This window comes from Nocardia implantans (assembly GCF_035544775.1).
Lineage (GTDB): Bacteria > Actinomycetota > Actinomycetes > Mycobacteriales > Mycobacteriaceae > Nocardia > Nocardia implantans.
The window spans coordinates 100,302-330,987 of record NZ_JAYKYQ010000006.1 but is presented as its reverse complement, the minus strand read 5'-3'; the positions used below and the strand labels follow the sequence as shown (position 1 = coordinate 330,987).

Sequence of the window (230,686 nt, the reverse complement as noted above, 5' to 3'; positions counted from 1 at the left end):
AACGTCCGCTACCGCGACCACGGGCTGACCCGCGAGGCCGTCGACATCCTCACCGAACGGGTTGCCGCGCTGCGGCCGCAGTTCGAGCGCTACGGCCGCACCGGCTGGCACGACCTGGCCATGGAACGGCTGGCGCGGGTGCGCGAGCACGCGCGCGACATAGCCCCCGTGCCGCCTCCCGATGCCGCCGCGCCGCTCGGCGCCGACCACACCGTGGTCGGCGCATACGACAGACGCAACACCTGGCTCTACCCCGACGGCGAAGGCGGCATCCACGCCACCGTCGACGGCGACGGTGTGCTGCGCGTCCGAATCCAGCCCGCCACCAGACCGGCCGACGGCGCCGGCCTTTTCCGCAGCGCGATGTCCGAACTCGGGCACTGGGTGACCGAGATCAGGGGCGAGTGGCATCGGGAAGGCGGCCCCGGCGCCGACCCGGATCTCTACCGGACGCCCGAGGAAGCGATGCGCGACACCCTGCTCGGCAGGTTGGCCGCCGAGCACGGCTTCACCGAAATTCGGGTGGTGGCAGGCGATCCCGCGCCCACAGTGCGTTTCACCGAGCCGCAGTTCGCCGACGCCGATACGCATGCCACGCCGGATGACACCGGATTCTCCGAGCCGACCGACGACAATCAGCAAGAATCGGCGGCGGACCACCAGGAGCGCCCCGCTACCGAAGACCTGTGGCAGCTGAACCGGATCGATGTCGAAACGACCGAAGTCTGGCAGCTGCTCGAACAGTCCGCCGTCGGGCGGGAGGCGGCGCGACTGCTTCGCGCGGAGGGCGCGCGGGTGCGGTTCGCCGACCTCGGCGACGAGATCGGCGCCGCCGACGCCTTCGACCGCCGCACCATGGACATCCTGATCGACACCCATGACCGCGGACAGGTGGAGCTGGCGAGCGAACTCGTGCGCTTGGCCGCGCTGACCGAGGCGATCCGCGCCGGACAGGTCGAGGTCACGCCGTCGCGGATCCGGGGCACGACGCGCGAGGACTACATCGCGGCGCAGTTGCGCGCCGATGCCGCGGCGACCGGCAGGCAGGCGGAATTCCTGCGGGAGCTGGAGAACGCCGGGTACCCCGGTCGGCCGACGGCGCTGGCGCCGGTCGAGGTGAACTATCAGCGGGCGGTGCGCGGGCGGTACCTCGAGGCCTACGACGCGGCCGTGGCCAGGGCACACGAGGCCGACCCCGCGCTCTACGCCGGCGCGCTGCGCGAACTGGGCCGAGCGGCGGGCGTCGACGCGCTGCTCGCCGGCGACTTGTTCGACCCGCCGTGGTCCGCGCAGGAGAGCGCCAGCGCGCGCAGCGCGCACGGCCGGGACTGGGACGCCGCCCAGCGCCATGAGCGCTCGGCCGGTGAATACCGTCCCGGCACCGCAGCGGCCGCGCGCGACGCCCAGGAACTCGTGCGCAGGCACGCGGCCCACACCAGGGAGATCGGCCGCATCGACGCGGTGTGGGATGAGCTGGTACGCAAGCTCGGCGGCCTCGATCAGGACGTGCTCGATCGAGGCGCACCGGCGCAGGGTCGGCCGGATGTGCGCGAGCTCGCGCGCTGGCGGAGCGGACTCGGCGACGACGAGCCGGCCACGTTCGACGCACAGCTGCGGGTCCTCGGCGAACTCGCCGCCGACCGCGGGCGCGCGGTGGCGGCGCTGGACGAGGTCGCCGTCGAGCTGGCGGCGCGGGTCGGGCACGACCTGATGGACCGGCAGGTTCGCGAGGCCGGTGGCAGCTGGCTCACCGACCGCGTGGCGTGGCTGCCGGGACGGCCGCCGAAGGTGTTCGTCGCGGAGACCGGCGACCGGTTCACCCGGGTGACCGGCGAGGAGGCGCCCGGCACGTCGCTGCGCCACACCCTGGCGGTGGAGGACGTCGTCGCCGACCGGGTCTGGGTGGACGTCGACGACTCCGGCGCGGTGCGGTTGCGGCGCGAGCAGACCTCCCCGTCCGCGGTCTGGTCCGAGGCCGACGGCCACTGGATGCGTGAGCGGAACGAGGAGCGGTCCGGAGCGGAGCACGGCGTCGCGGCCGACGAACCGGCGGGGACGAACCGGCCGGCCGATCGGCTCGACCGCGTGATGCGCGAGCTGGACGGCGACAACCTGCGCGTCTACCAGAACATGCGCGGCGAGCGGGTGCGCGGCGACGGCAATTCCCTCGGCCGGTGGGCCATGAGTACCGTCGACCGGCTCGGCGTCGATATCCGGTTCACCTTCGACGACCCGCCTGCCGCGCGTGACGGCAGGCAGCTGTTGCGGTCCGGCAGCGGCTACGTTCCCTCCGCCGACAGCATTGTGCTGCACCTGAATTCCTCGACGCTCGAGCTCGCCGAAGCGTGGGTGCACGCCGCCGCCATGGCGGAGCAGACGCGAACGGGCGGCGGGCCGCTGGAGCGGCTCACGCTGTCGCGCGACGAATACGTCGGCGTCATGCTCGACCGCCAGGCCGAAGCGCACGCGAGGGCTTTCGAATTCACCCGGGTGCGCGACGAACGCGCGAAGTACCAGAGCGAGCGGGATCGTCCCGCCGAGGAGCCGCGCGCCGTCGGGCACGACGACCGGCTGCGCGAGGTGTTCGACGCGGCCCGCGACAAGGCACGCAGGGTGGCCGCGCGGGCGTATCGCGGCAACTCCTCGGTGCGGCCGTCGATGCTCGACGCCGCGGCGTTCCGCGCGGCGGTGCGTGAGGTGCGCGCCGCGCTGGTCGAGCGCGGACCGCTGATCGACGGCGTCGACTACGCCACCCATTACGCCGCGGAATGGGACCGGGCCAACGGATTCACCGCAGCCGATCCGGACCACACTCCCGAACCGCACAGGGCGGACTCGCCCGAGTTGCGGCGGATGCGCACCGGTGACTTCGCCGTCGAGATCGAAACCCTCCGCGTGCTGCGGGAATCGGGTCGGTTCGTGCCCGTCGGCCCGGCCGAGACCGCCTACACCCAGGCCTACGACCGCGCCTATCGGAAGGCGTCGCACGCCGGCGACGGCGTGCCGCTCGAGCGCCGCGCGCTGGACGCCGGGCTGGCGGCGCTGCGCAAGTACGTCGACAAGGTGGGGTTGCCCGAGGCCGAGATCGTAATGGAAGTCGCCCGTTGCGCCGCGGACAACCACGGCCGCTATCAGCCGTGGCCGATGGCCGAGGTCCCGGCGCGCTCCGCGCGGGACGCCACCGCCGACTTCGACGACCTCGGCGCGGCGCGCCGCGCGATCGCCGCCCGGCTCGACCAGGAGCCCACCGGTGTCCGCCTGACCGAACGCATCGCGCTGGTCACCGACCAGTGGGGCAAGCCGAGGCTGGTCGTCGTGGCGAAACACGGCGGGCACGTCGACGCGCTGCGCGAGTTGGCCGTCCGGAACACCGCCTACGCCGACGTGCTGTGGAGCGGAACGCACAGCCTCGAATACCAGCTGGTGTCCCCGGGCGAGGAGGACGGGAGCACCCGCTGGCTGCCCGCGGGCATCGCCGAGGGGCCGTATCGGGCACCGGACCGTCACGAGACGATGGAACAGTTCCTGGCGCACTATCTGCGCTATCGCCAAGCCGGCCGGACCCGTCTCGGCTTCGAAGCGTGGCTGCGCCAGCTCGGCCCGGAGATGTTCCACACCAAGCAGGACCAGCGGTCGGCGGACGCGCACGAGGCTTACGAGGGCCGGGAGAACAAGGGCACGCTGCGGCACGACGCGCTGAAGCACTTCCGCGCCGAGCCGGAGGTCGGTGAACCCCATCCCGCGGTGGTCGCGCACCGGCTGGCCACCAGGAAGGTGCCGCTGCCCGAGCCGGGCAGCGGGCCCGAATTGTCTTGGCCGCGCACCACTTTGGAGGCGGTACGGATCGCGGACTACTCGTTCGGCGTCATCCTCGAGGCCGACGGTAACGGTGGGTGGCGCGTGCCCGCACCGACCGGCGACGGCGGCCTGCAAGACGCTCTGGCCATGCTGTTCCACGGCATGTCCGACAGCAGTGACAAGAAGCTGGCCAAGCGGATCGCCCGGCTGCTCGACGACGGCGGCTCCGATCTGATCCGGCGCGAACCCCGCGGCGTGCTGCGGCGCATGGCGGATCGGCTGTCGTTCGGGTCGCGCGACGGCCGTGACGATGCCGCGCCGGCGATCGATGCGCGCGAAACCGACCACAGTCCGCCGCAGTTCGACCCGCCGCGTCCGCCCGACCGCGATGCGGGCCGCCGCGCCGAGGCCGACCGGCGGCGGGCGGTGCTGGACCGGCTGGCCGCCGCGAACCACGAGGCGGTGCGCGAACGCGACGCCGCACGCGCTGCGGACGATCCGGAGCGGCTCGCCAGAGCCGAGGAGCGCGTCGATCGGCTGGACCGGGCCATGGCGACCGCCCTGGAACGCGACGCCCTGCTACGCGCCGACGCCAGGCCGATCACCGATCGCGTCGGCGTCCTCGTGGGCGAGCCGCCGATGGTGCTGGTGGTGAATCTCGGCGGGGCCGATCCCGTTCGCGAGCTGGCCGACGTCGCCGCACGGTATCCGGAGGTAGCGGACGCGCTCGCCCACGGCGCGCGGCCCCGCGAGCTGCGGGTGGACCCGGACGGGACCATCCGGGTCGTGCCGATCACTCCGCGCGCCGACGCGACTGCCGGAGAGTCGGGGCGGACCGCGACCGGGCGGCGACCCGGTGGACAGGGCGAGCCCGGCGAACCCGAAACCGCGCATCTCGGCTCCGGTGACGCCGAAACCGAGCCCGGTCCCGGCGACCGTGCTGCTGACGCCACGAAGCTCGGTCCGAGCGCCGCCGAGGGCGATACCGCCCAGCCCTCGTCGGGCGATGGCGGTGCCGAAAAGCCGCCGGCCGCAGGACCTTCCGCGGATGATCCCGGTGACGAGCCCGGCCCGCCATCGGACTGGTACTTCCGGATGCGGATCGAGCAGGCCGACTGGGAGGCGGACACGGCCGCCGATCACGCCGCATGGTTGCGCGAGCTGGCCGACGCCGACCCGGACGATCGGTGGGCGCGACTGCGCGCCGAACAGGCGGAATGGAACGCGCGCATGGCCGCCGACCGTGCGGCGTGGCTGCGTTTGGAGCAGGCGGAGAACCAGGCATGGTCCGCCACCCTCGAAGCGGACCGATCACGACGCGCGGCCGACGCCGATCCGGACGATTCATGGGCGGAGTTCCGCGCGCAGCAGGCGGAATGGAACGCCCGGATGGCCGAGGACCGGGCGCGGTGGTTGCGCAGGCTCTACGCGCCGATCGGAGCCGAGCCACACGCCGACGCGGCCACCCCGGACTCGGGGTCGTCGGCACGGCCCGACCCCGCGCCGCCGTCCGCTGCCACCTCGCAGGCGGGCACACCGCCGTTGAGTGCGGAGCCGCCGTCCGCCGCCACTCCGGAGGGGGGCACACCACGGTCAGTTGGGCAGCCGTCACCCGCTGCCACTCCGGGGGCGCGCCCACCACGGTTCGGCGCGGACGAATCGCCCGCCAACGGAGCCGACGCCGATCCACGCGCTCGGATGTCACCCGAGACCAGGGCGGAACACCACCGGCGCACAGAGGAACTCGAGCGGGCACGGACTCGCCGGGACGACCTGCGCGCGCGGCGCGACGAGCTGGCGGGGCGGCTGCCGATCGACGACGCCGACGACTGGGCGGCCCTGCGCCCCGGACCTGACGGCCTGGACCGCACGCTGGAGGACCTGCGCGGGCGGACCATGCCGGTCGACGAGATGCCCGAACGTCTCGCCCGGATCGATGAGCTGGAACAGATCGCACGTGATTTCGCCGACGCCGACGCGGAAACCACGCGTCTCGAAGCGGAACTCGCGGATCTCGATCTGTCCACCACCCCGGTGGGCGAATACGACCGGCTGGTCCAGCAGCGCCAGACACTGACCCGCGAACGCGAGTTCTGGCGGGCCAAACGTGATGGCCGGTCCGCGCGCTGCGAATCGTGGAACGACAGCGTCGTCCTTGACGAGTCGGCGTTGCGCGGGGATCAGCTGGAGACCACCGTCCTGCGGCTGTACGAGGCCGCGAACGTCCGGACGGTCGACGACATCGGCGGCCCCGACGAAGCGCCGCACACCGACCGGCTCACGCCGGAGCCGCTGGAACTCGACCATCGCAGGCGGACGATCGAGAAGCTCGCCGCGGCCGCCGAGCTGGTCAACCGGCTCGACGAGCGGATCCGGCAGGTGGATCAGCGGCTCGACCAATTGCGCGGGGCAGGGGTCGGTGCGCAACGGTCCCGGCCGCAGGATGTGATCGACGCGCTGGAAGGACTGGCCCAGCAGCGGGCCGACGCGCTGCACGCGGTGCGGCCGCTGCGGCACGAGCGCGACGACCTCGCCGCCCGCCTGGGCCTGCTGGACCAGGACGGACGAGTCGAGCAGGCGGCCTGTGAACCGCAGCGGCTGGACCGGACCGTGGCCGACCTGCGCGCGGGGGTGCCAGACGGGCTCGCCGACGGCACGCTCTCCGACGAGGATGCCACCGCTCGCCGCCGGGACATCGACGCGCTCGAGGCCGTGGCGCGCCAGGTGAACGACGCGCACAACGAGATCGGCCGCATCCAGGACGACATGGCCAGGGTGGCGGGCGCGTACCGCGACCTCGTCGAACGCATGGGCGGCCGGATGGTGACCGACCGGGTCGGGATCATCGAGGGCGAGCGACCGCGCGTCATCGTATTCGGTCCCCGGCCCGACCCGGCCGCGCCGCGCGCCGATCACGACGCCGCTCTGACCGACGCCCTGCGCCGCAGTTCCGAAGTGGCGCAGGCGATCGTGCGTCCGGAGACTACGGTCGACTACCGGCACGTGCTCGCCGACCGCGAGGACAACGTGCGGACCCAGGACATGGATCCGCCCGAGATCGAACGGTTGAGCACCGGGTGGATCGGCGGCCGTCGCCTGGACATCACGTCCTGGCGCGACGCCGACGGCGTCTGGCACCGCGTCGACCCGACCCGTCCGGACTGGGAATTCGGGCGCGACCGCGGCGAACTGCCGAAGAAGTACTCGCCGAAGGAACTGCCGGACGGCGTGAGCGGATGGGCGATGGAGGACGTCGTCAACGACATCACCCTCCCGACCGACGACGTCCCGCCGGGCATGATCCCGGAAAGCACCCTTCCGGTGCATATGCCGCAGGCCCCTTCTCGGTACGACACCTCGGGCGTCGACGAGAACGACGTGTTCACCCAGCATTGGGGCGGCGATTCGTACAACGTCGTGCGCCTGCTGCTGATGGCGGCGCAGGTGCCGAAGCATCCGGCGGTGAAGGCGTGGATCCAGCGTCATCCGGAGATCGGCGAATGGGTGCGGGCGCGGCCGTGGCTGCGGCATGTGCCGCCGTTCGGCACGGTGTTCCGCAACTACGAATGGTTCGCCCCGCCGCAACGCAACATCCAGCCGATGCACCGGCCCTGGGACACGGCCGATCATGTGCCGCCGGGTGACCGGGTCGACATCCCCGAGGGCTTGCAGCGCGAGTGGGACCGCGACGTCGCCGCATGGCAGCGGGTCCAGGACTGGGCCGACGCGGAATACGAGCGGTTCCTGGCCGACGACACCGATCTCGACCGCGTCGCCGACGGCATCGACCGGCACCGGCGCGCCGAGCGGGAAACCCGGGCGCGCGAGGTGGTGGACGCTGCCGCGCGGCTGGTCCGGCGGCAACCCGGCATCGATCCGCTCGGCGACGTCGACGCCCAGCTCGGGCGCATCCACGGCGACATCGACCGAATCGCAGGCGAACTCGCGGACCGGTTCGCCACCGACGACCCCGGCGCGATCCGCGACACGATGGAGGACATCCGCGAACTGCTCGCGACCGGCGGCGATCCCGACCAGATCGTGGCCGCCCTCGCCGAGCACATGCGCGACGACGTTCCCGCTTTCACACGCGCGGACCTGGCGCGCATCAAGAACCACCTGATGGTCGACGAGCACCGAGTACGCGACCACAGCGACCCGCACGGCCGGTACGTGCACACGCGGATGGATCGCCTCGCCGATGTCGCCGAAGCGTGGCATCGCCTGATGAACGGTGCTCCGCTCCCGCAGGACTTCGTGCTGCTGAACGACATGCTGGCCGAGGCTCGATTCCTGGACGACAATCCGGGCGCGAGCTGGCAGCAGGCCAACGCGCACGCCATCGCGCTGGGCTACCACTGGGATGCCGACCGCCCGCCGCTGACCGATTGGCGCGCGGACATCCCGTACGCTCCCGCTCCGCTTCCACCGAACCCGGGCTATTTGCCGCCCGCGCCGGGTGCGATGCCGTCGCGACCCCATGATCCCGCTGGAGGTCCCGGAGGCGGCGATCGGCCCACCGGCAACGAGCTGTCGCGTCCGCGAGAAGACTCACCGGCGCCGAAGACCGACGGCGGCGCGCAGAAGCCCCCGGAAGGCCCACCCACCCCCGCACGTCCGGCCGAGCCCGACGACTCGGGCGGCGGCGAACGGGAACAGTCCGCGGCGCGCTCTCGTCAGCAGGCCGACCAGGACCATTCCCCGTCCTCCGCCGCGCGGGACGACGCGCACCGAGCCCTCGCCGAACTCGATGAACTGCACCGCCGAATCGACCAGCAGCTCGACGACCTGTTGCGCCGCGCGGGTGCGGACCTCGACCGGATCGAGCAGCGCGCGCTCGACCGCCTGGCCGAAATCGAAGCCGGGCTCGCCGAACGGTTCGATCAGCCGGCCGCTCGGCCGGACGAGGGCGTTCCGCCCGCCCACGAGGTCACCCCGCCCACGGCTCGCCCCGGCGCGGATCACCCGGCGGATGCGGCACTGAGGCGCATCCGAGCGGAATTCGACGACGCGGCCCGCCGCACCGACGAACGATTCGACGAACTGCTTCGCGACACCTTCACCCAACTCGACGGCATCGCCGCCGACCTCGACCGGCGTTTCGACGCCGCCGTAGCCCGGCTCGACCGGCTCGCCGCCGGAGACGGCGACGCGGTACACCCGGCTCCGGAGTCCCAGGCGCTGGACGAACTGCACGGACGCCTGATGGCCGAGCTGGAGGAAATCCATCGCCGCGCCTTGGACCGACTCGCCGACCTCGAACGCGAGCTGGACGCAGTCGCCACCGGCCCCGTCCGGCCGGAAACACCGCCCCTGCCCAGGGCATCCACCTCGCCGGGCGCAGACCCGAATCCGCGTGATCACCAGACCGCACGAGCGACGCCCACACCGGGCGAGTCCACCACTCGGTCCGCCGAACATGCTGCGGCGAAACGGGAGCTGGCCGACGCGCAGGCCGATCTCGCGGCCGCTCGCCGCGGCCTGCCGGTGAACGACGAAGATCTGACGCGGGCCGGCTTGGACGAAGCGCTCGAGAATCTGCGCGGGCGCACGTCGCGGGTGGAAGAGCAGGGCCCGTGGCAGGACCGGGTCGCGGAGTTGGAGCGTGCCGCGCGGCGAGTGTTCGACGCCGAAGACGAACTGGCGTGGACCGAAGTCGCCCGTGCGCAGGCCCCTCGGGTCGCCGAAGGCGCTTCGACGCTGGAAACACCCGGCCGCCGGAACGCTTCGCGTGGAAACGAAGCCGACGAACCGGCGGGGGCCGAAGTCGCCCGTGCGCAGGCCCCCCGAGTTGCCGAGACCGGTTCGATGTCGGAAGATCCGGGCGCGCTTCGGGTTTCGACGGGAGCCGAGACAGACGAGCCGGTGCGTGCCGACGCCGACCTCGAACGCGCGGGCACGCAGCTACCGGACGGGGCCGATCGCGCAGGCGCGGGCGGCGAGCCGCCATCCGGGCCGCCGACCCCGCCCGCGAACGCCGAGCCACCCGCCGACGGCCCCTCGGACAGTGCTCGTCGCATGGGCAACCCGGTCCGCGACGTGCTCGAATTCCTTCGCGAACAGCGTGATTGGCCGAACCAGCGCGACGCCGAACCGCTCACCGAGGCCGAGACCGAGCACGTTCGCCTGCTCGCCGAGGCACTCGGTCTCGACGAGAGGTTCACCGCGCTTCGCGATCCGCTGGCCGCCTTGGCCGAGCTCGCCGAAATCGCCAGGGCACGCGGCTTCCTCGACGACGCCGACGCCCCGCGCATGCGTTACCCGGACGATTTCGGACCGCTGACCAGCGCGGAACGCTACGGTGACGAGCAGTTCTGGCTGGCCGAGGCACCCGAAGACGACCTGCGCGCGGTCCAGGACGATCTGCGCCGCGCGGGCCTGCCGATCGAGGAACCACGGCCACCGCAATTGCCCGCCGCTCCCACGAGCCCGGATGCACAGCCACCCGCCGACCCGGCCCGTCCGGCTGCGGCTGACCCGGCCCGCCTGTCCGCGCAGCGGGACACGGCGGCCCGTGCACTGTCCGACGCACACGCCGAACTCGCTGATGCGCGGCGTGGCCTGCCGGTGAACGACGAGGATGTGACGCGGACCGCGTTGGACGATGCGCTCGACGGCCTGCGTGACCGCACGTTGCGAGTGGACGAGCAGCAGCCGTGGCAGGACCGGATCACGCGTCTCGAGGATGCGGCGCGACGTGTGTTCGCCGCCGAGGACGAACTCGCGCGGGCCGAAGACGCGGTGCGCGAGGCTGATCATGCGGCCCGGCCTCGCCCAGAGGCCGCCGAGCGTCCGACCGCGCAGCGGGATGCGGCGGCACGGGAACTGGCGGCCGCCCGGGCCGATCTGGCGGTGGCCCGCCGCGGGTTGCCGGTCGACGACGCGGATCTGACGCCGGACGCGCTGGACGATGCGCTCGACGGTCTGCGCGGGCGCACGTTGCGGGTGGAAGAGCAGCGCCCATGGCAGGAGCGGGTCGCGGAGCTGGAGCGTGCCGCCCGCCGCGTGTTCGATGCGGAAGCGCGAGTCGCCCGGCTGGACGATGCCCTCGCGCGGCCCGCCGAGCCGCACCCGGATGCGAGTCCGGTGCGTGCCGGAGACGCGCACGCCCCCGAGTCGCCCTCCCGCGCCCCGCGCCCGGAACCGATCGATCGGACTCGTGACCGGCTCGCACGCCGATTCGGCCTCGACGAGGACGATCTGTCCCCGGAACACCTCGGCGCGACCATCGCCGACCTGCGCTACCGAAACCTGTTGCGCGCGGGCCTGGTCGAGGCGCTGGCGGCGGCCACCGAGCGGGCGCACGGCACGCACCATCCGGACCTGCGCGCGCAGGTGCGGGAGACCCGTGACGCTTGGGCACGGCGGCTCCGCATCGATCCCGCCGATCTGGATCGCGATCCGGCCGAGACAGTCGCGCAGGCCCGCGCCGCGGTGCGCCGCGACGCGCAAGCCATCGCCGACCTCGCCGACGCCGTCCGAGCCGCGCGCGGGCAGACCGGCGCCGAACCGCTCCAGCCGGGCGAGACCCGCCGGTACACCCTCGAGGTCGATGGCGAGCGGGTGCCCGCGCGGCTGGTGGCCGACGAGAACGGCGGTTGGCGGGTCGAGACGCCCGAACGTCTCGGCGCGCCCGAACCGGCGGACGCCAGTGTGCGGGCACCGCGGCAACCGGAGCGGCCGAAGTCGCGGCTGCGCCGCCTGTGGGAGGCGTTGACGGGGGGATACGTCGGCGAGAGCCCGAAATACCCCTCCGGCTCCGGCATCGACAGCGCGGGTCAGTCGTTGCTCGCCCACGAAGCGGGGCTGCCGCTCACCAAGCACTACGACCCGACTCCCGCGCCCGGCGACGAATACGAGGTGATGCAGACCAAGTTCAGTCCGGTCCGCATCCTCAAGGAAGCCGTCACCATGTGGCGGAAGCGGGAGCTCGTTCCGTTCCTGAAGCGCCTGACCTCCCGGGTGGCGAGCCCGGCCGCCGAGTACGGCATACCGGTCGCCCGCGACGGCGCGGAGTACCGATACTGGCTGGAGGAGGCCGATCCCGAGCTGGTGCGCCGGGAACTCGGGGTGGAACTCGAGGAGCTGAAGCGACAGGCCGAGCATGCCGCCCGAGTGATCCCCGCGCCGGAGCCGCCCGACGGCGAGAGGCCCGACGCCACGCCGCGCCCGTCCGAGCGCCCCGGCGAGGAACTGCAGGCGAGCACCGGTGAACTCGCGGACTGGCTGCACGAATTGTCCGAGGCGACGGTCCGGCGGTACGAATTGGCCGACGCCTTGACGGCCGCGGCCGACGCGCTCGGCGTCGACCTCGGTGAGCCGACCCCGGAGAACGTTCGCCGTGCCGTCGATCTGCTGCGGTATCAGCAGGTCCGCCGGATCGGCGCGCTCACCGGTCTCGCCGAGGCGTCCCGCCGGTACAACGCCGAGCACGAGCGGATCCCCTACAGCGACGAGGTCGGCTTCTTCGACGCCAACCCGATGAACCGCTTCCTCGGTGAGGTGGTGCGCGCCTTCGGCGGCAACCCCACCCTGCTGGACTGGCAGGGCGTGAACAACGGCGGCGAGCCGAGCCGGGAGTGGGGCGACCTCTACGACACCGATCAGCCGGGACAGGATCAGGGCCTGCGCGCGTTCTTCGAGAACGCGCTGCGCCGCGACCAGATCAAGGACGAACGCTCGGTCTGGGCGCAGCTGCTCGGCGCCGATCTGCACGCGCTGGACGCGAATCGGCTCGCGAACGCACTCGCCGAGGAGATGGACCGGATCCGCGAGCACGCCCGCGGCCTGACGGCCTTCCACGCCGACGCCGAGGAGTTCTTGCGGGCCGACGCCGCGGCCGACGAGCTCACCGGCCTGATCGGTGACATGGCCGGGCGGGACTGGGTGCTCGCGCGGGGCGGTGCGCTGCTGGAGGACGGCGCCGGGCTCGGCCTGGTCCCCGGCGAGCCCGGTGGGCCGATGCGGTTGGTGGTCGTGGACGGAAGGCTGGGCCACGATCGCGTCATCGCCGACGCGCTCGCGGAGTACCCGAGGCTCGCGCAGGCCGTCAACGAAGGCATCGTCGAGGTCCACTACCTGGTCACCGACGTGCACCCGGACCGGATCGCGCTCGTCGACGGCGGTGCAACGCGGGTTCGGCACTTCAGCGGCGAGGTCGAGGGACGCCGCCTCGACGTCACCGTTGTGAACGACGGCGACGGTTGGCGCGTCGTGCCGGACGCCCCCGCCGACGCGCTTCCCGCCGCGGAAGCGTCGGAGCCGTTGTCACGGCGCGAGATCGACGCCGCCATCGGCGAACTGGCCGAGCGCCTCGGCATCGCCGAAGCGGAGCTGGACTTCCCGGACCTGCTCGCCGAACGGCTCGCGGCGCTGCGCGACGAGAACGCCATTCGCGCCGGCCAGATCGAGGCGATCATCGACTACGCGCGCACCGCATGGGACATCGACACCTACCACGAGGTCGGCGACGCCCGGCATGTGCTGGCCCACCGGCTCGGCCTGGACGCGGCGGACATGACACCGCAGCGGCTCGCCGAGGCCATGGCCGACCCGGATATCCGCAATGCCCTGCGGCAGCAGCGGGCCGAGGCGCTAATCAAATACGCGAAGCTGTTGCGTGGCATCGACCAAGCCGCGATCGATGCGGCCAACGACCGCCTGGTCCGGCGTCTGGACGCCTTGCCGGGAACGGTGCGCATCACCGGCCTCGGGCAGCTGGGCGAAGTGATCGCCAACCTGTCGCATCGGCCGAACCTGCACCCCGACCTGGTCGGCGCGCTCACCGACTATGCCGACGCTCTCGCCGCGGTCGATGTGTTCGACCCGCGTGCCCACGGCGACCAAGCGCTCGATCCCCGCGTGTCGGATGTCGAGTTCCCCGTGCACGACAAGGCCGTTCGCCACCTGCTGGAAGTCATCGGCGATGTCGTCCACCTCACCGAGGCGCCTGGTCGGCTCGGCATGCTGGACGGCGCGACCAGCATTCCGCCCGGTCCCGACCGCGGGGCCAGCCGGGACTTCGCGCGTCTGGTCGGCGTCGACCTGACCGACGCAGGCCCGGAACGGTGGGCCGAGGTCTACGAGGTCTACCGCGACGGCAAACTCGACCAGCACGAGCGGCTGACCCCCGCCCAGCTCGCCCGGGTGCAGGCCGAGCTGCGCGCCGAGGTGGTCGGGCGCGCCGACGACATCGCTGCCCTGACCGACCTCATCCAGCGCGCCGCCCGCGCCGATGCGGAACGCCAGTCCGCACAGCGTACGGCGGCGGCTCGCGAACTGGCCGCCGCCCGAGCCGCCCTCGCTGACGCTCGCCGCGGTCTTCCGGTGAACGACGAGGACCTGACGCGGGATGCGTTGGATGATGCGCTCGATGGTCTGCGTGGGCGGACGATGCGGGTGGATGAGCAAGGGCCGTGGCAGGACCGTGTCGCGGAGTTGGAGCGCGCGGCACTGCGCGTGTTCGACGCCGATTCGGAACTGGCTCGCCTGGACGCCGCGCTCGATCAGGGCAACCGGGCTGCCGAGGCGCGCTCGAGCGATCCGGCGCCGCAGAGGGATGCACGAGACGAGCGGACGCGGCTTTCCGCACAGCGTGACGCGGCGGCACAGAGGTCGACGGAGGCCAGAGCCCAGCTCGCGCAGGCCCGCCGTGGACTGCCCGTGGACGACGCGGACCTGACGCCGGAGGCCATGGACGATGCGCTCGAGCGCCTGCGCTCGCGGACGATGCGAGTGGACGAGCAGCAGCAGTGGCAGCACCGGATCACCGACCTCGAGCAGGCCGCCCGCCGTGTATTCGACGCCGCCGCGGAAGTGGCCCGACTCGACGACGCCTTGGCGCGAACCATCCAGCCCGCCGAGCCGCGGACGAATTCGCCAGCAGAACCGCTTCCGGGTGCAGTCGAGAACTTTGTCCGTGCCGAGGCCGATGCGGAGCGGACCCGCTTGTCCGCGCGGCGTGATACGGCGGAGCGGGAGTTGGCGGACGCGCAGGCTGATCTCGCGGGTGCCCGCCGTGGATTGCCGGTGAATGACGAGGATCTGACGCGGGATGCGTTGGATGATGCGCTCGATGGTCTGCGTGGGCGCACGTTGCGGGTGGATGAGCAGGAGCCATGGCAGGACCGGGTTGCGGAGTTGGAGCGTGCGGCCCGGCGTGTGTTGGATGCCGAGGACGAGCTCGCGCGGGCGGAAGACGCTGTGCGCCAGTTCCGTTCGGAGCGATCCGCGCACCGTTCTCCCCAGGCGGGCGGGTCCGGTTCGCCGACGGTCCGCGGTGGGGGTGAGCCGTCGCGCCGGGAGCGTGACGGCGGCCAGGATTCGTCGAACGGCGGAACTCGCGTACCTCGCGACGGTGACGAGGAGCCGTCGGGCGATGCCCGGTCGAACCGCGACGGTGGTTCGGAGCCGCCCGAGGGCTCGTCGGGCTCGGCTCCGGCGCGTCCCCGTTGGTTGCCGCCGGACTGGGCGCTGCGCTCGCATATTCCGCATCCGCCGAAGGACTACGAGTCCGAGATGCCGGGTCCGTTCCTGAACGAAGTGGAGCCGTGGCCCGTCCCGATGCCGCAGCCGCAGCCGCCGACGCAGCCGCAGCCGCAGCCGCACCCGGTCAAGCCCACGCCACCGGTGTCGCCGACACCACCGGTGTCGCCGACACCACCGGTGTCCCCGGCCCCACCGTTCATGCCGATACTCCCGGTCCCGCCGACGTCCCCGGTGCCGCCGGTCTCGCCGACGTCCCCGGTGCCGCCGGTCTCGCCGACGCCCCCGGTGCCGCCGGTCCCGCCGACGCCCCCGGTCTCGCCGACGCCCCCGGTCTCGCCGACGCCCCCGGTGCCCCCGGTCCCGCCGACGTCCCCGGTGCCGCCGGTCTCGCCGACGTTCCCGGTCCCGCCGTTCCCGCCGACGCTGCCGGTCCCGCCGACGCCTACGGACCGGCCGACGCCTTCGGAGCCGCCGTCGCCTTCGGAACCGCCCACGCAGTCTCCGTACCCGCCCACGCCTTCGGAACCCCCTACACAATCTCCGTACCCGCCGTCGCCTTCGGAACCCCCTACACAATCTCCGTACCCGCCGTCGCCTCCTACCCGGCCCGGCCCGCCGACACCTGGCGAGCCGACGCCTCCGTACCCGCCGACCCCGCCCGGACCACTACCCCCATACCCGTCGGCCCCACCCTCGTACCCGTCGATGCCGACTCCGGGACCGTCGACACCCTCGTATCCGGGACCGTCCACACCGCCGTATCCGCCCACGTCACCGAGTTGGCCGGACAACACGACCGGGCCGGGCCACCCCGACGGCACTGTCCCCCCTGGCATGCCCATGCCTCCGATGCCGCCCGGCATGCCGATGGGACCAGCGACGAACGGCAGACGGACCGATGGCCGCGGACCGCGGGGCAACGGGCACCGCGCCCAGGACTCCGGACGCGGTATCTTCGTCCGCCCGTTCGCGGGCTTCGGTGTGCCCGCCGAGTTCGACCCGGGCACCGGCGCGCTGCGCGCCAACCCGTCCGAGGCGGCCACGCCCAGCGGCGTCTACGGTGAGCTCGGTGGAGTCTCGGTGGTGTTCTATCGGCACGACGGCAGGCTGGCCCTGCGTGTCGGTGATCGCACGGTCGAACTCGACGGGCCCGTCGGGGTCGAATGGGGCACGGTGGGGTGGCGCACCACCCGGTTCGCGGTGTCCGTCGGCGGTGCCGTCTTCTGCGAGCTGACCTATCGCTCGCTGCCGGAGGAAATGGACATCGGTGCGCTGATCCGAGCCGTGGTCGACGACCCCGCGCGCCGCGCCGCGATCTTCGCCGGATGACCGCAAGCCGACGATGCGACAAGGTAACCATCGACGTGAGGAGCAATCATGCGGATCGACCATCCGACCGATGACGAACTGCGGGAGAATTTCGACGAGATGCTCCGCTCCGTGCTGACCGGCGGCGGCATCCGCACGGAGACCGGCCTCGACATGAAGACCGAGGACGCCCTGTGGGCGATCGCCCGAGCGTATCCCGAGGTGCCGGACGCGCTGGTCGACGCGGCCCGCTCGGCGTTCGCGGGCCAGCTCGACGGCTCCAACGCCCGCGAGCGCAAGGAGGCGCTGGCCCGCAAGATCGAGGAGATCAATCGTCGCCGGTCGGCCCGGTGAGCGCCGATGTCACGACCTAAGGTGGGCACATGACCGAGTGGCGCGCGTTGACCGACGGCGAGATCGTCGACCTGGCCACAGCCTTGCGGTCGCTCGACGATCCCCAGCCGATGGACGCGGTACCGCGGCTGGCCGAGACGTTCGGCTGGAAAGTACTGACCGCTCACCCGGACCGGGCGATGCTGGACGCCGGTTTCGGGATGGCCAGCGGCAAGATCCACGGCCGGGACGGCCTGATCGTGGACATCAAACTGCGCGTCACCGATTTCGCCCCGGACGACGCGGACGGAAGGGCCCGGTCGAGAGACGCGTTCGCGGCGATGGTCGCGGCGCTCACCGGCGCGCTCGGCGAACCGACCGCCAGGGTCCCCGGCGCCACCGCCGAGGTCCGGTGGGCGGGTCCGGAAACCACGCTGGTGGTGGCGGACCTGGGCCGCTCGGTCCAGCTGTCCCGCACCGCCAATTCCTGGCTCGAACTGCACGATCAGGCCATCGAGCTGGAGGGGCAGGAGCAGAGTTGACCGGGTGGGGAGATTTCGCCGCCGGTTTGGCCGCGGAACTGGCCGCGCTGCGCGCCGGTTCCATTGTGAAGCTGGTGGAGTCCGATGCCGGACCGCGACGGCGATACGCCCAGTTCCTCCAGCTCGACGATGCGCTGTCGGCCGAACTGGTCGACGACGAGTGGCTCGACCCCGCCTTGCAAGCGGGCGCCGAGCGACGCGCGCTGATCGCCGAATCGGGTTGGCACGAACGCGATGCGAGCCACAGCAATTGGTGGATCGAGCTCGCTTGGCCGAGTCCGACCACCGAATACCGGCGGCTGGCCGACATGGTCGTCACCGGGTTGCGCGACGGGTTCGGCATCGCCGCCCCCACCGCCTTGGCCTATGCGGCGTGGAACGAACGTTCGGCGAACCGCAAGCTGGACCTGCCGCTGCTGGGCCTGCGGCAGGAACCGTGACGAGCGCCGCGTGCGAACCGGCGCCGTGCGAATGAACGACAACAGGCATCGTGGCGTGCACGCCCGCTCCGATGCGGTGGACGAGGGGATTTCCACGACGTGACCAGATCAGGCGGCCCGGCCACCGGCGACGAACGAGGTGTCGCCGAGACACCGACCGGCAGCGCGGCGCACGGGGCCGAAGCGGCAGCTCAGCAGCCAGCGCAGGAGCCCGATGTCGGCTTCACCTTGTCCGAAGCGGCGCCGGTCGAGGATGTCGCCGAGCGCGCCAAGACGCTCATGCACCAGGTCGCCCGCGAGCTCGCCGCGGGCGGCCCGGCGGGCTGGCAGCGGGTCGACGCGGTGTTCGCGCTGACGGTGGCCGCGGAGATCGCGCTGGCCGTCTACTCCGACGATCAGGAGCGCACCGCACGGGTGACTCCCGATCCCGAGGTCGTGGCGCTGGTCCGGGAGCATCGGCAGCTGGCGGCGGGGCTCGAGGACGGACCGTGGTGGCGTTTGCTCTTCACGCTGACCAGCGATGGCCGGATGGAGGTCGACTACGACTACGGCGACGAGCCGTTCCCGGACGACCAGCTGTTCCCGCCGGAGGTCTACCTCGCGGATCTGGCGGCTTTTCCACGGGATTCGCTGCCGGTCTGGCTCGGCGCCTACCTCGGACACGGTGATCGTCAGGCGCGGCCGCCGCGGGTGGCGGCGGCACAGGCGCGGGCGGACCGAGAGGCGGGCGTGCGCGCCGTCGCGTCCGAGGACGAGTTGCCGCCGTTCCCGCTCATGGCCGCCCGCTGGGCCGTGCTCGCCGCGGCGTTCGTCGCGGCCGAATCACCCTGGGGACCACGGTTGTTGCCCTCCGTGAGCTGGTTCGAGGGAGCCAAGCGAAGCGGTTGTTCGCTGTACTCGCTGCCGGGCGGGCGTGCCGTGCTCTCCGGCGGGGTGTGGAACGCCCCGGAACTGGCCGCGGCCTACAACGACGGCGTCCGGCTGCCCGACCTGTACGCGGGCGCGCCGGAATGGGTGGCGGGGCAGGTGCTGAACCACCGCTGCACCAGCGGTCTGCTGACGTTCTGCTACTGGTGGGAGAACGGCCGCTGGTACCGCGGTGAGTCACCGGCGCCGGCCCGGTTCGCCGAGGCGATGCCGGGCGTGTGGAGTTCGGAGACCGTCGTGGACATCGTCGGCGGCCTGCTCGGCGACGACGCGAACGAGCGGCGCGCGGCCGTCGGCGCGCTGGTGTCCGCGGCGGAAACCGGTGGCGTCACGCGGGACGCGCTCGCCGGTGTCTTCGACGACGAACGATTCGACGTGGACGGCGCCTTCTTCCAGCTCACCATGGCCGGGGTGACCATGACCGCGCCGGAGCCGATGTCGCGGGCGGACGCGCTCGCCCGGGTGGAGCGGTTCCTCCGGGACAGCGGCGCCGACCTCGCGAACTATCCGCTGGACGACCTGCGCGCCGACCGGATCAGCGTCGGCTGGATGGTGTACCTCCCGGTCGAGCCGGGTGAGATCGCGATCGGCCGGGCGATCTACTACGTCGCCGACGACGGTGTGCTGGAACGGTCTTCGTCCTCGGTGGCGCCGTCGGTCTACCAAGCGGAGTTCGAGCGGCGGTTCCGGGACCGGCACGGCCCGGTCGGCGCGTCCTGACCTCCGCTTTCCTGCTGTGCCGCAGCGTAATCCGGCTGGCTCGGGGCGTGGCGGGAGCCACCGGGATTCGGGGCTGTACATGCGCAGGCAACCCGACTCACCATAGAATCGTTGGTGCGTCGTAAGACAATATTCGGCTTGCCGTAAGAACCGGCTGCCAGATTGACCTGTGGCGCACAGCCTTCGCGGCACGCCAGCGATGAGGAGGGTCGTCAGCGTATGAGTTGCCGGGCGCAGGAGCGTGATCCCGTACGCGGGGGCGAACGGGTCACCGCGCCGTGGCGCGCTCATCGTCGACGCCCACGTCGGGGAGGTATGCAGTTGTGCGGGTCGGAGTCATGGGCTCCGGGATCGGACTGCGGCATCGTATCTCGCCTGGCCGCATGTGCTCACTCGGCGCTCTTCCCAGCGGTGACAACACCGGCGGCGAGCTTCCGAATCGGAGGGACGGAAGGAGCGTGGCATGTCTGAGCAGCCGAATCCATGGAGCGGCCTGTCGCGCGAGGCGCAGAACGGCACCTTGGAGCTGCGCCCGGGAGCGCTCGAAGCTCTGATCAACGCGGCGAACGGCGTCCGCGTCCGCATCGCGTCGGTCAAGAAGGAACTGTCGAAGATCGATTCCCTTCCGCCGTTCGCCGATCTGTTGCTCTCGGCCGAGGCGCTCGCCTCCCGCTTCTCGGAAAAGGGAAAAGAGCTGGGCAGCATTCTGGACGACCACATCACCATCCTCGATGATCTGACCGATACTTTCTTCGCGGCGGCCAGGCACTACCGGGGTACCGAGGAGGACAACCGGGTCGATTTCGCCACGCTCGAGCGCCGAGTGAGTGAACACAAAGGGATCACCGAAAATCTCTCGAAGCGTCGGGATCCGGCCGGTTTGACCACGGCGGGCGACGGCAGCGGCAACACTTACGCGCATCCGGACTGGAACGAGGTCGGCAAACGCAAGCCCGAGGAAAACCACGGATTGCCGGCCGGTCTGGCCGACCCCGGCGAGGTGAAATTCGAGCCCCGGGGTGTGCATGCGGATGACCCGGAGAACTTCACCTATTCCCAGTACCAGACGATCATTTCCTCGATCACCGGCGGCAGTCCGAGTATGCCGATCAAGGTCGCGCAAGCCGCGTCGGATTGGCGGTGGCTGGCCGGGGAATTGAAGGAAACGTTCGACATCCTCACCAATCAGATGACGACCAGCAGGGCGAGCTGGACCAGTCCGAACAACAATGGGGGCGCCGACCGGGCCCGCCAAGCGATCACCGCCTATGGCACCGGAACCGATCAGCTGAATACGAATATGAAGCTCATCGGCGACAGCCTGGAATACGTGTCGGAATGGCTGTACACCACCGGAGTGCTGCTCCAGCAGGGTGACGACTATCCGCCCGCACGAACTACGGGCGAGACCGACGAGGCCTACCGGCAGCGGAAGGAAGAAGCCGCGGTTCGCAATTACGTGCGAGCGATGCAAGCGGCATATGTTCCCGGCGTAGAGGAGACCGACAAGGTCATCGCGGTGCTGCCGGATCCCATTCCGCCGACCACCGGCCAGGTGCCGGGACCAGGGCCTGGCCCCGGCGGTCCCGGACCGGGCGCCGCGCCGGGGCCGGGAACCAGCCCTGCGCAATTACGGGCGATGCAGAACGCCCAGCGGCAGGCCGAACAGCAGCGCAAAGCGTTGGAAGACGCACAGCGTCAGGCGCAACTGGACGCCCAGCGTCGCGCCGCTGAACAGCAGCAACAGCAACAGCGCCAGCAGCAACAGCAGCAACAGCAGGCCGCGCAGCAAGCCGCCCAGCAGGCCGCGCAGCAGCTGGCGCAACAGGCGCAGCAGGCCGCTCAGCAGATCGCGCAACAGGCGCAGCAGATCGGTCAGCAGGCGGCAAGCGCCGCGCAACAGGCGGCCCAGCAAGCCGCGCAGCAGGCCGCGCTGGCCGGCTTGCCCGGGATGCCGAATCTGTCCGACGCGACGAAGAAACTCGAGTCGGCGCTGGCGAAGGGCGCGGGCGGCCCCGGTGGTTCGGGCGGTCCCGGCGCACCGAAATCGGCGGCGAACCAGAACTTGGAGAAGGCGTCGAAGTTGTTCCCGCGGGCAGCGTCGAACGCCGTCACCGCGGCCGCCACCGGGCGCGCCGGTCTCGCGGCGGGCCAGGGCATGATGGGCGGCCCCGGCATGCCGATGGGCGGCCCCGGCGCCGCCCAGGGCGGACAGCAGAAGGAGCACAAGCGCGCCGACTATCTCGATTCCACCGAGCATCTGGAAGAGGCGCTGGGTGAGGCGCCCGTGGTAGCGAAACCGGTTGTCGAGCAATGAACGACACGTGGGAGTTCTCCGGTCTCGAATTCGCCGCGGCCTGGCACGCGGCGAAGGAGAGCCTGCCCGACCCGTTCTTCTACCTCAGCGGCACGACCTACTACGACGACGCGCGCAGGCAGAAAGACGAAGCGTGGCAGCGCATCCGAACCCGATGGGGCCGTGCGCTGGACGAGTTGATGGACGTGCTCATGGTTCCCGACATCCGGCTGGTGATCCGTGGGATCGACGGCAAGGACGCGCGGAATCCGAAGGGTTCGATCCGCATGCTCGCCAGCCGGAAGGGCGACCGGGCGTTCCTGGTGACTCAGAAACCGGGAGCGGAACGGCCGACCGGGGGATTCACCGTCGCCGAACACGACGCGCTGTCGCTCGGCCACGCCGTGGCGGCCGCGCTGCCGAAGGTCGATGCCGGGCGCGGGCGCGCCTTCGATCTCATCGAGCCCGACGGCGACGGCCTCGACCACTCCTATGGCCGATCCCTGGTGCACGACGTCGAAGACCGCGCGGCGAGCCGCAGCGAGTCCTTCGATCGCGCGCCCGCCGCCACGGTGGGCACCATCGTGGTGGAGCAGGGGCATTCGCGCTTCGGTCCGCGCGGTATCGCCCGAGTGGATCTGGCCTGGCGCGATCTGGTCGACGACGGGCGCTATGCGATCGTGCCGGGCAATCCGCCGACGGTCGTCGCGGCGGACGTGCGGCGGCTGACCGAATTGATCAACGCGCGGATCGCCGAAGTAGTCCAAACCATCAAAGACGAGCGGATGTGATCGACGTATGCGCGATGCCATTTCGACCGGAGGAGGTATCGGATGATCACGCCGGGCCCGATCGAAGAATTCCCGACGGAATTCGTGGCCACATCGCTCACCGGCTCGATTTCCGTGCGCACCACCGAAACGGGTCTGCCGCTGGGGATCAAGGTCGACGCCGATCAACTGCGCCGCGACCCGGAAGCACTGGCGGGCGAGGTGCTGCGATTGTGCAGACAGGCGGCGAACCGCGCGGGTCTGGCGCGGCGGGCGCAATTGCGGCAACTGGGATTCACCGCGGAGATGCTGGCGCTGACCGGACTGCCCACCGAACAGCAGGTGGCGACGCAGGAGCTCATCGACGAGCAGGAGTACGACACCGAACCGCAGAGCTGGCTGCGATCGGTCTGAGCGGCAGTGGAATTCGTGAGGTCGGCATGGTCGAAACAATGGACGAGCTCATCGCTCGGGTGCGCAATCAGCTCTACCGGCTCACCGATCTCCATGACGCCGTGAACGGGATCCGGGTAGCCGAGACATCGCCCGACGGCGCGGTGACCGCGGAAGTGGACGGTAACGCCGCGTTGGTCGGACTGAGCTTTTCCGCCGCGGCGTCGAAACTTTCGCCGGAGGAGTTCGAGAAAACGGTCGTCGATACCGCGCGAGCGGCCGCGCACAAGGCTTTTGCGCAACGCGGCGCGCTTATCACCGCATTCAATGAGGAGGCCACCGGGTAGTCACCGGATGTTAACCACTATGGGATCGCGATAAGCGGTCCGCGCTGGGTAGAGTTGAATACGAAACGTCGGGGGATGTTTCGGGATTGGACGATGATCATGAGTCACATTGAAGTAGTCCCGGATGCGCTGCGTGTGTACGGAAGCGAATCGGCGGCCATGGCCGCCGGAGTGGGAGCGATCGCCGCGACCGACCAAGCCGCGACGGTCGCCGCGGTGGTCCCGGTGTTCGGCCTGATCGGCCAGGAGTTCCTTGTCTCGTACGCCTTCGCCCAGGCCAATCACCTGTCGTCGGTGGCGCAGCTCGCCGCCGTGCACGCGGGCACCGCGCTGACGGCACATCAGGCCGCCGCCACCTACGAGGGCACGGACACCGCCTCGGGCGCGGCCATCGGAGCGATCCGCGCGCGGTCATGACCACGCCGGGAGCCGTTCCGCCGCCTGGCGCCGATCCGCTGGATCCCACGGTCCTGGAATTGCTGCGGGGCAGCGCTCTCGCGCCCATGCTCGACCTGCCGGTGAACGATGTCCTGCGCAGCATGGGATTACCGAATCTGCCGGAGCTGCCCGCCTTCGTGCACCTGCCGGAGCTGCCGCCGCTGCCGACGATCGATCTGGGCGCGCTCATGCGCCCGCTGACCGATCTCGCCTCCGCGTTCGGCACCGGTCAGCTCGCCGCGCCCGCGCCGGCGCAGGCCGGTGCTCCCGCCGCGGGGCAGGCTCCCCCGGTGGACCCGACTCAGTTGTTGCAGAACGTGTCCACCGTGATGCAGACGGTGATGCAGGTCGGTTCCTCCCTGGTGCAGACCCTGATGTCGGTATGGCAGGGCATGGCCGCGATGGAGGCCGCGAAGAAGGCCGGCGAGGCGCAGACCGACGCGGGTGAGCTGGCGGCGCAGAGCACGCAGGAGAAGGCGGTGCTCGGCAACGCGGCGGGCAGCGTCTTCACCGGCGCCGGCTTGATGGCGGCGGTGCTGGCGAAGTTCTCCACCACCATGGCCTTCGCGCCCCTGCTGGCGGCCTCGCCGGGGGGACAGGGCTTCCTGGTCGCCTCCGCGATCGAGGCGACCACCGAGGCGCTGGCGATCACGGCCAAGACGAAAGCCGAGCTGGTCGGTCACAGCGCGAGCATGACGCAGGCAGGTCAGAAGGTCCCGATCACGAACGCGCCTACGGGCGTGAAGTCGGCCGAACAGCTCACCCAGTTGATGAGCATGATCACGCCGCTGATCAGCACGGCCGGTCAGGTGGCGCAGTCGCTCGGACAGTTGGCGGCGGCCAATCCTTCGCTGCTGGCGCCGAAATCGATCAGCGCGCCCGGCGCGCACGAAGCCGAGGACGCACCCGGGGAGGGCAAGGAAGGCGAGCACGCCGGTGGCGCGGGCGGTGCCGGTGGCATCGGCGGTGGCTTCCCCGGCGCGATCGCCGCGGCCGCCGCACCGCTGAACCCGTGGCCGGGGACCCGCGTGGCCGGTGGATCGCTCGGCAACATCGGCGCCGCCACCGCCGCCGGTACCGGAGCGGGAACGTCGTCCGCCACCGTCGCGGGAACCACCGCGGCGGGGACCGGAACCGGGACGGGATATGTGCCGATGGGCGGTGCGGGCATGGCAAGCGCGGGCCTGGCCCGCGACGGCGAATCGACCACCGACGCGCTGCGCGGCCAGATGGTCACCGGCCAGCACGGCGACGAAGTGGTCGGCCGGATCGAAGGGGTCTCGCTGCCGGTGGTCGGCGCGGCCGACACGACATCGGAACCACCGCCGGACAAGGAACTCACGCTCTGACGCGAGTGCCGAGCAGTACACAGGAGGGTCTTATGAGTGACGGGCGGGGTCAGATGTACGACAGCGTGCGTTTCGACTCGGTCACGGCGGCCAAGGCGTCATCCGGGCTGGACGCGCTGGCCGACCGGTTGGCGTCGGATCTGCGCGCCACCGAGGAGGCGCTGACCGTCGTGCCCGCCGGGGCCGACGAGGTCTCCGGCCGAGCCGCGCGGACCGCGAACGACGTCGCGTCGTCGTATCTGGCCGGCGCGCAGGCGGGCGTGCACGAACTGCGCAAGCTGGCGGCCACCTTGCGGCTGCAGTCGAACCGGTTCGACGGCATGGAATCGGCGAATACGGCGGATTTCGACACCACGGGCGGCCGGTCGGCCTGACCGTCGTCGCGCAACCGAAAGGTCCTCCGCAGCAATGATCGAACCACCGCAGCCAGGTTTCACCGGCGTGGTGTGGACCGCGCGCCCGCCCGAGCGGCTCGCGCGCGATCTCACCACCGGGCCGGGCGCCGTGCCGATGGCCGAAGCCGTCGCCGCGTGGTCGCGCCTGGCCGCGTCGTTCGGCGCCGCTGTGGCCGAGTACGAGAAGGTTCTCGCGGACGTGCGCGGAGCCTGGCAGTCGGGGCGCAGCGACGAGGTGCTGCGACAGATCTCGACGCTGCGGGACTGGCTGGTCGACGCCGCCGCCGCTGCGGCGGCCAACGCCGCGCGATTCCAGGCCCAGGTCACCGCTTACGAGATCGCCCGGTTGGCCATGCCCGATACCGCCGACCTGGAAAACCTGCAGCAGCTACAGCGGATGCTGGAGTCGATGGGCGGGATGCTCGGTGGGCCGATCCGCGCGATCGCCGCCGAGACGGATGCCGACCAGGACGCGGCGAAGGCCGTGGCCTCGCGGGTCATGCGGAACTACGAGCTGGCCACCGAGCCGCTGGCCCTGCCGTGGCAGCACCAGGAGCCGCCCGTGGTGGCGCCGGAGCAGGCGCTGGCCGCCGAACAGGCCGAGGCGGCACAGTCGGCCGCGGTGCCGCGCGGTGCCGCGCCGATCGGTGCGCTGCCGATCGGGACGGCGCCCATCCCGGCGATGCCGCGAGTGCGCACCGCCTATCAGGCGCCGGTGTACGCGCAGTCGGCCACAGCCGCCGACGTCGTTCCGCGCACGACGCAGGCCACCACGGTGAACACGGGCGGCCAACCGGCTCCGCTCGTTCCAGGGGCATTGGGGCAGGCCGGGTCCGCACCGGATGCGGCGCGATTCCCGCGCGCCAGCCTGCCGACGGAGACCAGCGATCAGATCGGTTTCGAGGGCGGCATCCAGGCCGCGCCCGCGGTGCTCGGCGGCGCCGAACCCGCGGCTGTCGCGCAGACGGAGACCAGTCCAGAGCCGGGAGGTGCGCCGTGACGTCACTGACGAACGACGCGCTGCTCGTCGTCGCCGAGCGGCTCGGTGTGCAGACCTTGCCGCTGGTGCTTTCGGTGGCGCCGCAACAGGACTCGATCGAGGAATATCGCGCCGCACGGGAGCGCGCGCTGTCCGGCCTGGTCGGCGCGGGCCTGCTCGACGCAGAAGGCGAAGTCGAATCCGGCCTGGCCGCAGCTCTGTTGGTGCTGGCGCAGCCGGATCGCGAGCTCGTCGCCCGTGTCTACGCCGAGGACGGCGCCCGCCGCTTCTGCCTGGCGCGCCGGGGCGAGCAGCACGCGCTCGCCGTGCGCTCGGGCGACAGCTTCGAGGTGCGATCCCTCTGGGCCGACGGCTCGGACGCGTCACTGGCTCGCCCACTGCTGGCCGCGCTCGGACCGTGCGAACCCGCGCAGATCACCGGATTCAGCGCACCCGCTGGCGAACTGGCCGACCGGATGGACGCGGCCGAAGGCTCCGGTGATTTCGCCGACGCGGTGTACGCCCTCGGCGTCGGTGAGCGTGACGCCGCCGTGCTCGGACTCGCCTTCGGCTCCTGCCGTGCCTACGCCGAGATCGTGGCCTACGCCCATCAGGACGGGCTGACCAGCAGGGCGCCCGGCGCGGTGGTGGTGTACGACACCGGCCGCGGCCGCATCGTCGTCGCCCCCATGGTCGCGCCGGATCAGCAGATCTGGTCGACGGTCACGACGGGCACCGACCACCGGGTGACTCAGGCGGTCGCCACATTGCTGGAAGGGCTGCCCGGGGGGAGGTGGCTGCCTCAGTAGCTGTCGAGTCGCAAGAAAACTCGGTTGCCACATTGCTCGGTGAGATCGTCCGGATCTCCGCACCAACAACACTTCTGACGGAAGGACCACACGAAATGGCTTACACAACTCTCGGCGACGGCTCGGGGAACACCTACGGTGTCGAAGAGGGCGGCATCGACAGCGTTGTCAGCCGCATGGAGGACTCGATCTCGACGCTGCGCACCTCGATCAACCAGATCGACGAGTCGGTGCAGGCCGTCGCGCGCGGCTGGCAGGGTGACGCCCACCGCGAGTTCAACACCGCCGCCGCCGAATGGCACGACGAGGTCACCGCGCTCAACGGCAAGCTCGACCGGCTCTCGCAGGCCGTGACCTCCGGCAAGAACACCATCGTCGGCTCCGACCAGGCGGGTCTGGCCTGACCGCTGGACGGTGCTGCCGTCCGGCCGGATCCCAATCTCTCAGCAGAAGGAAGACAACAATGACCATCAAGTACAACTCCCCGGCCATCACCGAGATGGTCAGTGACCTCAACCAGTACGGCTCCAACATGAAGGCGCAGATCGACGAGCTCAACGGCGCCGCGGCGTCGTTCCGGGAGAACCTGCAGGGTGAGCAGGCGGTCGCGAACTTCAACAAGGCGCACAACGACCTGACCACCGAGCTGGAGGACACGCTGCAGAAGCTGGACAACCTCGGCGTCAAGGTCGAGAACGCGCTGAACCGCGCGATCGAGGCCGACGGCAAGGTCGGCGACGGTTTCGCCTCCTTCTGAGCGCGCGAAGCGCCGAACGGCGGCCGGCTGGAACGGTAAGGGTTCCAGCCGGCCGCTTCGTGCGGTCAGCGGGCCGCGAGCGACTCGCCGATGTAGTGCATCTCGTCCGGTGTGGTGACCATCAGTACGGTCGCGCTGCGCGCGGCGGTGCGCACCGTGATCCGGTTCGGCGCCTGCGGATCCTGCACCAGCGTGACGTCGGCGTCGACCGACCTGCCGGGATCGTCCGGCCGCCGCACGTGCACGATCGTCGCGCCGCCCGCGTGCGCGATCGGCGGGAGACCGTCGAACACCAGCACCGTCGTGCTCGGATAGGGAGCGGCGGGCGTCGGCGGGGGAGCGGGCGGGTGGTAGCTGGCGCCCGCGGCCCGCGGAGCGATCGAGAGGACCTGCGGCGCACCGAGATTCGCCACCATGGTGTGCCATGCCTCGGGCCGGGCGGTGTGCACGATGGCATGGGCGCCCAGCGCGGTGGCGCGCAGGATCACCTGCTGAGCCAGATCCAGATTGCCGATCACTTCCAGGTGCCTGGTGCCCTCGCCGATCAGCGGCACCGCGATGCCCTGCCCGCGCTCGTCGGCGCCGATGAGCTGGCCGCAGCCCGCTGTCGGCACCGCGAACTCGGCCAGCGCGGCCAGGGTGCCGCGATAGGCGATGTCGCTGCCCCAGCGGCCCGCGTAGCCGATGGGCAGGGTGTCCAACAGGATTCGCAGCTGGTTGCCGATCAGCTCGCGCAATCCGGGCAGCGGTGGTTCCTCGGGCGGCGCGACGGTGTCGAAGCGGACGACGGCGTTGAGCACCACGGTGTCGGCGAAATCGGTGTGCCGGTCGTGGCGGCCCGTTCCCGGCCGCAGGCGCAACGTCACCGTGGTGGACAAGCTGGGCACCGCCCAGATGCCGGCCAGTCCGCGCGGGCCGATCATGTCGGCCGCGATCTGGTACTGGGTGAGGTAACGGCCTTGGTACTCCAGCGTTTTCGGTGACTCGGCGAGCTGGTCGACATCGAAGCCGTGGGTGAGTTGACGCACCGCGGCGTTCATCTCGGTGGCGGTCAGCACGGAAACGGCGATGTCGTGCGCGGCCAGCCGGTTGGCGACCCGGCGGGTGGCGATGATCGCGGTGCGCAGCGCGCCGCTGCCACCGCCGCCGCGCTTGTCCACCGCCTCGGCGTTGGCCAGCGGATCCATCCGCAGCACCAGCCAGCAGGTGCGGTGCGCGATGGCGGGCAGCGGGCCGAGGATGCGGTCGTAGAGTTGCGCGGCCACGCCGGTGCCCGCGGTGCGCGCGCCGGTGCTCACCACGTCGATGCCCGCCAGGGTCAGATCGAATTGATCGAGGCAGCGGGCGATCTCGGGCAGCGGAAGCAGTTGATCGGTGCTGAGCGAGCCACGATCCAGCAGCGTCAGCGTGTCCGGCGGCGGATCGATCCTGAGCATGGTGAGCAGCAGGTCGCCGTCCCAGCGCACCCCGTAGGCGCCGCCCTCGGCCAGCGGCACGTCGAGCGCGGGCGCCTGCGACAGGCGTTCGGCCGGGCGCAATCCCGGGCGCCTGCGTGCGATCGCGCTACCGATGCGCTCGGCCGGCGTGTGTCCACCGACCGGCACCAGACCGGCCAGCGCGACCACCGCGCCCGCGGCGATCGCGCCCCGGATCGAATCGCCGACGGCGAGAACGATCCACGCGACGGCGGCGGCCGATATCGACACTGGCACGACCACGCGCAGCGGAAAAATGCGAAACAACCAGAATTCCGGATCGCGCAGTGTGTCGTAGTCCGATCGGCGTTGATTTCTCGGCGGCGCATCCATTATTTCACTATTGGTTGCCTCGCCGTTCATCGTTTCGTTCACCGTTGTTCGTCCCCGCTTCGTTTCGTGACGGCCGCCGTCGATCGGGTCGTGATTCCATCGGTTCAGGGCCGTCGGTGAATTACGGTACCGTGTCGAAGAGAATGGTGATCGATAGCTCGATGGAGACCATGTGCCGGCACAGCTGACCACCCGCGCTCAGGTCAACGGATACCGATTCCTGTTGCGCAGGCTCGATCACGCGCTGGTCCGCCGCGACGTGCGCATGTTGCACGATCCGATGCGTTCGCAGATCCGCTCCTTGCTCGTCGGCGCGGTGCTCGGTGTGCTCGTGGTGGCGGGCGCCGCGATCCTGGCCTTCCTGCGTCCGCAGGGCGCGATCGGCGACGCCGTGATCGTCTCGGGAAAGCAGAGCGGCGCGTTGTACGTGGTGGTGCAGGGCCAGGACGGCGGCAAGACGCTGCATCCGGTGCTGAATCTGGCGTCGGCGCGGTTGATCACGGGCGCCGACGCGGAGCCGCACGCGGTGAAGGACGACAAGCTCAACGATCTGCCGCGCGGGCCGCTGCTCGGCATTCCGGGAGCGCCGAGCGCGCTGCCCGGCTCCGCGCAGGGCAGCAAGTCGGAGTGGTCGCTGTGCGAGACCATCGCGCTGTCCGAAGGCGGTAGCGCCGCCTCGTCCTCCGGCGGCACGACGACGGTGATCGCGGGCCACCCCGCGCTCGCGGACCGGATCCGGACCGCGAATCACGACGAGGCCCTGCTCGTGCGGCGCGACAACAAGACCTACCTGGTCTACGACGGCAAGCGCGCCGAGGTGGACCCGGCCAACTCGGTGATGGCCAGGGCGCTGGACCTGCGCGCCCAGCGGCCGCGTCCGGTCGGCACCGGTCTGCTCGGCGCGACGACGCAGGTGCCGGCGCTGACGCCGCCGCAGATCCCACGGGCTGGCGAGCGCGGGCCGGGCCCGCTGTCGGAGATCCCGGTGGGCGGCGTCATCTCGGTGTCCGGCGTGGGCCCCGACGGCGGTTCCGCGCTGTATGTCGTGCTCGCCGACGGTTTGCAGCCGATATCGCCGTTCACCGCGCAGGTGATCAGGTACGCCGACTCGCACGGCATGCGCGAGATCGCGACCATGCCGCCCGACGTGCTGGACCGGGTTCCGGTGGTCCGGCAATTGCCGGTCGACGACTTCCCGGTGCGCACCCCGCGAATCCTGCCCGCCGAGGACGCGCCCGTGGCCTGCGTGGCCTGGGCGAAGTCGCCGGGCGCCGCTCCAGGGCCGAGCGAGGACAACGCGGGCGACGGCCCCGGTGAGCGAGCCGCGGTCAGCCTGCTGGTCGGCACTCGCCTGCCGATCGCGGAGTCCGCGAAACCCGTCGAGGTGTCCACCTCCGACGGCGTCGGCGACCGGGTCGACGCGGCCTACATCCCCCCGGGCTCAGGGGAATTCGTGCAGGTTACCGGGATGGAGCCGGGCAGCCCGCGCCGCGACAGCCTGTTCTACGTCGCCGACACCGGCGTCCGCTACGGCATTCCGGACGCGGCCACCGCGAACGTGCTCGGACTCGGCGGCTCTGCGCGCCTCGCGCCGTGGGCGATCATCGGCCAGCTGGTCCCCGGTCCCACGCTGTCGGCGCGCGAAGCGCTGGTCAGCCACGATTCGCTGCCCACGAAATGAGCCGCGGCGGACCGGTCGCGCGGTCCGCCCTCGGACTCAGTCCGTCCAGCCGACGTTCAGCGAGGTGAGCAAGCCGGCCAAGGCCAGCTCCATGTCCGACGCCTCGATGCGGCGCAGCACCGCCTCATCGATGTCGGTCAGGTCCAGCGATTCGTCGTTGGCCAGGCGGTATTCGCGCTCCTCCTCGGCCGCCTCGATCACGTTGCGGACGAACCGTCCGTTGCCCGCGAGATCGACGCCGCGGCGCGGCTGACCGCTCTGGTCGGTGCTCTGCATCGCGTACAGGCGTTCGCAGGCCCGGACCAGCTGCTCGAGCGCTCCTTCGGACAGGTCGGAATCGCGTTTGCGGGCGATCACCTGGCCGATCTGCCCCAGCTCGTCGGGCGTGTAGGACGGGAATTGCAAGCGCTTCGAAAAACGGGAGGCCAGGCCGTCGTTGGCGGCGAGCAACCGATCGATCTCGCCGTCGTAGCCGGCGATGATCACCACGAGGCGATCACGGTCGTTCTCCATGCGCGCCAGCAGCGTGTCCACCGCTTCACGGCCGAACGCGTCGCCGCCTTGCAGGCCGGTCTGGATCAGCGTGTACGCCTCGTCGATGAACAGCACACCGTCCATCGCGGTGTCGATCAGCTTCTCGGTCTTGATCGCGGTGCCGCCAAGATTCTGGCTGACGAAGTCGACGCGCTTGGCCTCGACCACCTTGTCGGTCTTCAACAGGCCGACGCCGCAATAGATCTTCGCGACCACCCTGGCGATGGTGGTCTTACCGGTGCCGGGCGGCCCGGTGAAGGCCAGGTGCTGGCCGCGCGGCTGGCTCGCCAAGCCCTTCTCGGCCCGGATCTTCGCCAGCTGCGCCGACGACTGCAGCTTCGCCACCTGGGTTTTCACCGAGGCGAGACCGATCTGCGAGTCCAGTTCGGCACGGGCCTCGACCAGGATCTTCTTCGCCCGGTCCTGGCTCTCGGCCTGCGCCATCTGCTCCATCGACGGCGAGGACGCCGGGTCCCACTTGTCGGTCCGCGCGTCGATCACCTCGCGGCTGGTGACGGTGATCCGATAGGTGCGGTCGCGCATCGCGGCCGCGTTCGCCTCGAAATCCGGCGCCTGCGAGTACACCTTCTCGAACAGGGCTTGGGCTTCGTCCTCGTTGCCCGACTCCCGCAGGCACAAGCCGCGACAGAACATCGCGGTCGACCGGGCCGCCGGGATCGGGCCCGCCTCGGCCTGCTGCATCCGCCGGATGGCCTCGCCGAACAAGCCGAGCTGGGCACACGCGGTGCCGACCATCACGTGCGCGCCCGCCGCCAGGTACGGATCCTCCCACTCCGCCGATCCCGCCAGCACCGCCATCACATCGGGCCAGCGCTGAGTGTTGTAGTGCAGCACGCCACGGACATACGCGCAGATGCGGTCGTCGATCTCGCCCTCGGGGTTGCTCAGTTGCCCGCGGCGGAACGTGTCGAGCTCGTCGAGCACTCGCTCGGCCTCGTCGTACTCCTTGTCGGCGATCAGATGCGCCGCCCAGGCCAGCGTGATCTCGGTGTGGTTGGCCAGCGGATAGTCGATGTACAGACCGGGAAGGAACCGGCCCGCGAGTTCGCGCGGACGCAACCCGAGCCTGCGCTGCTCGCGGTAGAGCGTGCTCGCGCTGGTCTTGTACAGGTTGAACAGAACGTCCTTGGTGAGCTCGCCCGCGGCGGCGCGGCCGAGCCACGCGTCGCACATCGTGGGATCCCACTCCGTGGCGCGCTGAAAAGCCAGTTTCGCGTAGTCGAGATCACGTGCGGATTCTTGCCCCTCGATGGACAATCCGAGCGACAGGATTCCGGCATCGAATGCGCGTTGTGCTTGGCGGTTGCCGGTCATTGCTGTCGAACCCCGAAATCTTCGTTTCTCGTAGTAGAGACGTTCATCTGGATACCAGACTACCGATCGCGCGCGGCCCGGTTCGTCCGTTACATTAGGTTCAGCTGCCGGGAGGTCGCAACGCAAGAGTCGGCTATGTGTGAGTGTGCTCGACGAGTGGTGAAGTCGGGTACTCAGGACAGGTTCCAGCAAATGGTGTCGATGCGAGAATCATTGTTCCGGATGAGGGCGGGGGAAGGTTGCCGTTGATCGAGTCGGCGAGCGGCACACGTGCCACCGAACCCGTATTGAGTCGTGTTTCGGTCATCGGTGGAAACACTCAGATCGATGTCGGATTGCCTGCCACCGTGCCGATCGCCACATTCATCGGCGATCTGGTGGCGCTCATCGAATCGCGCGATCCGGAGCGTCCCGAGGCCGAGGAGGACGCGGCGCCGCTGGACGCGCGGCACTGGACGCTGGCCAGGCTCGGACGCGAGGCGATCGCGCCGAGCCGCACGCTCACCGAGGCCGAGGTCTACGACGGCGAGCTGCTGGTGCTGCGGTCGGTCGCCGCGAAGGAAGCGCCCGCGCTGTTCGACGACGTCATCGACGCGGTATCACGGTTGACGGCGGAGGAATTCCGGAGCTGGTCGGGAGTGGCCGCCCGCTGGATGGGCCTGGTCGTCTCGGCGCTCACCGTGCTGGTCACGCTGGCCGTGCTGGTGGTCTCCCGCGCGAACGGCGATCCGATCGCGCCCGCTCTCGCCCTGCTCGGTTGTGGCACAGCGGCTTTCGTCGCGGCGGGCATCGCCGCGCACCGATACTCCGACCCGGTGACCGCGACCTGGCTGTCACTGGACGGACTGCTGGTGCTGTTCGGCGGCGCTGCGCTGCTGGTCCCCGGCACGCTCGGCAGTCCCCATCTGCTGCTGGGCAGCTCGGTGCTGCTGATCGCGGCGCTGCTCGGTTACCGGATCACCGGCGCGGGCGCGACGCTGTTCTCCTGTGCCGCCGCGCTCGCCGTGATCGCGGGTGTCGCCGCGGCGATCCATCTGATCTGGCATCCGGGTCTGCCGAAGCTGTCGGCCGGTCTGCTGGTGGCGGGCATCGCGATCATCTCGGCGGTGCCGCGGCTGGCGGCCGTGCTTGCGCGGCTGCCCATTCCGCCGGTCCCCACCGCGGGCGGCGCGATCGACCCGGCCGACCACGAACCGCGACCGACCATCGAGGGCATCGGCGCCATCGGCGCCAGCGCGCTGCCCTCCGCGGCGGGACTCGGGCTGCGCGCCCGCACGGCCAACCGTTTCCAGTCCGGACTGATCGCGGCCTGCACCGCGAGCGCGGTCGTCGGCGCGTTCGGCGTGGCGGATCCGCTGGGTTCGCCGCGCTGGCAAGGGGTCACGCTGGCGGTCGTGACCGCGATCATCCTCGCGCTGCGCGGCCGCTCGTTCGCCGATCTGGTCCAGGCCGCGACGCTGATCGGCGGCGGCTGCCTGACATCGGTCGCACTGACCGCCGGATTCGCCGTCGGCGATTCGGACCACACCTTGCTCGCGGCCGGCATCCTGCTCGCGTTCGCGACCGGTGTGGTCGGGTTCGGGGTGATCGGCCCTCACATCGAGGTCACCCCGGTGACCAGGCGGATGATCGAAATCTTCGAGTACTTGCTGATCGTGTCGGTGATCCCCCTGGTGTTGTGGGTGATGAACATCTACTCGATGGCCCGGAACATATGACCGGCAGCGCATCCCGCCGCAGCGTCATGCGGATGGCCTGCGCGGCAACGGTTGTCGGTGCCGCGATTGCCGGGCCGTGGCCCGCCGCCCGGGCGATCACCCCGCCCGGGATCGACCCCGGCGCACTCGGCGTCGCACAGGCTTTGAGCGTGCGGCCCGCGCCGCTGGAACCGACCGAACAGCGCGCCGTGTGCGCCGAACCCCTGCTCACCGGCGCGCCGCCCAGTGAGCCCCCGATGGCGCAGCGGGTATTGGATCTGCCGTCCGCATGGCAGTTCAGCCGCGGTGCGGGGCAGAAGGTGGCCGTCATCGATACGGGGGTCAATCCGCACCCGCGGCTGCGGTCCTTGCAACCGGGCGGCGATTTCGTCTCCGACAGCGACGGAACGGTCGACTGCGACGGCCACGGCACCCTGGTCGCCGGGATCATCGCGGCCCAGCCGAGCCCCGGCGACGCCTTCGCGGGCATCGCGCCCGACGCGGACCTGCTCACCATCCGGCAGCTGAGCTTGGCCTACGAGCCGAAAGACCGTGCGGGGCGTGGTGATCCGCCGGGCAAGATCAGCAGCGACGGTTACGGCAGCGTGCTCACGCTGGCGGCGGCGGTGGTCCGCGCCGTCGATCTCGGCGCCACCGTCATCAACATCTCCGAAGTCGCCTGCACCGCGGCCGGATCGGACACCGCGGACGCCTCGCTCGGCGCGGCGGTGAAGTACGCCTACGACCGCAATGTCGTCGTGGTCGCGGCGGCGGGCAACTTGCAACCCGACGGCGCCTGCTCGAAACAGAACGAAGGGTCGGGCTGGGGCTCGGTGGCCACGGTCGCGAGCCCGGCCTGGTTCACGCCCTATGTGCTGTCGGTGGGCTCGGTGGACTCGACCGGCCAGGTGTCGGAGCTGTCGCTGCACGGCCCATGGGTGGGCGTCGCCGCGATCGGCCGCAATATCGTTTCGCTGGACAGCAAGCCGGGCGCGACCGGGCTGGTGGACGGCGTCCAGACCACCGACGGCATCAGGGCCGTTGAAGGCACCAGCTTCGCGGCGCCCTATGTGGCCGGGCTGGCCGCGCTGGTGCGCGCACGCTTCCCCGAACTCACCGCCCAGCAGGTGATGGACCGCATCGTCCGCACGGCGCACGGACCGGGCACCGGCCGCGACGACCGGATCGGGCACGGCCTGATCGATCCGCTCGCCGCGCTGACCGCGCAACTGCCGGACAAACCCGTGAGCGCCGACGCCGACGCCGCCCGAGCCGTCGCAGCGCCGGCGCGTCCGCCCGGCCCGGACCCTCGGCCGCGCCGGATCGCCGTGCTCGGCTCCATCGTGTGCCTGGCCGGTCTGGCCATCGGTGTGGCCGTGGCGTTCCCGTTCCGCCGGACCAGGCAGGACCTGAACGCGGAATTCGATCCGTAGCGCGGGCGCAGCTCGACCGCTCGCCGCCGACCGAACGAAGGAATCATGGCTACCGAAGGCTTTGTGCGCCGCCCCCGCATCGCACCGCCCCGGGCACCCGGTGGCGAGGTGGCGCTGACCGCACCGCCGGAGATCGCGCGCGCACTGCCCGCGCCGCTGATGATGAAGCTGATGCCGATCGTCATGGTGGTCGCGGTGGTCGGCATGATCGCCATGATGGCGATGATGGGCCGCAACCTGCTGGCCAATCCGTTCATGATGATGTTCCCGATGATGATGCTCATGTCGATGGTCGGCATGATGGCCGGGTTCCGGGGCGGCGGGCCCAAACGCGCGGTGGAACTGAACGAGGAACGCAAGGACTACTTCCGCTATCTCGACCAGGTCCGCAAGGAAGTGCGCCGCACCGGCGGCAAGCAACTGGAGACGCTGCGCTGGAGTCATCCCGAACCCGCCGACCTGCCGTCCCTGATCGGAACCAGGCGGATGTGGGAGCGCAGGCCCAACGACCCCGACTTCGGGCACGTGCGCGTCGGGGTCGGCAGCCACCGGCTGGCCACCAAGTTGGCGCGCCCTGAGACGGGGCCGCTGGAGGATCTGGAACCGGTGTCCACCGTGGCACTGCGCCGATTCGTGCGGACCCATTCGGTGGTGCACCGCCTGCCGACCGCCGTGTCGTTGCGCGCGTTCCCCGCGATCAACATCGGCGGTCCGGCCGATGAGGCGCGCATGCTGGTGCGGGCGATGCTGATGGAGCTGGCGGTGTTCCACGGTCCCGACCACCTCGCCATCGCGATCGTCTGCTCCGACCCGGACGGCCCGGCCTGGTCCTGGGCGAAATGGCTGCCGCAGCTGCAACATCCGACCCAGCGCGACGGCATGGGTTCGGCGCGCATGATGTACCACTCGCTCGGTGAGCTGGAGACGGCGCTGGCGGCCGAGCTGCTCGAGCGCGGCCGGTTCATGCGCAACCCACAGCCGACCCAGGGGCGACTGCACCTGGTGGTCGTCATCGACGACGGCTACGTGAGCGGAAGCGAACGGCTGGTCAGCGAATCGGGTCTGGACTCGGTGACGGTGCTCGACCTCACCGCGCCGGAGGGCGGGCTCGCGGCCCGGCGCGGACTGCAACTGGTCGTCGCCGACGGTGAGGTGGCCGCGCGCAGCGCCGCCGGGGTGGAGAAGTTCGCCACCGCCGACGAGGTGAGCACGGCCGAGTCCGAGTCCTTCGCCCGCGCACTGGCCAGATACCGGCTGGCGACCGCGGCCCAGATCGTCAGTCTCGGCGAGGGGACCACGGCCGATCCCGGACTCATGGCGCTGCTGAAGATTCCGGACGCGGCCCAGATCGATCCGGCGCGGGTGTGGCGTCCGCGCACCGGCCGCGAGCGGCTGCGGGTGCCGATCGGCATCACTCCCGACGGCACCCCGGTGGAGATCGATATCAAGGAGTCGGCGGAGAACGGCATGGGCCCGCACGGCCTGTGCATCGGCGCCACCGGCTCCGGAAAATCCGAATTCCTTCGCACGCTGGTGCTCTCGCTGGTCACCACGCATTCCCCGGACGCGCTGAACCTGGTGCTCGTCGACTTCAAGGGCGGCGCGACCTTCCTCGGCCTCGATTCGCTGCCGCACGTCGCCGCGGTGATCACCAACCTGGAAGAGGAACTGTCGCTGGTCGATCGCATGAAGGACGCGCTCGCCGGCGAGATGAACCGCCGCCAGGAACTGCTGCGTTCGGCGGGCAACTACGCCAACGTCACCGACTACGAGAAGGCGCGCGCCGCCGGCGTGCCGCTCGACCCGCTGCCCGCGCTGTTCATCGTGGTCGACGAGTTCTCCGAACTGCTGTCGCAGAAGCCGGATTTCGCGGAGCTGTTCGTGATGATCGGCCGCCTCGGCCGGTCGCTGCACGTGCACCTGCTGCTGGCCTCGCAGCGCCTGGAGGAGAACAAGCTGCGCGGCCTGGAATCGCACCTGTCCTACCGGATCGGCCTGCGCACGTTCTCGGCGAACGAGTCACGCGCGGTGCTCGGCATCACCGACGCCTACCACCTGCCCAGCGTGCCCGGCTCGGGATACCTGAAGAGCGACGCGTCGGATCCGTTGCGGTTCAACGCCAGTTACGTGTCCGGTCCGTACGTCGCGCCGCAGGGCACGGTGACCGGCGAGGACGGCAGCCCGGTCGCGGGCCGGCGGCCCGCGTTGTTCACCGCCGCTCCGGTGGAGATGCCGGAGGCGATCGAAGCCGGCGTCGAAGCGGAGCCGGTCGCGCCGTCGAACCCGCTGCTGGAGCTGCCGCCGCCACCGTCGGCCGTCGGGGCCGCGCCCGGCGCCGACGAGGGCATCCCGGACACGTTGCTCGACGTGGTGGTCAAGCGGCTCACCGGGCACGGCCGCCCGGCCCACGAGGTGTGGTTGCCGCCCCTGGACGAATCCCCGACGGTGGACATGCTGCTGCCGGACCCCGACTGGCGGTCGCCGGTCAACCGGCACGGCCAGCTGTGGATGCCGATCGGCGTCATCGACAAGCCCTACGAGCAACGCCGCGATGTGCTCACCATCAATCTGGCCGGCGCCCAGGGCAATGTCGCCGTCGTCGGCGGCCCGCAGTCGGGCAAGTCGACGACCCTGCGCACCATCATCATGGCGACCGCCGCCACCCACACCCCCGAACAGGCGCAGTTCTACTGCCTCGACTTCGGTGGCGGAAGCATGGCCGGGTTGTCCGGCGTCCCGCACGTCGGTTCGGTGGCCGGTCGTCTCGACGGCGACCGGGTGCGCCGCACGGTCGCCGAGCTCACCACGCTGATGCGTCAGCGCGAGGAGCGCTTCGCCGCGCTCGGCATCGAGTCGATGGCCGAATTCCGGCGGCGCAAGTTCGGCGACGGCCGCCGCGTCCAGGACGGCGCGGCCGGGCCCGCCGATCCGCTGGCCGACGACAAGTTCGGCGACGTGTTCCTGGTGATCGACGGCTGGGCCGCGATCCGCGAGGAGTTCGACATGCTGGAGCCGCAGATCAACGCCATCGCGGCCCAGGGTCTGTCGTTCGGCATTCACCTGATGATCGGCGCCGCGCGCTGGGCCGAGATCCGCCCGGTGGTCAAGGACCAGATCGGCACCCGCATCGAGCTGCGGCTCGGCGATCCGTCCGACTCGGAGATGGGCAGGCGCACCGCCCACCAGGTCCCGGTCGGACGTCCCGGCCGCGGTCTGACCGCCGACCAGTTGCACATGCTGATCGCCCTGCCGCGCTTGGATTCCGACTCCGACCCGGGCAGCCTGGCCGACGGTGTCGCGCAAGCGCGGGCCGGACTCGAACAGCAGTACCCGGACCGCCGCGCGCCCGAAGTGCGCATGCTGCCGCTGCGGTTCTCCAGGGACGAGTTGCTGGCCTCGGCGAAGGCGGAAGGCGTCGAGCTCGGCCCCACCAGGGTCGTCGTCGGGCTCGGCGAGTCCGAATTGCAGCCGCTGGTGCTGGACTTCGGCGTCGAACCGCACTTCATGGCATTCGCGGACGTGGAATGCGGCAAGACCACCCTGTTGCGCAACATCGTGATGGGCGTGGTGGAGCAGTCGACCACCGAGCAGGCCCGGATCATCATGGTGGATTACCGCCGGACCATGCTGGGCGTGGTGGAGGGCGACCACCTGGCCGGGTATTCCACGTCGTCGCAGACCTGCGGCCCGATGATCCAGGAGGTGGCCGGGTATCTGGCCAAACGGATTCCCGGCTCGGACATCACGCCGCAGCAACTGCGCGAACGCAGCTGGTGGAGCGGTCCGGAGATCTACATCGTGGTCGACGACTACGACATGGTCGCCGCGGGCACCGGCATGAACCCGTTCGCGCCGCTGCTGGAATTCCTGCCGCAGGCGCGCGACATCGGCATGCATTTCGTGGTCACCCGCCGCAGCGGCGGTGTGTCCCGCGCGCTGTACGACCCGATTCTGGGCACCATGAAGAACCTCTCGGTGGAGACGTTGATCATGAGCGGGTCGCGGGACGAGGGCAAACTGATCGGTGACGTGCGGCCGAGCAAGCTGCCGCCAGGACGCGGAACGCTGGTCTCGCGCAGCAGGGGAATCGAGATGGTGCACATCGCGCATCTGCCGCCGATCTGAGCGGCGCGCCGTCGCGCGGTGGACGCCTCCGTCGTGCGTGCGTGCGCGGGAGGTCGCCGGTGGTGTGCGGGGGCGCCGCGCATCGGGACGTGCCACCGCCATCGCGAGCGCCCGAGTACCGGCGCTCAGTTGTTCGGCGGCGGGCGCAAGAGCGCCGACGTGCTCACCCGCCCGGCTGCGGTCACCCGGACGGGAAGGGCGGGATCCCAGGTGTCGGCTCTCCGCTCGAACAGCGCACGCGAAGGTCCGAGCGCGAGTGGTCCCCCCGCGACACGCACCAAACGGAATCCCGCCGAACGGTAATAGGCGTGCAGGTCGGTATTGGTGGTCCACGCGTCGAGCCGGACCCAGGCGCGGCCCTGCGAGCGGGCGAGCGTTCCCGCGTGCGCGAGCATGTAATGGCCGACGCGCTGGCCCGCGAATCGCAGGTCCACGATCATGTAATGGACGATCACCGCGTCGTCGAGTTCCCATCGCGACCACAGACCGTCGTCGGCGCGGTCGTTGACCGTGATGGTCCCCGCCGGTTCCCCCGCGACCTCGGCGATCCAGGTCTCGCCCGCGTCCAGCGCGCGTCCGACGGCGCGGGCGAAGATCTCGATGGGCAGGCCGCGTCCCGCGACCGTCCACTGGTCGGAGCCGCGCGCGGTGAGCCACGCCGTGCGCTGCACGCGCAGGCGGCAGATCATGCCCAGATCGCCCCATGTCGCCTGGCGCAGCGCGATCGTCATGGATTACGCCCGGCCGGACCCGTGTGAATCGGCAAGCGTGTTCCGGATGACCGCGGTGCCTTCGGCGTCGCCGAGTTCGTAGGCGAGCCGATTGCCGGTGGCGAGCGAACGTTGCCGCGTGGCACGGGTGACGCGCTCGTGGGTGGCGCCGATCCGCAGGTGGTCGAGCAGGATGGTGCCGGTGGCGACGCCGAGCACCAAGGCTTCCTCCGCATTGGCCGGCCGCGCGACGAGCGTGTCGCGGTGCGCGGTCTCGGCATGGCCCCGGTCGGCGAGACGGCGGGTGGTGCCCTCCGGAATGTCATGCGGCGAGTCGATTCCCGTCGCCTCGGCCAGGTCACGGGGATAGAAACTGACCTCCCACGACCACGGCTCGTGGTCGAGATACTGGACCACCGTCCTGGCCAGCACCCACGAATCCGGCGGTACACCCAGCCAAGACGCGACCTCGGGGCTGGCGGGCTCCATCTTCGCGCTGAACTCCTTCGACGGCTCCCGGTGCGCGGCCCGCGCGATCTCCTCGAAGATGTCGTGCGGGGTCTGCGGCCGGTCGGGGCGGATGGAATCGGTGACCACCGATTCCAGAATCTCTTGGTTTCGAACGATCGTCCCGCGGGAAGTAGCTGTATAGACGAGATTTTCGGCCACCAGCACCTGGATCGCGTTGCGGGCCGTGGTTATCGAGACCTGCATTTGATCGGCAAGTTCCGAGTGACTGGGCAATCGATCGCCCGGTTTCCACTTGGCTGCGCGGATCTCCTCGCGGAGGAGGTCTGCGATCCGGTGATACGTCGGACCGTCCGCCATCTTGCTCCTCGGTTGGTCATGCAGGTAACGAAGTGTACTCTTCGTGACTCCCTACGGCCCGGTAACGCTTGACAGGTGCCTTCAGAGGTTTATTGTAATGAAGTCCTGATCCGGTGTTGTGCGGCGATGACGGCGAGGCAACGTGGCAGGTTCGGATTCAACGGTCGTAATGACCCTCCCCGGCACACCGAGGTGTGCCGATCCTTCGGTGCGCTCTTCGGCACCGGGATTGCTTCCCACGTCCGACCTATTGGTCCGGGCGTGTCGCGGACACCGCGTGGTCGGTGGTCCGCTCCTGTGGTTCGCTCGTGATCTGGCAGTGCTACATGAGCGCCGCTTGGTCGGCCGCGGTGGTTCGGTGGACACCTCTGTGGCGGTGGTCCGCGAAATCGAGCGTCGCAGAATCGAATTGGTGATGGCCATCGACGACTGGGTGATGCGGAACGTGCCGCAGCATCGGCTCGGCGCCACCTTGCACACCGAAACGGTGGGCGCGGTGATCGATCGCCTCGCCGAATCGTCGGTGCGCGCGCACCACGCGTTGATGACTCTCAACGCGCACGACGAGTTGCTGCACAACGCGTGGCATCATCTCGCCGAACTCGCGGACGCCTACGACGATCTGGTGCGCGATGTCATGGCGGGCAGACGGCGTCTGCCCGAGTGGTGAGCGGCTGATCCGTTCGCCCTTTGCCCGCCGGGCCACGGCCCGGCGGGTGTCACGGGCGATAGCGACGGTGATCGGTGGCGAAATCGTCGGCGACGGTCGCGGCCAGTTCGACGTAGGCCCGCTTGGTCTGCTTGTGCAGCCGGTGCAAATCGATTTCGGCGCCCTCGGACATGTGCGCGTCGAACGGGATGATGTGCACGGCGCGGCACCGGGACAGGAAGTACTCCCGTAGCTGCTGGATACCGACATTCGGCGATCCGGCCCGCGGGGAGTTGATCACCACCACAGCGTTGCGCACCAAATGGTCGTGGCCGTGCAGGGACAGCCAGTCCAACGTCGCTGCGGCACTGCGCGCTCCGTCGATCGCGGGGGAGGAGATCAGTACCAGCGAGTGCGCCAGGTCAAGCACACCGGACATGGCCGAATGCATGAGTCCGGTGCCGCAGTCGGTGAGGATGATGTTGTAGAACCGCTGCAGGATCCGGGCGACCGCGCGGTACTCCTCTTCGCTGAACGCCTCCGACGCGGCCGGATCACGTTCGCTGGCCAGCACTTCCAGACGGCTGGTCGCCTGCGAGGTGTGCCTGCGCACATCGGAATAGCGCTGGATGGTCGAATCGAGGAGCAGGTCGCGCACGGTGGACCTGGTCTGCAGCGGCACCCGCTGCGACAGCGTGCCGAAGTCGGGATTGGCGTCCACCGCGATCACCCGATCGCCGCGGATGGAGGCGAAGGTGGAGCCGAGACCCATGGTGGTGGTGGTCTTCCCGACGCCGCCCTTGAGCGACAGCACCGCGATCCGGTAGTCGCCGCGGACGGGCTGCCTGATCCGCGCGACCAGCTCCTGCAGCCTGCGTTCCTCCGCGGACATACCGGGGTTGATCGCGCCGCCGGACACGTGGTGCACCGCCTTGCGCCATCCGGTACCCGGCGCCTTCTTGGCCCGGCGCAGTGGCACGTTGTCCAGCGAAGGCTGCTGGAAGGGTGCGCCTTGCTGCTGGAGTGGGGCGCCTTGCTGTTGGAGTGGGGCGCCTTGCTGTTGGAGTGGGGCGCCTTGCTGTTGGAGCGGGGCGCCTTGCTGCTGGGCGGGCGGCTGTGCATAACCCGGCGGCGTGCTCCACTGGGGGGCTGTTTGCCCGGTGATCTGGTGCGGTGGCACGGAATGCGGTGCTGCCGACGCGGATTCCGGGGCGGAGGTATTGCGCCACTGGTCGGCGGGGGCCTGTGGCGGGGTGCCCGGCGCCTGCGCACCCGCGAATTGCATTGGCGAGGCTGCGGTTACGTCGCTTCCGCCATGGGGAAGCTGCTGGGTGCCCTCCGCGACGTAGGGCGTTTCGGGTCGTGGCGGGGGGACGGGCTGCTGGTCGAAGCCGGGCGCTTGTCCGACCGGCGCCTGCGAAGCCGACGGTTCGTTCGGTTCCGCGTACAGCCGGTGTCGTCCGCCACCTGCGCCGAGTCCCGCCGCCGGGCCTATCTCGGTCGCGCTGGTCCAGTTCGGTGCGTGTGCGCTGGAATCGCCTTGCGCGCGAGCGACATCGACCGAACCGGCGGCGTTCGGCTGCACGGGGGTCTCCGGCGTGCGAGCGGAAGCCGGTGGAGCGCCGGTCGCGGCGGCGCTGTGCGGAGCGGGCGGCGCGGCGAGCCCACCTTGCCCGGCATGCGGGGCGGAGGGGGCCGGTTCCGTGACGCCGTAATCCGCGGGCGGTTGGTGATCGGCGGGCGTATGAGTTTCCGGCGCCCGGTCTGCCGGTGCGGCGGTCTCCTGAAAGGTGGGCGGGAGTCCCGGACGGTCCGGCCGGCGTTGCTCCGGCGCACTGTGACCGAGCCAGGGCGGCGGGCCGTCCGCGCCGCGCGGCGGCAGGCGGTGCTCGTCCGGAGCGGCTGGGGATGAACCGGATCCGCCGGTGTGCGGCGGGTCGGGCAGCGGTGGGAGTCGGCGCGGCGCGTCGGTCGCGGACGCCTCGGTCTGCTCGGGCCGGGGTGCGGCGAGCCAAGGTGGCGGACCGTCAGGAGTCACCGCAGGGGGAACAGCCGAGACGGTCTGCGGGGCTTGCAGCGGATGCTTCGCTGTGGGTGGTGTGTGGTCGGCCTCGCTTGACGGCGTGAGGTAGCTGGTGCCCTGCCCGAACTCCGTACCTGCCGTTGTGGCTGGTGCATGAACCGCTGCCGCGCCCGCCCCGACAGGGGTGTTCTCGCTGTGCGGTTCGTCCGAACTCGCACCGCTTGATCGCACTCCAGCGCCGGGTTCCGCTCCCTGGCTCCCGGCCTCCCGGACCGGGTTCGGTCCAGCAGAAGCCGCGCTCCCACCCCCGGGCGCCGATAGCCCATCGCCGTACTGCCGTGTCTGCTTGTCGGCTGCAACCCCGGATTGCGCTCCCTGCGGCTCGCCGGAATGTTCCCCGCTCGACAGCGCGGCCGACTCCCGTGCCGAAGAATCCGCGCCGGCCGGTGCCCCGCTCGCGGTCGAGACCTCGCTTGATGGGGGTTGGGTGCCGGTTGTCGTCGGCAGGGGTGCGTTGTGCCGTGCCGTGTGGTCCGGGTCGGTCGGCGCCCCGCTGGCGGCGCTCGGTGCTTCGCTTGTGGTGGGGGCGTCACCTGTTGTGGGTTGGGTGCCGGTTGTCGTCGGCAGGGGTGCGTTGTGCCATGCCGTGTGGTCCAGGCCGGTCGGTACTCCACCTGTGGTCGCGCTACCGGTCGGCCCGGCAGTGCCCGTGGTGGGCGGTGTGCCGGTCGGTGCCGATGCCTGTGCGCTGTGCGAACCCGGCTGCTGGGTACCGGTCGGCGCAGCGGCCACGCCGGTGGTGAGCTCGGACGGGGGAGCGGGTGGGGTGGCCGTCGGCGTCTGCGGGTACCCGCGCTGCCGCGTCGGGTGATCCTGGGTGGACGGAGGCGCTGCGGAGTGCCCGCCGACGGTCGGCGGAACCGGCGCATCGCCGGTCGGGGCTTCCGGACGCGCGCCGGTCGGCCACGGCTGCTGCGGACCGTGCGGTGGGAGTTCGCCGGGAGCCGTCGGTGAGTGCCCGCTCTGCCGTGCCGCATGGTCCGTCGGAGGCGGGGGCACGGCGGGGTATCCGCCGTGGAGCGTCTGCGCGGACATGTCGGCGGCGGTCGGAGTTTCCGGCTGTTCGCCGGTCGGCCGCGTCTGTTGCGAACCGTGCGCCGGGAGTCCGCCGGGCGGCGTCGGTGAGTGCCCGCCTGTCCAAGCCGCATGGTCCGTCGGAGACGGGGGCACGGCGGGGTCGGGTGACTGCACCGAGGTGTCGCCGCTGGTCGGAGTCGTGGTCGTCCAGGGTTTGGGCGACCCGGCACCCGGCTGAGCCGCCTCGTTGCCAGTCGGTCCGCGGCCCGCTCCCTGGCCGGGCGGAGCCGCGTTCGGCCACAGGCTCGGCGCCACGGCTGAGAGGGCGGCGTCGAGCCGAGGGTTGCCGGTGGACGGCCATCCGCCGAGTTGCGGACTGAGCGGAGGCCGGCCGCCGGCCTGTCCGGGTGCGCTCTGGCCGTGTGACGGCCGGGCGTGCTCGTCGTTCCGCGTCGCGGCGGGCCGTTCCTCGGCCGATTGCCGGGGCGGCGGTGGCGGGAGGTCGGGCCTGTCCGCCGGCTGGTCGTTCGGCACGGGCGGGTTCGTGGACCTGCTGCCCAGCGGCTGGAAACCGGGCGACGGCCGCGACGGGTTGCGGGTGGGCAGGCTGTGCTGCGGAGTGTTGCCGCGCTCGGGCGGCGCTTGCCACGAGTTGTCCTGGGCCGGTGGGGTGCGGTCGTGGCCGGGCTGCTGCCAGGATTCCTGCGGCTGCTGCCAGGACTCCTGCGGCGGCCGGACCGGTGCGGGCTCGTCCGGGACCGGTGCGGGCGCGCGGCCCGCCTCGACGTGCCGCTGGTCCTCCTCCGCCGGGCCTTCCTGCTTGTCGCGGCGCCAGCCCTTGCGGCGCTTCTCCGGCCGCGCGGCCTCCGGGCGCTCCGCCTCGGGCGCGCGGTTCTTGAAACGGCCGCGCCTGCGGCTGGGGGTCTCTTCGATGAGGTCGTCGTGCGGAAGGTTCTGCACCGGCGCTTCGTAGCCGCTCTGGCTGACATCGCTCTCCGACAACCACGGCGGCAGCATCGGCAGGCCGTCATTGCTACGGCTCACGACTGCGCCTCGCCGCCACTCGGCGCGCCGATCCGCTCGCCGCGCTCAGCCACGACTCGCCTCGCTGCCGCTCGGCTCGGTCGCGGCCAGGGGCGCCCCGCCGGTGACTCGCTCGCTACGCTTACTCACGGCCTCGCCTCCCTGCCGCTCGCTTCGGCCGCGACCGAGAGCGCCTCCGCCGGTGGCTCGCACGCTGCGCCGGCTCACGCGTCTCCCTCGATCTGCTGGACCCAAATACCCGAACAGCGGCCAGTTTACGCGACAACCCGGCGCCGTCGTGGCACCGCGTCCGAGGCCCGCCACCAGTGGGAAGGCGGCTGCGAAACCCCAGGCGACACCGGTATACAGGGAGGCATTTTTGCTCGATCCGGAACGGGTCGGTAAGCTGGAGCGGCGGTGCACCTACGCGCCGCCTGTTTGTGTGCGAGCGGTCCGCTCCAGCGGCCCGGTCCCATTCGAACAGAACCAGGCAAACAAACCAGGTTGAGCGTAACCGGGATCGCGGAGGACATGGCGAAGAAAGACGGGGCCATCGAGGTCGAGGGTCGAGTTGTCGAACCGCTGCCCAATGCGATGTTCCGGATCGAGCTCGAGAACGGGCACAAGGTTCTCGCGCACATCAGCGGGAAGATGCGGCAGCACTACATTCGCATCCTCCCCGAGGACCGTGTGGTCGTCGAGCTCTCGCCCTACGACCTGTCGCGCGGCCGGATCGTCTACCGCTACAAGTGATCGCGCCCGCGCGATCGGAGTCGGTTGCGAACCGGCGGTCCCGGCGTGAGCCGGGGCGGAGTCGAAGGACTCACACCAGAACTTCCCCAGTCGCCGACTGGGGAAAAACTGTGTTCACACCCCTGTGAACCACAACAGATTGGACGGACGTGAAGGTTCAGCCGAGCGTCAAGAAGATCTGCGAGAAGTGCAAGGTGATCCGCCGTCACGGCCGGGTCATGGTGATCTGCGACAACCTGCGCCACAAGCAGCGCCAGGGCTGAGCGGAGGCGAGGGCCACCTCGCACCACCCGCCCGAGGCTTGCCGACGGCGCCGCTCGACGCGACACCAGCCAAGCACCGAACCGCAGTTCGGATTGGCAAGAAGAACTCCCAGCACCAGCCGCACGCTGCGGAAATCCAGGGTTCGCCCTGGGGCGTGCGCGCCTACCACCGGTTCGGAGGCCGGTGCCCCACCACGACGAGGGGACGGACAGGGAGCAGACCTCCGCAACGATTAAGGAAGCTGCCAGATGGCACGTCTCATGGGCGTCGACCTCCCGCGCGAGAAGCGCATGGAGATCGCACTGACCTACATTTTCGGCATTGGCCGTACCCGCTCCAAGGAGATCCTCGAGGCCACCGGCGTCAGCCCGGACCTGCGTTCGAAGGATCTCAGCGACGATGATCTGACGAAGCTGCGTGACTACATCGAGGCTTCGGAGTTCAAGGTCGAGGGTGACCTGCGCCGCGAGGTGCAGGCCGATATTCGCCGCAAGATCGAGATCGGCTGCTACCAGGGCCTGCGCCACCGTCGTGGCCTGCCCGTGCGTGGCCAGCGCACCAAGACCAACGCGCGCACCCGCAAGGGCCCGAAGCGCACCGTCGCCGGCAAGAAGAAGTAGGGATAACCGATGCCTCCGAAGAGTCGGGCCGCGGGCCCGAAGAAGAGCCAGAAGTCGCGTCGCAGGGACAAGAAGAACGTCCCGCACGGCAACGCGCACATCAAGAGCACGTTCAACAACACGATCGTGTCGATCACCGACCCGAACGGCAACGTCATCTCCTGGGCGTCGTCGGGTCACGTCGGCTTCAAGGGCTCGCGCAAGTCGACCCCGTTCGCCGCGCAGCTCGCCGCCGAGAACGCCGCCCGCAAGGCGCAGGAGCACGGCGTCAAGAAGGTCGACGTGTTCGTGAAGGGCCCTGGTTCGGGCCGCGAGACCGCGATCCGCTCGCTGCAGGCCGCAGGCCTCGAGGTGGGCACGATCTCCGATGTCACCCCGCAGCCGCACAACGGCTGCCGTCCGCCCAAGCGGCGTCGCGTCTAGCGGGAAAGGAATAACGAACAATGGCTCGTTACACAGGCCCTATCACCCGCAAGTCGCGTCGTCTGCGCGTCGACCTGGTCGGCGGCGACCAGGCGTTCGAGCGTCGCCCCTACCCGCCCGGCCAGCACGGCCGCGCGCGGATCAAGGAGAGCGAGTACCTGCTCCAGCTGCAGGAGAAGCAGAAGGCCCGCTTCACCTACGGCATCATGGAGAAGCAGTTCAGCCGGTACTACAAGGAGGCCAACCGCCTCAAGGGCAAGACCGGTGACAACCTGCTGCGTCTGCTCGAGACCCGCCTGGACAACGTGGTGTACCGCGCCGGTCTGGCCCGCACCCGTCGGCAGGCTCGCCAGCTGGTCAGCCACGGCCACTTCCTGGTGAACAACAAGAAGGTGGACGTTCCCAGCTTCCAGGTCACCCAGTACGACATCATCGATGTCAAGGAGAAGTCGCTGGGCACCCTGCCGTTCCAGGTGGCGCGCGAGACCATCGGCGACCGTCCGGTTCCGGGCTGGTTGCAGGTGCTCCCCGGCCGGCTGCGGATCCTGGTCCACCAGTTGCCCGAGCGCGCCCAGATCGATGTGCCGCTGCAGGAACAGCTGATCGTCGAGTACTACTCGAAGTAACACTCGACGAGCCGTCCTTGGCTACCTCGGACGGCAAGCGCGCATGTGCCGCTGGTGCGTGGCCGCTCCCCATGGGCGGCCACGCGCAACCCCTGAGACGAGGCGTCAAATAGCGGGCGCCCAAAAAGGAGGATGATCCTAATGCTGATTTCACAGCGTCCGACGCTGACCGAAGAGGTCGTCGCCGAGAATCGCTCGAAGTTCACCATCGAACCGCTCGAGCCTGGCTTCGGTTACACCCTCGGCAACTCGCTGCGGCGTACCCTGCTGTCCTCGATTCCCGGGGCGGCGGTCACGAGCATCCGCATCGACGGCGTCCTGCACGAGTTCACCACCGTTCCCGGCGTGAAGGAGGATGTCACCGACATCATCCTGAACCTCAAGGGCCTGGTCGTCTCGTCCGAGGAGGACGAGCCGGTCACGATGTACGTGCGCAAGCAGGGCCCCGGCACCGTCACCGCCGGTGACATCGTGCCGCCCAGCGGCGTGGTGGTGCACAACCCGGACATGCACATCGCGACCCTGAACGACAAGGGCAAGCTGGAGATCGAGCTCGTCGTCGAGCGCGGTCGCGGCTACGTCCCCGCCGTGCAGAACAAGGCGTCCGGCGCGGAAATCGGCCGGATCCCGGTGGATTCGATCTACTCGCCGGTGCTGAAGGTGACCTACAAGGTCGAGGCGACTCGCGTCGAGCAGCGCACCGACTTCGACCGGCTCATCCTGGACGTGGAGACCAAGAACTCCATCAGCGCGCGGGACGCGCTCGCCTCGGCGGGCAAGACCCTGGTCGAGCTCTTCGGCCTGGCCCGCGAGCTGAACGTCGAAGCGGAAGGCATCGAGATCGGCCCCTCGCCGGCCGAGGCGGACCACATCGCCTCGTTCGGTCTGCCGATCGAGGACCTGGACCTCACCGTCCGGTCCTACAACTGCCTCAAGCGCGAGGGTGTGCACACCGTGGGCGAGCTGGTCGCCCGCACCGAGTCGGATCTGCTGGACATTCGCAACTTCGGCCAGAAGTCCATCGACGAGGTCAAGGTCAAGCTGCACGCTCTCGGCCTCTCGCTCAAGGACAGCCCCGCGTCGTTCGACCCGTCCAGCGTGGTCGGCTACGACGCGAGCACCGGCACGTGGAGCGACAGCGGCACGTTCAGCGACACCGACGGCGGCGAGCAGGACTACGCCGAGACCGAACAGCTCTAGGCCGCCGGGGTAGGCGCCCCGGCCCGGCCCGAAGACACAGGAGAACACCACAATGCCCAAGCCCAAGAAGGGTGCCCGCTTCGGCGGGTCGGCGTCGCACCAGAAGGCGATCTTCGCCAATCTGGCCACGGCGCTCTTCGAGCACGGCCGGATCACCACCACCGAGGCCAAGGCCAAGGCCGTGCGTCCCTACGCGGAGAAGCTGATCACCAAGGCGAAGGCAGGCACCCTTGCCGACCGCCGCGAGGTGCTGAAGGTGATCCGCAACAAGGACGTCGTGCACGAGCTCTTCGCTCAGATCGGCCCGTCCTTCGAGGGGCGCGAGGGTGGCTACACCCGCATCACCAAGACGCTGCCGCGTAAGGGTGACAACGCGCCGATGGCGATCATCGAGCTGGTCCGGGAGAAGACCGTGACCAACGAGGCCGATCGCGCTCGCCGGGTGGCCGCGTCGAAGAAGGCGGAGGAGGCCCCGGCCGCCGAGGTCGTCGAGGAGGAGGCCACCGCCGAGACCGCCGAGGCCGAGGCTCCGGTCGCCGACGAGGCCGCCGAGGACAAGAAGGACGCCTGAGGCTGAGCGTCGGACTTCGCGGACGAGCCCGCCACCCGCACTGGGTCGGCGGGCTCGTTCGTTTCTACCGGAGGATCATGTGACCGTGGAGGAATCGGTGGGATCGTCGTCGGACCGGCCGCACGCGGACGCGCCGGCCGTGGCAGCGGCCGAACCGCCACGCACCCGGGTCCGGTTGGACATCGCCTACGACGGCACGGATTTCATCGGCTGGGCGCGTCAACCCGGCCTGCGCACCGTGCAGGGGGTGCTGGAGGACGCGCTGAGCAAGGTGTTCCGCGAGCCGATCCAGCTGACCGTGGCCGGTCGTACGGACGCCGGCGTGCACGCCGAGGGGCAGGTCGCGCATTTCGACACCTCCGGCGAACTGGACGGCGGAAAACTCGTGCACCGGATGGCGCGATTCCTTCCGAAGGACGTGCGAATCAAGCGGGCGCGCCCGGCCGCGCCCGAGTTCGACGCCCGGTTCTCCGCCATCCGCCGTCATTACGCCTATAGGTTGACCACCGCGCCGTACGGGGCGGAGCCGCTACTGGCCCGCAGCGTGGTCGCCTGCCGGTCCGGCGTCGACGTCGACGCCATGCGTGCGGCGTCGCGAAAGCTGCTGGGTCTGCACAACTTCGCCGCGTTCTGCCGCCGCAGAGAGGGCGCGACGACGGTGCGGGAGTTGCAGCGTTTCGACTGGGAGCGCGAGGGCGACCTGCTGATCGCCTACGTAAGCGCCGATGCGTTCTGCTGGTCGATGGTCCGCAGCCTGGTCGGCGCGGTCCTCGCCGTCGGCGAAGGGCGGCGGACGACGGAATGGGTCGCCGACCTGTTGCGGGAGACCGAGCGCTCCAGTTCGGTCACCGTCGCTCCCGCACATGGTTTGAGTCTGATCGGCGTCGACTATCCGGCGGATGAGGATCTCGCCGCCCGCAACGCGCAGACGCGGGAGACGCGGACGGTTCCGGTCCCTGGCGGAGGTTGCTGCGGCGACTGAGGGTACGGACTACCCGCACCCTGCGCGGGTGCGGGTAGCGTGCGCGGTCACTTCGATTGCCGCGGGTACTGCTGCTGCGACTGCTGACTCTGCTCCTGTTGCGTCGGCGACATCGTCTCGGACCGGTTCGTTTGCGCCTCGATGGTCCTCGGTTCCTGCGACGCCCCGGTGATCTGGATGCGGCGCGGCTTCGCGCGCTCGGCGATCGGGATCGTCACCGACAGCACGCCGTTGTTGTAGGTCGCGCTGATGTTCTCCACGTCGACGTTCTCGCCGAGGGACATCTGGCGCATGAAGGTGCCCGCGAAGCGTTCCGAGGCGATCCACTGCACGCCTTCTTCGCTAGGCACGGTGCGCTGCGCCCGCAGGGTGAGCGTGCCGTTGTCGACGCTGACGTCGATCGAGCCGGGATCGACGCCGGGCAGGTCCGCGTTCAGGACGTAGTGATCTCCCGCTTTGAACAGATCCATCGGCATGAATCGCGGTGCGCGACCGGTTCCGGCTCTCTCCCCGAGCAATTGACGGGCGACGGTGTCGATGTCATGGAATGGATCGAATCGAAGCACAGCAATCACCTCCATTTCCCCTAGTGGTGGCGCGGGCCAGGCGGCGGGCGCCGATAGCTGTGCAATAGCCACAGTAGCCCTCGGTAATCAGCAGGGCATCGACTCGACCGACCGGGCGCGCGGAGCCGGAATAGCCGTCTCCGGGCGTGTGTTGGGTCGGGACATGGCATTCGACAGTCTCGGACGGTTCGGAGTGTGGCGGGCGTACAACGGGTTCAGCCCGCAAGACGCACGGGAATTGGAGCAGCTGGGGTACGGCGCGCTCTGGTTGGGGGCCTCGCCTCCCGCGGATCTGGCGACGGTCGAACCGCTGCTCGATGCGACCGAGACCATCACCGTAGCCACCAGCATCGTGAACATCTGGGCGTCGCCGGCGAAGGAAGCCGCCGACTCGTTCCATCGAATCGAGGCCCGCTTCCCCGGCCGCTTCCTGCTCGGCATCGGCGCCGGACACCCGGAGCACACCGGTGAATACCGCAAGCCGTACGACGCGCTGGTGGAGTATCTCGACGAGCTCGACGCCGCGGGAGTGCCCGTAGAACGGCGCGCGGTGGCCGCGCTCGGGCCGCGCGTGCTGAAGCTGGCCGCCGAGCGGTCGCTGGGCGCGTTGCCCTACTTCGTGCCCGCTGCGCATACCGGGAAGGCGCGCGAGATCGTCGGCCCGGACGCTCTGCTGGCGACCGAGCACAAGGTGGTGCTGACCGACGACACCCGCACCGCGCACGCCGTCGCGGATCAGACGGTCGCGTTCTACGTCGGCCTCACCAACTACGCGTCGAACCTGCGCCGATTCGGTTTCACCGACGCCGACCTCACCGTGCCGCCGAGCGAGGCGCTGTTCGATGCCGTCATCGCGCACGGCACGCCGGAGCGGATCGCCGCGCAGCTGTCCGCGCACGCCGACGCGGGCGCCGACCACGTCGCGGTGCAGATCCTCGGCGACAACTACCTGCCCGCGTTGCGCACCCTGGCCCCGCTGCTGACGGCGCGATCCTGACCACCCATGTTCTTCTCCGGCCCCCGGCGCAGCGCCGGGGGCCGGTTCGCGTTTCCGGGTGATCGTCCTAAGGGACTGTTAGGAAGCCGCGAGAGCCGTTCCGCGCTCGTGTGACTGCCGACACACTGATCTGCGACGACGTGATGAGGCGTCGGAGAAGGAGATGTTGTGACTACGACACAGCCCGTCGGCGAGCGCCGGGTGGTCGCGAACGTGCTGCGCGGATCCATCGGCAACCTCGTCGAGTGGTACGACTGGTACGTCTACGCCGCGTTCAGCGTGTACTTCGCCAAGACGTTCTTCCCCAAGGACGATCCCACCGCGCAGCTTTTGTCCACCGCCGCAGTGTTCGCGGTCGGCTTCCTGATGCGCCCGATCGGCGGCTGGGCGCTGGGCCGCTACGCCGACCGGTTCGGCAGGCGCTCGGCGCTGACCTTGTCGGTGACGGTGATGGCGGCCGGTTCGCTGATGATCGCGGCGACGCCGGGCTATCAGACCATCGGTCTGGCCGCCCCGGCCCTGTTGCTGGTGGCCCGGCTGCTGCAAGGTTTGTCGGTGGGCGGTGAGTACGCCACCAGTGCGACGTATCTGTCCGAGGTGGCCTCGGCGGGCAGGCGCGGGTTCTACTCGAGCTTCCAATACGTGACGCTGGTGGCCGGCCAGCTCGTCGCGCTCGGGGTGCAGATCGTGCTGCAACAGTTCCTCGACGCCGACCAGATGAACGCCTGGGGCTGGCGGATTCCGTTCGTGATCGGCGCGGCGGGCGCCCTGATCGTGATGTGGTTGCGGCGCGGCATGGACGAGTCCGAGCAGTTCCGCGCCGAATCCGAGCAGCAAGCGGCGAAGGGCGCGCCCACCGCCGCGCACCGATCGCGTGGCTCGTTGCGCATCCTGTTGCAGTACCCGCGCGAATGCCTGCTGGTCGTCGGCTTGACGCTGGGCGGAACGGTCGCGTTCTACACCTACACGACCTACATGCAGAAGTTCATGATCAACACCTCCGGCATCTCCAAGTCGACCGTGGCGTGGATCAACTTCATCGCGCTGCTGGTCTTCGTGGTGCTGCAACCGCTGGCGGGCGCGCTGTCGGACCGGGTGGGCCGGCGCAAGCTGCTGATCTTCTTCGGCGTGGCAGGCACCTTGCTGACCGTGCCGATCATGACGGTGCTCGCGCACACCACCGATCCGGTCGCCGCGTGGGGCCTGATGATGGCGGCGCTGGTGATCATCACCGGATACACCTCGATCAACGCGATCGTGAAGGCAGAGCTGTTCCCGACGCGAATCCGCGCGCTCGGCGTTGGGCTGCCCTATGCGCTGACCGTCGCCATCTTCGGCGGCACCGCCGAGACGATCGCGCTGGCGCTGAAGAAGGGCGGCCACGAGTCGCTGTACTTCTGGTACGTCGCGGGCTGCATCGCGGTCTCGCTGATCACCTACTACTTCATGCGGGAGACCTCGGCCTCGTCGGCGATCGACGCGGCCGAGCCCACCGCGAGCGCCGACACCGGGCCCGGCGCCGCGGCCGAGCCGGGACGGCCGATGGCCACCGTGCGTGACTGACCGACCGGCACACGCGCCGGTCCGCCCACTGTGGGAGGATCGGCGCGTGCGGCTTGCGGTGGTCGAGGACGACGACGGCGTGGGAGACGCGCTGGTCGAGGCGCTCAACGCCCGCGGTTACCGCGCCGAACGCAAGCGCCGCGGCGCGGATCTGCTGATCGCGCATCGCGACTACGACGCGGTGATCCTCGACCTCGGACTGCCCGACGGCGACGGTCTGCAGGTGCTGCGCAGGCTGCGCGAGGTGAGTTCGGTTCCGGTGCTGATCCTGACCGCGCGCAGCGACGAACGCTCGATCGTGCGCGGTCTGCGCGGCGGCGCCGACGACTATCTGGTGAAGCCACCGCGCATCGCGGAACTCGTCGCGCGGTTGGAGACGGTCACCAGGCGCGCGGCCGCGGCGGCGCGGCCGGAGCGATCGGTGGTCGTCACCGGTGACGTGCGGGTCGATCTCGGCGCGCGCGTGGTGGAGGTGGCAGGCGAGCCGGTGTCGCTGACGCAGAAGGAATTCGAACTGGTCGAGGCGCTGGTGGAACGGCCGGGGGCCGCGGTGAGCCGTCAGCAGTTGATGGATCGCATCTGGGGTGACGCCTTCGTCGCGGTCTCGCGTTCGCTGGACGTGCACATGACCGGCTTGCGGGCGAAGCTCGGCAGGCCCGGCCTGATCACCACCATCCGCGGGTACGGGTACCGGTGGGGGCAATGAACGCGGCCCGGCGGGCCGGAGGTGCGTCGTGCGGCGTCGCTTGCTGGTCGCGCTGACGCTGTTCGCGGCCATCGCGGTGCTGGGGTTCGCGGTGCCGCTGTCGCTGACCGTCGCCACCAGCCGCACCCAGCAGTTGGTGCTCGCGCGCTCCGGGGACGCCGATCGTTTCGCCACCCTCGCCGACGACGCGGTCACCGCGGGGGACTACCGCGCGCTGGCCGACGAGGTGCAGCGCTATCACGAGCTGTACGGGGAGAACGTGCTCGTGGTCGACGCCAAGGGCGCGACGGCGGTGAACGCGGGCGCGGACGTCGATCATCCCGCCATCGAGGCGGCGGTGGCGGCCGCGCGCCGCAACCAGCGTCCGCACGCGGTGGACAAGCTGACGCCGTGGGGCGCGCCGACCATGCTGGTGGCGCGGCCGGTCGGCACCGGAGTTCAGGTGAACGGAGCCGTGGTGATCGAGGCGTCGACGGCCCGCGCCCGCGCTGACATCGGGCGGGCCTGGCTGGTGATCGTGCTCGGCGGCGCGGTCGCGATGGCAGTGTTCGTGCTGCTCGCCGTGACGATCGGCCGCTGGGTGCTGCGGCCGCTCGCGGCGCTGTCGCACGGTGTGGCCGAGTTGACCGCGACGTTGCCCAAGCCGCGCGCCGACACCGTCGCGCCGGTGTCGATCGCGGGCCGCTACGGCGGACCGCCGGAGATGCGGGCGCTGGCGGAGTCCTTCGACGCCATGGCGCTGGCCGTGGCCGATTCGGCGGACGCGCAACGTCAGCTGGTCGCCGACACCGCGCACGCGATGCGCAATCCGCTGGCCGCTCTGACCATCCGCCTCGATTCCCTGGAATCCGTGATCCCGGCCGGCGCGGCGGATACCTTCCGCAGCGCGGGCGCCGAGGTCGAGCGGCTCACCGCGCTGCTCGACGGACTGCTCAGCCTGGCTGTCGCCGAGACGCCCGCGGCCTTCGACGTCGCCCGCACCGCCGAGGACGACAACCAGTGCGACGCCGCGCAGGTGGTCGCCGACCGTTTCGACGCCTGGTACTCGGCGTTCGAGGCGGCCGGACAGCAATTGCGGACGGCGCCCGTGGCCGGGCACGCCGAGGTCGCGGTCCCGGCGGAGGTGCTCGCGCAGATTCTCGACGTGCCGCTGAGCAACGCGACGCGCTACGCGGGCGCGGGCGCGCACGTCGATCTGGTCGTCGCGACCGAGCCGGGCTGGGTCACCGTGGCCGTCCGCGATGACGGCAGCGGTGTTCCCACCGCCGAACTCGACAAGCTGACCACCCGCTTCTTCCGGGGTTCGGCTGCGCGGGCCGGTGGCTCCGGGCTCGGTTTGCCGATCGCCGCGGCGTTGGCTCAGGCACGCGGCGGCGCGCTCACCGTGGCGGCGGTGCGTCCGCACGGTCTGGCGGTCTCGGTGCGCCTGCCAGCGGCGGAGGCACTCTGATGGGCAGGCAGCCGATCGTCGGGCGCGGCATGGGCCGGCGCGGTTTCCTAGCCTTGGCCGTGGCGGCGGGTATCGCGGGTTGTGGGCCGGGCGGCGGGGGCGCCACCGTGCGACTGGCGTCCGGCGAGGTCGGCGGCTTCTATCACGCCTTCGCGGGACTGCTCGGCCTGGCCGCCGCCGATACCGCGGACGTGCGGATCGAGCGGGTGATCACCTCGGGTTCCCAGGACAACCTGGCGTTGCTGGCGCGCGGCGCGGTCGATGCCGCGCTGGCACTCGCGGATTCGGTGCGCGACAGCGCGGGCGAGGTGTTCGCGCTGGGCCGGGTGTACGAGAACTACCTGCAGTTGGTCGTGCGCGCGGACAGTCCGATCGGTTCGGTCGCGGATCTGCGCGGAACGCGGGTGAGCCTGGGCGCGCAGGGATCGGGCGCGGCGTTGACCGGCGAGCGCATACTGCGCGTCGCGGGGCTCGACCCGAGCGCCGACGTCACGATCACCCATCGTCCCTTGGCGCAGGCGGTGGCCGCCCTGACCGCGGGCGAGGCGGATGCGCTGTTGTGGGCGGGCGGCGTGCCGACGGCGCGGCTCGCGATTCCGAGCCGGATGCGCCTGGTGGACATGGGTGAACTGGCCGCGCCGATGCGGGAGCGCTTCGGGCCGGTGTACGACCGGGTCGCGATACCCGCCGACGCCTATCCGGGCGGGGTCTCGGTGCACACCATCGGGGTGGCGAACCTGCTGCTCGCCGCGGGCAGCATGTCCGAGGAGGTGGCCGCCGCCATCGTGGAACTACTCGTGTGGCATGCCGACGCGCTGGTGCCCACCGAGGCGGCGGGCACCCAGTTCCTCGACGGCCGTTCGCTGATCAGCACCGGCCCGATTCCGCTGCATCCCGGCGCGGCCGCGGTCTATCGCCGCTGGCACGGATAGGTGGTCAGGAACGGACCAGGCGGGCGATGGCGTCGGTGGCTTCCTTGATCTTGGCCTCGGCTTCGGGGCCGCCCGCGACCGCCGCGTCCACCACGCAGTGGCTGATGTGGTCCTCGAGCAGGCCCATCGCCACCGCTTGCAACGCTTTGGTCATGGCGGAGACCTGGGTGAGGATGTCGATGCAGTACTTCTCCTCCTCGACCATCCGCTGCAGACCGCGTGCCTGGCCCTCGATGCGCCGCAGCCGCTTGAGGTAGTCGTCCTTGGCGGTGATGTAGCCGTGCCCGGCGTGGTCGGCCGCCGTGTTGTCGTGGGGGGAAGCTGCCACCGATGTCTCCTCGCTGCTTGCCGGTCGCCGGAACCGGTTCAATACCCCCCTAGGGTACATCTCGCGCGGGGTCTTGTCAGATCGTGGGCGATCCGCCGCGACGGTCCGTAGTCGGCCATGCGTCGCCGGAAAGCAGGGTAACGCGGATCCCGGCGCGCGACGGCCATCGCGGGACGAGACAATTGGGGTATGAGTTCGCACCCCCGGCCCGCGCTCGCCGTCATCGGCGGCAGCGGCTTCTACGATTTCTTCGACAACGAGGCGACCATCGTCGAGGTCGAGACCCCCTATGGCGCACCGAGCGCGGGCATCGCCGTCGGAGAGGTGGAAGGGCGGCCGGTGGCGTTCCTGCCTCGCCACGGCAAGAACCACGAATTCGCGCCGCATACCTTGCCCTACCGGGCCAACCTCTGGGCGCTGCGCTCGCTGGGCGTGCGCCGGATCTTCGCGCCCTGCGCCGTCGGCAGCCTGCGCGCGGACTGGGGGCCCGGCACGGTCGCGGTGCCGGATCAGCTGGTCGACCGGACCTCCGGCCGTCCGCAAACCTACTTCGACGGCGGCGGCATCCACGTGTCCTTCGCCGACCCGTATTGCGAGGAACTGCGCGCCGCCGCCATCAAGGCCCAGTCCGACGAACTGCACATGATGCACGCAGGCACGATGGTCGTCGTCGAGGGCCCGCGCTTTTCCACCCGCGCCGAGAGCCGGTGGTTCGCCGCGCAAGGCTGGGAGCTGGTGAACATGACCGGTCACCCGGAGGCGGTGCTCGCTCGCGAACTCGAGATGTGCTACGCCGCCGTCGCGCTCGTCACGGATCTGGACGCAGGTCTGGAGGAGGGCGATGGAGTGCGAGCCGTCGACGTCTTCGCCGAGTTCAAACGCAACTTGACGCCCTTCAAAGAGCTCATCCGCCGCGCGGTGGCCGCGGTGGACGGCACCGACACCTGCGACCGGTGCCGAGTCCACGCGGGAGTGTCGCTGCCGTTCGAGCTGCCCTGAGTCCTATCCGAGGGCCGGCCACCGCAGCGGGAGCCCGCTGCGGTGAAGCCCGCCGAGCTCGCTGACGCCCGGCGTTCCCGCGCGGACCGCGGAAAGGGGGAACGACCGCGCCGGGCACGGCCGAGTAGGCGGCGACCGACTGATCCGAACTCGGATGGCCGGATGTCGCTCAGCTCGGCCGCGGCGCGAACGCGTCGGCGTGAGCCGTCGCCCACTGCTCGAAAGTCCGCGGAGGTCGGCCGGTCACCTGCTCGACGGTCGGATAGAGCGTCGCCTCGTCCAACGTGCCCTCGACGAAAAAGCTGAGAAACGCGTCCACGTACTCCCGCGGCATGGTGGCCGCCAACTCGGCCTCGGTCTCCTGGTCGTCGAGCTCATGCGCCACCAGCGGCCGGTTCAGCACCGCGGCGAGTACCGCGACCTGCTCCGCCGGTCGCAGTGCCTGCGGGCCGGTGAGTTCGAGCACTCGCCCTTCCAGCCCGTCCCGGGTGAGCGCGGCGGCCGCGACCGCCGCGATGTCGGCGGGGTCGATCGCGCCGACCCGGACACCGGGGAATTGCACACGGACGACGTCGCCCGCGGCGAGCTGCGGCAACCAGCGCAGCGCGTTCGACATGAACGACCGCGGCCGCAGGAAAGTCCAGCTCAGCTCGGATGCGCGCACTGCGTCCTCGGACAGCGTCATGTAGCGCGAGACGGCGTTGTCCATGTCGCGCAGCGCGGCGGAGCCGCCGGAGAGCAGCGCGACCCGGCGGACCCCAGCCTTGTTCGCGAGGTTCAGCAGCCCCGGCAAGTCGTTGTAGCCGGGGAGCAGGAACATGCCGTCCACGCCGTCGAGCGCGTCGGCCAGCGTCTCCGGGCGGTTCAGATCACCGGTGACGGGCTCGGCGCCGGGTGGGAGCACCGCCTTGGCCGGATCGCGCACCAGCGCCCGCACCTGCTCGCCCGATCCGCTGAGGGTCCGTACCAGTTCCGCGCCGACGTTGCCGGTGGCGCCGGTTACCAAGATCATTTCTTCTCCGTGTTCGATTTGCCGCGACTGCGTCGCGGCGTGTTCGCGGCCCCTTTGTGGCTCGCGTGTGCGCGACCGCCGCTTGCTCCTTCGTCGCCTACGCGGCGGCCGCGCACACGCGAGCCGGGCCGCGAACGGCGGATGCTCGGTCTCGCTTCGCTCGAAAGACGTGGTTGCGGTGCGCTGGGCGCGTTGGTAGCGGAACTCAGCACCAGGCGCGCAGTGGAGGTGGACGGTGTGCGGCTTGCCACGGCGGTCGCTTGCCCCTTCGTCGCTTACGCGGCGGTCGCCCGGACGCGAGCCCGGCCGCGAACGGCGGATGCTGTTGCGTGTAGGCCATGCCTTCCGTATTCAGTGCTTGCCGTCCATTGTTGTTTCGGCAGGCCTGGATTCGAGATTGTGACGTCGGATCGGATCGCGGTGACGCGAACGGGTTGTCTTGTAGGGCTCAGAGTATCCGGGGCTCTCAGGTCGGGCACTCTTCAACGGCGGGAAGTCGTCGCTGAGTTTCCCGATGCTGCGGAGCGTGCCGGTACGCGGTTGCCGTCAGGTCCCGAGTTAGGCTCGCGCGGTGGAAACCACGTTGCGGCTCGAGGTCATCGTGGCGAGTGTGCGTCCGGAGCGGTTCGCGCCGGTGGTCGCGGAATGGTTCCTGCGTACCGTGCGTGCCCGGACCGAATTCGACACGGGTGTCATAGATCTCGCGCACACGCCGTTGCCGGTCGAACTCACCGAGAACGACGAGACCGCCGCCTATCGCGCGCGATTGCGGGACGCCGACGCGTTCGTCGTCGTCACCTCGGAGTACAACCACGGCTATCCGGCGTCGCTGAAGACGGCTTTCGACACCGCGAAGCACGAGTGGCGCGCCAAACCCATCGCCTTCGTCTCCTATGGCGGTCTTTCCGGTGGTTTGCGTGCGGTGGAGCAGTTGCGCCAAGTGGTCGCCGAGATCCATATGGTGTCGGTTCGTGAAACGGTCAGCTTCCATCAGGCGAAGAAGCGCTTCGACGAGACGGGCGAGACCCGCGACGGCGCCGCCATCGACGCGGCGGAACGCATGCTGCGTCAATTGGCCTGGTGGGCACGTACTTTGCGAACCGCGAGGACGACCGATCCATATCCCGGCTAGCCCCGCTTGGGCGCCGGACGGGTGGGTGGGCGGTGTCGACGGCCTCGCCGGGATCGGCCTCGGTGTCAGGACGACCTGCGCGCTTCTGATGCTCAGCACCACGTGGCCACCGATTGCGCAGGCTTCGCTCTCGGGGCCAGCGAGCCGATGTCGAAATCGACATGACTCAGCGGCTGCGCTACTGCGGTTGCATCGCCCGTCGGCCGCGCGGCTGGCCGATGTAGGTGGCCTCACTGGGAATAGATACCAGCGTGAGGTCGACCTGCGCCGTGCCGGTGCGCAGCACCACGTGGTTGCCGATCGCGCCTGGCTGGTGGATGGCCAGGTCGGGACGGCTGGCGGGCCAGCCCATCGGATCACCCGTGACGTAGATGGTGGTGACGCCGGCGTGCGGGGCCGGTGCGAGCACCCCGTCCACGACCGTCGCGGTGAAACCCGCGTCGGACTGGTGGGTTTCGACCGCGATGGTCAAGCGCTCCGGATTGCCGATGGTGGTGACGAGGTTCTCCCAGGCCCGTGCCCGGTCGGTACGGATGAGGATCCGTTCGCCGACCGCGAGCGCCCGGAAGACCAGTTGCTGCGCCAGATACAGCTCGCCGGCGACGTACACCGTGGATATGCCCGCGCCGACGATGCGGACCGCAACGCCGTTGCCTTCGTCGTCCGAGCCGATCAGCTGGCCGCAGCCGGAGGAAGGTAGGTGCAGATCGTCGACGACATCGATCAGGTGCTCGATCATCGGGACGGTGTCGTCCACGCCGGGAACGGCCAGCGGCAGATGGGCCAGCAGCCCGTCGCGGTGGCGTCCGTTCATCGAGATCATGCCAGGCAGCTCGGACCGCTCCGGCAATTCGCGTGCGGTCAGCCGCCAAGCCGCGCCGATGCTCACCGTGTCGGCGGAACTACCGGGGCGCAGCCGCACCGCCACCGTGGTTCCGCGCGACGGCGCCACCCAGAGCTGGGCGAGCAGGTCGGATTCGAGTCGCTTGGGATCGATCGCGCTGCCGATGTTCACGCTGTTGCCGATTTCGGCGTAACGCCAGCTGTGTTCGAGCGTGCGCGGATCGTAGCCGCCGGTGATCTGCAGGACCGCCTTGCGGATCTCCGGCGCGGTGAGGATGCGGGCGTTGCAATCGGCGTCCTCGAGCGTGCGCATGATGCGCTGGGTGGCGATGGTGACCGCGCGCGACGCTCCTTCCGCGCCACCGCCGCGCCGCGCCGCCGCCTCCGGGCAGGCCACCGCGTCGAAGCTGATCGCCAGCCACACCGTGCGGTGCGCGGTGGCGGGCAGCGGCCCCAGCAACGATTCGTAGATCTTGCCCGCGGGAGTGCCGGAACGGCTGCGATGCCCGTGGCTGATGATGTCGATGCCGCTGAGCAGGATGTCGTGCTGGTTCAGGCCTTTCGCCAGCTCGGCCAGCGGAAGCAGGTGCGAGGCGTGCACCGTGGTGCGGGCGATCCTGGTCAGCCCGCCGGGCGGGGGCAGCACCTCGACCACCGTCACCACGCGGCTGCCGTCCCAGTAGAGGCCGAGCGAACGCCCGTCGGCGCCGCGGAAGTCGACGGTGTCGCCGAGTTCGTAGTCACGATGCGTGAGGTAGCGCCACCAGGTGGCGGCCCAGTCCAGCAAAGTGCGTCCGGCGACGGGGATCAGTGGAATCAGCGCGACGACCACCGCCACGCCGAGCGCGGGAAGTCCCGGGAGGCCGGCCAACAGCGCGACGACTCCGACGGTCAGCCCGATGAGCTGGGCGATCAGCAGGTTCTGCATCGAGATGCGCCCGAGCAGCGGTCGTGGTCCCGCGCCTGCCGGTTCCGCCATCGTCGTCCCCCAAGTACCCGATATCGGCCGGTTCGCCGCGGCCGAGCTGAACAAGAGTCCCCGGGAACTGTACTGTGTTCGGCGAACGTGAGCACTGTTCGGGGGAGGAATAATGCCTTCAAAACCCACCACTCGCTGGCAGGTCAGCGGCTACCGCTTTCTGGTCCGGCGGATGGAGCACGCCCTGGTGCGCCGGGATGTGCGAATGCTGCACGACCCCATGCGTTCCCAGTCCCGCGCATACGCGGCCGGTCTGATCCTGGCGTGTGTGGCACTGGCCGGTTGCGGTGTGCTCGCGTTGCTGCGGCCGCAGGGCAAGATCGGCGACGACAACAAGATCCTGATCGGCAAGGACTCCGGCGCCGTCTACGTGGTGATCGACGACGTGGTGCACCCGGCCCTCAACCTCGCCTCCGCCCGCCTTGCCGCGGGTGAGGCCGCCAAGCCCGCCACCGTGAAGGAATCCGAGCTCGGAAAGAAGCCCCGCGGCCAATTGATCGGCATCCCAGGCGCTCCCGCCTCGCTGCCCCTCGACAAGGAGGGCAAGGGGCGCGCTTGGACGGTGTGTGATTCGTTGAAGACCGACGGCACCGATGACCGCAGCACCTCCGTTCTCGTCGGCGATCTGGAACTCGGCGACAAGGCGGCGGCGATGGGCAAGGACAAGGCGCTGCTGGTGAAGGGTAAGGAAGCGACCTACCTCATCTGGAACAAGACGCGCGCTCGCGTGGATATGAACGAACCGGCGGTCACCGGACCGTTGGGAATCCGTGGCATGACGCCGCGCCCGATCAGTGAAGGCTTGCTGAACGCGATCCCAGAGGTGGACGCGATCGTGCCGCCGAAGATCGATGATCCGGGTGGGCAGCCGTCCGGCTACTCGATCAACGGCCTGCGGATCGGCACCGTCGTGCAGATGACCGGCAAGTCGAACCAGAACTTCGTCATCCTGCACGACGGCTTGCAGCCCATCAGTGCATTCACAGCCGAAGTCATCCGCAGTTCCCAACGCAACCCGGATCACGGCACCGCCATCGGAGACTACGAGGCAAACAATGCGCCGCCTTCGAAAGCGCTGAAGGTCGACTCCTACCCCGATGTCGCACCGACCGTCATCGAGCCCAAGGCGCGACCGGTGAGCTGCTTGTCCTGGAAGCCCATCCCGGGAGTCGCGGGCAATGCCGACGTTGCCCTGCGTGCGGAACTCACTGTCATCGATGGCAGCGACCTGCCGATGTCCAGCAGCGCCAAGCTGGTTCCGCTCGCCCAAGCCGATGGCAAGGGAGACAAGGTGGACTCCGTGTACTTCAAACCGGGCTCCGGCGCGTTTGTCCAGAGCACCGGCATCGAACCGGACAGCCGCCGTAAGGACAGCATGTTCTACATCGCCGACACCGGTGTCCGCTTCGGCATCAAGGACGTCGAGGCCGCGAAAGCACTCGGCATGGACAAGGAATCGGACGTGACGCCGGAACCCGCCCCCTGGCCGATCGTCGGTCTGCTCGCAAGCGGCCCCACCCTGAGCCGCGAGGCCGCCATGATCGCCCACGACGGCGTCGCTCCGGATTCCGCCCCCGCAAAGCAGCCGGTGGCCTCGGCGAAATGATCGACTGGCGGATGCCGACACCTCCACCAGGCGTGTGACACAGGTTTCCTATCGAATTTCGTTCGACGGGAACCGGAGTCGCTCATGTGCCGTCCAATCCCTCCGACGGACGAGAATCGCCATTCGTGTTCGTCGCCGTAGCCGCGCAGCAGCTGCTGGACGGCGGATCTGGGAAGGGTTTTGCATGAATAGAAGAGTTTCGGCACTGGCGTCATTCGCTGCATCAGTTGCCATTGTCGGAGGAGTCTGCGCGCTCAACGCAGGGCAGGCGTACGCGGACCCGATTGCCAAGTACAGCAGCCCAGACGCATGTGAGAAGGAAGCGGCGAAGCGAAACGCCGAATACCGGCGTAGTAACGAGGGTTCGACTGCACCCGGGGTTACTTTCTACTGCGAGCCGTGGGAATGGGTGGAGACCAAATCCTAAGGCTTGTTCTGGAGGCCCAACTCTTATCCGTGATCACGCCCTGTGACTCGAACGGTTGTAGGCCCGTCCTATGACGGGCCTACAACCGTGTCTGGCGGGTCACTCGTCTTCGCGGACGCCGAATCGGCGGCGGATCGGAAACGAGGCGAGCATGCCCAGCACCAGTAGTACCGCGACGCTGCCGCTGCCGATCAGCGCTACATTTCGTGCGCGATGGTCGGGCGGTGGAGTCGGCGAAGGAACCCGCAATTGCACACTCGAAGCTGCTGCTGGGCGCTTTGGCGGGAGAGTTTTCGGTACTTCGGCGGTTAAGGCGGCGACCGGATCGACAGCGCCGTAACCGATGTATGGATTCCAGCCCTCCGCAGGGGCATGGGCGGTCGCCTCGATGCGCTTGATGACCTCCAGCGCACTCAGCTCCGGGAAACGGGCTCGCACCAGGGCGGCCACCCCGGAAACCAACGGGGTCGCAAAACTGGTGCCCTGAATCGGACCGAGCTTCCCTGATTGCTGGACGCTGCCGAGTTGAACCGCGGTTCCTTTGCTGTTCGGATCATTGAACAGTGGATCGAGGGAGGTGATGTTCTCGCCGGGCGCCGCCACACCAAGCCATGGTCCGGGCACTGTGAACGTCGACGGCTGCCCGTTCCCGTTGATGGAACCGACGGCGAGCACGTAGTCGTCATAGCGGGCGGGCGACACGTTCAGGTCGACTTTGCCCCACGGATCCGCGGTGGGGTCGAGCGGATCGATGATCGCGTTGTTGCCCTTGCAGCTGTCAGCGCTTTCGCTGCTGTTACCTGCTGCCGCTACCACGACCACGTCCTTCTCGATCGCGGCGTACCGGACCGCGGCGCCGAGCTCGGTGTCTTCAAAAGGCTCGGAGATCGGCTTGCACGCGACTTCGGAGATATTGATGACGGTTGCTCCCATGTCCGCCGCGCGACGGATCGCCGATGCCATGGTTCGAGTGGTGCCGTATCCCTGGGGCAGCGCATCCGGTCCTTTGTCCCGATTCGCTCCCTCCTGCTGGTACAGCCTGCTGGTCTGGCGGATCGTGAGAATTCGGGCCGCCGGTGCGACCCCGGAGAAACCCTGGCCGTCGACCTCCGTCGCCGCAATCAGCCCCGCGACCAACGTTCCATGCGCATCGCAGTCCTCGGTCCCGTCACTATTGCTCACATAGTCGCCGCCCGCGATCAACCCCGGCAGGCGCGGATGGCGGGCGACGCCGGTGTCGATGACCGCCACGAGTTGACCTGCGCCCTTCGAGAATCCCCAGGCATGCTGCAGGTCGAGGGAGCGTTGCGGCTCGGGAATCGAGGGCCCGTTGCCTCCCGAGCCGGTACTGACGCACGGGGTATTGGATGCCCGCTCGGTCTTGTCCGGTGGAGCGGCCGGCTCGCCCGCTGGCGGTGGCGTATTCGGGCTCACGGTGGGTTTCTCCGCTTGCGCAGGCGGGATTGCGGCCGTTGCGCCGACGGAGACGCCGAGCGCCAACACGCAGACTGCCGTGCCCAACCGAACCGCTCGGAAGCCACTGGCGATCAGCTGTTCGGAACTCATCGCTGTGAACTCACAGCCCGCGGACGATGGAGTAGAGGTCCGCCACCCAGAAGACCAGGGGCAGTACCGCGGCGACGAACGTGTACTCGAGCAGTTCGACGCCGCGCCGCATGGGTGGGGTGGCCGACTGGTTGGGGACGATGATGCCGAGGATCAGCGCCGCGACCAGGACCGCCATGGCCGCGCCGAAGACGGCCAGCGGCTGGTGCATCGCGAAACCGGCGCCAACCAGCATGATCAGCACGATGCCCGCGCCGCCTGCGATGAGCACGACGGCCTGTTCGGCGCCCGCGTAGGTGCGACTGCGGAACATCAGCACCACCGCGCAGACCAAGGCGAGCGCGATGCCGGGCCAGTACGGGTCGTCGGACGCCGGGTCGGTGGCGCCGAGCGCGCCGATGACGGTGACCAGCGTGGTCGCCGCGACCAGGCCCGCCAGGTACATGCGGGCCCGCTCCGACTTCACCCGCAGCACCTCCATGGTCGGCAGTGCGCGGTGATCGTCGGGATCGTCCTCGGTCGGATCGATGGGGGTGCCGGGCGAAGGCACCGGCGGCAGCGGCAGTTTCGCCAGCAGCATGGACACGCGCGGGGCCAGGGAAAGGCCGCCGAGGCCGAGCGCCGCCGCGCCCGCGCCGATCGCCCGCTCCGGCTGGTCGGTGAGCAGGCCGACCAGCGCCGCGGGCACGGCGTAGGTGGCGAGCGCGGCGCCGCCGATGAACAACGCGAGGCCGACGCCGGTGACCCGCCACGCCAGAATCGCGGTCGCTCCGGCCAGGACCGATCCGAGCAGGATGTGCGCCCAGCCGTAATCGTCGGGCACATAGAGCATGCCCGCGCTGAACGCGGCGGGCAGTGCGCAGCCGCCGAGCACGAGCGCGGTGCCGTTGTCGCCATACATCCTGCTCAGCACCATCGCGGTGACGACGAGAAGGATCGCGACCACCAGCGCGATCGAGCCGCCGACCCCGATCGGCAGCGAGCCGGGGGACAGCAGCAGCCCGAGACAACCGACGATCATGGTGAGCGCCGCGAGCACCGAGCCGGTGATCCGCGCGACCCGAGGGGTCCAGCTGCGGTAATGGTCGGTGTCGGCGATCGCGACGTTGTACATGATGTCGTCGAACAGCGGGGTCGGCGCGGTGTGCGATGCGCTCTCCAGCATCAGCAGTTCGCCGTCGCGGACGCCGTGCTCGCCGAGGCTGAGCGAATTGGAGAACGGCGGGTGGCCGATCCGGGCGAGCACCCATTCGGCGGGTTCGTAACGCTCGCCCTCGTTGTCGAAGTCGTTGGTGCGGCTGTGCTGGGCGACCATGTCGACCACGCTCGGAATCACCAGGGCGACCGGCACGTCGACCGGTATGGCCATGTCGACCTGCGTGTGCTTGGCCAGAATCGTCACCCGGGCGAGGTCGGGAGCGCGGACGATGCCGCGCGAGGATTCTTCGTCGATGTGGTCGAGCCGCGCGTGCGTCAAACTTCCCCCAACTCCGTCTTCTACCTGGTGATTCCACGGCACGGCGGGCCTGGGGCGAGCTTGCGAACCCTCGGTCCGGGCAGCAGAATGCTGGTCGAACTGTACGACATGTCGGTTGTGACCTCTACACTGAGGCCGAATCACAGCTGGCCGAAGGGGGAATCTCGTCGATGAGCACTGTCCGCTTCCAGCGCCGTGCGCGCCGCGAGATGCCCCGTACGCCCGGCGGCGAGGTCACGCTGCAGCCGCCGCCCGAAATCCCCCGGGTCACACCGGGAAATCTGGTGCTCAAACTCATGCCGGTCGTGATGGTGATCGGCATGGTCGGCATGATGGCCCTGATGTTCACCCAGGGTGGCGGCATCGCCTCCAACCCGATGAGCATGATGTTCCCGATCATGATGCTGTTCTCGATGGTCGGCATGTTCGCGGGCCAGGGCGGGGGCAAAGGACAGAAGGCCGCGGAGGCCAACGAGGACCGCAAGGACTACCTGCGTTACCTCGACCAGGTGCGCAAGGACGTCAACGAGACCGCCGCCCAGCAACGAGCTTCCGTCGAATGGAGCCACCCGGAGCCCGAACTGGTCTGGATGCTCGCGGGCACCAGCCGCATGTGGGAGCGCCGCGCGGGGGACAAGGACTTCTGCCACGCCCGCATCGGTCTGGGCGGCCAGCGCCTCGCCACCAGGCTGGTGGCCCCGGAGACCGGTCCGGTCGAGGAGCTCGAACCGATCGCCGCGGTCTCCCTGCGCCGTTTCGTGCGCGCCCACTCCACCGTGCCGGATCTGCCGACCGCCATCGCGGTCAAGGGCTTCGCCACCATCGCGCTGGACGGCGACCGCGCCCAGGCGCGCGACATGACGCGCGCGATGCTGGTGCAGCTGTGCATGTTCCAGGCGCCGGACCAAGTGCTCGTCGCGGTCGTCTGCGGTCCGGACACCGCGCCGGAGTGGGAGTGGACCAAGTGGCTCCCGCACACCCAGCATCCCGACGCACAGGACGGCATCGGCACCCAGCGCATGTTCTACGGCTCGATCCGGGAGGCGATGGCCGGACTGCATCCGCTGCTCGGCAACCGGGTCAGGTACTCCCGCAACCAGCCCGCCAACGCGAACATGGTGCACATCGTCATCGTGGTCGACGGCGGTCTGCTCGAGGCCGAGGACGATCAGCTGCGCGAATCCGGCTACGAGGGCGTCACCATCATCGACCTGTGCGGCTACGCGCCGCGCCTCGCGGTATCCCGTGGCATCAAGATGATCGTCGAGAACGGCGAGTGCGTCGGCCGCGGCGCCACCGGCAATCAGGAGCGGTTCGCGCTGATCGACCGGATCAGCCCCGAGCAGGCGCAGCAGGTGGCGCGCAGACTCGCCCCCTACCGTGCCGCCACGCAGCGCAGCAGCGACGCGGAGAACGACGACGCCGAGGTGATCTCGAGCTGGGCGCAGCTGATGGGTCTCGGGGATATCGGCACCTTCAACCCGGAGCACGCGTGGCGGCCGCGCTACGGACGGGAACGCCTTCGCGTCCCGTTCGGTGTCGGCGCCGACGGCCTCCCGGTGGAACTGGATATCAAGGAGGCCGCCGAGAACGGCATGGGCCCGCACGGTCTGTGCATCGGCGCCACCGGATCCGGTAAATCGGAGTTCCTGCGCACCCTGGTGCTCAGCCTGCTGGCCACGCACTCGCCCGACCAGTTGAACCTGGTGCTGGTCGACTTCAAGGGCGGCGCGACGTTCCTCGGCCTGGAAGGTGTTCCGCACGTCGCGGCCGTCATCACGAACCTGGAGGAAGAGGCCGACCTCGTCGACCGCATGAAGGACGCCCTGGCCGGTGAGATGAACCGCCGGCAGGAAGTGCTGCGGGCGGCGGGCAACTTCGCCAACGTCTTGGAGTACGAGAAGGCCAGGGCCGCAGGCGCCGATCTGGATCCGCTGCCGGCCTTGTTCGTGGTTCTCGACGAGTTCTCCGAACTGCTCACCCAGCACCCCGATTTCGCGGAGCTGTTCGTCATGATCGGCCGCCTCGGCCGCTCGCTGCACGTGCATCTGCTGCTCGCCTCGCAGCGGTTGGAGGAAGGCAAGCTCAAGGGCCTGGAATCGCACCTGTCCTACCGCATCGGCCTGAAGACGTTCTCCGCCAACGAATCCCGTCAGGTGCTCGGTGTGCCCGACGCCTACAACCTGCCGAACCACCCGGGTGGCGGCTATCTGAAGGCCGATTCCGGAGAGATCCAGCGCTTCCAGGCTTCCTATGTCTCCGGCCCGTATGTCGGCGGTGGCTCGCAGCGTGACATGACCGTGGCAACGCAGTCGGGGGAAATCGACGTCAGGGCGCGGCCGTTCACCGCGACCCATGTCGACTTCCGGCCCGCGGACCGCGTCCCGCTGCCGCCCGAACCGAGCCTGGAACCGGAACAGGACGAGGACGGCGAGCAACTGTCCAACCTGAACATGCTGGTCTCCCGGATCCGCGGCCACGGCCGCCCGGCGCACGAGATCTGGTTGCCGCCGCTGGACGAGGCGCCCACGCTCGACCAGCTCGTCCCACGCTCCGTCCTCACCGGCGAGTACTCCGCGGTGTCCACGCTGCGCGCCCCGATCGGCATCGTCGACCGCCCGTACGACCAGCGTCGCGACCCGATGGTCATCGACCTGTCCGGCGCACGCGGCAATGTCGCCATCGTCGGTGGCCCGCAGTCCGGGAAGTCGACGGCGCTGCGCACGCTCATCATGGCGATGTCGTTGACGCACACCGCCGAACAGGTGCAGTTCTACTGCCTCGACTTCGGTGGCGGCACCCTGGCGAGCCTGCAGGGGCTGCCGCACGTCGGCTCGGTGGCAAGCCGGTTGGACGAGGACCAGGTCCGGCGCACCATCGCGGAGATGACCACCATCGTCCGGCAGCGCGAGGCGCGCTTCCGCCAGCTCGGCATCGAATCGATGGCCGACTTCCGCAGGCTGCGCGCGATGGACCCGGCCAGCAGCCCCGGCGCCGCGGGCGCGCACGAGGATCCGTTCGGTGACGTCTTCCTGGTGATCGACGGTTTCAGCTCGATCCGTCAGGACTTCGAGATGCTCGAGCAGACCATCATGAATCTCGCCGTCCAGGGTCTGTCCTACGGCGTGCACGTGGTCATCGCCCTCAACCGCTGGGCGGAGGCGCGGCCCGCGCTCAAGGACCAGATCGGCACCAGGATCGAGTTGCGCCTGGGTGATCCGATGGACTCCGATTTGGGCCGCAAGTTCGCTTCCCTGGTTCCGCAAGGGCGGCCGGGCCGCGGTATGACCCCGGAGTGCCTGCACATGCTGACCGGCTTGCCCCGCATCGACGGCAGCTCCGACCCGACCGACCTCACGCACGCCGTCGCGGACGCGGTCGCGACCATCGCCCGGCTCACGCCGGGGCGTCATGCGCCCCAGGTTCGCATGCTGCCCGAGCAGCTTCCGCGCGAGCAACTGCTGTATCTGGCGGGCGATTGGCCGTCGCAGGTGGATCCGAACGCGAAGTGCCTGCGTATCCCATTCGGCATCAACGAGTCCGAGCTCGCGCCGGTCTACATCGACTTCGTCGAGAGCCCGCACTTCATCATCATCGGTGACACGGAATCGGGAAAGACGACGCTGCTGCGTTCGCTGATCGAGGGCATCGCCGCGTCGAACACTCCCGATCAGGCTCGCTTCATCATCGGCGATTACCGGCGCAGCATGCTCGGCCTGGTTCCGGAGGGATACCTCGCGGGCTATGGCTCCACGGCGCCGCAGTTCACGCAGAACATGAACGACCTGGCCGCCTATGTCGGCAAGCGCACGCCGGGCCCGGACGTCACTCCGCAGCAGTTGCGGGATCGGTCGTGGTGGAGCGGGCCGGAGCTGTACGTCATCGTCGACGATTACGACTTGGTCGCCACCTCCGCGGGCAATCCGGTCCAAGCGCTGCTTGAGCACCTGCCCCACGCACGCGACCTCGGCTTCCACGTGATCATCGCCCGGCGTTCGGGCGGTGCGAGCAGGGCGATGTTCGAGGCGACGCTGGCGCGGATGCGCGATCTGGGCTCGGCCGGCCTCATCCTGAGCTGCAGCAAGGACGAGGGCGTCCTGATGGGCACCAAGCGACCGAGCCCGATGCCGCCGGGCCGAGGGACCTACGTCACTCGGAATGCCGAGGGCCTGGTCCAGACGGCGTGGATGCCGTCGCCCTGATGTCCGAGGTCGAGCTCGTCGTCACCGAGGCGCGCATCTGGGCGCGTGGCGCCGACACGCACTGGGACGCGCCGCCGTCGGTGGTTCTGGGCAGCAATGGCTTCGATCTCGTCGTGGGGCAGTCGCTGGCGCCGCCCACCCAGGTCGGGTCGGCGGTTCAGTTCGTGCCCGCCGACGCCATAGCCCTGCCACCTCGCACACCCTCGGTGGTGGACGCGATGAGCGCGGTTTTCGCGAGTGTGCTCGAGCAGCTTCGTGTCGCGACCCCATGCGGCCGGATGACGTTGATCTGTCCGACCGAATGGGGCGCTGGCCGTCGCGGCGTGCTCGATCAGGCGGCACGCCGCGTCGCCTCGGACGTCGCTTTCGAGGACATCGCGGTCCGTTCGGTCGCCTCGGACGAGGGCACCAGCCACAGCAGGCGGACGCTGGTACTGGAATTCGGCACGCTGGCCACTACTGCGTCGGCGGTCATCCGAAGTCATCGCGGCGTGCACATCGAGTCCTGTGAGCACGAGCCGACGCTCGCGTTGGCCGAAATAGCGGACGGATCAGCGGGTTTCGCCGAACTATGCGGCCTGCTCACTCGAGTGCTCGATACCGGACCCATCGACCTCGTGCAGGTGGTGGGTGTCAGCGACCCCGGGAAAGTCGACTTGATCCGTGGGGCGGTGCGGCAGGCCATCGGCGCCGATGCCGAACTGCGCCCGGTCGCCGGTTCCGATCTGGTCCGAGGGCGCGGGGCCGAGCCACGCGAAACACCCGCCGCACCGACCGAGTGGATGCGACCGCTTCGCGAGCGTGCCGCGGCACGGCCGCCCCGGCACAGCACGGCGCGGATCGCGCTCATGGCGCTCACGGCCGTGGTGGTCGTCGCTCTGACGATCGTCGGCGCGATCGTCTTGTCCGGTCGCGGAGGTGACGAGATCGCCGCGGCGCCGAGTCCGGAAGTGGCGTCACCGACCGCCGCGCCGCCGCCCGGCGCCCCACCGGCCGAGTCGGCGCCGGAGGCGTTCGGACGGCTCCGCTTCCGGGTCCCTCCGGGCTGGCGCATCACCCAGTCGCCGGAGACGGGACGTGCTCGGGTCGATCTGGTACCCGAAACCGCTGCGCGGCAGCGGATCACGCTGATGCAGGCGCCGCTGACAGCGTCGTCCGGTTACGCACAGGTCGCGGCGAAATTGGAAGCACAGATCGCGCAGCGCCCACCGGGGGTGCTGACCGACCTGCGGCAGGATGTCATGTTCGGCGGCCGCTCCGGACTCGCCTATCTGGAACATCCAGGAGACGGATCAACGGTCCACTGGCATGTCCTGCTCGAGTACGGGATTCAGATCAGCATCGGTTGCCAGTACGCGGGAGACGACTGGGGACGATTGGAAGCCCCGTGCTCGCATTTCGGAGATACGGTCCGCGTCGTCCCGTAACCGGCGCGAGCACCTGAACGAACGCACCGCGGCGCAGAACGATTCGAGCCCCCGGTACCGAGTACCGGGGGCTCGAATCAGCCGAGACGGGATCTCAGAAGAGGCCCGCCAAGGCGGTGTCGGTGCCCTGCAGGTCGGAGTTGCCGCTGCTGACCAGCTTGCCCGCGCTTTCCAGCGTGGTGTTGAGCTGGGTGACCTGCGTGTTCCACTGGGCCTGCAGCGAGGCGAACGCGTCGTTCGCGTCACCCTTCCAGTAGTTGGTCACGAAGTCGGTGACCTGCTTGTGGAAATCTTCGAGCATGGTCATGACGCTGCGCGCCTCGGCCACGATGGCCTGGGCGCCCGCCTCGACCTCGCCGAAGTTCGAAGCAATCCGACCGGGGTCGTTCGCTACCATGGGGAGCTCCTTGTTGTCTGTGGTTCGGCTGTCGGATCAGGGAAGGTCCAGGCTGGAGGCCTGCGCGGCCACCTGCTGGGCGAACTGCTGGTCCTGATCGGCGAACTTCCGGCCGGCGTGGGCGAGCTTGTCCGACGTCTGATCCAGCTGATCGTTCAGCTTCCGCGCCTGGGCGAAGTAGCTGTCCATGAACGTGTCGAACGCCTGACGGGCAGCACCGCTCCAGGTGGCGGTGGTCTGATCCGACTTGCTGTTCAGTGCGGTGATGGCGGTCTGCAGATCCTGGTGCCGCTGCCGGCAGTTGTCTACAAACTTCGAGATCGCCTCTTCGCTCGCTTCGAGCTGTCCTGCCATTTCGGCTCCTTTCGGGTTCCCGTCTCGGCCAACGGCGGAAGCCTCAGTTGGCCTGTACATCTGGTTGGACGCGGTGCGGGTCTGATCGGTTCCATCCGACTCGAGAAAAGTTCGGCATCGCCCCACGGGATCAGCGCCCAGCGCCCCTCAGCCCGGCTCGTCCGTAGATTTCGGCGGCCGCGCACGGGCCTGCTCGGAAGACCACGATGCGATCCGGGTCTGCATGACTTGTAACGCCAGCGCTCGGCTCCCCTCCTTCCCCCTGCTCGCTGCTGTAATGATCGGCGAGTGGGCTGGCTGCGGTACACCTTACCGAACGCCTAAGTCCGCCGCTACCAGCAGATTGCCGAAGGCCAGTGGTCTCGGAACTCGAAAAGCCCACGAACCCTTACGTTCAGCGGATGCGACCGAATCACTTCACGCGATTGCGCAGCACCGGCACCAAGCGGTCGAGCAGAGTCTGCTGGGACGACTCGCTCCAGTCGCGGACCGCGGCGACGGCCGCGGGATCGTCCAGTGGAATGACCGTGGCCCGGGTACCCGCGACCTGGTACGGAAGGCCGAGCAGGCCACCGCCGCCCGCCTTCTCGTCGCTGCGCACGGCCAGCACGTAGCCATCCGCCGCCACTTCGAGCCGGGTGGATCCGGTCAGCTCGCGAGGCGATGTCTCCTCGCCCTGCCGCCGGTAGTTGAGGTTGTAGACGAACCCGAGATCCTCCAGGAACTCGGTCTGCGGTGTGCCGCCGAGAAAGATCGAGATCTGCGAGCCACGCGGCACGTCGACCATCGTGATCGTCTTGCCCCGGAACGCCGGATTGTCCGCACGCGCCCGGTCCAGCGGCGACAGGACGGCCGTGCTGCTCGGCGTGGCGACGGCGGGCCCGGATGCGGGCTCATCGCGGTTGAGTGCCCAAATGCCGACCCCCGCGGCGAGCACGACGGTCACCACGCCCGCGGCGGCGGCGAGCAGCCGGTTCTTGCGCGTGGGCCGTGCGGCGGCGCTCGCCGGCCCGGAGACGGCCACGCGGGGATCGGTCCCCGGCCGCGGATTCAAGACCTGGATCGGATAGGTGGGGGAAGTGTTGGTGGCGACGGGGTTGTAGCCGGGCACGAGGGCGCTCGCCGCCGCATCGGTGAACTCCCGGCAGCTGTTGAATCTTTCGGCGGGATTCTTCGCCATCGCGCGGGCGAAGACATGATCGATGGCCTGGGGGAGGCCGGGATTGACCGCGGTGGCCAGCGGCGGGGGTTCGTGGAGATGCCCCATCATCACCAGCGCGGGCTGCGTTCCCGGGTAAGGATTGCGCGCGGTGAGCAACTTGAAGAACGAGCACGCGAGGCTGTAGACGTCGGCGCGATGGTCGAGCGGGCCGCCGGTGAGCTGCTCGGGCGGTGCGTAGGCGATGGTCGCGACGAAGCTGCCGGTCTGCGTGAGTTCGGTGGTGTCGTCATTGGCCTTGGCCACGCCGAAATCCGTCAGCAGCACGCGTTCTTCTTCACCGTCGACAGGTGTGGACAGCAGGAAATTCGCCGGTTTGACGTCGCGGTGCAGCAGACCCTTGCGGTGCGCGTAATCGAGGCCTTTGCCGACTTCGGTGGTGATGCGCAGTGCGCGAAGCGGATTCATCGCATGCGGGTCGCGGGCGAGTTCGGCGGAGGCATCGGTACCGTCCACGTATTGCATGGCGATCCACAACTGGCCTTGTTCTTCACCGCGGTTGTAGACCGAGACGATGTTCGGATGATCCAGTCCGGCGGCCAGATTGGCTTCGCGCTCGAAGCGGGTGCGGAACTCGTAGTCGCGACTGAGTTCGCCGCCGAGCACTTTCAGCGCGTCGGTTCTGGGCAGACTGGGATGTTTGGCCAGGTAGACCGTGCCCATGCCGCCCGCGCCGAGTACACGGATGATGCGGTACCCGCCGACGATGGTCCCCGGGCTCATCGCCATATGCACGATCTCCTGACTCCACGCGGGCCGCTGGCGTTCGCCACGCAGCATACTCGACCGGATTCGCGACGAAACCGGTGCATTTATCGGCTGTTCGCGAAAACGGAATACTGTGCGGCAGCGCGCTGCTGAGCGTCCAGCAGTTGATTCGCCCCGACGAATCCGACGTATTCCTTGTATGCGACGACGCAGGTGAATCGCCGATCATCGAATAGCGTGGCCCGGTTCTCCACGCACACCGAATCGGGCAGGTGCTGCGGTGGATCGGCCGGGCCCGCGATCACTGTGGGGGTGATGCGTTCGGCGACAATCCGCCGCGCCGCCGCCGGATTCGGCGTGCGAATCACCACTGTGTCCCCGGAGACGGCGAATCTGTCGGCGCCCATCGCCGTGAAGCGTTGTTTCGCGTAATCGCGGTCTTCGGCGTATTGCATGATGCCGCGCAGACCGAGCAGCGCGTGTGAATCGTCGTAGCTGGGGGAGTGGACCCCGGCCGGATTCAGGGTGCGGCTCAGCAGATGATCGGGGTCCCAAGGCAGACGCAGCATCTCTTCCTCGGTCAGCGCGGGCAACTGATCGAGCAGCGGCAACTGAACGTCGTACGCCTTCTCCGCGAGCGCGACGAGGGCGTTGCGATCGGGAGCGTTGGCCGAGACGAGGAACGCCACCACGTAGGAGCCGTGCGCGAGGATCGTGCGCAGGAACGGGGAGCCTGGACGCCAGTGCGCTCGCGCCTGCGGCTGCCGCGGCAGGGTGACCGGCTCGTTCTGCTCGCGGTAGGCGCCGAGATCGGCGTCGTAGAACTCCGTCGCGGCCTGGCGGGCGCGTTCGGGGTCGGGGAACTGCATGACGATCGTGCCGACGGTCGTGGAATTGGGCCGGGGCTTGGTCGGCCATCCGGAGGCGATCAAGCTGACATTCTGATCCGAGCCGTTGGTGTGGAACCCGAACATCATCCGGTTGCGTTCCGCGATCGGCCGCATGTCCTCTTGGCGCCCGAGTTCACCGGGCAGCGTCCCTTTGCTGATGCTCGACGGCGTCCAGCTGTACTTCATCCTGGGATCGATGTCGTAGGCCGACGCGACGTGATCGGCCAGCCGCATGGCGGCGACCTTGTCCATGTCGATGAACAGCGGCTGGTAGTCGTCGTCGTGCGCGTTCGGCGGCTCGGTGGGGTAGTTGCCGGTGTCCAGACCGCGAATATCGATCTCACCCGGCCGCGCGGTCCCCGCGAGCGTCGAGCCACAGCCGGTGACGATGGTGGCGGTCATCGCGCAGGCGAGTGCGACGGCGGCGGTGCGGAATCTCGTCATGCGGCATTCACCAGCAATGCGTACTGGGCGGAGATGCGCTGCTGCGCGTCGAGCAGTTGATGCGACCACGCGAACGCCGCGTAGCGGTCGTAGGACACCGAGCAGTAGAAACGGACGACCACCGTCTTGGTTCCGATGTATTCCTTGCAGCGCGCGGCGGGCAGGCCCTTCGGCGCCTCGGCCCCGCGGAACTTCTTCGTCAGCCCACCGCGCTGCTCCCGCAGCTGTGCCGCCGCGGCGGCGTCGCGGGCGCGGAACAGATCGGTGCCGTCGGTGGCGTACCGGTCCACTCCGGCCGCTTCGATGATCTTGCGATCCTCGGCCGAATCGGTGGTGAAGTGCAGCGCGCCGTGTCCGGTGTAGGCGCCGGGCGGATCGATCCACGAGTCTTCCCTCGGTCTCGGCAGCGCCCGGCTCAACATGCCGTCCATATCGATCGACACTGTCATCAGCTGGTCGACCGGGGTCGGAGTGAAGCGGCCGATGGCGGGGACGACTGTGTCGAGGCTCTTCTCGACCAGACCGAGCAGCGCGGGCAGGTCAACCTTCTCCAGGAAGATCTTCACGTAGTCGAAGATCCAGGTGTAGACGACGAACTTGCCGGTGGCGAACCACGACCCGATCGACTGCTCCTGCGGCTGCCAATGCGCGTGCGCTGCCGGGTACTTGGGGATCTGCACCGGCGTGTTCCGGTTGTTGGCCTCGAAGTCGACGCGTTCCAAGGCGGCCGCGGCAGCCGCGGCCTTCTGCTCATCCGGGAAGATCAGGACGGCGTTGACCAGGTCGGTGCCGCGATTGTCCGGCTCGGTGCCCGCGCTGCTGAGGAATCCGGCGACGAACTCCGGGGCGGCCTCGGCGAATCGGGAGACGTTCATGATCCGTCCCAGCGAACTCTTCGGCTCGATGAACACCTTGGAGATCGAAGGATTCGCGGAGACGAACGCCGGGTCGATGTCCGACGGCATGGGCACGAAGTTCGCCAGCCGCTCCGCCTCGATCATGCGCGCCTGCTCGGGATTCTTCGCTGTCGCGTAAACGCGCGGCGTCGTCGCGTAATTGCCCACGTCCAGCTGCGCCAGATCGACCGGCTGTGCGGGCTTTTGTGTCGTGGCCTCCGGATCGCCGCACGCCCCTGCACCCAGGGCGACGGCGCCGGCCAGTACCAGGGCACAAGCGATTCGGATCGGTCTCGACATCACGCCGTGCTGCATTCTTTCCCTCCCCTGACTGCGGTAGTTGCGCCGGATCCTACTTCGGCCCACCCGCGGCCACGGATCGCGAAAGCGCGGGGCGACTACCGCCGCCGATCTCAGAAACTGTTCGCCAGCAGTGCGTACTCCGCGGCGACCTTCTGCCGCACGTCCGGTTCCTTATCACTGGTGACGACTCCGACATACCGTTTGTACGCGACGTAGCACCGGTACTTGTACTCCCGATCCGGGTCGCCCTTGCTGTTGAGCTGCAGGCATTTCGCGCCGGGGACGTCCTTGGGAGCGCCGAGCGGGTCGTAGTGCGCGCCTTCACTGTCCAACAGGCCGGTGACCAATTTCTGGGCGGCGGCCCCGTCGCGGGTGCGGGCGACGTAGCTGTCGTCGAGCAGACCGATGTGGTCCACGCCCGCTTCCTCGATCAGGCGCAGGTGCACCGACTCGTCATCGGCGCGGTGCACCGTGTGATAGCCGCCGTAGACGGCGAAGGTCGCCGGGTCGGGCTCTCGGTTCTTGCGGTCGGCGACCGCGACGCGGGCGAGCAGGCCGTCCGGATCCGCCTTCAGGGTGTCGAGCTTGTTCACCGGAGTCGGGGTGAACTTGTCCAGCTGCGCCACCTCGGCGGCCAAGGTCTTGTCGACCCACTTCACCAGGTCGTCGGCATCCGCCGTCGGACGCTGGATGAACAAGGAGATGACGAATTCCTTGTACGCCATGAAGGTGCCGACGTTGGGAACACCGGGCCGCCAGTGGATATAGGAGTCGGGGTACTTCGTCGACGACAGCTTGCGGTTGTCCGGCGAGACGGCGATGTCGACGTCCTCGAGTTCCCGGGCGGCGAGTTTCGCGGTGGCCTCGTCTGGGAAGCGGAACAGCGCGTTCGTGACCGCGGTGGCTTGCGGGGAAGGATTGGTCTGGCCGGCCGGATCGGGACGGTCCGCGCCGCTGGCGGCATATCCCACGATCAGCTTGCGGTTGTCGAGGACCGGCCTGGACACCTTGGCCACGAAGTCGAGCGCCTGCTCGGCGTCCTTGACGACGGTGCTGCCGCGGCCGAACTTCAACACGGAATCGATGCGCACGGTCGGGACCACGGCCTCGGACATCCGCATGCCTTCCAGCAGCGCGCCTTTGCCCGCCGAATCCTGGTCGTACTCGTGCTTGTCCACGGGATAGGTGCCGACTTCCAGCTTGCGCACGTCGATCTCACCCGCGGTCGGTGTGCCCTGCACGCCTGCGCAACCGGCCAGCATCCCCGCCAATGCCAGACAAGACGCGGTGAGCGCGATGCGTTGCGTCCGAACCATCTCAGGCCCCTCGTTCCTCCCGTTGCTGACACCGAAGTTACCCGACAGAGGGCGGGGAGGGGGACCGATGGTCGTCCTATTGCAATACCCTTGTCGGTGTGGCGACGACCTTGCACTGCAATCCCGGTGGAGGCCGATACCGGTGAAGGATCGGCAGGTCGAGGTCGTCGTCGGTAGCCACGCCGTGGCCAGGGTCGCGGGCGCGGTGATCATCGTGGCGCACCGCAAGCCGGGCAGGCCGGCTCAGGATTCGCCCGCCGCGGTCGCGCTGGAATCACTGGCCGAACTGGTGCGCGACGCGACCGATCGGGAGCCGGGCGGGCCCGGCGCCCTGGTGGCGCGGCAGGCGACGCGCTGGCTGATGAAGCAGGCCGAGCGGATCAGCCCGGGAGAGCCGATCGATTTCGGCATTCTGTCCACCGCCGAGCACGGGGGTGTGGCGATCTTCCTGCACGGGGCGATCACCGCCGTGCTGGCCGGTGACGGCGGGCTCGAGCGCTATCGCGGCAGCGACGCGGCCTTCACGGTGGATCGGGTCGCGGCGGTTCCGGCGCGGGCGGCGGCGCTGTTCGTCGACGACGCGAAGGGCCGTATCCCGGATCTGCCGCCCGAGCCAGGCATCGGCAGGCTGGTCGAAGGCATCGCGCAAGCGGGGGGCGCGATCGTCTGGACGCAAGGCGCGCGCACCGAGTTGCCCGGGTACGGCCGGGCGTCCGGATCCTTGGGCGCGCAGCACGACCCGGAGACCTCCGCGCTGCCGGCGGCGCGTGTCGAACACGCGCCGTCCGCGGAATCGGAACAGCGCCAGCAGCCGCACCCGCCGCGATACCCGACGGCGCCGTCTACCGCGATGCTCGACGCCCAGACGGAGCAGACGCCGATCGATCCGCACCACGCGCCGACGCAACTGGGCGGCACCAATCCCGCGCCGCGGCCCGATCCGGAGCTCCAGCGTCGGCTGGAGGCGACCGCGAAGGCCACCGCGCTGACCGTCAAGGTGATGGGGTTCAAATGCGCCCGGGCGCATCCCAGCGATCCGCGGGCGGCGTTCTGCACCGTCTGCGGGATGCCGGTCGACCAGACCCAGGCGCTGATCGAAGTGGTCCGCCCGCCGCTGGGCATGCTGATCCTCGACGACGGCATGACCTACATGCTCGCCGCCGACGCGGTGATCGGACGCGACCCCGAGCGTTCACCGGCCGCGGAGAGCGGACTCGTCCCGCTGCGGGTGGAGGACGCCTCCGGCGGCATGTCCAGGGCCCACGCCGAAATCCGCTTGGTGAACTGGGACGTGACGGTGGTGGACTGCGGTTCGACCAACGGCACCCGCACCAGGCTGCCCGGCTACCGCGACTGGGTGCGCCTGGCGCCGCGCCAGTCCATGGCGCTCGTCCCCGGCACCGAGATCATGCTCGGCAACCGCGTGCTGCGGTTCGAACTGGCCGCGCCGCCGCCGTTCGGCCGCTGAGCACGCGCTAGGAATAGCGCGCGGCGCACACGCTCTCGCCGTTGAGGACTCCCGCGCGGAATGCCTCCACTCGGGAGAAACCACTCGGCACGGTCTTCCCCTGGGCGTCGCTGGCGGCCAGGCCGTCGGTGAGCAGGCCGGAGACCGCCTCGTCGAGATCTCCTGCGGCGAGCTTGATATCGCCCTGACTGACCGGTCGTCCCGATTCGGCGAGTTTGCCGGTGACCACCCCGGACAGGCAGGCCGCGCGCAGTCCGGTTTTCGCGCCGACCAGGCTCTGCCCGCGGCTCTGCTGGACGGCCAAGGTGTATCGGGAGATGAACACGATGTAGCCGTTGTAATCGCCGGTCACCTTGAGCGGCAGCGGGTCGTCCGCGCCGTAGTCCGACGTACCCCGCTCGGCCAGTCGGGGGATGTCCGTGGCGATCGTGTTCGCGGCGGGGCAGTACGACACCGGTTCGGTCACCACGCCGTCGGGGCAAGCGATCTTCGCCCGGGTGTAGTCGTAGGTCGGCTCGTGGTCGATCGGCAGAATCGCTTCGAGTGCTTTGGTCAATTCGACCAAGGTCTGTTTGGTGATGGGGTACTCGCCGCGCCCGTTGTCGTCACTGAAACTCTGCGGCAGATTCGCGCGGCGCTGGTCGATCTCGTCCTGGTCGATGCCCTTGCACGCCTTGGGACCGTCGGTGAAACCGATCTGCACGGCGGTGACCCGTTCGAAAGCGGAGCCGTGCACGCTTTCCGGGTCGTCGGGGTCGGAGTCGCGGATGGCGACGGTGGCGGCGAGCACGCTGTTGAGGCCGTCGGAGGTGTTGATCGTGAAATGCCGGGCCTTGCCCTCGGCCACGTGCCGCATGAAAGCGCCCGCGAAGCAATCCGCCTGCTGCTCCTTGACGATCACCGGGTCCTTCGGCCCGACGATCTTGGCCATGGTCTGCACCGCGTGCCCGTACTCGTGCGCGAGCACCATCACCACGGACATCTTCCCGAAGGTCTCCTCCATGGTGGGAAGCAGCACCGACCGATCCCAGCCGATGGAATTGTCCAGGCGGCAGTAGGCGGCGTTGACCAAGCGGTAGGTGGTCTCCTTGCAGAACTCGACCGACTCCTGCCGCCCTGCCTTCGCGCTCCAGGACAGCAGCTTCTCGACCGGCTTGAACTCGCCTTGGAAGTATTTGCCGAACTCACCGCGCCAGTAGGTCTGGATATCGTCGACGGCGTTGAGCGCCAGGGTGTCCACGGCGCCGCCGTCGCCGTTGGTCGCGGTCAGCGTGCTGTCCTCGACGCCGGTGCGCGGGCCGCTCGGGCCGCTCGTGGTGGGCAACCCGGCCACCTTGAACGGATCGTCGTAGACGGAGACGGCCCGGCCGTCGACCACTCGGATACATCCGCCGACCAGCACCAGAACACTGAGCAGCGTCGCAACCAGCGCGGTCGCTCGGACTCTCGGCAAGGCTCCCCCTGGTCGGCCGCTACAACGTTCACATCGGTCGCCGGATCGGGGCATTTGGCGCATCGGGGGCACCGCCGATGTCCGGGTGATGGAATAGTATCCGCTGCATGTCTTCACCGGGGGCGCAGACCATCACCGTGCGCCATGATGGAAACGAACGAGTATTCGATTCGAGCCAGCAGGTCACGATGGGCCGCGCGCCGGAGGTGACGCTTTTCGTCGACAGCCCGCTCGTCTCGCGTGTGCACGCCACGCTGGCCTGGCAGGGCAGCGCCTGGGTGTTGACCGACAACAAGAGCACCAACGGCGTTTTCGTGGACGCGCGCAGGCTGACCCAGCCGGTGTCGATCGACCGCCCCACACAGGTCCGGCTGGGCGACGCGATCAGCGGCCCGCTGTTGCACCTGTTGCCGGCGAACCCGCAACCACCGCAGCGGCCTTCCGCGCGCCCGCCGCAACCGGTTCCCGCGCCGCCGCCGGGCCCGCCGCCGCACGCGGTCCGGCGGCCCGCGCAGCCGTTCCAGCGTCCGCACTATCCGCCTCCGCAGGACGCGCCCGCGCCCGCGGTGAACGTCAACATGACGACCAGGGCGGACACCTCGAACATGCCTCCGGTCCGGGCCAGGGCGAGCACGGCGCCCATCGCCCGCGCCGACCGGATCCCGCAGACCGGCCTGAGCATCGGCCGCACCACCGACAATCAGATCGTCGTCAACGATCCGCTGGCCTCCCGCAAGCACGCCCGCCTGATCGCCTCCGCCGATGGCCTCACCATCGAGGACCTCGGCTCGGCGAACGGCACGTTCGTCAACGGGCACCGCCAGCAGCGGGCGGTGCTGCGCGAGCGGGACATCATCACCGTCGGCAACGTCGACTTCGTCGTCCAGCAGGGCACGCTGGTGCACCGGCAGAAGCCGGTCGCCGAGCAGGGTTTGGCCGTGCACGGTGTCGGCTTCACCGTCGAGGGCAACAAGCAACTGCTCGTCGACGTGAACATGTCAGCCAGCCGCGGCACGCTCACCGCGCTGATCGGTCCCTCCGGTGCGGGCAAGTCGACGCTGTCGCGCCTGATCGCGGGCACCACACAGCCTTCGGGCGGCGTGGTCACCTTCGAAGGCCGCAATCTGCACGCCGAGTACGAGGCGCTGCGTTCCCGGATCGGCATGGTGCCGCAGGACGACGTGCTGCACCGGCAGCTCACGGTGCGCCAGGCGCTGGGTTTCGCGGCCGAACTGCGGCTGCCGAGGGACAACAGCAAGCAGGACAGGCAGAAGGTGATCGACGGGGTGCTGCAGGAGCTTTCGCTCACCGAGCACGCCGACACCAGGGTCGACCGTCTCTCCGGCGGTCAGCGCAAGCGCGCCTCGGTGGCGCTGGAACTGCTGACCGGCCCGTCGCTGCTCATCCTGGACGAACCCACGTCGGGCCTGGACCCGGCACTGGACCGTCAGGTCATGGTGATGCTGCGCGAGCTGGCCGACGCCGGCCGCGTGGTGATCGTGGTGACCCACTCGGTGGCGCACCTGGACATGTGCGATCAGGTGCTGCTGCTCGCTCCCGGCGGCAAGACCGCCTACTGCGGCAATCCGGCCGGTGTCGGCGCGGCGCTCGGCACCAGCGACTGGGCGGAGATCTTCGCCAATGTCGCGGCCAATCCGGATCAGGCGTTCGCCGCCTATCGCTCCCGGCAGGCGTTCGCGCCGCCGCCCCCGCCGCCCCCGCAGCCGTACGGGCCCGCGGGCAGTCCGCCGCAGTCCAGTCGCGGCAAGCAGTTCTCGACTCTGGCGCGCAGGCAGGTCCGGCTGATCCTGGCCGACCGCGGTTACCTGACGTTCCTGGTGCTGTTGCCGTTCATCCTCGGCGGCCTGTCGCTGGTGGTGCCGGGGAAGAACGGATTCCAGCGCGGCGCGTTGAAGGCGCTGCCGGATGGCACGTTCGTGCCGGAGGGCGGTAGTGAGACACAGCAGTTGCTGGTGGTGCTGATTCTGGGCGCCTGCTTCATGGGTTCCACGCTCACGGTGCGCGACCTGGTCGGCGAACGGACGATCTTCCACCGCGAACGCGCCGTCGGCCTGCTGCCGTCGGCATACCTGATGGCGAAGATCGCGGTGTTCAGCTTCACCGCGCTGCTGCAATCGGCCGTGCTGGTCGGGATCGTCCTCGCGGGCAAGAAGCGTCCCGGTGAGGGGGCGGTGCTGGCGTCCGGCAGCGCGGAGCTGTACATCGATATCGCCCTCACCGCGATCTGCTGTGTGGTCGTCGGGCTGCTGCTCTCGTCGCTGGCCAAGTCGAACGAGCAGGTGATGCCGCTGCTGGTGGTGGCCATCATGTGCCAGCTGGTGATGGCGGGCGGCCTGATCCCGGTCACCGGGCGGGTGGTGCTCGAGCAGGTGTCCTGGCTGTTCCCGGCGCGCTGGGGCTACGCGATGGGCGCTTCGACGGTGAACATCCGGGAGCTGTTCCTGAACGCGCAGGCCGACACGCTCTGGCAGCACAAGCCGGAGATCTGGGCGTTGGACGTCGGCGTGCTGTCGCTGATCACGCTGGTGCTCGCGCTCATCACCTGGCGCCGGTTGCGACTGAAGAAGTCGACCGCGTGAGGCGATCCGGACGGTCCGTCCCCGCCCCGGTCCGCGCAAGCGACGCCGGGCGGTGTGACACGGCGACGACGAGCATCTCGGCCGCGAACCGGGCACACTTATGCCTGTGACGGTGCGAGTAGGGGCAGTGCATCTCGGCTGGGATGTGGTGTCCGTTGCGGCCGGTGGCGGTGGCGTTCCCATCCGCCCCGTGCAGGTGGAGGGCATGTGGACGCCGCCGGCCTATCTGCTGGCGGATTCGTCGGGCCGGTTGCACACGGCAGGCGTGGAACGCAACAGACCCGATCTCGGGATGGCGATCGCCGACGTGCGCGACATCCTCGGGCATCCGCAGATCGTGGTCGCCGGCGCGACCTGGCCCGCGGAACTGGTCTTCCGCGCGCGTCTGTACAACCCGCTCGCCGAGATCGGCAAGCACTTGCGCGGCAAACCGGATCTGGTGGCGTTGCCCTATCCGGACAGCTGGCCGGACGAGAAGATCGATATCTACGCCTCGATGGTGGAACAGCTCGATGTCGTCGTGGAACCGCTGCCGGAGAGCGTCGCGCTGTCCGGCTACGTCCGCGCCCTCGGGCTGGTGCACCCGCCCGACCGGGCCAGGCCGAACGGCATCGGCGCGACGGGCGTGTACTCCGACGGCCGCGGCATGCTGGTGGTCGCTGTGCACGGCGACGACGAGCAGCCCACCGAGTCGGTCGACGTTCCGGTGGACGCGCAGGCCATGCGCGACGCCAGGTCGGCCGACGACGTCGTGATCGAGGTGATGGCGGCGGCCCGCTCGATCGGCGCGGACACCTCGACGGTTCTGCTGTCGGGCAACGTGCGCTTCAACGACGCGTTGCGCCTGGCCTTCCAGAACCATCTGGGGCACCGCCTGCACGTGGCGGACCATCCGATGCACGCCCTGGTGCTCGGCGCGGCACATCTGCTGGTGAGCGACCCGGAGGCGGGCGAGCCGGAGCCTTCGGGCAGGCACGCCGAACCAACGCCCGCCCGACCGCAGGCCGAGTATCCCCCGCAGCAGGCGGAGGCGGGTCGGCGCACGGCCCGGCCGGTGCCGGGCGTCCAATACGGCCCCGGATACCCGACCCAGCCCGACGAGCCGACGACCAGGATCGGGCGCGACGACGTGCCGCGCGGTCTGCCGCCGAACCTCGCCGAGCTGGGCAGCCGCTTCACCCGGCCGCCGAGCGCGCCCGACGAGCAGCAGGACGGCGGTCGCCCGCCCGGTGATCCCGTCGGCCCGCGTCCGCCCTACCCGGGCGCGCCGGAGCAGTCCCGGTACGCCGGTCAGCAGCACCAGGGGCCGTGGCAGGAGCCGGGCGCCGAGTCCGACGACGCGGACGGGCACCGCAAGGGCAAGCTGTGGAACAAGATGAAGGGCAACCTGTTCGGAGCCAACACCGTCGCCGGGGCGGTGGCGCTGGCCGTGGTCGCGCTTCCGTCCGGGAATCACCGGGTGGAGTTGACCGCGCGGCCGGTCGCCCTCGACGCGGCATCGGTCGTGTCCGCGGAAGAAGTCGACGGCGCGCCGGTCGGGTGTCCGACCTCGCCCTACGCGATCACCCAGCCGAAACCAGGTGTCACCGCCACCCGGGGAACCCAGCGGGAAGCGAAGGAAAGGACGGCGGAGTGCGGGCGGCCCGACGTCGACACCCTGCGCTACCTGGTCCCCGGCCCGCCCGGCGCCATGGACCTCGGCCCGCCGATCGAGATCTGACGGATTTCTCCCCGCCATACCCCACTGGTATGGTGGCTCGTTGGCGTGCGGAATGTCCGCCGAGCCCCGGGTCTCCACCGGCCGCCGGGAACAGCTCGACCGCACGCCTGGCTGGCAACACCGACGACAGACAGGGAAGCACTGTGCCTACGTACAGCCCCAAGGCGGGTGACGTGACCCGTAAGTGGTACGTCATCGACGCCACTGACGTAGTGCTCGGCCGTCTCGCCGTCCAGGCAGCGAATCTGCTGCGTGGCAAGACGAAGCCGACCTACGCCCCGAACGTCGATGGTGGCGATTTCGTCATCATCATCAACGCCGACAAGGTTGCCATCAGCGGCAACAAGCGGCAGGACAAGCTGATCCACCACCACTCCGGGCACCCGGGCGGCCTCAAGTCGCGGACCGTCGGTCAGGTGTTGGAGAGCCGTCCCGATCGGCTCGTGGAGAAGGCCGTCAAGGGCATGATCCCGAAGAACAAGCTCGGTAACGCGATCGCGGGCAAGCTGAAGGTGTACGCGGGCCCGACGCACCCGCACGCCGCCCAGCAGCCCATCCCGTTCGAGATCAAGCAGGTGGCCCAGTGACCGCTCCCGAGGAATTCAACGAGGAATACGTCGAGGAATTCGACGCTGCCGAGGCTGTCGAGGACGGTGCGGGCTACGAGGACTCCGAGGCCTCGGCGTCCTACGCTCCGATCGTGATCGACCGCCCGGTGCAGACCGTCGGCCGCCGCAAGGAGGCCGTCGTGCGCGTGCGCCTGCTGCCCGGCTCCGGCAACTTCGTGCTCAACGGCCGCACCATCGAGGACTACTTCCCGAACAAGGTGCACCAGCAGCTGGTCAAGTCGCCGCTGGTGACCGTCGAGCGCACCGAGTCCTTCGACGTGCACGCCCGCCTGGTCGGCGGCGGCCCGTCCGGTCAGGCAGGCGCCCTGCGGCTGGCCATCGCCCGTGCGCTGATCGAGGTCACCCCGGAGGATCGTCCCGCCCTGAAGCGGGCCGGCTTCCTGACTCGTGACCCGCGCGCCACCGAGCGCAAGAAGTACGGTCTGAAGAAGGCGCGCAAGGCGCCGCAGTACTCGAAGCGCTGATTTCGGCATCGTCGGCTCTGCGCCTCCGGCACTCTCGCGGTGCCGGAGGCGGTACGGTCGACGCGGCAGCCGTACGAGAGCAGGCTCCCAGCGAACAGCTGGTCGCCTGCTCTCGCGCTGTATGAAGACGCGGCGTTCGCGGGGCCTTCGTGGTGCACGGGCCGGTGCCTCCCGGGCCGACGCCCACGCCACAGATCACCAATGAGGGGCGAGGTATGGGACGGTTGTTCGGCACCGACGGAGTCCGCGGGCTTGCGAACGAGTCATTGAGTCCGGAGCTGGCGTTGCGCGTTTCCGGCGCGGCCGCGCAGATCCTGAGCCGGGGCAAGAAGCGCGCGCTCGCGGTGGTCGGGCGCGACCCGCGGGCCAGCGGCGAGATGCTCGAGGCCGCGGTGACCGCGGGGTTGACCGCGGCGGGCGTGGACGTGCTGTCGGTGGGGGTGCTGCCGACCCCGGCCGTCGCCTACCTCACCGGCTTGTACGACGCCTGTCTCGGCGTGATGATCTCCGCCTCGCACAACCCGATGCCCGACAACGGGATCAAGATCTTCGCCGCCGGTGGGCACAAACTGGACGACGCGATCGAGGACCGGATCGAGGCCCTCATGGCCGCCGAGAAGCCGTTCCGTCCGACCGGCGCGGGCATCGGGCGGGTGCGCAACGCGGCCGGCGCGCGTGACCACGGGCTGAGCATCCCCGACCGGTACAGCCTCGCGGGCACTCATGAGCGCTATGTGGAACACCTGGTCGAGGCCACCGGACAGGACCTGTCGGGGCTGACCGTCGTGGTCGACTGCGCGCACGGAGCCGCCGCCGAGGTGGGGCCTGCCGCCTACCGCGAAGCGGGGGCGACGGTGATCGCCATCAACGCCGAGCCCGACGGGCTGAACATCAACGACGGCTGCGGCTCGACCCATCTCGACCAGGTGCGGGCCGCGGTGGTGGAACACGGCGCCGATCTGGGTCTGGCGCACGACGGCGACGCCGATCGCTGCCTGGCCGTGGACGCGCACGGCAATGTGGTCGACGGCGACGCGATCCTCGCGATCCTGGCCCTCGCCATGCACGAGGCGGGCGAGCTGGCCGACGACACCCTGGTCGTCACCGTGATGAGCAACCTCGGCCTGCACATCGCCATGCGGGCGGCGGGCATCACCGTGCGCACCACCGCCGTCGGCGACCGTTACGTGCTCGAGGAGTTGCGGCGCGGCGGCTTCACGCTCGGCGGTGAGCAGTCGGGGCATGTGGTGTTCCCCCGATACGGCACCACCGGCGACGGCATTCTCACCGGCCTGCGCCTGATGGCGCGGATGGCGCGGACCGGGCGCGGCCTGGCCGATCTGGCGAGCGTGCTGCAGACCGTGCCGCAGATCCTGGTGAACGTGCCGGTCAACGACAAATCCGTGGTGGCGCGCGCACCCGAGATCCGCGAAGCGGTGCTGGAAGCGGAACGGATACTCGGTGACTCCGGGCGCGTGCTGCTGCGGCCCAGCGGCACCGAGGAGCTGGTGCGGGTGATGGTGGAAGCCACCGACCCGACCCAGGCGCGTCAGCTGGCGGACGATCTCGCCAAGCGCGTCGCGGGGGTGTGAGCGGCGCGCTGGTTGTGGCCGAGCGTGGCTTCGAGTCAGTGGGTTTCGGTGAGTACGCCCGCGTTCATGTGCCAGCGGCGGGTCGCGCGGACCGTGTCGAGCATGCGGCGGTCGTGGGTGACGAGCACGAGTGTGCCGGTGAAGGATTCGACGGCCTGCTCCAGTTGTTCGATGGCGGGGAGGTCCAAGTGATTGGTCGGCTCGTCCAGCACGAGCAGGTTCACGCCGCGGGCTTGGAGCAGGGCCAGGGCGGCGCGGGTGCGTTCGCCGGGGGAGAGCGTGTCGCACGGCCGCAGTACGTGGGTGCCGCGCAGGCCGAATTTCGCCAGTAGGGTGCGTACTTCCGCCTCCGGCCACTGCGGCAGTTCCGCGCCGAAAGTGGCGGCGAGAGCGGCGGTTCCGCGGAACAGCCCGCGCGCTTGATCCACCTCGCCGATCTCGACGCCGGAGCCCAGGCTCGCGGTGCCGGTGTCGGGTCGTAGCTTGCCCAGCAACAGGGCGAGCAGAGTCGACTTCCCTGAGCCGTTCGCGCCGGTGAGCACGATGCGGTCGGCCCAGTCGACCTGGGTGGTGATCGGGCCGAGCGTGAAGTCGCCGCGGGTGATCGTCGCCCCCGACAGCGTCGCCACCACCGAGCCGCTGCGCGGGGCCGCGGCGATGCTCATGCGCAGCTCCCATTCCTTGCGGGGTTCCTCGACCACCTCGAGCCGTTCGATGCGGCGCTGGGTCTGCCTGGCTTTGGCGGCCTGCTTCTCGGTGGCCTCGGCCCGCATCTTGCGGCCCGCCTTGTCGGAGTCCATCTTCCTGGGATCCCGCGCCTTGCGGCGGGCGGTGCGGACGCCGTGCTCGAGCCAGTTGCGCTGCATCTGCGCGCGGGCCTCCAGGCTCGTTCTGGTGTCGGCGTACTCCTCGTACGCCTCGCGCGCGTGCTGCCGGGCGATCTCGCGCTCCATCAGGTAGGACTCGTAGCCGCCGTCGTACAAGCCGACCTGCTGCTGCGCGAGATCCAGCTCCACGACGCGATTCACCGTGCGCGCCAGGAATTCCCGGTCATGGCTGATCACCATCAGCGGGACTCGCACCCCCGCGACGAACTGTTCGAGCCGGGCCAGGCCGTCCAAATCCAAGTCGTTGGTCGGCTCGTCCAGCAGCAGGATGTCGAAGCGGGACAACAGCACCGAAGCCAATCCGGCGCGCGCGGCCTGACCGCCCGACAAGCCGGTCATCGGAGTGTCCAGGCCGTTCGGCAGGCTGTCGGCGAGGCCGAGGTCCGCGGCGACCTCGTGCGCCCGCTGGTCCAGATCGGCTCCGCCGAGGGCGAGCCAGCGTTCCAGCGCGGGGGAATACTCGTCCGGCCCGCCTTCGGCCAGACGCTCGGCCGCGGCGTCCATCGCCGCCTGCGCCTCGGTCACTCCGGTTCGCCGGCCGAGGAATGCCAAGACGGTCTCGCCTTCGACCCGCTGTGTCTCCTGCGCCAGATAACCGACCGTCGCGTCCGGGGGGCTGAGCGTGATGCTGCCCGTCGGCGCCTTCCGTTCGGCGAGCAGGCGCAGCAGCGTCGACTTGCCCGCGCCGTTCACGCCGACCAGGCCGATCACGTCGCCCGGAGCGAGGGTCAGATCGAGGTCGGCGAACAGTGTGCGCTCGCCGTGACCGGCCGACAGGCCGCGGGCATGCAGAGTGGTGCTCACCAGCACGAGTCTGCCGTGCTCGGGGTCGCACCCTGAGGCCGACCCCGGGAGAAATCAGGGTCGGTATCGGCCGCCGGGCCGATGGCGGAACCCGCGGTGGCGGGCACAGTGGAGGACGTAGCGATCACCGCACGAGAGGGAAGACCAATGACCGCCCCCACCCGCCGTTTCACCCGCTCCACCCACGACAAGTGGATCGCAGGCGTCTGCGGTGGCATCGCCGAGTACCTCGGCTGGAACGCCAACGTCGTCCGGCTGCTGTTCGTGGTGTCGTGCCTGCTGCCGGGTCCGCAGTTCATCATCTACTTGGCGCTGTGGCTGTTGATGCCGAAGAAGTGAAGCCGCGGGGCTGCGTCGAGCCCGCGTGGGTGACAGGATGGAACGATGCCGCGCGAGCGGCATCGCACCACCGGTACGAGTCCTGCTGAGGAGGGGTCATGATCACCTCGAGCGAATTCCCGGGCCTGGATATACCCGGCATCGACGCGTCGTCGTCACTCGACGGCCTGGGTGCGATCGAACTGCACCACCCGACGCAGGACATCGACGGCGACGGCTCGCTCGACACCATCACCACGACGGGTGACGAGGCGATGCAGGTCTGGACCGACTACGACCACGACGGCTTCGCCGACCACGTCACCGTGGTGGAGAAGGACGGCGACTACGCCGCATGGGAATTCCACCGTCACCCCGACGGCACCTCCGAGTGGGTCCGCACCGACCGAGGCCGAATCGGCGGTTGACCGATTCCGCTGGAGCGGAATTCGGGGGGAACCGAGTGTCGGTGTGTTGCGTCGAAGGAAGTACGGCGGCATTCGGCGCGAAGGAGATTCGCGTCGGCGCAACGACACTACGAGGACGGAGGGGAGTCGTGGGCGGATCGGAAACGGTCGGAGTCCGCACGGGGGAGCTCGGTGCGCTCGGCAGCGACTATCGCAGATCGGCGGACGCCGTTCGCGACCAAGCGAAGCGGGTTGCCGAGCACCTGTTCGGCAGCGGCGGCGACGCGGGCCGGAACTACGCGCCGCAGGGCATCGCGGTGCAGCAGGGGCTGGAACGGATCGGTGCGTGGTTGCGGGATTGGAGTGACGCCACCACCGCGACCGCGGACGCGCTCGGGGCCGCCGTGGTGGCCTACGCCGAGACCGACCAGCAGCGCGCCTCCGAGACGGACAAGACATGAGACCGCCGAATGACATGCGCTCGCGCCGGCGACGCCACACATTCGAGGGGTCGGGATCATGACGGTTTCCTGGCAGGGCAAAGCGATCGACACCCTCTTGGACGAGGGCAGCGTGGGATTGCAGTACTGGATTCAGTTCATGCCGCTGTACGAGGCGGCGTTCGGCGGAAATGGCGGGCGCGGTGACGTCGGCAAGCTGCTGGCGATGTACGACGAGCAGCGCGGCACGCGGTTGGAGAAGCTGGAGCAGGCGGGGGAGACCCTGAAAGTCGCACTCGCCGAGGTGGATCGGCAATGGGACGCGCAGCGGGGCTACACCCGTCGGCTGCCCGAGTTGTGGCAGGGCACGGCGGCGGCCGCCGCGCTCGACATGCTCGGCAAGCAGTCGGTCCTGGCCGACGAGGACCGGCAGCACGCGAGGGCCGCCATGACCGTGATCGCCGATATGGCCGGCTCGTTGCGGTCCGCGGTGGCCGCGAAGGCGTTCGCCACCCGCGAGTTGCTCGAGGGTCCGGTGGGCGGCAGCAAGTCGATCAGCATCGACGGCAAGACTCCGGCCGATGTGAAGGTCATCGTCGACGTGCACAACGCGCGGGAATGGATCGACGCGGAGCAGGTCCGCGCACTCGGGCGCATATTCCCCGCGCTCGCCGTGCCGGAGGACAAGATCAACAAAAGCGTGCTCGGCTTCATCAACTCCGACAGCGAGAATCTGCTCACCGGCGCGTACGGCGATCGGGTGCGCAGCGTCACCGACGAGTGGCTGACCAGGACGTTCAAGCCGGACTTCGACCGCAAGCTGGCGTCCTACACCGATGTCTGCGCCGAGGTCGATCGACTGTTCAAAGACCAGTACAAGAACCTCACCGACGCGTTGGCGCAGGTGTCCGAGCAGGCCTACCCGCGCCCGGAAGGCCCGTCGCAACCACAGCAGGCAACACCGGTGGACCAGAACAAGCCGCAGGTGACGAACGCACCAGGTCCGCCGGGCACGCCCGCCGCCACCGTCCCGGCGAGCACCACACCGAGCACCGTCCCCGCGTCCACGACACCGGACACGCCGACTACGCCGAGTACGCCCAGCGCTCCGACCACCGCCGCGCCGAAGATGCCCGGCCTGGACGGACTTGCCGCGCTCAGCCAGGTGGCGAAGGAATTGGCCCCGCTCGCAACGGGTCTCGGTCAAGCCGTGGAGCAGGGCGTGTCCGCGCTGAGCGGGATTATCAAGAGCGGCGTCGACGACGCCATCGAAAAGCTCGTGCAGGGCATCGAGACGCAGCAAGCCGAAGCCGACGACCGGAACGGCGAGGGGCCGAGCGAAACGCCACGGTCCCAGGCGGAATTCGATATCGGCGGCAAGCACGTGAAGTTCGAGATGGGGCCGGACGGCCGGTTGAAACTCATCCTCTCCGATGCCACGGGCGTGGAACAGGAGTTCACCGTCGAGCTGAACGAGCACGGCTTACCGGTCATCTCGGCGATCGAGCCGCAAGCCGATAACGCACAGCCCCCGGCGCCCGAGGCAGCTCCCCCGCAGTCGCCGAACGAGAAGCCTCCAGCGCCGGAGCCCAAGGAGGAAAACGAAACGCCTACGCCCGGTCCGCCGCCCGAGGACGGTACCTCCGGGCTGCCGAGCGGAACCCTGCCGGGCACCCGGCGCGAAGAGGACGGCGAGCACTATCCGAAACCGATACCGGAGCAGGGAGAGCCGGAGCCGGACGTTCCGGTGGACAGCGGCGCGGAACTCGCCGAAGCCGGGCCGCTGGACCCGGGGTTCGCGGAGGCGGGTCCACTGTGACACCGGCCGGGACGAGGTCACACACCGGATGAGCGAGGAGGCGCAGCATGGTCGACTTCGCCGAGGAAGCGAGGCAACTCGCCGCCGAGAATCAGCGCCGCATGTCGCTGTTGCTCGACGAGATCCAGGCGATCAACGAGCAGACCGCGGCGACCGGTCGGGAATTCACCGACCGGCTGACCGCCGACATGGACGAGTTCTGGTCGACGCACGCCGCGGACCCGGACCAGGCCTCCGCCGAGGCGCACGAGCACCAGCGGCGGCAGGACGAACTCCGAGAGCAGCGCGCGGCCATCGCGCGGTCGATGGCCGCGCGCCGGGCCAATCAAACGGTGCGGCCGGTGGACGAGGAGGACGAGGAGGCCAAGTTCTACCAGCGCAAGAGCTGGCTGATCTGACCGGCGCTCCCCGGCTCGGCCGGTCGGCTACCTCCGCAGCAGCGCGGCGAGCTGGCCGACCTTCAGCTTCGGCGGCTCCGTCTCCTGCGGCGCCGTAGGGTCGACGACGGCGGTGTGCGGGATGACCTCTTCGGGATCGGCGAAGGCGCGATAGTTCTTGTCCTCCGCCAGCGTGGCGAGCAGGTAGCCCGCCAGCAGGGCGCGGGTGGTGCGGGCGGTCTTCGATTCGTGCTTGCCCGCCCCCACCGCGGCGAGGACGCGCCTGCCCTCGATGATGCCGTTGTGTGAGGCCTTGTCGATCGCGCGCAGGATCGCGGGGCCGCCCCACGCGGTGGCCAGCGGGATGGCGTTGGAGCTGACCGACGTGATGTCGGTCGCTCCGGCCAGGATCAACGCGGGAACATCCAGCTCGGGCGCCACGGCTTCGGCAGCGGGCGCGGTCGGCGCGGGGAACAGCGCCGCGACGGTGGCCACGTCGCGGCGACCGGCGGCGATGACCGCGGCGCCCGCGCCCATGCCGTGCCCGGCCAGGGCCAGCCGCTCCGGATGCACGCTGATCTCGCCGTCGCCGAGCCGCACGCCGGTGCAGATGTCGAGCGTGGTGAGCAAATCGGCGGCCAGCCCCAGATGTGACGGAATCGGTCCGCGCTCGGTGTCGGGCGCGGCGGCGACGATGCCCCACGAAGCGAGGTGTTCCAGCAGCGTGCGGTAGTGGTTCGCCCCGGTCAACCAGCCATGTCCGAACGCGACGGCAGGTAGGTTCCGCCCCGCCTCTGGCGTGAACACCACCCCCGGCTGACCGGCGATGGCCAGGTTGCCACGCAACACGCGGTGCGGGCCCCGGCTGGTCAGGGTGCTCAATAGCGATTTCACAGACGCCGACACGACGTGAACGTTATCCGATAAGTAGTGTGGTGAGCCATGTGCGGAATCGTGGGGTACGTCGGGTACCGAGACGCGCTCGGCGTCGTCGTTGACGCGTTGCGCCGCATGGAATATCGCGGATACGACTCCGCGGGTGTGGCGATCCTGGACGGCGCGGGCGCGCTGGCGGTGGAGCGCAAGGCGGGCCGTCTGGCCAACCTGGAGGCCGAACTCGCCGAAACCGGGATCGATCGCTTCGTGGGCACCACGGGCATCGGGCACACCCGCTGGGCAACGCACGGCGCGCCGACCGACCGCAACGCGCACCCGCACCGGGACCACAGCGGCAAGGTCGCCGTGGTGCACAACGGCATCATCGAGAACTTCGCCCCGCTGCGTCGCGAACTGGAGGACGCAGGGGTCGAGCTGAGCAGCGACACCGACACCGAGGTCGCGGTGCACCTGGTGGCCCGCGCGTACGCCGACGGCCCCACCGCTGGTGACTTCGCGGCCAGCGCGCTGTCGGTGCTGCGCCGTCTGGAGGGCGCGTTCACGCTGGTCTTCACGCACGCCGACCATCCGGACACGATCGTGGCGGCGCGCCGCTCCACCCCGCTGGTGGTCGGTGTCGGCAAGGGCGAGATGTTCATCGCCTCGGACGTCACGGCGTTCATCGAGCACACCCGCGAGGCGGTCGAGCTCGGACAGGACCAAGCCGTCGTGATCACCCTGGACAGCTACCGGGTCACCGACTTCGCGGGCGCGGACGCGAGTTCGCGCACCCGCCCGTTCACGATCGACTGGGACCTGGCCGCCGCCGAGAAGGGCGGCCACGACTACTTCATGCTGAAGGAGATCGAGGAGCAGCCCGCCGCGGTCGCCGACACCCTGATGGGGCATTTCAGCACCGACCAGGACGGCGCTGGCCGGATCGTGCTGGACGAGCAGCGCCTCGCCGACCAGGAACTGCGCGATTTCGACAAGGTGTTCGTCGTGGCGTGCGGCAGCGCCTACCACTCCGGCCTGCTGGCGAAATACGCCATCGAGCACTGGACGCGGCTGCCGGTCGAGGTGGAGCTGGCCAGCGAGTTCCGCTACCGCGATCCGGTGCTGGACCGTTCCACGCTGGTGGTGGCGATCTCGCAGTCCGGCGAGACCGCCGACACGCTGGAGGCGGTGCGGCACGCGAAGGAGCAGAAGGCGCGCGTCCTGGCGATCTGCAACACCAATGGCGCGCAGATTCCCCGCGAATCCGACGCGGTTCTCTACACCAGGGCCGGGCCGGAGATCGGCGTCGCCTCCACCAAGGCGTTCCTGGCCCAGGTGACCGCGAACTACCTGGTCGGGCTGGCCTTGGCGCAGGCGCGCGGCACCAAGTACCCGGACGAGGTCGCCCGCGAGTTCGCCGAGCTGGAGGCGATGCCCGAGCTGGTGGAACGCGTACTGGAGACCGCGCCGCAGGTGCGGGCCATCGCGCGGGAGCTGGCGCAGGTCCCGACCGTGCTGTTCCTCGGACGCCACGTCGGCTACCCGGTGGCGCTGGAGGGCGCGCTCAAGCTCAAAGAGCTGGCGTACATGCACGCCGAGGGGTTCGCGGCGGGTGAACTCAAGCACGGCCCGATCGCGCTGATCGAGGACGGCCTGCCGGTGATCGTGGTGATGCCGTCGCCGAAGGGGCGCGCGGTGCTGCATTCAAAGCTGCTGAGCAACATCAGGGAGATCCAAGCCCGGGGCGCGCGCACCATCGTGATCGCGGAGGAGGGCGACGACACGGTGCGTCCGTTCGCCGACGACCTCATCGAGATCCCGAGCGCGCCGACGCTGTTCCAGCCGCTGCTGTCGACGGTGCCGTTGCAGATCTTCGCCGCCGAGGTGGCGCAGGCGCGCGGCTACGACGTCGACAAACCGCGGAACCTGGCCAAGTCCGTCACCGTGGAATAGCCGAGCGGCCGCGCACTCGGTGAGTGCGCGGCCGCCGCTTCGCCGGGATACCGGCTCGCTATGCCCGGACGGCGGCCAAAGGCTCCTCCGGGACGGTGAGCGTCGTGCGGCGCTCGAGCCGTCCGGACACGATCGCCAGCAGCAGCGCGACCAGCACCAATCCGACGCCGACCCAGTTGGGTGCGGTATAGCCGTAGCCCGCGGCGATCACCACGCCGCCCAGCCAGGCCGACACCGCGTTGCCGAGATTGAACGCGCCGATGTTCACCGCCGACGCCAAGGTGGGCGCACCGGCGGCCTGGTCGAGGACGCGTTTCTGCAGCGGCGGCACCGTCGCGAAGCCGAGCGCGCCGATCAGCACCACCGTGACGGCGGCGGCGATCTTGTCGTGCGCGGTGACGGTGAACAGCGCCAGAACGAGCGCGAGCCCGCCGAGGGTGAGATACAGCATCGGCATCAGGTGGCGGTCGGCGAACTTGCCGCCGATCAGATTGCCCGCGAAGAAGCCGAGACCGAACAGCATGAGCAGCCAGGTGACCGAACTCTCCGCGTAGCCGGTGACCTCGGTCATCATCGGGGCCAGATAGGTGATCGCGGCGAACACCCCGCCGAAGCCGAGCACCGTCATCGCCATCGCCAGCAGCACCTGGGGATTGCGGAACACCGCCAGCTCGCTGCGCAGCCGCGCGTTCGCCGCGGCGGGCTGTTCGGGAACCAGCGCCGCGACGCCGGACAGGCCGATCAACCCGACCAGCGCGACGAACAGGAAGGTCAGCCGCCAGCCGAAGTGCTGGCCGAGCAGCGTCCCCAGCGGCACGCCGACCACGGTGGCGACGGTGAGACCGGTGAACATGATCGCGATCGCCCCGGCGCGCCGGTCGGCGCTGACCAGGGTGCCCGCGACGACCGCTCCGATGCCGAAGAACGCGCCGTGCGCCAGCGAGGCGACGATCCGTCCGGTGAGCATCAGGACGAAGGTCGGCGCCGTGGCGGACAGGATGTTGCCGAGCACGAGCAGCGCCAGCATGCCCAGCAGCATGCGTTTGCGCGACACCCTGGTGCCGAGACCGGTCATCAGCGGCGCGCCCGCCACGACACCGAGCGCGTAGCCGGTGACCAGCAGGCCCGCTGTGGGAATGGACACCGAGTAGGTGCCCGCGATGTCGGGCAGCAGGCCGACGACGACGAACTCCGTCGTCCCGATCGCGAATGCCCCGAGGGTGAGGGCGAGAAGTGCGAGGGGCATGGGGGAAGCCTCCACATGATGTTGCTTCAAACCATTACAGGCGGCAACAATAATTGCATACGCACTTTAATTGCAAGCGCTGGCTATTGTGATCTCTGGCTATCCTGGAGGCACAACCCCCGACGTCGAAGGATCGCCGATGACCGCGGATGCCGCCCTGACCGGCCTCGCCGATGGTTGGTACGCACTCTCGCTGCTGCACGACCGGATCGAGGCGCATATCGAGCGGGCCCTGCAAACCGGCCATGACCTCAGCGTTCGCGAATACTCCCTGCTGGTCGTCCTGAGCAGGCAGCACGACGGGCCTGGCGGGCACCTGCGGATGAACCAGGTGGCCGAGGCCGTGGTGCTGAGCCAGAGCGCGACCACCCGGCTGGTCTCCCGGCTGGAGGATCGCGGCCTGCTACAGCGCTACCTCTGCCCCGACGACCGTCGCGGCATCTACACCGACGTCACGCCGGCGGGACTGGACCTGCTCGAACAGGCCCGGCCCACGCACGACGCCGCCCTCGCCGGGGCGCTCGGGCAAGCGGCCGCCGATCCCGACCTCGCTCCGCTCGTGGCCGCGGTCGAGGCATTGAACACCAGTTCGGGTAATGGCGCTCGCCCCCGCGACTACCACCCCGTCTGATCGAGACGGCTCAGCACCGGGGTTCGGAACGAGAGTTCGGAGCTGATGGAAACCGGCGTCTCGCTGTACCCTTCGGCCGCGGCGCGGATGCCTGCCGATTCCGTGATCGGTTGCCGACTTACCGGCGGGTTCGGGCCGCCGTACGCCGAGGGAACTGGTGCGGACGGGACTCGGCTGCTCGCGACGCGCAGCGCAAGTCTTCCGAAGGGGCCGCATCGAGGACCGAGGCTGTCGTGCCGAGGCGATACCGGGACGCGCAGGCGCGGTTGTGCATGCCGGGATGCTGGAAGTGCTCGAGCAGCTCGGCATCGCGGACGAGCTGGTCGCCGCAATCGGCCGTGATCACTCCACAGTGACCGTGCCGCGCATCTCCGGATGCAGGGAGCAGAGGTAGCGGTAGGTGCCCGGCGTGGTGAAGGTGTAGCTCCACTCGCCCTTGTCGAAGATCGGGCTGTTGATGCCCATGGCCTTGTCACCGATGCCCTGCACGGTGTGCGGAACCTTGTCGTCGAATGTCCAGGTGACCGTGTCGCCGACCTTGATGGTGACCTCGGCGGGCGAGAATTTCATGTCGTGCACCGCGACGGTGGCGGCGGCGGGCTTGCGCTCACCGGTCTGCTGCACGGTGGTGGTCGGCCGGGCCGGTTTCCTGGTCGTGGTGGCGGCCGAACCGGATTCGTCGCCGCCGCAACCGGACAGCAACAGCGTGCAGGCCAGGGCGGCTCCCGTGACGACGCGGACGATCCCGATGCGGCGGACGCTTGGCATGATGGCCAAGCGTAGTAGGCCACACCTAAGGAGGCAGCGGCGATGTCCACGCAGCGGGGCTATTTCACCGTCGACCAGGTGCGCGCGGCGGAAGCCGAGCTGTTCACCCGGGTGCCCGACGGCGTGCCCATGCGCCGGGCGGCGCACGGGTTGGCCACGGTGGTGGCGGGCGAACTCAGGGAGCGCACCGGCGGTGTCGCGGGGCGGGCGGTGACCCTGCTGGTCGGTTCCGGGGACAACGGCGGCGACGCGCTCTGGGCCGGAGCGCAGTTGCGCCGCCGCGGTGTCGCGGTCACCGCGGTGCTGCTGAGCCCGGAGCGGGCGCACGCTCGCGGACTCGCGGCGCTGCGCGCTGCGGGCGGTCGGGTCGCCGACGACGTCGGCCGCCCCGACCTGGTGATCGACGGCATCGTCGGCATCTCCGGTCGCGGCGCCCTTCGGCCGCGCGCCGCGGAAATCGTTGCGGCGCTGCGGGCTCCGATCGTCGCGGCCGACCTGCCCAGCGGCGTCGACCCGGACACCGGCGCGATCGAAGGCCCGGCCGTACGCGCGGACGTCACGGTCGCGTTCGGCGCGTACAAACCCGTGCACGCCCTCGCCGCGCCGCAGTGTGGCCGAATCGAATTGGTGCCCATCGGCTTACGTCTTCCGGAAGCGGGTCTCACCGCGCTGGAGCCCGCGGCGATCGGCGCGGCGTGGCCGGTGCCCGGCCCGTTCGACGACAAGTACACCCAGGGCGTCACGGGCATATGCGCGGGGAGCGCGACGTATCCCGGCGCCGCGGTGCTGTGCGCGGGCGCGGCTGTGGCCGCGACATCGGGCATGGTGCGGTATGCCGGAACCGCTGCCGCCGAGGTTCTGCACCACTTTCCCGAAGTGATCGCCACCCGAGAGGTCGCCGCCACCGGCCGCGTCCAGTCCTGGGTCTTCGGACCCGGCGCGGGCACCGACTCCGCCGCCGGGGAACGCCTGCGCCGGATCCTGTCCACCGACCTCCCGGTGGTGATCGACGCCGACGGACTGACCTTGCTGGCCGCGGAGCCGGACCTGGTGCGCGGTCGCGCGGCCCCCACCGTCCTGACTCCGCACGCGGGCGAGTTCGCCCGCCTGGCCGGCCACGAGGTCGGCCGGGACCGGGTGGCCGCGGTCCGCGACCTCGCCGCTTCCTGGCAGGTCACCGTGCTGCTCAAGGGCCGCGCCACGCTCGTCGCCGCCCCCGGCCGCCCCGTGCTGGTCAACGAGGCAGGCGGCTCGTGGGCCGCGACCGCGGGCGCGGGCGACGTGCTCTCCGGCATCATCGGGACGCTGCTCGCGGCGGGGCGGGAGCCCGCGTGGTCGGCCGCGGCCGCCGCGCGCGTGCACGCACTGGCCGCCAACCTCGCCGCCCACGACGGCGCACCCGCGGGTACGCCGATCTCGGCGAGTGTCCTGGCCGCGCACGTCCGCCCCGCGATCGGCGTCCTCCGTGGCCTCGCCCACCCCTTCTGACTCGGGCACACGCTCGGGCGACTCGTTTCGCCACGGCGGGACGGCGAGTTCGAGTCCGCGAACCCGCGAACGCAATGTCGGCCGTTGGCGGATGTGTTTGGCGCGCAGGTCTCCTGGATCTCGGCGACCGGGGCGGCCACGTCCCAGTAGGGGCCATAGTTCGGCGATGCGTCTGCGAGGCGGTTCTCTCGTTCCTCGATCGCCGGGTGCGTCACGGGCTCGCGTACCCGGGCGATCAGCCACATGTCTTCGAGGCGCTGCATTGCCGACCCGGGCGACGCTGATGGTGCAGTACACCTGATCGGTCAGGCGCCGCCTTCTTCTGCGTGCCGAGCGACCGCTATGTCTCCGGGACGACGGCTTCCAGCGGGTGAGGAGGCAGGCGCTGTGTGCCGGACGCCATGGGGTGTCGGCGCGATCGGTGCTGGTCGTGGCGCCCGCCACACGGGGCCGGGCGCCATGAGAACCGAGTGGAACCGGAACCGAGCCCGCCAATAGACTCGACCGGAACCATCGCACCGACTGATTTCGAGAGCACATGGGTAACTCGCCGGGTACGCCCAGAATCCAGGCGGCACCGAACGAATCTCACGCGCCCGACCGGCACGGCCCGAACCCGCGGAGAGGCGGCACAGCGCAAGTGGAAACGGTCATCGACCTGGACGCCATCGCCCACAACATGCGGATCCTGCGGGAACACGCGGGCGACGCCGCGGTGATGGCGGTGGTGAAGGCCGACGGCTACAACCACGGCGCGGTCGAGGTCGGCCGGGCCGCCTTGGCGGCGGGCGCGGCGGAGCTGGGCGTCACGACGGTGGGCGAGGCCGTGCAGTTGCGTGCGGCCGGGATCACCGCGCCCATCCTGTGCTGGCTGCACAGCACGGACACCGATTTCGCGGCCGCGGTGGCCGCCGATGTCGAGATCGGGATCTCTTCGGTGGCTCAGCTGCGCGCGGTCGAGGCCGCGGCGCGCGACCTCGGCCGTCCGGCGACGGTCACCGTGAAGGTGGACACCGGCCTCAACCGCAACGGTGTGCCGCCGCTGGCCTACCCCGAAGTGCTGACCACGCTGCGCACTCTGGTCGACGAGGGCCTGGTGCGGTTCCGCGCGATCTTCTCCCACCTCGCGCACGCCGACGAACCCGAGCACCCCAACAACGACGCGCAGCGTGCCCGGTTTCTGGAGGCCATCGCCACGGCCAAGGAACACGGCTTGGAGCCGGAGCTGGTGCACATCGCCAATTCCGCCGCCACCCTGACCCGTCCCGACCTCGCCTTCGACTTGGTGCGGCCCGGTATCGCCATGTACGGCCTTTCCCCGATACCTGGCGACGATTTCGGTCTTCGGCCCGCGATGACGTTCCAAGCCCGTGTCGCCCTGGTCAAACGGGTCGCGGCGGGCGAAGGCGTTTCCTATGGGCACCAGTGGATCGCGCCGCACGACACCACCGTCGCGCTGATCCCCGCCGGTTACGCCGACGGCGTGTTCCGCCCCATGAGCGGACGATTCGACGTCTGGCTCGGCGGGGCGCCACGCCGGAACGTGGGACGGGTGTGCATGGACCAGTTCGTCGTCGATCTCGGCGACAACGCGGCCGGCGTGCAGGAAGGCGACACCGCGATTCTCTTCGGCGCGCGACCGCACGCCCAGCAGTGGGCCGACCTGCTCGACACCATCCATTACGAAGTGGTGTGCGCGCCGCGCGGCCGGGTCACCCGGCGCTATGTCGGCGGCGACCGATGAGCCGCTTGCGCGTGACCCCGCTGCGCGGCGGGCTGGCCACGGCGGGCGTCGTCGGCGCGCTGGCCGGCGCCCATGCCCTGCGCCGCGCCGGTGCGCGCGTGCTGTGGCCAGCCAGAGGCGACGACTATCGCGACGAGAATTTCGCCCTGATCGATGCCGACCGCCCAGGGACGGTGCTCGCCGACGACGGTGTGCCCCTGGCCACCCGGACCTGCGGACCGGACGACGCGCCGGTGACGGTGATCTTCGTGCACGGCTTCTGCAACAGCATGTCGTCGTTCCACTTTCAGCGACGTGACCTGGAAAAGCGCTATGGCGCACGGCTTCGCATGGTGCTGTTCGACCTGCGTGGGCACGGCCTTTCCGGCGTGCCGAGCGCCGCGAGCTGCACCGTCGCCCAGCTCGGCCGCGATCTCGCCGCCGTGCTGAACGCCACCGCTCCGGAAGGGCCGGTGGTGCTCGTCGGGCATTCGCTGGGCGGGATGGCGATCCTGGCCGCGGCCGCGCGATTCCCGGATCTGTTCGCGAGCAGAGTGATCGGGATCGCACTGCTGTCGACCGCCGCCGCCGGGGTCACCGCGGCCGGTATCGGGCAGTTGTTGCGCAATCCCGCGATCGACGGGTTCCGGCTCGCCGTCTACACCGCGCCCGCGCTGGTGCAGGCCGGCCGCGTCACCGCGCGGCATGTGATCACGCCGTTGCTGCACGTCAGTTCGTTCCACGGGCCGGTGAGCCCGACCCTGTCGCGCTTCACGACGCTGATGATCGACCGGACGCCGGTGGAGACCATCGTGAAGTTCCTCCAGGCCATCGAATTGCACGATGAATCGGCGGCATTGCCCGTGCTGGCGGGCACACCGGTGCTGGTGCTCGGCGGCAGCCACGATCTGGTGATCCCGTTCCGTAATTCGCGTGCGCTGGCCGCCGCCCTGCCCCACAGCGAACTCATCCGGCTGGAAGGCGCGGCGCACATGCCACATCTGCAGTACCCCGACATCGTCAACGCCGCGCTGGACCGCTTGCTGGTGCGCGCGGGCGCGATCGACCCGGCTCAGGGAGAGACCTCAGAGGTGGCCCGTGGCTGATCCGGGGTATCGCGTGCTGCCTACCGTCGCGGACACCGAGGCGCTCGGCCGGGAACTGGCCACGGATCTGCGCGCGGGAGATCTCGTGGTGCTGGACGGTCCGCTCGGTGCGGGAAAGACCGCGCTCACCCGCGGCATCGCCGATGGACTCGGCGTGCAGGGGCGGGTCAGCTCGCCGACGTTCATCATCGCCCGCCAGCACCGCGCGGGGCAGCGCGCGGACGGCCCGCCGGTGCCCATGGTGCACGTGGACGCCTACCGGCTCGCCGGCGACCTCGACGAGCTGGACGCGCTGGACCTGGACACCGATCTGCATCAGGCGGTGGTCGTGGTGGAGTGGGGTCGCGGCGTGGTGGAGCACCTCGCGGAGCGGCACCTGCGCGTGGTGCTGTCGCGCGCGCCGGACTCGGATGTGCGCACCGCCAGCTGGGAATGGGTGAATTAGCTATCAGGTAGCTCTGCGTGGGCGCCCGCTACCACCCGGTATCGTTGGCCCAATCATGCTTGTACTAGCCGTCGACACCGCGACACCCGCCGTCACCGCGGGACTGGTGGACTTGGAGCAGGGCGCCGGCGCGGCGGATTCCATCCGGGTACGCACCGTCGCCTCCCGGGTGCGGGTCGACCCCCGCGCCCACGCCGAGGTACTCACCCCGCAGATCCTCGAATGCCTCACCACGGCAGGCCGATCCAGGACCGAGATCGACGCGATCGTGGTCGGTGTCGGCCCTGGTCCGTTCACCGGCCTGCGCGTCGGCATGGCCACCGCGGCCGCCTTCGGCGACGCGCTCGGCATCCCGGTGTACGGCGTGTGCAGCCTCGACGCGATCGCCGCCGACGCCGCGGTCGATCCAGCGGTGCGGCCCCCTGTCGAGCTGCCGCCCGATGCCGAGCTGCTCGTGGTGACCGACGCCCGGCGGCGCGAGGTGTATTGGGCGCGGTACCGGGCGGGCGCGCGCGTGGCCGGACCCGAGGTGTGCAAGCCGTCGGACTTGGACGCGGGCGAGGCCACGGCGATCGCCGGATCCGCTTCGCACGTCGACTACTTCGATCTTCCCGTGCTCCCCGCCGAGACGCCGTCGCCCGCCGGGTTGGTCCGCGTCGCCGCCGCCGAGCTGCTGTCCGGCAGCGTGCCGCTGCCGCTGGTCCCGCTGTACTTGCGCAGGCCGGACGCGGTGGAGAACGCCTACCGCAAGCTCGACCGGACGGGGGCGTGAGGCCGGTGGCTTTCCGAATCGCGCCGATGGTGGCCGCCGATATCGCGCGCTGTGTGGAACTGGAGCAGTTGCTGTTCCCGGAAGACGACCCGTGGGCCGCCGTGGCGTTCCAGTCCGAGCTGGCCGGGCAGCACAACCGCTACATCACCGCCCGCGACGACGACGGGCGAATGGTCGGCTACGCGGGCATCGCCCTGCTGGGTGACGCCGACCATCCCGAGGCCGAGGTGCACACCATCGGCGTCGACCCCGGCCGTCACCGCGCGGGCGTCGGCACGCTCCTGCTGGAGGCGCTGCTGGCCGAGGCGGACCGGCGCGGAGGCCCGGTGTTCTTGGAGGTCCGCACCGACAACGCGCCCGCGATCGCGCTGTACGCCAAGCACGGCTTCCACATCATCGGATTGCGCAAGAACTACTACCACCCCAGTGGCGCGGACGCGTACACGATGCGCCGCCCCGCGCTGACCAGCCAGGACCGCTGGCGCACACCGGACGAGGTGCTGTCGTGATCATCATGGGCATCGAAAGCTCCTGCGACGAGACCGGAGTCGGCATCGTCCGCAGGCATCCCGACGGCACCTGCGAACTCCTCGCCGACGAGGTCGCCTCCAGCGTCGACCAGCACGCTCGCTTCGGCGGCGTCGTCCCCGAGATCGCCTCGCGCGCCCATCTCGAGGCGATCGTGCCCGCCATGCGCCGCGCGCTGTCGGCCGCGGGTATCGCGAAACCCGACGCTCTGGCGGTGACCATCGGCCCCGGCCTGGCCGGTGCGCTGCTGGTCGGCGTCGCCGCCGCGAAAGCCTATGCGGCGGCGTGGGATGTGCCCTTCTACGCGCTCAACCATCTCGGCGGGCATGTGGCGGTGGACACTCTGGAGCACGGGCCGATGCCGCCGTGCGTCGCGCTGCTGGTGTCGGGCGGGCACACGCACCTGCTGCACGTCACGGATCTGGCCGAGCCGATCGTCGAGCTGGGCAGCACCGTCGACGACGCGGCGGGCGAGGCGTTCGACAAGGTGGCGCGGCTGCTCGGACTGGGCTTTCCCGGCGGTCCCGCGCTGGACGCCGCCGCGGCGACCGGCGATCCGCGCGCCATCGCCTTCCCCCGCGGCATGACCGGGCCGCGGGACCCGCGCTACGACTTCTCCTTCTCGGGCCTGAAGACGGCAGTGGCCCGTTACGTGGAGGCGGCGCAGCGCGACGGCGTCGCGGCGGAGGATCTGCCCATCCCGGATATCGCGGCGTCTTTCCAGGAGTCGGTCGCGGATGTGCTCACCATGAAGGCGGTGCGCGCGGCAAAGGACGTCGGCGTCGGCACGCTGGTGCTCGGCGGCGGCGCGACGGCCAACTCACGGATCCGCTCGCTGGCCGAGGAACGTTGCGCCGCGGCCGGTTTGACCCTGCGGGTGCCCAAGCCGAGGCTGTGCACGGACAACGGGGTGATGATCGCCGCGCTCGGCGCCCATGTCATCGCGGGCGGGGCGGCTGCTTCGCCGCTGACGGTCGCCACCGATCCGGGTCTGCCGGTGTCGGTCAGCATGGTTCACTGACCGGCTCGGAGGAAGCGAAGAGGCGGCGTCGCACGGGTTTCCGGGGCGAAGGGCTGTCGTGCGACCGGATCAGTTCGGTGCGAACAGTCCTGGGTGCGACGCCGACCCGGAATTGTCCCGGAGCGGAAGCGGCAGGCTCGTGCGTGCCGGCGCCTGGGTGGGCGCCGGACTCGTGCCGGGCGCCGTGGCGCTGGGCGCAGCGGGCAAACTGTTCGGCGCCGCGTTCGGGTTCCCGAACAGGGGACCGAGCAGTTCGGGGAACGGAATCGGCGGAAGGTTCGGATCCGGGCGCAGCGTGGGCTGCGTGGGCGGGATCGCCGGCGTCGACCACGGCCCGCCGGTCGTGCTCTGCGGTCCGCGTTCCGTGGTCGTGGGGGCGATTCCGGTGCCGTCCGGCGTGGTGACCGCCGTGGTCGTCTGCGGCACGGATGCCGGATTCGGCAGTTGGGAAGCGCTGCTCGTGGTCCCGGCGGGGGAGACCTCGTCATCCGAGGTCGGCGCGAACGTCTTGACCCCGTACCCCACGATCAGCCCGACGACCACGATGGCACCGGCCAGCGTGCCGAACACCTTGGTGACCGTCCCCGCGGGCGCGTCGCCGCCGAGCCCGCTCACCGGGAAGACCGAAGGCTGCATCGAATCGGCGACCAGCGCCGCGCCTTTCGCGGTCACCGCCTCCGGGTCGGGGACGGTGAACACCGGAACGTCGACCGCGGCGGTGAGGGTGTCGAGCACCGCGGGAATGTTGGCGCCGCCGCCGATGACCGCGACCGCCTGTGGTTGCTCAGGCGCACGGGCGAACGACATCGTGACGAACCTGGCCAGGTCGCGCAGCAGGTCGGCGATCAACTCCTCGAAGTCGGCCCTGGTCAGCTTCAGCGGACGACCCGCGACGTGGTCGATGGTGACCGCGGGCGCGATGGACAGGTGCTCCTTCGCCGCGCGGCCCCGGTTGGTGAGCGTGCCGCGGTTCGGGCGGGTGCCGCGCCGGGCGAAGTGCAGGTCCACCAGATGGTGGTAGATGAGGTCGTCGATCGCCGTGCCGCTGACGGCGGCGGTGCGATCCGAGCGCAGCAGGGAGCCTTCGGCGCGGTCGGCGACGGTGACGCTGAGCCCGCTGGCGCCGAGGTCGACGATGGCGACCGTGTCGTAGCGGTCGAGCAGGCCGGTGTGCCGCAGGTAGGTCAGCGCGGCGGTGCCCTCCTGGACCAGCCGCAGGTCACGCTGCTTGCCGGTGGCCGAGCGGATGATCTGGGCCTGTTCCTTGGTGCGGTAGGCGACCGCGACGCTGGTGGGCGGGTGCCCGGTCATCGGCTCGAAGTGGCGTGGCGCGCCGGCGAAACGACCGCCGGCCGGACGGATGATCTCGCGCGGCGGCTGCGTGGTCGGCAGCTGGGTGGTCATCAGCTCGATCGAGGACGCCACCAGGTCACCGAGATCGGAGTGGGCGGCGTCGGCGGAGACGACGCGGTAGTCGAAGCTCTGCGTGCCGTTCGGCGCGGTGGAGACCAACGCCGAGCACACGACCTCTGCCCCGGCCGAGATGCCGAGGGATGTTCGCATGTTCACCTCCCTTCGAGCGGATGGTCATGGTGTCGCCGACCATCTCGAATGGACTGCCGGACCGCCGTATGGATGACGCGCGACCCGGACCGGGAAACGAACCGGCCCCTCGTCCGGGTGGGTCGCGGGGACCGGCCATGGATCACGTGTGTCTTGCTCTCTGGTGAAGCTGGTGGTGCAACGATCGTGCTGCGGCGCTGCGAGTTCGGCGACGCTGTGGCACTCGTGTGCCACCTCGCCGCCGCCCGAGGAGCGACGAACCGGCGGCCGGACCGCAGCCGTCGTCAATAGTGTCACAATCCGTTATCCGAACGTTACTGTTTTCCCGAACTTATCGCCAAGCCCGTGGTGTCGTCGGCGCGCCGCGCAAAGTTGGCACCGCCCAGCCTTGAGCGCTGGCACTCTCATGTATAGAGTGCTAGTCGGCACTGTGTGTAGTGCTTGTGCCAGCAGCTTGACCACTGGGCAGGGGTCCCGGCACCCGCGACGACGGGGCTATGCGCAGGGTCAGCATCGTGACCAACCGACGAGTTCGGAGCGACAGTTCCGGACGACCGAATCCCCTGAAAGTGGAGGGCTCAACGTGGCGAGCGTGAACATCAAGCCGCTCGAGGACAAGATCCTCGTCCAGGCCAACGAGGCCGAGACGACGACGGCCTCCGGCCTGGTCATCCCCGACACGGCGAAGGAGAAGCCGCAAGAGGGCACCGTTGTCGCCGTCGGTCCCGGCCGGTGGGACGACGAGGGCGAGAAGCGCATCCCGCTGGATGTCCAGGAGGGTGACACCGTCATCTACAGCAAGTACGGCGGCACCGAGATCAAGTACCAGGGCGAGGAGTACCTCATCCTGTCGGCGCGCGACGTGCTGGCCGTCGTCACCAAGTAGCCGATCAGGCACGCATGCGTTCCGCCCCGGTGTCTTTCGCGACCCGGGGCGGAGTGCGTTCGGCGCCGACACCCCGGCACTGAAACACGCGGTGCGAGCGACGGGCCCGGAGGCGGTCCGGAGCGCCGCAATCCACTACAGGAGCGAATTCCCATGGCAAAGCAGATCGAGTTCGACGAGAAGGCTCGCCGGGCTCTGGAACGCGGCGTCGACAAGCTCGCCGACGCCGTGAAGGTCACCCTGGGCCCGCGCGGACGGCACGTCGTACTCGCGAAGTCCTTCGGCGGCCCGACCGTCACCAACGACGGCGTCACCATCGCGCGCGACATCGAGCTGGAGGACCCGTTCGAGAACCTCGGCGCGCAGCTGGTCAAGAGCGTCGCCACCAAGACCAACGACGTCGCAGGCGACGGCACCACCACCGCCACCGTGCTGGCCCAGGCGCTGGTCCGCGCCGGGCTGAAGAACGTTGCCGCCGGGGCGAACCCGATCGCGGTCGGCTCCGGCATCGCCAAGGCCGCCGACGCGGTCTCCGAGGCGCTGCTCGCGCTGGCCACGCCGGTCTCCGGCGAACAGGCCATCGCGCAGGTCGCGACCGTGTCCTCGCGGGACGAGGAGATCGGCGAGATGGTCGGCAAGGCGCTGACCACCGTCGGCAAGGACGGCGTCGTCACCGTCGAGGAGTCGTCGACGCTGCAGACCGAACTCGTCGTCACCGAGGGCGTGCAGTTCGACAAGGGCTACCTGTCGCCCTACTTCGTCACCGACCCCGACAGCCAGCAGGCCGTCCTCGAGGACGTGTTCGTCCTGCTGCACCGCGAGAAGATCAGCTCGCTGCCGGACTTCCTGCCGCTGCTGGAGAAGATCGCCGAGAGCGGCAAGCCCGTGCTGATCATCGCCGAGGACGTCGAGGGCGAGGCGCTGTCGACCCTGGTGGTCAACGCCATCCGCAAGACGATCAAGGCCGTCGCGGTCAAGGCGCCGTTCTTCGGTGACCGTCGCAAGGCGTTCCTCGACGACCTGGCCGTGGTCACGGGTGGCACCGTGGTGAACCCCGATCTGGGCATCACCCTGCGCGAGGCCGGCTTGGACGTGCTCGGCAAGGCGCGTCGCGTCGTGGTCACCAAGGACGACACCACGATCATCGACGGTGCCGGTTCCGGCGCGGACGTCGAGGCGCGGGTCGCGCAGCTGCGCCGCGAGATCGAGGCCACCGATTCCGACTGGGATCGCGAGAAGCTGGAGGAGCGGCTGGCCAAGCTGGCCGGCGGCGTCGCGGTGATCAAGGTCGGCGCGGCCACCGAGACCGCGCTCAAGGAGCGCAAGTACCGCGTCGAGGACGCGGTGAGCGCCGCCAAGGCCGCCGTGGAAGAGGGCATCGTGCCCGGTGGCGGCACCGCGCTGGTGCAGGCGAGCGGCAAGCTGGCCGAGCTGCGCGATTCGCTGTCCGGTGACGAGGCCGTCGGCGTCGAGGTGGTCCGCACCGCGCTGCAGGCGCCGCTGTACTGGATCGCCACCAACGCGGGCCTGGACGGCGCCGTGGTGGTCAGCAAGGTGGCCGAGGGCAAGGAGGGCTTCAACGCCGCCACGCTCAGCTACGGCGACCTGCTCACCGACGGCGTCGTCGACCCGGTGAAGGTCACCCGTTCGGCCGTCGTGAACGCGGCGTCGGTCGCGCGCATGGTGCTCACCACCGAGAGCGCCGTGGTCGACAAGCCCGCCGAGGAGCAGAACGACCACGGTCACCACGGTCACGCGCACTGACCCTTTCTCGGGACAACGCACGAGCACGGCCCCCGAGCCACGCGGTTCGGGGGCCGTGCCACATCCGGCCGCGCGACGACGCGCCTAGCGGGGAAACCGAGGATGTTCCGAAGCTCGACGCGCTGTCTGCCGCGGGGCCGGAAACGAGGCCGTAGGAGGATTCCGACCGCTGGGGGTAGGTACGCGCGGAGCGGGAAGAGCCTGACCCGATGCCGGATTCAGCTGGCGACCGGCGGCTGCTCAGCGGCGATGGCCGCGAGTAGGCGAGCACGCAGCGACGGCGGGGGAGTCACCGCCGTGGCTGTGGCGAGAACGGCGAGCGCTTCTTTCGTGTCTCTGACTTCCTGGATGAACTCCGCGCGTAGCACGGGGTCTTCGCTGTCGAGCAGTTCCTGAATTTCCTGACGGTCTTCGTCGTCGATCGATCCGAGCGCGACGGTGTGCGCGAGATCGATCCGGCGTTCGTTCATCTCACGTCACCCCCAAACTTTTCTTCAGTCGTGTCAAACCGTCCCGAATCCGGGACTTAACCGTGGGTAACCCTACGTCGAGATAGGTGGCTACCTCCGCATAGGTGCGCCCGCCGTAATAGGCGAGCGAGATGGCTTCCCGCTGGGTTTCGGTGAGTGTGGCGAGACCAGCCAGGACGGCCTGTTGTTCGAGTCTGCGCTCGACCTCTTCGGTGACCTCGTCGAATTCGTTGCCGAGCACCCGGATCCCGTACGCGACCTCGCGCTGGGTGTGGGCTTGCTCGGCGCGGACCCGGTCGACGGCACGCCGGTGGGCGAGCGTCATCAACCAGGTGACCGCGGAACCTTTCGCCGGGTCGAAACTCGATGCCATCCGCCAGATCTGCAGATAGACCTCCTGCGTGGTCTCCTCCGCGTATCCCGGATCGTGCAGAACGCGCAACACCAGACCGAAGACGCGCGCACACGTCCGGTCGTACAGTTCGGCGAATGCTTCCTGGTCGGCTCGGCCGCATCGTTGTAGCAGCGCGGCGAGTTCCATACTTTCGGCTGCGCGTGCCGTAACCGCAGAATCCACCGTAGGTGGGAAGGCTTCTCTTCGGAACGAGTCGCCCTCTGCGGCCGACGGCCGCGTTGTCACAACGCTCCATTCTGTGTCATCGGTCACTACCGTAGCGCGCCGCTATGACCTCCCTTCCGGTGGGGTGCCCGCAAGTTCGTCATGGCCCGGCGTCGGCTGCGAAACACGCCGACACATCGAACATCTCGGGAGGAACGCCGTGACACGCCGTGCCCTGCCGGAGACGTCGGGTGCACGGTTTCCGGCCTTCGCCCGGCGGCCGGCCGATCGATGGTGACGATCGCAACCCACGCGCCGCCCTCGGCGCGGAACCGATCACCGTGTCGCGTGAGCGGCTCGGCCCGAAGCATGTTGCAGTGGCCCGTTGTTTGCTAGGGATTCGACGCCCGGTGGCGCGCGGATGGGAGAAGTTTGATTCAGACGGCCATGCGGCGGCGGTTGCGCCGCGCGTGCATCTCGCGCTCGGTCTCCGACATGCCGCCCCAGATGCCGTAGGGCTCGCTGACTTTCAGCGCGTGGGCGCGGCACTGCATGAGCACCGGGCAGGTGCGGCAGATCTCCTTGGCGCGCATCTCGCGCGCGGTGCGTGCTCGGCCACGTTCGCCATCGGGATGGAAGAACACCGCGGAATCCTGCCCGCGGCACGATCCTCGCATCTGCCAATCCCAGACATCGGCGTTGGGTCCCGGGAGGTGGGTCGGCATGGGCATGGTGAACTCCTCGTGGTGCGAGCTCGTCAGCGTTGTCGAGCAGTTGTTCTGCAACAGTTGTGGGCCACGACGCCGTGTCGGCGGGGGTACCCCTTGGGCTCGCCCCTTCGTGGTCGCTGCAATTTCGCGCGGCGCCGTCCGTGGCGATGAGCTACGTTAGGTCCAGCCGCGAATTTCCGTCAATAGTTCGACGCAGCACTTTTCCAAATCTCGCGCTGCCAAATTTAACCTCCGAACTGTTTACTTTTCGCGCTGTTTCCGGCGATACTGTTCGGTTGGCCGGAAGCCCGTGGCTGCCGCATGTGCCGTCGCTGATGGCGTTTCCGCTGGTAGAGGCGATTTCGTGGTTGTCGCGCCGCTGCGGCGCCGATCTCGCGGCCATGACGTCGGTCACCGTGGTGGCCGACGGTGTTCGCGGCGTGCGGAACCGAAGATGGCGGCAACGGGGCGCGCAGGTTAATTACGCGAAACACGCATGAATTCCCGGCACGGCCGCTCGGCGATTGCCGGGGCGAGATTTACCTAATGGCAACATCGGCTCGGCCACGCAAATCCCGCGTCCCGCCCGCCTGCCGCCGGGGCGCCTTTCCGCCTCGGGGAGCGCGTGCCGCACAGGATAGAGTGCGCCCGTGTTCGCGCCCGCTCCGCTCGGAGATCCTCACGTCGCGGCCCTGGCGGAGGCCGCGTTCGGCGCCGCTCCGGGTCGTGCCGCCGGAGACCTGCCGCCCGCCTCCGACGCGCTCGGCCGGTGGTATCGCGCGGTGGTCCTCGGCGGCCAGGGTCGTTACGCCGCGGCGCGCGCCGAATTGCGAAGGGTATGCAACCACAGCACCGACCCCGTCCTCCTCTCACTGGCGGGAAGCGCCGAGGGGTCTTTTCTTCGCCAGCTCGGTTGGCACGAGCGCGCCGCGGCGTTCGACGGGCGGGCCGCCGCGCTGATCCTCACCGCGGGCGCAGGCGCGGAGCCGCACACCGCCGAGAGTCCCGTCGACGCGGCCGCCGGCTACCTTCCCGGTCGCGGCGACGCGATCTGTGACGCCCTCACCGGGCTGGCCGCCGACGCGCTCGGAACCGGACGGCTCGCGCTGGCGGCTCGCTTGCTGCGCCGCAGCGCGTGGGCGGCGCTGGAGCATCGCGCCGGTTGGCGTCCCGAGATCCGCCTGCGCTGGGTTTCCGCGGAAACGGCGCTGGCGACAGGGGATTTCGAGGCGGCGGCGGCACACGCGGGGGCCGCGCTGGAGCTGGCCGAGCGCTCACCGTCGGTGCGCCACCGGATCAAGTCCCGCCTGCTGGTCGCCGCGGCCGATCTGGCGGGCGATGCGCGCGGCCGATCCGGCGTATCGGCGGATGAGGTCGCCGAGCAGTGCCGCGAGCACGGTCTGCTGCCGTTGCGCTGGGCTTGTGCCATGCTCCGCGCCGGATCCGGCGCGCGGGACGCGGCGGCGGAGGCGGCCGAATGCGCAGCGATCATCGCCCGCTCCGGCGGCGTGTTGCGTCCCATGCCCGGTTGGTAGGTGATCACGGAGTACACCGTGTTGACCAGTTCCGGCCAACGGGTCGCTATTGTTAGATCCGTTCCGCCCCTTCGGTGGAAGCACTGGTCGTCACCGGACCGTGCCACTTTGTAACGCCAGGAATATCTCTGACGATGACGCACACGGGCGAAGAGTTGGACCTCGCCGTCGCTGCCGCTGCGCAGGGCGACAGATCCGCTTTAGCTCAGGTACTGGAGATGATCCGCCCGCTGGTGGTGCGCTACTGCCGCGCGCGGATCGGAGCCGCGGAGCGTGGGCAGCTCTCCGCGGACGACGTTGCGCAGGAGGTTTGCCTGGCTGTGATGACAGCCTTGCCCAGGTACCAAGACCAGGGCAGGCCCTTCATGGCCTTTGTTTACGGGATCGCTTCGCACAAGGTCGCCGACGCGCATCGCAACGCCGCCCGTAACAAGGCGGAGGCGATGGCCGAAGTACCAGATGTCATATCCACCGACCAGGGACCGGAACAACGAGCTCTCGAATCCGAGACGAGCAGGCAGATGAACCGTCTGCTCGCGACGCTTCCTGAGAAGCATCGGGAGATCTTGATCCTGCGCTTGGTCATGGGTTTGTCAGCGGAAGAAACCGCGGTCGCCGTGGGCAGTACGGCGGGTGCGGTACGGGTCGCCCAACACAGGGCACTCGCGAAACTCAAGTCACAAGTGGCGAGGGCAGGTGAAATGTATGGCTAGGGATGGCGAGCGCGGTCGGGGTGACTGGAAGGCGCGGCTTGGATCGCGGAACAGCGGTCCCTACGCCGAGGCGTCCGGTGACACCGGCCCGGTCGACATCGCCGCGGTACGCCGCGACGATGCTCTGATCGATGCCATCGCCAGCGATGGTCCGGTGCACACCGACAGCGCCGAGGAGTATCAGCTCGCGACGTTGCTCGCGGACTGGCGAGCGGAGTTGATCGCGGCTCCGATGCCGGCCGAGCCGGATCTGGATGCGATCGTGGCCGCGGTCAACCAGGAGATCGGCGCGCGGCAGGTTCGCATCGGGGCGCACAGCGGCGGGCGACTGCGGCTACTACGCCCGATCATGGGCACCGCGGCCGCGCTGGCCCTGGTCATCGGCGGCATGACGGCATTCTCGTACAACGCCGAGCCGGGCGATCCGCTCTGGCGGGTCAAAGAGGTCGTGTTCAGCGAACAGGCGCAGACGACGGTCGTGCAGCGGGCAGGCGACGACCTGAACGAGGCTTCCACGCTGGTCACCCAGAACCCGACCCAGGCCAAAGTGCGCCTGGAGCGAGCCAAGGAGAACGCCGCGCAGGTCAGCGATCCGGACAAGCGCGCCGAGCTGATGACCGAGTGGGAGCGGTTGCTCGCGAAACTGCACGACGTGAATCCGGAGCTGGCCGATCAGCTGGGATCGACGGTCCCCAAGACCACCGATCCACGTGCCACCTCGGGCAGCAGCGCGACCACGAAGCCGAGCCCGACGCCGGGCAGCGGGACCTCGACGATCGTGCAGCAGCCCGGCGAGCCCTCGACCAATCCCTCGCCGTCGGCCGACGCCACCGCCCCCAGCGGTGGAACGTCGAACAATGGCGGAACGTCGAACGGCGGCGGCGCGCCGACCACGGTGCCTCCGGTGACCACAGCGCCCCCGGCGAACACTCAGCCGCCGTCGACCGCGGAGCCGACGGCGCCGCAGGAGCCGCCGGTCACCGAGGTCAAGCCGCCGCCGGCGGGTGGAACTACGGGAGACACCGGTAATCCGCCGACCGCGCCACAGCAGCCCCCTACTGCCCCGACGCAGGGCAACACCGGTACTCAGAACAACAATCAGCCGCCGACCTTCAGCGTGCCCGTCATCCCCAATCCGGGCTCGTTCGTGCCGCCCCACCGCTGACACCAGAAAAACGGTCAAGGCAAGCCGATCGCCGGCCAGGCGGTCGGCTTTTTGCCTTTCCGGGAGAGCGGGCTCGTCCGGCGGGTGACCATAGGGGCCGGATTCATCGGCGTGTCGCGCCGCGCGGAGGCGGCATCGTGTGCCTGCCGCAGTGATCGTGTGCGTCGAAAATCACAGTGGCAAGCGCGAAGTACGCGAGCCTCGAGAGGCCCGCGCGCCGCTCGATCGGCTGTCCTCAGCCGTCGAATCCGTCGAATCCGTCGCCGTGGAAAGCCTCGTTCATCGAAGCGTCCGCGTAGCCCCGGCAGTAGTCCCAGGTGACATACGCTTCCGGGGTCGGGTCGTAGGCGGGCTCGTGCGGGCGGACCGTGCCGTCGACCAGCAACTGAAGCAAGTTGGCGCGCAGCATGTCCCAGTCGTGGTAGTGGTCCTGCCTGCAGTCTTCGCAGCTGACCACGAGTCCGCGGATGCCGCGGTGGGCCAGCAGTGCCTCGTACACCGCGAGGTCGGCGAGATCCTCCTCGACCGCAAGGCGCTCGTGGGGATCCAGCGGTTCGCCGGGCTCGATGGCATCGAGCGCGGCGGACGGGTCGGAGGGGTCTCCGGCGAACGGATCCGGCGGCAAGCCAGGTGGTAGATGGTCACGCACATCCCCACGGTACGCAGAACAGGGTGGTCTGCGCCAGCGATGCGGCCTGCCAGTTTCGGTGGTGGGCTCACTTCGTCGGCGAGTTCACCGGACAGATACCATGGAGCACAGGCTACGGCGGGTACCGATCGCACCGCCGCCGAACCACGTCCATCCCATCAGCCGTCACGGCGCCGGTACCACCGGCGCCGGTCGCTATCGACGTCCAGGAGGGGTCGATCCGAATGAGTAATCCCGTATCGGGCGAACGAATCGCAGTCCGCCCTCCTACGGGTGGCGACGATCCGAACAAGATCGCCATGCTCGGCCTCACATTCGACGATGTGCTGTTGCTGCCTGCCGCCTCGGATCTCATCCCCAGCTCTGTGGAGACCTCCAGCCAGCTGACCAGGGAGATCCGCCTGCGCACCCCGCTGGTCAGCTCGGCCATGGACACGGTGACCGAGGCGAGGATGGCCATCGCGATGGCGCGTGCGGGCGGTATGGGCGTGTTGCACCGCAACCTCTCGACCGCCGACCAGGCTTCCCAGGTGGAGACAGTCAAGCGTTCCGAGGCCGGCATGGTCACCGATCCGGTGACCTGCCGTCCGACCGACACGCTCGCCGAGGTCGACGCGATGTGCGCCAGGTTCCGCATCTCGGGTCTTCCCGTGGTGGACGAGACCGGTGCGCTTGTGGGCATCATCACCAATCGGGACATGCGGTTCGAGGTGGATCAGAACCGGCGCGTCGCCGACGTGATGACGAAGGCCCCCTTGATCACCGCGCAGGAGGGCGTCACCGCCGAAGCCGCGCTCGGACTGCTGCGCAGGCACAAGGTGGAGAAGCTGCCGATCGTCGACGGCAACGGGCGCCTGCGTGGCCTGATCACCGTCAAGGACTTCGTCAAGACCGACCAGTACCCCAACGCCACCAAGGACCGTGACGGCCGCCTGCTGGTCGGCGCCGCGGTGGGCGTCGGCGAGGACGCCTGGTCGCGGGCCATGACGCTGGCCGACGCCGGCGTGGACGTGCTCGTGGTGGACACCGCGCACGGCCATCAGGTGCAGGTGCTGCAGATGGTGACCAAGGTCAAGGCCGAGGTCGGCGACCGGATCCAGGTGGTCGGCGGCAACGTGGCCACCCGCCAGGGCGCGGCCGCGCTCGTCGAGGCGGGCGCGGACGCGGTCAAGGTGGGTGTCGGCCCCGGCTCGATCTGCACCACCCGCGTGGTAGCCGGTGTCGGCGCGCCGCAGATCACAGCGATCCTGGAGGCGGTCGCCGCGTGCAAGCCCGCCGGTGTCCCGGTGATCGCCGACGGCGGCATCCAGTTCTCCGGCGACATCGCCAAGGCGATCGCGGCGGGCGCGTCCACCGTGATGCTCGGCTCGCTGCTCGCGGGCACCGCCGAGTCGCCCGGCGAGCTGATCCTGGTCGGCGGCAAACAGTTCAAGAGCTATCGCGGCATGGGCTCGCTCGGCGCCATGCAGGGCCGCGGCCAGGCGAAGTCGTTCTCCAAGGACCGCTACTTCCAGGACGACGTGCTGGCCGAGGACAAGCTGGTCCCCGAGGGCATCGAGGGCAGGGTGCCGTTCCGCGGCCCGGTCAATCAGGTGATCCACCAGCTGGTCGGCGGCCTGCGCGCGGCCATGGGCTACACCGGCTCGCAGTCGATCGCGCATCTGCAGGAAGCGCAGTTCGTGCAGATCACCGCGGCGGGCCTGAAGGAGAGCCACCCGCACGACATCACCATGACTGTCGAGGCCCCTAACTACACCGGGCGGGCCTAGCCCACTAGGTTCATGTACGGGACCAACCGGTCCGTGCATGATGGAACTCGCCCACCGGCTGTGGCGGTGTGCGAGCCGTGCGGCAGTCGGTGGCGCGTTCCGTGCTGCCCACCTGCCCCCACAAGTAACCACTGGAGGCGCGAGTCTTACGAGCGCCCGTTCGCGGCCCGGCTCGCGTTCCAGCGGTCGAAGCGCATGCGCCGCAGGCGCGAGTCTCGACCGCTGGAACGCGAGCCACAAGAGGGCCGCGAACACGCAGCGCCGCGGGCGCTGCCAAAAATTAAGGAGAATTCGCGTGCGCGACATGGTGGAGATCGGCATGGGCCGGACCGCCCGGCGTACCTATGAGCTGGACGACGTCGACATCGTCCCCTCGCGCCGGACCCGCTCGTCGAAGCAGGTGTCGCTGTCCTGGCAGCTGGACGCCTACCGCTTCGAGATCCCGTTTCTCGCGCATCCCACCGACGCCTTGGTATCGCCGGAGTTCGCGATCGAGCTCGGCCGCCTCGGCGGGCTCGGCGTGATCAACGGCGAGGGACTGTGGGCGCGGCACGCGGATGTCGGCGCGAAGATCGATCAGTTGCTCGAACTGGCAGGCAAGGGCGGCTACGAGCGCGCCGTGGCGCTGCTGCAGGAGTTGCACGCCGCGCCGATGCAGCCGGATCTGCTCGCCGCCGCGGTGGCGCAGGTCCGCGCCGCCGGTGTCACCGTCGCGGTGCGGGTGAGCCCGCAGAACGCGCGCACGCTCACCCCCGCCCTGGTGCAGGCGGGCATCGACCTGCTCGTGGTGCACGGCACGATCATCTCCGCCGAGCACGTCGGCGACGGTGAGCCGCTGAACCTCAAGACCTTCATCGCCGAGCTGGACGTGCCCGTGGTCGCGGGCGGCGTGAGCGATCATCGCACCGCGCTGCACCTGATGCGCACGGGTGCGGCGGGCGTGATCGTCGGCTACGGCTCCTACCCCGGAGCGACCACCACCGGCGAGGTGCTCGGCATCGGCGTGCCGATGGCCACCGCGATCGCGGATGCCGCCGCCGCCCGCCGCGACTACCTGGACGAGACCGGCGGCCGCTACGTGCACGTCATCGCGGACGGTGACGTCGCCACCTCGGGGCACCTGGCCAAGGCGATCGCGTGTGGCGCCGACGCGGCCATGCTCGGCGTCCCGCTGGCCGTGGCCGCGGAGGCGCCGGGCCGCGGCTGGTACTGGCCGTCGGCGGCCGCGCATCCGTCGGTGCCGCGCGGCTCGCTGCTGCACGTCGACGACCCGTGGGATCTCGGTGGTGAGCCGGTCGGCGACCCCGTGCGCCCGAGCTTGGAGCGGGTGCTGTTCGGTCCGTCCGACGACCCGTTCGGCTCACTGAACCTCGTCGGCGGACTGCGTCGCTCGATGGCCAAGGCCGGTTACTCGGACCTGAAGGAATTCCAGAAGGTCGGCCTGAGCGTTCGCGCTTGATACTGGTCCGGGGCGCACCCCGCCACCAGGCGATCTGGAGAAGCGAGTCTTACGAGCGCCGTTCGCGGCCCGGCTCGCGTTCCAGCGGTCGAAGCGCATGCGCCGCAGGCGCGAGTCTCGACCACTGGAACGCGAGCCATGGAGGGGCCGCGAACACGCAGCGCCGCAGGCGCTGCACATCGAACACAGCGTTCACCGCACGCGGGCTGGTTTCGTCCGTGCGCGGAGGAACTGCCGGATCGCGTGGTTCACCGGCTCGGGGTGGGTCATCGTCACCGCCAGGCGGGCTTCGGCGATCTCGATGAACGTGGCGCCGGACAGGCCGTGGGCCAGCTCTTGGGCGCGCTCGCGGTCCATGCCGCTGTGCGTCGGGTGGATCACCAGAGCGGGACAGGCGATTTCGCGGAGGCGATCCAGCACCGAGTCGCGGCTGAGCAGACAGCCTGCCGCCACTTCGATGCCGCGGCGATCGCGCACCAGCCAGCGCTGGGTCCAGATCGAGCGGTACCACTCGTCGTCGCCGATCAGCCAGGAAGCCAGCTGGTGCACGGCCCGTTCGCGGGAGCCGTCGTCGTACCACTCTTCGAGGAACTTCTGCGTGGCGGTGGACTGCTCCGGGGTGGGACCGTGCGCTTCGGTGCTGATCAGGATCAGCGCGGAGACGCGCTCCGGCGCGATCAAGGCGGTGCGCAGCGCCGTGAAACCCCCCTGCGCGGTGCCGCCGACGACGGCCTGGTCGGCGCCGAGATGATCCAGGACGGTCAGCGCGTCCCTGGCCGCGGTCCAATAGGTGAAAGGTAGGCCCTCGTCCCTGGTGCGGCCGTGGCCGCGGGCATCCCAGGACACGATCCGGAATTCGGGTGCGAGCGCGGCCATCTGGGCGGCGAACATGGTGCGGTCCATGAGGAACTCGTGCGCCAGCAATACCACCGGGCCGTCCCCGCCGCTGTCCTCGTAGTGGATGTCGGCATCGATCGCGCGGGCGAAGGGCACGAGCAGAAGGATAACCAGCGAGCCCGGCCGCGGGTGACGATTCGGGCGGTCGGGCTCGTCTCCCACGCCTGCCGCTGTGCCGATGATTCGCTCGTTTCCCCGCTCACTAAACTGGGCGAGTGGCACAAACCCAGAGACCGGTCCTCGTCGTCGACTTCGGAGCACAGTACGCCCAGCTGATCGCGCGGCGGGTGCGCGAGTCGAGCGTGTACTCGGAGGTGGTTCCGCACACCGCGACGGTGGAGGAGATCGCCGACAAGCAGCCGCTCGCGGTGATCCTGTCCGGCGGCCCGGCCAGCGTGTACGCCGAAGGCGCGCCGCGGCTCGATCCGCGGTTGTTCGATCTGGGACTGCCGGTCTTCGGTATCTGCTACGGCTTCCAGGCGATGGCCCAGGCGCTGGGCGGCACGGTCGCGCACACCGGCACCAGGGAGTACGGGCGGACCGAGCTCAACATCGACGGCGGTTTGCTGCACGGCGGCCTGCCGACCATTCAGCCGGTGTGGATGAGCCACGGCGACGCGGTCACCGACGCGCCGGATGGCTTCGAGGTCACCGGAACCACCGCGGGCGCGCCGGTCGCCGCCTTCGAGGATCGCGCCCGCAGGCTGGCCGGTGTGCAGTACCACCCGGAGGTGCTGCATTCGCCGCACGGCCAGCAGGTGCTGAGCCGGTTCCTGCACGAACTCGCCGGCATCCCGTCGACCTGGACTCCGGCGAACATCGCCGATTCGCTGATCGCCTCGGTGCGCGAGCAGATCGGTGACGGGCACGCGATCTGCGGGCTGTCCGGCGGGGTGGACAGCGCGGTCGCCGCCGCCTTGGTGCAGCGCGCCATCGGTGACCGGCTGACGTGTGTGTTCGTCGACCACGGCCTGCTGCGGGCGGGGGAGCGCGAGCAGGTGCAGCAGGATTTCGTCGCCGCGACCGGCGCCAAGCTGGTGACCGTCGACGCGGTGGACAAGTTCCTCGGCGAGTTGAAGGGCGTGACCGACCCCGAGGAGAAGCGCAAGATCATCGGGCGTGAGTTCATCCGCTCCTTCGAGGACGCGGTGGGCGAGGTGGTGCTCGAGCACGGCGCGGCCGACGGCGCGACGCCGAAGGTCGAGTTCCTGGTGCAGGGCACGCTCTACCCGGATGTCGTCGAGTCCGGCGGCGGCAGCGGCACCGCGAACATCAAGAGTCATCACAATGTCGGCGGCCTGCCCGACGATCTGGAGTTCGAACTCGTCGAGCCGCTGCGGTTGCTGTTCAAGGACGAGGTCCGCGCGGTCGGCCGCGAACTCGGGTTGCCCGAGGAGATCGTGGCCCGCCAACCCTTCCCTGGCCCCGGCCTCGCCATCCGGATCGTCGGCGAAGTCACCGCCGACCGGCTGGAGACGCTGCGCCGGGCCGACGCCATCGCCCGCGAGGAACTGACGGCGGCCGGTCTGGACCGGCAGATCTGGCAGTGCCCGGTCGTGCTGCTCGCGGAGGTCCGCAGCGTCGGCGTGCAGGGCGACGGCCGCACTTACGGACACCCCATCGTGCTGCGTCCGGTGTCCAGTGAGGATGCGATGACCGCCGACTGGACCCGGTTGCCCTACGAGGTGCTGGAGCGCATCTCCACCCGGATCACCAACGAGGTGGCGGAGGTCAACCGCGTGGTTCTGGACGTGACCAGCAAGCCGCCGGGCACCATCGAGTGGGAGTGATCCCGCTCAGGCGGTAGAACCCTGCCGTCGGTCCCGACTCCGCGCGACATCAGCGGGGACGGTGGAACGCGCTCTGCAGAATCAGGTGGCCCAGGAGTGTGCCGGGCGTGGCGCAGGGGCGGGGCTCCGGCGGCGTGGTCCGGGCGGTGGGTGGCGTCTGATCGGCGGGTTGGTCGGGCTTCATTCGGTTCTCCTGTCCGTAGGACGACGAGGGGTCTCCGGCGGCGACTCGAGGACGAACGCGCAACGGCCCGTCCGGGTGGACGGGCCGTTCGTCGTGCTCAGGATCGTTTGCGCGGGGAGATCACCAGCACGATGCCGATGACGATCGCGGCGAGCACGACGATCCACCCGATCGGGATCATGCTGGTCGCCGGCACCGACGCCGGACCGGCGAACGCCCACACGCTGATCGCGAGGGAAAGCAGTCCCGCGATCAGCAGCGAGGCGGCGGGGCCGCGCCGGGAGCCGGTGCGCTTGTCGTTGTCGGTCTCAGCCACGCTGCACCTCCACGTTTCCGGCGCGGACGTCGACGTTCAGATCGAGCACCGGCGCGCCGGGAGTATTCGGACCGCTGATGCCGTCGGCGCAGATCGCCTCGGCCATGGTGGCCGTGCACCGGGTGCGGACGGTCATGTCCGCGGGCAGCAGCACGCGGGCTTCGCCCATCCGGACATCGATGTCGACGGTACGGTTCTCGGTCAGTTTCACCGACCGCAGGTCGAGCGTGCCGGTACCCATGGTCACCTGGTAGTTCCCGGCCAGATCCGCGGCCGAGGCGGGCGTCCAGATGTGGTCGCCCATCGCCGCCCGATCGAATTCGAGCGGACCGATCGCCGAGGCGAACAGCACGAATCCGGCGAGCGGAGCGGTGAGCACCAGCAAGCCGTAGCCGCGCCGCAGGAACGCGCCGAGCACCAGGCCGAGACCGATCACGGCCAGCGCCGCCGCGGCGATGCGGGCCGGTGTCATCCACTCCACGCCCGAGGCCGCGGCCGCGCCGGCTCCGGCCGCCGCGAGAATGGCCGAGCCGATCACCACCGGCGTCAGCCGTGAGCGCGGCCGCTTCTCCTGCGGGGCGACGACGGTGCGGGCAGGGGGAGGTTCCGGCAGGTCCCAGGCAAGCGGAGCGACGCCGAGCGGATCCCAGGACGGTGGGGTCGGGCCGCCGATGATCGCGGGATGAACGGACGCGGTGCGAAGCGGGCTCGGAGGGGCCGGGACGTCTTTGCGAAGTGGGACCGGACGGTCGGACGGTGAAATTTTCGCGTCCGGTGTGCTCCCCGATGAATCGGTGCGGCCGGTATAAGCCGAGTCCGATCTGACTCGGCCGACCGTACCGGCGGGATCGATCGGGCCGTTTCCGACCTGAGCCGGCCCCACTCGATCGCTGACCGTGGCGGGTGAATCGATGCGGCGGCCGACCGGAACTTCCGGGTCCTGTTCAGCGGGCATGGCCGCCTTGTCCAGCACTACGGTGGCGTCATCGGTCGCGGGCTTGTGCAGCGGAACCGTCGCGCCGTCCGCGGGGGTCTCCGGGATGTAAGCGTCCGGCAGTTTCGTGTAGGGCGTGTACACGGCGGTCGGCGGCATGTACAGGTCGCCGACGGTTCGGGTCGCTCCCTGTGGGAAGACCGCGCCGGGGTAGCCGGTGGCGTTGATCCCGGTCTCCGCAGCGAATCCGCCGAACGCTTCGGTGGTGCCCGGTGGCGGATTGGGCGTGCGCAGGTGCAGCATCCACCAACCGGCCAGCATCAGGGCGAAGCTGATCACGCCGGAGCCGCCGAGACCGACGCCGACCGGACCCATCGTGCTGACCGCGATGGCCAGCGCCACGATCAACACGATGGTCTTGGTCTGCGACTGCGAGCTGTGGCCCTTGCCGACCAGCGACTCGGCCGCGGAGGCCTGGTCACCCGCCGCGCTGAGCAGCAGCCAGGCCAGCAGGTAGAGCACGATGCCCGCGCCGCCGAAGATCGTCGAGACGACGAACGCGACGCGAACCAGCACCGGATCGATCTCGTAGCGGCGCGCGAACCCCGCCGCGACGCCCGCGATCGGCCCCTGCTGCGGCAATCGGACCGGCCGGGCCTGCCATATCTGCTGGACCTGGTCGCCGAAGCTCGTTTTCGTCATGTTTCCCATGGTGTGCCGATCACGGAATCGGCGCATCGGGGGGAACCCTGAAAAACAGCCTGAACACTTTGGACCGATCCACCGATGCAGCAAATTTTCAGCTATGCGCGGGTGTGCTCGGGTCGCGGCGTGTCCGCCCTGGTCGGCGCGGGTGTGATCGAGCAAGATCAGGGTGAATCCGGATGCTGGCGGCTTCGTCGCCGTGCCAGTATCGAAGACATGTACCCGTCTGTTCCCGCGTTCGACACCCGGGGGTTCGACGCTGCCCGTGGGCTGGGGCCCGTGCCCGCGCCGGTCCCCTGGCCGCCGCAGGCGCGGATGGTCCGCCGGTCGGGCGGCCGGGTCGTCGGCGGCGTCGCGGGTGGTCTGGCCGACCATCTCGGCGTCGACGTGTTCAAGGTGCGGATGGCGTTCGTGCTGCTGTCCGCCCTGGCCGGGGCGGGCATCGTCGGGTACGGACTGCTGTGGATCTTCACGCCCGGCGGATCCGATCAGGTGAAACCCTCCGGTGCGGAGCGGCGGCAGGCGATCGGGCTCGCGATGCTCGGGCTGGGGCTCGCGATCGCCGTGTCCTGGGTGTTCAGCGGGACCGCGGCGAAGGTGATCGCGCCGATCATCGTGGTGGCGGTCGGCGCGGCGCTGGTGTGGCGGGAGTACGACGTCGACGGGCCGCGTTCGCTGCTCGGGCTGCCCGCACGGCCTTCGGTGGTCACCTGGTCGCGCATCGTCGCCGGTGCGACGCTGATCGTGGCCGGTCTCGGTGTGGTGGTGCTGGCCAGGATCAATCTGAGCTCGATCGGATCGGCGCTGCTGGCGGTGGCGGTCACGCTGATCGGCGCGGGACTGCTGACGGTCCCGCTGTGGCTGCGCATGATGCGCGCGCTGAACGCCGAGCGCGCCGCCCGCATCCGCAACGAGGAACGCGAGGAGATCGCCTCGCACCTGCACGATTCCGTGCTCCAGACGCTCGCGCTCATCCAACGGCAGGCCGACGACCCGCAGGAGGTGTTGCGGTTGGCCCGCAGCCAGGAGCGGGAGCTGCGGAAATGGCTTTTCGAGGATTCCGGCCCCGCGCAGTCGAGCTTGGCCGCGGCCCTGCGGACCATCGCGGGCGAGGTGGAGGACCAGCACGGCGTGAAGGTGGCGCCGGTGACCGTGGGCGACGTCTCGATGGACGTCGACGGCTCCGGCTCGGGTCTGCCGAAGGAACACTTCACCGCTCTGCTCGGCGCGAGCAGGGAAGCGCTGGTCAACGCCGCCAAGCACGCGGGTGTCCCGGAGATCGACCTGTTCGCCGAGGTCGAACCGCATCAGGTGAGCATCTTCGTCCGTGACCGCGGCTCCGGCTTCGACCTGGCGGCCGTGCCGGAAGACCGTCGCGGCCTGGCGAAGTCCATTCGCGGACGGGTCGAGCGCCGCGGGGGCCAGGTGGACATCCTGTCGACGCCGGGCCGCGGCACCGAGGTCCGAATCATCATGCCGCGGACGGATTCCGGCTGCGCCACCCAGGACGAAGAGCCCGCTCGGGCCGCCCACTAGGCGCGTTCGGCGCCCGCGCGGGACGTGACGGGCGCACGGGGGACGAGTGTGGTACGGGTTGGGGGTCATGGGTCGGTTAGGAGAAGTAGGTGACCGTGCGGGTCTTTCTCGTCGATGATCACGCCGTCTTCCGGTCGGGTGTGCGTGCGGAATTGAGCCGTGAGGCGGACATGGAGGTGGTCGGGGAGGCCGGAGGGGTCGCGGAGGCGGTGGCCGGGATCAACGCCGAGCGACCGGACGTCGTCCTGCTCGACGTGCACATGCCCGACGGCGGGGGAGTGGCGGTGCTGGCGGGTATCGATCCCGGGCCGGTGTGCTTGGCGCTGAGTGTGTCCGACGCGGCCGAGGACGTGATCGCGGTGATCCGGGCCGGGGCCAGAGGATATGTCACCAAGACGATTTCGGGTGCCGAGCTGGCCGACGGCATCCGCCGGGTGGCGGGCGGCGACGCGGTCTTCAGCCCGCGCCTGGCCGGCTTCGTCCTGGATTCGTTCACCGGGAGGTCCCCGGTGCCCGAGCCGCCCCTCGACCCCGAACTGGACTCCCTGACCCCGCGCGAACTGGAGGTGCTGCGCCTGCTCGCGCGCGGCTACACCTACCGCGAGATCGCCGAATCCCTGTTCATCTCGGTCAAAACCGTGGAGACGCACGCCTCCAATGTGCTGCGCAAGACGCAGCAGTCCAACCGCAACGCCCTGACCCGATGGGCACACCGCCGCCGCATCGACTGACCGTCGTCCGGGACGGCTGGGTCGAGGTCAGAGGACGGCGACGATGATCCCGATGATGATGATCAGGCCGATCAGCAGGCCGACAGCGATGGCCAAGGGCGCGTTGCCGGGCTGGGCGTTCTTGGTGCGCTGCGGGGGCGGGGCCGCAGCCGCACCCGCGAGGTTGCGGTGCGGGCGGGGAAGGGGCGTGGAGTGCGGGCTGCGGATCCCGGACGCCGAGTTGCGTGCGGCCCAGAACGGAATGGTTCCGTCCTCGGTGCGGACGGGCGCGCCGAGAATGTAGGGCCCGGTGCCGGGACCGAAAGCGGCGGTGAGGATCTCGTCGCGCGCCTCGGCCATGGTCGGGCGGCGCTGCGGCGCGGGTTCCATCATGTGCAGCAGCGCCTGGGTGAGCACGCCGCTGCGGGTCGGCGGGATGATCTGCGCCATGGCGGCGCGGTGCACGATGACGTCGCTGTCCTCGTCGAAGCCGTACGGCGGCTGTCCTTCGATCGCGGTGTAGAGCGTGGCGCCAAGGGAGAACACGTCGCTGGCCTTGGTCGGTTGCGCTCCGCGCGCGACCTCGGGGGGCAGATAGGAGGGGGTGCCGGTGATCACGCCGTCCGGCTCGTCGAGCAGGTCGCCCGCGCCACGGGAGATGCCGAAGTCGCTGAGTTTCGCCATGCCGACGCCGGGGCCACGGTCGGCGACGAGGATGTTGCCGGGCTTGATGTCGCGGTGCACGATGCCGACCGCGTGCGCGGCGGCCAGCGCGTCGGCGACCTGGGCGCCGATCTGCGCGACCTCGATCGGCGGCAGCGTGTCGACCAGCGCCAGCGCCTTCGCCACGCTGCGCGAGGGCAGGTGCTCCATCACCAACCACGGCTCACCGGCCTCGAGCACCACGTCGTACACGGCGATCGCGTGGTCGTGCGAGAGTTTGGCGGCGACCCGGCCCTCGTGCATGATCTGGTTGCGGACCGCGTCGGCTTCGGCCTCGTCGAGCCCGGCCGTGGTGAGCACCTGCTTGATCGCGACGTCCCGGTCCAGCAGTCGGTCGTGCGCCAGCCAGACCGCGCCCATGCCGCCGCCACCCAGCTTCGACTGGAGGCGGTAGCGGCCTGCGACGAGATATTGGGGGCCGACAGTGGGACGAGCGCGTTCGGTCACGGGTGCAGGGTAGCGGAAAATGAGGCTAGCTGGCCTGATTCGTGTTCGCGCATAGGCGGGCAGGAGGCACTGTTATGTGCCACGCACGCTCTCGGTTCGTATGTGTGCCACAAACCATACCGATGAACCGGGCGCCGGGCGTGGTGGCCGGGTCTGCGACACCATACCGAGGAAACGGGGGTGGTGGCCGGGCGCGCGCGGAACGGGGCAGCCGCGACACGCGCCGCGGGAACCCTTGACGGAAACCTGGGGGTCGGTTTCTACTGTCTCGGTATCGAACGTATATTCGATATCAATCGATAGCTGAATCGGTGCTGGCACTCGAATCGAGGGTCGCTCCGCATGCTTCGCCTCGGGTCCATCGTGGGAAGTAGGTGGTTGGGATGGGTTCGGATGCGATATCGCAGGGAGGGGTGAATCGGGGCGCGCTGCCGCGCGGTGGTGGGCGTGAGGGCGCCCCTTCCCTGGCTGAGCTGCGCAGACGTATGGCCGCAGTGCCGGGCCGCGGGGAATCGGCGGCGCAGCGTGTCCCGCTCGGCGCCGAGTCGCGCCGACCGGCATTACCGGTGCCCGCAGCGCTCGCACCATTGTTGCCGGAGGGTGGCTTGGTCGCCGGTTCCGTGGTGGCGTACACGGGGGCGAATTCGCTGCTGGCCGGTCTGCTCGCCGCGGTGACCGAAGGTGGCGGGCACGCCGCGGTGGTGGGCATGCCCCGCCTCGGTCTGCTCGCCGCGGTGGAGATGGGGGCACAGCTGCGGCGGCTGGCCGTGATCGCCGATCCCGGCCCCGACCCGGTGGAGGTGGCCGCGGTGCTGCTCGACGGGCTCGATCTGGTCGTGCTCGGCCTCGGCGGCGGGGCCGTCGCGCCCGCGCGCAGCCGGGTGATCGCGGCCCGTGCCCGCAACAAGGGCGCCACCCTGGTGGTCGCCGACGGTCGCTGGCCCGGCGCGTCCCTCCAGCTCGATGCTCGCGTCGCGGGGTACGCCGGTCTCGGCCGCGGGCGCGGACGATTGCGTTCGCTCGGTTTGGCCGTCGAAGTGCGCGGCAAGGCGGGACCGCCGCGGCGCGGGCGGTTGGATCTGTGCCCGAACGCGGGGCGCGTGGAATGGGTGCTGCGCGAAAAGGCGGCTCCGGCGGTCGAAGCCGTCGACACGCAGGAGGCGGTGTCGTGAGTGCGGCGGCCCGCTCCTCGGTTTCCGCGGGTCGTGCGGCGCCGTGATCCGATCGAAGCGGGTGCTGGCCCTGTGGTGCCCGGACTGGCCCGCGGTCGCCGCGGCGGCGGTGGCGGGCCTGCCCGCTACGCGGCCGGTGGCGGTGCTGTTCGCCAACCGGGTGGTGGCCTGTTCGGCGATCGCGCGAGCCGAAGGGGTGCGCCGCGGGCTGAAGCGCAGAGAGGCGCAGGCGCGCTGCCCCGAGTTGTTCCTCGCGCAACAGGATCAGGATCGGGACGCGCGGCTGTTCGAACCGCTGGTCGCCGCGGTGGCCGCGACCATGCCCGGCGTGGAGGTCCTGCGCCCCGGGCTGCTCGTGCTCGGTGCGCGCGGTGCGGCGCGGTTCTTCGGCTCCGAGGAGGCGGCGGCCGAACGCCTGGTGGACGCGGTGGCCGCGGCCGGGGCGGAAGCGCAGATCGGGATCGCCGACGAACTGTCGACGGCGGTGATCGCCGCCCGGCGCGCCGCGATCGTGCCTCCGGGGGAGGGCGCGCGGTTTCTGGCACCGCTGCCGGTCGGGGAGCTCGCGGTCGAACCGAGCTTGGCCGCCCCGGAACGCGCCGACCTCGTCGATCTGCTGCACCGTTTGGGTCTGCGCCGGATCGGCGATTTCGCCGCGCTCTCCGCGGCGGAGGTCGCCTCCCGGTTCGGCGTCGACGCCGTGCTCGCGCATCGCTGCGCCAGAGCCGAGCCGGAGCGCCCGCCGTCCGCGCGGCAGCCACCGCCGGATCTGGTGGTGGAGTACCGCTGTGATCCGCCGATCGAGCGGGTCGATGCGGCCGCCTTCGCCGGTCGCATGCTCGCCACCCGGCTGCACGGCGCGCTCGCGGCCGCCGGGCTGGCCTGCACCAGGCTTTCGGTGCGTGCGGAAACCGAGTCGGGGGAAGGGCTTTCGCGGATCTGGCGCTGCGCAGAGCCGCTCACGCCGGAGGGCACGGCGGACCGGGTGCGGTGGCAGTTGGACGGCTGGCTCACCCGGCGCGACGGCGCGCGGCCCACCGCGCCGATCACCGTGCTGCGGCTGGAACCGGTCGAGGTGGTCACGGCGGGCGCGCTGCAACTCGGGTTGTGGGGCGGGGACGGGGCCGAGGACGAGCGGGCCCGCCGCGCGCTCATCCGGGTGCAAGGGCTGCTCGGCGGGGAAGCGGTGCGGGTCGGCGTGCTGAGCGGCGGACGTGGACCCGCCGAACGCATCACCATGGTCGCGCTGGGCGACGAACTCGTCCCAGCGGCCGACCCCGCGCAACCCTGGCCGGGACGGCTGCCCGAGCCCGCCCCGGCCGTGATCCTGCTGAACCGTCCGCTGGTGCGGCTGGAAACCGCCGACGGCGCGCTGGTCAAGGTCACCGACCGCGCCCTCTTCGACGCCGACCCCGCGCTGCTGCGCTGGGGGAGCAAACAGTGGCGGCTCACCGGCTGGGCAGGCCCGTGGCCGGTGGACGAACGCTGGTGGTCAGCCGGCTCGGGCGACGCGGAATGCACCGCCCGCGCGCAGGTCCAACTCGACGACGCCACCGCGGCCAGCCGGGTGCTGCTGCTGCTCTATCGCGACGAAACATGGTGTGCGGAGGGTCTTTACGACTGAGCACTCTCAGTCGGGGCGCGACCACACGGTCGCCAACGTGAACGGATGTCCGCGCAGGGCCGCCCATTTCGGTTTGCGAGCCAGCCACGCGTCGTCGACCAGCGCCTCGGCTACCTCGGTGAGGACCCAGCCTGCGTCCAGTCCGGCCGACAGGTGCTCGCTGATCAAGTGCAGATGGGTGCTGATCGCCACCGGTTCGCCCGATGGGTCAGTGTAGTGCGTCGGCATGCCGGACACCATGATGAATTGCGGGTGGTAGCTGACCAGTACGCAGCGCGCGCCCGGCGCGGCCAGCCGTGACGCCTCCGCGTAGAACGGCGCCAGCTCCGGCAGGTGCTCGTCGATCAGTGAGGCGATCACCAGGTCGTAGGCGCCTTCCGGCAGGCCGGTGGCCCGCACGTCCGCTCGGGTCAGCGTGGTGTGGGCGCCGCGTTCGGCGGCCAACGCCAGCATCCCCTGGCTCACGTCCACGCCGTCGATATGCGGTATTCCCCGCTCGCGCAACCAACTTCCGGTTCGCCCGGTGCCACAGCCGAGGTCGGCCGCGCGCCGCACTCCGCCGAGGTCGAGCCGCAATCGCCCGAGCAGAGCGAGATCCATCTCGTCCAGGACGGTCTGCTCGTAGGTGGGTGCCCATCCGTCGTACCCCGTGGCCACGTCGACGGTGCGGTAGTCGCGGCGGTCGAAGTCGGCGAAGGAGGGCATGCGGCGAGTATTGCTCCGAGTTCGCCCCTGCGCCAGGCATTTATCGCGCTGCTCGAAACACCACCGTGGAGAACGGCCTTCGCGAGGCTCGGATCTCATCCCGGTGAGTGCCGCCCGAACTGCGTTTTCGCCGTTGCGTGATCAGCGCTACACCGCGCGGGGGTGAGGCATGACTGCCGGTATCCTTCATTGTCGTGGATCTGACGCTTGGCCAGGTGACATTCGGAGACGTGCGGATCGCCTATCGGGATTCGGGGGTGGGCGCGGTCAGCGACATTCCCGTGCTGCTCGTGCACGGCATGGGCGGCGACGGGCACACGTGGGATCGGTTCGCCCGTGTCCTCGTGCGATCCGGACGCCGCGTGATCATCCCCGACCTCCGTGGACACGGCCGTAGCTCACACACCGATTCCTATCTTTTCGACGAGTTCGGCGACGATCTGCTGCGCCTGTGCGACCACTTGGAACTGCCCGCGGTGGATCTGGTCGGGCACTCGCTCGGCGGTTACGCGGTGTCGCGCGTCGCGCAGGAGCGGCCGGAACTCGCGCGCAGGCTGGTCATCGAGGAGTGCCCGCTCCCGCTGCGGTCCGGCGCCGAGGAATTGCGCCTGACCCGCCGGTTCCCGACCGTGCCCGAACTGTGGCACGCCACCTCCAGCCTGGTCCTGCACCCGCGCGCGGTGCTCGCCTTCGACCGTTCCATGACGAAGACCGCGCTGGAGCAGTTCCGCAAGCCGAACCCCGAGTGGTGGGACCGGCTCTCCGACATCACCGCTCCCACTCTGGTGCTGTGCGGTGGACCGGGCGGCATGGTGGACCCGGAAAAGCTCGCCATCCTGCAAGACAGCATCACCGACTGCACGGTGACCACCTTCACCTGCGGCCACAGCATCCACCGCGACCGCTACCTGGAGTTCGCCGCGGCGGTCCGGCCGTTCCTGGCGGGCTGAACCCCGTTAGGGCGCCGGATTTCACCAATGGGTGCCGGGGACCCAGCGGGCGGCGCGCCGTAAGGCCGTGCCCGTGACGCGGCGCGTGGTGGATCGGGGCCGGGGCTCGGGGAGAGCGGCGACGGGTTCGGCCGGTTCGTGGGATGCCGTCGGCTCGCCTTTGGCCGCGGGGGAGTCGGGCAGGGCGCGGTAGTAGCGGTGCAGGACCCGGTCGCGGATCTTCGGGGTGAGCAGCGCGCCGTATTCGGCGAGGGTGCCCAGCGGCACGTCGATGCGCTTGGGGCGTTCGGTCAGGGCGCGCACGATGGTGGCCGCCGCCCATTCGGGTGACTCGGCGGGGCCCTGGTCGCCGCTCGGGGCGATCATCGGCGTGCGCACCAGCGGCATGTGGATGGTGGTGAACGTGACGCCGTCCGCCATGGTCTCGACGGCCGCCACCTCGGTGAACTTGTCCAGCGCCGCCTTGCTGGCCAGGTACGCCGCGAACCGGGGTGTGGCGACCTGCACGCCGGCGCTGCTGATGTTGACGATGTGCCCGAACTTGCGTTCCCGCATCTGCGGCAGCAGGCCGAGGGTCAGTCGCAACGCGCCGAAGTAGTTCACGGCCATGGTGCGTTCGAAGTCGTGCAGCCGGTCGGTGGAGCGATGGATGGCGCGGCGGATGGAGCGGCCCGCGTTGTTCACCAGCATGTCCACGTGGCCGTGTTCGTTCAGGACGGTCTCGAGGACCTGATCGACGGAGTCGGAATCGGTGACGTCGCAGGAATATCCGTAGGCCGACCCACCCGCGGCTCTGATCTCGTCGACGACGCCGGCGAGTTCCTCGCCCCTGCGCGCGAGCAGGAACACGGTGGCGCCCTTGCCCGCGACCGCCAGCGCCGCCGCGCGGCCGATTCCGGAGGACGCCCCGGTGATGAGGACGTGCCGTCCGGTGAGGTCGCGGTTGTGGCGCCGGCGGCGGACGGGCTCAGCGGAGGCGTCGGTCATCGCTGCTGCTCCTTTGCAGGTCGGGTGCCCATGAACTTACTCCGAAGTAAGTTCGCTGCCAAGTGGCCTTCGTCACGTCCCCGTGGGCCGGTTCCGGTCGTCGCCGCGGCCTGCCCGTCCGCTCGGGAATCGCACGCGGCCTGCGGATTTGCCAATGCGCGAAACGCTTCGAACAACCCTCGAAACGTTCGAACATATGTGCGATACTTCAGCGCATGTCGGACGATCGGATGGCGGAGGTGTTTGCCGCGGTGCGGCTCGGTGGCGTCGACCCCGCGGCGGGGCGACGGGCGTTGGAAAAGCTCTGGGACGAACTCGGCGAACGCGGCGGAGCGTTGCAGCGCTGCGTGGTCGCACACCATCTCGCCGATCTCCAGGAGGAGCCCGCCGAGGCGCTGCGCTGGGATCAGCGCGCGCTGGCCGCGGTCTTCGGGCCCGGCGTGCCGCTGGACGAAGGACTGCGCGGCTTCTTGCCGTCGCTGTATCTGAACCTGGCCGACAGTCATCGCCGGGTCGGGGAGTTCGAAGTGGCCAGGATGCAGTTGGCCATCGCGCGCGGCCATCTCGACGTCCTCGCCTCCGATGCCTACGGCGCGCTCATCCGAACGCGCCTGTGGGGTGTCGAGGCGGCTCTGGCCGCCGGTTCCGTCGAACGTCTTCGTGCGTCCTGACCTGCCTGTACATCTCCTGTATTCGAATGTATGTTCGAGGCGAGGAGGTGAGTCGTGGGCTGGGGCAACGGACCGCCGAGCTGGGCGGAGATGGAGCGGGTGCTGTCCGGACGGGCGAGCCAGGAGGCGGCGTATCCGGGCGACGGCGGCGACAGTCCGGCATGGTCGCGTAAGCGCGGCGAGTACCGTCCCGAGCCGGTGCGCCGCAACGATGAACCGCGGGTTCCGTACGCGGAGTTGCACGCGCACTCGGCCTACAGCTTCCTGGACGGTGCCAGTCAGCCGGAGGAACTGGTGGAGGAGGCGGTGCGGCTCGGCCTGACCGCGATCGCGCTCACCGACCACGACGGCTTCTACGGCACCGTCCGCTTCGCCGAGGCCGCCAAGGAATGGGGCATGCCCACCGTCTTCGGGGCCGAACTGTCGCTCGGCACGGCACTCGAACCGCAGGTGCCCACGCGTGGGCACGCCGCAGCTCCCGACTCGGCGCCGCGCACCGGCGCGCCGGACCCGGCCGGGCCGCACCTGCTGGTGCTGGCCCGCGGGCAGGAGGGTTACCGCAGGCTCTCCCGCGAGATCGCCGCCGCGCACATGGCCGCGGGCGAGAAAGGCATCCTGCGCTACGACCTGGACACGCTCACCGCGGCGGCCGATGGGCATTGGCACATCCTCACCGGATGCCGGAAGGGTCACCTGCGCCAGGCGCTCGACCTCGACTTGCGCGCGGGCAGCACCCGGCTCGAACGTGCGGAAGCGGCCCTGCGGGAGCTCGCCGACCGCTTCGGCGCCGACCGGGTGAGCGTGGAACTCACCCATCACGGCATCCCCGAGGACGACGAACGCAACGCGCGTCTCATCGCCTTGGCCGATCGCGTCGGCCTGCCCGTGCTCGCCACCACCGGAGCGCACTTCGCCGCACCGAGCCGGCGCCGCAGGGCCATGGCGCTCGCGGCGATCCGGGCCAGGCAGAGCCTGGACGAGATGGCGGGCTGGCTGGCCCCGGCGGGTGGCGCGCACCTGCGGTCGGGGGCGGAGATGGCGCGATTGTTCGCCGACTGCCCGCAGGCGGTGGCGAACGCGGCGGCCCTGGCCCGCGAATGCGCCTTCGACCTGCAGTTGATCGCCCCGAACCTGCCGCCCTTCGACGTGCCCTCCGGACACGACGAGCAGTCCTGGCTGCGCGAACTCGCCATGGCCGGCGCCGCCGCGCGCTACGGGACGCCCGAGCAGAACCCCGAGGCGTACCGGCAGATCGAGCACGAGCTCGCGGTGATCAACGACCTGGAATTCCCCGGATACTTCCTGGTGGTGCACGACATCGTCAGCTTCTGCAAGGCCAACGACATCCTCTGCCAGGGCCGCGGTTCGGCGGCCAACTCCGCGGTCTGCTACGCGATCGGCATCACCAATGTCGATCCGGTGCGCAACCGGTTGCTGTTCGAGCGTTTCCTCTCCCCGGAGCGCGACGGTCCGCCGGACATCGATATCGACATCGAGTCCGACCGCAGGGAAGAGGCGATCCAGCACGTCTACCGCAAGTACGGCCGCGAGTACGCCGCGCAGGTGGCGAATGTGATCACCTATCGCGGCAAGTCCACGGTGCGCGACGCCGCACGGGCGCTGGGGTTCTCGCCCGGCCAGCAGGACGCGTGGAGCAAGCAGGTGAGCCGCTGGACCGGTGTGGGCGCCGAGACGAACACCGACATCCCCGCCGAGGTGCTGGAACTGGCCGCCGATATCGAGGGTTTGCCGCGGCATCTGGGCATCCACTCCGGCGGCATGGTGATCTGCGACCGGCCGATCGCCGACGTCTGCCCGGTGGAATGGGCGCGCATGCCGGGCCGCAGCGTCCTGCAATGGGACAAGGACGATTGCGCGGCCATCGACCTGGTGAAGTTCGACATGCTCGGCCTCGGCATGCTCTCCGCCCTGCACTACATGATCGACCTGGTGCGCGAGCACAAAGGCGAGACCGTCGAGCTGCACGCGCTCGATCTGGCCGAACCCGAGGTCTACGAGATGCTTTCGCGCGCGGACTCGGTCGGCGTCTTCCAGGTGGAGTCGCGCGCGCAGATGGCCACCCTGCCCCGGCTGCGCCCGCGTAGCTTCTACGACCTGGTGGTCGAGGTGGCGCTGATCCGTCCCGGCCCGATCCAGGGCGGGTCGGTGCACCCCTACATCCGCAGGCGCAACGGAGCCGAGGACGTCGTCTACGACCATCCGGCACTGAAGAATTCGCTGGAACGCACGCTCGGCGTTCCGCTGTTCCAGGAACAACTCATGCAGATGGCTGTCGACGTCGCCGGATTCACCGCCGTCGAGGCCGATCAGCTGCGCCGCGCCATGGGCTCCAAGCGGTCGCCGGAGCGCATGGAGCGCCTCAAGGCGCGGCTCTATCAGGGCATGCGCGAGCGGCACGGCATCACGGGCGAGGTCGCCGACCGCATCTACGAGAAGCTCTACGCTTTCGCGAATTTCGGCTTCCCCGAGAGTCATTCGCAGAGCTTCGCCTCGATCGTGTACTACTCGGCCTGGTTCAAACTGCACCATCCCGCGGCCTTCTGCGCGGGCCTGCTGCGCGCCCAGCCGATGGGCTTCTACTCGCCGCAATCGCTGGTCGCCGACGCGCGCAGGCACGGGGTCGCGGTGCACGGTCCCGATATCAACGCCAGTCGCGCCGAGGCCACCCTCGAGGCGAAGGGCACCGAGGTGCGCCTCGGTCTCGCCGCGATCCGCCAGATCGGTGACGACCTCGCCGAACGCATCGTGGCCGCGCGGGGCGATCGGCCCTACACCTCCTTCCTCGACCTGACCGGCAGAGTGGAACTCGCTGTCGCGCAAGCGGAATCGCTCGCCACGGCGGGCGCGCTCGGCAGCCTCGGCAGCACCCGCCGCGCGGCGCTCTGGGCGGCGGGCGCGGCCGCGGGCGAGCGCCCCGACCGGTTGCCCGGCACCGGCGCGGCCACCACCGCGCCCATGCTGCCCGGGATGAGCGATCTGGAGACCGCCGCCGCCGACGTCTGGGCCACTGGCGTCTCGCCGGGCAGCTATCCGACGCAGTTCCTGCGCCCGCACCTGGACGCCCTCGGCGTCATCCCCGCCTCCGGCCTGCTCACCGTGCCCGACGGCTCGCGGGTCCTGGTGGGCGGCGCGGTGACGCACCGGCAGCGTCCCGCGACTGCGGAGGGCGTCACCTTCCTCAATCTGGAAGACGAGACCGGCATGGTGAACATCGTCTGTTCGCTGGGGCTGTGGCGGCGTTACCGGCGCCTCGCCCAAGGCGCCGCCGCCCTGCTCATCCGGGGCCGGGTGCAGAATGCCGAGGGCGTGGTCAGCGTGGTGGCCGAACATCTGCAGCGCATGGATCTGCGGATGGCGTCCAAATCGCGCGACTTCCGTTGAGCCCGTTGCTTTAAGGAAGTGTTAGAAGCGCTCTAGAGAACCGTTATGCGCGGCTTTTCCGGCGGTGTCAACGGCTACTGTGCCAAGCATGAGGAAGCAGCTTGCTGTGCTGTGCGCCGGCGTGCTCGGGTTGATCTTGCTCACCGGCTGCGGTGACGACGACGCGACGCGCGCCCTGGATCGGACATCATCGGTGCTCACCGGGCCGGGGCCCGCCGCCCCCGCACTGGTGCCGCCGGGGCTGCACGAGCAGGCGCCGCCGAAGCGGGACAACGATTCCGGCGCCGAACCGACGTCCACCCGCAAGGAGGTGGTCACCGGCAGCGTCGAGATCACCGCGGACGCGCCGGTCGCCGCGGCGGGCACGATCATCGACCAGGTGCGCGCCGCGGGCGGCCGAGTCGACAGCCGCACCGAGCAGCCCGGCACCGACGACACCGAGCCGAGCGCCACGCTCGTCGTCCGGCTGCCCGCGGACAAGACCGACGCGTTCATCGCGGGCCTCGGCGGAGTCGGACGGATCACCCGGGTCAGCACCAACCGCGACGACGTCACCATGCACTGGGAGGACCTGGACGCGCGGATCAAGGCGCTGCAAGCTTCGGTCGACCGGCTGCGCGGGCTCATCGCGGGCGCCACCACCACCTCCGACCTGATCGCCGCCGAGCAGGCGCTGTCGAGCCGCCAAGGGGAACTGGACAGCCTCACCGCGCAGAAGCGCAGGCTCGACGACCAGGTCGCCCTGTCCACGCTGACCATCGACGTCAGCACCGATCCCAGGAAGTCCGGCGACGATCCCGACAGCTTCTGGGATGGCGTCGTCTCCGGCTGGAACTCCCTGGTGGACTGGTTGCAGGACGCGATCGTGTTCAGCGGCAAGGCGATTCCGTGGCTAGGATTCCTGGCCGGGGCGCTCGCCGTGCTGTGGGGCGTCGTGCGCTTGGTGCGGCGGCGCGGGCCCGCGCCGGGTGGGGGAGAATCGGCACCGGCTCCCACGGAACCGGTGAGCGGCGCCTCCGACGGCGCGGAAACCAGCGCAGGAGGCAAGCGTGCCGACGGTGGTCAGGGCGACGATCAAGCCGAACAGCCGTAAGGGCCCGCTGGTGGAGACCCTCGACGATGGCAGCCTGCAACTGTACGTGCGGGCTCCCGCCGTCGAGGGCAAAGCCAACAAGGCGGCCATCGAGTTGCTGGCCGACCACTACGGCGTCCCCAAGTCCGCCGTCCGGTTGACCGCGGGCGCGACTTCCCGCTTCAAACGATTCGAGATCGACGAGTCCTGACGCCGATCAAATGCCGCCGGGGAAACCGAGCTGGCGCCATGCTTCGTAGACGGTCACCGCGGCGGCGTTGGAGAGGTTCATGGAGCGGCGGCCGGGCAGCATCGGGATGCGCAGCCGGTCGGTGATGCGTGGGTCGGCCAGCACTTCCGCGGGCAGTCCGGTGGGCTCGGTGCCGAACAGCAGCACGTCGTTCTCCCGGTAGGCCACGTCGGTGAACCGTGTGGTGCCCTGGGTGGTGAACGCGAAAACCCGCTCCGGGCGCAGCGCCTCCCACGCCGCCGCGAGATCCGGATGCACCGTCACCGACGCCAGATCGTGGTAATCCAACCCGGCCCTGCGCAACTTCGGCTCCGACAGATCGAACCCCAACGGCTCGATCAGATGCAGATGACACCCGGTCCCCGCGACCAACCGGATCGCGTTGCCGGTATTCGGCGGAATGCACGGCTCGTGGAACATCAGATGGAACACGGGTGTCAGTCAACCAGGTGATCGAGAGCGACCGCGAACGGTGATCCCCGGCTCGTGGGCCGTCGGAGAACCGGATCCGGACGATCGGGCGTGCGGCCGTCCAGGACTCAGCCGAAGCTGCCCGTACTCGGCTTGCCGATCACGTCGACGGTGACGATCTCGGTCACCGACGTATCGCCCCCACGGGGATCGTCGGTGGGGCGTTCCCAGGCGCATGCGCCACGCACGCGCATCCGCCCTGCGGGCAGGGAACCGTTGCCCAGCGACGTCTGGACCATCTTGCCGTCGGCGATGGCGAACGACGTGGGGTGGTTGCCGCCGAAGATCTCCCCGGTGTCGTCGTTGTACACCCAGCACACACCCTCGGCGTTGGGGTTGTGGAATTTCGCCGACACGGTTCCGGGCACGGAGAAGACCTCCTCGAGCACCGGAGGCGACAGCGGAGGTGTCGCGGCAGCGGTGGCGCCGGAACCGAGCGCCACCGGAATCGCGGCGAGCGCGAGAAGGCGGAGTCGTCGCAGGATCATGCTCGAGATGATGCCAGCTCCCGCACACACCCACGTCCCTCCGTAACCGATAAACCTGAGCTACAACGCTTTTGGAACCGAAGGATCGCCGAAACGAGTGGCACACCGCCGAGGGATCTCTGGCGATTCGCCGCAGCCGTGTGCCACTCGTCACTACTCGACCGGAAAGGAGTTCTTCCCGGCAAGCGTCACCGCAGCGACGCCTTCGTCCCTCCGGAGAACGCAGAGTCGTGGAACTCGATCTGGGCAGGTTCCGCATCCGGTGGTACGTCGAACACCAAGACGACGTTCAATTTGTTGCCGGGATTGATCTCGGCCCCGATGACGCCGCTGTCGTTCACGCTGAGTTCGGCGGTCGTATCGTTCGTGAACTGTCGTCCCTGGACGTCGATCAACTTCTGGTTCTGGCCGAAGTAGGTTTGCGGCTTGTTTCCGGTGTTGGAGACCGTCACGCGAACCAATACGAATTTGCCCTGAGCATCCTTCTTCAGATACGGATTCGTCCCGACCGACGGCAGGCCCGCCTCGACGCCGGTGACGACGAAGCCGAACTTCCCGTCGCGAACTTCCGTACCGAGGGGCGCTGCATCGGAATTCGCCCGACCTGCCGGTCCTCCTGGCGCCGCGGCTTGATTGCCGGTGCTGGACGCAGAATCCTTAGTGTCGTTCCCCGCGATGCTGACGATGCCGAAGCAGCCACCGCACAGCAGGATTAGCGCCCCGATCAGAATCCACGGCCAGACCCGACGTTTCTTCGGCGGTTGGGGTGGGTACGGGTAGGGAGGCGGATTCTGCCCGTACGGCTGAGGCGGCGGCTGTTGGACCATCGTCGACCTTTCATGAGGAGCCGGGAGGCCCCTGCCCTCCCGGACGATTCCCGGGAGTTCTATCAGCCACGGTCCTCGCCGGGATAGGGAACGGCGGACGGTTTTAGCCCCTAACCTGCATGTTGCAGGCACTGCCAGGACCGCTGGGTATGCGGTCGGCCGGGAGGCCTCTGAAGCACCGATCGCTGGGAGTCTGCAAGAATCGGGGGGTGACCGATGCCGACACGCCTATTTCGGAGCACCGGGCGGGGGCCCGCGGTTTGTGGGCGGAGTTCTTGCGCTCCCATCTGCCCATGGTGGTCGTGACGCTGGTCATCGTGGTGGCGGTGGTGTTCGTGGCGTCCGATCGGTGGCGGCGCGGGGCGTTCTTCTTCGGGGGCGCGACGCTGCTGGCGGCGGCGTTCCGGCTGTGCCTGCCGACCGCGCGGGTGGGGCTGCTGGCGGTGCGCGGTAAGCCGTTCGACGTCGGCGCGCTGACGCTGCTCGGCTCGAGCATTCTTTTCCTCGCGGCCACGATCAATACTCTCGGCGTCGGCTGAGGGCCTGCGAGCGGCGCAGACGTGGCGCAACTCGAGACCGGACGGAATTACTTGGCGCTGCGCGGTGAGGTAGCCCGGACAGGGCTTCTCAGCGTCCGGGTCGCATACCGGCGCGGGCCAGTCGCATGGTCTCGGTCAGCAGTTTCGACACCGCCGCGGCCTCGGTGAGGAATCCGTCGTGCCCGTCGCGCGAGTGCACGATCTCCAACCCGTCGCAACCGGGCAGCAGATCGGCGAGTTCCTGCTGGGTCCGCAGCGGATACAGCCGGTCGGAGTCGACGCCGCCGACCACGCAGGGCACCGGCGTCGCCGCGAGCGCCGCCTCGACTCCGCCCCGGCCCCGGCCGACGTCGTGGCGGTTCATCGCCTCGGTCAGCAGGACGTAGGTGGCGGGATCGAAACGCTTGCACAGCTTCTCGGCCTGATGGTCCAGGTAGCTCTGCACCGCGTAGCGGCCGCCGTGCCACGGGTCCTCGCCGTCCTGCGGCTTGTTCTCGAACCTGTGATCCAGCTCGAACTCGGTGCGGTAGGTCAGGTGCGCGATCCGCCGGGCCAGGGCCATTCCCGTCGTCGGAGCGCGTCCGGTGCCGTGATAGTCGCCGCCCTGCCAGTCCGGATCGGCCTTGATCGCCGCGATCTGGGTGGTCTGGGTGCCGATCTGATCGGCGGTGGCGCGCGCCCCGACCGCGAGCACCAGCGCCGCGGCGACCCGCTCCGGTGCGCCGACCATCCACTCCAGCACTCGCATACCGCCCATCGACCCGCCGACCACGGCGGCGAGCCGCTCGACGCCGAGCACGTCCAGCAGCGCGGCCTCCGCGGTCACCTGATCGCGGATCGAGATCTCGGGAAACCGCGAGCCCCATGGCTTTCCGTCCGGAGCGGTACTGGACGGCCCGGTGCTGCCCTTGCAGCCGCCGAGCACGTTCGTCGCGATCACACACCATTCGTCGGTGTCCAGCGGCGCGCCGGGCCCGACCATGCCGTCCCACCATCCCGGCAGCGGGTGCACGTCGTCGGCCTTGCCGACGACGTGCGAGTCGCCGGTGAGCGCGTGTTCGACCAGCACGATGTTGTCCAGTCCGGGGGAGAGTTCACCCCAGCGCTGCACCGCGAGGTGGACGTCCGGGATGACCGCGCCGTTCTCCAGTCGCACGTCCCCGATGGCGATGGTGCCGAGCTGTCCATCCGGGGGCGGCAGGACGACGCCTGCGGTCCGCGAGCTCGATTCGGTGTTCACGGTCATGTCGCCGCCGCGAAACCGGCGGGCAGGTCGGCCGGGTCGTCCTGCGCCGGGAGCGAACGCATCCCGAACTCGGCACCGTGGCTGTGCGGGCCCGACTGCGCCCGGCCTCGCTCGGCCCCGGGCGCGGTGAATTCACTCATGGTTTGCTCCCAAGCAGGTGTTCGCCGGTACAGCAGGGGTTAGCGGTGTGTGGGTGACGAACAACAACACATGCCGGCGACCTCCTGTTACGCGCTTGCTCCCGGCTCTCGGGAGCCAGGTCATCACCCGGAGCACCCCACCGCGGCTGGAGGGTTGCCGACCAGCGAGCCGGGGCTTGGCGCTGGTACTCATGACCTGTCCGGCATCATAACCGGCAGGCGGTCAGCGCCCGAAATCCTCCATCGAACTCACTGGTCGACGGCGGTCGGCGTCCCGCAGCAGGTGCGCACGAACTCGTCGTAGGCCTCGGTGAACGCGGCACGCCCCGCTCTGGCCGCGGTCGCCAGGTCGTCGTCGAGGAACACATCGTCGGAGCACTCCATGCCGACGTGGCCGATCAGTTGCCAGGTGCCGACGATGAGCCGCACGGGCCGCGCGTCGGGTGTGGTGCCGAGGCGCTCGGCGACCACCGCGGCGATCGCGGTGTTCTTGGCGTCGGCGTGTTCCATGTTGCGCGCGGCGACCGATGGGCTGCTGCGCAGGATCCGCTGCATCTTCTGGAACTGCCGGAACGACAGCGGGTCCGCCTCGCCCGCCGCGGCGGCTTCATCGACCACGTGCAGGAAGGCCGCGCGCAGCGCCGCGAGTTCGTTGCCCGTGCGGGGCAGCTCGCGCAGCGTCTCGGCGATGGTGCGACCGAAATCCTGGACCGGGCCGAGGACGATGTCTTCTTTGCTGTCGAAATAGCGGTTGATCGTGCGCGGCGAGACGTCCGCCGCGTTGGCGATCTGCTCGATCGTGGTCGCGTCGAAGCCATGGGTGTCGCACAGGTCGAGGGCCGCGGCGATGATGCGCAGCCTGGTCTGTTCCTTCTTGCGTTCGCGCAGGCCACGGGTCGCCGGGCCGCCGGCGGCGCGGTCGGCCGCTGCGCCCGCGCCCGTCGGCGCCGATGACTCGAGCATGCCCCCATGCTAACGCAACCTGCCGTTTTCCTGTCCTTAACAGTCAAATGTCGTATCACGACATTTTTCGCTTGACGCCAAATGTCGCTTGATGACAGGATGGCTCGAGACATCGAGGGACGAGGAGAAGACCGTGACGGAGACGGCGACAGCGGTGCACGCGCCGCGGAAGGCGAGCGGTTCAGCGCGGTGGCTCGCGCTGGCGGTGATCGCATTGGCCCAGCTCATGGTGGTGCTGGACGCCACCATCGTGACCATCTCGCTGCCGTTCGCGCAGCGTGATCTCGACATCAGCGACGGCAACCGGCAATGGATGCTCACCGCCTACACGCTGATCTTCGGCGGCCTGCTGCTGCTCGGCGGCAGGCTGGCCGACTACCTCGGCCGGCGCCGGATCTTCATCGTCGGCCTGATCGGCTTCGCGAGCGCTTCGGCACTGGCCGGTCTCGCGCAGACCGGCGCGGAACTGTTCGCCGGACGCGCGCTGCAGGGCGCGTTCGCCGCACTGCTTGCTCCCGCCGCGCTTTCGCTGCTGTCGGTGACGTTCACCGAGCCCGGCGAGCGGGCCACCGCGTTCGGTGTGTTCGCGGGCATCTCCGCGGGCGGCGCGGCCCTGGGCCTGATCGCGGGTGGCGCGCTCACCGAATACGCCTCCTGGCGGTGGTGCCTGCTGGTCAACACGCCGATCGCGCTGATCGCGCTGGTCGGTGCGCTGGCCTGGGTGGCGAAGGACGTGCCTGCGCCGCGCAGCGGGGGATACGACGTGCCCGGTGCCGTCACCGTGACGCTCGGACTGATCGCCATCGTGTACGGCTTCAGCCGCGCCGCTGACGACGGCTGGCTGGCGGGTAGCACTCTCGCGCTGCTGGTCGCCGGGCTGGCGCTGCTCGTCGCCTTCGTCGCGATCGAACGGCGCTCGGCGAACCCGCTGCTGCCGCTGCACATCCCGGGGGAGATCAACCGGGGCGGCGCGTTCCTGGCCGCGCTGCTCATCCCGATCGCGATGTTCGCGATGTTCCTGTTCCTGAGCTTCTACTTCCAGATCACGCTGGGTTACTCCGCGCTGAAGGCGGGCTTCGCGTTCCTGCCCTTCCCCGCGGGCATCGCGATCTCGGCGGGTGTCACCAGCGCCCTGCTGCCGAAACTCGGCCCGCGTCCGCTGATGCTGGCCGGGGCCGTGCTCGGCGTCATCGGCCTGCTGCTGCTGGCGCAGCTGAGCTACGGCGACAGCTTCCTCGCCGGTGTGCTGCCCGCTCAGGTGCTCATCGCGCTCGGCATGGGTCCGCTGTTCGTCGGCATGCAGACGGTAGCGCTGCACCAGGTGGAGGAAGAGGACTCCGGCGTCGCCTCCGCGTTGCTGAACGCGGCGCAGCAGGTGGGCGGCGCGGTCGGGACGGCGCTGTTGACCACCATCTCGGTGCAGGTCGCCAAGACCTTCGCGCACGACAACCCCGGCATCGACAACCTGGCCGCGCGGGCCGCGATCCACAGCTACGACGTGGCCTTCTACGTCGGCGCCGGGTTCTTCCTCGCGGCCGTCCCGATCATCGCGCTGATGATCCGGGACCGGCCGGAGAACCTGATCGAAGGTTCGGAGGAGGGAACGCGGCTTCCGGTCGCGGTCTGATCCGCTGGAACGAGGCCCGCGCGACGTGACGGCGTCGCGCGGGCCGGTTGTGTGCTGGACGGTTGCCGAGCCGCGACGGAAGGCGGATCATGGCGACGACGGCGGTGGTACGGGTGCCCGCCGAGGCGCTGGAAGGCATTGCCTACCAATCGGTAACAAAGGTGGTCCAGCTCACTCCGGGGGCTGCCCGTGCGGTGAGGACTTCGGCAGCAGTACGCTTGTCTTGTTTGCACCACATGTCCCGCCGACAACGCGGGACATATACGTTGTCTGTTGGAACAGCTGGGGTCCGCTCACAAGCGTGTTCGCCTGGCCGTGCAATGAGGGCACCATCCTAGGAGGACACGAAGATCCATGTCCAAGATCAAGGTTGAAGGCACCGTCGTAGAACTCGACGGCGACGAGATGACCCGGATCATCTGGCAGTTCATCAAGGACAAGCTGATCCACCCCTATCTCGACGTGAACCTCGAGTACTACGACCTCGGCATCGAATACCGCGACAAGACCGACGATCAGGTGACCGTCGACGCCGCCGAAGCCATCAAGAAGCACGGCGTCGGTGTGAAATGCGCCACCATCACCCCGGACGAGGCGCGGGTCAAGGAATTCGGCCTGAAGAAGATGTGGCGCTCGCCCAACGGCACCATCCGCAACATCCTGGGTGGCACCATCTTCCGCGCCCCGATCATCATCTCGAACATTCCGCGCCTGGTGCCTGGCTGGACCAAGCCGATCATCATCGGCCGTCACGCCTTCGGCGACCAGTACCGCGCCACCGACTTCAAGGTGTTCCAGGGCGGCACCGTCACCGTGACCTTCACCCCGGACGACGGCAGCGAGCCGATCGTGCACGAGGTCGTGAAGATGCCGGACGAGGGCGGCGTCGTCATGGGCATGTACAACTTCCGCAAGTCCATCGAGGACTTCGCGCGGGCGTCGTTCAACTACGGCCTGCAGCAGAACTACCCGGTGTACATGTCGACGAAGAACACCATCCTCAAGGCCTACGACGGCATGTTCAAAGACACCTTCCAAGACATCTTCGACGCCGAGTTCAAGAGCCAGTTCGACGCCGCCGGCTTGACCTACGAGCACCGGCTGATCGACGACATGGTCGCCTCATCGATGAAGTGGGAGGGCGGCTACGTCTGGGCGTGCAAGAACTACGACGGCGACGTGCAGTCCGACACGGTGGCGCAGGGCTTCGGCTCGCTGGGCCTGATGACCTCGGTGCTGCTGACCCCGGACGGCCGCACCTGCGAGGCCGAGGCCGCGCACGGCACCGTCACCCGGCACTACCGCCAGCACCAGCAGGGCAAGCCGACCTCGACCAACCCGATCGCGTCCATCTTCGCCTGGACCCGCGGGCTCGAGCACCGCGGCAAGCTGGACAACACCCCCGAGGTGATCGGCTTCGCGCAGACCCTGGAGGACGTCGTCATCAAGACCGTCGAAGGCGGCCAGATGACCAAGGACCTCGCGCTGCTCGTCGGCGGTGACCAGGGCTACCTGAGCACCGAGGAGTTCCTCGGCGCGCTGGACGCCAACCTGGCTCGCGCGCTGCGCTGAGCTCACGCGGGCCGAGCCACGGCGCTCGGCCGACGCCGGCGCTGGGTGCTCACCCAGCGCCGGGCTGAACATCGGGCACCCGCCCCGCCATCGGTGGAACGGGTGCCCGGATTGTTTTCGCGGCCGATTCGCCGAGTCGTGGGCGCAGGTCAGCTGGGTCGGCTCACTCCGACTCCGGCAGGACCGAGCGGCACGGTGGTCGGGCTGACCTGCGTCGTTCATGCTCCCGGTGGGCGAACTCACGTTCGCCGGGGAAGCGAATGCGGGCCGGGGCCGGTTACATGAACACGTGACCACCCCCGTGATCGCCAGCACCTCCGCTCCGCCCGGACGCACCGATTGGCACGTGCCCGCCATGCTCGCGCTGGCCCTCGGCGGATTCGGGATTGGCACGACCGAATTCGTCACCATGGGTTTGCTGCCGGACATCGCTTCGGCCATGCGCGTCTCCGAGCCGACCGCGGGGCATGCGGTGTCGGCCTACGCGCTCGGTGTGGTGATCGGCGCGCCCCTGATCGCGGCGCTGTGTGCCCGGATGCCGCGCAGGCGCCTGCTCGTCGCGCTCATGGTCGCGTTCACCGTGGGAAATGCGGCGACCGTTCTGGCACCCTCGTTCGAGACGCTGGTTTTGGCGCGATTCGTCTCCGGTCTGCCGCACGGCGCTTACTTCGGCGTCGCCTCGCTGGCCGCCGCCACTCTCGCCCCGGCAGGGCAGCGGGCCAAGGCGGTTGCCGCGGTTATGCTGGGGTTGAGCGCCGCCAATGTTGTCGGCGTTCCCGCAGCTACCTGGCTCGGCCAGCATCTCGGCTGGCGCGACGCGTTCGTGGTGGTCGCGCTGATCGGTGTCACCACGGTGGCGGCGCTGCTGCGCTTCGTTCCCGAACTCACCGGCATCACGGTGACCGATCCGCGGACCGAACTCGGTGCGCTGCGCCGTCCGCAAGTGCTGTTGACGTTGCTGGTCGGCGCCGTCGGATTCGGCGGCATGTTCGCCGTCTACACCTACATCGCGACCACGCTCACCGACGTCGCCGGTCTGCGGACCGGGGCGGTTCCGTTGGTCTTGATGCTGTTCGGCGTCGGCATGGTGATCGGGAACATCGCCGGCGGCGCGCTGGCCGACCGTGGCGTGGACCGTGCCGTCGGCATGTCCCTGCTCGCGATGACGGTGATTCTCGGCGGGTTCGTCGCCGCCGCGCACAACCCGTACACCGCGGCCTTCGGCGCGCTGCTGGTCGGCGCTTCCGGAGCCGCGCTGGCGCCCGGTCTGCAAACCCGTCTGATGGACGTCGCGGCCGACGCCCAGACCCTCGCCGCCGCCCTCAACCACGCCGCCCTGAACATCGCCAACGCGGCGGGCGCCTGGCTCGGCGGTCTGGTCATCGCCGCGGGTCTCGGTTACACGGCCCCGGCGGTGGTCGGCACGGCCTTGGCGGCGACCGGCGTCGTGTTGTTCGCGCTGACGGTCTGGACGGCGCGCCGATCACGCGGGTAGCCGGGGTGGCGGCCGACGCGGGCATCGTGACGGATCGGAATCATCGTTTCCGCGGGACTGCTCCATCGGTGGGGTGATCGCGCGGCGTGACAACCTCGTGGCCGGTGCGCGCCGGACTATTCGGTGGGTCGGCTGCTCAGGGCCCGCCCCGCGATCTCGTGCAGATGCGCCGAGGCCCGCCGCCACCGCCGCCGGGCGCGTTCGTCGTCCGGATCGATGAAGTTCGAAATCAAGATGCCGCGCAGCGCGTCCATCGCCGTGTAGATGAAGTCGCGCGCTTCCTTGCGCCGCACGTCGTCCGGCACGAAACGGGCCACCGACAGCAAGACGGCGTTGTTGACGAACGGCTCGACCTTCTCCATCGCCGCCGCCAGCACCGGGTCGGTCCGCCCGGCCACCCACAGTTCGACCGTCGCGATGAACAGTGGACCCTGGTGCAGGTCCCACAGGAAATCCAGCGCCGCCGCCACCGGATCGTCGCCCGCTTCGACCCGCGACATCTCCCGCATGGCGGTCTCGGCGCGCAGCTGCGCCAGATGGCTGATCGCGGCCACGACCAGATCGGTTTTCGAGCCGAAGTGATGGACCTGGGCCCCGCGGGTCACCCCGGCGCGTTCGGCCACCCGCGGCGTGGTGGTGCCCGAATATCCGTACTCGACCAGACAGTCCACCGTCGCGTCCAGCAACCGGGTGCGCATCTCGGTGCTGCGCTGCTCCTGCGTCCGGCGCTGCTGCTTCACGACTACGCTCCTGGCCACCGCACGATCTTACACTTACATACAGTGCTGTATGTTCCGCCATTCCGAGTGGGTGGCCGGCCCCCTGGGGCGGGGACCTCTGCTGCGGGTCAGTAATCCGCCATGCAGCCGGTAGCGAGGAAACAAGCATGTCTCACTGTATGTAGCAGATGCGACGCAATCGGCTGGTTATTCGCCGTGTCTCGGCGCTATCGGGCATGACCCTTGTTCACTTACATACAACCTTGTATGTTTGTTTCCACTCGTTCCGTCGCTCGCGACGTACGCACAATCTGAGGAGTTCGATGGCGAACAAGGTCTACGTCGTCGGTGTCGGCATGACGAAGTTCGAGAAGCCGGGCCGCCGCACGGTCGAGGAAGCCGACGGCACCACCCGCGCCTGGGACTACCCCGACATGGCCAGGGAATCGGGCACCAAGGCGCTCGCGGACGCGGGAATCGCCTACGACCGGGTGGAACAGGCTTACGTCGGCTATGTGTACGGCGAATCCACCTCCGGGCAACGCGCCGTCTACGAACTCGGCATGACCGGAATCCCGGTGGTCAACGTGAACAACAATTGCTCCACCGGTTCCACGGCGCTGTATCTGGCGGCGCAGGCGATCCGGGGCGGGCTGGCCGAATGCACGCTGGCGCTGGGCTTCGAGAAGATGCAGCCGGGCTCGCTCGGGTCCACCTGGGACGACCGCGAGCAGCCGATGGCCAAGCACGTCATGGCGCTGGCCGAGATCTCCGAGGTGCTGTTCCCGGTGGCCCCGTGGATGTTCGGCGCGGCCGGGCGCGAGCACATGAAGCAGTACGGCACCACCGCCGAGCACTTCGCCAAGATCGGCCACAAGAACCACAAGCACTCGGTGAACAACCCGTATTCGCAGTTCCAGGACGAATACACCCTCGAAGACATTCTCGCCTCGCGCATGATCTACGACCCGCTGACCAAATTGCAGTGCTCGCCGACCTCCGACGGGTCCGGCGCGGTCGTCCTCGCCAGCGAGAAGTTCGTCGACGCCAACGATCTCGCCGGGCAGGCGGTGGAGATCGTCGGCCAGGCGATGACCACCGACTTCGCCTCGACCTTCGACAACACCGCCAAGAACCTGATCGGCTACGACATGAACGTCCAGGCCGCGCGGAAGGTCTACCAGCAGTCCGGACTGGGCCCGGAGGACTTCCAGGTCATCGAACTGCACGACTGCTTCTCGGCCAACGAACTGTTGCTGTACGAAGCGCTCGGTCTGTGCGGCGAGGGCGAAGCGGGCCGGCTGATCGACGACGGCCGGACCACCTACGGGGGCAAATGGGTGGTCAACCCCTCCGGCGGCTTGATCTCCAAAGGACACCCGCTCGGCGCGACCGGTCTCGCGCAGTGCTCCGAGCTGACCTGGCAGCTGCGCGGAGCGGCGGACAAGCGGCAGGTGGACGGCGTCACCGCCGCCCTGCAACACAACATCGGACTCGGCGGCGCGGCCGTCGTCACCGCCTACCAGCGCGCCGACCGCTGACCGGCCCGCCGAACTCGACGAGGAGTGCAACACATGGGACACATCGAAGCCGCCAAGGACGTCAACGCCGCCCCCGAAGCCCTGTGGGCGGTCGTCTCCGACCCGCACAGCTGGGACAAGTGGTTCACCATCCACGAGCGCTTCATGGAGGAGCCGCCCGCTGTGCTCAGCGCGGGCGCCAAGCTGGTCGCGAAGATCGTGATGCTCGGTATGGCGAACAAGCTGGAGTGGACCATCGTCTCGGTGGACGCGCCGAACAAACTGACCCTGGGCGGCACCGGCATGGCGGGCGTGCGGACCGAGTTCACCTTCGACATCAGGCCCAACGGCGATGGCAGCACCATCCTGGTGTCGGGCGACTTCGAGGGCGCGTTGATCAAGGGCGCGCTCGGCAAAGCGGTGGAGAAGGACGGCATCAAACAGCTGGACCGCTCCCTCGACCAACTCGACGCCCTGGCCTCCGCGGCATGAGCGGTCAGGCCCGGAGGCGGCAGCGGAGTGTGACCACGCAGGGCCCCGCTCGTGCCGGAGAGGAAACAGCATGAGCGGTCAGGCCCGGAGGCGGCAGCGGAGTGTGACCACGCAGGGCCCCGCTCGTGCCGGAGCGGAAACAGCATGAGCGGTCAGGCCCGGAGGCGGCAGCGGAGTGTAACCACGCAGGGCCCCGCTCGTGCCGGAGAGGAAACAGCATGAGCGCCGGTACCGGTGCGCGCGCTGTCGAATTCGATGACAGCGGCTTGGAGACGTGGTCGGACGAGGAACGTTTCGAGGTCACGGCCGACCGGATAGCGCAGTACGCCGCCGCCACGAACGATCCGATCGCCGCGCACCTGGCCGGTACGGTGGCCGGGCCGGTCTTCGCGATCGTCCCGGTCTTCGAGGCCATGATGATGCCCGTCATCGATGTCGCGCCGATGGACATCTTCGGCAGGGTCGTGCACGGAGAGCAGGACTTCCACTTCCACCGCGCGATCCGTCCCGGCGACCGGCTGGTGTCGCGCGCCAAGGCGATCGGCTACACCAGCCGCCCCAACGGCACGACCATCACCATCCGCATCGAATGCCGCACCGAGGCGGGGGAACCGGTCAACGACCAGTACCTCACCGCGTTCTTCCGCAACATCGACGCGGGCCGGACGGTCGGTGCCGCCGCTCCGGCGCACAAATTCGACGAACGGCTGCGCGAACAGGATCCGGTTGCTGTCGTGGCGCAGCACGTGGACCACGACCAAACCTTCCGCTACGCGCCCGCCTCGGGCGACCCCGTGCCGCTGCACCTGGACGAGCAGGTCGCCAAGGACGCCGGATTGCCCGGCATCATCGCGCACGGGCTGTGCACCATGGCGTTCGCGTCCTGGGCGGTGCTCACCGAGGTCGCGGAGTCGGACGTGCACCGGCTCCGGCGATTCGCGGTGCGATTCGCCAAGCTGGTCTTCCCCGGTGACGATCTGGAGACCCGCATCTGGAAGGCGGAATCCGCCGACGGCGTCACCCGCTACGCCTTCGAGACCGTGCGCGGCGACGATGTCGTGCTCAGCGACGGACTGGCCGAGATCGCCGACTGACCAGCGCGGCGGCACGATGTCCGCCGCTTCACTTCGCCGGATTCGGCACGAATGCAGGAGACAACACATGGGCGTACTGGACGGACGGGTCGCCGTCATCACCGGTGCGGGCCGCGGCATCGGCCGCGAGCACGCATTGCTGTTCGCGAAGGAAGGCGCCGCCGTGGTCGTCAACGATCTCGGCGGCAGCAACGCGGGCGAGGGGACCGACGCCGGGCCCGCCCAGGAAGTGGTGCGCGAGATCGTCGCCGCGGGCGGCGAAGCGGTGGCCAACACCGACGACGTCGCCACCTGGGACGGGGCGCAGAAGCTGGTCGAACAGGCGGTCACGGAGTTCGGCTGCCTCGACGTCGTGGTGAACAACGCGGGCATCCTGCGGGACGCGTTCATCGCGGGCATGGACGAGGCGCAGTGGGATGCGGTGATCGCCGTGCATCTGAAGGGCCACGCCGCGGTGCTGCACCACGCCGCCGCGTACTGGAAGCAGCAGTCCAAGGCGGGTGACCAGCCGAAAGCCGCCGTGATCAACACCGCGTCGGCGTCGGGCACCACCCTGCCCAACCCGGGCCAGGCCAACTACGGCGCCGCCAAGGCCGCGATCGCCGCGCTGACCTTGGTGGCCGCCGACGAGCTCGCGCGCTACGGCGTGCGGGTCAACGCGATCGCGCCGATCGCGCGCACCCGGCTCACTCTCGCCACTCCCGGCATGGGGGAGATGCTGGCGGCCGAGGCGGAGGCGTCGGAGGGCGGGTTCGACGCCTTCGCCCCGGCCAATATCGCTCCGCTGGTCGCCTACCTGGCCGCCGCGGACTGCCCGATCACGGGCAAGGTGTTCGCGGTGCAGGGCGGCGCGATCTCCGAGCTGGCCGGTTGGCACGATGTGAAGACCATCGAGACCGAGGGGCCATGGCTGATCGACGACATCGCGGCCCGGCTGCCCTGACCTCGGGGAATGTGAGGAGAACGACGATGTTCGAATGGTCTGAGACCGATGTGATGATCCGCGATGCCGTGCGGGCGTTCATCGACAGGGAGATCCGCCCGAACCTGGACGCGCTCGACAGCGGGGAACTGCCGCCGTACCCCGTCATCCGGAAGTTGTTCCGGGAGTTCGGGATCGACGCGATGGGCGGCGAGGCCGTGCAGAAGATGCTGGCGCGGGAAGCGGCGCGCGAGACCGCGGAGGCGGAACAGAAGCCGAAGTCCTCGGGGGCGAGTCCGTTCGGCGGACAGGAATCGCTGATGGCGGTGCTCATCGGGGAGTTGTCCGGGGTGTGCATGGGGCTGGTCTCGGCGATGGGGGTGAGCATCGGCCTCGGCGCGACCACCATCATGTCGCGGGGCACGCTGGCGCAGAAGCAGCGCTGGCTGGAGGACATCGTCACCATGCGGAAGGTCGCGTCCTGGGCGATCACCGAACCGGACTCCGGTTCCGACGCGTTCGGCGGCATGAAGACCTACGTCAAGCGCGACGGCGAGGATTACCTGCTCAACGGCCAGAAGACCTTCATCACCAACGGTCCCTACGCCGACGTGATGATCGTCTACGCGAAGCTCGACGACGGCGCGGGCGGCGACAAGCGCGACCGCAAGGTGCTCGCCTTCGTGCTCGACAAGGGCATGCCCGGTCTCACCCAGGGCAAGCCGTTCAAGAAGATGGGCCTGCACTCCTCGCCGACGGGTGAGCTGTTCTTCGACAACGTGCGCGTCGGCCGGGACCGGTTGCTCGGCGAGACCGAGGAGCACAAGGGCGGCGACGGCCGGGAGAGCGCGCGGTCCAGCTTCACCGCCGAACGCGTCGGCGTTGCCTTCATGGCGCTGGGCATCATCAACGAGTGCCACCGGCTGTGCGTGGACTACGCCAAGCACCGCAAGCTCTGGGGCCAGGAGATCGGGCGATTCCAGCTGGTCCAGCTGAAGCTGGCGAAAATGGAGATCGCGCGGATCAACGTGCAGAACATGGTGTTCAACACGCTGGAGCGGGGCAGGGCTGGCAAGCCCCCGACCCTGGCGGAGGCGTCCGCGATGAAGCTGTACGCCTCCGAGGCGGCCACCGAGGTGGCCATGGAAGCGGTGCAGCTGTTCGGCGGCAACGGCTACATGACCGAGTACCGAGTGGAGCAACTCGCCCGCGACGCCAAGTCGCTGATGATCTACGCGGGCAGCAACGAGATCCAGGTGACCCATATCGCGAAAGGTCTTCTGGCGCAGTAGTTCTCCGCGCGGCCGGGGTCGCGTACCACCGTCCCGCTTACGCGTTCGGAGCCGACCGAGACGGAGCCTTGTCGGTCGCGACCCGGCTGCCCGCTGCCTCGGCGGTCGGCCGGAGCGGCCTCGTCGGCCGCCGTTGCCGCCTGATCACGTCGGCCGCCCGGAGAAACGCCCGGGGGCAGGCGAGTGGTCGGCCGAGCCGACAACCGGCCTCTATGGACTGCGCGCGCCTGATCGCGGGGTTCGGTACCGACGCGCCCAGCGCACCCCCACTACGTCTTTCGAGCGAAGCGAGACCGAGCCTGTTCCGTTCGCGGCCCGGCTCGCGTCCGAGTGACCGCCGCGTCCGCGACGAAGTCGCCAGCGGCGGTCACTCGGACGCGAGCCACAAAGGGGCCGCGAACACGCCGCGCCGAAGGCGCGACCAAACTACACAGCCCGCAGCCGCGTCCGGCTGGCGTAGACGTGTTCGGCGATGAGGGTGGCGATGCGGTCGGGTGCTTCCAGCATCGGAACGTGGCCGACGCCGTTGACCAGGATGCGGTCGGCGGACTCGGGCAGTTCCTTCAGGTAGCGCCGTGCGTAGACGCGGTTGGGGATGACCCGGTCGTATTCCGACAGCAGCAGCCGGACCGGCGTCCGCAAGGTGGACAGGTCCGCCTGTGCGGGCGCGCGCATCGCGCCGAGGATCATCGGCACCATCGCCGGGCAGTGCAGCGCGGCGGCGAGCGCGGCCGCGGCGTCGCGCCGGGATACCGCCGCGGCCTGCTTGCTCAACGCGAGCAAGGCGACCCGCTGGGCGAGCGGGTTGCCGATGGCGAATCCGCCCATGCGCTTGCCGATCTGGACGAGCGGTATCAGGGAGAGGAATTTCAGGTTGATCCGCCACTGGGTCAGCGAGGGCGCGTGCCAGCCGCCGGCGGGCGCGATGAGGGTCAAGGTGCGGGCGCGTCCGCGGCGCGCGAGTTCGACGCCGACCAGCCCGCCGAGCGAGTTGCCCGCGATATGGCAGGTGCGCCAACCCAGTTCGTCGAGCTGTTCGCAGATCCGGTCGGCCAGCGACTGCACATCGACCGACGGACCTCCGGTGGGCGCGCCGCCCCAGTGCCCCGCGAACGCGGGCGCGAACACCTCGCAGTGCGTCGACAGCCGCGCCGCCGTCTGCTCCCAGCAGTGCGGCGACATCATGAATCCGTGCAGCAACAGCAGGGGATCGCCGGATCCCACGTGCAATGCCTTGATCGGCTGGGGCGGTTTCGCCCGGGTGGATCCGCGCGTGACGGCGGAGGAGGACTGGGAGGTGTCGGACGACATCGTCATCACCCCTTCCTGGACGGCAGTGTCCAAGGGACTTCATCTGACCAGCATTGTACGGTCGTGGAGTGCCGTATATCTCGACAGTGAACGTGAACGGTGTCCGCGCGGCCGCGGGTAAGGGCTTGCTCGCCTGGCTCGCGGCCACCGAGGCGGACATCGTCTGCGTGCAGGAGACCCGCGCCACCGACGAGCAGGTCGCGGCCGCGCTGGCGCCCGCACTGGACGCGGGATGGCAGCTGTCGCACGCCGAGCCGGAGTCCAAGGGCCGCGCCGGTGTCGGCATCCTGTCCCGGCGGGCGCCCAGCGCGGTCCGAGTAGGCTTCGGCAGCAGCGAGTTCGCGGCGGCGGGCCGCTATCTCGAGGCCGATTTCGACGACGTCACCGTGGCCAGCGTCTATGTGCACTCCGGTGACGCGGGCACGGTGCGCCAGGACGAGAAGTATCGCTTCATGGCCGAACTCGGCGCCTATCTCTCCGCGCGGACCGGCGATTTCGTGGTCGCCGGGGACTGGAACATCGCGCACACCGAGCGCGACCTGAAGAACTGGAAGGGCAACCTGAAGTCGGCCGGGTTCCTGCCGCAGGAGCGGGCGTGGATCGATGAGCTGCTGGCCGCCGGATACGTCGACGTGGTGCGGCAGTTGCACCCGGAGGGCGACGGTCCCTACAGCTGGTGGTCCTACCGCGGCCGCGCCTTCGACAACGACAGCGGCTGGCGCATCGACTATCACCTCGCTCGAGGTGATCTCGCCGCCCGTGCCAAGGACGCGGTGGTCGAGCGTGCCGCCTCCTACGATCAGCGCTGGTCCGACCACGCTCCGGTCACGGTGCAGTACCGATGAGCCGGTCGATCAAGCGCGGCATCGGCCTGCTCGGCGCGGTGGCCTTGGTGGTGCTCGCCGCGGTGCTCGCGTTGTACGACGGTGGCGATACCACCACGTCCGCTCCGGCGAGTCGCGCGACCACCGCCGCGACGAGCACGGTCACCCTGACCAGCGCGGCACCGCGCGGTGGGGACAGCGCGTCGCCGGTCACCCAGGCCGCCGGTGTGCCGGAACGCGCGTACGCCACGTTGCGGGAGATCGATGCGGGCCGGTGGCCGGATTCGGCGAACGCCCCCGGCACCAAAGGGGGCGAGCGATGGATGAACCGGGGTGGCGACCTGCCCGCCACCGATGGCTCCGGTAAACCGATCACCTATCAGGAATGGGACGTCAATCCCAAGCAGTCCGGCCGATCCCGCGACGCCGAACGCATCGTCACCGGCAGCGACGGTTCGGCCTGGTACACCGGCGACCACTACAAGACCTTCACGAGGATGCGCTGATGACAAAGACCGTCACGCTGTCGCAGTTCCTTGCCCGCCCCGACGCCGACGACGCGCCGCCCAGCCCCGAACTCGCCCCGCCGCGCGTCACCTTCGGCACCCTCGCCGTCGACGCCGCCAATTTCAGCGGGGTGCGGGACAAGGCGCCCTCCGGATACCTGGTGCGCGAGTTGCGCGGCGCGAAGATGCCCACCACCGCCCGGCTCTTCGACGAGTTCGCCGCCGCGTTCCAGTTCCCGTACTACTTCGGCGAGAACAAGGACGCGTTCGACGAATGCCTGCGCGACCTGGACGATTTTCTCGGCGAAGGGGCCGGATACGTTGCCGTGGTGCGTGATTCGGCCGGATTGCTCGCCGAGGAGCCGATCGAGCGCGACTGGTTCGCCGAGGCCATGCGCGACTGCGCGGCCTACTGGTCGCGGCGGGACGTGCTCTTCCGGGTGGTGCTGCAAGGCGACGCGCCCGATTTGGAAGACGTGTCCCTGCGCCTGTGATCGGGGCTGTTACCGCAGTTTCTCGGCCAGGTCCTCGCCGAGCAGGACGAACACGTCGACGGTCTGCTCGATCAACTCCTCGCGGGTGAGGTCCAGGTCGCCGTGCAGCCAGGCGGTCAGCGTCTGCACCAGGCCCCCGACCAGGTACAGCGCCCGGAAGTCGACCACCGCGGCCGGTGCCGAGTCGGACATCCGATAGAAGTCCGTGCCCTCCGTGGCCACCATCCGCGCGAACGCTCGCACCGTCTCGGTGGTTCGGGTCCGTAGTTCCGGCGTCGCCATGCCCGCGATCAGGGCCGCTTTCGCCTTGCGCGGGTCGTCGGTGAGCAGGTGCACGCCCGCGGTGATCGCGGCGTGCGCGGTCGCGCGCGTGTCCGTGGCGGCGGTGCGGACGGCGGCGAGGATGGCCGCGGCCAGTTCCGTGGCGATCCCGTCGATCAGGGCGGTGAGCACGGCGTCGCGACTGTCGAAGTTCTCGTAGTAGTACCGCTCGTTGAGACCGGCCCGCGCGCACAACCCCGACACGGTCAGCTTCCCCAGCCCTTCCGTGCCGATGATCTCGAGCGCGGCCTCCAGCAACGCCGCACGCCGCTGCGCCCGGCGCTCCTCGGCGGAAACACCCCCATAGGTCCGTTGCGCCGTCACCCTTCGATTCTTACAGGTACGCCGAAGCCGGTGCCCCCGATCGTCGCGCACGCCGGTTCCCCGGCGTATGCGGCGGTCGGTAGCGCTTAAGACTCGGCCACTGAGACCGAGCATGCGAACACGCCGCCACGCAGTCGCGGCCGAACACAGCAATTTGGACACAGCTATTGCCAGAATTCGTCGTTCTGGTGGATGCTATTGCCAGATGTTCTCGACGAGGAGGCGGTCATGTCCGAGCCCGGCTATTTCAGTGACCACTCGATGGTCCGGCGGGTGATGACCAAGCGGGCGGTGGGGCTGACCTACGGTGTGCGGGCTCTGGTGATCGGCGCGGTCGATCCGCTGCTCTACGTCGGCACGGCCGAGAACACCGAGCACCGCATGACGCCCTACACCCGGCTGGCGCTGACCGGCCGTCTGTTCGAAGCGGTGTTCCTCGGCAGCAAGGCCGAGGCCGATCGCGCGCTGGCGTTCACCAGGAAACGGCACGTCAAGGTGCGTGGGGCGCTGCCGGAGGACGCCGGTGCCCACCACCCGGCGGGCACCGAGTACTCCGCGCTCGATCCGCACCTGATGTTCATGACGATGGCCTTCACGTTCGACTCGGCCGAGGTGATGTACGACCTGCTGGTGCGCACCATGACCGACGGCGAGCGCGAAGGGCTCTACCAGGACTACGTGCGCTGGGGCGAGCTGTTCGGCATGCCCGTGGACGCCGCGCCGGCGAGCTACCCCGAGTTCCGGGCCTTCTTCGACGGCTACCTCGCCTCCGACGAACTGTTCCTCACCGACGAGGCGCGGCTGGTCGGCTCCTACCTGGCCGGACAGCGCGTCCCCTACGCGCAGGGCGTGCCGTTGCAGCAGGTCACCTCCGCGTTCTACCTGCTGGTGCAGGGCAGTCTGCCGGCACGCATCCGCCGGATGTACGGGATGCGCTGGGGTGTGGCGGAGGAGGTGGCCTACCAGGGACTGTCCCGGGCGGTGCGCGCCGCGCACGTGTCGGTTCCGCTGGTGCCCCCGATGCTGCGCGGCACGCTCGCCGGGCCCAGCGCGCCGGTCTACAAGATGCTGTCCCAGCGGGAACACGAACTGGTCAGCAGGGGACGGCCGAGCATGCCAGGAGTGGACCCGCGCAACTGGGTGCAGCGAAATTCGGCTTGAGCCGCATGCGAAGATCGGGGTATGTCCAGTCCTGCGCCCAGCCCGGCCGCCGAACGCAAACAGCGGGTTCTGTCCGGGATCCAGCCGACCAGCTCCTCGTTCCATCTCGGGAACTACCTTGGCGCGCTGCAGTACTGGGTGACCATGCAGGACGACTACGACGCGCTGTACTTCATCCCGGATCTGCACGCGATCACGGTGCCGCAGGAGCCCAAGGAGCTGCGGCTGCGCACCAAGGCCGCCGCCGCCCAGCTGCTCGCGCTCGGCATCGATCCGAAGAAGTCGACCCTGTTCGTGCAGAGCCAGGTGCCCGAGCACGCCGAACTGGCCTGGGTGCTCAGCTGCATCACCGGTTTCGGCGAGGCCAGCCGGATGACCCAGTTCAAGGACAAGTCGGTGAAGCAGGGCGCGGAGAACGCGACCGTCGGCCTGTTCACCTACCCGGTGCTGATGGCCGCGGACATCCTGCTCTACCGCGCCCATCAGGTACCCGTCGGCGAGGACCAGCGTCAGCACCTGGAACTGACCCGAAACCTGGCCCAGCGCTTCAACACTCGGTTCAAGAAGACGTTCGTGGTGCCGGAGGCGCACATCGTCAAAGGCACGGCGAAGATCTACGACCTGCAGGACCCGACCGCCAAGATGAGCAAGTCGGCCTCCACCGACGCGGGCCTGATCAACCTGCTCGACGACCCGAAGGTCACCGCGAAGAAGGTGAAATCCGCGGTCACCGACACCGAACGCGAGATCCGCTACGACCCGGAGCGAAAGCCGGGCGTCAGCAACCTGCTGGTGATCCTGAGTTCGCTGACCGGTGCGCCGATCGTCACCCTGGAAAAGGATTTCGAGGGTAAGGGTTACGGCGAGCTGAAAGCCGATGTGGCCGACGCGCTGGTGGAATTTGTCACGCCGTTGCGGGCGAAGGTGCAAGAGTACATGTCGGATCAAGGTGAACTCGACCGCGTACTCGCCGCAGGCGCGGAGCGCGCGCGAGAGATCGCAGGCAACACCCTCGCACAGGTCTACGACCGGGTCGGTCTGCTGCGTCGCTGAGCGGCTGCTCTCCTTCGCCGGGCGGTTGTCGCCCGCTCGACCGGGTATCACCGGTGCGGGGTCTCTCGGCCGAAGGGGCGAATGGTGCAGGTGATCGACAACGTCAAAGCCGGGATCGAACGCCGGATTCAGGCGAAACCGTGGCTGGACCATCTGGTCCGCGCTGCGGGACGCTATCAGCGGCAACGGGGTGACTACTACGCGGCAGGCATTACGTATTTCACCGTGTTGTCGTTGTTTCCGCTGCTCATGGTCGCTTTCGCGGTCGCGGGCGTGGTCTTGTACAACAATCCGGAACTGCTGGACGAATTGCGCGGCAAGATCGTCGAGAACATCCCCGGCTCGTTCGGCACCCAGCTCAACGACCTGATCGATCAGGCGGTCCAATCCCGGCGCACAGTCGGCGTGCTCGGCCTGGTCACCGGCGTCTACAGCGGGCTCGGCTGGATGGCCAACCTGCGCGCCGCGCTCACCGAGCAATGGGATCAGAAGTCCCCGGACGGTAACTGGCTGATGACCAAGCTGTCCGATCTCGGCGCGTTGATCGGTCTCGGTCTCGCGTTCACCGTCTCGCTCGGGTTGTCGGCGCTGGCGTCGAGTTCGCTGGGCAGCCAGCTGCTCGACGACCTCGGCCTCGGCGACCTGCCCGGTGCGGGCGTGTTGCTGTCGCTGGCGTCGATCGCGCTCGGATTCCTCGCCTCCTGGGCGGTGTTCGCGTGGGCCATCGCACGGTTGCCCCGGGAACCGGTGACGCTGGCCAGTGCCGCCAGAGCGGCCGGCTTGGCCGCGCTGGTCTTCGAGGTGTTCAAGATCGTCGCTTCGATCTATCTGCAATCGGTGCTCAGCAGTCCGGCGGGCGCCACCTTCGGCTCGATCATCGGCCTGATGGTGTTCAGCTACGTCACCTACCGCATCGTCCTGTTCGCCACCGCATGGGCCGCCACCGCCGCGGAGAACGAGCCGGAGGCGGAGGTCCCCGCGCCGGGACCGGCCGTGATCGCGCCGCGGGTCGGTGCGCGTGACGTATCGATGGGGGTGGGCGCCGCCTTCTTCGGCGCGGGAGCGCTTGCGGCTCTTGCCCTTTCCGGTCTGCGCAGGCGCTGATCGGTCAGCGCCGCCGGGTCGCGCGCCGTGCCCCTAGCAGCAGAGCGGCGACCACCAGGACGCCGCCGATGATCAGCACGGTTCGCGCGCCGGTGCGGTGATCCCCGGTGTGCGGCATGGCGGACGGATCGCTTCCCGGCGCCGATGCCGTGGCCGGCCCGGAGTCCGGCGTCGGCGGCGCGGCCAGAGTGACTCCGCTCTGGTCACGCTGGGGCACCACCGCGCCGGGCAGGTTGCCGATCACGGCGCCGCGGGGTAGCGCGAACCCGTAGTCGAGCAGGCGAGCGGCCTGCTCCCACGGCCGCACCGGTTGCACGTCGGCCTTGAGAAGGGTGACGGCGAGCCTGCGGCCGCCCCGCTGGGCGGCGGCGACGAAGGTCTGGCGCGCGTCGTCGGTGAAGCCGGTCTTGCCGCCGAGGGCGCCGTCGTAGTTGTAGAGCAGCTGGTTGTCGTTGCCGATCGGGTAGCCGGGACGGTCGGTGTCACCGGGAATCGAGGGGTCGGCGGGGTAGCCGGGGAAGTCGACCTGCTCGGTGTGGATCAGCTCGGCGAACAGCGGGATGGTCATCGCCTCGCGGAACAGCACGGCGAGGTCGTAGGCCGAGGTGCTCATGCCGGGGCCGTCGAGTCCGGAGGGGGTGGCCGCGCGAGTGTCCATGGCGCGCAACGATTTCGCCAGGTCGTTCATCTTGGCGACCGTCGCGGCGTCGCCGCCGAGTTGCGCGGCGATGGCATGTGCCGCGTCGTTGCCCGAAGCCATGATCAGGGCCTGCATGAGCTGCCGGTTGGTGTAGCGGCCGCCGGGCCCGATGCCGACCCTTGTGCCGTCGGCGTCGGCGTCGGCCTGCGTGCCGATGACCACTTTGTCGAGATTCAACGTGCGCAGCGCCAGCGTGGCCAGCAGCACCTTGATCGTGCTCGCGGGACGGTAGCGGCCGTGCGGGTCCTTCGCGGCCAGCACTTCTCCGGTGTCCAGGTCCGCCACCAGCCACGCCGTCGCCGAAATGTCCTGTGGAGCGGGCGGCGCGTTCTTGGGAAGCACGACTCCGCACTCGCCGAGGCGCGCGCCCCCGATCGGCGGGGAAGGAATCGGGAGCGGCGGTGGAGCCGGCTGTCCTGGCGCGGGCACCTCGGAGGTGTCGATCGGCGCCGGCGGCGAGGTCTTCTGCGGGCACCCGTCGGTGTTCGGGGTGGTGAACGGCGTGGTGGTGCTCGGCGCTGCGACGGACGGCGCGGCTGTCGCTCCGAGCGCGGCGACGGCGAGCACGGCGCCTACGCAGAGCAAGGCACGGCGAGTGATCTTCATCGCCGATGAGCCTAGCGAGCGATCCGGTGATCGAGCATGCCGTCCCCGCGGCGGTATTGACAGTCACTACTAAATGAAAGCTACTATCAAATTACTGTAGCTATCATTTTTGGAGGCGTCATGAAGACCGACTCGGCCCGTCGCTGGCTCGCCCTCGGCGCGCTGGCCGTGGCGATGTTGACCATCGGGCTCGATGTCACAGTGCTGACCGTGGCGCTGCCGACGCTCGCCGTCGACCTGAACGCGAATACCGCCGCGCTGCAATGGTTCAGCAGCGCCTACACGCTGGCGCTGGCCGCCGTGATGCTGCCCGCGGGCGCGCTCGGCGACCGCTACGGCCGCAAGAAGTTCCTGCTCGCCGCCCTGGCGCTGTTCGGTGTGGCGTCCATCGCGTGCGCCGTGGCCGGCTCGCCCGGCGAACTCATCGCGGCGCGCGTGGTGCTCGGCATCGCCGCGGCGGCGATGATGCCGCTGTCGATGTCGGTGCTGCCCGCGCTGTTCCCCGAACCCGCCGAACTGCAGCGGGCGCTCACCATCTGGATCACCTCGACCGCGATCGGCCTGCCGCTGGGCCCGATCGTCGGCGGCTGGCTGCTGCGCAATTTCTGGTGGGGTTCGGTGTTCCTGATCAACGTGCCGATGGTCGTGATCGGCGCGTGCGCCGTCGCCGCGCTGGTGCCCGAGTCGCGCAGCGCGCAGCGCTTCCGGATCGATCTGCCCGGCGTCGCGCTGTCCGCGGCGGGCATGCTCGGACTCACCTACGGCTTCATCCGGATCGGTGAGAAAGGCTGGGGCGACGGCCCGGCCTGGGCGATCGTCGCGGCCGGTGTGCTGCTGCTGGCCGCCTTCCTGCTGTGGCAGCGCAGGACCGCGCATCCGCTGATCGATCTCGGTCTCTTCGCCGCCGACGGATTCCGCTGGGGCACAGCTTTTTCCATCGTGGTGAACTTCGCCATGTTCGGCATGTTCTTCACCGTTCCGCAGTACTTCCAGGCGGTGCTCGGCGTGGACGCGCTCGGCAGCGGCCTTCGGTTGCTTCCGTTGATCGGCGGTTTGCTGGTCGGCAGCAGGCTGGTCGACAGAGTGCTGCCGAAACTCGGCGTGCGCGTGGTGGTGGCCGCCGGTTTCGCCCTGCTGGCCGGCTCGCTGGCGCTGGGCGCGCTGACCACGGTGGACAGCGGCTACGGCTTCGCCGCGCTGTGGCTGACCCTGCTCGGCGCCGGTATGGGATTGGTGATGCCCGCGGCCATGGGCATGGCGATGGGTGACCTGGACGCCGAACGCTCCGGCTCCGGTTCCGCGCTGTTGCAGGCGCTGCGCCAGGCCGGTGGCACCATCGGCGTAGCGGTGCTGGGCACCGTGCTGTCCACCCGGTACCGGGCGGACCTGGGTGAGCTCGACCGCGAACCGATCGCCGACGGCGTGAACGCGGGTGTCGCCACCGCCCGCAAGCTGGGTGATCCGTCGATGCTGCACCAGGTGCAGGTGGCCTTCCTCGGCGGCATGAGCGCGATGCTGTGGACCTGCGCCGCGCTGTGCGTGCTGGCGGCGGTGCTCACGGCGACGTCGGTGCGCACGCGGCAACCGGCCCGGTCGCCGGAGCCGGGTGCGGCAGAATCGATTCATGTCGGTTGAGCTACCCGCGAACGGGACGGCGCAGGGTCTGCGCGAGCGGAAGAAGGAACGGACCCGCCGGACGATCCGCGTCGAGGCTTTCCGGCTGTTCCGCGAGCAGGGTTACAACGAGACGACGATCGAGCAGATCGCCGCGGCCGCCGATGTCTCGCCGAGCACCTTCTTCCGCTACTTCCCGTCCAAGGAACAGCTGGTGCTCGCGGACGATCTCGATCCGGCGATGATCGAAGCGCTGCGGCGTCAGCCGCGTGACATCGGACCGATGGCGGCCTTCCGCAACGCGGTGCTCGAAGTCTTCGGTAATCTGCCCGCCGCCGAGCTGGCGTTCGAGCAGGAGCGGCAGGCGCTGCTCTATCACGTGCCGGAGCTGCGGTCGGCCATCGGCTTGGAGATCATTCGCAGCATCGACCTCATCGCGGGCCTGCTTGCCGACCATCTCGGCAGGCCCGCCGACGACTTCGAGGTGCGGGTGGCGGCGGGCGCGATGGCGGGCGCGGCACTCGCCATGGCGACGATGACGCCCTTGAACGTCGAGAACATCACTCGCACATTGGATTTCCTGGACGCGGGCATGCCGCTCGGACCGAGGCGCGAGTCCTGACATCTCGATCCGGCCGCACCGCTACGCGCCGACGGGGCTGCCGTGCCGCAGACGGTCGGGTGTGTCGTCGTCGATGGTCGCGAAGAAGCCGCCGATCACGTCCTCGATCTCGCTGATCGAGTCCGCGCAGTAGAGCGTCGGCTGATAGTGGGTGATGTCGTAGGTCGCGGTGCCCATCCGGGCGATGTCGAGGGGGCGTAGCTCGGCGTGCCGGAACTCCTCGATCTCGCCGTAGGACGACAGCAGGCCCGCGCCGTAGCACCGCACCTCGCCGCGCTCCCGGACGACGCCGAACTCCATCGAGAACCAGAAGACGTCGGCGAGGAATTTCAGCGCGCGATCGGTGTTCAGGCGCGCGACCGCGGTGCCGACGGTCGCGTAGATCGCCGCGAAACGCGGGCTGGCGATCTGATTGGCATGGCCGATGATCTCGTGGATGGCGTCCGGCTCGGGCGTGTACAGCGGTGCGGAATGATGCCGGATGTACTGCGTGGAGTGGAAGACCCGATCGGCGAAGGAACCGAAGAACTCTCGTAGCGGCACCAGTCCCGCGGCCGGTGCGTAGCGGAATCCGGTCAGCGGTGCGAGTGCCGCCGACACCTCGTCCAACTGCGGGATGTGATCGGTGGGCAACGACAGCGCCTCGGCGGCCGTCAGTATCTCCGCGCTGGCATAGGTGCGATGCTTGCGCGCGAGTTCGGCCGACACGATCCGCCACACCTGCTGCTCTTGCTCGGTGTAGGCGATGTGCGGCGGCGGTTTGCCCGGCGCGTAATCCAACGCCAGCGCGGCGATGGCATTGCGCCGGGCCCGGTATTCCGGATCGTGCACACCGGGGTGCTCGTCGCTCAGGTGCACGGTCACGTCGCCGTCGCCGGTGCGGGTCACCGGCGAGTACAACTGCGCCTCGCTGAACATGACTCGATGCAAGCACCACCGGCACGCGGCGACAACAAAAGCCCGTTCAGCTGGACAATCTGCCTAGCTGAACGGGCTGCGGGCGGGTCGTCGTGTCATCCGACGGCGCGGATCGGGCGGCGTGCTGATCAGTGCGCGCCGTGCAGCGAATGCACCACCGCGTGGCCTTTGCCGCGTCCGATCATCCACTTGTTGACCGGCGTGGTCAGCACGAAGGCCACTGCCAGGGCGAAGGCGAGGGTGATCCAGAACAGGATGGTGTCCAGGTGGGCGTCCATCGCGCCGGGGACGGCGAGGATCACGGCGTTGTCCACGATCTCCATGACCGTGATGGACACCGTGTCGGCGGCCAGCGCGGTGCCGATGGCGGCCGACAGCGGCAGGCCCGCCCGCAGCACGCCGCGCATGGTCAACGCGTAGCCGAACACGAACGCCAGCACGATGGCCAGCGCCATCGTCGCGGTGTTGTTCCAGCCCAGCGCGGTGCCGATCACCATGCCGAGGATTTCGCCGATGGCGCAGCCGGTGAGGCAGTGCAGCGTGGCCATGGCCGCCATCCGCCAGGTAGCGGGGGAGTGGTGCCCGGTGTGCTGTCCGGCGTGCGAGGCGTGGGAAACGTGTTCGGCCGCGGGGTGGTGCCTGTGTTCCATGTCAGGAACTATACCCCCGTAGGGTATTTACGCAAGTCCGAGTTCGCGATTTGCCGGACATGAACGGGCGTTATGCCGCAAGATGGCGAAAGTATGAAGGAGGGCGCATGAAATCCGTGCGGATCGATCTCGACCAGGACCTGCTCGCCGCGGCCGCCGCCATCATGGGCACGTCGTCCAGCGCCGCCACCGTCAACGAGGCCTTGCGCCGGATCGTCGTGCACGAGCGCCAGCTGCACAATCTGCAGCGCCTGGCCGCGAAGGCGTTCGTCGGGCTACCCGATATCGCCGTGGTGGATCGCTAGGCCCTTCCGACCGGCGGCCTACCTGGGCGAAGCGGGCCGTTGCTCATCGAGAGCGCGCTGCCAGACCTCATCGAACTCTCCGGCGTCGATCTGGAGTGCGGTGAACTCGGTCTCCGCGCTCAGCTCGTCCGGCGTCGGAACCGGGATCTGCCCGAGTTCGGTCGTGCCGGTGCCGCGGCCGGAATCGGCCCAGTCGCGGTGCCCGTCGCGGAACACCTCGACCTTGCGTACCTCGAAACCGTCGTCGCCGATCTCACTGAACAGCTCGACCGGCTCGTCGTCGAAATCATGGTGCCATTGCGCCTTCAGGTACCACATCGCCCCTCAGCTCCCCAGCTCGCGACCGACTCGGCTACCGAACCGCACATCAGCCAGCATATGGGTGCGGCCGAGGTGTCGGTGGTCCCTGGCAGAATCCCGGGCACTGTTGGCGTGACCGAGGGGTGGAAGTCATGGCGGTCTCTCTCATCGACGTGCCGGTAACGCAGCGGCCGCGCGAGCGGTTGCTGGCGCTCGGCCCGCAAGCGCTGAGCGATGCGGAGTTGCTCGCATTGTTGCTGCGGCACGGCAGGCGCGGTGCGAGCGCGCTGGATCTGGCGGTGGAGCTGCTGGTCGAGCACGGCGGGCTGGCCGGCTTGTCGTCGGCGCGTCCGGAGGAGTTGTCGCGTCGGGCGGGCATCGGCGTGGCCAAGGCCGCCGCCATCATCGCCGCCTTCCACCTCGGCGCGCGCGCACGCGGGAGGCCGGACGCTTCGATCCGGCTCACCAGCCCCGCCGATGTGGCCGCCGCCGCTCTCCCGCTCTTCGCGGGCTGCCGGGTCGAGCGTCTGCTCGTGCTGGTCTGCGACGCGCAGAACCGCCTCCGTCAGAAGGTCTTCGTCGCCGAAGGCGCTGTCGATCAGGTGTCCGTCCCCGTCCGCGAAGTCCTGAACACCGTTCTGCGGCACGACGGCCGCGCCTTCGCCATCGTGCACAACCACCCCTCCGGCGATCCGACCCCCAGCTCCGACGACCGCCACACCACCACCCTCCTCATCGAAGCGGCCCGCACCGTCGGCCTCCGCTTCCTCGACCACGTGGTGCTCGCCGGGGAGAGGTGGACCAGTGCTCCGAGGTTCACGGGCCTACCAGAGCCACCGTCCCCGGGCACTGCATGAAGTGTTCAGCCGGAACCCGCGCTTGACCTTCGCACTGTGTCAAGGCCTTCACTGGCTGTCGGAGGTGGTCCCCATCAATTCGACACACAGCAATCCACAACACACCCGACTGCTCGGCGCATTGGCGGCGAAGAACTCATCGACGCGGCTCGAGGCAGCCCTCGCGATCGGCACGCATCCCGATCCCGGTTTCGTCGACGCGCTGATCGAACGATGCGCGATCGAGCCGGACTTCTTCGTGCGCGACATGCTCACGTGGGCGCTGACGCGGCTGCCATCGGCGATCACGGTGCCGAAACTCCGCGCGGAGCTGGGTTCGGAGCGTCCTCAGGCGCGCAGTCAGGCGCTGCACACGTTGTCCAAGATCGGCGACCAGGACGCCTGGCCCGCGATCACGCGGTCCTTGCTGCACGATGCCGATGACGAGGTAGCCCGGACCGCTTGGCGCGCTGCCGTCGTCCTCGCGCCCGAGGGGGACAAGGAAAGTCTGGCCGCGGAGCTGGCCACGCAGTTCGGGCGCGGTGACCGGGACGTACGGTTGAGCCTGAGCCGCGCTCTCGTCGCGCTGGGTGACGTGGTCGAGCCGGTCCTCCGGGCGGCGACGGCGAGCGACGACCCGGTGGTGCGTGCGCATGCGAGCGCCACCGAGCGACTCCTGCGCGATCCGGAGGCCGGATTCGACCTCGCCGTCGATCAGGCGAAACGGGTTGTCGCGCTCGGTCCGGATCGGGAGGAGACAACTGCGTGCTGATCGGTGAGGTGGCGCGGCGCTCGGGGGTGAGCGCGCGGATGCTCCGGCATTACGACTCCCTCGGGCTGGTGCGACCGACCGGCCGCACCGTGGGCGGCTACCGGGAATACTCCCCGGAGGACATCCGGCGCATCTTCCATGTGGAGGGGCTGCGGTCCCTGGGAATGTCGCTGAGCCAGATCGGACGCGCGCTCGACGACGCGGGATTCACACCGTCCGCGCTGGTCGGCGACCTCATCCGGAAAACAGAAGAACGACTGAACCGAGAGCGGGAACTGCTCGAGCGACTGCGCAGGGTCGATGCCGCCGAACCGTCCGGCTGGCAAGACGCCCTGCGCATCGTCGAACTCCTGCGCGGGCTCGGTTCGCCGGACGCCGCCCAACGACAGCAGGCGGTCCTGGCCCCGGCCGAGGACGTGTCGGTACCCGCCGAACTGCTGGCCGAGGCGGTGCTCACCGAATCCGATCCGTACGTGGCCGGGGCACTGCGGTGGGCGCTCGCGCGAGCCGGCGGTGACAGTGCGGCGAGCGTGGCGGCCGGCCTGGCCTCCGACAACGTCGACATCCGGCGGCGCGCGGTCCTGGCGCTCGCCGAACTACCGGGCGACGAGACCACGGCGGCGCTCACCAGCGCGCTCGATGACCCGGACGCGACGGTCCGCAGACGTGCCGCTCTCTCCTTGGGCGCGCGCGGCATGACACTGGCCGTGCCCGCGCTCGTCGGCACAGTGGTCGAGGGCCCGAACGATGTCGAGGCGGCCGAGATCCTGGGGACGCTGGCGCGCGACCCGGAGTGGGCCGGCCGGATCATCAGCGCGCTGGCCGACGAGCTGAACGAACACAAGGGTGATTCAGCGGTGCGGCTACGCCTGACCCAAGCGCTCGCCGAGATGCCGGGCGCCATCGCGCTGAATACCCTGCGTCAACTGGCCCGCGACGACGATCGCGCCGTGGCCGCCCTCGCCTCGGCCCTCGCGGCAACGCTCGAAGAACGGTCTGACGGATGAAGGACGCTCGCTCGACTTCTTGCTCGAGCATTCCCGGGGCGCCGTGGTCGGCAATCTGGTTTCAGCGGCCTTCGGTCCAGAACCGCTGTATGCGAGTGATCGCTTCCTCCCGGGTCATCAGGGCGATTTCGTCCTCGGTGAGACCGACTCGCTGAATCAGCAAGTGCACGAGGTCGATGGGCAATGATGACTTGGGCTTTTCTGGAACACCGCGGTTCGGCAGCACATCGTTCAAGACGCATTCCCAGAACGAATCCTCCGTTACGTCCAGCTGGTCCCGCAAGATGTGCGCCCACAGGGAAGAGCCGTAAGTTGTGCGATCGACGGGATGGGAGATGCGTGTGCGCAGAATTCGGCCGTCCGGTAGGCCCAATTCGTAAGTGATGTGGTGGGTTCCAGTGCGGCCTCGTGCATCCCGTATCCGCTCCCACCCCTCGATTTCGCAAAACTGTTCGTGGCGTTTGCGAGTCGGCTGCGGCCAGGTCATCCGGCGGCTCCGACCAGCCATTCCCGAAGTTGGGCGTCGTTGCTCAGGCCGATCAGCTGAATGAGGCCCCAGTTCTCCCGATGGTTCGGTGCATCGCGGAGCCTGGTTTGCCAGTCCTCGGCGTATTCGCGCAACGCGGCGATCGTCTCGTCTATGGCTTCATCGAGCGTGCTGCCGTCAGCGGCCACCGGCAACCCTGGTAGGAACACCGACCATCCCCCGTTCTCGGCAACCACTTCCGCACCGGACGGGCAAACCTTCGCAAGCATGTAGCGGAGCCGTTCAGCATCGACCACCGCGGCGTACTCGGCGTCGCGCCGTACCGTCGCCACACGTCCTCGTACGGCAGCATCCAACAATTCTTTGAGATGGGCACGCGCGTCGGTGTAGCTGTCATAGTGCACCGCTGACATCGGTCACCTCCAGAATCGCTGCGTCTCCATAATCCCGCCCTTCTACAAGTACGTCAAGTACGCCACGTACTGGTCGCCAGGCTGCGAATGCCGGCGACCGCCGATGCGGGCAGTCCCCCTCACAAACGGCGAAGGCCGCCTCCATCGCATTGATGGAGGCGGCCTTCGGTTCGGCTGGATCCGTGAAATCAGCGGGTGAACAGCAAGGCTCGCTTGACTTCCTGGATGGCCTTGGTGACCTCGATGCCGCGGGGGCAGGCGTCGGTGCAGTTGAAGGTGGTGCGGCAGCGCCAGACGCCCTCGACGTCGTTGAGGATGTCGAGGCGTTCGCGGGCGCCCTCGTCGCGGCTGTCGAAGATGAAGCGGTGGGCGTTCACGATCGCGGCCGGGCCGAAGTAGCTGCCGTCGCTCCAGTACACGGGGCAGGAGGTGGTGCAGCAGGCGCACAGGATGCACTTGGTGGTGTCGTCGAACCGGGCGCGGTCGGCCTGGCTCTGGATGCGCTCGCGGGTGGGCTCGTTACCCGAGGTGATCAGGTAGGGCTTCACCGCGCGGAACGCGTCGAAGAACGGCTCCATGTTCACCACGAGGTCCTTCTCCACGGGCAGGCCTCGGATGGGCTCGACGGTGACGGTGATCGACTTGCCTTCCTTGGGCAGCATGTCCTTCATCAGCACCTTGCAGGCCAGCCGGTTGACACCGTTGATCCGCATGGCGTCCGAACCGCACACGCCGTGCGCGCACGAACGACGGAAGGTGAGCGTGCCGTCCAGGTAGGACTTGATGTAGATCAGCACGTTCAGGAAGCGGTCGGTCGGCAGGACCGGCACCTGGAAGGACTCCCAGTGCGCGCCCTTGTCGTCCTCCGGGTTGAACCGGGCCACCTTCACGGTGATCATCACCGAGCCCTCGGGGACCGGAGCGGGCGTCTGCGAAGAGGGTGCTTCGGCAACAGCAGTCATCAGTACTTACGCTCCATCGGCTCGTAACGGGTCTGCACCACCGGCTTGAAGTCCAGGCGGATGTCCGAAAGGAGCTCCGAGCCTTCCTTGTAGGCCATGGTGTGGCGCATGAAGTTGACGTCGTCGCGGTCCGGGTAGTCCTCGCGGGCATGGCCGCCGCGCGATTCCTTCCGGTTGAGCGCGCCGACCACGGTGACCTCGGCCAGCTCGAGCAGGAAGCCGAGCTCGACGGCCTCGAGCAGGTCGCTGTTGTAGCGCTTGCCCTTGTCCTGCACGGTGATCCGCGCGTAACGCTCCTTGAGCGCGTGGATGTCGGTGAGCGCCTGCTTGAGCGTGTCCTCGGTGCGGAACACCGAGGCGTTGTTGTCCATCGACCGCTGCAGCTCGGTGCGGATGTCGGCGACCCGCTCGTCGCCGTGCTCGCTCAGCAGCTGGGCCAGCCAGTCCTGCACCATCCCCGCCGGGTTCTCCGGCAGCTCGACGAACTCGCTGCGCTGCGCGTACTCCGCGGCGGCGATGCCGGCGCGGCGGCCGAACACGTTGATGTCCAGCAGCGAGTTGGTGCCCAGACGGTTCGCGCCGTGCACCGAGACGCACGCGCACTCACCCGCGGCGTAGAGGCCGGGGACGATGTCGCTGTTGTTGCGCAGCACCTCGCCGCGGATGCGGGTCGGGATGCCGCCCATCACGTAGTGACAGGTGGGGAACACCGGCACCAATTCCTTCACCGGGTCCACGCCCAGGTAGGTGCGGGAGAACTCGGTGATGTCGGGCAGCTTCTCCTCGAGCACGTCCTCGCCGAGGTGGGTCACGTCGATGTAGACGTAATCCTTGTTCGGTCCCGCGCCGCGACCCTCCAGCACCTCGAGCACCATCGAGCGGGCGACGATGTCGCGCGGCGCGAGGTCCTTGATGGTGGGGGCGTAGCGCTCCATGAACCGCTCGCCGTCGGCGTTGCGCAGGATGCCGCCCTCGCCGCGGACCGCCTCGGAGATCAGAATGCCGAGCCCGGCCAGGCCCGTCGGGTGGAACTGGTGGAACTCCATGTCCTCCAGCGGCAGGCCCTTGCGGAACACGATCGCCATGCCGTCGCCGGTCAGGGTGTGCGCGTTCGAGGTGGTCTTGTACATCCGGCCCGAGCCGCCGGTCGCGAACACGATCGACTTGGCGTGGAAGACGTGGATGTCACCGGTGGCCAGCTCGTAGGCGACCACGCCGGTGGCGACCGGGCCGCGATCGGTCTCGGTGAGCACCAGGTCCAGCACGTAGAACTCGTTGAAGAACTCCACGTCGTGCTTGACGCAGTTCTGGTACAGCGTCTGCAGGATCATGTGGCCGGTGCGGTCGGCGGCGTAGCACGCCCGGCGGACCGGGGCCTTGCCGTGATCGCGCGTGTGCCCGCCGAAGCGGCGCTGGTCGATCTTGCCCTCGGGCGTCCGGTTGAACGGCAGGCCCATCTTCTCCAGGTCGAGCACCGCGTCGATGGCCTCCTTGGCCATGATCTCCGCGGCGTCCTGGTCGACCAGGTAGTCACCACCCTTGACCGTGTCGAAGGTGTGCCATTCCCAGTTGTCCTCTTCGACGTTGGCCAGCGCGGCGCACATGCCGCCCTGCGCCGCGCCGGTGTGGCTGCGCGTCGGGTACAGCTTGGTCAGCACCGCCGTCCGAACCCGCGGGCCGGCCTCGATCGCGGCGCGCATGCCCGCGCCGCCCGCGCCGACGATGACGACGTCGTAGCGGTGCTCCTGGACAGGACGAGATTCACCAGTCCCGATGGTTCGTTCGCTGCGCTCACTCATGCGAGGGGGCCTGTTCCTAACTGATGTTGGGGTCGAAGGTGAAGATGACGTAGGTGCCCACGCCCATGATCAGGATCATCGAGACGGCAAGCAGGGTCTTGAGCCAGAAGCGGGTCGAGTCCTTGCGGGAGTAGTCGTCGATGACCGTGCGCAGGCCGTTGCCGCCGTGCAGCTGGGCCAGCCACAGCATGGTCAGGTCCCAGAACTGCCAGAACGGGCTGGACCAGCGGCCTGCGACGAAGGCGAAGTTGAGCCGCTTCACGCCGCCGTCGAGCAGCAGCATGATCGCCATGTGGCCGAGTACCAGCACGATCAGCAGCAGGCCGGAGAAGCGCATGAACAGCCAGGCGTACTTCTCGAAGTTGTTGTTCGAGCGCGCGCGCGGCGAGCGGGGCAGGTCCAGGCTGGCCGGACGGTCATAGGACTTACCGATGACAGGTGCGCTCATTTCAGTGCTCCGTGAACAGGTAGAAGAACTGGCGCCCGATCGCGGGAACGGCCAGCAGGAACCAGATCGCGAGAATGATCCAGAGCATCAGCCGCTGGTACTTCGGGCCCTTGGACCAGAAGTCCACCAGGATCACGCGGACGCCGTTGAGCGCGTGGAACAGGACGACGACGACCAGGCCCATCTCCATCAACGCCACGATGGGCGTCTTGTAGGTCTCGATCGCTTCGTTGTAGGTGTCCGGGCTCACGCGCACCAGGGCGGTGTCCAGCACGTGGACGAAGAGGAAGAAGAAGATGGTGACGCCGGTGATCCGGTGCAGCGCCCACGACCACATGCCAGGGTCGCCTCGGTACAGCGTCTTCCGCTTCGGCTGGGCCGGAGCTTCAATCGTGGTCATAGAGTGCGGTGCCTCCAACGTCGTTGATGGACCCGGTCGCAGGTCCGACGCCGACGGCGTGGCGGGCGAATGCCCAGGTGGCTGTACTCCGGCCCGTCGCAGGGAACCTGAACCGATCTGTTCTGGACTCTAATCCTCCAGCAATCCCGGAACTAATTCGGCGTACCGTGCGTTGCGCGACACCGGATCGGGTTAGGCTTACCTTTCTTGATGGGTGCGAGGTTCCGTCGTGGCCTTCGCACGGCCGTGATCGGGTCGGTCCGAGAGGGGTTGTTTTTGCCGGAAATCGACTGGAAATTATTGCGGGCCAGCGCGTTTCAAGTTATGCGCAACGCCTATGCGCCGTACTCGCGGTTTCCGGTCGGCGCCGCGGCTCTCAGTGCCGATGGCCGCGTGGTGAGCGGTTGCAATGTGGAAAATGTCTCATACGGTTTGGGCCTGTGTGCCGAATGTGTACTCATCGGTAACTTGATTTCGGGGGGTGGGGGACGTCTGCGGGCGATCTCCGTGACGGATTCTCGCGGCGAAATCCTGATGCCCTGCGGGCGCTGCCGCCAATTGCTGCACGAGCACGGCGGGGCCGATCTCCTGGTCGACCACAAGGCCGGGCCGGTGCCGCTGCGCACGCTGCTGCCGGACGCGTTCGGTCCCGACGACTTGGACGCCGGGCAGGTCTGAGCGAGTACACCGGCGACGCGTGTGCTGCTGCCGGTGGTGCCCCTCGCTCGCGGCTGCGGGCCTCCCCGCATCGACCGCCACGACACCGAGATCGACTTGGCCCTGACTCGCGGCCGCGGGCCTCCCGGCGCGATCGACCCGGCCGATCGGGGGTCCGGCGCGCCCGGAAAGGTGCCGGATGGTGGTTTCGTCCCATCGGCGAGAACCCGGGCGCGCGTCGGCCCGTGCCAGACTGTCGACCGTGACGGCACTGGACGCGGTTTCGATCATCACCACCAAGCGCGACGGCGGCGAGTTGTCGGACGCGCAGATCGACTGGGTGATCGACGGCTTCACCCGCGGCGCGGTGGCCGACGAGCAGATGTCCGCGCTGGCCATGGCGATCGTCTGGCGCGGGATGACGCGGCGGGAGACGGCGCGGTGGACCGCCGCGATGATCGCCTCCGGGCGGCGCATGGACCTCACCGGCCTGCCACGCCCGACGGTGGACAAGCACTCCACCGGCGGGGTGGGCGACAAGATCACGCTGCCGCTCGCGCCGCTGGTCGCGGCGTGCGGCGCGGCGGTGCCGCAGTTGTCCGGGCGCGGTCTCGGGCACACCGGCGGCACCCTGGACAAGCTGGAATCGATTCCCGGCTGGCAGGCGGACGTGCCCGCGGCGCGGATGCGCGAGCTGCTGGCCGATCCCGGCATCGGTGCGGTGATCTGCGCGGCGGGCGCCGACCTCGCGCCCGCGGACCGGCGGCTCTACGCGTTGCGCGACGTCACCGGCACGGTCGAGTCGATCCCGCTGATCGCCAGTTCGATCATGAGCAAGAAGATCGCCGAGGGCACCGCTGCGCTGTTGCTGGACGTCAAGGTGGGCTCCGGCGCCTTCTTGAAGACCCTTGACGGGGCGCGCGAGCTGGCCACCGCGATGGCCGAGCTCGGCGCCGACGCGGGCGTGCGGACGATTGCCCTGCTCACCGCCATGGACACCCCACTCGGCCGCACCGCGGGCAATGCCCTGGAAGTCGCGGAATCGGTGGAGGTGCTCGCGGGCGGCGGCCCCGCCGACGTCGTCGAGCTGACCATCGCGTTGGCTCGTGAGATGGTCGCGCTGGCCGGTCTCGACGCCGATCCCGCCGACGCGCTGGCCGACGGCAGGGCGATGGATCACTGGCGCGCGATGATCCGCGCCCAGGGCGGCGACCCGGACGCGAAGCTGCCCACCGCGAAGCACACCGAGACCGTGCGCGCCGACGCCGACGGCGTGCTGACCCGGCTCGACGCGCTGAGCGTCGGCATCGCCGCCTGGCGCCTCGGTGCGGGCCGGGCGCGTCAGGGCGATCCCGTGCAGTTCGGCGCGGGTGTCGAGATGCACGCCAAGCCCGGTGACGCCGTGACGGCAGGTCAGCCGCTGCTCACGTTGCACACCGATACGCCCGCGGCGTTTCCCGGGGCCATCGCGGCCTTACGCGACGCCGTCACGATCGGAACCGATGCCGCGTCCGCTCCGGACTCGTTGGTTCTCGACCGCATCTTGTCCTGAGTCATCCGGGGTTGTCGCGGGCAATGGTGTCCCGAATCGCTCGCCGGTCTCTGCCTCCGCGCTGACCCTGCGGCCGCCGAGCATCGCCCGGGCATTGCCGGTCTGCGACCGTCGCACGCACCGGCGGCCTTGCCGTACTCGCGTTCGAGGCGCAGCAGCGCGGGGCCGATGAGGGCGTCTCTCGACCACGGCTGCACGGAAGCTCGTCCGTGCGGCGAGAGTCAGACTTCACGCGCGAGGGAGTGTTCGGAGCACCGCGCTCGCCGTACGATTCGGCGCCGAAGCGTGCCGCCCGCCGCCTGGTGGCGGCCGCACGCGTTCGCGCGGGCGTGTTGGGGCCGGTGGTGTGAGGCAGGACCGGGCGGTGTCCGGTTGTGGACCGGCCCGCATCCGGCGGGCAACGAGATGGTGGTTGCCACCCGAGTCGGCTGCCGTTTCGGCGCGCTGCGGCTACCGTCGTTACATGACTGGACCGATGCCTCTGACCCTCGCCTCGATCCGCCAAGCGCCGAAGGCGCTGCTGCACGACCACCTCGACGGTGGCCTGCGGCCCGCGACGGTGCTGGAACTAGCCGCGCACTGCGGCTACCAGGAGCTACCCGCCCACGACGAGGCGTCGCTGGCGGCCTGGTTCCGCGACGCGGCCGACAGCGGATCGCTGGAACGGTACCTGGAAACCTTCGCGCACACCGTCGCGGTGATGCAGACCCCGGAGGGCCTGCGCCGGGTCGCCCGCGAATGCGCCGAGGACCTCGCCGCCGACGGCGTCGTCTACGCGGAGGTCCGGTTCGCCCCCGAACAGCACTTGGAGCGCGGACTCACGCTGGACGAGGTGGTCGAGCACACGCTGGCCGGATTCCGCGAAGGCGAGGCGGCCGCCGCCGAGAGCGGCCATCCGATCGTGGTGACCTGCCTGCTCACCGCGATGCGGCATGCCGCGCGCTCCCGAGAGATCGCGGAGCTCGCGGTGCGTTTCCGCGATCGCGGGGTGGGCGGTTTCGACATCGCGGGCGCGGAGGCCGGTTACCCGCCGAGCAGGCATCTGGACGCGTTCGAATACATGCGCGCCAACAGCGCGCACTTCACCATTCACGCCGGCGAGGCATTCGGTCTTCCGTCCATCCACGAGGCGCTCGCGTTCTGCGGCTGCGACCGGCTCGGCCACGGCGTGCGGATCACCGACGACATCAGCGTGCCCGGTGCGATCGAGGACGCACAGCTCGGGCCGGTCGCCAACTACGTCAGGGACATGCGCATCCCGCTGGAGCTGTGTCCGTCGTCGAACGTGCAGACCGGCGCGGTGCCCTCGCTGGACAAGCACCCGTTCGACCTGCTGGCCCGACTGCGTTTCCGCGTCACGGTGAACACCGACAACCGGCTGATGAGCGACACCAGCATGAGCCAGGAGATGCTGAAGCTGGTCGAGACGTTCGGCTATGGCTGGAGCGACCTGGAACGGTTCACCATCAACGCCATGAAATCGGCGTTCATCCCGTTCCCCGAACGGCTGCGGATCATCGACGACATCATCAAGCCCGGATACGCGGTGCTCATCGGATAGCGGACACGCGCGCCGGAGGCGGTCGCGGATCACCGTGCGGCAACGAAAACGGCCGGCGGCGAGGTCGCGCAAGCGGGCCGGTAACCGGTTCGCTACGGAAGCGGTCGGCGGTAAGGTTCCGCAGCCCGGTCGGCAAACGGTTCGCTAGCGTGGCGATCATGGCGACTTTGCGCATCCCCCGCCGGTTCAACGGTCCGCCCGACTCCGGCAACGGCGGTTACGTGGCCGGTCTGCTCGCCGACCAGCGCGACGAGCAGACCGTCACCGTGATCCTGCGCAGTCCGCCGCCGCTGGAGACGCCGCTGGCCGTGCGGGACGAACGGCTCTACGACGGGGACACGCTGATCGCCGAGTCCAAGAGCGGCGAACTCGAACGCGACGCCCCGCGTCATGTCGCGTTCGACGACGCGGTCGAGGCGACGCGCAGCTACACGAGCATCGAGATGTTCGCGTCCTGCTTCGTCTGCGGCAGCGGCCGGGCCGACGGGCTGCGCATCGAACCCGGCCGACTCGATGACCACCGAGTGGCCGCGCCGTGGGTGCCCGACGCCACCGTGCCGCTGGGGCCGCCGCTGCTGTGGGCCGCGATGGACTGCCCCGGCGGCTGGTCGCTGCCCGGCATGCTCGAACGTCCCGCGCTGCTCGGGTCGATGACCGCCACCGTGCACGGCATTCCGCAGGTCGACGAGCGCTGCGTCGTGGTGGGCGAATTCCACGGCGAACAGGGCCGCAAATGCTGGGCCTCGACCGCCGTCTACGGCGCGGACCAACGCCTGCTCGGGCAGGCCGAGCAGGTCTGGATCCGGCTGGCCTAGTTACTGCTTGTCGAGCCGGGACTCCAGGTTGCGTTCCAGTTCCCGCCACGCCTGGGCCTCGGCGGTGAACGGCGGGTTGGGCGCCAACCGGGTGGGATCCGGATTGAGCAGGTAGGAGACATACCAGCCCAGCGGGGTGGATTGGGCCAGGGCCTGTTCCACCGTGTCGTCGTCGGCGTAGTCGGCGGCGTCGGTGAACAGCTCGACCGCCAGGTCCAGCTGTTCGATGTCGACCGCCTCCGGGCCTTCGGCCAGGTCCTCGGCCAGGCCGGGCAGCACGTAGACGTTCTCGTCGGTGACCTCGACCTCCAGCGAGCCGTCCACCGCCGCGGTCTGCACGTCGGCGAAGGTGCTCACGCGCGCCAGATCGTGCTCGTGGTCGTCGGCGAGGTAGCGGGCCAGCGCGCGCTCGGAGGAGAACACGGTGATCGAGCCCTTTGAGCCGAGGAAGATCGGCTCGTCGTCGAGGTAACAGCGCAGCGTGAAGACGCTGCCCTCCGAGGTGATGATCTTGACCGGGTCGATGCCGACCTCGTGCCAGAACGACTCGTCCTCGTCTTCCTCGTCGTCGTCCTCGTCTTCTGCGTCGAGGTCGACCGGCTCGAACTCCTCGTCCTCGTCGCTGTCGGCCGCGTCGTCGGCGTCGACCACGTTCTCCTCGGCGGCCAGCAACTCCGCCTCGGCCACCGCGACCGCCTCGGCGTCGACCTCGGGCGTCCGCACCACGGAGTCGATGGCGTCGAGTACGTCGTCCCAGCCCTTGGCGATGGCCGCGCCGATCTGGTCCCACAACTCTTCGCCGTCGCGACCGACGAACGCGTTGACGCCGCCGGGCAGCGCGCCGAGCACCGGATGCGAACCGAAGAACTTGGTCACCGTCTCGAGTTCGCACACCTCGCCGATGTTGCGGACCATGCTGAGCGTGTCCTCCAGCTCGGCGACGGTGTCGACGTCGGGCTCGCCCGCCGCCAGCTCCGGCACCGCGACCAGATCGAAGGAGAAGTTCTCCTCCGGCTCCAGTTCGACCGCCGACAGACCCGCGACAACCTTCCAGGCCGGATGGTCCACGAGGTCGTTGTCGGCGTTGGTTCGGATGAATGCGGCCAGCTCCGCCACGGACTCGAAACCGTAGAGGGCGTCCTCGTGCCCGAGGAACGCCTCCCACTCGTCGTCACCGTCTCGCCAGCGCGGTGCCCACAGGGTGACGAGATCGCCGTCGGTCAGGCCGAGCTCGATCGGGACGATGTCTCCAGAAGCCATGTGCGGAAGCCTATCGACCTTCCGCGTCAGGCACTATCCGGCCCGCCCCCATTCGTGCCCGCGGGCGGCGCCGCGGCGGGCACGAACGACTCGTTCAGTGTCGCAACGACCTTGGACCGCTGCGCGCCGGCGTCCTCGGCGGCCTGCCTGCACGCCCAGACGATCAGCTGCCCGACCTCGGCGGGCGGCAGCGAGGTGACCGATTCCGCCAAGGTCAGGCCGACCAGCGCGCCGTCGCTGTTGACCTCGACGCTCACCGCGCCGTCCGGCGAGGTGAACCGCCCACGCACCTGCTTCAGCCCGTACAGCGCGGCTTCCAGCGCCTCCAGTTTCTGGGTGGCCGACGCGACCAGGGCGTCCATTTCCGCACTCATACCGGCCTCATCCAGCTCGTCGGTCCCGTGTCCGCGTCGTCGATCCGGTCCAGCTCGTCGACCGCCTGCTGGCGGGTGGGCAGGCCGAGCCGGTCGAGGATGTCCGACGGCATGCCCGCCTCGGCGAGCAGTTCGCGCCGCCGCGCCCGCGCCGCGATGGCGGAACGCTGGGTGAGCCGCAGGATCTCGTTCGCGAGCGACTGTGCGCCGTAGCGGTATTCGCTGCGCTCGAACTTGATCTCCACCGGCATGCCCTGATCGGTGGCGCGCACCGAGATGGTGCCCGAGCGGTTGCTGCTCGCCGCCACCGTGACATTGGGGACTTGTGGTCGGGTCATGCCGTCGGCCTGTAGAAACCGTAGAAGTCCATGCCTGAGTTCTCCGTTCGAATCGAGCTGATCTGGACCGGGTCACCCGCCTCGACGAACTGTCCGTTGCCGATCACCATGGCCACGTGGCCGTCCCAGATCGCGAGGTCGCCCGGCATCAGGTCACCGGCCGACACCGGTGTTGCCCCGTTGCCCTGGTCGCACGCGAGCCTGGGCAGGTCGACGCCCGCCTCGCCGTAGGCGTATTTGGTGAGCCCGCTGCAATCCAATCCCGCGCCCGGGGTGTTGCCGCCCCAGACGTAGGGCGTGCCGACGGCGCCGATCGCCGACCGGACCGCCGTGGCGGCCTGCTCGTTGGGGGCCTCCACGACACTGCCGTCGGGCAGCGTGATCTTCACGCCCTTGCCGTCGTCGGGCGCCCCCGACGAACCCGTGTCGGGCCGAGGCGTGCCCGACGTGCCCGGCGTGCCGCGGGAACTGCGTGTGGACTGCGACTGGGTGGGTGTGGCCATCACGGTGCTCAGCAGCGAGCCCGCACCGTTGAGCACGCCGGAGGCGGCGGACGCCGCTTGCTGCACGCCCGCGGCGGGCACACCGGCGAGCGAGGGGGTCGGCGGCGGCGGGGTCAGGTCGTTCATCGACGCGGTGTGCGTCTGCAACTCGTTCTGCACCCGGCCGACGACAGTGAGCGCCTGGTTGAGATGGTCGATCGCCGAACCGACGAGCACCGTCAGCCCCTCCGGCGTCGCCAGGACCGGGCCCATGCTCGCCGCGGTGTTCACGAAGGACTGCGCGATATCGGTGAGCTCTTTCTGGCCCGTCTCGACCTCGCCCGCGGCCTGGTTCACGACCGTGGCCATCTCGTTGCCGCGATCGGAGATGGTCGCCGCGGAGGTCTGCACCCGCAGCGCCTTCGCCGTGGCCGCGTCGGCGGCGCGGCCGTCCCACGCGTCGTTCATCCCGTTGATGCTGTCGCGGCCCATCTGATGGATCCGGTCGACCGCGGTCGAGGTGCTGCGCAGCGCGTCGGTGGGACCGCCGGAGGGCAGCACACCGCTGCCGAAGCTGGCGAGCAGGTCCAGGATCGGCTGGGCCAGTGCGTTGACATCGATCACGCGCTCACTCCAGCTCGGCGGCCGCGCTCCGCAGCGCGCCCGCGTGGGCGGCGTCGGTCTCGGTGAGGACGGCCGCAGCACCGGTGGCAGCGCCGCCCATGCTGGTCAGCACCGCCGACAGCTGACCGATCGAGGCGACGTGCCCGGCGTGCGCCGCGGCGTAGGCCGCCATGAAGTCACCGCCGATCAGGCCCATGATCGGGCCGAGCAACGCGGGCTCGGCGGCCGCCGCGCTCACCCCCGCCGCCGCCATCTCACCGGCCATGACGTGGGCGGTCGCGCCATAGGCAGCGATGCCTTCGGTGTCCGCCGACATCTTTCGCATCAGAGCTTCCCCCATCTGTTGTTCCCAGGCAGAGTACGTCATCCACTTGGTTCGACGCGCGCGGTTGCGTTTCGGTTCCGCCGCATCGAGAAAAAGTTCGGTGGCGTCCGGCGGCGCGCCCGCGACCGACCTTATCGTTCCCTCATGCGCACCCACACCGTGGACCATCCACTCGTCGCCGCCCTGCTCACCACGATGCGGGACGAGCGTACGCCGAATCCGGCTTTCCGTGCCGCACTGCGGGATCTGACCGGAATCCTGATCTACGAGGCGCTGCGCGAGGCGGAGGTGGAGCGCTTCGAGATCGCCACACCGGTCGCTCCCACCGAAGGCTTCCGCCTGGCCCACCCGCCGCTGCTGGTTCCGGTGCTGCGCGCCGGACTCGGCATGGTGGACGCGGCCGCCGAGCTGATCCCGGACGCCGGAATCGGATTCGTCGGAATCGCCCGCGACGAGGACACGCACCTGCCGGTGCCGTACATGGAATCGCTGCCCGCGGATCTCGCCGGACTGCCGGTCTTCGTGCTCGACCCGATGCTGGCCACTGGCGGCTCCATGCGGCACACCCTCGAACTGCTCGCGGCGCGCGGCGCCACCGACATCACCGCGGTGTGCGTCGTCGCCGCCCCGGAAGGCATTGCGACGCTATCTGATTCGGGCCTGCCGGTGCGGCTGGTCACCGCCGTGGTCGACGCGGGCCTGAACGAGAACGCGTATATCGTGCCCGGCCTCGGCGACGCGGGCGACAGGCAATTCGGCCCGCGCTGAAGCGTTTCCGGGTCAGAACTTCCGGCAGAACTCGCGCAGCGCCGAGAGGCGTTCGCGCGCGGCGGCTCGCGCGGCGGGGAGATCGGCACGCGAGCCGACCGGTTCGACCACCTCCAAGTAGCACTTGAGCTTCGGTTCGGTGCCGGAAGGGCGGACCACCACGCGGGACGAAACGCCCTGGAAGACGAGCGCGTCGGTCCGCATGCGGCCCCGCACCAGGAGTTGATCGGTGTACTCCATCGGCTCGCCGGCGATCTCGCCCGGCGGATCGGCCCGCAACCGCTCGACCGCGGCCGCCGCCTCGGCGGAGGAGGCCAGCCGCAACGACACCTGCTCGCCCGCGTGCAGGCCGAATTCCACCGCGTAGTCGTCGAGTTCGTCGTTCAGGTCGCGGCCCGCCGCCTTCAGCCGGGCCACCAGGTCCGCGGCCAGCACGGCGGCGGAGATCCCGTCCTTGTCTCTGACCGCCGCCGGGTCGACGCAGTGGCCGATCGCCTCCTCGTAGGCGTAGACCAAACCGTCGCCCGCGCGGGCCAGCCATTTGAATCCCGTGAGCGTCTCCGCGTAGCGGCCGCCCCGCGCCGCGGCCAGCTTCGACAGCAGTCGCGAGGACACGATGGTCGTCGCCACCAGCGCGCCGTCCGGGGCGGTGCGCAGCACGCAGTCGCCGAGCAGCACACCGGTCTCGTCGCCGCGCAGCATCCGCCAGGCGCCGTCCGCCCCCGGAACGCCCACCGCGCAGCGGTCCGCGTCCGGGTCCAGCGCGATCGCCACGTCGGCGCCGACCCGAGCCGCCGTCGCCAGCAGCAGGTCGGTCGCGCCGGGTTCCTCCGGGTTCGGGAACGCGACGGTCGGGAAGTCGGGATCCGGTGCGAACTGCTCCTGGACCACGTGGATGTCGGAGAATCCCGCCGCGCGGAGCGCTTCGACGGCGAGTTCGCCGCCGACGCCGTGCAGCGGGGTGAGCGCGATCCGGACGTTCGCGCGCTCGCCCGGTCCGCCGATCCAGGCGGGCAATTCGGCGACGCGCCGCAGATAGCGGCGCACCACGTCGTCGTCGGCAGGGGTGACCGGCAGGCGATCGATCGGCTCGGCGACGGCCTCGATGCAGCGCTCGATCTCGGCGTCGGCCGGGGCGATCAGCTGGGATCCGCCGTCGAGGTAGACCTTGTAGCCGTTGTCGGTGGCCGGATTGTGCGAGGCCGTGATCTGCACGCCCGCGACCGCCCCCAGCTCACGCACCGCGTACGCGACCACGGGCGTCGGCAGCGGACGCGGCAGCAGCGTCACGGGGAAGCCCGCCGCGGCGAAGATCTCCGCGGTCGCCACGGCGAACTCGGCGGAACCGTGCCTGGCGTCGCGGCCGACGACCACCGCGCCGCCGCCCAGGCAGCGGTCACGCAGCCACGCCACGAGCCCCGCCGTCGCGCGGCTCACCGTGGTGACGTTCATGCCGTCCGGGCCGTCGCGCAACGGCCCGCGCAGGCCGGCCGTGCCGAAGCGCAGCATCTAGACCCGTTCCAGCACGCCGCGCAGCAGCTTGCCGAGCCGGGGCGCGGCGGCATGCCCTTCGGCGAGCACCTCCGCATGGGACAGATGCGCGCCCGTCACCCCCGCGGCCAAGTTGGTGACCAGCGAGATGCCCAGCAGCCGCGCGCCGAGCGCGCGAGCGGCGATCGCCTCCAGCACCGTGGACATGCCGACCAGATCCGCGCCGATCGTGCCAAGCATCCGGATCTCGGCGGGCGTCTCGTACTGCGGCCCGGTGAGGCCCGCGTACACGCCCTCGGTCAGGCTCGGATCGATCTCCCTGGCCAGCGCCCGCAACTGCGGATCCCAGGCGTCGACCAGGTCGACGAAGGTCGCGCCGGCCAGCGGCGTCCGGCCGGTCAAGTTGAGATGGTCGCTGATCAGCACCGGCTCACCCACCCGAAGGCCGGACCGGATACCGCCCGCCGCGTTGGTCAGCACGACGATCTCCGCGCCCGCCGCCACGGCCGCCGACACCGGGTGCACCACATCGGCGGGCTGATATCCCTCGTAGAGGTGCTGGCGGCCCATCAGGAGCAGCACGTCGTTGTCGTCCACCTGAACGGAATGGATCACGCCGACGTGGCCCTGTGCGGTCGGCGTCCCGAAACCGGGCAGCTCCGGCATCGGCACCGACGCCCGCGGCGCCCCGATCTCCGCGGCCGCGTCCTGCCAACCGGATCCCAGCACCACCGCGATCCGGTGACGTGACACTCCCGTACGTTCGGCGATCGCCTCAGCGGCCTGTTCGGCAAGCATGATCGTCACGATAGTGGATTCCAGCGCCTGCGGCGCTGGGTGTTCGCGGCCCCTTTATGGCTCGCGTGTGCGCGACCGCCGCTTGCTCCTTCGTCGCGTACGCGGCGGCCGCGCACACGCGAGCCGGGCCGCGAACGGCGGATGCTCGGTCTCGCTTCGCTCGAAAGACGTGGTTGCGGTGAGCCGGGCGCGTTGGTGATCGAACGCTGGGACACAGGGCGCGCGGTTCAGAAGTCGGTTTGTTCGGCCGGGCCTCGCACTCGGTGTTCGCGAAGCTCTTGTGTTCATGTCCAAACGGCGCGCACGCGAGCTGCGGCGGATGGCTGGTCTCGCTTCGCTCGAAAGTCGTGGGTTGTGGTGCGCTGGGCGTGTCGGTGTTCGGACGCCTGGACGCAGGGCGCGGGTCGGATGGCGGGTTTGTTCGGCCGGGCCTGCAATGGGTGTTTGCGGCCCTGGCGTCGCTGCCGTTGCGCGAGCGCCGCTTGTGGCCTTGTCGCGTTGAGCGTCGGTCGCGAAACGCGGAGGACGGCGAAGGCCGGATGCTTGGTCTCGTTCGGCTCGGAAGTCGTGGTTGGGGGTGCGCTGGGCGCGTCGGGGTTCGACTGCTCCTGGGTTGCAGGGGGCGGCTCGGAAGCCGTGCGGTGGACCGGTGATCACCGGGGGAGCGGTTGGGCGTCGTGGTCTGCGGGGTGAGTGCTACCCGTGAGTAGGGGCGTCGGGCGCGGCCCGTTACGCTGCACCGCATGCCGTATCTGGAACGCCAAGGTGAAGTGTTCGTCGTCTACCTCGGGGCCGAGGGGCAGACGGACAGCGAGAACCGATTCCACCCGGATTGGATCGACGCGTTTCACGGGCTGCTCGACGAGGTCGAGAGTTCCACGGGGCCTGCCGCGCTGGTGACGACGGCGACGGGGAAGTTCTTCAGCAACGGTCTCGACACGGATTGGCTGTTCGGCAATCTGGACAAGATGCACGGCTATCTCGATCGCGTGCACTCGCTCTACACCCGCCTGCTCGCTTTCCCGCTGCCGACCGTCGCGGCGATCAACGGCCATGCCTTCGGCGCGGGCGCCATGCTGGCCACTTCGCACGACTTCCGGGTGATGCGCGCCGATCGCGGCTTCTACTGCCTGCCCGAGGTGCACCTGGGCATGCCGTTCACCATCGGGATGAACGCTCTGCTCACCGAGCGGCTGACCAACCAGGTGTGTGTGCAGGCGATGACCACCGGCCACCGCTACCCGGCCGACGAGGCGATCGCCGCGGGCATCGTGGACGGCAAGGCCGAAGCCGACGAGTTGCTCGCGACCGCCGTCCAGCGCGCGGCGACGCTGGCGAGCAACCGCAAGCCCAACCTGCCGGTGATCAAGCGCGCCCTGCACGCGAAGGCACTGGCCGGCCTCGCGGTGCCGACCACCCCGGAGAACCTGGCCTTCGCCACCAGTTGACCCGCATTCGCGGACAACGCCGGTGCCGCCGCGTCCGGCCGGCCCGATCGCCCACGCACCCGGAGGCCGGCCGCACCGCGTCTCTGGCGAAGCGTGACCGCGGTGCCGTCGGAGCTTTGCGGGCGGTCGCCGCGTGAGTGGAAGCTCAGCGAACCTCGACCCCGTCTTTCGGGCGAAGCGACCGCCCATCCTCCGTCCACGGCCGGGCTCGCGTTTGCGCGGCCGACAACTGGACGCCGTGGGAGCAAACGAGCAGCCCGCCCGAGCCGACAACCAGCCCGCCCGAGCAGCCCGCCCGAGCCGCAAACCAGCCCGCCCCACACAGCGTGCACCTGATACCGGGCTCCGGCACCAACGCGCCCAGCGCACCGCCACCACGTGTTTCGAGCGAAGCGAGACCGAGCATCCGCCGTTCGCGGCCCGGCTCGCGTGTGCGCGGCCGCCGCGTAGGCGGCGAAGGAGCAAGCGGCGGTCGCGCACACGCGAGCCACAAAGGGGCCGCGAACACTCAGCGCCGAAGGCGCTGAAAAACCAACACAGTGCGAGACTGTGTTGCATGTCATCACCGCGCGGCGGGCGTCAGGGAACGCAACACGACGGCAACGCCGTGTGCGAGGTCGACGCTGTCGCGCGCGGTGACGCCGCGATCCGGGCGGCGGCCGCCGAGTTGGTCGCGCTCTCGCACGCCATCCACGACGAACCGGAGTTGGCGTTCGAGGAGACCCGCAGCGTCGCCAAGACCATCGCTCCGCTGGCCGAGCGCGGCTTCGAGATCGAGGCCGGGGTCGCGGAACTGCCGACGGCTTTCCGTGCGCGCTACGGCAGCGGCTCGCTGACCGTCGGCATCTGCGCCGAGTACGACGCGCTGCCCGAGATCGGCCACGCCTGCGGGCACAACATCATTGCCGCCTCCGCGGTCGGCGCCGCGCTCGGTCTCGCCGAGGTCGCCGACGCGCTCGACCTCACCGTGCTGGTGTTCGGCACACCCGCCGAGGAGAGCGGCGGTGGGAAGGTGCTCATGCTGGAACGCGGCGTGTTCGACGACGTCGCGATGGCGATGATGGTGCATCCAGGCCCGCTCGACATCGTCGGCGCCCGCTCGCTGGCTCTGGCCGACCTGTCGGTGGTCTTCCACGGGCGCGAGGCGCACGCCAGCGCGGCCCCTGAGCAGGGGCGCAACGCGGGCGACGCGGTCACCGTCGCGCAGGTCGCCCTGGGGTTGCTGCGGCAACATCTCCTGCCCGGCCAGCAACTGCACGGTATAGTCGGCGACGGTGGCGTAGCTCCCAACATCGTGCCCGGACGTGCGGAACTGCTGTATTACCTACGCGCAGTCGACTCCGCATCCCTCGATGATCTGATGCGACGAGCGTCGGCTTGTTTCGAGGCGGGCGCCCTCGCGACCGGCTGCACCCACGAAATCCGGACGCTCGCGCCGACGTACACCGAGCTGACCCCGGATCCGGAGTTGTTGCTCGTCTATCGCGAGCAGCTCGCCGGATTGGGACGCGTGCCGCTCGCTCCGGAGTTCGAGGCGCAGCGGCCGCTGGGCAGCACCGATATGGGGAACGTCACCAATGTCATTCCGGGCATCCACCCGGTCATCGGCATAGATGCCGGTGGTGCGGTGACACATCAGCCAGGCTTCGCCGCGGCCAGCGTCAACGCCTCGGCGGATCGTGCGGTCCTCGACGGTGCGCTCGCGCTCGCGCGTACCGCAATCGCCGTCGCCCGCGATGACATCCATAGAGACAGGTTGTTGCAACGGCTAGTTCAACGACAGGAGGACATTCGGTGAGCACAACCGGCCGTTCTGCGGCGCCGGCGACGGGCCCGGAGGTGGGCGTCCGTGTGGCCACGGAGGGCCACGGCAGCTCCGCAGTGTCGGAGACCGGGGGATCAGGGCGCGAAGCGGTGGAGTCGTGGCTGGCCGATCACACGGTCGATCTCGTCCAATGGCGCAGGCACATCCACGCGAATCCGGAGCTGTCCCGTACCGAGTTCGGCACCACCGAGTTCGTCTCGGCGTGGCTGACCAAGGCGGGTCTGACGCCACAGGTGCTGCCCGGCGGCACCGGCCTGATCTGTGACATCGGACCGGAAGGACCGCGGATCGGCCTGCGCGCCGACATGGACGCGCTGCCGCTGCAGGAGTTCACCGGACTGCCCTTCGCTTCGACGGTTCCCGGCGTCTCGCACGCCTGCGGCCACGACGCGCACACCACCATCCTGCTCGGCACGGCGCTGGCGCTGGCCGAGGTGCCGCAGCTGCCGGTCGGCGTGCGGCTGGTCTTCCAGCCCGCGGAGGAGGTCATGCCGGGCGGCGCGATCGATGTGGTCGCCGCGGGCGCGATGACGGGCGTGGAGCGGATCTTCGCGCTGCACTGCGACCCGCGCCTGGAGGTCGGCCGGATCGGCATCCGGGTCGGTGCGATCACCTCCGCCGCCGACACCATCGAGCTGGTGCTCGATTCGCCCGGCGGCCACACCTCGCGTCCGCATCTGACCAGCGACCTGGTCTACGCGATCGGCTCGGTCATCACCGGCCTGCCCGGCCTGCTCAGCCGCCGGATCGACCCGCGCACCAGCACCGTGATGGTGTGGGGCGCGGTGAGCGCGGGAAAGGCGCCGAACGCCATCCCGCAGACCGGCATGCTCACCGGCACCATCCGCACCGGAGATCACGCGACCTGGTCGTTGCTGGAGCCGATGGTGCGGGAGATCGTCGACGGCCTGCTCGCCCCGACGGGCGTGCGTTACCAGCTGAACTACCGGCGCGGCGTGCCGCCCGTGGTCAACGACGAGCACTCCACCCGCCTCTTCGAGGACGCCATTCGCGCACTGGGCCCCGACGCGCTGGCCGACACTCCGCAGTCCGGCGGCGGCGAGGATTTCTCCTGGTACCTGGAGGAGGTGCCGGGCGCGATGGCGCGCCTCGGCGTCTGGTCCGGCGAGGGCGAACAGCTGGATCTGCACCAGCCGACCTTCGACATCGACGAGCGGGCGCTCGCGGTCGGCGTCCGGGTGCTGAGCAATCTCGCGCTCGGCGTGGGCCCTGTCTGACCTCCAGCGCCTGCGGCGCTGAGTGTTCGCGGCCCGTGGTGGCTCGCGTCCGAGCGGCGAGACGCGCGCATGCCGCGCTTCGCTCCTGGACGCGAGCCGGGCCGCGAACGGTGCTCGACGGCCTCGCACTCGACGAGGCCGGGAGCGTGACAGTGGTCGAGCCCGGCGGAGAGGGCACGGCCACACCGCAGGCGTTGCTAGGTGACGCGCGCTCAGCCGAAGTTGCCCGGGCCGACGTTGCGGCTGTTGCGAGTGCGTAGGGCGTGCACGTAGTCCTCTGGCGCACCGGCCTTTTCGGCGGCGTCGGCGATCACGCCGAGGTAGCGGGCCGATGGCAGGCCGCCCTCATAGGCGTCCAGCACGTAGAGCCAGGCCAGCGTGGGCTCGCCACCGTCGCCGTTGCGGGTCACGCGCAGGCGGATCTTCTTGTGGATGCCGAAGTCCGAGCCCTCCCAGCGGTCCAGGCGCTGCTCGTCCTCCGGGGACACGTCGTAGAGCACGACGAACACCCGGGAACCGGGATCCTCCACGACCGTCGCGAGAGGCCCTTCCCAGCCGATGTCGTCACCGGCGAAGGTGAGCCGCCAGCCCTCCAACCAGCCCGTCCCGGACATGGGGGAGTGCGGACAGCGCTCGAGCATCTGCGTCGAGTCCATGTTGGACCCATAGGCGGCATAGATCGGCACCAGCAAAGGGTAGCCAATAACCTTCGCAGACCGCGTTCGATTGCCGCACCTGCGGCGCGCCGCCCGGCGGTCGACCGTTGCGCACCGGTAACGCGGTCGGTGGTGCGAGGTGGTTGCCGGATAACGTTGACCTCGTGCCGGAGATCCCGGCGCGAAGCACGGAGCGGAGGTATCAATGACCCGCATCGCGATCATCGGTGGCGGACCGGCCGGCTATGAGGCGGCCTTGGTGGCGGCCCAGCACGGAGCGTCGGTGACGCTGATCGATTCCGACGGCATCGGCGGAGCGTGCGTGCTGTGGGACTGCGTCCCCTCCAAGACCTTCATCGCCTCCACCGGCGTGCGCACCGATCTGCGCCGCGCTCGCGATCTGGGGATCACCCTCGACCCGGCCCAGGCGCAGGTGCAATTGCCGGAGGTGAACGCGCGCGTCAAGGCGCTGGCGCTGGCGCAGTCCTCCGACATCCGCTCGAAACTGCAGACCGTCGGGGTGACGGTGCTGGCAGGTTACGGCGAGCTGATCGATCGAGGCAGCGGCCTGGCCGCGCACCGGGTGCTGGCCAGACTGGCCGACGGCGCGCAGCAGATCATCGAGGCCGAGGTGGTGCTGATCGCGACCGGTGCGAGCCCGCGGGTGCTGCCGGGCGCGGAGCCCGACGGTGAGCGGATCCTCAACTGGCGTCAGCTCTACGACCTGGATGAGCTGCCGGAGACCCTGGTCGTCGTCGGTTCCGGTGTGACGGGCGCGGAGTTCGTCTCGGCATACACCGAGATGGGCGTGCGGGTGAAACTGGTCTCCAGCCGCGACCGCGTGCTGCCCGGCGAGGACGCCGACGCCGCGCTCGTGCTGGAGGACGCGCTCGCCGAGCGCGGCGTCGAACTGGTCAAGCACGCCCGTGCCGACGCGGTGGAGCGCACCGCCGACGGCATCGTGGTCAAGCTCTCCGACGGCCGCACCGTCTCCGGCTCGCACGCGCTGATGACCGTCGGCTCGACACCCAACACCACCGGCCTCGGGCTGGAAAAGGTCGGCATCGAACTCGACCGCGGCGGCTATCTGCGGGTGGACCGCGTGTCGCGCACCTCGGTGCCGGGCATCTACGCCGCGGGCGACTGCACCGGCCTGCTGCCGCTGGCCTCGGTGGCCGCGATGCAGGGGCGCATCGCGATGTACCACGCGCTCGGCGAAGGCGTCAGCCCGATCCGACTGAAGACCGTCGCCTCCGCGGTGTTCACCCGGCCGGAGATCGCGACCGTCGGCGTCAGCCAGACCGCGATCGACAACGGCGAGGTGCCCGCGCGCACGGTGATGCTGCCGCTGAACACCAATCCGCGCGCCAAGATGTCCGGGCTGCGACGGGGTTTCGTCAAGATCTTCTGCCGTCCGGCGACCGGCGTGGTGATCGGCGGTGTCGTGGTCGCGCCGATCGCCTCGGAGCTGATCCTGCCGATCGCGCTTGCGGTGCAGAACAATCTGACGGTCAACGACCTGGCCCAGACCTTCTCGGTGTACCCGTCGCTCACCGGTTCGGTGACCGAGGCGGCGCGTTTGCTGATGCGGCACGACGACTTGGGCTGAGCTCGGGTTTGACGCACCGGGTGCCGTGTCCGATCCCGGACACCGGGCCCGGTGAACTCGGGGCGGACGCGGGATGCGGGCGCTCTTGCCACCCTTGGCTATTCGCTGCGTTGCCCATCGTGCGCACATGTGGTTCACTCTCGGCAGAGATGCGATCGGCTGGACGGTCGCGGAGTTCGGTGTGGGGGGATGGGTTCTTTCCAGATCGGCACGTGCGAACGGCCCGGGTCGTTCGACGATCAGGCGTCTCACCCAGGGACAACTGCATGCGGCCGTTCCGGTCGCACCCGGGAAGGGAATTGCGAAAAGTGAAACATCGTAAGCCGAGTCGGGCGCAGCGAGCGATGGCGAGCACCTCGTTGCCACTGGCCACAGCGGCTGCCGTGGCCACTCTCTTCGCTGCGCCGGCGGGGGCGGCTCCCAACGATCCGGCCACTCCGTCGACGCCCGCGCCTGCGCAGCCGGGCGTGAACGAGTCGCCGAGCACCCCGGAGACCACCCAGGCCGAGCCGAACAAGCCGGAATCCAAGCCGGAGGCGCAGAAGCCGGAGAGCAAGCCCACGCCGAGCCAGCCGGGCGTCACCACCCCGGAGTCGGATCACGCCGCGCCGGAACAGAAGGATCCGAAGCTGGCCAAGCCGACCCAGCCGGGCGTGACCCCGCCGCGGGTCGCGCCGCTGCCGGTCCCCGGTCAGCAGAAGCCGGACGAGCCGCTGCCCGCGGTCGTGCCTGATCAGGCGGCGCCGCAGCCGGGCGGGCAGTCCGGCCAGCAGGCGGCCCCGCAGCCAGGACAGCAGGCCGCTCCGCAGCAGGGCGCGCAGAACGACAACGCCCAGGCGCGGCAGCCGGACAGCTCCACGCTGGTGCAGCCGCAGGCACAGCCGCGCTGGCAGGCGCCGCGGCTGGAGTCGGCTCCGGCCGCGCCGGTCGTGGAGATGACCGGCCCGCACGCCGAGATCGGCGCCAACATCGACGGCGGCACCATCCTGCCCGGCCACGTGGCCAACACCCACCACTTCAGCAACGAGGCCGGTTACGTCGGCACCATCGGCTACCGCACGCCGACCGGTTCCGGTGAAGCGGGCGTCTCGGTGGAGTTCGTCGACAAGAACACCGTCAAGCTGACCACCTACACCGGTGGCGAGGGCTTGGCATCGAACAACACCACCACGGTGTTCGACACCACCCAGCTGAACCAGGCCAAGGCCGCGGTGGAGGACTGGATCCGGGAGCAGCCGGGCGGAGCCGCTGCCCTGGATGCCGCCGCACAGGTTAAGCTTCCGCTTCAGCCGGGCGATTTCGCTCCGCAGACCGTCGACGTGGGTGGTGTCACCACCCAGTGGGGTGGCTCACTCCAGTACTGACACGTACAGTTTCGGCGGGTGGGGCGGTCGTTCACGGCCGCCCCACTTGTGTGTCCTGGGAAAGGATTGGGTGTGACCTCCGAGGGTGACGCGAGGGAGAACGAATCCGACCAGTCCGGTTCGGCGTTCGGTCCGTCGTTGGGGGAGTTCGGGCCGCCGGTTTCCGAGTTCGGACCGCCCGTCTCGGAATTCGGTCCGCCGGTTGCGGAATTCGGCCCGCCGACGGGGGCCGACACCGGTCCCCGCTGGCAGGTGCCGCAGCAGCCTACCGATCACCCGGAACTGACTTGGCGACCCGCGGGCGAGCCGGAAACGACACCCGCGCTGCCGTCGCAGTTCCGCGCGCCGGATTCCACCGTCTACACCGGACCGCCCTCCGCCGCGCCCGAGCAGCCTTCCGCCGCAGCCGAGCGCTCCCAGCCGACGAGCGGTGAGCCGCAGGAATCCTGGTGGAACCAGCCGACCGCCGAAGGCGGCGTGCCGAAGCCTCCCGCGCCGTCCGAATCGGGTTTGTCCTGGGCCGAGGACCCGATCGCCATGCGGCTGGCGTTGCGTGTGCCGACCACACCGGCGCCGGCCCGGCGCAAGGGCCCCTCGCCGCGATGGATCGTGCTCGGTGCGGTCGCCGCGGTAGCGGTGCTGATCGCGCTGACGGTGACCATCATCGTGTCCAGCGGCAGCGATGAGGACCAGAACGGTACGGCCGCGTCGGCCGGGCCCAGCACCGTGTCGGTGAACTGCCCGACCCGCACCGAGGGCAAGGTCACCTTCGGCAACGGCCCAGGGGATACGAGCAGTGGGATCCGCGCGATTCTGGGCTTCGAGCACGCCTACTATTCCGAGCGCAGCGCCACCCGCGCGCACACGTTCGTGGCGCCGGGCGCGAACGTCGAGCCCCCCGCGGACCTGCAGAAGACCATTGATCAGCACATTCCGCAGGGGACGGGCTATTGCCTGCGGATCGCGGAGATCACCCCCGACCGCTTCAACGTGGAGATCACCGAGCACCGTCCGGATGGCACGGAGGCCCAGTACTTCCCGGTGATCACAACCGTGAATCTGGACGGGCGGACCCTCATCTATCTGATCGATTGAGTCGCTTCGGGGAGTCGGGACCCGTCCGCCGGTTCCTTCCCGCGATCCCGGCTGCGCGCATTGCCTGAAACGAGTGCCGAGTCCGATCCGCCCGGCCACCGGTGCGCGCCGGGACTGCGCACCCGAGGCCGCCGACGCCGATCAGCCGTCGTTGACGCCCGGCTGCAGGTAGTTCGTGACCTGCCACACGTAGCCTCCGCCGGAGCGCACGCAGCCGAGAACGGCTTTGCGCTGGACCCCATTGCCCACGTCCACGTAGTCCTTCGCCGTCGCTCCGGGGACGGTGCACTTCTGGCCGGGCTGGGCGGCGTTCGCCGAGGGCGCGGCGAAGGCCAGGATGCCGGTGGTCAATGCACCGATGGCGAGCGCGGATGCGATGTGCTTCATTGCTTTTCGTTCCTTCGATCGGATGATCTGTACGTGAATCTGGACGGTCGCGGTGCGCAGGCCGTTCCATCGAGTGATATAGATCACTTCGATCGGACATGTTGTATGCCCTCTGGGCTCGGCTTTCGGGCAGCGGGTCGGTGGGCCTTGCCGTAGGCGCACTCGACTGATCGCACCGGTGTCCTCGCTTATCGATTGGGTCTCACATACTGAGAATAGAATTTCATATTTTGGTAGTCGGTATGAAACAGTGAGGATACGCGTACCGTGGCGTCCTCCTGGAGGTTTCATGTCGGCGATCACTCCACCACTGGCCCGGCGTCTCGACGGCCTGACGAGCTCGGCGATTCGGGACCTGCTGAAGGTAGCCGCGCGCGACGACATCATCAGCCTGGCCGGTGGCCTTCCCGACGAGCAATTGATGCCGAGGGACCGGATCGCGGAGGCGGCGGAATCGGCGCTGGCGGACCGCGCACGACTGCAGTACACCGAGTCGGCGGGCTGGGGCCCGCTGCGTGAAGTGCTCGCCGCGCGCGAGACCCAGCGGCTGGGGCGGCCGGTGCCGCTGGAGGAGGTGTTCGTCACCCACGGCTCGCAGCAGGCGTTGTCGCTGCTCGCCGAGGTGCTGCTCGATCCGGGCGCACTGGTCGTGGTGGAGGATCCTGCCTACGTCGGCGCCTTGCAGGTGTTCCGCGCCGCCGGATCGCGCATCGTGACGGTCCCGCTGGACGCCGACGGGATGCGCGTCGACGCGCTGGCCGAGCTGCTCGGCCGCGGCGAGCGGCCCGCCGTGGTGCACACGGTGAGCAATTTCCACAACCCGCGCGGTGTCACCATGAGTTCGCGGCGTCGACGGGAACTGGCCGAGCTCGCCGACCGGTACGGATTCTGGGTGATCGAGGACGATCCCTACGGTGAGCTGTGGTTCGACCGGCCGTCGCCGGAGCCGATCGCGACGTATTCGCCCAATGTGATCCGGTTGTCCAGCGTGTCGAAGATCCTTGCCCCGACCTTGCGGGTGGGCTGGATGACCGCGCCGAACGCGGTGTGCAGGGGCGTGGAGTTGCTGAAGCAGGGCGCTGACCTGTGCGGTTCGGCCTTGACCCAGCAGATCGCCGCCGATCTGCTCGCCGACGCGGACTGGCTGACCGGGCAGGTCGAACAGATCCGGCGGGTCTACGGCGCGCGTGCGCGGGTCTTGGTCGACGAACTGCGCACCAGCTTCGGCGACCGGCTGGTGAGCACCGACGCCGCCGGTGGCATGTTCGTGTGGGTCGATTTCACCGATGGGACCGACACCGTGCAGCTGTTGCCCCATGCCATCGATCTCGGCGTCGCCTACGTCCCCGGCGAGGCGTTCGCGGTGTCGGGCGGTCATCGGAGCTCGATGCGTCTGTGCTTCACCACTTCCGACGCGACGACGCTGCGGGAGGCGGTTGCGCGCTTGGCGCGCGCGATCGGCGCATAGATTCGGGAGCACCGCTTTCGGTAGCGGAAGCGGACTCGGCGCGTTTTCAGTCCACCCAACCGTAGGTGCGCTCGACCGCCTTGTTCCACGCGGCGAAGCGCTCTTCGCGCTCCGCCTCCGGCATGGTCGGATGCCAGGTCTTGTCGGCGGTCCAGTTGTCGCGGATGTCGTCGGTGCCCGCCCAGTAGCCGACAGCCAGCCCGGCCGCGTACGCCGCACCCAGCGCGGTGGTCTCGTTGACCACCGGGCGCACCACGGGCACGTCGAGCACGTCGGATTGGAACTGCATCAGCAGATCGTTGGCGACCATGCCGCCGTCCACCTTCAACGTGGTCAGCTCCAGGCCGAGCCGCTGGGACTCCGCGTCGGCGCGCATCGCGTCGACCACCTCGCGGGTCTGGAACGCGGTGGATTCCAGCACCGCCCGCGCCAGGTGCGCTTTGGTGACGAAGCGGGTGAGCCCGGTGATCACGCCGCGCGCGTCCGGGCGCCAGCGCGGGGCGAACAGCCCGGAGAAGGCGGGCACGATGTAGGCGCCGCCGTTGTCGTCGACGCTGCGGGCCAGCGGCTCGATCTCGTCGGCGGAGGAGATGATGCCGAGATTGTCGCGGAACCACTGCACCAGCGAGCCGGTGACCGCGATGGAGCCCTCCAAGGCGTATACCGCGTCCGCGTCACCGAGGCGGTAACACACCGTCGTGAGCAGGCCGTGCTTACTGAACACCGGCGTGGTTCCGGTGTTCAGCAACATGAAATTGCCGGTGCCGTAAGTGTTCTTGGCCTCGCCGGGCGCCAGGCACGCCTGGCCGAAAGTGGCGGCCTGCTGGTCGCCGAGGATGCCCGCCACCGGCACCCCGGCCAGCGGTCCCGAACCGATCGGCGCGTAGACCTCCGAGGAACTGCGCACCTGCGGCAGCATCGACTCGGGCACGCCGAACTCCCGGCAGATCTCCGAATCCCATTGCAACGAGCGCAGATCCAGCAGCATGGTGCGGGAGGCGTTGGTCACGTCGGTGATGTGCTCGCCGGTGAGCTTCCACAGCACCCAGCTGTCGACGGTGCCGAAGCACAGCTCGCCCGCCTCCGCGCGCTCCCGCACGCCCGGCACGTTGTCCAGGATCCAGCGCAGCTTCGGCCCGGCGAAATAGGTGGACAACGGCAGGCCGGTGCGGTCCTGATAGCGGGCCGGTCCCGCGTCGCCGGCCAGTTCGGCGCACAGCCGGTCGGTGCGGGTGTCCTGCCAGACGATCGCGTTGTACACCGGCCGGCCGGTCTCGCGGTCCCACACCACGGTCGTCTCGCGCTGATTGGTGACACCCACCGCGGCGATGTCGTCGGCGCCGAGGCCGCCACGCTCGAGAACCTCACCGAGAACGAGTTCGGTATTGCGCCAGATAGTTTCGGGATCGTGCTCCACCCAGCCCGGTCGCGGGAAGATCTGCTCGTGCTCCCGCTGGGCGACGCCGACGACGCGCCCTTGCCGGTCGAAGACGATGCACCGGCTGGAAGTCGTGCCCTGGTCGATGGCGGCCACATAGCGACGCATGGGCTGAGTTTATTTGGCCGCTGTGTTGGTTCTCCAGCGCCTGCGGCGCTGGGTGTTCGCGGCCCCCTTGTGGCTCGCGTCCGAGCGACCGCCGCTGGCGACTTCGTCGCGGACGCGGCGGCCACTCGGACGCGAGCCGGGCCGCGAACGGCGGATGCTCGGTCTCGCTTCGCTCGAAAGACGTGGTTGCGGTGAGTTGGGCGCGTAGGTGCCGAAGGTCGGTATCGAGCGCACGCGGTCTGTGGTGGCCGGTATCGGCTCGACCGTGACCCGGGCCGCGAACGGCGCAGGCTCGGTCTGGCTTCGCTCAGCAACGTGGTGGGGATGAGCCGGGGCGTCGGTGCCTGTTCGTGGACGTCATGCGCTGCGCGGCCGGGTGTCAGCTCGACCGGTCTGGGGACTCATGGCGTGCGCAAGTGGCCGTGGGGAGCAGGGCCGTCGTGGTCTGTAGGCGCCTGGTGGGCTGGGAGGTCGCTTCGGTGGTTTGTGCGTGCTGGCTACTGGCTACTGGCTACTGGCTACTGGCTGCTGGGTGCGAGTCGGGTGGGTGGTGCTCTGCGTGTCCGAGGCCCGCTCGGTCCACGGCGAGGACTTCGTGCGGTCGATCGGACATGCTTTGGCTGCGAATCGAGCAATGCTCGGTCTCGATCCGGTCGCACAGGGGTGCGGTGGCCGCCCATGACTCGATGTGCGGGTGACCGCTGAGGCGTGGGCGCGGATATCCGGTCGATGGGCTTGGTGGTGCGTGGGGCGCGGTGTCGGGTAGCTCACTGGGCCGGGGAATGGTTCGTCTCTCGGTTAGGGTTGAACTTGTTACCGATGAGTAGGGCGGGGCGACACGGATCGGGGCGCGGGCGGTCGATTCGCGGCGGCTTCGCCTAGCCTGGAGCTGAACGCTCGATCGGACACATCCGCGTCGGCTGGAGGAGTCGAGCATGGCCAAGAAACCGGAATCGCAGCTTCTCGGGCCGGAGCAGCGCAGGGCGGCCTGGGAGCGCTTCGGCAAGGATCATTTCGATGTGGTCGTCGTCGGCGGGGGCGTGGTGGGGGCAGGCATCGCGCTGGACGCGGCGACCAGGGGCTTGCAGGTCGCGCTGGTCGAAGCCCGCGATTTCGCGTCCGGGACATCCAGCCGGTCGTCGAAGATGTTCCACGGCGGGCTGCGGTACCTCGAGCAGCTGGAGTTCGGCTTGGTGCGCGAGGCGCTGCGCGAGCGCGAGCTCACGCTGTCCATGCTGGCGCCGCACCTGGTCAAGCCGCTGCGCTTCCTGTATCCGCTGACCAATCGCGTGTGGGAGCGGCCGTACGTGGCGGCGGGCCTGGTGCTGTACGACACGATGGGCGGGGCGAAATCCGTGCCGGGACAGCGGCATCTCACTCGGGCGGGCGCGTTGCGGCTGGCGCCCGGATTGCGGCGCGATTCGCTGATCGGGGGTGTGAGCTACTACGACACGGTCGTCGACGACGCACGCCACACCATGATGGTGGCGCGCACGGCCGCGCACTACGGCGCGGTGATCCGCACGTCCACGCAGGTGGTGGGGTTCCTGCGGGAGGCCGACCGGGTGGTCGGCGTGAAGGTGCGCGACACCGAGGACGGACGCGCGGGCGAGGTCCGTGGCCATGTGGTGATCAACGCGACCGGCGTGTGGACCGACGAAGTGCAAGCCTTGTCGCATCAGCGCGGCCGGTTCCATGTGCGGGCTTCCAAGGGCGTGCACATCGTGGTGCCCCGCGACCGCATCGTGAGCGACACCGCGATCATCCTGCGCACCGCGACCTCGGTGCTGTTCGTCATCCCCTGGGGCGCGCACTGGATCATCGGCACCACCGACACCGACTGGAATCTCGACCTCGCGCATCCGGCCGCGACCAAGGCCGATATCGACTACCTGCTGGAACGGGTGAACGAGGTGCTGGTCCAGCCGCTCACGCCGGACGACATCGACGGCGTGTACGCGGGCCTGCGCCCGCTGCTGGCCGGGGAGAGCGACGAGACCTCCAAGCTCTCGCGCGAACATGCCGTCGCCCGGGTCGCGCCCGGGTTGGTCGGCATCGCCGGCGGCAAGTACACCACCTATCGCGTGATGGCCATCGACGCGATGGACGAAGCGGCGCAGGACATTCCGGCCCGCGTCTCGCCGTCGATCACCGCGAAGGTTCCGCTGCTCGGCGCCGACGGCTATTTCGCGCTGGTCAATCAGACGGTGCAGCTGGCCGAGAGCTACGGGGTGCATCCGTACCGGATCAAGCACCTGCTGGATCGATACGGGTCGCTGATCTCCGAGGTCATGGCCTTCGCCGAGGACAAACCCGAACTCCTGCAACCGATCACGGACGCGCCGTCCTACCTGCAGGTGGAGGCGGTCTACGCGGCGGCGGCCGAGGGCGCGCTGCATCTCGACGACATCCTGGCCCGCCGGACCAGGATCTCGATCGAGTATCCGCATCGCGGAGCCAACTGCGCGGAGCAGGTGGCCCGGCTGGTCGCGCCGGTCTTGGGCTGGGACGACGAGGAGATCGACCGGGAAGTGCGCACCTATCAGGCGCGGGTCGAGGCGGAGATCCGCTCGCAGACCCAACCGGACGACGCCTCCGCCGACGCCCTGCGGATCGCCGCGCCCGAGCCGCGCCCGCAGATTCTGGAGCCGGTGCCGTCGGAGGGCTGAGCGGTGATCAGTCCCGGTCGGCGCGCGCTTCCACCCCCATCGCCCAGGCGACCAGTGAGCGCAGGTAGCGCAGTACCAGTTCGTCCGGGTACTCGATCGGGTCGGTGAGGTGCAGCCGGGCCAGTTCCTCCATGGCGGCCAGCAGGATTCGCTCCGTCGGGCCGTTCGGATCCACGGTGACCCCGAGATAGCGGGACAGGTGGCGCGCGCCGATCGCACGCGCGTAGGCGCGACCGAGTGAGAGCCGCTCCCGCAGCTCCGGCGGCCCGCCGTCGAACGGGCTGAGCATGATGCGCCAGCTGGTCGGCGCGGCGTGCAGATAGTCGAGGATGCCGCGGCCGACCCGGTCCACGTCACCGTGATCCCAGTCCACGCTGCGCACACCGGCGAACGCGATGGCCGATTCGCGGTCCAGCAGCGCCGACGTCAGCCCGGACAGATCGGTGAACTGCTGATACACCAGCGCGCGAGCCACCCGCGCCTCGCGGGCAACCCGCTCGATGCTGACCGCGCCGAAGCCTTCGGTGGCGACGATGTCGCGCGCCACGTTCAGCAGTTGGGTGCGGCGGTCGGCGGCGGACATCCTGCGCTTGGGCCGCGCCTCGGTGGTGCCGCGCTCGGCCGTGGAGCGATCCGTGGTCACGCCGTCGAAGGTAGCTCGAGCAGCAGTTCGACCGCCCGCGCCGCACTCTGCACCGCGCTCTCCATCGTCGCCGACCAGTCGGTGGCGGTCCAGTCGCCCGCGAGCGCCAAGGTGGGCACCGAAGTGCGCTGGTCCGGTCGCAACGCGTGGTTGCCGACGACTTGCGAGAAGGTGGCTTTCGGCATGCGCACGACTTGGGCCTGCACCACGTTCGCCGCTCGCGCCGCCGGATAGTAGCGGCGAAGCAACGCCATCTGCTCGGCGACGATCTCGTCGCTGGACTTGTGGATCTGCTCGTAGGCGCCGCTGGTGGTCAGGCAGTACAGCCATGCCTTCTCGGTGCTGCGCCCGGTCATCCGCTGGCGATCGAAGACCTCGTCGATGACGCCGGTGCCTCCGATCAGCGCCTCGAACTCGGCCGTGGTCCCCAGCGGGCGGTCGAGATAGAGATTGGTGCTGACGATCGGCGTGTAACCCAGTTTGTCGGCCGCCGCGTAGATCTCGGCGTGCTCGGGCAGTTCGTCGAGCAAGCCGCCGATGTTCGAGTTGGGCACGGCGCACACCACCGCGTCGGCCGGGATCGTGCTGCCGTCGGCCAACGCGACGCCCGTCACCTTTCCGTCCGCGATATGGATACGGCGGGCAACGGCCCGGTAGCGCACTTCCACACCGTGCTTCTCGAAGACCCGCAGCGCCCCGGTGACATACAACGTGTCCAGATCGGTGGTGGGATAACCGATGTCGACGGCCTGCCGGTGACGCAGGCCCAGCCGGATGCCGGTGGCCAGTACATCGGCGAACACCTTCGCCGACTCCCGCTGCACCGGCTCCGCCGCGATGCCGAGGGCCAGCCAATCCCACAGTGCCTCACGGGCTTTGGCGGGCATGCCGACCCGGTCGAACCATTGTTCCGTGGTGAGGTCGGGCAGGTCGGCGGGTTGGTGCAGGCACTGCCAGCCGAGCCGGAGCGTGGCGATCGTCGCGCGCACGCGCTCGAGCGGGTTCGCGTCGGGATGCGCGCCGGACAGCGTGCGCAGTGCGGCGATTCCTTTGGTGCGCATGGTGACGCTGCGCCCGCCGGGCCAGCGCAGTGTGCCGCCGTGGGGGAAAGCGACGTATTGGCGTGTGCCGACGCTCGTCAGATAGCGGAACAGGTGGTCGTATCCGCTGGCGATCACGTGCTGGCCGTTGTCCGGCGGATCGTCCACCGCCTCGGCGCGCATGGCGTGGGTGCGTCCGCCGAGCCTGCCTCTGCGCTCGAGCAGGGTGACCTGCTTGCCCGCCTCCGCCAGCCAGACCGCCGAGGCGAGCCCGGCCAGTCCGCCACCGATCACCACGTATCGCCGTGGGTCGCTCATGCTGCCTCCCGTCATAACTGACAATTTGTAAGTTAGGTGGGCGGGAGGTGCGCGTCAAGAGTTGTCGGCTGATATCGACTGGGACACAGCGAATTACCGGAGCGGCGGATCACCGCGTCCGGATGCCGGGAGAAACGATCATTCCGCCGGAACAGGCTGACAGCGAGGGCAGAAGAAGATGCCGCGCTCCCGCTGCACCACCCGGTCGTAATCCGGTGCGCTGTCACCGAGTAGGCCGGCCACGAGTGGGGTGCCGCAGCGCTGGCACGGGCGATGGGTACGGCCATAGGCCAGAGGGCGCCGGGGCGGCTTCGCGACCGCCTCGGTGAGAATGCGATGTGCTTCGTTGACCAAGGCCAGCAGATCCGGGACATCCCCCACCCTGGTCGCGGGGTGGACGCGGCGCAGAAAGCAGACCTCGCTGCGGAAGATGTTCCCGATACCGGCCAGATTGCGCTGGTCCAGCAGGGCGACGCCGATGGGCTGGTCGGGATACCGCTCCAGTCGCCGGACGGCTTCCGCCGCATCCCAATCCGGGCCGAGCAGGTCGGGGCCGAGATGGTCGACGACGCGGTGCTCGTCGCGTACCCGCACGACCTCGACGGTGCCCAAGGAGAATCCGACGGCCTCGACATCCGCGGTGCTCAACACCACCCGCGCGGCGACGCGGGGTTTCGTCCAGCGCTGACCGCAGTGGAACACCCGCCAGCTGCCCTCCATCTTCAAATGGGTGTGCACACTCACGATCGGCGTCCGGATGAACAGGTGCTTGCCGTAACTGCCGACGCTCTCGACCACCTGACCGCGCAGGTCGACCGTGGCGTACCGCGGGACACGAAAATCGCTGCGCGTCAGTTCTTTTCCCACCAAGGCCGCGCGGAGCCGCTTCGCGGCCAAGAAGACGGTGTCCCCCTCAGGCATGGGGCGACTCCGGTGCGTCGGCGTAGGGTCGCGGGCTCACGGGCGGCTCCGAAGGCGCAGGCCGCGCGGGGTGGCGGAGAAACCCGCTTCGGTGAGGAATCCGGCGAACGTGTTGCCGTGCACGGTCTCTCCGTTGACCCGATCGATGACCAGCGAGTCCACCCTGCGGCGGCGGACCAGGTCGGCGAGCGCCGCGGCGGCGGCGCGGCGGGCGTCGGGGTCCTCGGTGAAGGTGAGCAGGGTCTTGCCGCCCCGCTCCAGGTACAAGACCAGTTCGCCGTCGACGAGCACGACCAGCGCCCCGGCTTTGCGTCCCGGGCGATGCCCGCCCTCGACGTCGCTCTTCGGCCAGGCCAGTGCCGCGCCGTACGGGTTCGCCGGATCGCAGGCGGCCAGCGCCAGCACCGTGCCGGTCGGCTCCCTGGACTCGGGACGGGCGCGTTCTGGGTCGAAGGAGCGCAGCCGGTCCACCACATCGGTGGTGGAGAACTGCGCGCCGCCCAGAGAATCGACGAAATAGCCGCGACGGCAGCGGCCACGGTCCTCGAACTCGGTGAGCACCCGATACATCAGCGCGAACCCGCCCGGTACGCCTTCGTTCTGTACCGACCCCCTGGTCAGCACGCCGTAGCGCTCCAAGAGCAGATCCGCGGTCGCGTGGGCGCGCAGCGTGTTGTCCGAGATCCGCTCCGGGAGCAGGGACCAGCGCCCGGCGACCGACGGCGGGCCGGAACGGGTGGGCATGCTCGGCCGGGGCAGGTAGGCCCGCCCCCGCGGCGCGCGCCGGGGCGTGCGGTGGGCCGTGGTGGTCCGGGTTGTGCCGGACAGCAGTGCTCGCACCGGCGCGAACGTGTCACCGGAAACCATTCCGGCCCAGACCAGTTCCCACAGTGCCGAGGCCGCCGCGCTGTCGTCGAGCAGGCCGGTGGCGTCGGAGAGCTGGCGGAAGAAGTACGCGCCGCCGCCCTGCGGCACGGGGATCAGGCGTTCCGCGGGAGCAGCGGAGACCGGATTCCCCACACCGGCCGCGTCTTCCGGACCGACCGGTGATCGTCTTCCACGTCGGCCGTCGCCCGACCCGTTCGGTGTGGCGCTACCAGGGGGCTCGGCCACATCGGAGCGCCGGTGCGCGCCGTGACCGTCGGCCGCGCTGCCGATGGGCGGATCCGGCTCGTCCAACGGCACGGGCACTCGATCTTCCGCTCGGCCGGGTGGCGTCCACGGCACGAAGGTCGCGCCCAGCGCGGCGAGCAGGCGCAACTGGACCTCGGTGAGCTCGATGTCGTCCGGCGGCGCGAGGCTGAACGGCGCCTGCTCGGCCGGATGCAGCGCGATCCAGCCGTCCTTGGCGGTGATCGCGCCGTGCCCGGACCAGATCACCTCGCCGGTCGACATGAGTTCGTCGAGCATGGCGGGGGTGTAGTCGCGCACCCGCGCGGGCAGGACGAGCGATTCCCAGGCCGACGCGGGGATCGGCACGCCCGCGAGCTGTTCCACCACGGCCGCTACGCCGTCGACGCCGCGCAGCTCGCCACTGCCGACGTGCTGCCAGGACGGGAGAAATCGTCCGAACGCGGCGGTCGAGACCGGCTCGACCTCATGTCTCGCGGCGGCGAGCGACCTGCGGCGCAGTCGGCGCAGCACCTGCGTGTCGCACCATTCCGACCCGGCCGCCCCCGGCGTGAATTCGCCCTCGACCACGCGTTTCTCCGCGGCGAGCCGATGCAGCGCGGTAGCGGCGACCGCGGTGCCGAGGCCGAACCTGGCCGCCACCGCCTCCGTGCTGAACGGGCCGTGGGTGCGGGCATAGCGGCCGATCAGATCGCCGAGCGGATCGGCCACCGGCTCGATGAACGCCGACGGCGTGCCGATCGGCAGCGGAACCCCGAGCGCGTCGCGCAGCCGGGCCGCGTCCTCGACCGCGACCCACCAGGTGCGCCCCGCGAAGGAGACCTCCAGCGCACGACGGGCGGACACCAGGCTCTCGAACCAGCCGACGGGGTCGTCCTCGCAGCGCTCGGCGGCTTCGGCGGCGGTGAGCGGCCCGAGCAGCCGCAGCAGATCCGCCAGACCCTCGGCGTCGCGCGCGTGCCGCTCGGGGGTGAGCCGCTGCAGTTCGCGCTCGGTCTGCTCGATGACCGCGGCGTCGAGCAGTTCGCGCAGCTCGACCCGGCCGAGCAGTTCGGCGAGCAGGCCGGAATCGAGCGACAGCGCGGCGGCGCGCCGCTCGGCCAGCGGGCTGTCGCCGTCGTACATGAACTGCCCGATGTAGTCGAACAGCAGAGCGTTGGCGAACGGTGACGGCGTCGCGGTCTCCACCTCGACCAGCCGTATCCGCCGCCGCCCCACCTGGCCGAGCAGTTCGCGCAGCGACGGCAGGTCGTAGACGTCGCGCAAGCATTCGCGCACCGTCTCCAACAGGATCGGGAACTCGGGAAACTTGCGCGCCACGTCCAGCAACTGGGCCGAGCGCTGCCGCTGCTGCCACAGCGGGGCTCGTTTGCCCGGGTCGCGGCGCGGCAGCAGCAGTGCGCGCGCGGCGCATTCCCGGAATCGGGAGGCGAACAGCGCCGAGCCGCCCACTTGCTCGGTGACGATGTCGTCGATCTCGTCGGCCTCGAAGACGAACAGTTCGGCGCCGGGCGGATCGTCGGTGGTGTCGGGCAGCCGCACGACGATGCCGTCGTCGGAGGCGTTCGGCGCGGCGTCGACGCCGAACCGCTCCCGCAACCGCGCGCCGATGGCCAGCGCCCACGGGGCGTGCACCGGGAGGCCGTAGGGCGAGTGCAGCACCAGCCGCCAGTCGCCGAGTTCGTCGCGGAACCGCTCCACCACCAGGGTGCGGTCGGTGGGCAGGTGGCCGGTCGCGGTGCGCTGTTCGTCCAGGAGAGTCAGGAGATTGGCGGTCGCGTTGTCGTCCAGACCGGCGGAGAGCATGAGGTCCGCGACCGGCTCCTGCACCGCTACGGCAGCCGCGCCGCCCGTGTCGATGCTCTTCGGAAACGACTGCGCGCGAGTTCTTTTGGACGTTTTCGGCGGTGTACCGCCGTCGCGCCGCGACGTCTTCTCCGCACTCGCCGGTCCTGCGGCGCGGTCCTGCGCGACCGTGCGCACGAACTCGCCGAGCGCCGCGCCGAGTTCGGCGGGGCGACCCAGCCCGTCACCGTGCCAGAACGGCAACCGGCCCGGCTGCCCGAACGCGGGCGTCACCAGCACCCGATCGAAGGTGATCTCCTCGATCCGCCAGCTCGTCGCCCCGAGCGCGAACACGTCGCCGACCCGGGACTCGTACACCATCTCCTCGTCGAGTTCCCCGACCCTCGAGGCCTTCTCGCCCACCATGTACACCGCGAACATGCCGCGATCGGGAATCGCTCCGCCCGAGGTCACGGCCAGCCGCTGCGCGCCGGGCCGCCCGGTGAGGGTGCCCGCGTCGCGATCCCAGACCAGCCGGGGACGCAGTTCGGCGAACTCGTCGGAGGGATACCGCCCGGAGAGCAGGTCGAGCACCGATTCATAGGCTGAGCGCGGCAGCGAGGCGTAACTGCCTGTGCCGCGCACGACGTCGAACCACGCGTCGACGTCGATCGGGTCGAGCGCGCAGGCGGCGACAGTCTGCTGCGCGAGGATGTCCAGCGGATGCGCCGGGATCTGGATCGCCTCGATCTGCCCGGCCGTCATCCGCTGCGACGCCACCGCGCAGTGGATGACGTCGGTGCGGTGTTTGGGAAAGATCACCCCGCGCGAGATCTCGCCGACCTGATGCCCCGCCCGGCCGATCCGCTGCAACCCGCTCGCCACCGATGGCGGGGCCTCCACCTGGACCACCAGGTCCACCGCGCCCATGTCGATGCCCAGTTCCAGGCTGCTGGTCGCGACCACGCAGCGCAGCCGCCCGCTCTTGAGATCGTCCTCGATCAGCGCTCGCTGCTCCTTGCTGACCGAGCCGTGGTGCGCGCGCGCCAGCAACGGCCCGGCGCCGTGGATCACCTCGGTGGACGGGCCGAGCTGGGCGGGCGGCTTGTGCTCGGTCTCCACCGGCTCGCCCAGCCGCGCCGCGTACGCCTCGTTCAGCCGGGCGGTGAGCCGCTCGGCCAGCCTGCGGGAGTTCGCGAACACGATCGAGGACCGGTGCTCGAGCACCAGGTCGACGATCGCCTCGTCCACGTGCGGCCAGATCGATCCAGGCTGGTCGGAGTCGCCCGGCTCGGTCATGTCCGCCACCGGCACGCGCACCGACAGGTCGAACGTCTTCGGCGCTTGCGGCGCGACCAGCGTGATCGGCGCGTTGCCGACCAGGAACCGCCCCACCTCCTCCGGCGGCCGTACCGTCGCCGACAGCCCGATGCGCTGGGCGGGCCGCTCGGTCAGCAGATCCAGTCGCGCCAGCGACAGCGCCAGGTGCGAACCGCGCTTGGAGCCGGCGATCGCGTGCACCTCGTCCACGATCACCGTGCGCACCTCCCGCAGCGTCTCGCGCGCGGCCGAGGTGAGCATGAGGAACAGCGACTCCGGCGTGGTGATCAGGATGTCGGGCGGGGTGCGCAGCATGGACCGCCGATCCGACGCGCTGGTGTCGCCGGAGCGGACGCCGACGGTGATCTCCGGGGGCTGTAGTCCCAGGCGCTTGGCGGTCTGCGTGACACCGACCAGCGGCGCACGCAGATTGCGTTCCACGTCCACCGCCAGCGCCTTCAACGGGGACACGTACAGCACCGAGGTGCCCGCCCGCTCCGGCCGCCGCTCCCGGCCCGCCAGCTGGTCTATCGCCCACAGGAACGCCGAGAGGGTCTTGCCGGACCCGGTGGGCGCGACGACCAAGGTGTGCTCGCCCGCCGCGATCGCCTTCCACGCCCCGAGCTGAGCGGAGGTCGGCGCGGGGAACGCGCCGTCGAACCACTCCTGGGTCGCGCGGGAGAACTGGGCCATGGGTTCAGTGTGCACCGGCGCACCGACAAGCACGCCGGTACCGATTCGCGACCGAACCCGCGAGCAAACGAACAGCGTCCGCCGAGGGCGGCCCGTACGCTTCGACAGGTGCAAAAGGTGCTCAGACTCGACCTGGTCAGCCATGGGATGACCGAGGCGATGCGGAAAGCACGTTTCCCGGTCGACGAATCGCTCACCGAGGCGGGCAGGCGGGCGGTGGCCGGGTGCGGCCCGCTCACCGCCCAGCGGGTGCTCACCGGCCCGGAACGCAGGACGGTGGAGACCGCCGCGTTGCTGGGATTGCCGGGCGAGGAGGACAACCGGCTGCGCGACCTGGACGCGGGCGCCTGGCGCGGCGGCGAACTGATGTCGGTGCCCCAGGACGAACTCTATGCCTGGCTGACCGACCCGGCGTTCCGCGGGCACGGCGGCGAATCCGTGCTGGACGTGATCGAACGGACCAGGCTGTGGATGGCCGAGGTCGCCGCGCGGTCGGTGTCCACGATCGCGGTCACCCACCCGGCGGTCGTGCGGGCCGCGCTGCTGGTGACGCTGGACGCCCCGCCGAAATCGTTCTGGCGGATCGACATCCCTCCCGGCAGCGTCACCCGCCTGCACTATCGCGGCGAATGGACATTGCACTTCACCGCCTGAGCGGCCCGGGACAGGCACTCCCGGGCCGCTTCGATCGGGTTCAGCAGCTGGTCGGTGCGGGTTCGCCGCGGAACCTGGCCTCCACGTAGTTCCACGCGTCCGCGAATCCGGCGGCCGCCGCGGTCATGTGCTCGGAGATGTCGACGGTGTGGAACGTCACCGGCGCACCCGCCTTGCAGTACCGGTCGGCGACCTCGGCGACGGGTTTGTAGAAGGTGAGTTCGTCGAACCGGCCCTGCCACAGATAGGTCGGCACGGCCGGCACGCCGTCGAAGTACCGCAGGCTGTTCTCGCGCAGCACCGCGTGCGCCTCCGGGCTGTCCATCAGGCTCTTGGACGCCGCCATCTGCTCCGCGCTGCGGAAGGCGCCGTGGAAGAGCAGGAACCTGCGGCAGGCGTCGTGAGTGAATTCCCGGAACCACAGACCGTTCTCGTTGAGCTGATCCGAGATCGGCAGCCGATCCGGGTACTCCCGTTCCAGCCCCATGGCGGCGGCGAAAGCCAGGCCGAACCCCGGGTGCGGCTCGAAGCCGAGCGACATCGCCATTTCCTCCAGATCGGCGGGGATGCCGCCGGCAACGGCGGTGGTGAGCTTCAGATCCGGAGCGTAGGTGGGCTGCATGGCGGCGGCCCACGCGGTGGCCATGCCGCCGCCGGAGTAGCCCGCTATGGCGACGGGAGAGTCGGACAACCCGAGTTCGGCGACCTTGCGAACGGCCCTGACGCTGTCGAGGGTCATCATGCCGGCCAGGCGCGCCGCGCCGTACGCGGAGGTAGGGCCGAGATAGTCCGGCAACGAGATCGCCCATCCGCGTCCGATGGGCAGCATCGCGCCGACCGCGTCCTGCAGTTCGCCGTTGAACAGCGAGCGCGACGGATTGCACTGGGTGCCGAGCGAATTGATCAGCGCCTGGTAGGAGACCAGCGGCGGGTTCTTCACACCGGCGGGCATCAGGACGGTCGTGATGCCCATGACGGGGTTGCCCTGCGAATTCGTGGAGCGGAATGCCACTTGCCAGCCCTCGGTCCCGACATACATACCGGTGTCGATCCTGCGGGCCCGCACGACGTCGCCGGGGGCGAGCGCCCCCAGGTCGGGCGGCGCCGCGTAGAAGGGGTCGGGATCAGGAGTGGGATACAGGGGCTGAGCCGTCGCTGGCAGGCCGAGCAGGCCCAGCGAGACGATGCTCACCAGCAGGATCGCGATCCGGAACGGAACTCTGGACACGGGTTTCCTTCGAAAGTCAGCCGTCACCGACCCACCGTCGCGCGGCCTGCCGGCCACGGCGCCAGTGCTTCGGACGGATCGGCACTACACGGAAAGCCGCAGCGAACCTTCGCTGCGGGGCAGAGCGGAAGGAACCGCCGCCGCAGCGACCCTGAGTCGATCATGGCGGACTGCCGCACCTCCTTCGACTCCGGGACCGCCGGTAGCCGCGAAGGCGGCACCATCCGCTGCGAAAATAGCGCCCGACCCCCGCCTGGCGCCGCACCGGAACAGACGAACCGGACAACTCACAATGCCCGGGGCTCGCCATTCGACAAGATCACTAACGGGGGCGGCCTACCCGGTCGCGCGTCGGCCCTGCCCCTCGTCGTGTGGCTCATGTGAAGCTGAGCACCGTCCGTCCGCCCAGCGGGCGTTGCAGGTCCACGACGACCACGCCGTACTCGCGCTTCTGCTCCGGGTTCGCGCCCTGGCACGGCGGCATGCCGCGATGCAGACCGTGGATCAGCCGCACGTTCACCCGGTCGGCGGATTCCTCCACCCGCGCGGTGAACCCGATGCTCGGACAGCCGACCGGGCCGGGGATGTGGATGCCGAGCTTGTCCGTCCCGTCCTCGGTGTCGTACTCCGAGAAGGGCAGTGCCGAACTGGATTCCAGATCCGCGGCATGCGGGATGACGACCATCGTCCCGCCCGCGAATCGCCGTGGTCCCGGGTCGGCAGGCATTCCCGCCGCCGCTTCCTCGGTGCGCTCCGCGGTGGCGGGCACGGCCGGGTCCGCTTGCTGCCCGCACGCGGTCAGCGTTCCGAAGGTCAGAGCGGCGACGATCGCCGTGCCCATCCTGCGCAGTGCCACCTTTCCACCTTCACACAGGTGGGCGCGCGTGCGGCGGAGGATGCGCGGTGTGGCACGGGTGCGGCTCACCGGCGGACGGCCGGATCGACGCGCCGCGGTGGTGTGCGCGTCGTCACATGCACCTCGCACTGTGCTTAGCTCGTGCCCATCCGAGTACCTCTTGAATGTGCATACTGCTCAATTTGACACGTAAAGGTTGTGCGTTCAGTTCTTCAGGACCACGATATCGGCAACAAGTGCTCAACAAGGCTCAGCGCCGGACCGGCGCCGGGCAGACGGGTGGATCCCTATGACCGAGCTCGCCGACCGCGATCTGACCGCGGCTGCCTACGACCTGGCCGACCGTTACCGCGTCGGCTCGGGGACCGTTGTCCTCACCGGCGTGCAGGCCATCGCGCGGCAGCTGGTCGAGCAGCATGTGCGCGATCTGCGCGCCGGGCGGCGGGTGGGCACGTTCGTGTCCGGGTATCAGGGCAGTCCGCTCGGCGGCGTCGACAAGATGCTGTCCGGCATGCCGGAGGTGCTCGCCGAACACGACATCTCGTTCGTCCCGGGATTGAACGAGGAACTGGCCGCGACCTCCGTGTGGGGCAGCCAGGCGGATCTGCCCGCGGGGAGGCCGACCCACGACGGCGTCGTCGGCGTCTGGTACGGCAAAGGCCCCGGCCTCGACCGCGCGACCGACGCGCTGCGCCACGCCAACATGTACGGGGTGAATCCGCGCGGCGGCGTCCTGCTGCTGGTCGGTGACGATCCGGCGGCCAAGTCCTCCACCGTGCCCGCGGTGAGTGAGCGCTCGTTGGCCGCGATGAACATTCCCGTGCTGTTCCCGCGCAACGCCCGCGAGGTCGTCACCATGGGCCTGCACGGCGTCGCCCTCTCGCGCGCGTCGGGCTGCCTGGTGGCCTTGAAGATCGTCGCCGACGTCGCCGACGGCGCGTGGACCGTGGACGGTTCGGTGGGTGACATCGATATCGTCATGCCCGAAATCGAGTGGGAAGGGCGGCGATTCCACTACCGGCAGCGTCCGATGGCCGCGCCGGCCGACAGCCTGCTCGCCGAGGCCGACCTCTACGGCCCCCGCTGGGAACTGGTGCGCGCCTACAGCACCCGCAACGGGCTCGACGTGATCGAGGTCGACCCGGCCCGCGCCACGATCGGCATCGCCGCCACCGGCACCACCTTCGACGCGGTCCGCCAAGCGCTGCTCGACCTCGGCGCCGACGACGACGCTCTGTACGGCGCGGGTATCCGCCTGCTGCGCATCGGAATGCCGTATCCCGTCGCGCCGGACCGGGTCCGGGAGTTCGCCGCCGGGCTCGACCGGCTGATCGTCGTCGAGGACAAGACCGCGTTCGTCGAGACCCAGATTCGCGACATCCTCTACGGCGTCGCGGGCGCACCCGAGATCCTCGGCAAGCGCGATCACGCCGGCCGCCCGCTGTTCGCCGCCGACGGCGAACTGACCTCGGGACGCATCGCCGCGCCGCTGCGCCGCCTGCTCGACGGGCGCCTCGAACTGAAACGCCCGCTGCCGCAGCCGCTGTCGCTGTCGGTGCTGCCCGCCAAGCGCGCGGCCTACTTCTGCAGCGGTTGCCCGCACAACCGTTCCACCGCTGTCCCGGAGGGCTCGCTGGCGGGCGGCGGCATCGGCTGCCACACGTTGGTGACCATGTCCGGCCGTAGCGACAGCAAGGTCACCGGGCTCACCCAGATGGGCGGGGAGGGCGCGCAGTGGATCGGCCAGGCGCCGTTCACCGACGTGCCGCACCTGTTCCAGAACATCGGCGACGGAACGTATTTCCACTCCGGCCAGCTCGCCGTGCAGGCGTGCGTCGCCGCGGGCGTGAACATCACGTTCAAGCTGCTGCACAACGACGTGGTCGCGATGACCGGCGCGCAGCACGCCGAGGGCGCGCTCACGGTGCCGATGCTCACCCACAAGCTCGCGATCGAGGGCGTCCGGCGCATCATCGTCTGCGCCGACGAGCCAGAGCGCTACCGCAAGCGCGATCTCGCGCCCGGCACCTCGCTGTGGCACCGCGACCGGCTCGACGAAGCGCAGCGCGCGCTGCGCGAGGTCCCCGGCGTCACGGTGCTGATCTACGACCAGCACTGCGCGGCCGACGCGCGACGGCAGCGCAAGCGCGGCGCCCTGCCGGTGCGCCGCACCCGGGTGGTCGTCAACGAGGCGGTGTGCGAAGGCTGCGGTGACTGCGGTGTCCAGAGCAACTGCCTGTCGGTGCAGCCGGTGGACACCGAGTTCGGACGCAAGACGCGGATCGACCAGACCTCGTGCAACACCGACTACAGCTGCCTGAAGGGCGACTGTCCCGCGTTCGTCACGGTGGAGCTGCCCGATCCGGCCGAGCGGAAGCCGCGCGGAGCCGGTCGCGCGCCGCGGCCGCCGCGGCTGCCGGAACTCGTGCACGAACCGCCGGCGACCACGCAGAACGTCTTCCTCGCCGGCATCGGCGGCACCGGCATCGTCACCGTCAACCAGGTCCTGGCGACCGCCGCGATGCGCGCCGGGTACGAGGTGGCGAGCCTGGACCAGATCGGCATGAGTCAGAAGGCCGGGCCGGTGGTCTCGCACCTGCGTTTCGCCGTCGGCGCGCTGGAACCGGCCAACCGGCTGGCCCCCGCCTCCGCCGACTGCATCGTGGCCTTCGATCTGCTGGCCGCCACCGACAACAAGAATCTGGCCTACGGCAGTGCCGCGACGACCGTCTCGGTCGCCTCCACCAGCGAGACCCCGACCGGGGACATGGTCTACGACCGGTCCGTCACCTATCCCGGCGAGGGGGTGCTGCTGCGGCGATTGGAACAGGTTTCGCGTTCGGTGCGGTCCTTCGACGCCCTCGCCGCCGCGGAGGCGCTCTTCGGCAACACCGCCGCCGCGAACTTCCTGCTGGTCGGCGCCGCCTACGAGACCGGCGGTCTGCGGCTGCCCGGCTGGGCGATCGAGGAGGCCATCGAGATCAACGGCGTTGCCGTGGACGCCAACCTCGCGGCCTTCCGCTGGGGCCGGGTCGCGATCGCGCGGCCCGATGAGTTCGCCGCGGCCACCACCCGCCGCACGACCGAACCCACCCCTGTGGAGGTGCCCGCGGACCTGTTCGACGGGCTGACCGCGACGGGCGAGACGCGGCGGCTGGTCGAGCTGCGGGCCGTCGAACTGATCGGCTTCCAGAGCGTCGCGGTGGCGCGCGACTACGTCGCCACGATGCAACGCGTATGGGCTGCCGAGCGCCGGGTGACCGACCGCACCGAGTTCAGCGAACAGGTGGCGCGCGGGCTGTACAAATTCACGGCGTACAAGGACGAGTACGAGGTGGCGCGCCTGCTCACCGATCCGGCGTTCCTGGCCGAGGTCGCCGCGCAGGTGCCCGACGGGGCGAATCTCACCTATCGGCTGCACCCGCCGGTCCTGCGCGCGCTGGGACGCAAGGACAAGATCGGGATGGGGCCGGGCAGCCACTTCGCCCTGCGCTTGCTCGCCAAGGGCAAACGCCTGCGCGGCACCAAGCTCGATCCGTTCGGATACGCGCACGTGCGACGCGTGGAACGCGAGTTGCGGGCGCACTACACCGCGATGGTGACAGACCTCGCGGAGGCGCTGGACCGATCGGGCTACGACCGCGCGGTGCGTGCGGCGGCCCTCGCCGACGTGGTGCGCGGATATGAGGACATCAAGCTCGCCAACGTCGCCGACTACGCCGAACGCCTGCGGGAACTCGGTATCGAGCCGCCGCGCTGCTAGCGGCTGCGCGGCCCGCGGGGTGGGCGGGCGCGGCGTGGGTGCTCGGATCGACGCCTCGGCAGGTCTTCGCCGCTCGGCAAACGCCTCACGCCGTGTAACCGGTGACCTTGCCGATCCACGCGACGAAATCCGCCGCGTCCTCATTGCTGGCGTGTCCCGCGTCCCAATACATCGCGGCGTCGACCTGGTCACCCAGATTCGCCAGACTCGCGGCGAGATTGCCCACAATGGTCAGCGACGCGTCGGTGTCCTTGGTGCCGACGCGAATCCACCAGTGCTTCGCCCGGGCGGGATTGCGCTGCCGGAGGAAGAACATCGGGTTCATCATGCTGATCTTCTCGGGCAGGTCGCTGTCGAGTACCGCCCCCGGGTCACCCGTCGCTTTCCGCAGGCTGAAGAGGGTGAAATGCCTGGCCTTGACGTTGCCGGAACCGAAAAGGTTGTTCTCGGCCGAGGACAGGTCGAAAGCGTCGAACGCGGGCACGCCTTTCTTCCGCTCGCCCACGTGGGCGAGGAAGTTCGGCCAAGTGAACTCCGCCCGGTCGCCCGACCACGTGATCCAGGTGTTGGCCGCCAAGTAACTCGAACGGTCGGCGTCGGGCAGGGCGTGCAGATACTTGGTCGCCGCCGGTTCCAGATAGGTGCGCACCAGGTAGTTGCCGTAGTTGGCGGCCGTGATGAGCCCGAAGCCGTCCCCGCCCTGCAGTTCCAGTGCGGCCTGGTAGTCCGGGAACGCCGTGCTCAGATCGTGCGAGGCCGTCGCGTCGAATTCGCCGGAGCGCACGGGGTTGGCGCCCCAGTTCCACTCGTAAGCCATGTCCGCGTGTTCCAGGTCGGTGATCGGGCAGTAGGGAGCGGCGGCGAAAACGGCGTCGCTCGCGTCCGCCGCGCCGAGTTCGGCGAGATACCGGTCGTACATCCGGTTGTCGGCGGAGGCGGCGAGCAGCGCGGACAGCGCGCCGCCCGCGCTGACCCCGGTGGCTACGATCCGGTCGGTGTTTCCCGGAACCCGGCCGGAATTGTGCCGGAGGTATCGGACCGCGGCCTTGAGATCCACGATGGCCGCGGGGGCCACGCCGTAATTCGTGGCGTCGGGTGAGACCAGGTCGCGCCCGCGCACACCGGGCTCGACCACGACATAACCGGCCGCGAGCGCGAGGTCGCGGTTGCGGTTCGCCCCGCCGTCCGGCTCGTCGTTCTTCGCCGCCGACGACAGGTATCCGCCGACGGAGTTGCTGAAGAGGATCGGAGCTCTGCTCGCGTCGACGGAATTTCCCTCGATCTCGACAGGGACGCTGATGTTCAAGCTCTGATACGTCTTGTCCACCGGCTTCGCCACGTAGACGACGTTGTCGTAGAACCGATAGGTCACCTTCTTGTCCCGCTCGAAGGTGGCGACGGTCTTCTTCCGCGTCGTGAAGTCGTCGGGGTCGAAGGCCAACTCGTCCACCGCTCGCGCGTCGCCGTCCAACAGACCGCAGGCGGCGAACATCGGCACGGCGACCGCCGCCGCACACCCTTCGAGCATCGCCCTGCGCCGCACAGCTCTCTCCTTCGCATTCGTGGCAAGCCGTTCGGTGTCGCGGCCGTAGCGGCGACAGAACTCTTGCCCGGAACGAATCAGCTGGTCATCGGGTCGCTGAGATCGAAGGATAGCGGTAGCGGACGCCGCGCACGTGCGCTGCTGCGCCCGACGCGCGCCGGAAGACGGGCGCCGGGCGCGACCTGCCGGTCGGCGGTCGATGACCGCATCGAGGCTGAGCGAGCGCAGCCGATCAGCCGACTTTCACCGGCGCCGTCGCCGCATCGGCTGTTCGCGCACGGCCGACGGCAAGCGCGACCAGAACGGCATTGCCCGCCGTGGAAATCATCGGCCCGGCGATGGACGCGAATTCGAAGCCGCTCACCATCAGCACGCCGAGCAATCCGAGGCTGTTGGCGAGTGCGTTCGCGGCGAACGTCTGCCAGGTTTCCGCACGCGGTTCGGACCACACGTGCCGGAGCGTCGGAATGGTGGCGATGAGATTCGCGCAGATCGCGAACAGCGCGCCGAACGCCTTTTCCGATACACCGACCGTCACCAGCACGCACGCGATCGAAGAAACCAGGCAGGCCCAATCGATATTGTCCTCCGGTCGCAGACCGGACCCGCGGGTGAGGCCGACGGCGATGACCGCCGCGTTCATGGCCGCCGCCGCGGCGTTGATGGCCGCGGCGAGATAGCCGCCATCGAGGTACGCCACCACCGCGAACACGGTGTTCGCGGTGCACCAAGCCGCCCACGATGCGATGCGCGGCCTGGTGTTGCCCTCCAGTATCCCCGCCAGGTAGGCGACGACGCCGAACAACGAAATGCCGACGCCCAGACACGCCGAAGACGTGCTCACATTCCAGAAATCACTCACGCGGAACTTTCCTCACAAATTGTCGTCGTTGCACGCAGAGATGGCCGACATTGGCGATCGAATCATTACGAACACGCCGAAGGAGACAAGCCGGGTGCGGTGATGGAACCGGGGGTTGCCTGCGGGAGAACACTTCGGGATGAATTGTCCGGGTGACCGGAAAGCATCGTGACACGACAACTCGGGCGTCACCAATGCAGGGCCGCGCTGTAACCATCTTTTAACTAGTGCTTTGCAAAGGTCGGCGGCGATGGGTATGCGGCGGGTTATTCCGCCGGGTATTCCGCTGTGATCCGCGGGACAGAGATCGGGCAAATATGCGACATGTCGCGGTATGCGACATCCCTGCTTTTTCCGCCCCGGCCCGGTCCGGAGGCGAGCGCTCTGCGCGCTGCTCCGGCTCGGATCGCGGCTGCCGTACCGACTGGTCCAGCAAAAGAGAAACGGCCCGGAGCGATCTGCTCCGAGCCGTTTCGTAGTAGCGGGGACAGGATTTGAACCTGCGACCTCTGGGTTATGAGCCCAGCGAGCTACCGAGCTGCTCCACCCCGCGTCGGTAGGGACAACACTACACAACAGGGGAGCGAACAACCCAATCGTGCTGGTAGGGCGGCATATTTGCGGTCTCGGATCAGCCGAATTCGATGCCTTGGGCGAGGGGAAGGTCGGTGGAGTAGTTGACGGTGTTGGTGGCTCGGCGCATGTACGCCTTCCACGAGTCCGAGCCGGATTCGCGGCCGCCGCCGGTCTGCTTCTCGCCGCCGAAGGCGCCGCCGATCTCGGCGCCGGAGGTGCCGATGTTGACATTGGCGATCCCGCAATCGGATCCGTCGGCGGCGAGGAAACGCTCGGCCTCGCGCTGGTCGGTGGTGAAGATGGCCGAGGACAGGCCCTGCGGCACTTCGTTGTGCATGGCGATCGCGCGATCGAAGTCGTCGTAGGTGAGCACGTACAGGATCGGCGCGAAGGTCTCCTCCCGCACCACCGCGGTCTGGGCGGGCATGCGCACGATGGCGGGCCGGACGTAGTAGGCGTCGTCGCCGAATCCCTCGACTCGCTCACCGCCGCAGACCAGTTCGCCGCCGTCGGTCACGGCCTTGTCCAGCGCCGCGCGCATCCCGGTGTAGGCCTTGCCGTCGATCAGCGGTCCGACCAGCACGCCGTCGTCGAACGGATCGCCCACCGGCAGTTGCCGGTACGCCCGCTCGAGCCGGTCCAGCAGGGGGCCCGCCACACCGCGGTGCACGATCAGCCGCCGCAACGTGGTGCAGCGTTGCCCGGCCGTGCCCGCCGCGGCGAACACGATGGCCCGCGCCGCGAGGTCGAGGTCAGCGGAGGCGGTGACGATCGCGCCGTTGTTGCCGCCCAGTTCGAGCAGGCAGCGCCCGAGCCGCTCGGCCACCCGCGGCGCCACCAACCGGCCCATCCGCACCGAGCCGGTCGCGCTCACCAGCGCCACCCGTGCGTCGTCGACGAGACGGGAGCCGACGGCGCTCGCGCCCTGGATCAACTGGTGGATCTCCGGATCCGCGTCCGCCTCGCACGCCGCGCGCCGCAGCAGCGCGTGGCAGGCCAGCGCCGTCAGCGGCGTCGTCTCCGACGGCTTCCACACCACGGTGTCGCCGCAGACCAGCGCGATCGCCGTATTCCATGCCCAGACCGCGACCGGGAAGTTGAACGCCGAGATCACCCCGACCACGCCGAGCGGATGCCAGGTCTCCATCAACCGGTGGCCGGGACGCTCCGAAGGCATGGTGTGGCCGTACAGCTGCCTGGACAGACCGACGGCGAATTCGCAGATGTCGATCATCTCCTGCACTTCACCCGCGGCCTCGGCGGGGATCTTGCCCGCCTCGAGCGTGACGAGTTCGGCGAGATCGTCCTTGTGTTCGGTGAGCAGCCTGCCGAGGCCGCGCACGACCCCGGCCCGAACGGGCGCAGGAACCGTGCGCCAGGTCCGGAAGGCGCTAGCGGCCCGGCCGATCGCGGCGTCTACCTCGTCGAGCGAACTGGACCGCAAGGTGGTCAGCTGCCCTCCGGTGATCGGAGTGCGAGCGAGCAGATCGCCGGGTTCCGGTGCCGGCGCGCCCAATTGGCGCAACACCGCCTCCGCGCGGGCGGCGAGACGCTCGGTGGCCTGATCGTCGAGTACCTCGGTCATGTGTTGTTCCGCCGTACCTTTCGGCCGCGTCGCGGCGTGTCTGTCCCACATAGCGGGAGGATGGAGATGAGGTTCCGGACACGAGGCGGGCTGCCTGAGTTAGCCTTCGCTGATGGCGGATACACCGGCAAGACCCGTACTCGATGACATCGATCGCCTGCTGATTCGTGAACTGATGGCCGATGGACGGGCCACTTTGTCGAACCTGGCCGAGAAGGCGAGTCTGTCGGTGTCCGCGGTGCAGTCACGGGTCCGCCGATTAGAGGCGCGCGGCGTGATCCGCGGGTACACCGCGCACGTCGATCCCGAAGCGCTCGGCCAGCTGCTGTCGGCATTCGTCGCGATCACTCCTCTCGATCCGTCGCAACCCGATGACGCCCCCGCGGTGCTGCAGCACATCCCCGGCATCGAGGCCTGCCACTCGGTGGCCGGTGAGGAGAGCTACATCCTGCTGGTGCGCGTGGCGTCTCCGCGGCACCTCGAGCAGTTGCTCCAAGAGATCAGAGCCACCGCCAACGTGCGCACCCGGAGCACCATCATCTTGCAGACATTCTATGACAGGTGACGATTCTGTGTAATTAATACGCTTTGTTGTAGAGGTTCCGTAAATTTTTACGTACCCTCAGGGCGTGACCATCGAACTGGAACGCACCCGCCCGGCGGTCACCCCCGCCGCCAGGGTCCACGAGATCTTGTCGGCGAGCATCCTGGCCGACGGCTTCGACTTGGTACTCGACCTCAACCGTTCCCGCGGCTGCCGCCTCGTCGACGAACGCGACGGCAGCCCCTACCTGGACATGTTCGGGTTCTTCGCCTCCAACGCGCTGGGCATGAACCATCCCGCCCTCGCCGAGGACGCGCAGTTCCGGGCCGAGCTGCTCGCCGCGGCGGTGAACAAGCCGAGCAACTCCGACGTGTACACCGTCGAGATGGCCCGCTTCGTCGAGACGTTCGTGCGGGTGCTCGGCGACCCGCGGCTACCGCACCTGTTCTTCATCGATGGCGGCGGCCTCGCCGTGGAGAACGCCCTCAAGATCGCGTTCGACTGGAAGAGCAGGCACAACGAAGCACATGGCCGCGCACCGGAACTCGGTGCCAAAGTGCTGCATCTGACCGGCGCGTTCCACGGCCGCACCGGGTACACCATGTCGCTCACCAACACAGATCCGGTGAAGACCGCGCGCTTCCCGAAGTTCGACTGGCCGCGGATCGAGTCGCCCTATCTCACCGACGCGTTCGACGTCGAGGAGGCGGAGGCCGACTCACTCGCCCGGATACGGCGGGCATTCGAGCAGAATCCTTACGACATCGCGTGTTTCATCGCCGAACCGATCCAGGGCGAGGGCGGCGACCGGCATCTGCGTCCGCAGTTCCTGCAAGCCGTGCAGCGGCTGTGTCACGAGAACGACGCGCTGTTCGTGCTGGATGAGGTGCAGACCGGCGTCGGCATGACCGGAACCGCATGGGCCTACCAGCAACTCGGCTTGGCGCCGGACGTCGTCGCGTTCGGCAAGCGGACCCAGGTGTGCGGCGTCATGGCGGGCGGACGCGTGGACGAGGTGCCCGACAACGTGTTCACGGTCAGCTCCCGGCTCAATTCCACCTGGGGCGGCAACCTGGCCGACATGGTGCGCAGCAGGCGCACCCTGGAGGTGCTCGAGCAGGACGCGCTGATCGAACGGTCCCGGGCGCTGGGGGCGCACCTGCTCGAACGGCTGGGCGACCTGGCCGCCCGGCACGCCGATGTCAGCGAGCCGCGCGGGCGCGGCCTGATGTGCGCGATCACTCTGTCGTCGCCGCTGTTGCGCGACGAGGTGCTCACCGCGCTGCGCGAGCGCGAGCACGTGCTGATCCTGGGCACCGGCGAACGGGGCATCCGGTTCCGTCCTCCGCTGACGGTCACCGGCGCCGAACTGGACGAGGCCGTCGACGCACTGGATCGGGTCCTGAGCAGCCTCGAACAGCGCACGTAGGGGCGATCCGGACATTCCGGTGCACTCCGGCGCGGGTGCGCCGGAATGCCGGATCCGGCCCCTAGGCTTCGCACCCATGGCCTCTCGTCTTCACCACGCTCCGGCAGGGCGCGGCGCGTGAAACGACAGCGGATGTACCGGTGCCGCGCGCCCCACCTCGTGGCCGCGCTGCTGTTGTCGGCGTCGGCCGGCTGCGCGGCCGGCGACGCGGGCACGGTGGGCACCGAACAGAGCCGGACCGCCTCGACCGCGATGGCGACTCCGGCCGCCGCGGCGGCCCCCACCACGGCAGCGCTTCCACCCCACATGACCGATCTGCTGCCGGGGATGCCGCCGCCGCTCTCACCGACCGACGTGTACGTGGCCGACCGGGAACTCAGCCCCGCCGTGGCAGGCCATCGCTCGCTCGTGTACGTCCCCAACAGCCGGTCGAACACGGTCTCTGTGATCGACCCGGAGACCTTCCAGGTGATCGACACTTTCCCGGCGGGCGGCTCGGAACCGCAGCACGTCGTGCCGTCCTACGACCTGCAGACCCTCTATGTCACCAATGATCTGCCGATCGGCGGGGGCAGCCTGTTGCCCATCGACCCGAGGACGGGAAAGCCTGGTGACCCCTTCCCCGTCCGCGATCCCTACAACATGTACTACACGCCGGACGGCCGGTACGCGCTCGTCGTCGCGGAGGCGGACAAGTCGCTGGATTTCTACGATCCGCGAACCTGGCAGAAGCGGCACGCCATGGCGGTGCCCGACTGCCCGGGAGTCGATCACATGGACTTCACCGCCGACGGCCGGTTCGCCCTGGCCTCGTGCGAATTCGCCGGGCGCATGCTGGTTTTCGACGTCGCCGAGCGCAAGGTCGTCAAGCTGGTCGACCTGCCCGGCGGTCGTTCGGGTATGCCGCAGGACGTGAAGCTGTCCCCGGACGGGCACACCTTCTTCGTCGCCGACATGACCGCCGACGGCGTCTATCTCTTCGACGCGCACACCTTCGACAACACCGGTTTCGTGCCGACCGGCAAGGGAGCGCACGGCCTCTACGTCACCCGGGACTCCGCGCGGATGCTCATCACCAACCGGCACGAAGGCAGCGTCTCGGTGTGGGATTTCGCGGCGCACGGGCTGGTACGCAAATGGTTCGTGCCCGGCGGCGGCAGTCCCGACATGGGCAACATCTCCCCGGACGGTCGCGTCTTCTGGGCCTCCGGCCGGCATCACGACGAGGTGTACGCGATCGACATCGTCAACTGGGAACTGCTTGCGCGCATCCCGGTGGGCAAAGGGCCGCACGGGCTCACCATTTGGCCGCAGCCGGGCCGCTACTCCACGGGGCACACCGGCGTCATGCGCTGACCAGGGCGGTTGTCGTCGTGGGTGCGGGAGAAGGATCGATCAGGACGTGACCGGACGCAGCCCGAGAGCGCCTTCGACGAAACGGTGCACCGACCGCAGCCCGGCGTCCAAGGCGGCCTCGTAGCCAGGACGCGCCCATCCGCTCACCGCCGCGGTGCCGTCACCCGCGGGCGTAACCCCGATCTCGGCGACCAGCTCGGCCGTGGTCGGTTCGCAGACCGCCCACGAGAAGTGCGTCTCCTCCGCCCAGCCCGCACCGCGCCGGGCCACATAGTCCGGTTCGGTGATGCCACCCGCGGCCAGGGCGGGGCGGTCGTCGATGCGGTCGTCGGCGCGCAGGGCGCGCAAGTACCAGGCGCCCGCGTTGATCTCGATCGGTTCCATCAGCATTCGGCCGTTCCGCCGCGCCGGTGGTCCGGCAGACCCGCGAGCGCTCCGCCGAATTCCGCGACGCCGACCGGCCTCGCTGGGACATGATCGGATGGCCGCGTCGTCGGATTTGCGCGTTTCGCGATACCGATGCGGATTTCGGGTAGCTCGATCATGACGAAAAGGCTAGCGGGAGGTTCTATCGATATGGGCGAGCTGTGGTTCGGCCATTACCGCCTCGATCGGTTGCTGGGCAGCGGCGGCACCGGCGAGGTATGGCTCGCACACGACACCACCACCGACCGTGCGGTCGCATTGAAGCTGCTGGCCAGCGCGTACGCGGCGGACCCGAAATTCCGGCAGCGGTTCACCAGGGAGGCCAGGCTCGCCACCCAGGTGCGGGGGCCGCATCTGGTGCCGATCCATTCGTTCGGCGAGCTCGACGGTCGCCTGTACATCGACATGGAGTTCATCGAGGGCTCCGACGTGGCCGGTTTGCTGCGGCGGTCGGGGCGGCTGGATCCCGAGCACGCGCTCGATATCGTCGCGCAGACGGCCACCGCGCTCGACATCGCGCACCGCGCCGGCCTGGTGCACCGCGACGTGAAGCCGTCCAACATCATGGTGACTCCCGCCGGCACGGTCTACCTGATCGACTTCGGCACCGCGCACCGCAGCGACCAGCCCGCGATCACCGCCACCGGCAATGTGGTCGGCACGCTGGCCTACATGGCGCCGGAGCGGTTCGACGGGGTGGGGGGCCCGCGCTCGGATCAGTATTCGCTGGCATGTGTGCTGTTCGAATGCCTGACCGGGCGCAGGCCGTTCGACGACGGCGAGCCACCACGTTTGCTGCGCGCCCACCTCTTCCAGGCCCCGCCGTCGGCCTCGGCGTTCGATCCGGCGATCCCGCCCGCGCTCGACGCGGTGATCGCACGCGGCATGGCGAAAGACCCGGACCGGCGCTGGTCCAGCGCCGGGGAACTGGCGTCGGCCGCGCACATAGCGCTGACCGGCCGGGACGCCACCACGGTCGAGCTGGCCTCCGCCGTGCCGACCGTCGTGCTGCCGCCGCCGCGCGCGGTGGCCGCCACCGCCGCCTCGCCCGGATCGCGCACACCGCTCGGGCCGCGTCTGGCGCTGGCGTCGTTCGGGGCGCTCGTCGCGGCGGTGGCCGGGGCGCTATGGATCGGACGACCGGACACAGCCGACGCGGGATCGGCCGCCACGCCGCTGCCGCCCCCGAGCCAGGAGCACGCGTCACCGTCGGCTCCGCCGTCGCACGCCACGGCCGCGCCGACGCCGATCTCCGCCCCCATAGTCGTCCTGCCCGGCGCGGGTCAGCCGTGCGACCCGGCGATCGACGTGCACAGTGTCACCGTGGACGGTCTCGCGCTCACCTGCACCGCGTCGTCGGCGGGCCGACCGAGTTGGCTTCCGGTTCTCCCCGCGTCCGACGGTGTCGCCGTGCGCGACGTGGACGAGTCGAACGGGCCGGTTCAGCAGGATGCGGGCGACAAGCGCGGCCGTGGCAAGCCGGACCACGCGAACCAGGGACACGGCAAGGACAAGCCCAAACCCGGCAAGTAGACCGATTGTCATCGAGCCCACAGTGGTGTGCGGTGCGGGGCGGGGTTACGCTCCGAAGAAGGCCATTTCTTCGGCGTTCGCGCGGTGACCTGCCGATTTCCGATGTCCGCTCCGTGCGGAGGCCGGGTCGGCCAGATGTCAACGGTGACTGGAGGTTCGCGATGGGGGAGGTGCGGTTCGGGAATTACCGTCTGGAGCGATTGCTCGGCAAGGGCGGTATGGGGCAGGTGTGGCTGGCCTACGACCTGGTGGCCGCACGCCGGGTGGCGTTGAAACTCTTGCCCGCCGAACTCGCTGCCGCCGCGGGGTATCGCAAGCGATTCGAGCGTGAGGCCGAAGCGGTGGCGCAACTGCGCGATCCGCACATACCCCGCATCCACCGGTTCGGCGAGATCGACGGCCGCCTCTACATCGACATGCAGTTCGTGGAGGGGGCCGATCTGGCGGGCAAGCTGCTCGCCGAAGGGCGGCTGTCCCCGGCCGTCGCGGTCGGCGTCATCGGTCACGTCGCGGCGGCGCTCGATGTGGCGCACCGGCTCGGGCTGGTGCATCGCGACGTCAAACCGTCGAACATCGTCGTCCATCCCAGCGGCTTCACCTACCTCATCGACTTCGGCATCGCGCACGGGCTCGGCCAGACCGCCGTGACGACCACGGGCATGGCGATCGGCACGCTGGCGTACATGGCGCCGGAGCGGTTCACCGGCAAGGTGGACGCCCGCGCTGACGTCTACTCGCTGGCTTGTGTGCTCTACGAGTGCCTCACCGGCTCACGGCCCTACGGGGACACCGACCCCGCACAGCAGATGCACGCGCACCTGATGGCCGCACCCCCGAGAGCCGGTTCGGTGTGCGTGGGCATCCCCGCCGCCCTCGATGCCGTCATCGCTCGGGGCATGGCCAAGGAGCCGGACGAAAGATATCCGACCGCAGGGGAATTCGCCGCGGCCGCGCGAGTTGCGATCGGTGCTGCCGACTCGCGAGCCGTGCCGCCACCCTCGCCCGGTGCCGGAGTCGACGCCGGTCCGCCTGCGCGAGAAGGTCGTTCGCCGAATCCGCCCTCTGGGCCCGCCGGACCGGATGGGTTCTCGGAACCGCCGGGTGCGGAGCGACGGCGCACGCCCACCCCGACAAAAGTTCTGCCGCAGCCAGCTCCGACGCCGACGCTCGTGGCGACCAGGCTCGACTGGTCCAGTCCGAATCCCGCCCCGGGACAGGCTGTTGCGCCACCTGATCCATCGGTGCGTGGATACGCACGTGCCCAGGTGGTCCCTGGTCATCCGGGTCAGCCGTCGTCAGCACGTCGAGGGTGGTATCGGAACGCGCCGTATGCCGTTGGCGCCGGACAGCCGGGTTGGCAGGACAGATTGCTCGCGTTGCAGGCGCGGGTGTTGTCCCCGAAGCCAGGTCCGGTCGCTCCGCCGTATCGGGCGCAAGCGCGCAAGGTCTTTCCAGCGGTCCCGCGTCCGGGTCGGCGGCCTGTGCTTCAGCGGCGGCCGGTCCAGCGACGTCGGCGGAGTCTGCTGTCGAAGCTGATCGGCGCGCTGGTGGTGGTGTTCCTCACGCCGTTCGCGTTCGCGGCTGGTTGCGTCGCGTTGATCGCGGCCGGAACCAGGGCCGGCGACTCCGGCACGCCCGCGCCGACGCCGCCGCCCGCCGCGGTGGCGGTGGAGGAGCCCGGACCTCCGATGACCGATCCGGCCGCCGTGGCGCCGGTGGGCACACCCGTGCGCGACGGCAAATTCGAGTTCGTCGTGACGAAGGTCGACGCGGGCGTTTCCCGCGTCGGATTGCAGACGGCCGCCGGTTCGTTCCTGATCGTCACGCTGGCCGTGCGCAACATCTCCGACGAGTCGAAGTGGTTCCTGCCGCTGGGCCAGCGCCTGCTGGACGCGCAGAACACTCCGTTCGACCACAACGCCACCGCGACCATCTGGCAGAACACCCAACAGCGCCTCGGCTACTCCTTCGAGCTGCGCCCCGGCCAGTCCGCCACCACCCAACTCGTCTTCGACCTCCCGCCCACGGTCACTCCCGACCACTTGGAACTCCACGACTTCGTCCTGTCCAACGGCGTGCGAGTCGCCCTCGGCTGAGCGTCTTCGGGCAGCGGCGTCACGCCGATCCGAAGCGGGCGCTCTCGGCTCGACCGCCTCGCCGCCGTGGGCGGGTCCGCACGCCACCCCCGCGCTGATGGCCGCGACCCAGCGCACTGTCGCCTTGCCGCAGCCCGCTCACCACGGCTCTACGGAGCTTCCGGTCCACCGCCGCGCTGATGGCCGCGACCCAGTGCCCCGTCGCCTTGCCGCAGCCCACCACCACCATGGCCGCCCTACGAAGCCATCCGGTCGCGCAGGTCACCGGCAAGGACGACAACATGCCGACGGGGCGCGCGGCGGTTCATGGCCGACCGCGTCGGGCGGCCTCGGTCGAGTCACCCGGTAGGAGGCGTCCTTCGGCGGGTCGCGCTGGCTTCGATTGATGGAGGCCGCTTCGGGCTCGGTGAGGCCTTCCGCCGGAGTTCGGGTGTCCCGACCGGGATTGTGTCGGCTCCCGACGTAGCCGGTGGGTTGAAACGCGGCGAGCGCGACACCGATCTCGGCGGCTACGGCCCACGCCCGCGATGTGCTCGCATGCCGGGTGGCCGCGGGCGATCAGGCGGCGGGTATGACGGCGGACAGCGCGCTGAGGACCGCTTGCCGGCCGATGCGCAGGCCCTCTGCCAGCAGCGTGGTGTCGCGGGTGGCGCTATCGATGTCGGGAGAGCCGATAGGGGGATGGATTTGCAGTACCGAGTCGCCGAGATCGGCCAGCGCCCGGTCCTCGATGTCCTGTTGGCGGGGGCGTTCGAGCCAGGCCTTGTACGCGCCGGGGGCCACGGCGCGCATATAACCGCCGCCGACGATCTGGTGCAGGCGCGAGGCGGGCGGACGCCTCTCGTCCACGCGCCGGGTGCGCAGCACCAGGGCGAGGGTGGCGCCCGCACGGACCGCGGTGCGGATCGGCACCGTCTCGGACAACCCACCGTCGAAGAAGGCCGAGTCGCCGAGGGCGACCGGCGGCCCCGCCAGCAGGGGCAGCCCCGCCGACGCGCGCAAGGCGCGCATCAGCGTGCGCTTGTCGGTGATGTGCGGATGCAGATCCACCGCCAGCCCGGTGCGGATGTCGGTGGCGATCGGATGGAATGTCGTGGAGTTGGCCAGGATGGCCGCGAAGTCCATCGGTTCGACGCCGTCGTACACCTGGTGCACGAGATAGCGCAGATCGAACGCCGGACGCCCGCGCAGCAGCCGGGCCGGGTCGATGGCGCGGCGCATGATCGCCGGATCGGTCCACGAGCGCATGCCGGGAATCGCGCGCCCGCACAGCAGCCAGGCGCCGTTGATCGCGCCCGCCGACGTGCCGTACACGGCGTCGAACACCCCGGCCAGTCCGAGCTCTTCCAGCGCGGACACCATGCCGCTGGAGTACACGCCCCGGCTGCCGCCGCCTTCCACCACCAGCGCCAAGCGGTGACCGTCGGCACGGCTGCCCGTGGCACGACGCGCGCGGATCGCCTCCGCGACAGGGGAGAGGCTTGTCGAGCTGGTCACCGGATCACGATACGACACCGTGGTATGCGCCTCGGGTCCAGCGGCGTGACGACGGAGGGACCGCCGCGTGAACAAAGAAGCGGGGGGGGGCCCCCGGGGGCGCCCCCCCCCCCGGCCCCCCCCCCCCCCGGGGAGGACAAGTAAACCCCCCCAAA

The 230,686-nt window shown here is 69.6% G+C and carries 190 protein-coding genes, 1 tRNA gene, 3 pseudogenes and 1 riboswitch (1 of these 195 running past the window's edge); of the genes and pseudogenes, 119 read left to right on the top strand and 75 right to left on the bottom strand.

All coding sequences use genetic code 11. The features are described from left to right. The 16 genes from U3653_RS16950 to U3653_RS16875 all read left to right on the top strand — a co-directional run. Positions 1 to 16,614, top strand: partial view of a WXG100-like domain-containing protein gene (locus U3653_RS16950; RefSeq protein WP_195080392.1) — the 3' portion only. 18,357 nt of this gene lie to the left of the window's left edge; the window shows 16,614 of its 34,971 coding nt (coding positions 18,358-34,971); its start codon lies off the left edge, out of view; it ends in the stop codon at positions 16,612 to 16,614. Between the two features lie 48 nt (positions 16,615 to 16,662). Next, positions 16,663 to 16,947, top strand: a complete 285-nt coding sequence (locus U3653_RS16945) for a hypothetical protein (RefSeq protein WP_195080393.1) — start codon at positions 16,663 to 16,665, stop codon at positions 16,945 to 16,947. 29 nt (positions 16,948 to 16,976) lie between these two features. Further along, the gene (locus tag U3653_RS16940; RefSeq protein WP_195080394.1) at positions 16,977 to 17,468 is read left to right on the top strand and encodes a DUF6301 family protein; all 492 of its coding nucleotides are present in this window, start codon (positions 16,977 to 16,979) and stop codon (positions 17,466 to 17,468) included. Continuing rightward, positions 17,465 to 17,908 carry a TY-Chap domain-containing protein gene (locus U3653_RS16935; RefSeq protein ID WP_195080395.1) on the top strand — a complete coding sequence of 148 codons (444 nt, stop codon included), beginning with the start codon at positions 17,465 to 17,467 and terminating at the stop codon, positions 17,906 to 17,908. The genes U3653_RS16940 and U3653_RS16935 overlap by 4 nt, the downstream gene beginning before the upstream one ends. 99 nt (positions 17,909 to 18,007) lie before the next feature. Continuing rightward, positions 18,008 to 19,555, top strand: a complete 1,548-nt coding sequence (locus tag U3653_RS16930; protein WP_323124514.1) for a hypothetical protein — start codon at positions 18,008 to 18,010, stop codon at positions 19,553 to 19,555. Between the two features lie 463 nt (positions 19,556 to 20,018). After that, positions 20,019 to 21,872: a hypothetical protein gene (locus U3653_RS16925; RefSeq protein WP_195080396.1), complete on the top strand. Its 1,854-nt coding sequence runs from the start codon at positions 20,019 to 20,021 to the stop codon at positions 21,870 to 21,872. Beyond that, a complete protein-coding gene (locus tag U3653_RS16920) occupies positions 21,869 to 22,642 on the top strand; it encodes an ESX secretion-associated protein EspG (protein WP_195080397.1) in 774 nt (257 codons plus the stop codon). Before U3653_RS16925 ends, U3653_RS16920 begins: the two co-directional genes overlap by 4 nt. A gap of 42 nt (positions 22,643 to 22,684) precedes the next feature. Beyond that, entirely contained in the window at positions 22,685 to 23,035 is a 351-nt protein-coding gene (locus tag U3653_RS16915; RefSeq protein WP_195080398.1) for a hypothetical protein, read from the top strand. 38 nt (positions 23,036 to 23,073) lie between these two features. Beyond that, positions 23,074 to 23,361 (top strand): YbaB/EbfC family nucleoid-associated protein, encoded by a 288-nt coding sequence (locus U3653_RS16910; RefSeq protein WP_323124513.1) that lies wholly within the window; start codon positions 23,074 to 23,076, stop codon positions 23,359 to 23,361. A gap of 99 nt (positions 23,362 to 23,460) precedes the next feature. Next, positions 23,461 to 23,778 (top strand): type VII secretion target, encoded by a 318-nt coding sequence (locus tag U3653_RS16905; protein ID WP_195080400.1) that lies wholly within the window; start codon positions 23,461 to 23,463, stop codon positions 23,776 to 23,778. After that, complete coding sequence (locus U3653_RS16900) at positions 23,775 to 25,148, top strand: hypothetical protein (protein WP_195080401.1); 1,374 nt, start codon at positions 23,775 to 23,777, stop codon at positions 25,146 to 25,148. The genes U3653_RS16905 and U3653_RS16900 overlap by 4 nt, the downstream gene beginning before the upstream one ends. 32 nt (positions 25,149 to 25,180) lie before the next feature. Continuing rightward, a complete protein-coding gene (locus tag U3653_RS16895; RefSeq protein ID WP_323124512.1) occupies positions 25,181 to 25,522 on the top strand; it encodes a PE family protein in 342 nt (113 codons plus the stop codon). A gap of 34 nt (positions 25,523 to 25,556) precedes the next feature. Continuing rightward, the gene (locus tag U3653_RS16890) at positions 25,557 to 26,543 is read left to right on the top strand and encodes a PPE domain-containing protein (protein WP_195080402.1); all 987 of its coding nucleotides are present in this window, start codon (positions 25,557 to 25,559) and stop codon (positions 26,541 to 26,543) included. Further along, the gene (locus tag U3653_RS16885) at positions 26,540 to 27,331 is read left to right on the top strand and encodes an ESX secretion-associated protein EspG (protein ID WP_195080403.1); all 792 of its coding nucleotides are present in this window, start codon (positions 26,540 to 26,542) and stop codon (positions 27,329 to 27,331) included. The genes U3653_RS16890 and U3653_RS16885 overlap by 4 nt, the downstream gene beginning before the upstream one ends. A gap of 95 nt (positions 27,332 to 27,426) precedes the next feature. Next, a complete protein-coding gene (locus tag U3653_RS16880; protein WP_195080404.1) occupies positions 27,427 to 27,735 on the top strand; it encodes a WXG100 family type VII secretion target in 309 nt (102 codons plus the stop codon). A gap of 59 nt (positions 27,736 to 27,794) precedes the next feature. Beyond that, positions 27,795 to 28,088, top strand: coding sequence for a WXG100 family type VII secretion target (locus U3653_RS16875; protein WP_195080405.1), 294 nt, complete (start codon positions 27,795 to 27,797; stop codon positions 28,086 to 28,088). A gap of 65 nt (positions 28,089 to 28,153) precedes the next feature. On the opposite strand, the gene eccE (U3653_RS16870) is transcribed toward U3653_RS16875, so the two are convergent. Further along, positions 28,154 to 29,938: a type VII secretion protein EccE gene (gene eccE, locus U3653_RS16870; protein ID WP_323124511.1), complete on the bottom strand. Its 1,785-nt coding sequence runs from the start codon at positions 29,936 to 29,938 to the stop codon at positions 28,154 to 28,156. Positions 29,939 to 30,068: 130 nt separating this feature from the next. Here eccE (U3653_RS16870) and eccB (U3653_RS16865) point away from each other — a divergent pair, with 130 nt between their 5' ends. Then, a complete protein-coding gene (gene eccB, locus U3653_RS16865) occupies positions 30,069 to 31,577 on the top strand; it encodes a type VII secretion protein EccB (protein ID WP_195080406.1) in 1,509 nt (502 codons plus the stop codon). Between the two features lie 36 nt (positions 31,578 to 31,613). Here eccB (U3653_RS16865) and eccA read toward each other — a convergent pair whose 3' ends face one another. Then, a complete protein-coding gene (gene eccA / locus U3653_RS16860) occupies positions 31,614 to 33,446 on the bottom strand; it encodes a type VII secretion AAA-ATPase EccA (protein ID WP_195080624.1) in 1,833 nt (610 codons plus the stop codon). Between the two features lie 239 nt (positions 33,447 to 33,685). Between eccA and eccD (U3653_RS16855) the strand changes: the two genes are divergently transcribed. The 3 genes from eccD (U3653_RS16855) to eccCa (U3653_RS16845) are packed head-to-tail and all read left to right on the top strand — an operon-like array spanning position 33,686 to position 40,701. Further along, entirely contained in the window at positions 33,686 to 35,164 is a 1,479-nt protein-coding gene (eccD, locus tag U3653_RS16855) for a type VII secretion integral membrane protein EccD (protein ID WP_323124510.1), read from the top strand. Further along, positions 35,161 to 36,576 (top strand): type VII secretion-associated serine protease mycosin, encoded by a 1,416-nt coding sequence (gene mycP / locus U3653_RS16850; protein ID WP_323124509.1) that lies wholly within the window; start codon positions 35,161 to 35,163, stop codon positions 36,574 to 36,576. Before eccD (U3653_RS16855) ends, mycP (U3653_RS16850) begins: the two co-directional genes overlap by 4 nt. A 45-nt stretch (positions 36,577 to 36,621) precedes the next feature. Further along, the gene (gene eccCa / locus U3653_RS16845; RefSeq protein ID WP_195080408.1) at positions 36,622 to 40,701 is read left to right on the top strand and encodes a type VII secretion protein EccCa; all 4,080 of its coding nucleotides are present in this window, start codon (positions 36,622 to 36,624) and stop codon (positions 40,699 to 40,701) included. A gap of 125 nt (positions 40,702 to 40,826) precedes the next feature. On the opposite strand, the gene U3653_RS16840 is transcribed toward eccCa (U3653_RS16845), so the two are convergent. Together U3653_RS16840 and U3653_RS16835 are read right to left on the bottom strand one after the other, a co-directional pair. Continuing rightward, positions 40,827 to 41,432, bottom strand: coding sequence for a GNAT family N-acetyltransferase (locus U3653_RS16840; protein ID WP_195080409.1), 606 nt, complete (start codon positions 41,430 to 41,432; stop codon positions 40,827 to 40,829). Between the two features lie 3 nt (positions 41,433 to 41,435). Next, complete coding sequence (locus U3653_RS16835; RefSeq protein WP_195080410.1) at positions 41,436 to 42,239, bottom strand: GntR family transcriptional regulator; 804 nt, start codon at positions 42,237 to 42,239, stop codon at positions 41,436 to 41,438. A gap of 358 nt (positions 42,240 to 42,597) precedes the next feature. On the opposite strand from U3653_RS16835, the gene U3653_RS16830 reads away from it, so the two are divergent. Continuing rightward, on the top strand, positions 42,598 to 42,909 hold the full coding sequence (locus U3653_RS16830; protein WP_323124508.1) for a DUF4254 domain-containing protein: 312 nt from the start codon (positions 42,598 to 42,600) through the stop codon (positions 42,907 to 42,909). Between the two features lie 49 nt (positions 42,910 to 42,958). Here the strand turns inward: U3653_RS16830 and U3653_RS16825 are convergent, their stop codons facing one another. Further along, a complete protein-coding gene (locus U3653_RS16825) occupies positions 42,959 to 43,867 on the bottom strand; it encodes a MinD/ParA family ATP-binding protein (RefSeq protein WP_323124507.1) in 909 nt (302 codons plus the stop codon). Between U3653_RS16825 and U3653_RS33260 the strand changes: the two genes are divergently transcribed. From U3653_RS33260 to truA, 9 genes are all read left to right on the top strand, one after another. Continuing rightward, positions 43,861 to 44,052 carry a hypothetical protein gene (locus tag U3653_RS33260; protein WP_353963130.1) on the top strand — a complete coding sequence of 64 codons (192 nt, stop codon included), beginning with the start codon at positions 43,861 to 43,863 and terminating at the stop codon, positions 44,050 to 44,052. The genes U3653_RS16825 and U3653_RS33260 overlap by 7 nt on opposite strands. Before the next feature lie 3,490 nt (positions 44,053 to 47,542). Continuing rightward, the gene (gene infA / locus U3653_RS16820) at positions 47,543 to 47,764 is read left to right on the top strand and encodes a translation initiation factor IF-1 (RefSeq protein ID WP_003418601.1); all 222 of its coding nucleotides are present in this window, start codon (positions 47,543 to 47,545) and stop codon (positions 47,762 to 47,764) included. 149 nt (positions 47,765 to 47,913) lie between these two features. Further along, positions 47,914 to 48,027 (top strand): 50S ribosomal protein L36, encoded by a 114-nt coding sequence (gene rpmJ, locus U3653_RS16815; RefSeq protein WP_011207363.1) that lies wholly within the window; start codon positions 47,914 to 47,916, stop codon positions 48,025 to 48,027. Between the two features lie 249 nt (positions 48,028 to 48,276). Then, complete coding sequence (gene rpsM, locus U3653_RS16810; RefSeq protein WP_039795645.1) at positions 48,277 to 48,648, top strand: 30S ribosomal protein S13; 372 nt, start codon at positions 48,277 to 48,279, stop codon at positions 48,646 to 48,648. Positions 48,649 to 48,657: 9 nt separating this feature from the next. Continuing rightward, positions 48,658 to 49,071 (top strand): 30S ribosomal protein S11, encoded by a 414-nt coding sequence (gene rpsK / locus U3653_RS16805; RefSeq protein ID WP_195080412.1) that lies wholly within the window; start codon positions 48,658 to 48,660, stop codon positions 49,069 to 49,071. A 20-nt stretch (positions 49,072 to 49,091) separates the two neighbouring features. Further along, a complete protein-coding gene (rpsD, locus tag U3653_RS16800) occupies positions 49,092 to 49,697 on the top strand; it encodes a 30S ribosomal protein S4 (protein WP_067803832.1) in 606 nt (201 codons plus the stop codon). A 141-nt stretch (positions 49,698 to 49,838) separates the two neighbouring features. Further along, positions 49,839 to 50,897, top strand: a complete 1,059-nt coding sequence (locus U3653_RS16795) for a DNA-directed RNA polymerase subunit alpha (protein WP_039796155.1) — start codon at positions 49,839 to 49,841, stop codon at positions 50,895 to 50,897. Positions 50,898 to 50,949: 52 nt separating this feature from the next. Then, the gene (rplQ, locus tag U3653_RS16790; RefSeq protein ID WP_195080413.1) at positions 50,950 to 51,468 is read left to right on the top strand and encodes a 50S ribosomal protein L17; all 519 of its coding nucleotides are present in this window, start codon (positions 50,950 to 50,952) and stop codon (positions 51,466 to 51,468) included. Positions 51,469 to 51,607: 139 nt separating this feature from the next. Further along, positions 51,608 to 52,450 carry a tRNA pseudouridine(38-40) synthase TruA gene (gene truA, locus U3653_RS16785; RefSeq protein WP_195080627.1) on the top strand — a complete coding sequence of 281 codons (843 nt, stop codon included), beginning with the start codon at positions 51,608 to 51,610 and terminating at the stop codon, positions 52,448 to 52,450. Positions 52,451 to 52,584: 134 nt separating this feature from the next. Here the strand turns inward: truA and U3653_RS16780 are convergent. Beyond that, positions 52,585 to 53,016: pseudogene (locus tag U3653_RS16780) on the bottom strand (Hsp20/alpha crystallin family protein); the annotation flags it as partial. 163 nt (positions 53,017 to 53,179) lie between these two features. Between U3653_RS16780 and U3653_RS16775 the strand changes: the two are divergent. The 5 genes from U3653_RS16775 (at position 53,180) to U3653_RS16755 (ending at position 58,664) form a co-directional block, all read left to right on the top strand. Next, a complete protein-coding gene (locus tag U3653_RS16775; protein WP_195080414.1) occupies positions 53,180 to 54,013 on the top strand; it encodes an LLM class F420-dependent oxidoreductase in 834 nt (277 codons plus the stop codon). A 168-nt stretch (positions 54,014 to 54,181) separates the two neighbouring features. After that, the gene (locus tag U3653_RS16770) at positions 54,182 to 55,576 is read left to right on the top strand and encodes an MFS transporter (RefSeq protein ID WP_195080415.1); all 1,395 of its coding nucleotides are present in this window, start codon (positions 54,182 to 54,184) and stop codon (positions 55,574 to 55,576) included. 46 nt (positions 55,577 to 55,622) lie between these two features. Then, positions 55,623 to 56,282 carry a response regulator transcription factor gene (locus U3653_RS16765; protein ID WP_195080416.1) on the top strand — a complete coding sequence of 220 codons (660 nt, stop codon included), beginning with the start codon at positions 55,623 to 55,625 and terminating at the stop codon, positions 56,280 to 56,282. A gap of 28 nt (positions 56,283 to 56,310) precedes the next feature. Further along, positions 56,311 to 57,732, top strand: coding sequence for a sensor histidine kinase (locus tag U3653_RS16760; protein WP_195080417.1), 1,422 nt, complete (start codon positions 56,311 to 56,313; stop codon positions 57,730 to 57,732). Continuing rightward, entirely contained in the window at positions 57,732 to 58,664 is a 933-nt protein-coding gene (locus U3653_RS16755; protein ID WP_195080418.1) for a TAXI family TRAP transporter solute-binding subunit, read from the top strand. The genes U3653_RS16760 and U3653_RS16755 overlap by 1 nt, the downstream gene beginning before the upstream one ends. A 4-nt stretch (positions 58,665 to 58,668) precedes the next feature. On the opposite strand, the gene U3653_RS16750 is transcribed toward U3653_RS16755, so the two are convergent. Then, entirely contained in the window at positions 58,669 to 58,992 is a 324-nt protein-coding gene (locus U3653_RS16750) for a metal-sensitive transcriptional regulator (protein WP_195080419.1), read from the bottom strand. Positions 58,993 to 59,181: 189 nt separating this feature from the next. On the opposite strand from U3653_RS16750, the gene U3653_RS16745 reads away from it, so the two are divergent. Next, a complete protein-coding gene (locus U3653_RS16745) occupies positions 59,182 to 59,991 on the top strand; it encodes an S-methyl-5'-thioadenosine phosphorylase (RefSeq protein WP_195080420.1) in 810 nt (269 codons plus the stop codon). Between the two features lie 169 nt (positions 59,992 to 60,160). On the opposite strand, the gene U3653_RS16740 is transcribed toward U3653_RS16745, so the two are convergent. After that, positions 60,161 to 61,003, bottom strand: a complete 843-nt coding sequence (locus U3653_RS16740) for an NAD(P)H-binding protein (RefSeq protein ID WP_195080421.1) — start codon at positions 61,001 to 61,003, stop codon at positions 60,161 to 60,163. Positions 61,004 to 61,574: 571 nt separating this feature from the next. On the opposite strand from U3653_RS16740, the gene U3653_RS16735 reads away from it, so the two are divergent. Further along, complete coding sequence (locus U3653_RS16735; protein WP_195080422.1) at positions 61,575 to 62,135, top strand: NADPH-dependent FMN reductase; 561 nt, start codon at positions 61,575 to 61,577, stop codon at positions 62,133 to 62,135. A gap of 178 nt (positions 62,136 to 62,313) precedes the next feature. Here U3653_RS16735 and eccE (U3653_RS16730) read toward each other — a convergent pair whose 3' ends face one another. Further along, the gene (gene eccE, locus U3653_RS16730; protein WP_195080423.1) at positions 62,314 to 63,957 is read right to left on the bottom strand and encodes a type VII secretion protein EccE; all 1,644 of its coding nucleotides are present in this window, start codon (positions 63,955 to 63,957) and stop codon (positions 62,314 to 62,316) included. Between the two features lie 112 nt (positions 63,958 to 64,069). On the opposite strand from eccE (U3653_RS16730), the gene eccB (U3653_RS16725) reads away from it, so the two are divergent. Next, complete coding sequence (gene eccB / locus U3653_RS16725) at positions 64,070 to 65,563, top strand: type VII secretion protein EccB (protein ID WP_195080424.1); 1,494 nt, start codon at positions 64,070 to 64,072, stop codon at positions 65,561 to 65,563. Positions 65,564 to 66,089: 526 nt separating this feature from the next. Here the strand turns inward: eccB (U3653_RS16725) and mycP (U3653_RS16720) are convergent. After that, the gene (gene mycP / locus U3653_RS16720; RefSeq protein ID WP_195080425.1) at positions 66,090 to 67,556 is read right to left on the bottom strand and encodes a type VII secretion-associated serine protease mycosin; all 1,467 of its coding nucleotides are present in this window, start codon (positions 67,554 to 67,556) and stop codon (positions 66,090 to 66,092) included. 10 nt (positions 67,557 to 67,566) lie between these two features. Next, a complete protein-coding gene (gene eccD / locus U3653_RS16715; RefSeq protein WP_195080426.1) occupies positions 67,567 to 69,033 on the bottom strand; it encodes a type VII secretion integral membrane protein EccD in 1,467 nt (488 codons plus the stop codon). Positions 69,034 to 69,203: 170 nt separating this feature from the next. On the opposite strand from eccD (U3653_RS16715), the gene eccCa (U3653_RS16710) reads away from it, so the two are divergent. Beyond that, positions 69,204 to 73,235 (top strand): type VII secretion protein EccCa, encoded by a 4,032-nt coding sequence (gene eccCa, locus U3653_RS16710; protein WP_195080427.1) that lies wholly within the window; start codon positions 69,204 to 69,206, stop codon positions 73,233 to 73,235. Then, positions 73,235 to 74,662, top strand: a complete 1,428-nt coding sequence (locus U3653_RS16705; protein ID WP_195080428.1) for a type VII secretion-associated protein — start codon at positions 73,235 to 73,237, stop codon at positions 74,660 to 74,662. Before eccCa (U3653_RS16710) ends, U3653_RS16705 begins: the two co-directional genes overlap by 1 nt. A 94-nt stretch (positions 74,663 to 74,756) precedes the next feature. Here the strand turns inward: U3653_RS16705 and U3653_RS16700 are convergent, their stop codons facing one another. From U3653_RS16700 to U3653_RS16675, 6 genes are all read right to left on the bottom strand, one after another. Continuing rightward, complete coding sequence (locus U3653_RS16700) at positions 74,757 to 75,059, bottom strand: WXG100 family type VII secretion target (RefSeq protein ID WP_039795677.1); 303 nt, start codon at positions 75,057 to 75,059, stop codon at positions 74,757 to 74,759. A gap of 36 nt (positions 75,060 to 75,095) precedes the next feature. Further along, positions 75,096 to 75,413: a WXG100 family type VII secretion target gene (locus U3653_RS16695; protein ID WP_039795679.1), complete on the bottom strand. Its 318-nt coding sequence runs from the start codon at positions 75,411 to 75,413 to the stop codon at positions 75,096 to 75,098. 412 nt (positions 75,414 to 75,825) lie between these two features. Next, a complete protein-coding gene (locus tag U3653_RS16690; protein ID WP_195080429.1) occupies positions 75,826 to 77,361 on the bottom strand; it encodes a serine/threonine-protein kinase in 1,536 nt (511 codons plus the stop codon). Between the two features lie 83 nt (positions 77,362 to 77,444). Then, entirely contained in the window at positions 77,445 to 78,674 is a 1,230-nt protein-coding gene (locus U3653_RS16685) for a DUF7373 family lipoprotein (protein WP_195080430.1), read from the bottom strand. Further along, positions 78,671 to 79,870 carry a DUF7373 family lipoprotein gene (locus U3653_RS16680; protein ID WP_323124656.1) on the bottom strand — a complete coding sequence of 400 codons (1,200 nt, stop codon included), beginning with the start codon at positions 79,868 to 79,870 and terminating at the stop codon, positions 78,671 to 78,673. The genes U3653_RS16685 and U3653_RS16680 overlap by 4 nt, the downstream gene beginning before the upstream one ends. 113 nt (positions 79,871 to 79,983) lie before the next feature. Then, a complete protein-coding gene (locus tag U3653_RS16675; protein WP_195080432.1) occupies positions 79,984 to 81,189 on the bottom strand; it encodes a DUF7373 family lipoprotein in 1,206 nt (401 codons plus the stop codon). Positions 81,190 to 81,331: 142 nt separating this feature from the next. Here U3653_RS16675 and U3653_RS16670 point away from each other — a divergent pair, with 142 nt between their 5' ends. Next, positions 81,332 to 82,657, top strand: a complete 1,326-nt coding sequence (locus U3653_RS16670; protein ID WP_323124655.1) for an FHA domain-containing protein — start codon at positions 81,332 to 81,334, stop codon at positions 82,655 to 82,657. 7 nt (positions 82,658 to 82,664) lie between these two features. On the opposite strand, the gene U3653_RS16665 is transcribed toward U3653_RS16670, so the two are convergent. Beyond that, entirely contained in the window at positions 82,665 to 84,110 is a 1,446-nt protein-coding gene (locus tag U3653_RS16665) for a neutral zinc metallopeptidase (protein WP_195080434.1), read from the bottom strand. Between the two features lie 107 nt (positions 84,111 to 84,217). On the opposite strand from U3653_RS16665, the gene U3653_RS16660 reads away from it, so the two are divergent. From U3653_RS16660 to glmM, 5 genes are all read left to right on the top strand, one after another. After that, positions 84,218 to 86,710 carry an FHA domain-containing protein gene (locus U3653_RS16660; RefSeq protein ID WP_195080435.1) on the top strand — a complete coding sequence of 831 codons (2,493 nt, stop codon included), beginning with the start codon at positions 84,218 to 84,220 and terminating at the stop codon, positions 86,708 to 86,710. A gap of 100 nt (positions 86,711 to 86,810) precedes the next feature. Then, positions 86,811 to 88,430 carry a chromosomal replication initiator protein DnaA gene (locus U3653_RS16655; RefSeq protein WP_195080436.1) on the top strand — a complete coding sequence of 540 codons (1,620 nt, stop codon included), beginning with the start codon at positions 86,811 to 86,813 and terminating at the stop codon, positions 88,428 to 88,430. 143 nt (positions 88,431 to 88,573) lie between these two features. Then, complete coding sequence (rplM, locus tag U3653_RS16650; protein WP_067803768.1) at positions 88,574 to 89,017, top strand: 50S ribosomal protein L13; 444 nt, start codon at positions 88,574 to 88,576, stop codon at positions 89,015 to 89,017. Next, the gene (gene rpsI / locus U3653_RS16645; RefSeq protein ID WP_195080437.1) at positions 89,014 to 89,523 is read left to right on the top strand and encodes a 30S ribosomal protein S9; all 510 of its coding nucleotides are present in this window, start codon (positions 89,014 to 89,016) and stop codon (positions 89,521 to 89,523) included. Before rplM ends, rpsI begins: the two co-directional genes overlap by 4 nt. Before the next feature lie 215 nt (positions 89,524 to 89,738). Next, positions 89,739 to 91,115, top strand: coding sequence for a phosphoglucosamine mutase (gene glmM, locus U3653_RS16640; protein ID WP_195080438.1), 1,377 nt, complete (start codon positions 89,739 to 89,741; stop codon positions 91,113 to 91,115). A gap of 35 nt (positions 91,116 to 91,150) precedes the next feature. Here the strand turns inward: glmM and U3653_RS16635 are convergent, their stop codons facing one another. Then, positions 91,151 to 92,806, bottom strand: coding sequence for an ABC-F family ATP-binding cassette domain-containing protein (locus U3653_RS16635; protein WP_195080439.1), 1,656 nt, complete (start codon positions 92,804 to 92,806; stop codon positions 91,151 to 91,153). A 147-nt stretch (positions 92,807 to 92,953) separates the two neighbouring features. On the opposite strand from U3653_RS16635, the gene U3653_RS16630 reads away from it, so the two are divergent. From U3653_RS16630 to U3653_RS16610, 5 genes are all read left to right on the top strand, one after another. Further along, positions 92,954 to 93,145, top strand: coding sequence for a PspC domain-containing protein (locus U3653_RS16630; RefSeq protein WP_195080440.1), 192 nt, complete (start codon positions 92,954 to 92,956; stop codon positions 93,143 to 93,145). A 98-nt stretch (positions 93,146 to 93,243) separates the two neighbouring features. Next, positions 93,244 to 93,552: a DUF6802 family protein gene (locus tag U3653_RS16625; RefSeq protein ID WP_067803763.1), complete on the top strand. Its 309-nt coding sequence runs from the start codon at positions 93,244 to 93,246 to the stop codon at positions 93,550 to 93,552. 128 nt (positions 93,553 to 93,680) lie between these two features. Further along, positions 93,681 to 93,992: a hypothetical protein gene (locus U3653_RS16620; protein ID WP_195080441.1), complete on the top strand. Its 312-nt coding sequence runs from the start codon at positions 93,681 to 93,683 to the stop codon at positions 93,990 to 93,992. A gap of 58 nt (positions 93,993 to 94,050) precedes the next feature. Then, a complete protein-coding gene (locus U3653_RS16615) occupies positions 94,051 to 95,790 on the top strand; it encodes a hypothetical protein (protein WP_195080442.1) in 1,740 nt (579 codons plus the stop codon). Positions 95,791 to 95,837: 47 nt separating this feature from the next. Beyond that, complete coding sequence (locus U3653_RS16610; protein WP_195080443.1) at positions 95,838 to 96,188, top strand: hypothetical protein; 351 nt, start codon at positions 95,838 to 95,840, stop codon at positions 96,186 to 96,188. A 27-nt stretch (positions 96,189 to 96,215) separates the two neighbouring features. On the opposite strand, the gene U3653_RS16605 is transcribed toward U3653_RS16610, so the two are convergent. Beyond that, positions 96,216 to 97,073, bottom strand: coding sequence for a poly(ethylene terephthalate) hydrolase family protein (locus tag U3653_RS16605; protein WP_195080444.1), 858 nt, complete (start codon positions 97,071 to 97,073; stop codon positions 96,216 to 96,218). A 36-nt stretch (positions 97,074 to 97,109) separates the two neighbouring features. Between U3653_RS16605 and glmS the strand changes: the two genes are divergently transcribed. Beyond that, a complete protein-coding gene (gene glmS, locus U3653_RS16600; protein WP_195080445.1) occupies positions 97,110 to 98,993 on the top strand; it encodes a glutamine--fructose-6-phosphate transaminase (isomerizing) in 1,884 nt (627 codons plus the stop codon). Positions 98,994 to 99,051: 58 nt separating this feature from the next. On the opposite strand, the gene U3653_RS16595 is transcribed toward glmS, so the two are convergent. After that, the gene (locus U3653_RS16595; protein WP_195080446.1) at positions 99,052 to 100,239 is read right to left on the bottom strand and encodes an MFS transporter; all 1,188 of its coding nucleotides are present in this window, start codon (positions 100,237 to 100,239) and stop codon (positions 99,052 to 99,054) included. A gap of 139 nt (positions 100,240 to 100,378) precedes the next feature. Here U3653_RS16595 and U3653_RS16590 point away from each other — a divergent pair, with 139 nt between their 5' ends. Next, complete coding sequence (locus U3653_RS16590; protein ID WP_195080447.1) at positions 100,379 to 100,870, top strand: MarR family winged helix-turn-helix transcriptional regulator; 492 nt, start codon at positions 100,379 to 100,381, stop codon at positions 100,868 to 100,870. A 342-nt stretch (positions 100,871 to 101,212) separates the two neighbouring features. On the opposite strand, the gene U3653_RS16585 is transcribed toward U3653_RS16590, so the two are convergent. Then, a complete protein-coding gene (locus U3653_RS16585; protein ID WP_195080448.1) occupies positions 101,213 to 101,638 on the bottom strand; it encodes a cupredoxin domain-containing protein in 426 nt (141 codons plus the stop codon). A gap of 42 nt (positions 101,639 to 101,680) precedes the next feature. Between U3653_RS16585 and U3653_RS16580 the strand changes: the two genes are divergently transcribed. From U3653_RS16580 to tsaD, 7 genes are all read left to right on the top strand, one after another. Further along, a complete protein-coding gene (locus U3653_RS16580; RefSeq protein WP_195080449.1) occupies positions 101,681 to 103,126 on the top strand; it encodes an NAD(P)H-hydrate dehydratase in 1,446 nt (481 codons plus the stop codon). 538 nt (positions 103,127 to 103,664) lie between these two features. Beyond that, the gene (gene alr / locus U3653_RS16575; protein WP_195080450.1) at positions 103,665 to 104,870 is read left to right on the top strand and encodes an alanine racemase; all 1,206 of its coding nucleotides are present in this window, start codon (positions 103,665 to 103,667) and stop codon (positions 104,868 to 104,870) included. Next, the gene (locus tag U3653_RS16570) at positions 104,867 to 105,955 is read left to right on the top strand and encodes an alpha/beta fold hydrolase (RefSeq protein WP_195080451.1); all 1,089 of its coding nucleotides are present in this window, start codon (positions 104,867 to 104,869) and stop codon (positions 105,953 to 105,955) included. Before alr ends, U3653_RS16570 begins: the two co-directional genes overlap by 4 nt. Further along, positions 105,948 to 106,400 (top strand): tRNA (adenosine(37)-N6)-threonylcarbamoyltransferase complex ATPase subunit type 1 TsaE, encoded by a 453-nt coding sequence (tsaE, locus tag U3653_RS16565; RefSeq protein ID WP_195080452.1) that lies wholly within the window; start codon positions 105,948 to 105,950, stop codon positions 106,398 to 106,400. Before U3653_RS16570 ends, tsaE begins: the two co-directional genes overlap by 8 nt. Positions 106,401 to 106,455: 55 nt before the next feature. Beyond that, a complete protein-coding gene (gene tsaB, locus U3653_RS16560; RefSeq protein WP_195080453.1) occupies positions 106,456 to 107,172 on the top strand; it encodes a tRNA (adenosine(37)-N6)-threonylcarbamoyltransferase complex dimerization subunit type 1 TsaB in 717 nt (238 codons plus the stop codon). Positions 107,173 to 107,177: 5 nt separating this feature from the next. Then, a complete protein-coding gene (gene rimI, locus U3653_RS16555; protein ID WP_323124653.1) occupies positions 107,178 to 107,681 on the top strand; it encodes a ribosomal protein S18-alanine N-acetyltransferase in 504 nt (167 codons plus the stop codon). Continuing rightward, positions 107,678 to 108,721, top strand: coding sequence for a tRNA (adenosine(37)-N6)-threonylcarbamoyltransferase complex transferase subunit TsaD (gene tsaD, locus U3653_RS16550; RefSeq protein ID WP_195080454.1), 1,044 nt, complete (start codon positions 107,678 to 107,680; stop codon positions 108,719 to 108,721). Before rimI ends, tsaD begins: the two co-directional genes overlap by 4 nt. 69 nt (positions 108,722 to 108,790) lie before the next feature. Here tsaD and U3653_RS16545 read toward each other — a convergent pair whose 3' ends face one another. Next, complete coding sequence (locus U3653_RS16545) at positions 108,791 to 110,284, bottom strand: DUF7159 family protein (protein WP_195080455.1); 1,494 nt, start codon at positions 110,282 to 110,284, stop codon at positions 108,791 to 108,793. Between the two features lie 583 nt (positions 110,285 to 110,867). Between U3653_RS16545 and groES the strand changes: the two genes are divergently transcribed. Then, positions 110,868 to 111,170: a co-chaperone GroES gene (gene groES, locus U3653_RS16540; protein ID WP_028479292.1), complete on the top strand. Its 303-nt coding sequence runs from the start codon at positions 110,868 to 110,870 to the stop codon at positions 111,168 to 111,170. Between the two features lie 153 nt (positions 111,171 to 111,323). Next, positions 111,324 to 112,934 (top strand): chaperonin GroEL, encoded by a 1,611-nt coding sequence (groL, locus tag U3653_RS16535; protein WP_195080456.1) that lies wholly within the window; start codon positions 111,324 to 111,326, stop codon positions 112,932 to 112,934. A gap of 218 nt (positions 112,935 to 113,152) precedes the next feature. Here groL and U3653_RS16530 read toward each other — a convergent pair whose 3' ends face one another. The 3 genes from U3653_RS16530 to U3653_RS16520 form a co-directional block, all read right to left on the bottom strand. Continuing rightward, positions 113,153 to 113,404, bottom strand: a complete 252-nt coding sequence (locus U3653_RS16530; RefSeq protein WP_195080457.1) for an RskA family anti-sigma factor — start codon at positions 113,402 to 113,404, stop codon at positions 113,153 to 113,155. 1 nt (position 113,405) lies between these two features. Next, positions 113,406 to 113,981, bottom strand: coding sequence for a sigma-70 family RNA polymerase sigma factor (locus U3653_RS16525; protein ID WP_067803711.1), 576 nt, complete (start codon positions 113,979 to 113,981; stop codon positions 113,406 to 113,408). Between the two features lie 419 nt (positions 113,982 to 114,400). Next, positions 114,401 to 114,694, bottom strand: a complete 294-nt coding sequence (locus U3653_RS16520) for a WhiB family transcriptional regulator (RefSeq protein WP_039796164.1) — start codon at positions 114,692 to 114,694, stop codon at positions 114,401 to 114,403. A 140-nt stretch (positions 114,695 to 114,834) separates the two neighbouring features. Here U3653_RS16520 and U3653_RS16515 point away from each other — a divergent pair, with 140 nt between their 5' ends. The 4 genes from U3653_RS16515 (at position 114,835) to U3653_RS16500 (ending at position 118,086) form a co-directional block, all read left to right on the top strand. Beyond that, positions 114,835 to 115,173, top strand: coding sequence for a hypothetical protein (locus tag U3653_RS16515; RefSeq protein ID WP_195080458.1), 339 nt, complete (start codon positions 114,835 to 114,837; stop codon positions 115,171 to 115,173). Between the two features lie 150 nt (positions 115,174 to 115,323). Next, entirely contained in the window at positions 115,324 to 116,208 is an 885-nt protein-coding gene (locus U3653_RS16510; RefSeq protein ID WP_195080459.1) for a hypothetical protein, read from the top strand. Between the two features lie 134 nt (positions 116,209 to 116,342). Continuing rightward, a complete protein-coding gene (locus U3653_RS16505) occupies positions 116,343 to 116,921 on the top strand; it encodes a sigma-70 family RNA polymerase sigma factor (RefSeq protein ID WP_039795737.1) in 579 nt (192 codons plus the stop codon). Beyond that, complete coding sequence (locus U3653_RS16500) at positions 116,914 to 118,086, top strand: anti-sigma-D factor RsdA (RefSeq protein ID WP_195080460.1); 1,173 nt, start codon at positions 116,914 to 116,916, stop codon at positions 118,084 to 118,086. Before U3653_RS16505 ends, U3653_RS16500 begins: the two co-directional genes overlap by 8 nt. A 235-nt stretch (positions 118,087 to 118,321) precedes the next feature. On the opposite strand, the gene U3653_RS16495 is transcribed toward U3653_RS16500, so the two are convergent. Continuing rightward, positions 118,322 to 118,735: a DUF5319 domain-containing protein gene (locus U3653_RS16495; protein WP_039795739.1), complete on the bottom strand. Its 414-nt coding sequence runs from the start codon at positions 118,733 to 118,735 to the stop codon at positions 118,322 to 118,324. Positions 118,736 to 118,959: 224 nt separating this feature from the next. Here U3653_RS16495 and guaB point away from each other — a divergent pair, with 224 nt between their 5' ends. Both guaB and U3653_RS16485 read left to right on the top strand, forming a co-directional pair. Continuing rightward, positions 118,960 to 120,504: an IMP dehydrogenase gene (gene guaB, locus U3653_RS16490; RefSeq protein WP_195080461.1), complete on the top strand. Its 1,545-nt coding sequence runs from the start codon at positions 118,960 to 118,962 to the stop codon at positions 120,502 to 120,504. Between the two features lie 295 nt (positions 120,505 to 120,799). After that, complete coding sequence (locus U3653_RS16485; protein WP_195080462.1) at positions 120,800 to 121,963, top strand: GuaB3 family IMP dehydrogenase-related protein; 1,164 nt, start codon at positions 120,800 to 120,802, stop codon at positions 121,961 to 121,963. Positions 121,964 to 122,155: 192 nt separating this feature from the next. On the opposite strand, the gene U3653_RS16480 is transcribed toward U3653_RS16485, so the two are convergent. After that, positions 122,156 to 122,956: an alpha/beta fold hydrolase gene (locus U3653_RS16480; RefSeq protein WP_195080463.1), complete on the bottom strand. Its 801-nt coding sequence runs from the start codon at positions 122,954 to 122,956 to the stop codon at positions 122,156 to 122,158. A gap of 119 nt (positions 122,957 to 123,075) precedes the next feature. On the opposite strand from U3653_RS16480, the gene guaA reads away from it, so the two are divergent. Then, positions 123,076 to 124,650: a glutamine-hydrolyzing GMP synthase gene (gene guaA / locus U3653_RS16475; RefSeq protein WP_195080464.1), complete on the top strand. Its 1,575-nt coding sequence runs from the start codon at positions 123,076 to 123,078 to the stop codon at positions 124,648 to 124,650. A gap of 281 nt (positions 124,651 to 124,931) precedes the next feature. On the opposite strand, the gene U3653_RS16470 is transcribed toward guaA, so the two are convergent. Together U3653_RS16470 and U3653_RS16465 are read right to left on the bottom strand one after the other, a co-directional pair. Beyond that, positions 124,932 to 125,150 carry a hypothetical protein gene (locus U3653_RS16470; RefSeq protein ID WP_067803608.1) on the bottom strand — a complete coding sequence of 73 codons (219 nt, stop codon included), beginning with the start codon at positions 125,148 to 125,150 and terminating at the stop codon, positions 124,932 to 124,934. Further along, a complete protein-coding gene (locus U3653_RS16465; RefSeq protein ID WP_195080465.1) occupies positions 125,143 to 126,786 on the bottom strand; it encodes a PspC domain-containing protein in 1,644 nt (547 codons plus the stop codon). The genes U3653_RS16470 and U3653_RS16465 overlap by 8 nt, the downstream gene beginning before the upstream one ends. A 219-nt stretch (positions 126,787 to 127,005) precedes the next feature. Here U3653_RS16465 and U3653_RS16460 point away from each other — a divergent pair, with 219 nt between their 5' ends. Continuing rightward, entirely contained in the window at positions 127,006 to 128,325 is a 1,320-nt protein-coding gene (locus U3653_RS16460) for a PspC domain-containing protein (protein WP_195080466.1), read from the top strand. Between the two features lie 95 nt (positions 128,326 to 128,420). Then, complete coding sequence (locus U3653_RS16455; RefSeq protein ID WP_195080629.1) at positions 128,421 to 129,056, top strand: response regulator; 636 nt, start codon at positions 128,421 to 128,423, stop codon at positions 129,054 to 129,056. A 27-nt stretch (positions 129,057 to 129,083) separates the two neighbouring features. On the opposite strand, the gene U3653_RS16450 is transcribed toward U3653_RS16455, so the two are convergent. Then, the gene (locus U3653_RS16450) at positions 129,084 to 130,205 is read right to left on the bottom strand and encodes a serine/threonine-protein kinase (protein ID WP_195080467.1); all 1,122 of its coding nucleotides are present in this window, start codon (positions 130,203 to 130,205) and stop codon (positions 129,084 to 129,086) included. 485 nt (positions 130,206 to 130,690) lie between these two features. On the opposite strand from U3653_RS16450, the gene imuA' reads away from it, so the two are divergent. Both imuA' and U3653_RS16440 read left to right on the top strand, forming a co-directional pair. Next, complete coding sequence (gene imuA' / locus U3653_RS16445; protein ID WP_323124652.1) at positions 130,691 to 131,377, top strand: DnaE2-dependent mutagenesis accessory factor ImuA'; 687 nt, start codon at positions 130,691 to 130,693, stop codon at positions 131,375 to 131,377. Between the two features lie 43 nt (positions 131,378 to 131,420). Then, complete coding sequence (locus U3653_RS16440; RefSeq protein WP_195080469.1) at positions 131,421 to 133,001, top strand: DNA polymerase Y family protein; 1,581 nt, start codon at positions 131,421 to 131,423, stop codon at positions 132,999 to 133,001. A 6-nt stretch (positions 133,002 to 133,007) separates the two neighbouring features. On the opposite strand, the gene U3653_RS16435 is transcribed toward U3653_RS16440, so the two are convergent. After that, entirely contained in the window at positions 133,008 to 133,706 is a 699-nt protein-coding gene (locus U3653_RS16435) for a class I SAM-dependent DNA methyltransferase (protein ID WP_195080470.1), read from the bottom strand. Positions 133,707 to 133,921: 215 nt separating this feature from the next. Between U3653_RS16435 and U3653_RS16430 the strand changes: the two genes are divergently transcribed. Next, a complete protein-coding gene (locus U3653_RS16430) occupies positions 133,922 to 134,656 on the top strand; it encodes an alpha/beta fold hydrolase (protein WP_323124651.1) in 735 nt (244 codons plus the stop codon). 21 nt (positions 134,657 to 134,677) lie between these two features. Here U3653_RS16430 and U3653_RS16425 read toward each other — a convergent pair whose 3' ends face one another. Beyond that, entirely contained in the window at positions 134,678 to 135,643 is a 966-nt protein-coding gene (locus U3653_RS16425; protein ID WP_195080472.1) for an SDR family NAD(P)-dependent oxidoreductase, read from the bottom strand. 215 nt (positions 135,644 to 135,858) lie between these two features. Here U3653_RS16425 and U3653_RS16420 point away from each other — a divergent pair, with 215 nt between their 5' ends. From U3653_RS16420 to U3653_RS16405, 4 genes are all read left to right on the top strand, one after another. Further along, the gene (locus U3653_RS16420) at positions 135,859 to 136,314 is read left to right on the top strand and encodes a hypothetical protein (RefSeq protein WP_195080473.1); all 456 of its coding nucleotides are present in this window, start codon (positions 135,859 to 135,861) and stop codon (positions 136,312 to 136,314) included. A gap of 54 nt (positions 136,315 to 136,368) precedes the next feature. Continuing rightward, complete coding sequence (locus tag U3653_RS16415; protein ID WP_195080474.1) at positions 136,369 to 139,716, top strand: error-prone DNA polymerase; 3,348 nt, start codon at positions 136,369 to 136,371, stop codon at positions 139,714 to 139,716. 88 nt (positions 139,717 to 139,804) lie between these two features. Next, a complete protein-coding gene (locus tag U3653_RS16410; RefSeq protein WP_323124650.1) occupies positions 139,805 to 140,809 on the top strand; it encodes a DUF4349 domain-containing protein in 1,005 nt (334 codons plus the stop codon). Next, on the top strand, positions 140,766 to 140,999 hold the full coding sequence (locus U3653_RS16405; RefSeq protein WP_195080475.1) for a DUF167 domain-containing protein: 234 nt from the start codon (positions 140,766 to 140,768) through the stop codon (positions 140,997 to 140,999). Before U3653_RS16410 ends, U3653_RS16405 begins: the two co-directional genes overlap by 44 nt. A 6-nt stretch (positions 141,000 to 141,005) precedes the next feature. Here U3653_RS16405 and U3653_RS16400 read toward each other — a convergent pair whose 3' ends face one another. The 3 genes from U3653_RS16400 to U3653_RS16390 form a co-directional block, all read right to left on the bottom strand. Beyond that, complete coding sequence (locus tag U3653_RS16400) at positions 141,006 to 141,470, bottom strand: tRNA (cytidine(34)-2'-O)-methyltransferase (protein ID WP_195080476.1); 465 nt, start codon at positions 141,468 to 141,470, stop codon at positions 141,006 to 141,008. 107 nt (positions 141,471 to 141,577) lie between these two features. Next, positions 141,578 to 141,997, bottom strand: coding sequence for a hypothetical protein (locus tag U3653_RS16395; RefSeq protein ID WP_195080477.1), 420 nt, complete (start codon positions 141,995 to 141,997; stop codon positions 141,578 to 141,580). Between the two features lie 188 nt (positions 141,998 to 142,185). After that, a complete protein-coding gene (locus U3653_RS16390) occupies positions 142,186 to 142,824 on the bottom strand; it encodes a DUF4352 domain-containing protein (protein ID WP_195080478.1) in 639 nt (212 codons plus the stop codon). A 293-nt stretch (positions 142,825 to 143,117) separates the two neighbouring features. Between U3653_RS16390 and U3653_RS16385 the strand changes: the two genes are divergently transcribed. After that, positions 143,118 to 143,363, top strand: coding sequence for a DUF3017 domain-containing protein (locus U3653_RS16385; RefSeq protein WP_195045274.1), 246 nt, complete (start codon positions 143,118 to 143,120; stop codon positions 143,361 to 143,363). 88 nt (positions 143,364 to 143,451) lie between these two features. On the opposite strand, the gene metX is transcribed toward U3653_RS16385, so the two are convergent. From metX to U3653_RS16370, 3 genes are all read right to left on the bottom strand, one after another. After that, positions 143,452 to 144,609 (bottom strand): homoserine O-acetyltransferase MetX, encoded by a 1,158-nt coding sequence (gene metX / locus U3653_RS16380; RefSeq protein ID WP_195080480.1) that lies wholly within the window; start codon positions 144,607 to 144,609, stop codon positions 143,452 to 143,454. Further along, the gene (locus U3653_RS16375; RefSeq protein ID WP_195080481.1) at positions 144,606 to 144,749 is read right to left on the bottom strand and encodes a hypothetical protein; all 144 of its coding nucleotides are present in this window, start codon (positions 144,747 to 144,749) and stop codon (positions 144,606 to 144,608) included. The genes metX and U3653_RS16375 overlap by 4 nt, the downstream gene beginning before the upstream one ends. Positions 144,750 to 144,835: 86 nt before the next feature. After that, a riboswitch (SAM riboswitch) is annotated at positions 144,836 to 144,946 on the bottom strand. Positions 144,947 to 144,998: 52 nt separating this feature from the next. After that, positions 144,999 to 145,712 carry a TetR family transcriptional regulator gene (locus tag U3653_RS16370; RefSeq protein ID WP_195080482.1) on the bottom strand — a complete coding sequence of 238 codons (714 nt, stop codon included), beginning with the start codon at positions 145,710 to 145,712 and terminating at the stop codon, positions 144,999 to 145,001. Between the two features lie 91 nt (positions 145,713 to 145,803). On the opposite strand from U3653_RS16370, the gene U3653_RS16365 reads away from it, so the two are divergent. From U3653_RS16365 to U3653_RS16355, 3 genes are all read left to right on the top strand, one after another. After that, entirely contained in the window at positions 145,804 to 147,339 is a 1,536-nt protein-coding gene (locus tag U3653_RS16365; protein ID WP_195080483.1) for an MFS transporter, read from the top strand. Positions 147,340 to 147,693: 354 nt separating this feature from the next. After that, positions 147,694 to 148,911, top strand: coding sequence for an NADP-dependent isocitrate dehydrogenase (locus tag U3653_RS16360; RefSeq protein WP_039795772.1), 1,218 nt, complete (start codon positions 147,694 to 147,696; stop codon positions 148,909 to 148,911). Positions 148,912 to 149,266: 355 nt separating this feature from the next. After that, a complete protein-coding gene (locus U3653_RS16355; protein ID WP_195080631.1) occupies positions 149,267 to 150,406 on the top strand; it encodes an MFS transporter in 1,140 nt (379 codons plus the stop codon). Positions 150,407 to 150,522: 116 nt separating this feature from the next. On the opposite strand, the gene U3653_RS16350 is transcribed toward U3653_RS16355, so the two are convergent. Further along, complete coding sequence (locus tag U3653_RS16350; protein ID WP_195080632.1) at positions 150,523 to 151,104, bottom strand: TetR/AcrR family transcriptional regulator; 582 nt, start codon at positions 151,102 to 151,104, stop codon at positions 150,523 to 150,525. A 344-nt stretch (positions 151,105 to 151,448) separates the two neighbouring features. Between U3653_RS16350 and U3653_RS16345 the strand changes: the two genes are divergently transcribed. The 5 genes from U3653_RS16345 to U3653_RS16325 all read left to right on the top strand — a co-directional run bounded on the left by U3653_RS16345 (position 151,449) and on the right by U3653_RS16325 (position 156,445). Beyond that, positions 151,449 to 152,666 (top strand): lipid-transfer protein, encoded by a 1,218-nt coding sequence (locus tag U3653_RS16345; RefSeq protein WP_195080484.1) that lies wholly within the window; start codon positions 151,449 to 151,451, stop codon positions 152,664 to 152,666. Between the two features lie 33 nt (positions 152,667 to 152,699). After that, positions 152,700 to 153,137: a type II toxin-antitoxin system Rv0910 family toxin gene (locus tag U3653_RS16340; RefSeq protein ID WP_195080485.1), complete on the top strand. Its 438-nt coding sequence runs from the start codon at positions 152,700 to 152,702 to the stop codon at positions 153,135 to 153,137. Between the two features lie 218 nt (positions 153,138 to 153,355). Further along, positions 153,356 to 154,231: a MaoC/PaaZ C-terminal domain-containing protein gene (locus U3653_RS16335; protein WP_195080486.1), complete on the top strand. Its 876-nt coding sequence runs from the start codon at positions 153,356 to 153,358 to the stop codon at positions 154,229 to 154,231. A 67-nt stretch (positions 154,232 to 154,298) separates the two neighbouring features. Further along, positions 154,299 to 155,174 carry an SDR family oxidoreductase gene (locus U3653_RS16330; RefSeq protein WP_195080487.1) on the top strand — a complete coding sequence of 292 codons (876 nt, stop codon included), beginning with the start codon at positions 154,299 to 154,301 and terminating at the stop codon, positions 155,172 to 155,174. Between the two features lie 26 nt (positions 155,175 to 155,200). Then, positions 155,201 to 156,445 (top strand): acyl-CoA dehydrogenase family protein, encoded by a 1,245-nt coding sequence (locus tag U3653_RS16325; protein WP_195080488.1) that lies wholly within the window; start codon positions 155,201 to 155,203, stop codon positions 156,443 to 156,445. 426 nt (positions 156,446 to 156,871) lie between these two features. On the opposite strand, the gene U3653_RS16320 is transcribed toward U3653_RS16325, so the two are convergent. Continuing rightward, on the bottom strand, positions 156,872 to 157,762 hold the full coding sequence (locus U3653_RS16320) for an alpha/beta fold hydrolase (protein ID WP_323124649.1): 891 nt from the start codon (positions 157,760 to 157,762) through the stop codon (positions 156,872 to 156,874). Positions 157,763 to 157,842: 80 nt separating this feature from the next. Between U3653_RS16320 and U3653_RS16315 the strand changes: the two genes are divergently transcribed. The 3 genes from U3653_RS16315 to U3653_RS16305 are packed head-to-tail and all read left to right on the top strand — an operon-like array spanning position 157,843 to position 159,580. Further along, a complete protein-coding gene (locus U3653_RS16315; RefSeq protein ID WP_435406568.1) occupies positions 157,843 to 158,601 on the top strand; it encodes an exodeoxyribonuclease III in 759 nt (252 codons plus the stop codon). After that, the gene (locus U3653_RS16310) at positions 158,598 to 159,086 is read left to right on the top strand and encodes a guanyl-specific ribonuclease (RefSeq protein ID WP_195080490.1); all 489 of its coding nucleotides are present in this window, start codon (positions 158,598 to 158,600) and stop codon (positions 159,084 to 159,086) included. The genes U3653_RS16315 and U3653_RS16310 overlap by 4 nt, the downstream gene beginning before the upstream one ends. Then, entirely contained in the window at positions 159,086 to 159,580 is a 495-nt protein-coding gene (locus tag U3653_RS16305; RefSeq protein WP_195080491.1) for a barstar family protein, read from the top strand. The genes U3653_RS16310 and U3653_RS16305 overlap by 1 nt, the downstream gene beginning before the upstream one ends. Positions 159,581 to 159,589: 9 nt before the next feature. Here the strand turns inward: U3653_RS16305 and U3653_RS16300 are convergent, their stop codons facing one another. Continuing rightward, on the bottom strand, positions 159,590 to 160,225 hold the full coding sequence (locus U3653_RS16300) for a TetR/AcrR family transcriptional regulator (protein ID WP_323124648.1): 636 nt from the start codon (positions 160,223 to 160,225) through the stop codon (positions 159,590 to 159,592). Positions 160,226 to 160,453: 228 nt separating this feature from the next. Here U3653_RS16300 and U3653_RS16295 point away from each other — a divergent pair, with 228 nt between their 5' ends. The 3 genes from U3653_RS16295 (at position 160,454) to yhjD (ending at position 163,543) form a co-directional block, all read left to right on the top strand. Continuing rightward, positions 160,454 to 161,386, top strand: coding sequence for an oxygenase MpaB family protein (locus U3653_RS16295; RefSeq protein ID WP_195080493.1), 933 nt, complete (start codon positions 160,454 to 160,456; stop codon positions 161,384 to 161,386). A 21-nt stretch (positions 161,387 to 161,407) separates the two neighbouring features. Next, entirely contained in the window at positions 161,408 to 162,439 is a 1,032-nt protein-coding gene (gene trpS, locus U3653_RS16290; RefSeq protein WP_195080494.1) for a tryptophan--tRNA ligase, read from the top strand. An 84-nt stretch (positions 162,440 to 162,523) separates the two neighbouring features. Further along, the gene (gene yhjD / locus U3653_RS16285; protein ID WP_195080634.1) at positions 162,524 to 163,543 is read left to right on the top strand and encodes an inner membrane protein YhjD; all 1,020 of its coding nucleotides are present in this window, start codon (positions 162,524 to 162,526) and stop codon (positions 163,541 to 163,543) included. Between the two features lie 4 nt (positions 163,544 to 163,547). Here yhjD and U3653_RS16280 read toward each other — a convergent pair whose 3' ends face one another. Continuing rightward, complete coding sequence (locus U3653_RS16280) at positions 163,548 to 164,849, bottom strand: D-alanyl-D-alanine carboxypeptidase family protein (RefSeq protein WP_195080495.1); 1,302 nt, start codon at positions 164,847 to 164,849, stop codon at positions 163,548 to 163,550. A 120-nt stretch (positions 164,850 to 164,969) separates the two neighbouring features. Between U3653_RS16280 and U3653_RS16275 the strand changes: the two genes are divergently transcribed. After that, positions 164,970 to 166,484: an MFS transporter gene (locus U3653_RS16275; RefSeq protein WP_195080496.1), complete on the top strand. Its 1,515-nt coding sequence runs from the start codon at positions 164,970 to 164,972 to the stop codon at positions 166,482 to 166,484. Then, positions 166,474 to 167,085 carry an acyl-CoA-like ligand-binding transcription factor gene (locus U3653_RS16270; protein ID WP_195080497.1) on the top strand — a complete coding sequence of 204 codons (612 nt, stop codon included), beginning with the start codon at positions 166,474 to 166,476 and terminating at the stop codon, positions 167,083 to 167,085. Before U3653_RS16275 ends, U3653_RS16270 begins: the two co-directional genes overlap by 11 nt. Before the next feature lie 21 nt (positions 167,086 to 167,106). Here U3653_RS16270 and U3653_RS16265 read toward each other — a convergent pair whose 3' ends face one another. Together U3653_RS16265 and U3653_RS16260 are read right to left on the bottom strand one after the other, a co-directional pair. Continuing rightward, positions 167,107 to 168,003, bottom strand: a complete 897-nt coding sequence (locus U3653_RS16265) for a phenylalanine 4-monooxygenase (protein ID WP_195080498.1) — start codon at positions 168,001 to 168,003, stop codon at positions 167,107 to 167,109. Positions 168,004 to 168,131: 128 nt separating this feature from the next. Continuing rightward, positions 168,132 to 168,653 carry a DUF4396 domain-containing protein gene (locus U3653_RS16260; RefSeq protein ID WP_195080499.1) on the bottom strand — a complete coding sequence of 174 codons (522 nt, stop codon included), beginning with the start codon at positions 168,651 to 168,653 and terminating at the stop codon, positions 168,132 to 168,134. Positions 168,654 to 168,760: 107 nt separating this feature from the next. Between U3653_RS16260 and U3653_RS16255 the strand changes: the two genes are divergently transcribed. Next, positions 168,761 to 168,958, top strand: a complete 198-nt coding sequence (locus U3653_RS16255; protein ID WP_195080500.1) for a type II toxin-antitoxin system VapB family antitoxin — start codon at positions 168,761 to 168,763, stop codon at positions 168,956 to 168,958. 18 nt (positions 168,959 to 168,976) lie between these two features. Here U3653_RS16255 and U3653_RS16250 read toward each other — a convergent pair whose 3' ends face one another. Then, complete coding sequence (locus tag U3653_RS16250; RefSeq protein WP_195080501.1) at positions 168,977 to 169,276, bottom strand: DUF6881 domain-containing protein; 300 nt, start codon at positions 169,274 to 169,276, stop codon at positions 168,977 to 168,979. A gap of 134 nt (positions 169,277 to 169,410) precedes the next feature. Between U3653_RS16250 and radC the strand changes: the two genes are divergently transcribed. The 3 genes from radC to U3653_RS16235 all read left to right on the top strand — a co-directional run bounded on the left by radC (position 169,411) and on the right by U3653_RS16235 (position 171,873). Next, a complete protein-coding gene (gene radC / locus U3653_RS16245; RefSeq protein ID WP_195080502.1) occupies positions 169,411 to 170,115 on the top strand; it encodes a RadC family protein in 705 nt (234 codons plus the stop codon). A 64-nt stretch (positions 170,116 to 170,179) separates the two neighbouring features. After that, the gene (locus U3653_RS16240) at positions 170,180 to 170,866 is read left to right on the top strand and encodes a HEAT repeat domain-containing protein (RefSeq protein ID WP_323124647.1); all 687 of its coding nucleotides are present in this window, start codon (positions 170,180 to 170,182) and stop codon (positions 170,864 to 170,866) included. Next, on the top strand, positions 170,860 to 171,873 hold the full coding sequence (locus tag U3653_RS16235) for a MerR family transcriptional regulator (RefSeq protein ID WP_195080503.1): 1,014 nt from the start codon (positions 170,860 to 170,862) through the stop codon (positions 171,871 to 171,873). Before U3653_RS16240 ends, U3653_RS16235 begins: the two co-directional genes overlap by 7 nt. A gap of 61 nt (positions 171,874 to 171,934) precedes the next feature. On the opposite strand, the gene U3653_RS16230 is transcribed toward U3653_RS16235, so the two are convergent. The 6 genes from U3653_RS16230 to sdhC form a co-directional block, all read right to left on the bottom strand. Next, positions 171,935 to 172,360, bottom strand: a complete 426-nt coding sequence (locus U3653_RS16230) for a cytotoxic translational repressor of toxin-antitoxin stability system (protein ID WP_195080504.1) — start codon at positions 172,358 to 172,360, stop codon at positions 171,935 to 171,937. Further along, on the bottom strand, positions 172,357 to 172,773 hold the full coding sequence (locus tag U3653_RS16225) for a RelB antitoxin-like protein (RefSeq protein ID WP_195080505.1): 417 nt from the start codon (positions 172,771 to 172,773) through the stop codon (positions 172,357 to 172,359). Before U3653_RS16225 ends, U3653_RS16230 begins: the two co-directional genes overlap by 4 nt. Before the next feature lie 188 nt (positions 172,774 to 172,961). Continuing rightward, positions 172,962 to 173,735 (bottom strand): succinate dehydrogenase iron-sulfur subunit, encoded by a 774-nt coding sequence (locus U3653_RS16220; RefSeq protein ID WP_195080506.1) that lies wholly within the window; start codon positions 173,733 to 173,735, stop codon positions 172,962 to 172,964. Then, the gene (gene sdhA, locus U3653_RS16215; RefSeq protein ID WP_195080507.1) at positions 173,735 to 175,534 is read right to left on the bottom strand and encodes a succinate dehydrogenase flavoprotein subunit; all 1,800 of its coding nucleotides are present in this window, start codon (positions 175,532 to 175,534) and stop codon (positions 173,735 to 173,737) included. The genes U3653_RS16220 and sdhA overlap by 1 nt, the downstream gene beginning before the upstream one ends. A 16-nt stretch (positions 175,535 to 175,550) precedes the next feature. Continuing rightward, positions 175,551 to 175,982 (bottom strand): succinate dehydrogenase hydrophobic membrane anchor subunit, encoded by a 432-nt coding sequence (locus U3653_RS16210; RefSeq protein WP_039796191.1) that lies wholly within the window; start codon positions 175,980 to 175,982, stop codon positions 175,551 to 175,553. Position 175,983: 1 nt separating this feature from the next. Then, a complete protein-coding gene (gene sdhC / locus U3653_RS16205) occupies positions 175,984 to 176,382 on the bottom strand; it encodes a succinate dehydrogenase, cytochrome b556 subunit (protein WP_083863252.1) in 399 nt (132 codons plus the stop codon). A 276-nt stretch (positions 176,383 to 176,658) separates the two neighbouring features. Between sdhC and U3653_RS16200 the strand changes: the two genes are divergently transcribed. The 4 genes from U3653_RS16200 to U3653_RS16185 all read left to right on the top strand — a co-directional run bounded on the left by U3653_RS16200 (position 176,659) and on the right by U3653_RS16185 (position 180,967). After that, a complete protein-coding gene (locus U3653_RS16200) occupies positions 176,659 to 177,060 on the top strand; it encodes a cytidine deaminase (protein ID WP_195080508.1) in 402 nt (133 codons plus the stop codon). A gap of 241 nt (positions 177,061 to 177,301) precedes the next feature. After that, positions 177,302 to 178,591 (top strand): thymidine phosphorylase, encoded by a 1,290-nt coding sequence (locus U3653_RS16195; RefSeq protein ID WP_195080509.1) that lies wholly within the window; start codon positions 177,302 to 177,304, stop codon positions 178,589 to 178,591. Between the two features lie 463 nt (positions 178,592 to 179,054). Beyond that, the gene (locus U3653_RS16190) at positions 179,055 to 180,152 is read left to right on the top strand and encodes an adenosine deaminase (RefSeq protein WP_195080510.1); all 1,098 of its coding nucleotides are present in this window, start codon (positions 179,055 to 179,057) and stop codon (positions 180,150 to 180,152) included. A gap of 158 nt (positions 180,153 to 180,310) precedes the next feature. Further along, positions 180,311 to 180,967, top strand: coding sequence for a hypothetical protein (locus tag U3653_RS16185; RefSeq protein WP_195080511.1), 657 nt, complete (start codon positions 180,311 to 180,313; stop codon positions 180,965 to 180,967). Here the strand turns inward: U3653_RS16185 and U3653_RS16180 are convergent, their stop codons facing one another. Genes U3653_RS16180 through U3653_RS16160 form a run of 5 tightly spaced genes read right to left on the bottom strand, consistent with a single transcriptional unit; the run spans position 180,968 to position 184,370 of the window. Next, positions 180,968 to 182,227, bottom strand: coding sequence for a SatS C-terminal domain-containing protein (locus U3653_RS16180; protein ID WP_195080512.1), 1,260 nt, complete (start codon positions 182,225 to 182,227; stop codon positions 180,968 to 180,970). A 26-nt stretch (positions 182,228 to 182,253) separates the two neighbouring features. Then, entirely contained in the window at positions 182,254 to 182,601 is a 348-nt protein-coding gene (locus tag U3653_RS16175) for a YbaB/EbfC family nucleoid-associated protein (protein ID WP_195080513.1), read from the bottom strand. After that, a complete protein-coding gene (locus tag U3653_RS16170) occupies positions 182,598 to 182,939 on the bottom strand; it encodes a hypothetical protein (RefSeq protein WP_067803443.1) in 342 nt (113 codons plus the stop codon). Before U3653_RS16170 ends, U3653_RS16175 begins: the two co-directional genes overlap by 4 nt. Continuing rightward, positions 182,936 to 184,045: a C40 family peptidase gene (locus U3653_RS16165; protein WP_195080514.1), complete on the bottom strand. Its 1,110-nt coding sequence runs from the start codon at positions 184,043 to 184,045 to the stop codon at positions 182,936 to 182,938. The genes U3653_RS16170 and U3653_RS16165 overlap by 4 nt, the downstream gene beginning before the upstream one ends. A 4-nt stretch (positions 184,046 to 184,049) precedes the next feature. After that, positions 184,050 to 184,370 carry a hypothetical protein gene (locus tag U3653_RS16160; protein WP_195080515.1) on the bottom strand — a complete coding sequence of 107 codons (321 nt, stop codon included), beginning with the start codon at positions 184,368 to 184,370 and terminating at the stop codon, positions 184,050 to 184,052. A 144-nt stretch (positions 184,371 to 184,514) separates the two neighbouring features. On the opposite strand from U3653_RS16160, the gene upp reads away from it, so the two are divergent. Beyond that, positions 184,515 to 185,138 (top strand): uracil phosphoribosyltransferase, encoded by a 624-nt coding sequence (gene upp, locus U3653_RS16155; RefSeq protein ID WP_195080516.1) that lies wholly within the window; start codon positions 184,515 to 184,517, stop codon positions 185,136 to 185,138. Positions 185,139 to 185,150: 12 nt separating this feature from the next. On the opposite strand, the gene U3653_RS16150 is transcribed toward upp, so the two are convergent. Together U3653_RS16150 and U3653_RS16145 are read right to left on the bottom strand one after the other, a co-directional pair. Then, positions 185,151 to 186,647 carry a phospho-sugar mutase gene (locus U3653_RS16150; protein WP_195080517.1) on the bottom strand — a complete coding sequence of 499 codons (1,497 nt, stop codon included), beginning with the start codon at positions 186,645 to 186,647 and terminating at the stop codon, positions 185,151 to 185,153. Further along, the gene (locus U3653_RS16145) at positions 186,648 to 187,427 is read right to left on the bottom strand and encodes a purine-nucleoside phosphorylase (RefSeq protein ID WP_195080518.1); all 780 of its coding nucleotides are present in this window, start codon (positions 187,425 to 187,427) and stop codon (positions 186,648 to 186,650) included. Positions 187,428 to 188,170: 743 nt separating this feature from the next. On the opposite strand from U3653_RS16145, the gene U3653_RS16140 reads away from it, so the two are divergent. The 3 genes from U3653_RS16140 (at position 188,171) to U3653_RS16130 (ending at position 191,938) form a co-directional block, all read left to right on the top strand. Beyond that, a complete protein-coding gene (locus tag U3653_RS16140; protein WP_195080519.1) occupies positions 188,171 to 188,875 on the top strand; it encodes an enoyl-CoA hydratase-related protein in 705 nt (234 codons plus the stop codon). A gap of 556 nt (positions 188,876 to 189,431) precedes the next feature. Beyond that, positions 189,432 to 190,673, top strand: a complete 1,242-nt coding sequence (locus tag U3653_RS16135) for a M20 family metallopeptidase (protein ID WP_195080520.1) — start codon at positions 189,432 to 189,434, stop codon at positions 190,671 to 190,673. A gap of 116 nt (positions 190,674 to 190,789) precedes the next feature. After that, the gene (locus U3653_RS16130; protein ID WP_397070889.1) at positions 190,790 to 191,938 is read left to right on the top strand and encodes a M20 family metallopeptidase; all 1,149 of its coding nucleotides are present in this window, start codon (positions 190,790 to 190,792) and stop codon (positions 191,936 to 191,938) included. A 212-nt stretch (positions 191,939 to 192,150) separates the two neighbouring features. Here the strand turns inward: U3653_RS16130 and U3653_RS16125 are convergent, their stop codons facing one another. Then, positions 192,151 to 192,624, bottom strand: a complete 474-nt coding sequence (locus U3653_RS16125) for a gamma-glutamylcyclotransferase family protein (protein ID WP_039796248.1) — start codon at positions 192,622 to 192,624, stop codon at positions 192,151 to 192,153. Positions 192,625 to 192,799: 175 nt separating this feature from the next. Here U3653_RS16125 and U3653_RS16120 point away from each other — a divergent pair, with 175 nt between their 5' ends. The 3 genes from U3653_RS16120 to U3653_RS16110 all read left to right on the top strand — a co-directional run bounded on the left by U3653_RS16120 (position 192,800) and on the right by U3653_RS16110 (position 196,662). After that, positions 192,800 to 194,203, top strand: coding sequence for an NAD(P)H-quinone dehydrogenase (locus tag U3653_RS16120; RefSeq protein WP_195080521.1), 1,404 nt, complete (start codon positions 192,800 to 192,802; stop codon positions 194,201 to 194,203). Positions 194,204 to 194,586: 383 nt separating this feature from the next. Beyond that, positions 194,587 to 195,567, top strand: a complete 981-nt coding sequence (locus U3653_RS16115; protein ID WP_195080522.1) for a hypothetical protein — start codon at positions 194,587 to 194,589, stop codon at positions 195,565 to 195,567. A gap of 72 nt (positions 195,568 to 195,639) precedes the next feature. Further along, a complete protein-coding gene (locus tag U3653_RS16110; protein WP_323124759.1) occupies positions 195,640 to 196,662 on the top strand; it encodes a DUF8176 domain-containing protein in 1,023 nt (340 codons plus the stop codon). Positions 196,663 to 196,803: 141 nt separating this feature from the next. Here U3653_RS16110 and U3653_RS16105 read toward each other — a convergent pair whose 3' ends face one another. Further along, a complete protein-coding gene (locus U3653_RS16105) occupies positions 196,804 to 197,049 on the bottom strand; it encodes a hypothetical protein (RefSeq protein WP_195080524.1) in 246 nt (81 codons plus the stop codon). A gap of 289 nt (positions 197,050 to 197,338) precedes the next feature. On the opposite strand from U3653_RS16105, the gene U3653_RS16100 reads away from it, so the two are divergent. After that, positions 197,339 to 198,517, top strand: a complete 1,179-nt coding sequence (locus U3653_RS16100) for an aminotransferase-like domain-containing protein (RefSeq protein ID WP_195080525.1) — start codon at positions 197,339 to 197,341, stop codon at positions 198,515 to 198,517. A 46-nt stretch (positions 198,518 to 198,563) separates the two neighbouring features. Here the strand turns inward: U3653_RS16100 and glpK are convergent, their stop codons facing one another. Beyond that, on the bottom strand, positions 198,564 to 200,063 hold the full coding sequence (gene glpK / locus U3653_RS16095) for a glycerol kinase GlpK (protein WP_195080526.1): 1,500 nt from the start codon (positions 200,061 to 200,063) through the stop codon (positions 198,564 to 198,566). A gap of 935 nt (positions 200,064 to 200,998) precedes the next feature. On the opposite strand from glpK, the gene U3653_RS16090 reads away from it, so the two are divergent. Beyond that, positions 200,999 to 202,732, top strand: coding sequence for a glycerol-3-phosphate dehydrogenase/oxidase (locus U3653_RS16090; protein WP_195080527.1), 1,734 nt, complete (start codon positions 200,999 to 201,001; stop codon positions 202,730 to 202,732). A 7-nt stretch (positions 202,733 to 202,739) separates the two neighbouring features. Here U3653_RS16090 and U3653_RS16085 read toward each other — a convergent pair whose 3' ends face one another. The 5 genes and pseudogenes from U3653_RS16085 to U3653_RS16070 form a co-directional block, all read right to left on the bottom strand. Next, positions 202,740 to 203,315: a TetR/AcrR family transcriptional regulator gene (locus U3653_RS16085; protein WP_195080637.1), complete on the bottom strand. Its 576-nt coding sequence runs from the start codon at positions 203,313 to 203,315 to the stop codon at positions 202,740 to 202,742. Positions 203,316 to 203,371: 56 nt separating this feature from the next. Then, positions 203,372 to 204,733, bottom strand: coding sequence for a hydroxysqualene dehydroxylase HpnE (gene hpnE, locus U3653_RS16080; RefSeq protein WP_195080528.1), 1,362 nt, complete (start codon positions 204,731 to 204,733; stop codon positions 203,372 to 203,374). Between the two features lie 138 nt (positions 204,734 to 204,871). Next, the gene (locus U3653_RS16075; protein ID WP_195080529.1) at positions 204,872 to 205,654 is read right to left on the bottom strand and encodes an Fpg/Nei family DNA glycosylase; all 783 of its coding nucleotides are present in this window, start codon (positions 205,652 to 205,654) and stop codon (positions 204,872 to 204,874) included. Positions 205,655 to 205,690: 36 nt separating this feature from the next. Then, positions 205,691 to 206,620: pseudogene (locus U3653_RS33315) on the bottom strand (Lhr family helicase); the annotation flags it as partial. 330 nt (positions 206,621 to 206,950) lie between these two features. Beyond that, positions 206,951 to 210,583, bottom strand: a pseudogene (locus U3653_RS16070) (ATP-dependent helicase); the annotation flags it as partial. 108 nt (positions 210,584 to 210,691) lie between these two features. On the opposite strand from U3653_RS16070, the gene U3653_RS16065 reads away from it, so the two are divergent. After that, positions 210,692 to 211,237 carry a histidine phosphatase family protein gene (locus tag U3653_RS16065; RefSeq protein ID WP_067803408.1) on the top strand — a complete coding sequence of 182 codons (546 nt, stop codon included), beginning with the start codon at positions 210,692 to 210,694 and terminating at the stop codon, positions 211,235 to 211,237. 40 nt (positions 211,238 to 211,277) lie between these two features. On the opposite strand, the gene U3653_RS16060 is transcribed toward U3653_RS16065, so the two are convergent. Next, positions 211,278 to 212,444, bottom strand: a complete 1,167-nt coding sequence (locus tag U3653_RS16060) for a lipase family protein (protein ID WP_435406571.1) — start codon at positions 212,442 to 212,444, stop codon at positions 211,278 to 211,280. A gap of 397 nt (positions 212,445 to 212,841) precedes the next feature. Then, entirely contained in the window at positions 212,842 to 213,321 is a 480-nt protein-coding gene (locus U3653_RS16055) for a hypothetical protein (RefSeq protein WP_195080531.1), read from the bottom strand. A gap of 289 nt (positions 213,322 to 213,610) precedes the next feature. Between U3653_RS16055 and U3653_RS16050 the strand changes: the two genes are divergently transcribed. Beyond that, entirely contained in the window at positions 213,611 to 217,084 is a 3,474-nt protein-coding gene (locus tag U3653_RS16050) for an indolepyruvate ferredoxin oxidoreductase family protein (RefSeq protein ID WP_195080532.1), read from the top strand. Between the two features lie 85 nt (positions 217,085 to 217,169). Here the strand turns inward: U3653_RS16050 and U3653_RS16045 are convergent, their stop codons facing one another. The 4 genes from U3653_RS16045 to amaB form a co-directional block, all read right to left on the bottom strand. Then, complete coding sequence (locus U3653_RS16045; protein ID WP_323124329.1) at positions 217,170 to 218,627, bottom strand: subtype B tannase; 1,458 nt, start codon at positions 218,625 to 218,627, stop codon at positions 217,170 to 217,172. 232 nt (positions 218,628 to 218,859) lie between these two features. Further along, positions 218,860 to 219,339 carry a hypothetical protein gene (locus tag U3653_RS16040; protein ID WP_195080533.1) on the bottom strand — a complete coding sequence of 160 codons (480 nt, stop codon included), beginning with the start codon at positions 219,337 to 219,339 and terminating at the stop codon, positions 218,860 to 218,862. A 629-nt stretch (positions 219,340 to 219,968) separates the two neighbouring features. After that, a tRNA-Met gene (locus U3653_RS16035) sits at positions 219,969 to 220,042 on the bottom strand. A 78-nt stretch (positions 220,043 to 220,120) separates the two neighbouring features. After that, positions 220,121 to 221,650, bottom strand: a complete 1,530-nt coding sequence (gene amaB / locus U3653_RS16030; RefSeq protein WP_195080534.1) for an L-piperidine-6-carboxylate dehydrogenase — start codon at positions 221,648 to 221,650, stop codon at positions 220,121 to 220,123. A 112-nt stretch (positions 221,651 to 221,762) separates the two neighbouring features. Here amaB and U3653_RS16025 point away from each other — a divergent pair, with 112 nt between their 5' ends. From U3653_RS16025 to U3653_RS16015, 3 genes are all read left to right on the top strand, one after another. Beyond that, a complete protein-coding gene (locus U3653_RS16025) occupies positions 221,763 to 222,215 on the top strand; it encodes an Lrp/AsnC family transcriptional regulator (RefSeq protein ID WP_039796222.1) in 453 nt (150 codons plus the stop codon). Between the two features lie 64 nt (positions 222,216 to 222,279). Next, a complete protein-coding gene (gene lat / locus U3653_RS16020) occupies positions 222,280 to 223,623 on the top strand; it encodes an L-lysine 6-transaminase (protein ID WP_195080535.1) in 1,344 nt (447 codons plus the stop codon). Positions 223,624 to 223,740: 117 nt separating this feature from the next. Further along, a complete protein-coding gene (locus tag U3653_RS16015; protein ID WP_323124330.1) occupies positions 223,741 to 224,979 on the top strand; it encodes a YncE family protein in 1,239 nt (412 codons plus the stop codon). 39 nt (positions 224,980 to 225,018) lie between these two features. Here U3653_RS16015 and U3653_RS16010 read toward each other — a convergent pair whose 3' ends face one another. Further along, the gene (locus U3653_RS16010) at positions 225,019 to 225,363 is read right to left on the bottom strand and encodes a hypothetical protein (protein WP_195080641.1); all 345 of its coding nucleotides are present in this window, start codon (positions 225,361 to 225,363) and stop codon (positions 225,019 to 225,021) included. Positions 225,364 to 225,555: 192 nt separating this feature from the next. Here U3653_RS16010 and U3653_RS16005 point away from each other — a divergent pair, with 192 nt between their 5' ends. Beyond that, entirely contained in the window at positions 225,556 to 226,938 is a 1,383-nt protein-coding gene (locus U3653_RS16005; RefSeq protein WP_195080536.1) for a protein kinase domain-containing protein, read from the top strand. Between the two features lie 161 nt (positions 226,939 to 227,099). Next, positions 227,100 to 229,034 carry a protein kinase domain-containing protein gene (locus tag U3653_RS16000; protein WP_195080537.1) on the top strand — a complete coding sequence of 645 codons (1,935 nt, stop codon included), beginning with the start codon at positions 227,100 to 227,102 and terminating at the stop codon, positions 229,032 to 229,034. A gap of 558 nt (positions 229,035 to 229,592) precedes the next feature. Here the strand turns inward: U3653_RS16000 and U3653_RS15995 are convergent. Next, positions 229,593 to 230,531 carry a patatin-like phospholipase family protein gene (locus tag U3653_RS15995; protein WP_195080538.1) on the bottom strand — a complete coding sequence of 313 codons (939 nt, stop codon included), beginning with the start codon at positions 230,529 to 230,531 and terminating at the stop codon, positions 229,593 to 229,595. Positions 230,532 to 230,686 lie beyond the last annotated feature (155 nt).

What these genes read in the sequence shown, in the direction of transcription:
- U3653_RS16945 (WP_195080393.1), top strand. Translation starts at nt 16,663, where the DNA reads ATGCGGATCGACCATCCGACCGATGACGAACTGCGGGAGAATTTCGAC.
- U3653_RS16940 (WP_195080394.1), top strand. Translation starts at nt 16,977, where the DNA reads ATGACCGAGTGGCGCGCGTTGACCGACGGCGAGATCGTCGACCTGGCC.
- U3653_RS16925 (WP_195080396.1), top strand. Translation starts at nt 20,019, where the DNA reads ATGTCTGAGCAGCCGAATCCATGGAGCGGCCTGTCGCGCGAGGCGCAG.
- U3653_RS16920 (WP_195080397.1), top strand. Translation starts at nt 21,869, where the DNA reads ATGAACGACACGTGGGAGTTCTCCGGTCTCGAATTCGCCGCGGCCTGG.
- U3653_RS16915 (WP_195080398.1), top strand. Translation starts at nt 22,685, where the DNA reads ATGATCACGCCGGGCCCGATCGAAGAATTCCCGACGGAATTCGTGGCC.
- U3653_RS16910 (WP_323124513.1), top strand. Translation starts at nt 23,074, where the DNA reads ATGGACGAGCTCATCGCTCGGGTGCGCAATCAGCTCTACCGGCTCACC.
- U3653_RS16905 (WP_195080400.1), top strand. Translation starts at nt 23,461, where the DNA reads ATGAGTCACATTGAAGTAGTCCCGGATGCGCTGCGTGTGTACGGAAGC.
- U3653_RS16900 (WP_195080401.1), top strand. Translation starts at nt 23,775, where the DNA reads ATGACCACGCCGGGAGCCGTTCCGCCGCCTGGCGCCGATCCGCTGGAT.
- U3653_RS16895 (WP_323124512.1), top strand. Translation starts at nt 25,181, where the DNA reads ATGAGTGACGGGCGGGGTCAGATGTACGACAGCGTGCGTTTCGACTCG.
- U3653_RS16890 (WP_195080402.1), top strand. Translation starts at nt 25,557, where the DNA reads ATGATCGAACCACCGCAGCCAGGTTTCACCGGCGTGGTGTGGACCGCG.
- U3653_RS16880 (WP_195080404.1), top strand. Translation starts at nt 27,427, where the DNA reads ATGGCTTACACAACTCTCGGCGACGGCTCGGGGAACACCTACGGTGTC.
- U3653_RS16875 (WP_195080405.1), top strand. Translation starts at nt 27,795, where the DNA reads ATGACCATCAAGTACAACTCCCCGGCCATCACCGAGATGGTCAGTGAC.
- eccA (WP_195080624.1), bottom strand. Translation starts at nt 33,446, where the DNA reads ATGACCGGCAACCGCCAAGCACAACGCGCATTCGATGCCGGAATCCTG.
- mycP (WP_323124509.1), top strand. Translation starts at nt 35,161, where the DNA reads ATGACCGGCAGCGCATCCCGCCGCAGCGTCATGCGGATGGCCTGCGCG.
- eccCa (WP_195080408.1), top strand. Translation starts at nt 36,622, where the DNA reads ATGGCTACCGAAGGCTTTGTGCGCCGCCCCCGCATCGCACCGCCCCGG.
- U3653_RS16840 (WP_195080409.1), bottom strand. Translation starts at nt 41,432, where the DNA reads ATGACGATCGCGCTGCGCCAGGCGACATGGGGCGATCTGGGCATGATC.
- U3653_RS16835 (WP_195080410.1), bottom strand. Translation starts at nt 42,239, where the DNA reads ATGGCGGACGGTCCGACGTATCACCGGATCGCAGACCTCCTCCGCGAG.
- infA (WP_003418601.1), top strand. Translation starts at nt 47,543, where the DNA reads ATGGCGAAGAAAGACGGGGCCATCGAGGTCGAGGGTCGAGTTGTCGAA.
- rpsM (WP_039795645.1), top strand. Translation starts at nt 48,277, where the DNA reads ATGGCACGTCTCATGGGCGTCGACCTCCCGCGCGAGAAGCGCATGGAG.
- rpsK (WP_195080412.1), top strand. Translation starts at nt 48,658, where the DNA reads ATGCCTCCGAAGAGTCGGGCCGCGGGCCCGAAGAAGAGCCAGAAGTCG.
- rpsD (WP_067803832.1), top strand. Translation starts at nt 49,092, where the DNA reads ATGGCTCGTTACACAGGCCCTATCACCCGCAAGTCGCGTCGTCTGCGC.
- U3653_RS16795 (WP_039796155.1), top strand. Translation starts at nt 49,839, where the DNA reads ATGCTGATTTCACAGCGTCCGACGCTGACCGAAGAGGTCGTCGCCGAG.
- rplQ (WP_195080413.1), top strand. Translation starts at nt 50,950, where the DNA reads ATGCCCAAGCCCAAGAAGGGTGCCCGCTTCGGCGGGTCGGCGTCGCAC.
- U3653_RS16775 (WP_195080414.1), top strand. Translation starts at nt 53,180, where the DNA reads ATGGCATTCGACAGTCTCGGACGGTTCGGAGTGTGGCGGGCGTACAAC.
- U3653_RS16755 (WP_195080418.1), top strand. Translation starts at nt 57,732, where the DNA reads ATGGGCAGGCAGCCGATCGTCGGGCGCGGCATGGGCCGGCGCGGTTTC.
- U3653_RS16745 (WP_195080420.1), top strand. Translation starts at nt 59,182, where the DNA reads ATGAGTTCGCACCCCCGGCCCGCGCTCGCCGTCATCGGCGGCAGCGGC.
- U3653_RS16740 (WP_195080421.1), bottom strand. Translation starts at nt 61,003, where the DNA reads ATGATCTTGGTAACCGGCGCCACCGGCAACGTCGGCGCGGAACTGGTA.
- eccE (WP_195080423.1), bottom strand. Translation starts at nt 63,957, where the DNA reads ATGGCGGAACCGGCAGGCGCGGGACCACGACCGCTGCTCGGGCGCATC.
- eccB (WP_195080424.1), top strand. Translation starts at nt 64,070, where the DNA reads ATGCCTTCAAAACCCACCACTCGCTGGCAGGTCAGCGGCTACCGCTTT.
- mycP (WP_195080425.1), bottom strand. Translation starts at nt 67,556, where the DNA reads ATGAGTTCCGAACAGCTGATCGCCAGTGGCTTCCGAGCGGTTCGGTTG.
- eccCa (WP_195080427.1), top strand. Translation starts at nt 69,204, where the DNA reads ATGAGCACTGTCCGCTTCCAGCGCCGTGCGCGCCGCGAGATGCCCCGT.
- U3653_RS16705 (WP_195080428.1), top strand. Translation starts at nt 73,235, where the DNA reads ATGTCCGAGGTCGAGCTCGTCGTCACCGAGGCGCGCATCTGGGCGCGT.
- U3653_RS16700 (WP_039795677.1), bottom strand. Translation starts at nt 75,059, where the DNA reads ATGGTAGCGAACGACCCCGGTCGGATTGCTTCGAACTTCGGCGAGGTC.
- U3653_RS16695 (WP_039795679.1), bottom strand. Translation starts at nt 75,413, where the DNA reads ATGGCAGGACAGCTCGAAGCGAGCGAAGAGGCGATCTCGAAGTTTGTA.
- U3653_RS16690 (WP_195080429.1), bottom strand. Translation starts at nt 77,361, where the DNA reads ATGGCGATGAGCCCGGGGACCATCGTCGGCGGGTACCGCATCATCCGT.
- U3653_RS16685 (WP_195080430.1), bottom strand. Translation starts at nt 78,674, where the DNA reads ATGACGAGATTCCGCACCGCCGCCGTCGCACTCGCCTGCGCGATGACC.
- U3653_RS16680 (WP_323124656.1), bottom strand. Translation starts at nt 79,870, where the DNA reads ATGTCGAGACCGATCCGAATCGCTTGTGCCCTGGTACTGGCCGGCGCC.
- U3653_RS16675 (WP_195080432.1), bottom strand. Translation starts at nt 81,189, where the DNA reads ATGGTTCGGACGCAACGCATCGCGCTCACCGCGTCTTGTCTGGCATTG.
- U3653_RS16660 (WP_195080435.1), top strand. Translation starts at nt 84,218, where the DNA reads ATGTCTTCACCGGGGGCGCAGACCATCACCGTGCGCCATGATGGAAAC.
- U3653_RS16655 (WP_195080436.1), top strand. Translation starts at nt 86,811, where the DNA reads ATGCCTGTGACGGTGCGAGTAGGGGCAGTGCATCTCGGCTGGGATGTG.
- glmM (WP_195080438.1), top strand. Translation starts at nt 89,739, where the DNA reads ATGGGACGGTTGTTCGGCACCGACGGAGTCCGCGGGCTTGCGAACGAG.
- U3653_RS16630 (WP_195080440.1), top strand. Translation starts at nt 92,954, where the DNA reads ATGACCGCCCCCACCCGCCGTTTCACCCGCTCCACCCACGACAAGTGG.
- U3653_RS16625 (WP_067803763.1), top strand. Translation starts at nt 93,244, where the DNA reads ATGATCACCTCGAGCGAATTCCCGGGCCTGGATATACCCGGCATCGAC.
- U3653_RS16615 (WP_195080442.1), top strand. Translation starts at nt 94,051, where the DNA reads ATGACGGTTTCCTGGCAGGGCAAAGCGATCGACACCCTCTTGGACGAG.
- U3653_RS16610 (WP_195080443.1), top strand. Translation starts at nt 95,838, where the DNA reads ATGGTCGACTTCGCCGAGGAAGCGAGGCAACTCGCCGCCGAGAATCAG.
- glmS (WP_195080445.1), top strand. Translation starts at nt 97,110, where the DNA reads ATGTGCGGAATCGTGGGGTACGTCGGGTACCGAGACGCGCTCGGCGTC.
- U3653_RS16595 (WP_195080446.1), bottom strand. Translation starts at nt 100,239, where the DNA reads ATGCCCCTCGCACTTCTCGCCCTCACCCTCGGGGCATTCGCGATCGGG.
- U3653_RS16590 (WP_195080447.1), top strand. Translation starts at nt 100,379, where the DNA reads ATGACCGCGGATGCCGCCCTGACCGGCCTCGCCGATGGTTGGTACGCA.
- U3653_RS16585 (WP_195080448.1), bottom strand. Translation starts at nt 101,638, where the DNA reads ATGCCAAGCGTCCGCCGCATCGGGATCGTCCGCGTCGTCACGGGAGCC.
- U3653_RS16580 (WP_195080449.1), top strand. Translation starts at nt 101,681, where the DNA reads ATGTCCACGCAGCGGGGCTATTTCACCGTCGACCAGGTGCGCGCGGCG.
- alr (WP_195080450.1), top strand. Translation starts at nt 103,665, where the DNA reads ATGGGTAACTCGCCGGGTACGCCCAGAATCCAGGCGGCACCGAACGAA.
- U3653_RS16570 (WP_195080451.1), top strand. Translation starts at nt 104,867, where the DNA reads ATGAGCCGCTTGCGCGTGACCCCGCTGCGCGGCGGGCTGGCCACGGCG.
- tsaB (WP_195080453.1), top strand. Translation starts at nt 106,456, where the DNA reads ATGCTTGTACTAGCCGTCGACACCGCGACACCCGCCGTCACCGCGGGA.
- U3653_RS16545 (WP_195080455.1), bottom strand. Translation starts at nt 110,284, where the DNA reads ATGCGAACATCCCTCGGCATCTCGGCCGGGGCAGAGGTCGTGTGCTCG.
- groL (WP_195080456.1), top strand. Translation starts at nt 111,324, where the DNA reads ATGGCAAAGCAGATCGAGTTCGACGAGAAGGCTCGCCGGGCTCTGGAA.
- U3653_RS16530 (WP_195080457.1), bottom strand. Translation starts at nt 113,404, where the DNA reads ATGAACGAACGCCGGATCGATCTCGCGCACACCGTCGCGCTCGGATCG.
- U3653_RS16520 (WP_039796164.1), bottom strand. Translation starts at nt 114,694, where the DNA reads ATGCCCATGCCGACCCACCTCCCGGGACCCAACGCCGATGTCTGGGAT.
- U3653_RS16505 (WP_039795737.1), top strand. Translation starts at nt 116,343, where the DNA reads ATGACGCACACGGGCGAAGAGTTGGACCTCGCCGTCGCTGCCGCTGCG.
- U3653_RS16500 (WP_195080460.1), top strand. Translation starts at nt 116,914, where the DNA reads ATGGCTAGGGATGGCGAGCGCGGTCGGGGTGACTGGAAGGCGCGGCTT.
- guaB (WP_195080461.1), top strand. Translation starts at nt 118,960, where the DNA reads ATGAGTAATCCCGTATCGGGCGAACGAATCGCAGTCCGCCCTCCTACG.
- U3653_RS16465 (WP_195080465.1), bottom strand. Translation starts at nt 126,786, where the DNA reads ATGACGAAAACGAGCTTCGGCGACCAGGTCCAGCAGATATGGCAGGCC.
- U3653_RS16460 (WP_195080466.1), top strand. Translation starts at nt 127,006, where the DNA reads ATGTACCCGTCTGTTCCCGCGTTCGACACCCGGGGGTTCGACGCTGCC.
- imuA' (WP_323124652.1), top strand. Translation starts at nt 130,691, where the DNA reads ATGGCCGCAGTGCCGGGCCGCGGGGAATCGGCGGCGCAGCGTGTCCCG.
- U3653_RS16435 (WP_195080470.1), bottom strand. Translation starts at nt 133,706, where the DNA reads ATGCCCTCCTTCGCCGACTTCGACCGCCGCGACTACCGCACCGTCGAC.
- U3653_RS16425 (WP_195080472.1), bottom strand. Translation starts at nt 135,643, where the DNA reads ATGACCGACGCCTCCGCTGAGCCCGTCCGCCGCCGGCGCCACAACCGC.
- U3653_RS16420 (WP_195080473.1), top strand. Translation starts at nt 135,859, where the DNA reads ATGTCGGACGATCGGATGGCGGAGGTGTTTGCCGCGGTGCGGCTCGGT.
- U3653_RS16410 (WP_323124650.1), top strand. Translation starts at nt 139,805, where the DNA reads ATGAGGAAGCAGCTTGCTGTGCTGTGCGCCGGCGTGCTCGGGTTGATC.
- U3653_RS16395 (WP_195080477.1), bottom strand. Translation starts at nt 141,997, where the DNA reads ATGATCCTGCGACGACTCCGCCTTCTCGCGCTCGCCGCGATTCCGGTG.
- U3653_RS16390 (WP_195080478.1), bottom strand. Translation starts at nt 142,824, where the DNA reads ATGGTCCAACAGCCGCCGCCTCAGCCGTACGGGCAGAATCCGCCTCCC.
- U3653_RS16385 (WP_195045274.1), top strand. Translation starts at nt 143,118, where the DNA reads ATGGTGGTCGTGACGCTGGTCATCGTGGTGGCGGTGGTGTTCGTGGCG.
- metX (WP_195080480.1), bottom strand. Translation starts at nt 144,609, where the DNA reads ATGACCGTGAACACCGAATCGAGCTCGCGGACCGCAGGCGTCGTCCTG.
- U3653_RS16375 (WP_195080481.1), bottom strand. Translation starts at nt 144,749, where the DNA reads ATGAGTGAATTCACCGCGCCCGGGGCCGAGCGAGGCCGGGCGCAGTCG.
- U3653_RS16370 (WP_195080482.1), bottom strand. Translation starts at nt 145,712, where the DNA reads ATGCTCGAGTCATCGGCGCCGACGGGCGCGGGCGCAGCGGCCGACCGC.
- U3653_RS16365 (WP_195080483.1), top strand. Translation starts at nt 145,804, where the DNA reads ATGACAGGATGGCTCGAGACATCGAGGGACGAGGAGAAGACCGTGACG.
- U3653_RS16360 (WP_039795772.1), top strand. Translation starts at nt 147,694, where the DNA reads ATGTCCAAGATCAAGGTTGAAGGCACCGTCGTAGAACTCGACGGCGAC.
- U3653_RS16355 (WP_195080631.1), top strand. Translation starts at nt 149,267, where the DNA reads ATGCTCGCGCTGGCCCTCGGCGGATTCGGGATTGGCACGACCGAATTC.
- U3653_RS16350 (WP_195080632.1), bottom strand. Translation starts at nt 151,104, where the DNA reads ATGCGCACCCGGTTGCTGGACGCGACGGTGGACTGTCTGGTCGAGTAC.
- U3653_RS16345 (WP_195080484.1), top strand. Translation starts at nt 151,449, where the DNA reads ATGGCGAACAAGGTCTACGTCGTCGGTGTCGGCATGACGAAGTTCGAG.
- U3653_RS16340 (WP_195080485.1), top strand. Translation starts at nt 152,700, where the DNA reads ATGGGACACATCGAAGCCGCCAAGGACGTCAACGCCGCCCCCGAAGCC.
- U3653_RS16335 (WP_195080486.1), top strand. Translation starts at nt 153,356, where the DNA reads ATGAGCGCCGGTACCGGTGCGCGCGCTGTCGAATTCGATGACAGCGGC.
- U3653_RS16330 (WP_195080487.1), top strand. Translation starts at nt 154,299, where the DNA reads ATGGGCGTACTGGACGGACGGGTCGCCGTCATCACCGGTGCGGGCCGC.
- U3653_RS16325 (WP_195080488.1), top strand. Translation starts at nt 155,201, where the DNA reads ATGTTCGAATGGTCTGAGACCGATGTGATGATCCGCGATGCCGTGCGG.
- U3653_RS16320 (WP_323124649.1), bottom strand. Translation starts at nt 157,762, where the DNA reads ATGACGATGTCGTCCGACACCTCCCAGTCCTCCTCCGCCGTCACGCGC.
- U3653_RS16310 (WP_195080490.1), top strand. Translation starts at nt 158,598, where the DNA reads ATGAGCCGGTCGATCAAGCGCGGCATCGGCCTGCTCGGCGCGGTGGCC.
- U3653_RS16305 (WP_195080491.1), top strand. Translation starts at nt 159,086, where the DNA reads ATGACAAAGACCGTCACGCTGTCGCAGTTCCTTGCCCGCCCCGACGCC.
- U3653_RS16295 (WP_195080493.1), top strand. Translation starts at nt 160,454, where the DNA reads ATGTCCGAGCCCGGCTATTTCAGTGACCACTCGATGGTCCGGCGGGTG.
- trpS (WP_195080494.1), top strand. Translation starts at nt 161,408, where the DNA reads ATGTCCAGTCCTGCGCCCAGCCCGGCCGCCGAACGCAAACAGCGGGTT.
- U3653_RS16280 (WP_195080495.1), bottom strand. Translation starts at nt 164,849, where the DNA reads ATGAAGATCACTCGCCGTGCCTTGCTCTGCGTAGGCGCCGTGCTCGCC.
- U3653_RS16275 (WP_195080496.1), top strand. Translation starts at nt 164,970, where the DNA reads ATGAAGACCGACTCGGCCCGTCGCTGGCTCGCCCTCGGCGCGCTGGCC.
- U3653_RS16270 (WP_195080497.1), top strand. Translation starts at nt 166,474, where the DNA reads ATGTCGGTTGAGCTACCCGCGAACGGGACGGCGCAGGGTCTGCGCGAG.
- U3653_RS16265 (WP_195080498.1), bottom strand. Translation starts at nt 168,003, where the DNA reads ATGTTCAGCGAGGCGCAGTTGTACTCGCCGGTGACCCGCACCGGCGAC.
- U3653_RS16260 (WP_195080499.1), bottom strand. Translation starts at nt 168,653, where the DNA reads ATGGAACACAGGCACCACCCCGCGGCCGAACACGTTTCCCACGCCTCG.
- U3653_RS16255 (WP_195080500.1), top strand. Translation starts at nt 168,761, where the DNA reads ATGAAATCCGTGCGGATCGATCTCGACCAGGACCTGCTCGCCGCGGCC.
- U3653_RS16250 (WP_195080501.1), bottom strand. Translation starts at nt 169,276, where the DNA reads ATGTGGTACCTGAAGGCGCAATGGCACCATGATTTCGACGACGAGCCG.
- radC (WP_195080502.1), top strand. Translation starts at nt 169,411, where the DNA reads ATGGCGGTCTCTCTCATCGACGTGCCGGTAACGCAGCGGCCGCGCGAG.
- U3653_RS16230 (WP_195080504.1), bottom strand. Translation starts at nt 172,360, where the DNA reads ATGACCTGGCCGCAGCCGACTCGCAAACGCCACGAACAGTTTTGCGAA.
- U3653_RS16225 (WP_195080505.1), bottom strand. Translation starts at nt 172,773, where the DNA reads ATGTCAGCGGTGCACTATGACAGCTACACCGACGCGCGTGCCCATCTC.
- U3653_RS16220 (WP_195080506.1), bottom strand. Translation starts at nt 173,735, where the DNA reads ATGACTGCTGTTGCCGAAGCACCCTCTTCGCAGACGCCCGCTCCGGTC.
- sdhA (WP_195080507.1), bottom strand. Translation starts at nt 175,534, where the DNA reads ATGAGTGAGCGCAGCGAACGAACCATCGGGACTGGTGAATCTCGTCCT.
- U3653_RS16210 (WP_039796191.1), bottom strand. Translation starts at nt 175,982, where the DNA reads ATGAGCGCACCTGTCATCGGTAAGTCCTATGACCGTCCGGCCAGCCTG.
- sdhC (WP_083863252.1), bottom strand. Translation starts at nt 176,382, where the DNA reads ATGACCACGATTGAAGCTCCGGCCCAGCCGAAGCGGAAGACGCTGTAC.
- U3653_RS16190 (WP_195080510.1), top strand. Translation starts at nt 179,055, where the DNA reads ATGACTGGACCGATGCCTCTGACCCTCGCCTCGATCCGCCAAGCGCCG.
- U3653_RS16185 (WP_195080511.1), top strand. Translation starts at nt 180,311, where the DNA reads ATGGCGACTTTGCGCATCCCCCGCCGGTTCAACGGTCCGCCCGACTCC.
- U3653_RS16180 (WP_195080512.1), bottom strand. Translation starts at nt 182,227, where the DNA reads ATGGCTTCTGGAGACATCGTCCCGATCGAGCTCGGCCTGACCGACGGC.
- U3653_RS16175 (WP_195080513.1), bottom strand. Translation starts at nt 182,601, where the DNA reads ATGAGTGCGGAAATGGACGCCCTGGTCGCGTCGGCCACCCAGAAACTG.
- U3653_RS16170 (WP_067803443.1), bottom strand. Translation starts at nt 182,939, where the DNA reads ATGACCCGACCACAAGTCCCCAATGTCACGGTGGCGGCGAGCAGCAAC.
- U3653_RS16160 (WP_195080515.1), bottom strand. Translation starts at nt 184,370, where the DNA reads ATGCGAAAGATGTCGGCGGACACCGAAGGCATCGCTGCCTATGGCGCG.
- upp (WP_195080516.1), top strand. Translation starts at nt 184,515, where the DNA reads ATGCGCACCCACACCGTGGACCATCCACTCGTCGCCGCCCTGCTCACC.
- U3653_RS16150 (WP_195080517.1), bottom strand. Translation starts at nt 186,647, where the DNA reads ATGCTGCGCTTCGGCACGGCCGGCCTGCGCGGGCCGTTGCGCGACGGC.
- U3653_RS16145 (WP_195080518.1), bottom strand. Translation starts at nt 187,427, where the DNA reads ATGCTTGCCGAACAGGCCGCTGAGGCGATCGCCGAACGTACGGGAGTG.
- U3653_RS16140 (WP_195080519.1), top strand. Translation starts at nt 188,171, where the DNA reads ATGCCGTATCTGGAACGCCAAGGTGAAGTGTTCGTCGTCTACCTCGGG.
- U3653_RS16135 (WP_195080520.1), top strand. Translation starts at nt 189,432, where the DNA reads ATGTCATCACCGCGCGGCGGGCGTCAGGGAACGCAACACGACGGCAAC.
- U3653_RS16120 (WP_195080521.1), top strand. Translation starts at nt 192,800, where the DNA reads ATGACCCGCATCGCGATCATCGGTGGCGGACCGGCCGGCTATGAGGCG.
- U3653_RS16105 (WP_195080524.1), bottom strand. Translation starts at nt 197,049, where the DNA reads ATGAAGCACATCGCATCCGCGCTCGCCATCGGTGCATTGACCACCGGC.
- U3653_RS16100 (WP_195080525.1), top strand. Translation starts at nt 197,339, where the DNA reads ATGTCGGCGATCACTCCACCACTGGCCCGGCGTCTCGACGGCCTGACG.
- glpK (WP_195080526.1), bottom strand. Translation starts at nt 200,063, where the DNA reads ATGCGTCGCTATGTGGCCGCCATCGACCAGGGCACGACTTCCAGCCGG.
- U3653_RS16090 (WP_195080527.1), top strand. Translation starts at nt 200,999, where the DNA reads ATGGCCAAGAAACCGGAATCGCAGCTTCTCGGGCCGGAGCAGCGCAGG.
- U3653_RS16085 (WP_195080637.1), bottom strand. Translation starts at nt 203,315, where the DNA reads ATGTCCGCCGCCGACCGCCGCACCCAACTGCTGAACGTGGCGCGCGAC.
- hpnE (WP_195080528.1), bottom strand. Translation starts at nt 204,733, where the DNA reads ATGAGCGACCCACGGCGATACGTGGTGATCGGTGGCGGACTGGCCGGG.
- U3653_RS16075 (WP_195080529.1), bottom strand. Translation starts at nt 205,654, where the DNA reads ATGCCTGAGGGGGACACCGTCTTCTTGGCCGCGAAGCGGCTCCGCGCG.
- U3653_RS16050 (WP_195080532.1), top strand. Translation starts at nt 213,611, where the DNA reads ATGACCGAGCTCGCCGACCGCGATCTGACCGCGGCTGCCTACGACCTG.
- amaB (WP_195080534.1), bottom strand. Translation starts at nt 221,650, where the DNA reads ATGACCGAGGTACTCGACGATCAGGCCACCGAGCGTCTCGCCGCCCGC.
- U3653_RS16025 (WP_039796222.1), top strand. Translation starts at nt 221,763, where the DNA reads ATGGCGGATACACCGGCAAGACCCGTACTCGATGACATCGATCGCCTG.
- U3653_RS16010 (WP_195080641.1), bottom strand. Translation starts at nt 225,363, where the DNA reads ATGGAACCGATCGAGATCAACGCGGGCGCCTGGTACTTGCGCGCCCTG.
- U3653_RS16005 (WP_195080536.1), top strand. Translation starts at nt 225,556, where the DNA reads ATGGGCGAGCTGTGGTTCGGCCATTACCGCCTCGATCGGTTGCTGGGC.
- U3653_RS16000 (WP_195080537.1), top strand. Translation starts at nt 227,100, where the DNA reads ATGGGGGAGGTGCGGTTCGGGAATTACCGTCTGGAGCGATTGCTCGGC.